Annotated in this window: 205 protein-coding genes, 1 tRNA gene, 3 pseudogenes and 1 riboswitch; of the genes and pseudogenes, 121 read left to right on the top strand and 88 right to left on the bottom strand. The window is 64.8% G+C overall.

Annotated elements, in window-relative coordinates; translation table 11 throughout:
* Positions 1-123 precede the first annotated feature (123 nt).
* The 4 genes from ATE67_RS15620 (at position 124) to ATE67_RS22060 (ending at position 2221) form a co-directional block, all read left to right on the top strand.
* Positions 124-375, top strand: coding sequence for a hypothetical protein (locus ATE67_RS15620; RefSeq protein WP_058817580.1), 252 nt, complete (start codon positions 124-126; stop codon positions 373-375).
* A 44-nt stretch (positions 376-419) separates the two neighbouring features.
* Complete coding sequence (locus tag ATE67_RS15615; protein ID WP_156417055.1) at positions 420-608, top strand: hypothetical protein; 189 nt, start codon at positions 420-422, stop codon at positions 606-608.
* A 437-nt stretch (positions 609-1045) separates the two neighbouring features.
* Positions 1046-1405, top strand: a complete 360-nt coding sequence (locus tag ATE67_RS22065) for an excalibur calcium-binding domain-containing protein (RefSeq protein WP_082660415.1) — start codon at positions 1046-1048, stop codon at positions 1403-1405.
* Positions 1406-1861: 456 nt separating this feature from the next.
* A complete protein-coding gene (locus tag ATE67_RS22060; protein ID WP_082660414.1) occupies positions 1862-2221 on the top strand; it encodes an excalibur calcium-binding domain-containing protein in 360 nt (119 codons plus the stop codon).
* Positions 2222-2433: 212 nt separating this feature from the next.
* On the opposite strand, the gene ATE67_RS15610 is transcribed toward ATE67_RS22060, so the two are convergent.
* Positions 2434-2507: transfer RNA gene (locus ATE67_RS15610), tRNA-Cys, on the bottom strand.
* A 252-nt stretch (positions 2508-2759) separates the two neighbouring features.
* On the opposite strand from ATE67_RS15610, the gene ATE67_RS15605 reads away from it, so the two are divergent.
* From ATE67_RS15605 to ATE67_RS15595, 3 genes are all read left to right on the top strand, one after another.
* A complete protein-coding gene (locus tag ATE67_RS15605; protein ID WP_082660413.1) occupies positions 2760-3422 on the top strand; it encodes a protein-L-isoaspartate O-methyltransferase family protein in 663 nt (220 codons plus the stop codon).
* Between the two features lie 36 nt (positions 3423-3458).
* Positions 3459-4946 (top strand): TolC family outer membrane protein, encoded by a 1488-nt coding sequence (locus tag ATE67_RS15600; RefSeq protein ID WP_058817578.1) that lies wholly within the window; start codon positions 3459-3461, stop codon positions 4944-4946.
* A 99-nt stretch (positions 4947-5045) separates the two neighbouring features.
* Positions 5046-5468, top strand: a complete 423-nt coding sequence (locus ATE67_RS15595) for a DUF2497 domain-containing protein (protein ID WP_058817577.1) — start codon at positions 5046-5048, stop codon at positions 5466-5468.
* A 33-nt stretch (positions 5469-5501) separates the two neighbouring features.
* On the opposite strand, the gene nudC is transcribed toward ATE67_RS15595, so the two are convergent.
* From nudC to ATE67_RS15580, 3 genes are read right to left on the bottom strand one after another with little or no spacing between them, the layout of a single operon-like run.
* On the bottom strand, positions 5502-6371 hold the full coding sequence (gene nudC / locus ATE67_RS15590) for an NAD(+) diphosphatase (protein ID WP_058817576.1): 870 nt from the start codon (positions 6369-6371) through the stop codon (positions 5502-5504).
* The gene (locus ATE67_RS15585; RefSeq protein WP_058817575.1) at positions 6371-7660 is read right to left on the bottom strand and encodes a serine hydrolase domain-containing protein; all 1290 of its coding nucleotides are present in this window, start codon (positions 7658-7660) and stop codon (positions 6371-6373) included. The genes nudC and ATE67_RS15585 overlap by 1 nt, the downstream gene beginning before the upstream one ends.
* Positions 7657-8685: an A/G-specific adenine glycosylase gene (locus tag ATE67_RS15580; protein ID WP_058817574.1), complete on the bottom strand. Its 1029-nt coding sequence runs from the start codon at positions 8683-8685 to the stop codon at positions 7657-7659. Before ATE67_RS15580 ends, ATE67_RS15585 begins: the two co-directional genes overlap by 4 nt.
* 26 nt (positions 8686-8711) lie before the next feature.
* Here ATE67_RS15580 and ATE67_RS15575 point away from each other — a divergent pair, with 26 nt between their 5' ends.
* The 4 genes from ATE67_RS15575 to smc all read left to right on the top strand — a co-directional run bounded on the left by ATE67_RS15575 (position 8712) and on the right by smc (position 14389).
* The gene (locus ATE67_RS15575; protein ID WP_058817600.1) at positions 8712-9275 is read left to right on the top strand and encodes a DUF721 domain-containing protein; all 564 of its coding nucleotides are present in this window, start codon (positions 8712-8714) and stop codon (positions 9273-9275) included.
* 15 nt (positions 9276-9290) lie between these two features.
* The gene (locus ATE67_RS15570; protein ID WP_058817573.1) at positions 9291-10001 is read left to right on the top strand and encodes a thioredoxin domain-containing protein; all 711 of its coding nucleotides are present in this window, start codon (positions 9291-9293) and stop codon (positions 9999-10001) included.
* A 39-nt stretch (positions 10002-10040) separates the two neighbouring features.
* On the top strand, positions 10041-10787 hold the full coding sequence (locus ATE67_RS15565; protein ID WP_058817572.1) for a thioredoxin domain-containing protein: 747 nt from the start codon (positions 10041-10043) through the stop codon (positions 10785-10787).
* A 155-nt stretch (positions 10788-10942) separates the two neighbouring features.
* Positions 10943-14389 carry a chromosome segregation protein SMC gene (gene smc, locus ATE67_RS15560; RefSeq protein ID WP_058817571.1) on the top strand — a complete coding sequence of 1149 codons (3447 nt, stop codon included), beginning with the start codon at positions 10943-10945 and terminating at the stop codon, positions 14387-14389.
* Position 14390: 1 nt separating this feature from the next.
* Here the strand turns inward: smc and ubiA are convergent, their stop codons facing one another.
* The 4 genes from ubiA to ATE67_RS15540 form a co-directional block, all read right to left on the bottom strand.
* The gene (gene ubiA, locus ATE67_RS15555; RefSeq protein WP_058817570.1) at positions 14391-15299 is read right to left on the bottom strand and encodes a 4-hydroxybenzoate octaprenyltransferase; all 909 of its coding nucleotides are present in this window, start codon (positions 15297-15299) and stop codon (positions 14391-14393) included.
* 73 nt (positions 15300-15372) lie between these two features.
* Positions 15373-16011 (bottom strand): TadE/TadG family type IV pilus assembly protein, encoded by a 639-nt coding sequence (locus ATE67_RS15550; protein ID WP_231728186.1) that lies wholly within the window; start codon positions 16009-16011, stop codon positions 15373-15375.
* A 50-nt stretch (positions 16012-16061) separates the two neighbouring features.
* Complete coding sequence (locus ATE67_RS15545; RefSeq protein WP_156417054.1) at positions 16062-16670, bottom strand: TadE/TadG family type IV pilus assembly protein; 609 nt, start codon at positions 16668-16670, stop codon at positions 16062-16064.
* Positions 16667-18598: a TadE/TadG family type IV pilus assembly protein gene (locus tag ATE67_RS15540; RefSeq protein WP_058817568.1), complete on the bottom strand. Its 1932-nt coding sequence runs from the start codon at positions 18596-18598 to the stop codon at positions 16667-16669. Before ATE67_RS15540 ends, ATE67_RS15545 begins: the two co-directional genes overlap by 4 nt.
* 208 nt (positions 18599-18806) lie before the next feature.
* Here ATE67_RS15540 and ATE67_RS15535 point away from each other — a divergent pair, with 208 nt between their 5' ends.
* The 5 genes from ATE67_RS15535 to ATE67_RS15515 all read left to right on the top strand — a co-directional run bounded on the left by ATE67_RS15535 (position 18807) and on the right by ATE67_RS15515 (position 27265).
* Positions 18807-19550: a 16S rRNA (uracil(1498)-N(3))-methyltransferase gene (locus ATE67_RS15535; RefSeq protein WP_058817567.1), complete on the top strand. Its 744-nt coding sequence runs from the start codon at positions 18807-18809 to the stop codon at positions 19548-19550.
* Between the two features lie 177 nt (positions 19551-19727).
* On the top strand, positions 19728-22046 hold the full coding sequence (locus tag ATE67_RS15530; RefSeq protein ID WP_058817566.1) for a hypothetical protein: 2319 nt from the start codon (positions 19728-19730) through the stop codon (positions 22044-22046).
* A gap of 62 nt (positions 22047-22108) precedes the next feature.
* Positions 22109-23494, top strand: coding sequence for a glutamate--cysteine ligase (locus ATE67_RS15525; RefSeq protein WP_058817565.1), 1386 nt, complete (start codon positions 22109-22111; stop codon positions 23492-23494).
* A gap of 402 nt (positions 23495-23896) precedes the next feature.
* Positions 23897-24856, top strand: coding sequence for a hypothetical protein (locus ATE67_RS15520; protein WP_058817564.1), 960 nt, complete (start codon positions 23897-23899; stop codon positions 24854-24856).
* Positions 24857-25003: 147 nt separating this feature from the next.
* Positions 25004-27265, top strand: a complete 2262-nt coding sequence (locus tag ATE67_RS15515) for a TonB-dependent receptor (protein ID WP_058817563.1) — start codon at positions 25004-25006, stop codon at positions 27263-27265.
* Between the two features lie 36 nt (positions 27266-27301).
* On the opposite strand, the gene ATE67_RS15510 is transcribed toward ATE67_RS15515, so the two are convergent.
* Positions 27302-28714, bottom strand: coding sequence for a methyltransferase family protein (locus tag ATE67_RS15510; protein ID WP_082660412.1), 1413 nt, complete (start codon positions 28712-28714; stop codon positions 27302-27304).
* A 241-nt stretch (positions 28715-28955) separates the two neighbouring features.
* Between ATE67_RS15510 and ATE67_RS15505 the strand changes: the two genes are divergently transcribed.
* Together ATE67_RS15505 and ATE67_RS15500 are read left to right on the top strand one after the other, a co-directional pair.
* Positions 28956-30152: a M23 family metallopeptidase gene (locus ATE67_RS15505; RefSeq protein WP_058817562.1), complete on the top strand. Its 1197-nt coding sequence runs from the start codon at positions 28956-28958 to the stop codon at positions 30150-30152.
* Positions 30085-30543 carry a bactofilin family protein gene (locus ATE67_RS15500; protein ID WP_058817561.1) on the top strand — a complete coding sequence of 153 codons (459 nt, stop codon included), beginning with the start codon at positions 30085-30087 and terminating at the stop codon, positions 30541-30543. Before ATE67_RS15505 ends, ATE67_RS15500 begins: the two co-directional genes overlap by 68 nt.
* Positions 30544-30735: 192 nt before the next feature.
* Here ATE67_RS15500 and ATE67_RS15495 read toward each other — a convergent pair whose 3' ends face one another.
* The 3 genes from ATE67_RS15495 to ATE67_RS15485 are packed head-to-tail and all read right to left on the bottom strand — an operon-like array spanning position 30736 to position 34352.
* Positions 30736-32496 carry a sensor domain-containing diguanylate cyclase gene (locus tag ATE67_RS15495; protein ID WP_058817560.1) on the bottom strand — a complete coding sequence of 587 codons (1761 nt, stop codon included), beginning with the start codon at positions 32494-32496 and terminating at the stop codon, positions 30736-30738.
* A 44-nt stretch (positions 32497-32540) separates the two neighbouring features.
* The gene (locus tag ATE67_RS15490) at positions 32541-32840 is read right to left on the bottom strand and encodes a DUF1905 domain-containing protein (RefSeq protein ID WP_058817559.1); all 300 of its coding nucleotides are present in this window, start codon (positions 32838-32840) and stop codon (positions 32541-32543) included.
* 3 nt (positions 32841-32843) lie between these two features.
* The gene (locus ATE67_RS15485) at positions 32844-34352 is read right to left on the bottom strand and encodes a YifB family Mg chelatase-like AAA ATPase (protein WP_058817558.1); all 1509 of its coding nucleotides are present in this window, start codon (positions 34350-34352) and stop codon (positions 32844-32846) included.
* 127 nt (positions 34353-34479) lie between these two features.
* On the opposite strand from ATE67_RS15485, the gene ATE67_RS15480 reads away from it, so the two are divergent.
* From ATE67_RS15480 to ATE67_RS15390, 19 genes are all read left to right on the top strand, one after another.
* On the top strand, positions 34480-35115 hold the full coding sequence (locus tag ATE67_RS15480) for a TetR/AcrR family transcriptional regulator (protein ID WP_058817557.1): 636 nt from the start codon (positions 34480-34482) through the stop codon (positions 35113-35115).
* An 11-nt stretch (positions 35116-35126) separates the two neighbouring features.
* Positions 35127-35567 carry a VOC family protein gene (locus tag ATE67_RS15475; RefSeq protein WP_156417053.1) on the top strand — a complete coding sequence of 147 codons (441 nt, stop codon included), beginning with the start codon at positions 35127-35129 and terminating at the stop codon, positions 35565-35567.
* Positions 35568-35580: 13 nt separating this feature from the next.
* Positions 35581-35799, top strand: coding sequence for a DUF4287 domain-containing protein (locus ATE67_RS15470; protein ID WP_058817555.1), 219 nt, complete (start codon positions 35581-35583; stop codon positions 35797-35799).
* Between the two features lie 2 nt (positions 35800-35801).
* Positions 35802-36476 carry a glutathione S-transferase family protein gene (locus ATE67_RS15465; RefSeq protein ID WP_058817554.1) on the top strand — a complete coding sequence of 225 codons (675 nt, stop codon included), beginning with the start codon at positions 35802-35804 and terminating at the stop codon, positions 36474-36476.
* 32 nt (positions 36477-36508) lie between these two features.
* Positions 36509-37228 carry a DUF1428 domain-containing protein gene (locus tag ATE67_RS22105; RefSeq protein WP_058817553.1) on the top strand — a complete coding sequence of 240 codons (720 nt, stop codon included), beginning with the start codon at positions 36509-36511 and terminating at the stop codon, positions 37226-37228.
* Positions 37229-37257: 29 nt separating this feature from the next.
* Entirely contained in the window at positions 37258-38055 is a 798-nt protein-coding gene (locus tag ATE67_RS15455) for a VOC family protein (RefSeq protein ID WP_058817552.1), read from the top strand.
* 12 nt (positions 38056-38067) lie between these two features.
* On the top strand, positions 38068-38490 hold the full coding sequence (locus tag ATE67_RS15450) for a VOC family protein (RefSeq protein ID WP_058817551.1): 423 nt from the start codon (positions 38068-38070) through the stop codon (positions 38488-38490).
* On the top strand, positions 38487-38987 hold the full coding sequence (locus ATE67_RS15445) for a VOC family protein (RefSeq protein ID WP_443028770.1): 501 nt from the start codon (positions 38487-38489) through the stop codon (positions 38985-38987). The genes ATE67_RS15450 and ATE67_RS15445 overlap by 4 nt, the downstream gene beginning before the upstream one ends.
* The gene (locus ATE67_RS15440) at positions 38974-39423 is read left to right on the top strand and encodes a hypothetical protein (RefSeq protein WP_058817549.1); all 450 of its coding nucleotides are present in this window, start codon (positions 38974-38976) and stop codon (positions 39421-39423) included. The genes ATE67_RS15445 and ATE67_RS15440 overlap by 14 nt, the downstream gene beginning before the upstream one ends.
* The gene (locus ATE67_RS15435; RefSeq protein ID WP_197411966.1) at positions 39423-40076 is read left to right on the top strand and encodes a glutathione S-transferase family protein; all 654 of its coding nucleotides are present in this window, start codon (positions 39423-39425) and stop codon (positions 40074-40076) included. Before ATE67_RS15440 ends, ATE67_RS15435 begins: the two co-directional genes overlap by 1 nt.
* A 28-nt stretch (positions 40077-40104) precedes the next feature.
* Positions 40105-40569: an SRPBCC domain-containing protein gene (locus ATE67_RS15430; RefSeq protein ID WP_058817547.1), complete on the top strand. Its 465-nt coding sequence runs from the start codon at positions 40105-40107 to the stop codon at positions 40567-40569.
* A 187-nt stretch (positions 40570-40756) separates the two neighbouring features.
* Complete coding sequence (locus ATE67_RS15425) at positions 40757-41563, top strand: hypothetical protein (RefSeq protein WP_058817546.1); 807 nt, start codon at positions 40757-40759, stop codon at positions 41561-41563.
* Positions 41564-41716: 153 nt separating this feature from the next.
* Positions 41717-42025 carry a hypothetical protein gene (locus ATE67_RS15420; protein ID WP_058817545.1) on the top strand — a complete coding sequence of 103 codons (309 nt, stop codon included), beginning with the start codon at positions 41717-41719 and terminating at the stop codon, positions 42023-42025.
* 101 nt (positions 42026-42126) lie between these two features.
* Entirely contained in the window at positions 42127-42261 is a 135-nt protein-coding gene (rpmH, locus tag ATE67_RS15415; protein ID WP_058817544.1) for a 50S ribosomal protein L34, read from the top strand.
* 41 nt (positions 42262-42302) lie between these two features.
* Positions 42303-42647 carry a ribonuclease P protein component gene (gene rnpA, locus ATE67_RS15410; RefSeq protein WP_058817543.1) on the top strand — a complete coding sequence of 115 codons (345 nt, stop codon included), beginning with the start codon at positions 42303-42305 and terminating at the stop codon, positions 42645-42647.
* 154 nt (positions 42648-42801) lie between these two features.
* On the top strand, positions 42802-43014 hold the full coding sequence (yidD, locus tag ATE67_RS15405; protein WP_054586362.1) for a membrane protein insertion efficiency factor YidD: 213 nt from the start codon (positions 42802-42804) through the stop codon (positions 43012-43014).
* A gap of 45 nt (positions 43015-43059) precedes the next feature.
* Entirely contained in the window at positions 43060-44805 is a 1746-nt protein-coding gene (gene yidC, locus ATE67_RS15400) for a membrane protein insertase YidC (protein WP_058817542.1), read from the top strand.
* Positions 44802-45452: a ribosome biogenesis GTP-binding protein YihA/YsxC gene (gene yihA, locus ATE67_RS15395; RefSeq protein WP_058817541.1), complete on the top strand. Its 651-nt coding sequence runs from the start codon at positions 44802-44804 to the stop codon at positions 45450-45452. Before yidC ends, yihA begins: the two co-directional genes overlap by 4 nt.
* A 114-nt stretch (positions 45453-45566) precedes the next feature.
* On the top strand, positions 45567-46238 hold the full coding sequence (locus ATE67_RS15390) for a glutathione S-transferase family protein (RefSeq protein ID WP_058817540.1): 672 nt from the start codon (positions 45567-45569) through the stop codon (positions 46236-46238).
* Here the strand turns inward: ATE67_RS15390 and ATE67_RS15385 are convergent.
* Positions 46235-46702 carry a cupin domain-containing protein gene (locus ATE67_RS15385; RefSeq protein ID WP_058817539.1) on the bottom strand — a complete coding sequence of 156 codons (468 nt, stop codon included), beginning with the start codon at positions 46700-46702 and terminating at the stop codon, positions 46235-46237. The genes ATE67_RS15390 and ATE67_RS15385 overlap by 4 nt on opposite strands.
* Positions 46703-46798: 96 nt before the next feature.
* Between ATE67_RS15385 and dapE the strand changes: the two genes are divergently transcribed.
* Entirely contained in the window at positions 46799-47932 is a 1134-nt protein-coding gene (gene dapE / locus ATE67_RS15380; protein ID WP_058817538.1) for a succinyl-diaminopimelate desuccinylase, read from the top strand.
* Here the strand turns inward: dapE and ATE67_RS15375 are convergent.
* From ATE67_RS15375 to ATE67_RS15365, 3 genes are read right to left on the bottom strand one after another with little or no spacing between them, the layout of a single operon-like run.
* Positions 47929-48504 (bottom strand): Smr/MutS family protein, encoded by a 576-nt coding sequence (locus tag ATE67_RS15375; protein WP_058817537.1) that lies wholly within the window; start codon positions 48502-48504, stop codon positions 47929-47931. The genes dapE and ATE67_RS15375 overlap by 4 nt on opposite strands.
* Position 48505: 1 nt before the next feature.
* Positions 48506-49834, bottom strand: coding sequence for a murein transglycosylase A (locus tag ATE67_RS15370; protein WP_058817597.1), 1329 nt, complete (start codon positions 49832-49834; stop codon positions 48506-48508).
* Between the two features lie 19 nt (positions 49835-49853).
* Complete coding sequence (locus ATE67_RS15365) at positions 49854-50519, bottom strand: Tim44/TimA family putative adaptor protein (protein ID WP_269433464.1); 666 nt, start codon at positions 50517-50519, stop codon at positions 49854-49856.
* A 258-nt stretch (positions 50520-50777) separates the two neighbouring features.
* Between ATE67_RS15365 and secB the strand changes: the two genes are divergently transcribed.
* The 4 genes from secB (at position 50778) to ATE67_RS15345 (ending at position 54779) form a co-directional block, all read left to right on the top strand.
* On the top strand, positions 50778-51290 hold the full coding sequence (gene secB, locus ATE67_RS15360; RefSeq protein ID WP_058817536.1) for a protein-export chaperone SecB: 513 nt from the start codon (positions 50778-50780) through the stop codon (positions 51288-51290).
* A 27-nt stretch (positions 51291-51317) separates the two neighbouring features.
* The gene (gene murJ / locus ATE67_RS15355; RefSeq protein WP_082660409.1) at positions 51318-52922 is read left to right on the top strand and encodes a murein biosynthesis integral membrane protein MurJ; all 1605 of its coding nucleotides are present in this window, start codon (positions 51318-51320) and stop codon (positions 52920-52922) included.
* 3 nt (positions 52923-52925) lie between these two features.
* Positions 52926-53924 carry a tryptophan--tRNA ligase gene (gene trpS, locus ATE67_RS15350; protein ID WP_058817535.1) on the top strand — a complete coding sequence of 333 codons (999 nt, stop codon included), beginning with the start codon at positions 52926-52928 and terminating at the stop codon, positions 53922-53924.
* 156 nt (positions 53925-54080) lie between these two features.
* Positions 54081-54779 (top strand): DUF4136 domain-containing protein, encoded by a 699-nt coding sequence (locus ATE67_RS15345; protein WP_058817534.1) that lies wholly within the window; start codon positions 54081-54083, stop codon positions 54777-54779.
* A gap of 103 nt (positions 54780-54882) precedes the next feature.
* Here ATE67_RS15345 and dnaA read toward each other — a convergent pair whose 3' ends face one another.
* The 3 genes from dnaA to mutM form a co-directional block, all read right to left on the bottom strand.
* Positions 54883-56247 carry a chromosomal replication initiator protein DnaA gene (dnaA, locus tag ATE67_RS15340; RefSeq protein WP_197411965.1) on the bottom strand — a complete coding sequence of 455 codons (1365 nt, stop codon included), beginning with the start codon at positions 56245-56247 and terminating at the stop codon, positions 54883-54885.
* Between the two features lie 507 nt (positions 56248-56754).
* A complete protein-coding gene (gene rpsT, locus ATE67_RS15335) occupies positions 56755-57018 on the bottom strand; it encodes a 30S ribosomal protein S20 (RefSeq protein WP_058817532.1) in 264 nt (87 codons plus the stop codon).
* Between the two features lie 177 nt (positions 57019-57195).
* Positions 57196-58008: a bifunctional DNA-formamidopyrimidine glycosylase/DNA-(apurinic or apyrimidinic site) lyase gene (gene mutM / locus ATE67_RS15330; RefSeq protein ID WP_058817594.1), complete on the bottom strand. Its 813-nt coding sequence runs from the start codon at positions 58006-58008 to the stop codon at positions 57196-57198.
* 93 nt (positions 58009-58101) lie between these two features.
* Here mutM and ATE67_RS15325 point away from each other — a divergent pair, with 93 nt between their 5' ends.
* The 8 genes and pseudogenes from ATE67_RS15325 to ATE67_RS15290 all read left to right on the top strand — a co-directional run bounded on the left by ATE67_RS15325 (position 58102) and on the right by ATE67_RS15290 (position 65782).
* Positions 58102-58839: a class I SAM-dependent methyltransferase gene (locus ATE67_RS15325; protein ID WP_058817531.1), complete on the top strand. Its 738-nt coding sequence runs from the start codon at positions 58102-58104 to the stop codon at positions 58837-58839.
* Between the two features lie 121 nt (positions 58840-58960).
* Positions 58961-60505, top strand: coding sequence for a 2-polyprenylphenol 6-hydroxylase (gene ubiB, locus ATE67_RS15320; RefSeq protein WP_058817530.1), 1545 nt, complete (start codon positions 58961-58963; stop codon positions 60503-60505).
* Positions 60506-60605: 100 nt separating this feature from the next.
* Complete coding sequence (locus ATE67_RS15315; protein ID WP_058817529.1) at positions 60606-61733, top strand: glycosyltransferase; 1128 nt, start codon at positions 60606-60608, stop codon at positions 61731-61733.
* Entirely contained in the window at positions 61730-62839 is a 1110-nt protein-coding gene (locus tag ATE67_RS15310) for a hypothetical protein (RefSeq protein WP_058817528.1), read from the top strand. The genes ATE67_RS15315 and ATE67_RS15310 overlap by 4 nt, the downstream gene beginning before the upstream one ends.
* A gap of 51 nt (positions 62840-62890) precedes the next feature.
* Positions 62891-64153: a bifunctional phosphopantothenoylcysteine decarboxylase/phosphopantothenate--cysteine ligase CoaBC gene (coaBC, locus tag ATE67_RS15305; RefSeq protein ID WP_058817527.1), complete on the top strand. Its 1263-nt coding sequence runs from the start codon at positions 62891-62893 to the stop codon at positions 64151-64153.
* A pseudogene (gene dut, locus ATE67_RS15300) lies at positions 64116-64577 on the top strand (dUTP diphosphatase); the annotation flags it as partial. The gene coaBC and the pseudogene dut, both read left to right, overlap by 38 nt.
* Before the next feature lie 99 nt (positions 64578-64676).
* Positions 64677-65429 carry a HesA/MoeB/ThiF family protein gene (locus tag ATE67_RS15295; protein ID WP_058817525.1) on the top strand — a complete coding sequence of 251 codons (753 nt, stop codon included), beginning with the start codon at positions 64677-64679 and terminating at the stop codon, positions 65427-65429.
* Positions 65417-65782 (top strand): DsrE family protein, encoded by a 366-nt coding sequence (locus tag ATE67_RS15290; RefSeq protein ID WP_058817524.1) that lies wholly within the window; start codon positions 65417-65419, stop codon positions 65780-65782. The genes ATE67_RS15295 and ATE67_RS15290 overlap by 13 nt, the downstream gene beginning before the upstream one ends.
* Here ATE67_RS15290 and ATE67_RS15285 read toward each other — a convergent pair.
* The 6 genes and pseudogenes from ATE67_RS15285 to ATE67_RS15260 all read right to left on the bottom strand — a co-directional run.
* Complete coding sequence (locus ATE67_RS15285; RefSeq protein ID WP_058817523.1) at positions 65779-66504, bottom strand: class I SAM-dependent methyltransferase; 726 nt, start codon at positions 66502-66504, stop codon at positions 65779-65781. The two genes, ATE67_RS15290 and ATE67_RS15285, sit on opposite strands and share 4 nt — an antisense overlap.
* Positions 66501-67628 (bottom strand): peptide chain release factor 2, encoded by a 1128-nt coding sequence (gene prfB, locus ATE67_RS15280; RefSeq protein ID WP_058817522.1) that lies wholly within the window; start codon positions 67626-67628, stop codon positions 66501-66503. Before prfB ends, ATE67_RS15285 begins: the two co-directional genes overlap by 4 nt.
* A gap of 73 nt (positions 67629-67701) precedes the next feature.
* On the bottom strand, positions 67702-70218 hold the full coding sequence (locus tag ATE67_RS15275; RefSeq protein WP_058817521.1) for a penicillin-binding protein 1A: 2517 nt from the start codon (positions 70216-70218) through the stop codon (positions 67702-67704).
* 59 nt (positions 70219-70277) lie between these two features.
* Positions 70278-71423, bottom strand: a complete 1146-nt coding sequence (locus tag ATE67_RS15270; protein WP_058817520.1) for a DSD1 family PLP-dependent enzyme — start codon at positions 71421-71423, stop codon at positions 70278-70280.
* The gene (locus ATE67_RS15265) at positions 71420-72673 is read right to left on the bottom strand and encodes a D-arabinono-1,4-lactone oxidase (RefSeq protein WP_058817519.1); all 1254 of its coding nucleotides are present in this window, start codon (positions 72671-72673) and stop codon (positions 71420-71422) included. The genes ATE67_RS15270 and ATE67_RS15265 overlap by 4 nt, the downstream gene beginning before the upstream one ends.
* A 55-nt stretch (positions 72674-72728) precedes the next feature.
* Positions 72729-73514 (bottom strand): annotated as a pseudogene (locus tag ATE67_RS15260) (N-acetylmuramoyl-L-alanine amidase family protein); the annotation flags it as partial.
* 712 nt (positions 73515-74226) lie between these two features.
* On the opposite strand from ATE67_RS15260, the gene ATE67_RS15255 reads away from it, so the two are divergent.
* The 6 genes from ATE67_RS15255 (at position 74227) to ATE67_RS15230 (ending at position 85501) form a co-directional block, all read left to right on the top strand.
* Entirely contained in the window at positions 74227-76800 is a 2574-nt protein-coding gene (locus tag ATE67_RS15255; RefSeq protein WP_197411968.1) for an Rne/Rng family ribonuclease, read from the top strand.
* Positions 76801-76944: 144 nt separating this feature from the next.
* The gene (locus tag ATE67_RS15250; RefSeq protein ID WP_082660407.1) at positions 76945-78348 is read left to right on the top strand and encodes a M48 family metalloprotease; all 1404 of its coding nucleotides are present in this window, start codon (positions 76945-76947) and stop codon (positions 78346-78348) included.
* A 57-nt stretch (positions 78349-78405) separates the two neighbouring features.
* The gene (locus ATE67_RS15245; protein ID WP_058817518.1) at positions 78406-79992 is read left to right on the top strand and encodes a DsbA family protein; all 1587 of its coding nucleotides are present in this window, start codon (positions 78406-78408) and stop codon (positions 79990-79992) included.
* Complete coding sequence (locus ATE67_RS15240) at positions 79989-81596, top strand: tetratricopeptide repeat-containing sulfotransferase family protein (RefSeq protein WP_082660406.1); 1608 nt, start codon at positions 79989-79991, stop codon at positions 81594-81596. The genes ATE67_RS15245 and ATE67_RS15240 overlap by 4 nt, the downstream gene beginning before the upstream one ends.
* 142 nt (positions 81597-81738) lie before the next feature.
* Positions 81739-84138: a TonB-dependent receptor gene (locus ATE67_RS15235; protein ID WP_058817517.1), complete on the top strand. Its 2400-nt coding sequence runs from the start codon at positions 81739-81741 to the stop codon at positions 84136-84138.
* 4 nt (positions 84139-84142) lie between these two features.
* The gene (locus ATE67_RS15230) at positions 84143-85501 is read left to right on the top strand and encodes an APC family permease (RefSeq protein WP_058817516.1); all 1359 of its coding nucleotides are present in this window, start codon (positions 84143-84145) and stop codon (positions 85499-85501) included.
* On the opposite strand, the gene ATE67_RS15225 is transcribed toward ATE67_RS15230, so the two are convergent.
* Together ATE67_RS15225 and ATE67_RS15220 are read right to left on the bottom strand one after the other, a co-directional pair.
* Positions 85463-87067 (bottom strand): phytoene desaturase family protein, encoded by a 1605-nt coding sequence (locus tag ATE67_RS15225; protein WP_058817515.1) that lies wholly within the window; start codon positions 87065-87067, stop codon positions 85463-85465. The two genes, ATE67_RS15230 and ATE67_RS15225, sit on opposite strands and share 39 nt — an antisense overlap.
* Complete coding sequence (locus ATE67_RS15220; RefSeq protein ID WP_058817590.1) at positions 87064-88230, bottom strand: aromatic ring-hydroxylating oxygenase subunit alpha; 1167 nt, start codon at positions 88228-88230, stop codon at positions 87064-87066. Before ATE67_RS15220 ends, ATE67_RS15225 begins: the two co-directional genes overlap by 4 nt.
* Before the next feature lie 33 nt (positions 88231-88263).
* On the opposite strand from ATE67_RS15220, the gene ATE67_RS15215 reads away from it, so the two are divergent.
* The gene (locus ATE67_RS15215; RefSeq protein ID WP_231728185.1) at positions 88264-88854 is read left to right on the top strand and encodes a TetR/AcrR family transcriptional regulator; all 591 of its coding nucleotides are present in this window, start codon (positions 88264-88266) and stop codon (positions 88852-88854) included.
* 3 nt (positions 88855-88857) lie between these two features.
* Here ATE67_RS15215 and ATE67_RS15210 read toward each other — a convergent pair whose 3' ends face one another.
* Together ATE67_RS15210 and ATE67_RS15205 are read right to left on the bottom strand one after the other, a co-directional pair.
* The gene (locus ATE67_RS15210; RefSeq protein WP_058817513.1) at positions 88858-90231 is read right to left on the bottom strand and encodes a M20/M25/M40 family metallo-hydrolase; all 1374 of its coding nucleotides are present in this window, start codon (positions 90229-90231) and stop codon (positions 88858-88860) included.
* Between the two features lie 217 nt (positions 90232-90448).
* The gene (locus ATE67_RS15205; protein ID WP_058817512.1) at positions 90449-91039 is read right to left on the bottom strand and encodes a TetR/AcrR family transcriptional regulator; all 591 of its coding nucleotides are present in this window, start codon (positions 91037-91039) and stop codon (positions 90449-90451) included.
* Between the two features lie 76 nt (positions 91040-91115).
* On the opposite strand from ATE67_RS15205, the gene bdcA reads away from it, so the two are divergent.
* Positions 91116-91829 carry an SDR family oxidoreductase gene (gene bdcA / locus ATE67_RS15200; RefSeq protein ID WP_058817511.1) on the top strand — a complete coding sequence of 238 codons (714 nt, stop codon included), beginning with the start codon at positions 91116-91118 and terminating at the stop codon, positions 91827-91829.
* Positions 91830-92065: 236 nt separating this feature from the next.
* Here bdcA and nth read toward each other — a convergent pair whose 3' ends face one another.
* From nth to dapB, 3 genes are all read right to left on the bottom strand, one after another.
* Positions 92066-92722 (bottom strand): endonuclease III, encoded by a 657-nt coding sequence (gene nth / locus ATE67_RS15195; RefSeq protein ID WP_058817510.1) that lies wholly within the window; start codon positions 92720-92722, stop codon positions 92066-92068.
* Positions 92719-93897: a M48 family metalloprotease gene (locus ATE67_RS15190; RefSeq protein ID WP_058817509.1), complete on the bottom strand. Its 1179-nt coding sequence runs from the start codon at positions 93895-93897 to the stop codon at positions 92719-92721. Before ATE67_RS15190 ends, nth begins: the two co-directional genes overlap by 4 nt.
* A gap of 61 nt (positions 93898-93958) precedes the next feature.
* Positions 93959-94684 (bottom strand): 4-hydroxy-tetrahydrodipicolinate reductase, encoded by a 726-nt coding sequence (gene dapB, locus ATE67_RS15185; RefSeq protein WP_058817508.1) that lies wholly within the window; start codon positions 94682-94684, stop codon positions 93959-93961.
* Between the two features lie 109 nt (positions 94685-94793).
* Here dapB and ATE67_RS15180 point away from each other — a divergent pair, with 109 nt between their 5' ends.
* Positions 94794-95498, top strand: a complete 705-nt coding sequence (locus tag ATE67_RS15180; RefSeq protein WP_058817507.1) for an NAD-dependent deacylase — start codon at positions 94794-94796, stop codon at positions 95496-95498.
* Here ATE67_RS15180 and tadA read toward each other — a convergent pair.
* Positions 95495-95950 carry a tRNA adenosine(34) deaminase TadA gene (tadA, locus tag ATE67_RS15175; protein ID WP_058817506.1) on the bottom strand — a complete coding sequence of 152 codons (456 nt, stop codon included), beginning with the start codon at positions 95948-95950 and terminating at the stop codon, positions 95495-95497. The genes ATE67_RS15180 and tadA overlap by 4 nt on opposite strands.
* 128 nt (positions 95951-96078) lie before the next feature.
* Here tadA and rpmB point away from each other — a divergent pair, with 128 nt between their 5' ends.
* Complete coding sequence (gene rpmB, locus ATE67_RS15170) at positions 96079-96372, top strand: 50S ribosomal protein L28 (RefSeq protein WP_058817589.1); 294 nt, start codon at positions 96079-96081, stop codon at positions 96370-96372.
* 37 nt (positions 96373-96409) lie between these two features.
* Here the strand turns inward: rpmB and ATE67_RS15165 are convergent, their stop codons facing one another.
* Positions 96410-97396 carry an esterase-like activity of phytase family protein gene (locus ATE67_RS15165; protein ID WP_058817505.1) on the bottom strand — a complete coding sequence of 329 codons (987 nt, stop codon included), beginning with the start codon at positions 97394-97396 and terminating at the stop codon, positions 96410-96412.
* Positions 97397-97570: 174 nt separating this feature from the next.
* Between ATE67_RS15165 and ATE67_RS15160 the strand changes: the two genes are divergently transcribed.
* The 8 genes and pseudogenes from ATE67_RS15160 to ATE67_RS15125 all read left to right on the top strand — a co-directional run.
* Entirely contained in the window at positions 97571-97966 is a 396-nt protein-coding gene (locus tag ATE67_RS15160; protein WP_058817504.1) for a glycine zipper 2TM domain-containing protein, read from the top strand.
* A 204-nt stretch (positions 97967-98170) separates the two neighbouring features.
* Positions 98171-99274 carry a Ppx/GppA phosphatase family protein gene (locus ATE67_RS15155; protein WP_058817503.1) on the top strand — a complete coding sequence of 368 codons (1104 nt, stop codon included), beginning with the start codon at positions 98171-98173 and terminating at the stop codon, positions 99272-99274.
* Positions 99271-99981, top strand: a complete 711-nt coding sequence (locus ATE67_RS15150; protein ID WP_058817502.1) for an RlmE family RNA methyltransferase — start codon at positions 99271-99273, stop codon at positions 99979-99981. The genes ATE67_RS15155 and ATE67_RS15150 overlap by 4 nt, the downstream gene beginning before the upstream one ends.
* A gap of 318 nt (positions 99982-100299) precedes the next feature.
* Entirely contained in the window at positions 100300-101754 is a 1455-nt protein-coding gene (locus tag ATE67_RS15145; RefSeq protein WP_058817501.1) for a S41 family peptidase, read from the top strand.
* A gap of 58 nt (positions 101755-101812) precedes the next feature.
* Complete coding sequence (locus tag ATE67_RS15140; RefSeq protein WP_058817500.1) at positions 101813-102424, top strand: TetR/AcrR family transcriptional regulator; 612 nt, start codon at positions 101813-101815, stop codon at positions 102422-102424.
* Positions 102425-102714: 290 nt separating this feature from the next.
* Complete coding sequence (locus ATE67_RS15135) at positions 102715-103128, top strand: hypothetical protein (protein WP_058817499.1); 414 nt, start codon at positions 102715-102717, stop codon at positions 103126-103128.
* A gap of 4 nt (positions 103129-103132) precedes the next feature.
* Complete coding sequence (locus tag ATE67_RS15130) at positions 103133-104413, top strand: efflux RND transporter periplasmic adaptor subunit (RefSeq protein WP_058817498.1); 1281 nt, start codon at positions 103133-103135, stop codon at positions 104411-104413.
* A gap of 102 nt (positions 104414-104515) precedes the next feature.
* A pseudogene (locus ATE67_RS15125) lies at positions 104516-106003 on the top strand (efflux RND transporter permease subunit); the annotation flags it as partial.
* Here the strand turns inward: ATE67_RS15125 and ATE67_RS15120 are convergent.
* The gene (locus ATE67_RS15120) at positions 105919-107232 is read right to left on the bottom strand and encodes a ParB/RepB/Spo0J family partition protein (RefSeq protein WP_058817497.1); all 1314 of its coding nucleotides are present in this window, start codon (positions 107230-107232) and stop codon (positions 105919-105921) included. The pseudogene ATE67_RS15125 and the gene ATE67_RS15120 sit on opposite strands and share 85 nt — an antisense overlap.
* A 121-nt stretch (positions 107233-107353) precedes the next feature.
* Positions 107354-108547 carry a hypothetical protein gene (locus ATE67_RS15115; RefSeq protein WP_058817496.1) on the bottom strand — a complete coding sequence of 398 codons (1194 nt, stop codon included), beginning with the start codon at positions 108545-108547 and terminating at the stop codon, positions 107354-107356.
* A 265-nt stretch (positions 108548-108812) separates the two neighbouring features.
* Here ATE67_RS15115 and ATE67_RS15110 point away from each other — a divergent pair, with 265 nt between their 5' ends.
* From ATE67_RS15110 to hutC, 12 genes are all read left to right on the top strand, one after another.
* A complete protein-coding gene (locus ATE67_RS15110; protein ID WP_058817495.1) occupies positions 108813-109157 on the top strand; it encodes an ArsR/SmtB family transcription factor in 345 nt (114 codons plus the stop codon).
* Positions 109158-109165: 8 nt separating this feature from the next.
* On the top strand, positions 109166-109687 hold the full coding sequence (locus ATE67_RS15105) for an arsenate reductase ArsC (protein WP_058817494.1): 522 nt from the start codon (positions 109166-109168) through the stop codon (positions 109685-109687).
* Positions 109684-110115 carry an arsenate reductase (glutaredoxin) gene (gene arsC / locus ATE67_RS15100; protein WP_058817493.1) on the top strand — a complete coding sequence of 144 codons (432 nt, stop codon included), beginning with the start codon at positions 109684-109686 and terminating at the stop codon, positions 110113-110115. The genes ATE67_RS15105 and arsC overlap by 4 nt, the downstream gene beginning before the upstream one ends.
* A gap of 10 nt (positions 110116-110125) precedes the next feature.
* Positions 110126-111190, top strand: coding sequence for an ACR3 family arsenite efflux transporter (arsB, locus tag ATE67_RS15095; RefSeq protein WP_058817492.1), 1065 nt, complete (start codon positions 110126-110128; stop codon positions 111188-111190).
* 5 nt (positions 111191-111195) lie between these two features.
* Entirely contained in the window at positions 111196-111942 is a 747-nt protein-coding gene (gene arsH / locus ATE67_RS15090; RefSeq protein ID WP_058817491.1) for an arsenical resistance protein ArsH, read from the top strand.
* 234 nt (positions 111943-112176) lie between these two features.
* Positions 112177-113940 carry a sensor domain-containing diguanylate cyclase gene (locus ATE67_RS15085; protein ID WP_058817490.1) on the top strand — a complete coding sequence of 588 codons (1764 nt, stop codon included), beginning with the start codon at positions 112177-112179 and terminating at the stop codon, positions 113938-113940.
* Between the two features lie 320 nt (positions 113941-114260).
* Entirely contained in the window at positions 114261-116267 is a 2007-nt protein-coding gene (locus ATE67_RS15080) for a hypothetical protein (protein ID WP_058817489.1), read from the top strand.
* Between the two features lie 206 nt (positions 116268-116473).
* On the top strand, positions 116474-117751 hold the full coding sequence (locus ATE67_RS15075; protein ID WP_231728184.1) for an MFS transporter: 1278 nt from the start codon (positions 116474-116476) through the stop codon (positions 117749-117751).
* Between the two features lie 54 nt (positions 117752-117805).
* Positions 117806-118252, top strand: coding sequence for a hypothetical protein (locus ATE67_RS15070; RefSeq protein ID WP_197411962.1), 447 nt, complete (start codon positions 117806-117808; stop codon positions 118250-118252).
* Between the two features lie 88 nt (positions 118253-118340).
* Positions 118341-118709: a nuclear transport factor 2 family protein gene (locus ATE67_RS15065; RefSeq protein WP_058817487.1), complete on the top strand. Its 369-nt coding sequence runs from the start codon at positions 118341-118343 to the stop codon at positions 118707-118709.
* Positions 118702-119337, top strand: coding sequence for a dioxygenase family protein (locus ATE67_RS15060; RefSeq protein WP_058817486.1), 636 nt, complete (start codon positions 118702-118704; stop codon positions 119335-119337). Before ATE67_RS15065 ends, ATE67_RS15060 begins: the two co-directional genes overlap by 8 nt.
* Positions 119338-119541: 204 nt before the next feature.
* Positions 119542-120312 (top strand): histidine utilization repressor, encoded by a 771-nt coding sequence (hutC, locus tag ATE67_RS15055; protein ID WP_156417051.1) that lies wholly within the window; start codon positions 119542-119544, stop codon positions 120310-120312.
* Between the two features lie 4 nt (positions 120313-120316).
* On the opposite strand, the gene ATE67_RS15050 is transcribed toward hutC, so the two are convergent.
* From ATE67_RS15050 to ATE67_RS15020, 7 genes are all read right to left on the bottom strand, one after another.
* Positions 120317-121051, bottom strand: a complete 735-nt coding sequence (locus tag ATE67_RS15050; RefSeq protein WP_058457670.1) for a PepSY domain-containing protein — start codon at positions 121049-121051, stop codon at positions 120317-120319.
* Positions 121048-121752: a PepSY domain-containing protein gene (locus ATE67_RS15045; protein ID WP_058817485.1), complete on the bottom strand. Its 705-nt coding sequence runs from the start codon at positions 121750-121752 to the stop codon at positions 121048-121050. The genes ATE67_RS15050 and ATE67_RS15045 overlap by 4 nt, the downstream gene beginning before the upstream one ends.
* A gap of 11 nt (positions 121753-121763) precedes the next feature.
* Complete coding sequence (locus ATE67_RS15040) at positions 121764-124469, bottom strand: TonB-dependent receptor domain-containing protein (RefSeq protein WP_058817484.1); 2706 nt, start codon at positions 124467-124469, stop codon at positions 121764-121766.
* Positions 124470-124754: 285 nt separating this feature from the next.
* Positions 124755-125507: an amino acid ABC transporter ATP-binding protein gene (locus ATE67_RS15035; protein ID WP_058817483.1), complete on the bottom strand. Its 753-nt coding sequence runs from the start codon at positions 125505-125507 to the stop codon at positions 124755-124757.
* A complete protein-coding gene (metC, locus tag ATE67_RS15030; protein WP_058817482.1) occupies positions 125504-126751 on the bottom strand; it encodes a cystathionine beta-lyase in 1248 nt (415 codons plus the stop codon). The genes ATE67_RS15035 and metC overlap by 4 nt, the downstream gene beginning before the upstream one ends.
* Complete coding sequence (locus ATE67_RS15025; protein WP_231728183.1) at positions 126741-128933, bottom strand: ABC transporter permease subunit; 2193 nt, start codon at positions 128931-128933, stop codon at positions 126741-126743. Before ATE67_RS15025 ends, metC begins: the two co-directional genes overlap by 11 nt.
* Positions 128930-130000 carry an amino acid ABC transporter substrate-binding protein gene (locus tag ATE67_RS15020; RefSeq protein ID WP_231728182.1) on the bottom strand — a complete coding sequence of 357 codons (1071 nt, stop codon included), beginning with the start codon at positions 129998-130000 and terminating at the stop codon, positions 128930-128932. The genes ATE67_RS15025 and ATE67_RS15020 overlap by 4 nt, the downstream gene beginning before the upstream one ends.
* A 55-nt stretch (positions 130001-130055) precedes the next feature.
* Between ATE67_RS15020 and ATE67_RS15015 the strand changes: the two genes are divergently transcribed.
* A complete protein-coding gene (locus ATE67_RS15015; protein WP_058817480.1) occupies positions 130056-130961 on the top strand; it encodes a LysR substrate-binding domain-containing protein in 906 nt (301 codons plus the stop codon).
* 36 nt (positions 130962-130997) lie between these two features.
* Here ATE67_RS15015 and ATE67_RS15010 read toward each other — a convergent pair whose 3' ends face one another.
* On the bottom strand, positions 130998-133469 hold the full coding sequence (locus ATE67_RS15010; RefSeq protein WP_058817479.1) for a TonB-dependent receptor plug domain-containing protein: 2472 nt from the start codon (positions 133467-133469) through the stop codon (positions 130998-131000).
* A gap of 334 nt (positions 133470-133803) precedes the next feature.
* Positions 133804-134046: a flagellar biosynthetic protein FliQ gene (locus ATE67_RS15005; protein ID WP_082660417.1), complete on the bottom strand. Its 243-nt coding sequence runs from the start codon at positions 134044-134046 to the stop codon at positions 133804-133806.
* 188 nt (positions 134047-134234) lie between these two features.
* Here ATE67_RS15005 and ATE67_RS15000 point away from each other — a divergent pair, with 188 nt between their 5' ends.
* On the top strand, positions 134235-135122 hold the full coding sequence (locus tag ATE67_RS15000) for an NAD(P)/FAD-dependent oxidoreductase (RefSeq protein WP_058817477.1): 888 nt from the start codon (positions 134235-134237) through the stop codon (positions 135120-135122).
* A 336-nt stretch (positions 135123-135458) separates the two neighbouring features.
* Here ATE67_RS15000 and ATE67_RS14995 read toward each other — a convergent pair whose 3' ends face one another.
* The 8 genes from ATE67_RS14995 to ATE67_RS14960 form a co-directional block, all read right to left on the bottom strand.
* The gene (locus ATE67_RS14995) at positions 135459-135800 is read right to left on the bottom strand and encodes a hypothetical protein (RefSeq protein ID WP_058817476.1); all 342 of its coding nucleotides are present in this window, start codon (positions 135798-135800) and stop codon (positions 135459-135461) included.
* Positions 135801-135828: 28 nt separating this feature from the next.
* Entirely contained in the window at positions 135829-136341 is a 513-nt protein-coding gene (locus tag ATE67_RS14990) for a DUF411 domain-containing protein (RefSeq protein ID WP_231728181.1), read from the bottom strand.
* A 13-nt stretch (positions 136342-136354) separates the two neighbouring features.
* Positions 136355-136744: a DUF305 domain-containing protein gene (locus ATE67_RS14985; RefSeq protein ID WP_231728188.1), complete on the bottom strand. Its 390-nt coding sequence runs from the start codon at positions 136742-136744 to the stop codon at positions 136355-136357.
* A gap of 92 nt (positions 136745-136836) precedes the next feature.
* Positions 136837-138054 carry a copper resistance protein B gene (locus ATE67_RS14980; RefSeq protein WP_058817473.1) on the bottom strand — a complete coding sequence of 406 codons (1218 nt, stop codon included), beginning with the start codon at positions 138052-138054 and terminating at the stop codon, positions 136837-136839.
* Positions 138051-139916 (bottom strand): copper resistance system multicopper oxidase, encoded by a 1866-nt coding sequence (locus ATE67_RS14975; RefSeq protein WP_443028769.1) that lies wholly within the window; start codon positions 139914-139916, stop codon positions 138051-138053. The genes ATE67_RS14980 and ATE67_RS14975 overlap by 4 nt, the downstream gene beginning before the upstream one ends.
* A 118-nt stretch (positions 139917-140034) precedes the next feature.
* Entirely contained in the window at positions 140035-140619 is a 585-nt protein-coding gene (locus tag ATE67_RS14970) for an RNA polymerase sigma factor (RefSeq protein WP_058817471.1), read from the bottom strand.
* A complete protein-coding gene (locus ATE67_RS14965) occupies positions 140616-141053 on the bottom strand; it encodes a periplasmic heavy metal sensor (protein ID WP_058817470.1) in 438 nt (145 codons plus the stop codon). Before ATE67_RS14965 ends, ATE67_RS14970 begins: the two co-directional genes overlap by 4 nt.
* A gap of 2 nt (positions 141054-141055) precedes the next feature.
* Positions 141056-141325, bottom strand: a complete 270-nt coding sequence (locus ATE67_RS14960) for a hypothetical protein (protein WP_156417050.1) — start codon at positions 141323-141325, stop codon at positions 141056-141058.
* Between the two features lie 136 nt (positions 141326-141461).
* Between ATE67_RS14960 and ATE67_RS14955 the strand changes: the two genes are divergently transcribed.
* The 8 genes from ATE67_RS14955 (at position 141462) to ATE67_RS14920 (ending at position 149682) form a co-directional block, all read left to right on the top strand.
* Complete coding sequence (locus ATE67_RS14955) at positions 141462-141845, top strand: copper resistance protein CopC (protein ID WP_058817585.1); 384 nt, start codon at positions 141462-141464, stop codon at positions 141843-141845.
* Positions 141846-141849: 4 nt separating this feature from the next.
* Positions 141850-142815 carry a copper homeostasis membrane protein CopD gene (gene copD, locus ATE67_RS14950; RefSeq protein WP_058817468.1) on the top strand — a complete coding sequence of 322 codons (966 nt, stop codon included), beginning with the start codon at positions 141850-141852 and terminating at the stop codon, positions 142813-142815.
* Positions 142812-143537, top strand: a complete 726-nt coding sequence (locus ATE67_RS14945) for a helix-turn-helix domain-containing protein (RefSeq protein ID WP_231728180.1) — start codon at positions 142812-142814, stop codon at positions 143535-143537. Before copD ends, ATE67_RS14945 begins: the two co-directional genes overlap by 4 nt.
* Before the next feature lie 154 nt (positions 143538-143691).
* On the top strand, positions 143692-144348 hold the full coding sequence (locus tag ATE67_RS14940) for a class I SAM-dependent methyltransferase (RefSeq protein ID WP_231728179.1): 657 nt from the start codon (positions 143692-143694) through the stop codon (positions 144346-144348).
* 162 nt (positions 144349-144510) lie between these two features.
* On the top strand, positions 144511-146832 hold the full coding sequence (locus ATE67_RS14935; RefSeq protein WP_058817467.1) for a heavy metal translocating P-type ATPase: 2322 nt from the start codon (positions 144511-144513) through the stop codon (positions 146830-146832).
* Between the two features lie 52 nt (positions 146833-146884).
* Positions 146885-147361, top strand: a complete 477-nt coding sequence (locus ATE67_RS14930; RefSeq protein ID WP_058817466.1) for a YybH family protein — start codon at positions 146885-146887, stop codon at positions 147359-147361.
* 264 nt (positions 147362-147625) lie between these two features.
* On the top strand, positions 147626-148219 hold the full coding sequence (locus tag ATE67_RS14925; protein WP_231728177.1) for a c-type cytochrome: 594 nt from the start codon (positions 147626-147628) through the stop codon (positions 148217-148219).
* A gap of 185 nt (positions 148220-148404) precedes the next feature.
* On the top strand, positions 148405-149682 hold the full coding sequence (locus ATE67_RS14920) for a hypothetical protein (protein ID WP_058817464.1): 1278 nt from the start codon (positions 148405-148407) through the stop codon (positions 149680-149682).
* A 306-nt stretch (positions 149683-149988) separates the two neighbouring features.
* Here the strand turns inward: ATE67_RS14920 and ATE67_RS14915 are convergent, their stop codons facing one another.
* From ATE67_RS14915 to ATE67_RS14905, 3 genes are all read right to left on the bottom strand, one after another.
* Positions 149989-152103, bottom strand: coding sequence for a TonB-dependent receptor (locus ATE67_RS14915; RefSeq protein ID WP_058817463.1), 2115 nt, complete (start codon positions 152101-152103; stop codon positions 149989-149991).
* Positions 152104-152322: 219 nt separating this feature from the next.
* Positions 152323-152724: a hypothetical protein gene (locus ATE67_RS14910; protein WP_058817462.1), complete on the bottom strand. Its 402-nt coding sequence runs from the start codon at positions 152722-152724 to the stop codon at positions 152323-152325.
* 21 nt (positions 152725-152745) lie between these two features.
* A complete protein-coding gene (locus tag ATE67_RS14905; RefSeq protein WP_003046425.1) occupies positions 152746-153144 on the bottom strand; it encodes a MerR family transcriptional regulator in 399 nt (132 codons plus the stop codon).
* A gap of 80 nt (positions 153145-153224) precedes the next feature.
* Between ATE67_RS14905 and ATE67_RS14900 the strand changes: the two genes are divergently transcribed.
* From ATE67_RS14900 to ATE67_RS14870, 7 genes are all read left to right on the top strand, one after another.
* On the top strand, positions 153225-154046 hold the full coding sequence (locus ATE67_RS14900) for a MauE/DoxX family redox-associated membrane protein (protein WP_331458771.1): 822 nt from the start codon (positions 153225-153227) through the stop codon (positions 154044-154046).
* A gap of 102 nt (positions 154047-154148) precedes the next feature.
* Positions 154149-154511, top strand: a complete 363-nt coding sequence (locus ATE67_RS14895; protein ID WP_058817461.1) for a hypothetical protein — start codon at positions 154149-154151, stop codon at positions 154509-154511.
* A gap of 64 nt (positions 154512-154575) precedes the next feature.
* Complete coding sequence (locus tag ATE67_RS14890; RefSeq protein ID WP_058817460.1) at positions 154576-154842, top strand: hypothetical protein; 267 nt, start codon at positions 154576-154578, stop codon at positions 154840-154842.
* A gap of 61 nt (positions 154843-154903) precedes the next feature.
* Positions 154904-156130, top strand: a complete 1227-nt coding sequence (locus ATE67_RS14885) for a TolC family protein (RefSeq protein WP_058817459.1) — start codon at positions 154904-154906, stop codon at positions 156128-156130.
* Positions 156127-157359, top strand: a complete 1233-nt coding sequence (locus ATE67_RS14880; RefSeq protein ID WP_058817458.1) for an efflux RND transporter periplasmic adaptor subunit — start codon at positions 156127-156129, stop codon at positions 157357-157359. The genes ATE67_RS14885 and ATE67_RS14880 overlap by 4 nt, the downstream gene beginning before the upstream one ends.
* Positions 157356-160490: an efflux RND transporter permease subunit gene (locus ATE67_RS14875; RefSeq protein ID WP_037553279.1), complete on the top strand. Its 3135-nt coding sequence runs from the start codon at positions 157356-157358 to the stop codon at positions 160488-160490. Before ATE67_RS14880 ends, ATE67_RS14875 begins: the two co-directional genes overlap by 4 nt.
* The gene (locus ATE67_RS14870) at positions 160487-160855 is read left to right on the top strand and encodes a copper-binding protein (RefSeq protein WP_003046451.1); all 369 of its coding nucleotides are present in this window, start codon (positions 160487-160489) and stop codon (positions 160853-160855) included. The genes ATE67_RS14875 and ATE67_RS14870 overlap by 4 nt, the downstream gene beginning before the upstream one ends.
* Positions 160856-160939: 84 nt before the next feature.
* Here ATE67_RS14870 and ATE67_RS14865 read toward each other — a convergent pair whose 3' ends face one another.
* Positions 160940-161341, bottom strand: coding sequence for a MerR family transcriptional regulator (locus ATE67_RS14865; RefSeq protein WP_003046453.1), 402 nt, complete (start codon positions 161339-161341; stop codon positions 160940-160942).
* Between the two features lie 72 nt (positions 161342-161413).
* Between ATE67_RS14865 and ATE67_RS14860 the strand changes: the two genes are divergently transcribed.
* Positions 161414-161773: a mercuric ion transport protein, MerT gene (locus ATE67_RS14860; protein WP_051066412.1), complete on the top strand. Its 360-nt coding sequence runs from the start codon at positions 161414-161416 to the stop codon at positions 161771-161773.
* Complete coding sequence (locus ATE67_RS22025; protein WP_081611194.1) at positions 161766-161993, top strand: GDCCVxC domain-containing (seleno)protein; 228 nt, start codon at positions 161766-161768, stop codon at positions 161991-161993. Before ATE67_RS14860 ends, ATE67_RS22025 begins: the two co-directional genes overlap by 8 nt.
* Before the next feature lie 35 nt (positions 161994-162028).
* Here ATE67_RS22025 and ATE67_RS14855 read toward each other — a convergent pair whose 3' ends face one another.
* The gene (locus ATE67_RS14855; protein WP_003046458.1) at positions 162029-162442 is read right to left on the bottom strand and encodes a MerR family transcriptional regulator; all 414 of its coding nucleotides are present in this window, start codon (positions 162440-162442) and stop codon (positions 162029-162031) included.
* A gap of 70 nt (positions 162443-162512) precedes the next feature.
* Here ATE67_RS14855 and ATE67_RS14850 point away from each other — a divergent pair, with 70 nt between their 5' ends.
* From ATE67_RS14850 to ATE67_RS14835, 4 genes are all read left to right on the top strand, one after another.
* Positions 162513-163154, top strand: coding sequence for a cation transporter (locus ATE67_RS14850; RefSeq protein WP_037553278.1), 642 nt, complete (start codon positions 162513-162515; stop codon positions 163152-163154).
* Between the two features lie 5 nt (positions 163155-163159).
* Positions 163160-165106, top strand: a complete 1947-nt coding sequence (locus ATE67_RS14845; RefSeq protein ID WP_003046463.1) for a cytochrome c/FTR1 family iron permease — start codon at positions 163160-163162, stop codon at positions 165104-165106.
* Between the two features lie 300 nt (positions 165107-165406).
* Positions 165407-165922, top strand: coding sequence for a helix-turn-helix transcriptional regulator (locus tag ATE67_RS14840; protein ID WP_161786522.1), 516 nt, complete (start codon positions 165407-165409; stop codon positions 165920-165922).
* A 47-nt stretch (positions 165923-165969) separates the two neighbouring features.
* The gene (locus ATE67_RS14835; RefSeq protein ID WP_037553277.1) at positions 165970-166629 is read left to right on the top strand and encodes a class I SAM-dependent methyltransferase; all 660 of its coding nucleotides are present in this window, start codon (positions 165970-165972) and stop codon (positions 166627-166629) included.
* Positions 166630-166656: 27 nt separating this feature from the next.
* Here ATE67_RS14835 and ATE67_RS14830 read toward each other — a convergent pair whose 3' ends face one another.
* The 12 genes from ATE67_RS14830 to ATE67_RS14775 form a co-directional block, all read right to left on the bottom strand.
* Entirely contained in the window at positions 166657-166962 is a 306-nt protein-coding gene (locus tag ATE67_RS14830) for a hypothetical protein (protein ID WP_003046472.1), read from the bottom strand.
* A gap of 191 nt (positions 166963-167153) precedes the next feature.
* A complete protein-coding gene (locus ATE67_RS14825; RefSeq protein ID WP_003046475.1) occupies positions 167154-167798 on the bottom strand; it encodes a DsbA family protein in 645 nt (214 codons plus the stop codon).
* On the bottom strand, positions 167795-168229 hold the full coding sequence (locus ATE67_RS14820; protein WP_003046478.1) for a disulfide bond formation protein B: 435 nt from the start codon (positions 168227-168229) through the stop codon (positions 167795-167797). Before ATE67_RS14820 ends, ATE67_RS14825 begins: the two co-directional genes overlap by 4 nt.
* Positions 168226-168711 carry an SRPBCC family protein gene (locus ATE67_RS14815; RefSeq protein WP_003046480.1) on the bottom strand — a complete coding sequence of 162 codons (486 nt, stop codon included), beginning with the start codon at positions 168709-168711 and terminating at the stop codon, positions 168226-168228. Before ATE67_RS14815 ends, ATE67_RS14820 begins: the two co-directional genes overlap by 4 nt.
* A gap of 13 nt (positions 168712-168724) precedes the next feature.
* Positions 168725-171904 carry an efflux RND transporter permease subunit gene (locus ATE67_RS14810; protein WP_003046483.1) on the bottom strand — a complete coding sequence of 1060 codons (3180 nt, stop codon included), beginning with the start codon at positions 171902-171904 and terminating at the stop codon, positions 168725-168727.
* Positions 171905-171948: 44 nt separating this feature from the next.
* Positions 171949-174489, bottom strand: coding sequence for a heavy metal translocating P-type ATPase (locus tag ATE67_RS14805; RefSeq protein ID WP_003046486.1), 2541 nt, complete (start codon positions 174487-174489; stop codon positions 171949-171951).
* A gap of 190 nt (positions 174490-174679) precedes the next feature.
* Positions 174680-175150, bottom strand: a complete 471-nt coding sequence (locus tag ATE67_RS14800; RefSeq protein ID WP_003046490.1) for an SRPBCC family protein — start codon at positions 175148-175150, stop codon at positions 174680-174682.
* Between the two features lie 81 nt (positions 175151-175231).
* Positions 175232-175576 carry a DUF190 domain-containing protein gene (locus tag ATE67_RS14795; RefSeq protein WP_003046493.1) on the bottom strand — a complete coding sequence of 115 codons (345 nt, stop codon included), beginning with the start codon at positions 175574-175576 and terminating at the stop codon, positions 175232-175234.
* A 12-nt stretch (positions 175577-175588) separates the two neighbouring features.
* Positions 175589-178831, bottom strand: a complete 3243-nt coding sequence (locus ATE67_RS14790) for an efflux RND transporter permease subunit (protein WP_003046495.1) — start codon at positions 178829-178831, stop codon at positions 175589-175591.
* Positions 178832-178834: 3 nt separating this feature from the next.
* Entirely contained in the window at positions 178835-180004 is a 1170-nt protein-coding gene (locus ATE67_RS14785) for an efflux RND transporter periplasmic adaptor subunit (protein WP_003046498.1), read from the bottom strand.
* Between the two features lie 109 nt (positions 180005-180113).
* A complete protein-coding gene (locus tag ATE67_RS14780) occupies positions 180114-181421 on the bottom strand; it encodes a TolC family protein (RefSeq protein ID WP_037553274.1) in 1308 nt (435 codons plus the stop codon).
* 65 nt (positions 181422-181486) lie between these two features.
* Positions 181487-181849 (bottom strand): hypothetical protein, encoded by a 363-nt coding sequence (locus ATE67_RS14775; RefSeq protein WP_003046504.1) that lies wholly within the window; start codon positions 181847-181849, stop codon positions 181487-181489.
* Between the two features lie 446 nt (positions 181850-182295).
* Here ATE67_RS14775 and ATE67_RS14770 point away from each other — a divergent pair, with 446 nt between their 5' ends.
* The 7 genes from ATE67_RS14770 to ATE67_RS14740 all read left to right on the top strand — a co-directional run bounded on the left by ATE67_RS14770 (position 182296) and on the right by ATE67_RS14740 (position 191231).
* Positions 182296-182670: a DUF3703 domain-containing protein gene (locus ATE67_RS14770; protein ID WP_037553271.1), complete on the top strand. Its 375-nt coding sequence runs from the start codon at positions 182296-182298 to the stop codon at positions 182668-182670.
* A gap of 49 nt (positions 182671-182719) precedes the next feature.
* Positions 182720-183058 carry a hypothetical protein gene (locus ATE67_RS14765; RefSeq protein WP_003046510.1) on the top strand — a complete coding sequence of 113 codons (339 nt, stop codon included), beginning with the start codon at positions 182720-182722 and terminating at the stop codon, positions 183056-183058.
* Positions 183059-183123: 65 nt separating this feature from the next.
* The gene (locus ATE67_RS14760) at positions 183124-184359 is read left to right on the top strand and encodes a TolC family protein (RefSeq protein ID WP_003046513.1); all 1236 of its coding nucleotides are present in this window, start codon (positions 183124-183126) and stop codon (positions 184357-184359) included.
* Complete coding sequence (locus ATE67_RS14755) at positions 184356-185618, top strand: efflux RND transporter periplasmic adaptor subunit (protein ID WP_003046516.1); 1263 nt, start codon at positions 184356-184358, stop codon at positions 185616-185618. The genes ATE67_RS14760 and ATE67_RS14755 overlap by 4 nt, the downstream gene beginning before the upstream one ends.
* Before the next feature lie 17 nt (positions 185619-185635).
* A complete protein-coding gene (locus ATE67_RS14750) occupies positions 185636-188797 on the top strand; it encodes an efflux RND transporter permease subunit (protein WP_037553392.1) in 3162 nt (1053 codons plus the stop codon).
* A gap of 117 nt (positions 188798-188914) precedes the next feature.
* On the top strand, positions 188915-189511 hold the full coding sequence (locus tag ATE67_RS14745; RefSeq protein ID WP_003046522.1) for a cation transporter: 597 nt from the start codon (positions 188915-188917) through the stop codon (positions 189509-189511).
* Between the two features lie 409 nt (positions 189512-189920).
* A complete protein-coding gene (locus ATE67_RS14740; protein WP_058817457.1) occupies positions 189921-191231 on the top strand; it encodes a site-specific integrase in 1311 nt (436 codons plus the stop codon).
* Positions 191232-191283: 52 nt separating this feature from the next.
* Here ATE67_RS14740 and ATE67_RS14735 read toward each other — a convergent pair whose 3' ends face one another.
* Positions 191284-191610 (bottom strand): DUF736 domain-containing protein, encoded by a 327-nt coding sequence (locus ATE67_RS14735; protein ID WP_058817456.1) that lies wholly within the window; start codon positions 191608-191610, stop codon positions 191284-191286.
* Between ATE67_RS14735 and ATE67_RS14730 the strand changes: the two genes are divergently transcribed.
* Positions 191600-191872 (top strand): hypothetical protein, encoded by a 273-nt coding sequence (locus tag ATE67_RS14730; protein ID WP_156417049.1) that lies wholly within the window; start codon positions 191600-191602, stop codon positions 191870-191872. The genes ATE67_RS14735 and ATE67_RS14730 overlap by 11 nt on opposite strands.
* Positions 191873-192039: 167 nt before the next feature.
* Here the strand turns inward: ATE67_RS14730 and ATE67_RS14725 are convergent, their stop codons facing one another.
* Complete coding sequence (locus tag ATE67_RS14725) at positions 192040-193860, bottom strand: recombinase family protein (RefSeq protein ID WP_156417048.1); 1821 nt, start codon at positions 193858-193860, stop codon at positions 192040-192042.
* Positions 193861-194219: 359 nt separating this feature from the next.
* A riboswitch (cobalamin riboswitch) is annotated at positions 194220-194409 on the top strand.
* Between the two features lie 78 nt (positions 194410-194487).
* On the opposite strand from ATE67_RS14725, the gene ATE67_RS14720 reads away from it, so the two are divergent.
* The 6 genes from ATE67_RS14720 (at position 194488) to ATE67_RS14695 (ending at position 202178) form a co-directional block, all read left to right on the top strand.
* Complete coding sequence (locus tag ATE67_RS14720; protein ID WP_058817453.1) at positions 194488-196443, top strand: TonB-dependent receptor plug domain-containing protein; 1956 nt, start codon at positions 194488-194490, stop codon at positions 196441-196443.
* Entirely contained in the window at positions 196443-197264 is an 822-nt protein-coding gene (locus tag ATE67_RS14715) for an ABC transporter substrate-binding protein (protein WP_058817452.1), read from the top strand. Before ATE67_RS14720 ends, ATE67_RS14715 begins: the two co-directional genes overlap by 1 nt.
* Entirely contained in the window at positions 197261-198247 is a 987-nt protein-coding gene (locus tag ATE67_RS14710; RefSeq protein ID WP_058817451.1) for a FecCD family ABC transporter permease, read from the top strand. Before ATE67_RS14715 ends, ATE67_RS14710 begins: the two co-directional genes overlap by 4 nt.
* Positions 198240-199013, top strand: coding sequence for an ABC transporter ATP-binding protein (locus ATE67_RS14705; protein ID WP_058817450.1), 774 nt, complete (start codon positions 198240-198242; stop codon positions 199011-199013). The genes ATE67_RS14710 and ATE67_RS14705 overlap by 8 nt, the downstream gene beginning before the upstream one ends.
* A gap of 74 nt (positions 199014-199087) precedes the next feature.
* Positions 199088-200104 (top strand): UDP-glucose 4-epimerase GalE, encoded by a 1017-nt coding sequence (galE, locus tag ATE67_RS14700; RefSeq protein ID WP_058817449.1) that lies wholly within the window; start codon positions 199088-199090, stop codon positions 200102-200104.
* Between the two features lie 142 nt (positions 200105-200246).
* Positions 200247-202178 (top strand): polysaccharide biosynthesis protein, encoded by a 1932-nt coding sequence (locus tag ATE67_RS14695; RefSeq protein WP_058817448.1) that lies wholly within the window; start codon positions 200247-200249, stop codon positions 202176-202178.
* On the opposite strand, the gene ATE67_RS14690 is transcribed toward ATE67_RS14695, so the two are convergent.
* Positions 202175-203284, bottom strand: coding sequence for a glycosyltransferase family 4 protein (locus tag ATE67_RS14690; RefSeq protein WP_058817447.1), 1110 nt, complete (start codon positions 203282-203284; stop codon positions 202175-202177). The two genes, ATE67_RS14695 and ATE67_RS14690, sit on opposite strands and share 4 nt — an antisense overlap.
* 103 nt (positions 203285-203387) lie before the next feature.
* Here ATE67_RS14690 and ATE67_RS14685 point away from each other — a divergent pair, with 103 nt between their 5' ends.
* Entirely contained in the window at positions 203388-204251 is an 864-nt protein-coding gene (locus ATE67_RS14685) for an NAD-dependent epimerase/dehydratase family protein (protein WP_082660404.1), read from the top strand.
* Here ATE67_RS14685 and ATE67_RS14680 read toward each other — a convergent pair.
* The 4 genes from ATE67_RS14680 to ATE67_RS14665 are packed head-to-tail and all read right to left on the bottom strand — an operon-like array spanning position 204248 to position 209059.
* On the bottom strand, positions 204248-204805 hold the full coding sequence (locus ATE67_RS14680) for a sugar transferase (protein ID WP_058817445.1): 558 nt from the start codon (positions 204803-204805) through the stop codon (positions 204248-204250). The two genes, ATE67_RS14685 and ATE67_RS14680, sit on opposite strands and share 4 nt — an antisense overlap.
* A 10-nt stretch (positions 204806-204815) precedes the next feature.
* Entirely contained in the window at positions 204816-206756 is a 1941-nt protein-coding gene (gene asnB, locus ATE67_RS14675) for an asparagine synthase (glutamine-hydrolyzing) (RefSeq protein WP_058817444.1), read from the bottom strand.
* A gap of 1 nt (position 206757) precedes the next feature.
* Positions 206758-207891 (bottom strand): glycosyltransferase, encoded by a 1134-nt coding sequence (locus ATE67_RS14670; RefSeq protein ID WP_197411961.1) that lies wholly within the window; start codon positions 207889-207891, stop codon positions 206758-206760.
* 37 nt (positions 207892-207928) lie between these two features.
* On the bottom strand, positions 207929-209059 hold the full coding sequence (locus ATE67_RS14665) for a hypothetical protein (RefSeq protein WP_156417046.1): 1131 nt from the start codon (positions 209057-209059) through the stop codon (positions 207929-207931).
* Between the two features lie 294 nt (positions 209060-209353).
* Here ATE67_RS14665 and ATE67_RS14660 point away from each other — a divergent pair, with 294 nt between their 5' ends.
* Positions 209354-210478, top strand: a complete 1125-nt coding sequence (locus ATE67_RS14660; RefSeq protein ID WP_058817441.1) for a glycosyltransferase — start codon at positions 209354-209356, stop codon at positions 210476-210478.
* Here the strand turns inward: ATE67_RS14660 and ATE67_RS14655 are convergent.
* The 8 genes from ATE67_RS14655 to ATE67_RS14620 all read right to left on the bottom strand — a co-directional run bounded on the left by ATE67_RS14655 (position 210462) and on the right by ATE67_RS14620 (position 220987).
* Positions 210462-211913 carry a lipopolysaccharide biosynthesis protein gene (locus tag ATE67_RS14655; protein ID WP_058817440.1) on the bottom strand — a complete coding sequence of 484 codons (1452 nt, stop codon included), beginning with the start codon at positions 211911-211913 and terminating at the stop codon, positions 210462-210464. The genes ATE67_RS14660 and ATE67_RS14655 overlap by 17 nt on opposite strands.
* Positions 211914-211964: 51 nt before the next feature.
* A complete protein-coding gene (tviB, locus tag ATE67_RS14650) occupies positions 211965-213257 on the bottom strand; it encodes a Vi polysaccharide biosynthesis UDP-N-acetylglucosamine C-6 dehydrogenase TviB (protein ID WP_058817439.1) in 1293 nt (430 codons plus the stop codon).
* Complete coding sequence (locus ATE67_RS14645) at positions 213254-214282, bottom strand: NAD-dependent epimerase/dehydratase family protein (protein ID WP_058817438.1); 1029 nt, start codon at positions 214280-214282, stop codon at positions 213254-213256. Before ATE67_RS14645 ends, tviB begins: the two co-directional genes overlap by 4 nt.
* 8 nt (positions 214283-214290) lie before the next feature.
* Positions 214291-215544, bottom strand: coding sequence for a hypothetical protein (locus ATE67_RS14640; RefSeq protein WP_058817437.1), 1254 nt, complete (start codon positions 215542-215544; stop codon positions 214291-214293).
* A gap of 17 nt (positions 215545-215561) precedes the next feature.
* Positions 215562-217742: a GumC family protein gene (locus ATE67_RS14635; protein WP_058817436.1), complete on the bottom strand. Its 2181-nt coding sequence runs from the start codon at positions 217740-217742 to the stop codon at positions 215562-215564.
* Between the two features lie 62 nt (positions 217743-217804).
* On the bottom strand, positions 217805-218551 hold the full coding sequence (locus ATE67_RS14630) for a polysaccharide biosynthesis/export family protein (protein ID WP_231728176.1): 747 nt from the start codon (positions 218549-218551) through the stop codon (positions 217805-217807).
* 77 nt (positions 218552-218628) lie between these two features.
* Positions 218629-220089, bottom strand: coding sequence for an O-antigen ligase family protein (locus tag ATE67_RS14625; protein ID WP_058817435.1), 1461 nt, complete (start codon positions 220087-220089; stop codon positions 218629-218631).
* A gap of 106 nt (positions 220090-220195) precedes the next feature.
* Positions 220196-220987, bottom strand: a complete 792-nt coding sequence (locus ATE67_RS14620; protein WP_058817434.1) for a metallophosphoesterase family protein — start codon at positions 220985-220987, stop codon at positions 220196-220198.
* A 210-nt stretch (positions 220988-221197) separates the two neighbouring features.
* On the opposite strand from ATE67_RS14620, the gene wecB reads away from it, so the two are divergent.
* Positions 221198-222361, top strand: coding sequence for a non-hydrolyzing UDP-N-acetylglucosamine 2-epimerase (wecB, locus tag ATE67_RS14615; RefSeq protein ID WP_058817433.1), 1164 nt, complete (start codon positions 221198-221200; stop codon positions 222359-222361).
* A 288-nt stretch (positions 222362-222649) separates the two neighbouring features.
* A complete protein-coding gene (locus ATE67_RS14610) occupies positions 222650-223951 on the top strand; it encodes a glycosyl hydrolase family 28-related protein (protein WP_156417044.1) in 1302 nt (433 codons plus the stop codon).
* Between the two features lie 161 nt (positions 223952-224112).
* Here the strand turns inward: ATE67_RS14610 and ATE67_RS22020 are convergent, their stop codons facing one another.
* The 3 genes from ATE67_RS22020 to ATE67_RS14600 form a co-directional block, all read right to left on the bottom strand.
* Complete coding sequence (locus ATE67_RS22020; protein ID WP_269433461.1) at positions 224113-224235, bottom strand: hypothetical protein; 123 nt, start codon at positions 224233-224235, stop codon at positions 224113-224115.
* 487 nt (positions 224236-224722) lie between these two features.
* Positions 224723-225235, bottom strand: a complete 513-nt coding sequence (locus ATE67_RS14605) for an RNA polymerase sigma factor (protein ID WP_058817431.1) — start codon at positions 225233-225235, stop codon at positions 224723-224725.
* A complete protein-coding gene (locus ATE67_RS14600; RefSeq protein ID WP_231728175.1) occupies positions 225232-225609 on the bottom strand; it encodes a hypothetical protein in 378 nt (125 codons plus the stop codon). The genes ATE67_RS14605 and ATE67_RS14600 overlap by 4 nt, the downstream gene beginning before the upstream one ends.
* Positions 225610-225740: the final 131 nt, after the last annotated feature.

Here is a 225740-nt window from a genome sequence, read left to right as displayed (position 1 = left end):
GATCAAAACCAGTCGGCCGACTAAATCCCCGGGATGAAGGGGTCCTTTTTGCACGCCGATCACCCCACGAAGGGGGTGCCTATTGCACGCTGATCCTCAATCAAGGCGGACTTAGCGGCGCTGGTGCGCATCGCGCATCACAACCTCAGCCAGCTTAACGCCTTGCCGATGACGACTGCCCAGCATGGCCAGATGACCGGGCCTACGGCGGATTGGCGACGCCTGAGACTTGTGATCGGGCTGCTCGCACCGGACATTCAGCGCGCTATGCTGACCGGCACCGCACCCGGTCATGTCACGCCAGACTGGATGCTGTCGCAGGAATGGCCGCTCGACTGGGCCGAGCAGCGCGCGATGTTCGGAGCGTCGGCATGAAGATGGTTATGGACTTATCGGCCGCCTCACCGCTTCGTCCCTCCATGGACGACGATCGCCGCGACCTTGCAATCCGCCTCTGCACGCAGATCGGAATGTTGATGGAGGATGTCAGCGCTGTCGCCCTCGAATGCCGAGGAGACGAGATCGCGCTCAACACCCGCCGCGAACTCAGCGCCCACGACCCAAAGCTCTACCGCCTCATAGAAGACGTCTTTGGGCCAGGCGGCTAATCGACGAAAATCAAATCCCTACATGCACTTTCGGCGGCAGAGACTCTGCTCATTCAGGGCCTGATTTGCGGCAAATTTCCCCTGTAATTCCAGTCTCTTGGGCGCACAATCAGGCCGCCATATCCCTGTAACCTGCGGGAATGTGGGGAAGAGTTTCCCGGGGCTAAGTTATTGTTTTTAAAGAGGAAACTCGGTGGAGGCACGCGTCTGACTCGAACCAACTGCGAGGCTTTGTAAGAAAGTTATTCAAATTAGTAACTTAGTCGCTCTGCGTGGTGCTTTCGAGTGCCCGTGCCAGCCTGTTCTCGCACTGATAGTATCGATCTTCGCACGAGGAGACCGGTTCGAAAAATGGCTGGTCGACCACACTTCTGACCCTTCAATTTGCCACCATCAACTGGAACCGCTCTTTTACCAACCCGTGATACCCGTCGGGAATGAAACGCCGACGGACCTACCACGAACCTCGCCGATACAATCATCGGCGAAACCATAGACGAAACAATAGCTCGTCGTCGGGTAGCGTCCTTGTCGGGCTAGGGCTCATCGGCGCGGTCGCAGGAGGAGGTTGGGCGCTCGCAAGCCCCGAACAGCAAGCCGCCGCTCTATCGACCGCAAAGGAAGTTGCAGTGGCAACAGGCGCGATGCGAGAGCGCGCCCCCCAAGAGGGCGACTATTGGTCGGGGTGCAACGATGCTCGGGCCGCCGGCACTGCTCCAATTTATCGCGGCGAACCCGGCTATCGAGAAGGCATGGATGGCGATAGCGACGGGATCGCATGTGAGCCCTACCGGTAGTCGCCGCCGACCGCAGCGATTCACAAAATCAAATCCCTACATGCACTTTCGGCGGCAGAGACACTGCCTCTTCATGGGCTGATTTGGCACAAGTTTTCCCTGTAATTCCAGTCTCTTCGGGGCGTAATCAGGCCGCAATATCCCCGTAACCCGCGGGAATATGGGGAAGAGTTTCCTGGTGCTAAGTTATTGTTTTTAAAGGGGAAACTCGGTGGAGGCACGCGTCTGACTCGAACCAACTGCGAGGCTTTGTAAGAAAGTTATTAAAATTAGTAACTTAATCGCTCTCCGCGGTGCTTTCGAGTGCCCGTGTCAGCCTGTTCTCGCACTGATAGTATCGATCTTCGAACAAGGAGACCGGTTCGAAAAAATGGCTGGTCGACCACACTTCTGACCCTTCAATTTGCCACCATCAACTGGAACCGCTCTTTTACCAACCCGTGATACCCGTCGGGAATGAAACGCCGACGGACCTATCACGAACCTCGCCGATACAATCATCGGCGAAACCATCGACGAAACAATATCTCGTCGTCGGGTAGCGTCCTTGTCGGGCTAGGGCTCATCGGCGCGGTCGCAGGAGGAGGTTGGGCGCTCGCAAGCCCCGAACAGCAAGCCGCCGCTCTATCGACCGCAAAGGAAGTTGCAGTGGCGACAGGCGCGATGCGAGAGCGCGCGCCCCAAGAGGGCGACTATTGGTCGGGGTGCAACGATGCTCGGGCCGCCGGCACTGCTCCAATTTATCGCGGCGAACCCGGCTATCGAGAAGGCATGGATGGCGATAGCGACGGGATCGCATGTGAGCCCTACCGGTAGTCGCCGCCGACCGCAGCGATTCATAAAATCAAATCCCTACATGCACTTTCGGCGGCAGAGACTCTGCTCATTCAGGGCCTAATTTGCGTGAAATTTCCCCTGTAATTCCAGTCTCTTGGGCGCGCAATCAGGCCGCTATATCCCTGTAACCCGCGGAATTGTGGGGAAGAGTTTACTCGTGCTAAGTTATTGTTTTTAAAGGGGAAACTCGGTGGAGGCCCGAGCCGGAATCGAACCGGCGTGCAAGGATTTGCAGTCCTCTGCGTAACCACTCCGCCATCGGGCCTCATGCCGAACGCCGCGGCCGCTTGTCGCGGACCGGGCCGGGTGGAGGCGCCGCTAGTGATGGGCTTTGCCTGGCTTGTCAAGGATTCGCCGGACAGCGCGCCATAATGGCGCGATGCAGGCTTGGCGACCCGGCCGTTGCCAGCTATGCGCGGCGCGAAATGGTGGCGATGCTGTATTATCATTGCAATACAGCCCGGCTTAGGCTAGGGCGGCCGCAAGACTTTGGTCCCAGGGAATTGGAAACGACACGATGGCAACGAAATTGAGCGAGATTGGTGCGGCCGAAATGCGCGCCGCGATGGTCGACAGCCAGCTCCGCACCAACGACGTCATCGACCCTGCGGTGGTCGCGGCGATGGGCAGTGTCGCGCGCGAGGCGCATGTCCCGGCGGCGCTGGCGAGCGTCGCCTATATGGACCGCGCGATCGCGCTCGGCGACGGCCGCGCGCTGAACGCCCCGCTCGTCACCGGGCGGTTGCTGGTCGCCGCCGACATCCACCCCGGCCAGCGGGTGCTGCTGATCGGCGCCGCGACGGGCTACACCGCCGCGCTGCTCGCGAAGCTCGGCGCCGAGGTCCATGCGGTCGAGGAATCGCCGGAGCTGCTCGCGACGGCGCGCGCCGCCGTAACCGGGCCGACCGTCACATGGATCGAAGGCCCGCTCGCCGCCGGCGCGGCAAAGGCGGCGCCGTTCGACCGCATCATCGTCGAGGGCGCGATCGACGCGCTGCCCGACGCGCTGGCGAAACAGCTTGCCGAGGGCGGCCGCATTGTCGCCGCGCGCCGCGACGGCAATGTCACGCGCCTGGTCCAGGGCGTGAAGACCGGCGGCACGGTCGCGCTGCGCTCCTTCGCCGACATGGATGTCGCCCCGCTGCCCGGTTTCGCCGCCCCCAAGCCTTTCCAATTCTGACGGCCCTCCCCCTCCCGTTTCAGGCTGAACATTACGATGCACGATAAAAAGAACCAAGAGACCGGTCGCCGTACCCGCTGGCTCGCCGGCCTGGCGCTGGGCGCGCTCGTCGCGGCATCGCCGGCGCATGCCGAAACGCTGCAGGGGGCGCTCGCCAAGGCCTATGAGAACAACCCGACGCTGACCGCGGCGCGCGCCGGCCAGCGCGCGAACGACGAAAATGTCCCGATCCAGAAGGCATCGGGCCTGCCGTCGGTCGGGGCCAGCGCCGACTATCAGGAAAATCTGATGGTCCCCGGCAACAGCTTCTTCACGCCCGGCCGATCCTTTTCGACCGGGGCGCAGCTGTCGGTGCCCCTCTATCAGGGCGGCGCGGTGCGCAACGCGGTGAAGGCCGCCAAATATCGCGTCGAAGCCGGACAGGCCGACCTGCGCGCGACCGAGGCGAGCATCTTTTCGCAGACCGTCGGCGCCTATATGGACGTGATCCGGGACATCGCGATCGTCCAGCTCAATCAAAAGAATGTTTCGGTCCTGCGCACCAATTTGCAGGCGACCAGCGACCGCTTCGAGATCGGCGACCTGACGCGCACCGACGTCGCCCAGTCGCAGGCGCGCCTTGCGCTCGCCGAGGGCGATCTGCGCACCGCCGAATCGAACCTGATCCGCAGCCGCGAATCCTATATCCGGCTCGTCGGCGACGCCCCCGACGATCTGCAGCCCCCCCCGCTGCTGCCGAACCTGCCGACGACCGCCGAGGAAGCGGTCGCGATCGCGCTCAACAGCAATCCCGACATCGAGGCGGCAAACCAGCGGCTCAACGCCTCGCGCGCCGACATCGGCAGCGCACAGGCGACGCGCGCGCCCAAGGTCTCGGCGACGATCAGCGGCGGCTACAACAACAATCTCAACTCGATCCCGGCCGGGAATTCGACGTCGGAGAATACGACGACCAGCACGATCGCCGGCGTGTCGATGACCTTGCCGATTTTCCAGGGCGGCCGCGCCTCGGCGCGCGTGCGCCAGGCGCAGGCGCAGACGAGCCAGGCGATCGAAAATTATGTCGCGGTCGAACGCGACGTGATCGCCCAGACGCGCGGCGCCTATGCCGCGTGGCAGGCGAACGAGCGGATCATCGCCGCGACCGAGCAGGCGGTGAGCGCGAACGGGCTGTCGCTCGAAGGCGTGCGCGCCGAGAACAGCGTCGGCACGCGGTCGATCCTCGACATTCTCAATGCCGAGCAGGAATATCTGAACACCCAGGTCCAGCTCGTCTCGGCGCGGCGCAACTCCTATGTCGCCGCCTTTTCGGTGCTCGCCGCGATGGGCAAGGCCGAGGCGCGCGACCTGGGGATCGAGGGCGGCGCGCTCTATGATCCCGAGGTCAATTATCGCCGCGTGAAGGGTCAGCTGTGGGATTGGGCCGACGATCCGGCGCCGCAGCAGGTCGCGACCGACACCAAGGCGATCCCTGCCGCGACCGCGGCGGTTCCTGCCTATGTCGAGGTCGGCCCGAAACAATAAGGCTTGGCAAAGGCCGCCCCCGGCCGGTAAGATGATGGTTAACCGCTCGTTAGGGCGACCCTGATATCGTGGGACCCTGAGGGGCAAATGGGGGCATAAATGGGCGATCTGTCGCGAGAGCCATCTATGGAAGACATATTGTCATCGATTCGGCGCGTCATTGCCCGCGACGAGGCGCCCGGCGCCCGCGAAGCCCGTTTTGCGACGGAGAGCGAAGATGTCCTCGATCTCGACGAACAGGAATCGCACGACGAGCCCGCGCCCGTGATCCCGACCGAAGACGAGCTGGTCTCGGCCGCCAGCGCCGATGCCGCGCGCCAGTCGCTCGAGGCGCTGACCGCCGCGGTCGCCCCCGCGCCCGTCGCGGCAACCCCAGCGCCCGCGGGCGGCCGCACGATGGAAGAGGTCGTGCTCGAGGCGCTGCGCCCGATGCTCAAGGACTGGCTCGACACCAATCTGCCCGCCATGGTCGAGGCGATGGTGGCGAAGGAAATCAGCCGGATCACCGGCAAGAAGTTCTGACAATTGCTATCCTCCCTGTGCCGCAGGGAGCATCTATCTTGCCCAATCCTCCAGCAGATAGCGCGCGATCGCCAGCGGCGGCGGCGCCATGAAGCTTGCCCCCATTTCGCCCGCCAGCGCGGCGCGCACCTCGGCGCGGTCGACCCACATCGCGGCTTCGAGTTCGGTCGTGTCGATCGTCAGCGCGGGGTCGGCCGCGACCGCGCGGCAGCCGATCATCAGCGACGAGGGGAAGGGCCAGGGCTGGCTCGCCACATAGGTGACGCCCGACACCTCGATGCCCGCCTCCTCGAACAATTCGCGCGCCACCGCCTCCTCGAGCGATTCGCCGGGTTCGACGAAGCCCGCGAGCGCCGAGAAGAAGCCCGGCGGAAAGCCCGGCTGACGACCCACGAGCACACGGCCGTCATGCTCGGCGAGCATGATCACCACCGGGTCGACGCGCGGAAAATGCTCGGCATGGCACTGGCCGCACTTGCGGCCCCAGCCGCCGCGAAAAATCTCGGTCGGCGCCCCGCAGACCGCGCAAAACCGATGGCGCGCGTGCCAGTCGACAAGGCTGCGCGCGCCGCCATAGAGCGCCGCCTCCTCGGGCGACAGCAAGGGGATCAGCCGCATCACCGTCCGCGAGCGCGCATCGATACGCGCGCCCGGCGCGGGGGCACGCACGAAGCGCGGCGCACCGGCGTCGTCGATCCCGAGCAGCATCAGCGGCCGCTCGTCCGACGGATCGAGCGGCTCCCAGACCAGCCCGCCGCGCTCGCCCGGCACCGGGTCGATCCCGTCCATCGCGAGGCAGGTCGCCCGCGGATCGGCGGTCGCCGCGGCGAAAGCCTCGGGGTCGGTGCGCAGCCGGTCGGCGCGGTCGAGCCGCGCGCCGGTGAAGCCGAGCGGCAGCGGCATCAGCGCGTCAGCACGTCGGCGAAGAAGGCCTTGCCGAAGCCGCTTTGGAAGGGCAGCGCCTCGGCGGGCATATATTGGGCATAGCCGCCCGCGCGGTAGCCGCGTTTGCGATCGACGAAGCCGATCGTCCCGGCGGCGCCGCCCCAGCCGAAAACCCCTTCGCCCGTGGGCGAGGTCGGCAGCGACACGCGCCCGCCGGCGCCGAAGCCCTCGCCCTGAATGAAGCTGCCCTTGGTCTCGGCGCCCGCGGGAAGCAGGTTCGACATCGCGAGCCGGGCGGTCTCGGGCTTCAGGATACGGACGCCGCCGGTTTCCCCTTCGCCAAGCAGCATCGCGAGGAAGCGGTCGTAGTCGCGCGCGCTCGAAACCAACCCGCCGCCGCCATAGGGGATCGGCGGCTTGTCGAGATAGATCGAGCTGGTCGCGGGATCGATCGGAAACAGCGCCGGGCCGACCGGCGCATAGTTGGTCGAGAAGCGGCCGACATCGGCGGCGGCCACCTGAAAACCCGTGCTCTTCATCCCCAGCGGGTCGAAGATGCGCGCTTTCAGGAACAGGTCGAAGGGCTGGCCCGACACGACCTCGATGACGCGGCCCATCAGGTCGAGGCCCACCGAATAGCTCCAGCGCGTGCCGGGCTCATAAACGAGCGGCAGCGCGGCGAGCCGGTCGGCGAAGGCGGCAAGGCTGGGCGCAGGCGTCGCGGGCGGGAAACCCGGAAGCGTGATCCGGCTGACCTGCCCGCCCAGAATCCCCTGTTCGTTATAGGCGTCCTTCAGCGGCCCCTTCTGGATGATGCCGTAACCGAGCCCCGCCGTATGCGTCAGCAAGTGGCGCACCGTGATCTGGGTCTTCGCATCGCGCACGTCGGTGAGCGAGCCGTCGGGGGTGTTCTGAACCTTCATCTTCGCGAAGGCCGGCAGGACGTCGGCGATCGGCTGGTCGAGCCTGATCTTGCCGTCGTCGATCAGGATCATCGCCGCGATGCCGGTGACCGGCTTGGTCATCGAATAGAGCCGCCACAGCGTGTCGCCGTCGACCGCCTTTGCCGAATCCATCGCCTGCGTGCCCGCGCCGAAGATCGCGGGCGCATCCTGCCCCTTGCCGATCGCAGCGAGCGTACCCGCCAGTTCGCGCCGGTCGACGAAGCCCTTGATGAAGGCTGCGGTCGAGGGATAGAGCGCCGCGCCGTCGGCTTTGAACGCAAACGCCGCACCAGGCAGCAGCGCACCTGCGCCGCCCAGCGCCAGGCCGCCCAGCAGGGACCGGCGTGAAACCATCATGTTCATGCAATTCTCTCCCGCATCTTGTCGGTCAGTTTTCGATAGAGCGTCGGCAATCCCGCCGCGTCAAGCGCCGAAAGCGGCCACCACTCGCCTTCCCCTGCGGCATGCTCGCTTTCGCGCGCGACCAGCGTCAGGCGAAGGTCGAAATGGGTGAAACCATGGTCGACCTGAACGATCCCGGATTCGGCGGGCGGGGTGTCGCACCAGTCGCCGCCGGGCAGCGCGCGCATGCCGCCGAGCATCCCCTTGTCGGGGCGCCGGACGAGCCAGATCGCGCCGTCCTGCTCGATCCAATAGGCGAGACCATAGCGCTGCGGCTTCGCCTTCTTCGGCGGCTTGACCGGCAAGCGTTCGATGTCGGCGCGGCCGCGCGCGCGGCAATCGGCCATCACCGGGCAGATGCCGCACGCCGGTGAACGCGGCGTGCAGACGGTCGCGCCGAGGTCCATCAACGCCTGCGCGAAATCGCCGGGCCGGTCCTTGGGAACCAGCGGCGCGAGTTCGGCGCGGATCTCGCGCTTTGCCGCAGGAAGCAGGGTCTCGATCAGCCGGTGCCGCGCGATCACGCGCTCGATATTGGCGTCGATCACCACCGACGGCCGCGCGAAGGCGATCGCTGCGACCGACGCTGCGGTATAGTCGCCCACCCCCGGCAAGGCGCGAAGGCCGGTTTCGGTGTCGGGAAAATGCCCGCCATGCTCGGCCACGACGGCGCGCGCGCAGGCGAGCAGATTGCGCGCCCGCGCGTAGTAGCCGAGCCCGGCCCATGCCGCCATGACGTCGGCATCGTCGGCCGCCGCGAGATCGGCGACCGTCGGCCAGCGCGCGATGAAGCGCTCGAAATAACCCGCGACCGCCGCGACCGTCGTCTGCTGGAGCATGATCTCCGCCATCCACACGCGGTACGGGTCGGGCACTGCGGCGCTGCCCGGCGGTATGCGCCAGGGCAGCACGCGCGCCGAGCGATCGTACCAGCCCAGCAGGCGGGCCGCGAAGCTGTCGATGCTGCCTGAAGTCTGGACGCTCACCCCCCGCCTATGGCATGGCGGCGGCGATGGCGAAAGCGGACACTCCGAAAGGCGAAAAGCCGACGAAGAAGGCGGCTAAGGCCAAGAAGCCCGATGCCAGGCCTTACGAGCGGCCGCGCGGCGGCGAGGCGCGCTCGATCGCCGACCTCGTCCCCGAAATCGGCCGCACCGCGTTTCGCAAATTCGGCTTCATCCAGTCGTCGGTGGTCAGCCGCTGGCGCGAGATCGTCGGTGATCGGCTGGCCGACGTGACCCAGCCCGCGATGATCCGCTTCCCCGCGGGTCAGAAGGCCGGCGGCACGCTGCACCTGACGATCAGCGGCGCGCACGCCCCGATGCTCCAGCATGTCGCGCCCGACATCATCGCCGCGGTCAACCGCTTCTTCGGCTATGCCGCCATCGCCAGCGTGCGCATGACGCACGGCCAGGTCACCCCCGCGCCCGCCGTTCAGCCACCGGCAATGCTGAAACCCGTACCCGCCGAGCTGGGGGATAGCCTGCGCGATATCGGCGACCCGGAGCTGCGCACCGTGCTTGAGCGCATGGCGGCGGGGCTGGCGTCGGCGCCCAAAATCCCCAGAATAAGTTAGGAAAGACGGTCAACCATGCCCGCAATCCGCGTCGCCTTCGCCAAGCGCTTCGCCATCGCCGCACTCGCTGGCAGCGCCCTTGCGCTCGTCGCCGCTGCCGCGCCCGCCAAACCCTGGTCGGCGACCGTCAGCACCACCGCGATCGGCGCGCATCTCGTCGGCAATCCCGACGCCAAGGTGAAGCTGGTCGAATATTTCAGCTACACCTGCAGCCACTGCGCCGACTTCGCGAAGCTCGGCCATGCGCCGCTGAAGGCGCAATATATCGACAAGGGGCTGGTCCTCTTCGAATATCGCAACCTCGTCCGCGATCCGGTCGACATGACCGCGGCGCTGCTCGCACGCTGCGGCGCCGCCAGCGCCTTTTCGGGCAACCATCAGGCGATCTTCGCCGCGCAGCCCGTGTGGCTGAACAAGGTCGTCAAGGCGACCGACGCCCAGAAGACGAGCTGGTACGAGGGCAGCATCAGCCAGCGCGCGCGCAAGATCGCCGCGGACACCGGCCTGTTCGCGCTGATGCAGCAGCGCGGATACAGCGCGGCGACGCTGGGTGCCTGCCTCGACAGCGAGGTCGCGCAGGCGGAGCTCACCGGCATGACCAACATTGGCCTCCGCGGCGACCGCATCGAAGGCACGCCGACCTTCTTCATCAACGGCCGCAATGCCGAAGCGACCGCTTGGCCGACGCTCAAAACGAAACTCGACGCCGCGCTGAAGGCCTCGTAAAAGCCCGCCCAACCTCATAATTTCGGAGACGATCAGACCATGACCCAGCCCAAGCTGCGCATTTTCCTTCTGGCCTCGCTCGGCGCGCTCGCGCTCGCCGGCTGCGGCGACGCCAAGACCGACCCCACCGCCGAACAGGACGTCGTCGCCAAGGTCGCTCCGCCCGCGGGCAAGAGCTGGTCGGCGACGGTCAGCAAGACCGCCGAGGGCGGCTATGTGATGGGCAACCCCGACGCGCCGATCAAGATCGTCGAATTCGCGTCGCTGACCTGTTCGCACTGCGCCGATTTCTCGAAGGAAGCGCATGAAGAGATCAAGCGCGACTTCATCGACACCGGCCGCGTCAGCCTGGAGGTCCGCAACTTCATCCGCGACCCGCTCGACGCCTCGGCCGCTGCGATCATCCAGTGCGCGCCGGTCGATCGCTATTTCCCGCTGCAGGAAAATGTCTTCGCCTCGCAGGCCGAGCTTTTCAAGGGCGCGCAGGAAAATAGCGCGGGCGGCGAAGCCGCGATGAAGCTGGCCCCCGCGGAGCGCTTCCCGGCGCTCGCAACCGCCTGGAAGCTCGACACCTTCTTCCAGTCGCGCGGTATTACCGCCGATCAGATCAAGGCCTGCCTCGGCGACATCAACAATATCTCGAAGCTCGAAACCGTCACCAACAAGGCGATCGAGCAATATAAGGTGCAGGGCACCCCGACCTTCGTCATCAACGGTCAGGTCGCCGAAGGCATCGCCGCTTGGGGCCCGCTCCGCGACCGCCTCCGCACCATGGGCGCGCGGTAACGCCATATCGGCTTCGGGGGCGGGCAAAGCCCGCCCCCGGACTGCCCCAAACTGTCCTTGCGACTCCCACTGGCCCGCGTCATGACGGTGGCAGGGGGATATGTGACACGACCGTTGCGCCAGTTCCGATTCGATGACCTGCACGAGGTGATTTCGTGCAGATAAAGCGGCTGCGCCTGACCGGTTTCAAATCCTTTGTCGAGCCCACGGAATTGCGGATCGAACCCGGGCTGACCGGCGTCGTCGGCCCCAATGGCTGCGGCAAGTCGAACCTGCTCGAGGCGATCCGCTGGGTGATGGGCGAATCCAGCCCCAAATCGATGCGCGGCGGCGGCATGGAAGATGTCATCTTTGCGGGCACGTCGCAGCGCCCGGCGCGCGATTTCGCCGAGGTCGCGATCCATTGCGATACCGAGGGCGGTGTCGTCGCGGGGCTTTCCGACGCCAGCGACGGCTCTCGCGAGCTCGAAATCATCCGCCGCATCGAGCGCGGGACGGGCAGCGCCTATCGCGCCAACGGCCGCGACGTGCGCGCGAAGGACGTCGCGCTGATCTTCGCCGACGCCGCGACCGGCGCGCACAGCCCCGCGCTCGTCAGCCAGGGCAAGATCGCCAACGTCATCGCCGCCAAACCGACCGACCGCCGCGCGATGCTCGAGGAAGCGGCGGGGATCGCGGGGCTGCATGTGCGCCGGAAGGACGCCGAGCAAAAGCTGCGCGCGACCGAAACCAATCTCAATCGCCTGTCCGAAATCGTCGCCGATATGGAGGTGCGCGCCAACGCGCTGCGGCGTCAGGCGCGCGCGGCCGAAAGATACAAGAAGCTGTCGGAGGATATCCGCGTTGCCGAAGGGCGGCTGATCTACGCCCGCTGGCGCGACGCCGCCGCCGCCGCCGATCAGGCGCGCCGCGACGCCGACGCCGCCGAAGCCGCGGTGAAAACCGCGCAGGCCGAACTCGAGACCGTCTCGGCCGCGCAGGTCGAGGTCGCGACCCGCGTCGGGACCGCGCGCGCCGAGGCGCAGGCGCAGCGCGACGCGCTTGCCGAGGCGACCGCGACGCTCGTCCGCCTGCAGGGCGAGGAACGCGCGGCACGCCAGCGGCTCGAGGATCTGGCAGCGCAGCAGGCACGCCTCGCCGAGGACCGGACGCGCGAGGGCGAGTTCGCCCGCGAAGCGCATGCGGCGCTCACCGCGCTCGATGCCGAGAGCAAGACGATCGCGCAGGACATCGCATCGCACGATGCGGGCAAGACAGCGCTCGTCGACGCCAATCAGGCGGCGCAGATACGCCTTCGCGACGCCGAGGTCGCGCTGGCGCAGGCGCGCGCCAAGGCCGCAAGCGAGGCCGCCGACCGGCGCATCGCCGTGTCGGCGCGCGACACCGCCGAGGCCGCGGTGCGCCGCGTCGCCAATGAGCAGGCGCGCGTCGATGCCGAGATCGCGGCGCTTGGCGAAAGCGCCGCGCTCGCCACGACGCAGATGGAAAGCGCCAAGGCAGCCGAGGAGGCGGAGGCCGCGATAGCGAAGGCCGAAGCCGCGCTGCAGGACGCCGAGGCCGACCGCGAAGCCACCGCCGCCGAACTCGCCATCGTCGAGGCGGGACTCGCCGAAGCGCGCGCCGCGCTGGCCGCGCTCGACGGCGAAGCGGCGACGCTCGAACGCGCGCTCGCCGCAGCCAAGAGCGGCGACGACCGCATTCTCGACCAGCTTCGCGTGACACCGGGCTATGAAGCCGCGCTCGCCGCGGCGCTCGGCGACGATCTCGACGCCGGCACCACCAAGGACGCGGCACGCAGCTGGGGCGGCGCCGACAAGGGCAAAGACGATCCGGCGCTTCCCGCGGGAACGCCATCGCTCGCCGATTTCGTACAGGCGCCCGTCGCGCTCGCCCGCCGCCTCGCGCAGGTCGCCGTCGCCGAAACCGATAGCGGCCAGCGCCTCGCGGTCGGCCAGCGCCTCGTCACGACGGGCGGCGTCATGCGCCGCTGGGACGGCTTCGTCACGCGCGGCGACGGCGCAACCGCGACCGAGCGGCTGCAGCGCCAGAATCGCCTCGACGCGCTCGCCGCGCAGCGCCCCGAGGTCGAACGCGGCGTGCAGGAGCTGAAGGATCGCCGCGACACCGCGGCCGCCAAGGCAGCAGACCTCGCCGAAGCCGCGGCCGCCGCGCGCAAGGGTCTCGCCCAGGCCGACGAGGCGCGCCGCGCCGCGCTGCGCGCCGCCGATCAGGCGCAGGCCGCGCTCGACCGCCACCGCGACGCCGCCGCGCTGTTCGACCGCCGCCTCGCCGAAATCGCCGACGCCGCAAAGGAGGCCGCCGACGCCCTCGCGGCGCAGGAAGCCGCGCTCGCCGCGCTTCCCGACGAGCGGCTCGCGCGCGCCGCCCTGGACGCCGAGGAAGCCGCGACCGAGCGCGCGCGGGGTGACGCCAATGCCGCCCGCGACACCCTTGCCACGCACGACCGTACCCTCGCGACCTTGAGCGAGCGCCAGGCCGTGGTCAGCGCCGAGATCAAGAGCTGGAAGGCGCGCGCCGGCGAGGCCGCGCGCCGCGTCACCGAAATGGACAAGCGCGCGGAAACGCTGGCCGCCGAAGCCGCAAAGCTCGCCGACCTTCCCGAACAGCTCGCGGGCGAACGCCGCGCCGCCGAGGCGCAGCAGCTCGCGATCCGCGAGCAGGTCGCCGCCGCCGAAGCGCGCGAGCGCGAGGCCGAAGCCGCGCTCCGCGAAGCCGAGACCGCGCTCACCGCGATCCGCGAGCGCGTCGCCGCTGCGCGTGAGACTCGCGCCGGCGCGGTCGCGCGCTCCGAAAATGCCGAGCTCCGCCGCGTCGAGATGGGCCGATTGTCGGGCGAACGCTTCGAATGCCCGCCGCCACTGCTCCCCAAAAAGGCCGGCTTCGACGAAGAGAGCGTCGGCGACGCGATGCACGAATCGGCGCAGCACGACCGGCTGATCGCCGACCGCGAGCGGCTCGGCCCGGTCAACCTCGTCGCCGCCGACGAACTCGCCGAACTCGACGCCGAGCGCGAGAAGAGCGCCGCCGAGATCGAGGAGCTGACGCAGGCGGTGAACCGCCTCCGCGGCTCGATCGGCAATCTCAACCGCGAGGGCCGCGTCCGCCTGCTCGCCGCCTTCGAGACGGTGAACGAACATTTCCAGCGGCTGTTCACCACCTTGTTCAACGGCGGCCAGGCGCATCTCGAACTCGTCGATTCGGACGACCCGCTCGAGGCGGGCCTTGAAATCATGGCGCAGCCGCCGGGCAAGCGCCTCGGCACGCTCACGCTCCTGTCGGGCGGCGAGCAGGCGCTGACCGCGGTCGCGCTGATCTTCGGCCTGTTCCTCACGAACCCCGCGCCGATCTGCGTCCTCGACGAGGTCGATGCGCCCTTGGATGACGCCAATATCGAGCGCTTCTGCGACCTGCTCGACCGCATGACCCGCGAGACGAACACGCGCTACCTGATCGTCACCCACAATGCGGTGACGATGGCGCGCATGCACCGGTTGTTCGGCGTGACGATGATCGAAAAAGGCGTCAGCCGCCTCGTCTCGGTCGACCTCGGCGGCGCCGAGGAGCTGCTGGCTGCGGAATGAGCTAGGGCGCGCTGCCCACGACCAGCATCGCCGCGAAGATCAGCAGCCCGGCAAAGCGGTTGCTGCGGAATTTCGCGAGCGCGTCGGCGCCGTCGGCGGGGCTTAAAGTCACGACCTGCCCCGTCAGGTGCAGCGCCGCCGGGACCAGCGCGACGAGCACCAGCGGATCGGGCCGCACGCTCCACAGCGCCCCCGCCCAGCAGGCGAGCGCGACCGCATAGCAAAAGCCGACGCCGCCCTTCACATGCCGCCCCATCGCGCGCGCGCTCGACTTCACGCCGACGAGGGCGTCGTCCTCGATATCCTGGAGCGCATAAATGGTGTCATAGCCGATCACCCAGGCGATGCAGCCGGCATACAGCAGCGGCAGGCCAAGGCCCCCGGGGCCTTCGACCGCGACCCAGGCGACGAGCGCGCCCCAGCTGAAGACAAGCCCCAGCCACGCCTGCGGCCACCAGGTGATCCGCTTCATGAAGGGATAGGCGGCAACGAGAAACAAGCTGGCGAGCGCGACGATCTGCGCGCGCCACGGCAGCTGGACCAGCACCAGCAGCCCGACAAGCGACAGCAGCAGCGTCCACAGCAGGGCGTTGCGCACCGACACCGCGCCGCTCGCCACGGGACGCGATGCCGTCCGGGCGACCCGGGCGTCGAGATCGCGGTCGATAACATCGTTATAGACGCACCCCGCGCCGCGCATCGCGATCGCACCGAGCAGCAGCCAAAGGAACAAGGACCAATGCGTGAGCGCGCCGCCACCCAGAGCAATGCCCCAGGCGCAGGGCCAGTAAAGCAGCCACCAGCCGATCGGCCGGTCGAAGCGCGCGAGCAGCGCATAGGGCCGCGCGCGCGCGGGCAGAAAGCCGAGGAAGCCCTGGATCTGGCTGTCGGGAGGATGCGTCGCAGTCATCGGCACCGCGCCCGATAGCAGGGCTGGCGCCGCCGATAAATCCCCGATTCCCTTTAAATCCGCGCCGCGCGGATCAAGGGCAGCTCGATACCGGAGCCGTCGGCGAGGGATTGATGATCCCGGCTCCATTGCCGGTGTCGAGATCGCGCCCTTCGCGAATGTTGAACGCCGATTCGGTCCGAATGAGCCGCGGCCCCAGCCAGTTGCCATAGGCGACCGGCTGGTACTGATAGGCGATCTCGACGAACATGATCGCGGTGCCCGACGTCGCGGCAACGGGCTTGGTCGATGGGCCCATGCCCTTGAAGCTCGTCCCGGTCTTGCCCGTGCCCTGCTTGCCATAGCTGGAATTGACCGGCAGGTCGCCATAGCAGCGCTGCCACTTGATTTCCTGCCCGCCCTCGTCGTTCATCTCGAGGCTCGACAGGATGATCCGGCCATGCTGCTTGAAATTCAAGCCCTTGGCCTGCGCTTCCGCACCGGCGAAGATGTCGTTGATGTCCACCTCGCGCACCTGCGGCAGCGACAGATTGCTGCCGAACGCGATGCGTGACGCATTGTCGGCGGTGTTGAAAGCAATCTGGCTGATCCGCGTGTTGACCAGCGTCAGGTTCGACATCTCTATTCCGCCGAACATGATGAGGACGAGCAACGGCGTGCAGAAGGCCATTTCGACCAGCACCGTCGCCCGATTGTTCTGAAGCAAACGCACGCGGCGCGCGGCGCGCCGGCCAACGATTGAGGCGCGGCGGAGGAGAGGGTTCAGCTGCATATGACCTTACTCACGGACGTGTTGGTCGAATAGGGCTGGTTGCGAAGCACGGTCGTCGCGTACAGCGTCTTTTCCTGCGGTTGACCGAGCATGCGCCAGATCGGCAGGATGCGGTCATATTTCATCGAGGCGATATAGACGACGACATCGTCGGAGCTGCCGTTGCCGGTGTTGCCGCGATCGGTGTCCCAATTCGCGTTGCCGTTCATATCCTCGAAGCATTCGCCGCTGTCGTAGCGGTTGTTGCCATTCTTGTCGGTGAACGGCTCAGGCTTGCCGACCTCGGTGAAGCTTTCATAGGCGCGGCGGGAGAAGTCGACCTGCGCATTTTTGAACACCGTGCGGACCTTGTTGCGCACGACAATGTCGAGCGCCGCGGTATTGTTGATATAGCCTTCGGTCGTCGACGAGCGCGCCGCGATGTTCACCGCGCCCTGCAACACCTGCTGGCCATAGAGTTGCCAGCAATAGTCGATGCCGCCGAGCGTCAGCATCAGGAACAGCGGCGCCGCGAGCGCGAACTCCATGAACGCTGTCCCGCGCTTGTCGCGCGCCAGGCCGCGCGCCATGCGGCGGGCAAGAAGGAAACGCCCGATCATTGCGACAGCCTCAGCTTCGAAATCTGCCGGGCGATCGCCTGGAAATTCTCGTTGAGCTGCGCCGAGTTGGCCGCCGAATAGGTCTTGCCAGGCGTCGCACAATTCTTGAGCGCGGTCGTGATCGAGGTGCCGAAGCCGACGACCCAGATGGTGACATTCTTTGCCTTGATCGCCGAGCAAATCTGCTGGAAGCGGTTGGTGTGGCGTTTGATCGCCTCGTTCTCGTTCGTGCCCGAACCGATGCGGCCGGTCGACTGCTCCTGGCTCTGGAACGACAGGTTCGCTGGCGGCGCCGTCGGCTCGCCGTCGGTCATGAAGACGATATGGCGTGCGATCGGCCGCTTGTTCGGCGCTTCCTTGTTGTCGCTGGAGAAGATGCCGTCGGGCGAAAGCAGGCGCCCGCCCCAGACCATGCCCGCGTCGTGATAGGTATAGCCGTTCGCTACCAGATTCCCGATGTAATCGACGAAGTCGTCGCGGTCGGCCTTCGTCATCGTCGTCAGCTTCTTCGCCTGATAGGGGCAGGCGGCGATGTCCGGGTTCGATATATTGGTATCGCGGAAACTGTTGACCTTGCTTGTGCTGTTCGACGTCGTCGTCGCCTGTGAGCCCCGGCTGTAGCCGAAGTCGGGCAGGAACATCTTCCACTTGGTCGCATCGTCGTTGGTCGGGACCAGATCGATGTTCATGTCATACGCATCGGCGGGCGCAGTTTGGGTCGATGTGAACGGCTTGGTGTCGGCCTCGATGATGCAGCCGCCCCATGACGCCGTCAGGTTCGTGCCCCTTGTGAAGGTATCGAAGGTCAGGCTGTTGCCCGACTTCGCCGGGGTGACGTCAAACGTCCGGTCGTGATAGGTGAAAAAGCTGAATTTCGGCGTTTCCGTTGTGGTCGACGGCGTCGTGCGCGTGAAGGTGCCGGTGCGCGTCTCGCGATAGCATTTGGTCGCCGTCGCGTTCCACACATACCGATATTGGGTGAAGGTATAGGGCTGCGCCGTGCTGTAGTCGGTGATGCGATTCTTGTTCGCGTCGATATATTGTCCGGTCTGCGTGGTCGTGGCCGTGCCGCCTGCGGGCGAGCTGCTCGCGGGAGGGACCAGGGCGGAGCAGGCACTGCTGCTGCTGGCATAACTCGTGGTGTTGGGCTGCGTCCAGTTTCCATAGGTGGTTGCGCCGTCGGTCGCCGTGCCGGTGCTCGTCGTCGGCGAGTTATAGCCGGAGAAGGTCGGCGTGCGCGACGGCATCGTCACCTGATCCGAAATCCACGATGGGTTGGCCGACATCAGGAGCGGCCCGACATTGACCGTGCCGCTGTAAGGCACCACGCCGAACCGCAGGCGGCCGTCGCCAAGGTCGGCGGTGGTCAGCGTGTCGAAGAACGCGATCGACGCCTGTTTCAGGCCGGCGATGCGCGACATCGAGTCGCCCGAATTGACCGTATCCATCGACCCGGTCACGTCGAGCACCATCACGATGTCGGCGTTGGATATCTCAAGCTTCGCCGTGCAATTGACCGACAGATCGAAGGCTTGGAATCCGAAGACTTTCATGACCGTCGTGGGCAGGCGCGCGGTCGCGGTCCCGTTGACGTCGGCGCTGTTCGCGGCGACCGTGCTGAAGGTCACGCCGCTGCTGCCATAGGCATTGTCAGAGTAATTCACGCCGAACATCTTCTGCGCTTCGTCCTTCGCCGCCTGTGTATAGGTGCCGCCCGCCATGTGGCGGCGGCCGGCGAGCGCGCCCGCATCGCACGCCTGCTGCAGGCGAAGCTTCGCCATATAGGCGCGGCCGATGTCGATGCCCGACCCGGCGAATCCGATAATCGGAATGATCATGGCCGCGGTCAGCATCATGGCGTTGCCGCCCTGATCGCGTAGCAGCTTCGAGGCGCCAGCCCGCAGGCGGCTGATACAGGTCCCTCGCATGGTCTAAACCCCTCTTGGTCCTAGCCACGCGAACCCACCCAGATGCGTGACTGGTATCGTTCCACCTAGGGGAAGACTGCTTACCAAATTGCTAATCGCCGCCGGACGGATTCCCCGTTTTCTGCGGCTTTTGACCCGTTACGGGACAACAGGGCCCGGTTGAGCGCGATAGATGCACGATAAATCGCCTTCTGCTATCGCATCATCCATGCCCGCTACTCCCGCCTGGCCGCCCGCCAGCACACCCCGTCTTTACGTCGACCAGCCGCTCGGCCCCGACGCCGCACCTGTGATCGACGGCGCCGCCGCTCATTATCTGCTGGGGGTGATGCGGATGAAGGTCGGCGACCCGCTGCTGCTGTTCGACAATATCAGTGGCGAATGGCTGGGCACCGTCGCCGAGGCCGTCAAGCGGTCGCTGACGATCCGCATCGAGCAGCAGACGCACCCCCGCGAAGCGGTGCCCGATCTCTGGCTCTGCTTCGCGCCGGTCAAGAAGGCGCGGCTCGACTGGATCATCGAAAAGGCGACCGAACTCGGCGTCGCACGGCTGCAACCGGTGATCACCGAGCGAACGATCGTCGAGCGGGTCAAGCAGGAGCGGCTCGCGGCGCAGATGATCGAAGCGTGCGAGCAATGCGGGCGCACAGCGCTTCCCGAGCTCACCGAGCCCGTAAAGCTGCCGCAGTTGCTGAAGACCTGGCCCGCCGAGCGCGCCCTGCTGTTCGCCGACGAAGAAGGCGGCGCGCCGATGGCCGAGGTCGCGGCGACGGCGCCCGCAGCGATCCTGACCGGCCCCGAAGGCGGCTTCACCGCGCGCGAGCGGGCGATGCTGCTTGCTGCGGCGCCGGTAAAACGGATCGCGCTGGGTCCGCGCATATTGCGCGCCGAAACTGCGGCGATCGCGGCCATCAGCCTGTGGATGGCGCAGCACGGCGACTGGCGCGGCTAGGCAATCCTGTTTCATTTCGGGACAAGATTGCTGCCAGAGTGGCAGCAATTAACTCCATATTAGTCCTATCGCTACAAAGGCTTGGCCATGCAACGGCGGGACCAGAGCCGAGTCCGCTGGCGTGGGGGCCGGCGAACGCTGCTAGCGCGGGCACTGACCAGGCTCGTCCGGCTGGGGTTGGCGCTCGCCGTTGCACCCGCCGCGCACGCGCAGCGCGTCATCGTGAACCCGTCGTTCGAATCGAACGATCCGCAGGGCCCCGGCGCCGCCAATTACGAAATCTATTCGAACGGGGCGGTGGCAGGCTGGGACTCGGCCTCCGGCGAGATCGAGCTGTGGGACACGGGATTTCAAGGCGTCCCTGCCTACGACGGGTCGGTGTTCGCCGAGATGAATGCGAACGTCCCCGGCGCTTTCTACCAGAATATCTGCATGGTGAACGGCGAGACGATCGGCTGGACCTTTGCCCATCGCGCGCGCGCGGGCGGCCCGGCGACGCAGACCGCGCGCTTCCAGATCGCGAACAGCAGCGGCACGCTGATCCAGAATCTTGCGACCCAGGCGTCGGTGGTCAACAATGTCTGGAACGTCAACACCGGCACCGCGACCTACACCGGCGCATCGGGGGTGCAGCGCGTCCAGTTCATCACCACCGACCCCGGCAGCTATGGCAATTTCCTCGACGACATCCGGATTTCGCTCAACCCGTTCGTCGAAATGTCGACCGCGAGCGCCGCGGGCGTCGAATCGATCGCGTCGGCGAACGTCCCGGCGCTGCGCGTCAGCGGCACGCTTTTCACGGCGCGCACGGTCAACGTCGGCATCACCGGCGGCACCGCCACCCTCGGCGCCGACTATACGACCCCGGGCGGCGGCGCGAACTTCACCGTGACGATCCCGGCCGGCACCTACAGCAACACGACCGTCCCGCTCGGCATCACCATCATCGACGACACCGCAACCGAGAGCAGCGAGACGATCCAGATCGCGCTGGGCACCGGCGCCGGCTATACCGTGTCGAGCACCGCAAGCTGCGGCGGCGCGCCGATCACGGCGAGCAGCTACACGATCACCGACAATGACTCGCCCGTGGTGCTCGCCAAGGCGTGGACGAACGGCATCGCCGGCGACGCGGTGAGCCTGTCGATTGCCGGCGGGCTCATCCCCGTCGCCGGATCCTCGACCGTCGGCGGCAGCACGACGAACGCGACCTCGGTCGCGGTCGCGGGATCGACGCTGACGCTGACCGAAGCCTTTGCATCGGGCAACGCCGCCAATTACAACAGCAGCCTCGAATGCCGCCGCAACAGCGACAATGCGCTCGTCGCGACGTCGGGGACCGGGCTCAGCCGCACGGTCGTCATGCCGTCGGGAAGCGCGCTCACCTGCACCTGGACCAACAGCCGCAAGTCGGCCACGCTCGTCGTGCGCAAGAGCTGGGTCAATGCGCTCGTCGCCGACGCGGTCACCGTCGCCACCACCGGCCTCGTCAACAACGCCAGCCTTGCCTCGGTCGCCAACAGCGCGACCGAGACCGACACCAACGCCGCGGTCACCGTCTACGCCGCCGAGGCCGCAACGCTCGGCGAGAGCTTCACCGTCGGCAATGGGGCGAATTACGCACAGGCGCTCGCCTGCACCGGCAATGCCACGGCGCTCGCGGGCAATGTGCTGACGGTGAACGCCGCCGACACCGCGATCGTCTGCACCTTCACCAACAGCCGCATCGCGCAGCAGATCCGGCTGGCGAAGCAGTGGAGCGGCGCGACGACCGGCCACACGGCAAGCGCGGCCACGACCGGCGGCCCCGCCAACCCGAGCTTCAGTTCGACTGCGCCGACCGCGACGACCGGAAGCTATGTCACCGTCCGCGCCGGCGATGTCCTGACGCTGCCCGCCGAAAGCTGGGGCGGCGGCGCGGTCGCCGCGCTCTACAATGCGACGGTCGAATGCACCGGCGGCAGCCCGCTGGCGAGCGGCGCCACCGGCCGCACGCTGACGATCGCGGGCAACACGGCCGCGACGACCTGCACCTACACCAACGCCTATGTCCTGCCGCTGTCGATCGCCAAAACCTCGGTCGCGTACAGCGACCCGTTCAACGGCGCGCTCAATCCCAAGCTGATCCCCGGCGGCTTCGCCGACTACACCCTCACCATCACCGCCCCGACGGGCACCGCGCCGACGTCGGGCAGCGTGATCGTCACCGACATCATCCCCGCGAACCTCAGCTTGTTCGTCGGCGCCTATGCACCCGGCCCCGGGCCGATCGCCTTCGGCCCGGGATCGAGCGGGCTGACCTACAGTTTCGTCAGCCTCGCCAGCACGACCGACGACGTCTCCTTCTCGAACGATGGCGGGGTCAGCTGGACCTATGTTCCGGCGGCCGACGCGAACGGCGTCGACGCCAATGTGACGCACATCCGCATCAACCCGAAAGGCAGCATGGCGCCCGGATCGAGCGTCACGATCAACCTGCGTGCGCGGGTGAAATAGGCGTCGAAACCGGGGCGCAACCGCCCGATTGCATTCTGTACTGAATAGTATAGTGGCGCGACATGACCACGCGAACCGCCTCCGACAGCAACGATCCCATCGTCGAAAGCCGCGACCAGCTCGCGATCCCCATGATCAAGGGCGAGAAGCCGAAGGACCGCTGGCGCATCGGCACCGAGCACGAGAAATTCGTCTATCGCACCGCCGACCATCGCGCGCCCTCCTATGACGAACCCGGCGGCATCCGCGACCTCTTGATGGCGCTCACCCGCTTCGGCTGGGAGCCGGTCATCGAAGGCGGCCCAGAAAACGGGAGGGTCATCGCCTTGTCGGGCAGCGACGGCGCAATCAGCCTCGAACCCGCCGGACAGCTCGAACTGTCGGGCGCGCCGCTCGAAAACCTGCACCAGACCTGCGCCGAGACCGGGCGTCACTTGAAGCAGGTCAAGGAGGTTGGCGCCGAACTCGGCCTCGGCTTCCTCGGGCTCGGCATGTGGCCCGACAAGACCCGCGCCGAGCTGCCGATCATGCCCAAGGGCCGCTACAAGATCATGCTCCAGCATATGCCGCGCGTCGGCACCATGGGGCTCGACATGATGCTGCGCACCTGCACGATCCAGACCAACCTCGATTATGCGAGCGAGGCCGACATGGTGCAGAAATTCCGCGTGTCGCTCGCGCTCCAGCCGCTCGCGACCGCGCTCTTCGCCGCGTCGCCCTTCACCGAAGGGCGGCCCAACGGCTATATGTCGTACCGCAGCCATATCTGGACCGACACCGATCCGGCGCGCACCGGCATGCTGCCCTTCGTCTTCGAGGACGGCTTCGGCTATGATCGCTACGTCGACTATATGCTCGACGTGCCGATGTATTTCGTCTTCCGCGACGGCCAGTATATCGACGCCGCGGGGCAGAGCTTCCGCGACTTCCTGAAGGGCGAACTCCCCGCGCTTCCCGGCGAACTGCCGCGGCTTTCCGACTGGACCGACCATCTCTCGACCGCCTTCCCCGAAGTGCGCTTGAAGAGCTTTCTCGAAATGCGCGGCGCCGACGGCGGCCCGTGGAACCGCATCTGCGCGCTTCCTGCGCTCTGGGTCGGGCTGCTTTACGATCAGGGCGCGCTCGACGCCGCGTGGGATCTGGTCAAGGGCTGGAGCATCGAGGAGCAGCAGACGCTGCGCAACGCCGTCCCCAGCGAGGGCCTCGACGCCCCCGCGCCCGGCGGCGGCACGGTCGGACAGCTCGCGCACCGCGTCCTCGACATCGCCGCCGCCGGCCTAGCCGCGCGCGGCGAGGTCAATTCGATGGGCGACAACGAGGTCGGCTTCCTCGAACCGCTGCGCCGCATCGCCGCCTCGGGCAAATCGCCCGCGCACGACCTGCTCGACCGCTACGAGGGGTCGTGGAACCACGATCTTTCCAAAATCTACGACGAGTTGAGCTTCTGACGCCGCGACCACTTTGAGGTGGTGAGCGGTCGTTCAATTCTCGTCATGCTGAACTTGTTTCAGCATCCATGGTCCGAGCTCGAATGAAATGCCGCGCCGAAGGAAACGGCAGACCATGGATCCTGAAACAAGTTCAGGATGACGAAGCTATAAATGTCGTGTTCCGGTCGTTTTCGGTCGATCCCTTGTCCGTTCGTGTCGAGCGCAGTCGAGACACCCATCGACCTTGCGCCACGCCGAGGGGCATCTCGACTTCGCTCGATGCGAACGGCGGTAGGTTAGGCAGCTTCCGGTCGGAAAGCAGACACGACGAAATAGGATCACAATCCGCACTTTCCCCTTTCCTACATTTCACCCATATGGTTCGCTCGTGCGGTTTCACCCAACCGAAAGGACGAATCGATGGACGACGCCCCGCACGATCCCGCGCATATCCCCGCCCCTGGCAGCTATCACTGGACGCCGCGGCTCCAGCGCGAGTTTCTGGAGGCGTTCGCCACCAACGGGTCGGTCAAGATTTCGGCGGCGAAGGTCTGCATGTCGCCCTCCGCCGTCTATCAGCTCAAGCAGCGCCCCGAGGGCGCGGCGTTCAAGCTCGGCTGCGCCGCGGCGCTGCTGATCGCGCGCGGGCGGCTCGTCGACGAGCTGCTCGACCGCGCGATCTGGGGACATGACGAAACCACCGAGCTGCAGCGCGAGGACGGCCGCAGCTTCGTCAAGCGCCGCCGCATCGACAGCCGCCTCGGCCTCGCGATGCTCGCGCGGCTCGACCGCATGGTCGAAACCCGTGCCCGCCCGGGCGAGGAGATGCTGGCGCAGATCGTCGCCGGCGACTGGCCGGGCTTCCTGTCGCTCTTCGACGCGTTCGACGTTGCGGCGCCCGACGGCGCCGGGCCCGAAAGCGCCGATACCGAAGGCCACAGCGCCGCCCTCGCGCTCTGGCTCGCCGCGCGCGACAACCGCGCCAACCCGCTGGCCACCCTGTGGCGCGGCACGCGAATCGCGAATGAAGTTACGCAGATTTCCGCCGATTCCGACGCCGAGCCCGAGGCCGAACCGACCCCCGAGGAAGAGGCCGCCGCGATGACCGTCTGGCACGACGAGGAGCATGACGAATGGCGCACCAACTTCCCCCCGCCCGAGGGCTTCGCGGGCACCGAGGAAGGCGCGTTCGGCGAAGAGGCCTATGAACGCGCCCTCGCCCCCGAGGAGGAGGATGCCTGGGAAGCGGCCTGGGCCGAGGCCGTCGCCCCGCTCCGCCAGGCCGGCGAAACCGCCCGCCGCGCCTTCTTCGCGCTGCCCGATCCGGCCAACGATCCGGCGCCCGAGGGCATGGAAGCACGAAAAAGCGCGAGCGGCTGAACCCCAAAGGTGCAGCAAATGCGCAACACTGCTGACACGAAAATGAGCGGTGGCGGGCGTGGGCGATTGATTGCGCGCGCGCGCGGAGTCAAAGGGCGGCTGGTCTTACCGCTCTCCCATCTCCCACTCTGTTTCAGGAAGCTTGCCATGCGCCACTTTCCTTCCGCTATCGCCATAACCATCGCCCTCGCCGCTGGCAGCTGGGCCGCTCCCGCCGCCGCGCAAGACAATGCCCCCGCGGCCGAAGACGCCGGCCTCGGCGACATCGTCGTCACCGCGCAGCGCCGCGAGGAAAGCCTGCAGGACGTCCCCGTCGCGGTCAGCGTCCTTTCGGGCGATACGCTCGGCGCGATCACCTCGACCGGTTCGGACGTTCGCGCCCTCGCCGGCCGCGTCCCCAGCCTCAACATCGAAAGCTCGTTCGGCCGCACCTTCCCGCGCTTCTATATCCGCGGGCTCGGCAACACCGACTTCGACCTCAACGCCTCGCAGCCGGTCAGCCTCGTCTATGACGACGTCGTCCTCGAAAACCCGATCCTGAAGGGTTTCCCGATCTTCGACCTCGACCGCGTCGAAGTCCTCCGCGGGCCGCAGGGCACGCTGTTCGGCCGCAACACCCCCGCCGGCATCGTCAAGTTCGACACCGTCAAGCCGGGCAAGACCGGCGGCTATGCGCGCGCCAGCTATGGCCGCTACGGCACCAGCCAAGTCGAAGTTGCGGCGGGCGCCGCCGACGACAATGGCTTCTCGGTTCGCCTGTCGACGCTGTTCCAGCATCGCGACGACTGGGTCGACAATGTCGCCACCACGCAGAAGAAGGACCTCGGCGGCTATGACGACATCGCCGCGCGCCTCCAGCTCCAGTACGAAAACGGCCCGTTCACCGGCCGCCTGATCGGTCAGGTCCGCGTCTATGACGGCTCGGCGATCATCTTCCGCGCCAACACGCAGGTGCCGGGCAGCAACCACCTCGTCGGCCTCGGCGGCGCGGGCACCGCGTTCGAGCGCGACAAGGTCTATCAGGACGGGCTCAATTTCCAGAAGCTCAACACCTATAATGTCGGGCTGAACCTCGAATATGATCTGGGCGCGGTGACGCTCTATTCGATCACCTCCTACTGGAACGGCAATTTCCGCAGCCGCGGCGACATCGACGGCGGCTTCGGCGCCGTCTTCCTGCCCGTCTCGGGGCCGGGCCTGATCCCCTTCCAGGCGCAGAGCCAGGACAATGTCCCGAGCCTCGACCAGTTCACGCAGGAGGTCCGCGTCGCCTCCAACAACAGCGGCGGGCTCGGTTACCAGTTCGGCGCCTTCTATTTCGACGAAAAGCTCGACATCTCGAGCTTCGAATTCGGCGGCCCGACCGATGCGACCCCGTCGGCGATCGCGATCCAGCGTCAGGACAGCGAAGCCTATGGCCTCTTCGGCTCGGTCAATTACGCGTTCGACAACGGCTTCAAGCTGCAGGCCGGGGCGCGCTACAACCACGACACGCGCGATTTCGTCGCCTCGCGTCCGGTCGAAACGCGGCCGATCTTCGTCGTCAATCCGAACACCCCGGTCCCGCCGCAGGCCGCCAAGGTCAAGGGCAAGCTGCTGACATGGGACGCCAGCGCGACCTATGAGGCGTCGGATGACCTGACGATCTATGCCCGCGTCGCACGCGGCTATCGCGCGCCGTCGGTGCAGGGCCGCCTGACCTTCTCGCGCAGCATCTCGACCGCCGACCAGGAAGAGACGATGTCGTACGAGGCCGGCATCAAGACCGCCTTCCTCGACAACCGCGTCCGCTTCAACCTGACCGGCTATTATTTCGACACCAAGGACCTGCAGCTGACCGCGGTCGGCGGCACCTCGAACGTCGCCAGCCTGCTCAACGTCGACGCCAAGGGCCATGGCATCGAGGCCGAACTGCAGGCGGCGCCCGCCCGCGGGCTGACCTTCTCGGTCGGCGGCGCCTGGAACATCGCCAAGATCGACGATGCGGGCGCCTTCGTCGCGGGCTGCGGCTCGGCGACGCCGTGCACCGTGCTCGACCCGGTGCGCCCGGGCAGCCCCGGCATCTATTCGATCGACGGCAACCAGCTGCCGCAGTCGCCGAAATGGACGCTCAACTGGACCGCGGGCTATGAAATTCCCGTCGGCGACGGCGCGATCTACGCGTTCACCGACTGGTATTACCGCTCGAAGATCCAGTTCTTCCTGTATCAGTCGGTCGAATTCTCGGACGACAAGATGATCGAGGGCGGCCTGCGCGTCGGCTATCGCACCGACCGCTTCGATATTGCGGGCTTCGTGCGCAACATCACGAACGACGCCTCGCCGACCGGCGGCATCGATTTCAACAACCTGACGAGCTACGTCAACGAACCCCGCATCTGGGGCGTCGAGGCAGGCTTCAAATTCTGATGAAACGGGGTGGGCGCCTGCCGGCGCTCACCCGCATCAGGCGACCGGTCCGACGCGCGGATCTGGGTCGAGGCGGATGAGCGGACGTGAGCGCCCGCTCAGCCTGCCGAACAGCCGGGGGACGAAGGCATGCGCCTGCGCCCAGCTCCAATAGGCCTGATAGGCCGGATCGGCGAGAAGATGCTTCTCCTCGGTCTTCGCGCGCCAGTAATAGATGCCGCTGACCGCCGCCAGCAGCAGCGTGTTGCGCACTGCCTCGACCGCACCGCCCGCGGTGACGAGGAAGGGCAGCGAGCCGACCCACCAGCTCAAATTCTTCGACACATAGGCGGGGTGCCGGGTGAATTTATACGGCCCGTGCGTGATCACGCCGCGGTGCGTCAGGTTCGAAAAGCGGATGCCGAACGCCATCGTCGCCCAGGCATAGACCGCGACCAGCAGGAACAGCACCACCGCCCAGACCGTCATCAGCGTGTCGTGCCCCGCCAGCCAATAGCCCCAGTCGGCGCCATTGACCTGATAGTCGAGCGGCCCGCCGTTCATCAGCAGGAAGGGCGGGTAACAGGCAAGCGCCGCGACCCAGCCCATGAAATAGGGGTTCGCCGTCCGGATGTGCGAATCGAGCGGTTTCATCGTCAGGATGTAGCCGACGGTCGCAATATGGACGTCGACCAGGTACAGCACGTTGATCGCCCAGACCCCGGTCATATAGGGATTGGCGAGCATCTCGCTCATCGGCACGCCGACCAGCGACGCGAAATTGCCCGGCACGATCGACAGCATGAAGGCGGTGAAAAAGCCCTTCACCGCCCAGGCGCGGAAATGATGGCCGATCGCGCGGCCGTCGACCGGCTGACCCCTACCCGCTTTCGGGCCTGCAATCATCCAGCGGCCGAACTGGTAACAGCCGTCGCGGGGCTCGACCATGCGCCGGTCGAGCCACAGCATATAGGGCACCGAGACCAGCAGCAGCCACGGCGCGACGCGTGTCAGCAGGTCCATCGAAAAGGCGTAATTGCCCTCCCAATAATAGCGCATTGTCGCATAGAAGCCCGCGATCAGCGCCCAGGTCGCCCACAGGCCCGCGAGTTTGGTCAGGCTGATGTCGAGCGTCTCGCGCCACGGACGGCGCAGGCTCCAGTCGATGCCGGTCGAAGGATTGCGATGCACCTTGTCGACGAAGACCGACCACAAAACCATCGGCATACCGCAGGCGAGCACGCTGGCAATCGCCGAATTCGGCCCGTCCATCACGCCCCGGTTCCCCCAGTCGACGCCGAGCCACGCCGCGATTTCAGGGGCATAGCGCGCGATCAGCAAATAGGAGAGCAGCCCGATCAGACCGACGAGCCCGACCGCGGCGCTGACCGCCGAGCGCGGCCGCTGGCGGCTCACAGGCGCCTGTTCTTCCACGGCATTTGCGCCTTCGGCGGGGGTGATTTTGGGCATATGGGTCACCGCTCTCCCCTACGCCGAAATGGTAAGCAAGCCGTCAATGTTAACACCCGATTCGCAGCGCAGAATCGAGCCAAAATGGCACTGTTACCGCCCCACAACACCGTTCACCGCGAGTCCTTTTCGACTCGGCGCGAGTCGCCGAGCAAAGATTCGCAAGTACAACCTTGCGCTGATAAGGCGCCCATCAAGTCGGGGCGGAGGGCTCCACAATATAACAAGATGGGGTCGCCACTTGTCTTCGAAAACCACGGGCCTGCGCGATTTGCGGCAGCGTATTTCTGCGCTGTTTCAGGACCATGAAATCTTCGTTCGCACGCACGGTCATGTGCGTTTCATTCGTATTTCCGCCGTCTGGCAAAAGCGCGTCGCGCTGATCACGGGCGCGGTCCTGCTCGCATGGGCGGGCATCACGCTCGCCATCCTCGCGAACCAGCTGCTGACCTCGGGCGAACGCGCCGAGGTCGCGCAAAAGGCGGCGGCGGCCGCGGCGTCGGAAGCGCGCATCGCCAAATATCGCGACCGCGTCGCCGAAACCGCCGCCGACCTCGAAGAGCGGCAGGAACAGCTCGAACAATGGTCCGCCGATCATTTCGGTGTCGAGCCCGCGGCGGTGACGCCGGAAATCGGCAGCGAGGCCAAGGCCGAACCCGCAGCCCTCGAAACCAGCGCGATCGATCCGAACCTGCCCCCCGAGGCGCAGGCGCTCGCACGCATCGAACAGCGTCAGGAGGCCTTCGCCGGCCGCCTGCTCGCCGCCGTCAACGAACGCGCCGCCAAGGCCGAAGTCGCGGTCGCGCAGCTCGGGCTCGACCCCAAGGGCCTTGTCCGCAATGCCGCGGCCGGCCGCGGTGGTCCCTTCATTCCGTACCGCGGCAAGATGGGCAAGGCGAAGGCGCTCGGTGCCTCATTCGCCGCGCTCGAAGGCGCGCTGTTCCGCATGGAAGTGCTCGAACGCACGCTCGTCGCCGTTCCCTCGGGCAAGCCCGCCGACGTGCTGATGATGACGTCGAGCTTCGGCTATCGCAGCGATCCGTTCACCGGTGCCGGCGCGATGCACGCCGGCCTCGACTTCCGCGGCCCGATCGGCACCCCAATCGTGGCCGCCGCGCCCGGCCGCGTCGTCTTCGTCGGTCAGAAGTCGGGCTATGGCAATGTCGTCGAGGTCGACCATGGCCAGGGCATCCTGACCCGCTACGCCCACTTGTCGGGCTTCACCACCCGCGTCGGCAGCCAGGTGGCGGCCGGCCAGCAGATCGCGAAGATGGGTTCGACCGGCCGTTCGACCGGCAGCCATCTTCATTTCGAAGTTCGTTTGAACGGGGTCGCGGTCAACCCGCGCCGTTTCCTGGAGGCCAAAGCCGATGTTCTCGAAGTCAAAGACGACGCCCGACAGCGAGTCGGTTCCGTCGCTGCCAACGGTGCCCGCTAAGATGGCGAGCGGCGCGCGCCACACGACCTTCTCGGTCCTCGGATCGGATGTCGTCATTACCGGCAACGTCGCGGCGAGCGTCGATCTGCACATCGACGGCAAGATCGAGGGCGACCTCAAATGCGCCAACCTCGTCCAGGGCGAGGCGAGCGAAATCAAGGGCGCGGTGACCGCAGACACCGCGAAGATCGCGGGCCTGCTCGACGGGTCGATCGAAGCCAAGACGCTGATCGTCCACGCGACCGCGCGCATTACCGGCGACGTGATCTATGAAACGATCACGATCGAAAATGGCGGCAAGGTCGAAGGCAAGCTGTCGCACCGCCGCGCCGGCGCGGTGAAATCGCCGCCGCCGCTCGAAGTCGTTGAGAACAAGTCGCTCGGTCTTTGAGCGAACTGCCGGGACGGTTACGACCGGTTGCTGCCATCGTGATCGCCAGCGAAAACCGGGCCCAGGGCGGCGCAACTCGACGCTTGGTTCAGACTTCCTTGGACCCCGGCTTTCGCCAGGGATCACAGACGAGCGCGTCGGCTTCCTATCCCAAAGCCGCCGTCCCATGCGGGTTGGCAACGGATATAATCGTCAACTCGACAGCGCCGCCTCGCGGTCCGGGGCTTCGCCCGGGGGGCCGTTGACGCAGCGCTGCACGACGACGCAGTCGCGCCCGCCGCGCTTCGCGTCGTAGAGCGCTTCGTCGGCCAGCCGGTAGAGCTGCTGGAAATCGCCCGCCGGGCGCACTTCGGCGACCCCGACGCTGCCCGTCACGCTGCCCTCGCCGATCACCACGCTATGATCGCACGCGGCGATGCCGCGCCGCACGCTTTCGGCGAAGCGCGCGAGCACGATCCCTTCCATTCCGATGGTCAGCAGCCCGAACTCCTCGCCGCCGAGCCGCGCGACGGTGCACATCGGCCCCTCCCAGCGTTCGATCCGCCGCGCGACCTCGCACAGCACGGCATCGCCCGCATCATGGCCATGAACGTCGTTGATCGACTTGAAACGGTCGATATCGACGAGCAGCAGCGCGGCCGACAAATCGTCGGCGCGCGCGCGATCGAGCAAAGGCGTCACGCTCTCCACAAAGCCGCGCCGGTTCAGCAACCCGGTCAACGGATCGCGCCGCGCGAGTTGCTGCGCCAGCGCCTCCGACGCGCGCGCGCTGTCCCGTTCGACCCGAAGCAGGGCGAGCCGCCGCGTTGCCGAGGCCGAGAGCCACAGCGCCTGCCAGGTCGCGGCGAGCAGCACCATGATCTTCGACCCGCCGCCCCACAGGCTGTCGTCGACGTCGACGACATGGATGAAGGCGAGCACCGCCATCGGCAGGCACCAGGCGGCCAGAAAGTCGCGCGCCTCGACCGAGCCGCGCCGCCAGGCGAGGCCCAGATAGGCTGCGACGGCGATCAGGTCGGCGATAATGATCAGCCCCAATATGTCGCCCCATTGCGCCAGATTTTCGCTGCGGATCAGCGCCAGCGGCACGCCGATCACGCCGACGAAGCCGCCGAGCCCCAGCGCGGCCACGCGCAGCCGCCGCGCCACGATTTCAGGATCGACCGCGAGGATGGCGCTCGCCGTCGCGATCGCGACCGCCGAGCAGGCAAGGAAAGTCGCGATTTGCGCCGACACCGTGCCGGCGAGGCCGGGCGCCAGCCCCAGATGCGCCTGCGACCAGACCGCACCCCAGAGCAGCATCGTCGCCGACCAACCGGCCTGCCACGCAAGATATTGCCGGCGCACCGCGACCGCGAGCGACAGGCTGTAGATGCCGCTGACGAGCAGCAGCGTCAGCGCGGCGCCGATCGTGACCGCCATGCCAGTCGACTGGACGACGGCGTCGCCCTTCGGCACCAGCCGCGCGCGCAGCAAACCCAGGCTCGCAAGCCGGTCGAAGCGGAGCGTGATGCCGGTGAGCGCAACGCTCCGTTCGGGCGCATCGAACATGATCTGCCCGCCCGCGCGCCAGTGCGGCCCGTAATCGCCCTGCAGCACCTGCTGCCAGCGCACCTGCCCGTCGGCATAGGTGAAGGCGACCGCCAGCCGGTCGAACCGCGACTGGTGAACCATCAGCGCGACGTCGTTCCGCCAATCCGGCACCCGCCCGGGCTCGGCGCGCAGCCACAGGCTCGCGTCATGATAGCCGGCGGGCGTGCCGTTACAGGAAAATTGCAGCGACGACAGGCTGCTGTCCGGCGTGTCGAGACCAGTTTCGGCGTGGCACAGCCCGCGATCGACCTTCAGCGTTTCGGCGCTCGCAGGCGCGGCCGACAGCGACAGCACGAGCAGCGCAAGGCCGAGCGCGAGCCGGCCCCACATGTGCTTCAGATATGTCCCATCCCCCGTCATGCGGTCCCTATTGCACCAAAATATTTGGAAAATCTTTACCGTCTTTAACTTTGCGGCCGCCCGACGCGCATCAGCACCTTGATCCGGTCGCCGCGGCCGATGCCCTCGGCGCGCTGCACCGCGACCTTGACCGGCACCAGATAGCCGCCGTCACGCGGGAACAGCGACGTGGTAAAGTCGGTCGCCCCGACCCGCACGACCACCGGCACCACCCCCCAGCCATAGCTTTCGGTCAGCGCGGCGTAGCGGATGGCGGCGATATGCTCATCGGGAACGACCGCAAACAGATAAGGCGGCGGCCCGCGCCACTCGATGATCTGCGCGTCGAAGGCGATCTTGTCCATGCGTCAGGCCCGCGGCGCCTGCCGGCGATAGCTCAGCGCCTCGGCGATATGGATGCGGCCGATGCTGTCCGCGCCCGCCAGGTCGGCGATCGTGCGCGCGACGCGGAGGATGCGGGTGTAGCCGCGTGCCGAAAGGCGCATCGCTTCGGCGGCCTGCGCGAGCAGCTTGCGGCCCGGTTCGTCGGGGGTCGCGACGGCTTCGAGCAGCTCGCCCTCGATCTCGGCATTGGTCCGCGCCTTGTGATCGGCATAGCGCGCGGTCTGAATATCGCGCGCCGCCGCGACGCGTGCCGCAACCTCGGCGCTGCCCTCGGCGGGCGGCGGCAGGACGAGGTCGGCGGCGCTCACCGCTTCGACCTCGACATGCAAGTCGATACGGTCGAGCAAAGGCCCCGACAGCTTCGCCTGATAGTCGGCGGCGCAGCGCGGCGCGCGGCTGCACGCAAGCGCCGGATCGCCGAGATGGCCGCAGCGGCACGGGTTCATCGCCGCGACGAGCTGGACGCGCGCCGGAAAGGTCACATGCGCGTTGGCGCGCGCGACGCTGACCTCGCCGGTTTCGAGCGGCTGGCGCAGGCTGTCGAGCACGCCGCGCTGGAATTCGGGCAGCTCGTCGAGGAACAGCACGCCCAGATGCGCGAGGCTGACCTCGCCCGGCCGGACGCGTAGCCCGCCGCCGACGAGCGCGGGCATCGACGCCGAATGGTGGGGAGCGCGAAACGGCCGCGCGCGCACGAGCCGCCCGCCCTCGAGCGTCCCCGCGACCGAGGCGATCATCGACACTTCCAGCGCTTCGGCAGGGGTCAGGTCAGGCAATATGCCCGGCATGCACGCCGCCATCAGCGACTTTCCCGCGCCCGGCGGGCCCGACATCATCAGATTATGCGCGCCCGCCGCGGCGATTTCGAGCGCCCGCTTGGCGGTCTCTTGCCCCTTCACTTGCGACAGGTCGGCGCTGCGCACCGGCGCCTCGACCTCGCCGGGCACCGGCGGGAGCAGCGGCGCACTGCCCTTAAAATGGCCGAGCAAGGACAGGAGGTCGGGCGCGCCCAGCACCTCGACATGCCCGGCCCACGCCGCCTCGGGCCCCTGCGCGGCCGGGCAGATCAGCCCGCGCTCGACGCTGCCGGCGTGAATGGCGGCAAGCAGCACGCCGGGCGACGCCGCCACCCGCCCGTCGAGCCCGAGCTCGCCGACGACCACATAGCTGCTCAGCGTCTCGGCATCGATCACCCCCATCGCGCCCAACAGCGCGAGCGCGATCGGCAAATCATAATGCGACCCTTCCTTGGGCAGGTCGGCGGGCGACAGGTTCACCGTGATCACCTTGGGCGGCAGCGACAGGCCAATCGCGGCGATCGCGGCGCGCACGCGCTCGCGGCTCTCGCCGACCGCCTTGTCGGGCAGGCCGACGACGACGAAGCGCGGCATGCCGGGCGTGATCTGGCACTGCACCTCGACCCCGCGCGCGTCGATGCCGAGATAGGCGACGGTTGAAACGATCGCGACCATGATCCCCCTTTGTTCCCATCCCCTCTTACGCCAAGCGGTGGAAAGGTCGAGTCAATTTAGCGCCGCCTTGGCGCGATCGATCGCAGGCGGTTTGACAACATACCAACTGGTCGGTATGTAGATTCGCATGATCACGACTCGCCCCATCCCAACCCCCAAGGCGCGCGCCCCGCGCGGCAGCGCCCGCGCCGCGCTGATCGCCGCGGCGCACGCCACAGTGCGCAAGCAAGGCTATGCCGCGACCAGCGTCGACGAGATTTGCGCGGTCGCCGGGGTCACCAAGGGCGCCTTCTTCCACCATTTCGACTCGAAGGAAGCGCTGGCGGTCGCCGCCGCCGAGGGCTGGACCGAGCGCGCGCGGCCGATGTTCGAACTCGCGCCGCCCAACCGCCTCGACGATCCGCTCGACCGGCTGCTCGGCCATATCGATTTCCGCCTGGCGATGCTCGACGGCCCGACCGAGGATTATACCTGCTTCGTGGGCACGATGGTGCAGGAGGCCTATGCGACCAGCGACCGCATCCGCGCCGCGTGCGAGGCCAGCATCAACGCCTATTGCGAGGCGCTCGCCCCCGACATCCAGGCGGCGATCGACGTGTATGGCGTGCCCGACGGCGTCACCGCGATCGGCCTCGCCCAGCATGTCCAGTCGGTGCTGCAGGGCGCCTTCGTCCTGGCGAAAACCACGAACGACCCGGCGATTGCGCGCGGGACCGTCACCCATCTGAAGCGTTACGTCCGGATGCTGTTCGGGCGGACATGAGGAGAGAGAGCATGGCCGATACCCCCAGGATGATCTTCGTGAACCTGCCCGTCGCCGATCTCGCGAGATCGAAGGCCTTTTACGAGGCACTCGGCTTCACCAACGAACCGCGTTTCAGCGACGACACCGCCGCCGCGATGGTGTGGTCGGACACGATCTTCGTGATGATCCTGACCCGCGACAAGTGGAAGAGCTTCACCGACCGCCCGATCGCCGCGCCCGGATCGAGCGAGGTGTCGCTCGCGCTGGCGCTCGGCAGCCGCGAAGCGGTCGATGCGATGGTCGAGGCCGGCGGCGCCGCCGGCGGCACCGCCGACGTCAATCCGGTGCAGGATCACGGCTTCATGTACGGGCGCGACATCCTCGACCCCGACGGCCATGTCTGGGGCCCCTTCTGGATGGACCCCGCGGTCGCGAACGGCGACGCGCCGGTTCCCGAAACCGCCGCCTGACGGGAGCTGGCACATGAGCTTCCAGGCGTATCTCGACAATGTCGCGGCGAAGACGGGCAAGTCGGCCGACGATCTGAAAACCCACGCCATCGAACACGGCCTCGCCGACGCGAACGGCCTCGCCCCCGGCGTCAAGGCGACCGCGATCACCGACTGGCTCAAGCAGGATTTCGCCCTCGGCCACGGCCACGCGATGTCGATCGTCGCCTACATCAAAGGGAAAAGGAGCTGACCATGCCCGTGGATCCCGACAGCAAACTCGAAGTCACCGCCTTCGACTGGGTGCCCGACTTCGCGCGCGGCTTCGTCCGCGACCTCCGTCCGCGCTGGGCGTGCGAGGAAATCGGCCTCGACTATGCCGAGCATCTGATCAGCGCGGTCAACCGCCCCGCCGACCATTTCCTCTTCCAGCCGTGGGGCCAGGTTCCGGTGCTGTGCGACGGCGGCATCCGCCTCTTTGAAAGCGGCGCGATCCTGCTCCACCTCGCCGAAAAGGACGCGCGGCTGATGCCACGCGATCCGCAGGCGCGCGCCAGCACGCTCGCGTGGCTGTTCGCCGCCTATAACAGCGTCGAGCCGATGCTGTTCGAACTCGGCAATGTCGATTTGTTCGCGAAGGACGAGGAGTGGGCGAAGCTCCGCCGGCCGAGCCTGATCGAGTTCATCCAGGGCCGTCTCGGCCGTCTGAACGACGCGATCGGCGACAAGGCGTATCTTGTCGGCGAATTCACCGTCGCCGACATTGCGATGGCGACCGTGCTGCGCGAGGCGGTCGAGGCGGGCCTCATCGCCGAACAGCCGCGGCTGCAGGCGTACCTCGACCGCTGCCTCGCCCGCCCCGCCTTCCAGCGCGCGCTCGCCGCGCAGCTGGCCACCTTCAGCGAAGAAGCGGGCCCACCCGCCGCCTGAAACCCCCTCCAAACCCCCTGAGGAGAGTAAAGATGACCTATGTCGAAGGATTTGTGCTCGCGGTGCCGACCGCCAACAAGGAAGCCTATCGCAAGCACGCGGCCGACGCCGCGCCGCTGTTCCGCGAATTCGGCGCGAGCCGGATGGTCGAATGCTGGGGCGACGATGTCCCCGACGGCAAGGTGAACGACTTCAGGGGGGCGGTGCAGGCAAAGCCCGACGAGACCGTCGTCTTCAGCTGGTTCGAATATCCCGACCGCGCGACCCGCGACGCCGCGACCCAAAAGATGATGAGCGATCCGCGCATGGAGGCGATGGGCGCGAACATGCCGTTCGACGGGATGCGGATGATCTTCGCGGGCTTCGACTCGCTGATCGACGATCGCGGCGACGGCGCCATGGGCTATGTCGACGGCTTCGTCGTTCCCGTTCCCGACGGCAAAAAGGAGGCCTATCGCGAAGCCGCGAAAAAGGCGTCCGACGTGTTCATCGAATATGGCGCGACGCGCGTGGTCGAGGCGTGGGGCGACGACGTTCCCGACGGCAAGGTCACCGATTATCATCGCGCCGCGCACCGGCAGGACGGCGAGACGGTGGTTTACAGCTGGATCGAATGGCCCAGCAAGGACGCGCGCGCCCAGGCATGGGACAAGGTCATGGCCGACGAGCGAATGAAGCACGACCCCGCCGACCAGACCTTCGACGGCAAGCGCATGATCTACGGCGGCTTCGAACCGATCGTCGAGGCCTGATACCCGGCCGCACCCCCAGGAGAGAGACAATGACCGACGCATCGAACTTCATCTGGTACGAACTGATGACTCCCGACCCGGCGGGCGCCGCGCGCTTTTATGGTGCCGTCGTCGGCTGGACGATCGCGTCCGAGCGTGACCCCGCCGCCGGCGATATGGATTATCGCATGATCGGGCGCAGCGATGGCGGCAACGCGGGCGGCGTGCTCGCGCTGGGTGCCGACATGCTCGCCGGCGGCGCGCGGCCGCTCTGGATCGGCTATATTCACACGAAAGACGTCGATGCGAAGATCGCGGCGATCAAGGCCGACGGCGGCAGCGTCCAGATGGACGCGACCGACATCCCGGTGGGGCGCATCGCGATGGTCACCGATCCGCAGGGGGCGCCCTTCTATATCATGGACCCGGCCCCGCCGCCGGGCATGGAGGGGCAGGAAAGCGACGTCTTTTCGGTCGACCAGCCGCAGCGCATCCGCTGGAACGAACTCGCGACGAGCGACCCCGACGGCGCGACGGCCTTCTACACCGGGCATTTCGGCTGGGGCCAGAATGGCGAGATGGATATGGGCGACATGGGCGCCTACCGCTTCATCCAGCGCGGCGATGTCAGCCTCGGCGCGATCATGCCGCTGATGCCCGGCATGCCCGCATCGATGTGGACCTTCTATATCGGTGTCGACGATATCGATCGCGCGCAGGCGGCGGTGACCGCGAACGGCGGCACGATTACCAACGGGCCGATGGAAATCCCGGGCGGCGAATATGCGATGAACGGCCTCGACCCGCAGGGCGCGGCCTTCGGCCTTGTCGGCCCCCGCAAGTCATAAGGGAGAGACGATATGGACACCCCCGCAAATACGGCCCCGACCGGCGGCCTGACTCCGCATATCGCGATCCCCGACAGGCGCGGCGGCGAAGCGATCGACTTCTACCAGCGGGCGTTCGGCGCGACCGAGCTCGTCCGCGTGCCCGCCGAAGACGGCGTGCGCTTCCTGCATGCGCACCTGCATGTCAACGGCGCGTCGCTGATGCTGCACGACGATTTCCCCGAATATAGCGGCCACGCGATGAGCGCGCCGACCGGCACCACGCTGCACCTGCACGTCGACGACACCGACAATTGGTTCCAGCGCGCGATCGCCGCGGGCGCGTCGTCGACGCTCGAACCGCACGATGCCTTCTGGGGCGACCGCTACGCGCAGGTGAAGGATCCGTTCGGCCATCTCTGGTCGATCGGCAGCCCGATCAAGGGAGAGAAATGATGTCGAGCAAAGCAACGTTGTGCCTCTGGTACGACAAGGATGCCGAGGAAGCGGCGAACTTCTATGCCGCGACCTTCCCCGACAGCAGCGTCGGCGGCATCCACCGCGCGCCGGGCGACAATCCCAGCGGCAAGGAAGGCGATGTCCTCACCGTCGATTTCACCGTGCTGGGTTACCCCTGCATCGGGCTCAACGGCGGCTCGACCTTCAAGCATAGCGAGGCCTTTTCCTTTCAGGTCCACACCGACACGCAGGAGGAAACCGACCGCCTGTGGAACGCGATCGTCGGCAATGGCGGCCAAGAAAGCATGTGCGGCTGGTGCAAGGACAAATGGGGCATCTCGTGGCAGATCACCCCGCGCGCGCTGACCGATGTGATGACAAGCGGCGATCAGGCCGCCGCCAAGCGCGCGTTCGAGGCGATGATGACGATGAAGAAGATCGACGTCGCGGCGATCGAAGCCGCGATCCGGGGCGAAGGCGTTGGCGCGGCGTAACCCGTTCCTCTTCGCGTGGCTGCTCTGCGGCACGCTCGACATCGCCTACGCGGCGGTGTGGAGCGTGCTCGCGGGGAGCGACCCCGGCAGGATGCTGCGCGGCGTCGCCAAGGGGCCGTTCGGCGACGGCGCGGGGGACTGGGGGTTCGGCGGTGCCCTCGCCGGTCTCGCGACGCATTTCGCCATCATGGGTGCGATGGTCGGCTTCTGGTTCTTCGCGGTTCGTCGTATCCCGGCGCTGCGCCATCCCTGGTGGCTCACCGGAACCCTTTACGGTTTCGGCCTTTATCTGGTGATGAATGCGATCGTCCTGCCGCTGCGCTTCGGCGCGCCCTTCCCGCCGCCGGATCTCGTCAAGGGGCTGGTCGCCCTCTTCCCGCACATTGTCTTCATCGGCCTGCCGCTGGCATGGCTGACCCGCAAGGACGCCCCTTGATGCTGATCTTTTACGGCCATCCTTTTTCTTCCTACACGTGGAAGGTGCTGATCGCGCTTTACGAAAAGGGGCTCGATTTCGACTATCGCTCGGTCGACCCGGCGTTCCCCGATCATATGCCCGAGCTCAGGGCGCATTGGCCGGTGGGGCAATTCCCGCTGCTCGTCCACGACGGCACGCCCTGGTTCGAATCCTCGATCATCATCGAATATCTCGACCATCTCGCCCCCGAACCGCGGCTGATCCCGCAGGATTTCGACGGGGCGCTCAAGGTTCGCTTCTTCGACCGCATCTTCGACCATCATGTGATGGGCCAGATGCAGCAGGTCGTGAACGACGCGATCCGCGGTCCCGCGGGTCATGTGGAGTCGATCGTCGAGGGCGCGAAGGCGCGGCTCGACACGATCTACGCTTGGCTCGACAAGGAGCTCGCGGGCGGCGGCTGGGCGACGCCCTATGGCTTCACCCTGGCCGATTGCGCCGCCGCGCCCTCGCTCTTCTACGCCGACTGGGTGCACCGCATCCCCGAGACCTACGAGAATCTCAGCGCCTATCGCGCCCGCCTGCTCGCGCATCCGACGGTGTCGCGCTGCGTCGAGGAGGCCCGGCCGTACCGCGCCTATTTCCCGCTCGGCGCCCCCGACCGCGACTGACCCCCCCGAAAACATAATGGAGAGAAACATGACCGATTCCCCGCGCGAACTGTCCGTGACGACGCTGATTGACGCCGCCCCCGACAAGGTATGGCAGGTGATGACCGAGCGCACCGCCGAATGGTGGTGTCCGAAGCCCTGGACCGTCACGCTCGACGACTTCGATCTCAAAAGCGGCGGGCGCTGCGCGATGACGATGCACGGCCCCGAGGGCGAGACGATGCCGACCGACGGCATCTTCCTCGAGGTGGTGCCGGGCACGCGTTTCGTCACGACCGACGCGGTGGTCCGCGACGCAAGCGGCCGCCTCACCGCGGGGACCCCCTTCATGATCGGCGGCTGGGAAATCGCGCCCGAAGGCGACGGCACCCGCTTCACCGGCTGGGCGCGCCACTGGACCGACGAGGCGCAAAAGCAGCACGAAGAGATGGGCTTCGTCGACGGCTGGAAAGCGGTCGCCGAACAATTGAAGGCGCTTTGCGAGGAGGACTGAACTCAACCCTTTCCGTCATCCCGGCGGAGGCCGGGATCTCGCCGGTGCGTCATGGCCCCTAGGTTGAGATCCCGGCCTTCGCCGGGATGACGATCGAGCCAGCAAAACCCGTCCCGAAACGCGGTTAACGCCGCGCTGACGCTGCCGCTTTGCCATTTGGTCATCGCGCCCGCGCGAAACCGGCGGCATGATTTCGCCGTCCGTCTCGATTCAAGCGTTCGTCCGCACGCTGATCGTCGCCGCTTTCGCGGCGGTGCTGGCGTTCGCACCGGCCCATGCGCAGCAGGTCGTGACCGTCACCACGACGACGGTGACCTGGACGTATGACGCGGGCGATGAAGGCCTCGGCGACGAGGACGGCGGCGACTATATCGATGAAAACGCCGCGCTCCTGGACGACGAAGCGCTAGCCGCGGACCCCGATCTCGGCGCGACGCGGCGCTATGCTCCGTCCGCCTCCCTCGCGACGCTTGGCCGCGCCAAGGCGAATTTCGGCCCCTTCACCGTCGTCGACGATAGGACGATCCGCATGGCGGGCGACGTCACCTCGTCGACGCCGCGCCAGTTCGCTGCGATGCTCGCGGCCTATCCGCATTTGAAGCGCCTCGAAATGATCGACTGCCCCGGCAGCTTGGACGAGGAAGCGAACCTGATCCTCGCCCGCGCGATCCGCCGGGCGGGTCTGGAAACCGTCGTCCCGAGCGGCGGCTCGGTGCGGTCGGGTGCAGTCGAGCTCTGGCTCGCCGGAAGCACCCGCCGCGCCGCTCCCGATGCGGAATTCGGCGTCCACAGCTGGGCCGACGAGACTGGCCGCGAGGCGAACGATTATCCCGCGAACGATCCGGTCCACGCCGAATATATCGGCTATTACCGCGAAATGGGCATGGACGATGCCAAGGCGCGCGCTTTCTACGCGCTCACCAATGCGACGCCTTTCGACGACGTTCGCTACCTGACGCGCGACGACATGGCGCGCTTCGTCACGCTGAACTGATTTCCAGCTTGCGTCACCCCGGCGAAGGCCGGGTCTCGCCGCGGCCCGACGGCGCTACGGTGAGATCCCGGCCTCGCCGGGATGACGCTAGGGTATTGCGCGCGACGTGTTTTATACTTGCAACTCACCCGCGACCTCCCCACATCGCCTTCCATGGCAAAGCGCAGCCTTTACCAACGATTGAGGCGCAATGCGCAGATCCGCCTCGCGCTGTTCGTCGTCGGCGCGCTGCTGATCGTCGCCTCGCCGATCGTCGGCATTCTGCCGGGCCCCGGCTTCATCATCCTCTTCCCCGTCGGCCTGATGCTCTGCCTCCAGAACAGCGCCTGGGCCAAACGCCGTTATGTCCGCTTCAAGCGCAGCCACCCCGGCTATGGCGATCGCGCCGACCGGATCATGCGCCGGGTCAGCGCCGCGCGCCGCCGCGCGCGCGCCGCGCTGGAGACGCCAGATGGCGATTGACTTTCCCCCGACTCTTGCTTATCCGCGCCTCCAACAGTGGCCGCCCACGCTTGGCGGCCCTTTTCTGTTACAGCATTTGACGATATCTAGGGAAAACCGCGATGAAGCGCACCTATCAACCGAGCAACCTCGTGCGCAAGCGCCGTCACGGCTTCCGCGCCCGCAAGGCGACCGTCGGCGGCCGCAAGGTTCTCGCCAACCGTCGCGCCCAGGGCCGCAAGAAGCTGTCGGCCTGACAGCCGGCACTTCGCTGCCAAGCCTGGTAGGATCTGGGCTGGTGCGAACGCTTTCAAAACGCAGCGAATTTCTGGCCGCCAACCGCGGCCTTCGCTTTCCCATGCCCGGCTTCGTTCTCCTCGTCCGCCTGCGCGACGATGGTGACGATCAGCCGGGCATCGGCTTTACGGTCAGCAAGAAAGTCGGCAATGCCGTCACCCGCAACCGCATGAAGCGGCGGCTGCGCGCGCTGGCCCGCACCGCGCTCCCCGAATCGGGGATCGCCGGCGCCGACCATGTGCTGATCGGCCGCCCCGGCGGCAACGACATCGCCTTCGCCGACCTCGGCGAACATCTCGATTCGGCGCTGAAGCGCGCCGCGAAGAAGTTGGCGACCAGCCCATGATCGCCTTTCCTCAGCCGCGGCAAATGCCGTTTGCGAATGAAGTTCCGCGGTTTTCGGCGACTTCGGCTCGCATCCTTCGGCACCGCCGACTTCATCGGGGTGACGAAAAAAGTGCAATCGCGAGTGAAGTTACGCAGTTTTCCGGGCCTTCTGCATGATCGCCCGCCTGCTCATTCTGATCGCGCGGGGCTGGCAGCTCGGCCCGTCGCGCATCCTGCCGCCGACCTGCCGCTACGCCCCTTCGTGCAGCGAATATGCGATCGTCGCGCTGAAACGCCATGGTGCGATCAAGGGTGGCTGGCTGGCGACAAAGCGGCTATTGCGCTGCCATCCTTGGGGCGGTCACGGCTATGACCCCGTGCCTTGAGCACGGCCTATCCCGACATTTTGAGACGAAGAGAGACCGAAGAGCGTGGACGACAAGCGTAACTGGATCACGGCAATCTTGCTGTCGGCGGCCATCCTGCTGGGGTGGAGCTTCGTTTCGGATAAATTCTTCCCCACCCCGGCAAAGCCCGATGTGACGAAGACGGTCGCGGGTTCGCCCACGGCGACGACGGCAACGCCGGGCCAGCCGGCCGCGCTGCCGACGCCCGGCACGGCGACGGCGGCGCCGGGCGCGCAGGCGATCGTGCCGGTCGAGGCGGCGGTCGCGTCGGCAAACCGCATCCCGATCGAAACCCCGGCGGTCGCCGGCTCGATCAACCTCGTCGGCGCGCGCATCGACGACATCACGCTCACCAAATATCGCCAGACCATCAAAAAGAACGCGCCGCCGGTGCGCCTCTTTGCGCCGGGCAATACCAAGGCCTCCTATTTCGCGAGCGTCGGCTGGGCGGCCGCGCAGGGCGTGCAGGTTCCGGGACCGAACACGCTCTGGACCGCGACCGGCACCAGGCTGACGCCGACGACGCCGGTGACGCTCAGCTGGGCGAACGCCACGGGCCAGACCTTCCGTATCGACTATAGCATCGACGCCAACTATCTGATCACCGCGAAGCAGACGATCGCCAACACCGGCACCGCGCCGGTCAGCGCGAGCAGCTATGCGCTGATCGATCGCCTCGGCAAGCCGACCGACCCGCACGAGCAGACGAGCTGGACCAACCACATCGGTCCGACCGGCTTCGTCGACGGCAAATCCGAGTTCGACGTCGACTATAAGGATCTCGATGCCGGAGAGACCTTCAAATACAGCTCGGCCGGCTGGCTCGGCTTCACCGACAAATATTGGCTGGCCGCGATCGTCCCCGCCAAGGGCGAACGCGTGACCGCGTCGATCAGCACGCCCGCGTCGAACAATTATCAGACCCTCTTCGCGCGCCCGTTCACGCAAATTGCGCCAGGCACCCAGCTCTCAGTGACCAGCCGCATCTTCGCCGGCGCCAAGGAAGTCAGCGTCCTCGAAGACTATACCGACACTCAGGGCATCACCCGGCTGTCGCATGCGATTGACTGGGGCTGGTTCGACTTTTTCGAAATTCCGATCTTCAAGCTGCTCGACTGGCTGTTCAAGCAGGTCGGCAACTTCGGCGTCGCGATCATGATCCTGACGCTGATCATCCGCCTGCTGATGTTCCCGATCGCCAACCGCCAGTTCCATTCGATGGCGCAGATGCGCCTCGTCCAGCCGAAGATGAAGGCGCTGCAGGAACGCTACAAGGACGACAAGCAGCGGCAACAACAGGAGTTGATGAAGCTCTACAAGGACGAGAAGATCAATCCGCTCGCGGGCTGTCTGCCGATCCTGATCCAGATTCCGATCTTCTATGCGCTGTACAAGGTGCTGATGCTGACGATCGAAATGCGGCACCAGCCCTTTGCGCTGTGGATCAGGGATCTCTCGGCGCCCGATCCGGCGCATTTCCTGAACCTCTTCGGCCTGCTGCCCTTCACGCCGCCGTCGCTGCTGGCGCTCGGGCCGCTCGCGCTGCTCCTCGGCATCACCATGTGGCTGCAGTTCCGCCTCAACCCGCAGGCGACCGACCCCATCCAGCAACAGGTGTTCAAGATCATGCCGTGGATGTTCATGTTCATCATGGCGCCGTTCGCGGCGGGCCTGCTGCTCTACTGGATCACGAACAACTGCCTGTCGATCGCGCAGCAGCAGTTCATGTATCGCAAGTTCCCGCAGCTGAGGGCAGCCCCGGCGAAATGAGCGAGATCGATCCGGACGCAGAGGATCGGGAGGAACGGGCACGCAAGCTGTTTGCGGGGCCGATCGCCTTCCTGAAATCGGCACCCGCCCTCCAGCATCTGCCGAGCCCCAGCGTCCCCGAGATCGCGTTCGCGGGCCGATCCAACGTCGGCAAATCGTCGCTGCTCAACGCGCTGACCAACCGAAACGGGCTTGCCCGCACCTCGGTCACGCCGGGGCGCACGCAGGAGCTCAACTATTTCGACGTCGGCAATCCGCTGGTGTTCCGCCTCGTCGATATGCCGGGCTATGGTTTCGCCAAGGCGCCGAAGGATGTCGTCAGGAAATGGCGCTTCCTGGTGAACGACTATCTGCGCGGCCGGCAGGTGCTGAAACGTACGCTGGTGCTGATCGACAGCCGCCACGGTATCAAGGACGTCGACCGCGAGGTGCTCGAGATGCTCGACGTCGCCGCGGTCAGCTACCGCCTCGTCCTCACCAAGACCGACAAGATCAAGGCGACCAACCTCGCCGAAGTCCATGCCGCGGTCGAGGCAGAAGCCCGCAAGCATCCCGCCGCGCATCCAGAGGTGATCGCGACGAGCAGCGAAAAGGGCATGGGGATCGCCGAACTGCGCACCGCGGTGCTGGAGGCGGTCGAATCCTGATCTCCCCTCCCGCTTGCGGGAGGGGTCGGGGGAGGGCATGTTCCGAACTCGACCGCGGCCCGACAGGCCCTGCCCTAGCCCCTCCCGCAAGCGGGAGGGGAACTCGGAGACGACATGAAACTGTTCATCGGCAACAAGGCCTATTCCAGCTGGAGCCTCCGCGGCTGGCTAGCGACCAAGCACAGCGGCCTGCCGTTCGAGGAAGTCACCGTCCCGCTCTATGACGAGGATTGGTCGAACCGCCGCGAGGGCGACGAGTTCGCCCCGTCGGGCGGCAAGGTGCCGATCCTGTGGGACGGCGACGACATCGTCGTCTGGGACAGCCTTGCGATCATCGACTATCTCAACGAAAAGACCGGCGGCACCCGCGGCTATTGGCCCGAGGATATGGCGGCGCGCGCGATGGCGCGGTCGATGGCCGCCGAAATGCATTCGAGCTTCGCGGCGCTGCGCCGCAATCACAGCATGAACATTCGCCGCATCTATCCGGCTGCCGAACTGCTCCCCGACGTGCAGGCCGACGTGATCCGCATCATCCAGATCTGGGCCGAGGCCCGCGCGCGTTTCGGCGGCGAAGGCGATTTCCTGTTCGGCGACTGGTCGGCGGTCGACATGATGTTCGCGCCGGTGGTCACCCGTTTTCTCACCTACTCGATCCCGCTTCCGCGCTTTGCCATCCCCTATTGCCAAGCGGTGATCAGCCACCCGTGCATGCAGGAATGGATCGGCGGCGCGCAGGCCGAGGATTGGGTGATCGAGAAGTTCGAGGGGCCGGTTGAGGGCTAGGGAATCCGCTTGGTCGGATAGGGCGTCCCGTCCTTGTGGAAATAGCCGTCGGGCGTGAACAGCATATCGATATCCGAATAGCCGCCGCCGGTGTCATATTTCTTGCCGCCGCCGAGCGCGACGAAGACACAATCGGCGTCCGATTCGTTGACGAGATGATGGCCGTTGGTGCTGCCCTTTGGCCATGCTGCGATATCGCCGGCCCGCATCGGCCAGCGCCCGCCGTCCTCGATCAGCACTGCCTCCCCCGCAATCATCACCAGCATTTCGTCCTCGCCGTCGTGCCAGTGGCGCTGCGACGACCATGCGCCGGGCTTCAGCACGACATGGCTCGCGGCGAAATCGCCGATCCCCGTTGGCGGCGCGAGGCGGCGATACCAGCGGCCCCGGACGGGCGCGTCATAGGGCGCGGGATAACCGGTGGCATTGGTTTGCGGGATGGTGTCGAGATCGAGCTTGGGCATGAGCGGTCCCTTTTCTTTGTTCTACCTTTGTTTCGCACAAAGCGCGGGCCATGCAAAGCCTCGACTTGCGCAGGCGCGAGCGGCTAAGGGAATCGCATGACGCACAACATCGACCCTGTCGAACTCGCGAAAAGCCTGATGGCCGCGCCGAGCATCTCGCCCGCCACGGGTCCGGTTTTCGACGTGCTCGAGGCCGCGCTGACGCCGCTCGGCTTTACGGTCGAGCGCTTCATCGACGGGATCGAGCCCGACGGGCCGGTCGAAAATCTGCTCGCGGTGCGCGAGGGCAAGGGGCCCAGGCATTTCGGCTTTGCCGGCCATCTCGACGTCGTGCCGCCGGGCGTCGGCTGGACGAGCGACGCCTTCGCGCCTGAGATCCGCGGCGACCTGCTCTATGGCCGCGGCGCGGTCGACATGAAGGGCGCGATCGCCTCTTTCGTCGCGGCCGCCGCGGCGACGCCGGTCGGCGCTGGAACGATCAGCCTGATCATCACGGGCGACGAGGAAGGCCCCGCGATCTTCGGCACCCGCGCGCTGATGGAGCATATGGAGGGACGCGGCATCCGCCCCGACATGATCGTCGTCGGCGAGCCGACCTCGGTGAACCGGCTCGGCGACATGGTGAAGATCGGGCGGCGCGGCTCGGTCAACATCTGGATCGACGTGCCGGGAGCGCAGGGCCATGTCGCCTATCCGCACCTGGCCGACAATCCGATCCCCAAGCTGGTCAGGATCCTCGCCGCGATCGACGCGGTCGGCCTCGACAGCGGCACCGACTGGTTCCAGCCGTCGAACATCGAATTCACCGATATCGAGGTCGGTAACGGCGCAACGAACGTCATTCCTGCCTCGGCGCGTGCGCGCCTCTCGATCCGCTTCAACGACCAGCATCGCGGCGCCGACCTCGTCGCGATGGTCGAGCGGTTGGCGCACGACGTCGAACCCCGCGCCAAGGTGCTGGGGAAGATTTCGGGCGAAGCCTTCCTGACTCCACCGGGCGACTTGTCAGGCCTGGTTGCCGAGGCGATCCATGCCGAAACCGATATTCGGCCCGAAATGTCGACGACCGGCGGCACGTCGGACGCCCGCTTCCTCCATGCGCTCTGCCCGGTTGTCGAATTCGGCCTGACCAACGCGACGATGCACAAGCTCGACGAGGCTGTTGCGGTCGACGATCTGCACAAGCTGGCCGCCATCTATCGCGGCATATTGATGCGCGCGTTCCTTTAGTCCTCGCGTCCGCGGCGCAGGATCACATAGACCGCACCCCCGCCGCCATGGCTGATATGCGCGGGCCGCAGCGCGACGATCTGGTCGGCATGCGGCGAGACCGACAGCCAGTCGGGGAGAGACGCGCGGATGACGCCGCGCGGGCGCGGGTCGCCGTGCATCTGCGGCAAACGGTCGGCGCCGGGACGCAGCCGCCCCGCGACGACGAGCAGCACGCGCGCGCCGCTGATCAGCGCGCGGGCGATCGCCTCGTCGAGCACGGCTTGCGCCGATGCGAGCGTGTGCCCATGCAGGTCGATGCTCATATCGGGGCGGACAAGCCCCTTGCGCAGCCGGCGATCCCAATGGCCGTCGAGCGTGCTGTTCGCCCACGTCCGCCGCGGTGGTGGCAATGGCGCAGGCGCGCGCGGCGCGGCCGCGGGCTTCGCTGCACCCCTAACCACCGGCTTCGGCGGTTTGACCGTCGGCGGCGCTGCGGATTCCAGCGGCGCGTGCCGCTTCGCGAGCGGTTCGACCGTCGCCGCGACCTTCTTCCACAGCGCGGTTTCGAGCGGATCGAGCCGCCGGGGCATCTCAGCTACGGATGGTAAGCCGCGCGACGCTGGCGCGCGGCAGCAGGATCAGTGCCGAGCCGCGTGCGGACATGCCGCCCGCGATCGCCCGCGCGTCATTGCCCGCGCCCCAGAAGCTGTCGAAGCGGTTCGCGCCCTTGATCGCGCCGCCGGTATCCTGCGCGATCCACAGGCCATTCGGCTCGGCGCGGTCGAGCGAGAGGAAGACGGGGGCGCCTAGGGGGACATATTTGGGGTCGGCGGCGACGCTCGCCCGCGGCGTGACCGGCACGCCGAGCGCGCCGAGCGGGCCGGGGCCAGTAATTTCGCGGAAGAAGACCCAGCTCGGATTCTCGTTCATCACCGCTACGCCGCGCACCGGGTCGGCGCGAAGATAGTCGAGGATGCCCTGCATCGACGCCTTGTCGCGCGGCAGCTCGCCGCGGTCGAGCAGCAGCTTGCCGATCCCGACATAGTCGCGGCCGTTCTGCGTGTCGTAGCCGATCCGCATGATGCCGCCGTCGGGGAGGCGCAGGCGGCCCGATCCCTGCACCTGCAGAAAGAAGAATTCGGCGGCGTCGGCGGCCCAGGCGATTTCGAGCCCGCGGTTCGCGAGCACCCCGCTCTCGATCGCGGCGCGGTCGTAATAGCGGACGAAGTTGCTGCCATCGACACGGCCACGGATTTTCTTGCCCTTGAGTTCGTCCGAGAAGAGGCCGAGGTCGACGTCGACCAGGTCGTCCGGGCGGCGATAGATGGGGACGTCATAGCCCGGCCGCTGCGTACGCGAGGCGGCGATCTCCGGCTCATAATAGCCGGTAACGAAACTGGTGCCCGCGCCGATCTGCACCGTACCGAAATAGCGGCTGAAGAAATTGGTCGCGTCGCGGTCTGCCCATTCCTTCGCGGCGCTGCAGCTTTCGGTCCATTCGCCCGGCTGCGTCAGCCCGCTCGCGTCGGCACGCCGCTGGACCGAAGGACAGCTGAGCCGAAAGGCTTTCAGCGCCGCGGTCGCCTGTTCGGCGGCAATGCCAAGCTCGTTAAATTCGGGGCCCGCGATCACGCCCGCCTCGGCAGCGGTCGTCGCCGTCGCCGGAACCTCAGCGGCAGCCAGCGCCGGGCGCGGCGTGGCGGGGATTGGCCTGGCCGCGACGGTGCCGCTCTCCGACGGGCGCGGTATGTAGGGGCGCGGCGTGCCTATGGGAGCAGGGCTCGGCGCAGGCCGGGTAACCGGCGTCGTGCCGGGGCGCGGCCCGCCGGCGTCGGGGATCACCGACGAGCAGGCCGATAGCAGGGGGAAAGCGGCGAGAAGCGCGAATCCGAAAATACGCGCCCGCGGCGCGAGATTCATCGCCGCCCCCCGCATGCGATCAGGCGACGTCGGCTTCGTCGAGCAGCCAGTTCGGATCGTTGCTGCCGATTGCGCGGCGGAAGGTCCAGAGGTCGTCGGTCTGCGCCGCGTCGCTCATCGAGCCCGAAACCAGCTTGCCGTCGGCGTCGCGGGTGATCGCGCTGATGTCGGCCTGGTAGCGGACGGTGATGCGTGCCTCGGTCCGGCTGAGTTCGACCGCGGTGATCTTGGCCGTATCGATGCCGATCAGGCGGTTGTCGAGCCTTTCGCCGCGCTTTTCGCGCGCTTCGATCGCCTCGACGAAAGCCTCGTAGCTGTCGTCGTCGCAAAGGTCGCGCAACGTGTCGCGATCGCCCGACCAGAAGGCTTCGAGGATCATGCGATAGGCGGCTTCGGCACCCTCCATGAACCGGCCGGCATCGAAATGACGGTCGCTCGCGAGCAGCTGGCGCAGGCCGATTTCGGCGGCGGGTTCATAAACGAGGCCCGAACCGCCCGGCGCGGCACCCGGCGCGCCTGCCGTCTCGGTTTCGTCGACGCGCACCGGCGCGGGGGCGGCGCGTTCGTCGCGGCGCGGCAGCACGGGCTCCTGCTCATGGCCGGTGCGCTTGCCGAGCACCGAATAAAGCCGCATGCCCAGGAAGGCGGCAATCATGGCGAGCAGGACGATCGAGAAAGCAGTCACAGGCAGATATCCATTGCGGGCAAGGATGAAGCGTCGCCCGGGTATATAGGGCATGAGCGTTAATGTTTCAAATCACCATGGCCGCACCATGGCGACAGGTCAACGATTCCCCGCCGCACCCGGTTCCCCCCGGTATCGGCCCCTTACCAGCCGCCTTGCCGACCATTGTGCTGGCGATCCACCGCTGCTAAGCGCGCCCGCAACGGTCCGCCTTATGGCGGAACCTTCCCACCCGATTCAGTGAAAGCACCGACAGACATGGCCGACGAGACCAGCACCGACCTCAACCCCGCCGCGCTGCCCAACGGCGAAGACACCGGCCCCGCGATCGGCCTGATCTCGCAATATGTGAAGGATCTGTCGTTCGAAAACCCGAACGCCCCGGCCGTCTATCAGTGGGCCTCGGCGCCGCAGGTCGATGTCCAGTTCAACATCGGCGCCGACAATGTCGGCGAGAACCTGTTTGAAGTGTCGCTGAAGATCGACATCACGTCGAAGTCGGACGAGGGTACGCAGTTCGTCGTCGACGTCAAATATGCCGGCCTGTTCGGCGTCCGCAACGTGCCCGACGACCAGCTTCAGCCCTTCTTCCTCGCCGAAGCGCCGCGCATCCTCTTCCCCTTCGCGCGCCGCGTCGTCGCCGACGTCGTGCGCGACGGCGGTTTTGCGCCGCTGCTGCTCGAACCGATCGACTTCCACGCGCTGTTCCTGCAGCAGGCGCAGGCGATGCAGGCCGAACAGACCGGTGAGGTCACGGTCGGGCAGGCATAAGACTTCCGCCGGGGGCAGGCCGGGGGTTTGAGCAGCCTCGTCAAAAGCGTCGGAACCATCGGCGGCCTGACGATGGTCAGTCGCATTTTCGGCTTCGTGCGCGACATGCTGCTCGCCCGCGTCCTCGGCGCGGGTCTCGCCGCCGACGCCTTCCAGCTCGCCTTCACCCTGCCCAACACCTTCCGCCGCCTGTTCGCGGAAGGGGCCTTTTCCGTCGCCTTCGTCCCTATGTACAGCCGCGCACTGCACGGTGCCGAAGACCCTGAAGACGGCGAGGAAGCCGCGGCGAAATTCGCCGACGATGTGCTGTCGGTCTTCCTCTGGGTGCTGCTCGCTTTCTCGGGCGTGATGATGATCGCGATGCCCGGAATCGTCTGGCTGCTCGCGCGCGATTTCCAGGACGTGCCGGGCAAGTTCGAGTTCGCGGTGTTCCTGAGCCGCGTCACCTTCCCCTATCTGGCGCTCGTCAGCCTCGTCGCGATGCTGTCGGGGCTGCTCAACGCCCGCTCGCGCTTCGCGCCCGGCGCCTTCGCGCCGGTGCTGCTCAACATCGTGCTGATCGGCGGGATCGTCACCGGCTGGTGGCTGCGCGGTCCCGGCGGCGACGACCGCATCGTCGCCGAGGCGCTTGCCGTCGCGGTCAGCTTCGCCGGGGTGGTCCAGCTCGCCTATCTATGGTGGGCCGTGCGCCGCGCAGGGCTGCGGCTCCACTGGCGCTTCCCGACATTCACGCCCGAGGTGAAGCGGCTCGGCCTGCTGATCTTGCCCGCGACCTTCGGGGCCGGCATCTACCAGATCAGCCAGTTCGTCGACACCTTCTTCGCGACCTCGCTGCCGCAGGGGTCGCTGACCCTGCTCAAGCTTGCCGACCGATTGAACCAGCTGCCGCTCGGCATCGTCGGCATCGCGCTCGGCACCGCGATCCTGCCGATGCTGTCGCGCCATATCCACAGCGGCGACGCCGCCGAGGCGCAGCGGCTGCAGGGCAATGCGTTCGAGATCGCGACCTTGCTCACGCTGCCCGCCGCCGCGGCGCTGGCGATCTGCGCGCCCGCCTTTACCGCCGCCTTCTTCGTCGGCGGCAAGTTCACCGCCGCCGACGGCGTGATCATGGCGCAGATCGTCATGGCGCTCGTCGCGGGTCTTCCTGCCTATGTGATCGTCAAGATATTGAACCCGGGCTTCTTCGCCCGCGAGGATACGCGCACGCCCGTGTGGACCGCGCTCGCGTCGCTGATCGTCAATATCGCGATCAACCTCTATGTCGTCGAGCGGTATGGCATCGTCGGGCTCGCCGCCGCGACCGCGGTGTCGGCGTCGATCAACTGCCTGCTCCTCTACATCATTTTGCACCGCCGCGGCTGGTTCCATTTCACGGCCAGGCTCGCGGGGCGGATCGCGCGCCAGCTGGTCGCGGTCGCCGCAATGGCGGCGCTGCTCTGGTGGCTTATGCCGATGATGGCGCCCTATTATGCCGGATCGGTGATCGAGCGCATCTGGTCGCTCGCCGCGCTCTGCGCCGCGGGCGGGGGAGCGTTTTTCGCGGTCGCCTTCCTCGTCGGCGCGCTTGACAAGGATCTGGTTCGCATGCTGACGCGGCGGCGCGGCAAACAGGCCGAACTTCAGGAGTAAAACATGCGGACGCTATCGGGCATCCAGCCCACCGGAAATTTGCATCTCGGCAATTATCTGGGCGCGATCCGCAACTGGGTGCGCATGCAGGACGACATGCCCGGCGAGAAAATTTATTTCCTCGCCGACCTGCACGCGATCACCGTCCACAACGACCCTGCCGAGCTGGCCGCGAACACGCGCGAAATGGCCGCCGCGCTGATGGCGGCGGGCATCGACCCCGACAAGGCGATCCTGTTCAATCAGGCGCGCGTGCCCGCGCATGCCGAGCTCGCCTGGCTGCTCTTCTGCACCGCGCGCATCGGCTGGCTCAACCGCATGACGCAGTTCAAGGAGAAGTCGGGCAAGAACCGCGAGGGCGCGAGTGTCGGGCTTTACGCCTATCCGGTGCTGCAGGCGGCCGACGTCCTCCTCTATCAGACGACGCACGTTCCGGTCGGCGACGATCAGAAGCAGCATCTCGAGCTAGCGCGCGATATCGCGACGAAGTTCAACCTCGACACCGGGACCGAGACCTTCACGCTCCCCGAACCGACGATCCCGCCGACCGCGGCGCGGATCATGAGCCTCCGCGACGGGACGGCCAAAATGTCGAAATCGGACCCGAGCGATGCGAGCCGGATCAACCTCGTCGACGATCCCGACACGATCATGGCCAAGATCCGCAAGGCGAAGACCGACCCCGAGCCGCTGCCATCCGAAGCGGCGGGCCTGGAAGACCGGCCCGAGGCCAAGAATCTCGTGTCGATCTATGCCGCGATGGCCGACGAAAGCGTCGATCAGGTGCTCGCACGCTTCGCCGGGCAGGGGTTCGGCGCCTTCAAGCCCGCGCTCGGCGAGCTGCTGGTCGAGACGCTGCGCCCGATCGCCGCGCGCCTCGGCGATCTTAAGGCCGACCCCGCGGCAATCGACGCTGCGCTGGAGTCCGGCGCGGCGCGCGCGGCGGCACTGGCGAAGCCCACGCTCGATGCGGCCTATGCCGCGCTCGGGCTCTGCCGCTAAATCCTCTAAAAATCTTGTTTATCGGTGTCGCCTTCCCATATCGGGAAGGTGGAACCACCGTGCGACGAAACGGGTTCAACCAAGGTTAAGTCGCATCGGCTTAGTCATGATATATATGGCGCCCGACGCGCCGGTCCGAATCACGGAGCCAAGACTATGAGCAAGATCGATCTTCGCCGCCTGGGCCTTGCCGCCATGACCGGCGCCGCGCTGGCGCTTGCCGGCTGCGCCACCCCGTTCAAAGCCGATGTCGCGCGCTTTCAGACACAGCTTCCCGCGCCGCAGGGGCAAAGCTTCGTCGTCGAAGCCACCAACCCCGCGCTGCAGGGCGGGATCGAGTTCGGCCAATACGCCAATCTCGTGGCGGGCGAGCTGACCCGGTACGGCTATCGCCCCGCCGCTCCCGGCGAGCGCGCCGATCTGGTCGTCCGGATGGATTATGGCGTCGACAAGGGCCGCGAACGCGTCGTGTCGAGCCCCGGTTTCGGCGACCCTTGGTACGGCGGCTATGGCGGCTATTATGGCCGCGGCTTCTATCGCCCGGTGATCGTATCCGGCCGCGGCGGCCGTCGCTACGTCTATGGCTATCGCGACCCCTTCCTTTGGGGCGGCTTCGGACCCGGCTGGGGTTATAATGACGTTTCGAGCTATACCGTCTACACCAGCGGCCTCAATCTTCAGATCAACCGCGCTGCCGACGGCTATCGCCTTTTCGAGGGCAGCGCCGAAGCGCAATCGCGCGACAATAATCTGCAGGCGATCGTCCCTAACCTCGTCGAGGCGATGTTCACCGGCTTCCCCGGCAATTCGGGCGAACGCGTCCGCATCACGGTGGCGCCGCCCGAAAAGGGCTGAACGCTCCCCGCCAAAGGCAAACAAAAGGCCCGCCTTCCGATCGGAAGGCGGGCCTTTTTGTCTGTGCAAAACCCCGGGGATAAGTCCGGGACAAGTCTGGGGATCAGCTGTTGAGACTGCGCCGGATCGCCGCGATCTCGGCGTCGAGTTCGCTGTCGGCGACGCGCAGGGCCTCGACGGTGCGCACCGCGTGGATCACCGTACTATGGTCGCGCCCTCCGAAGCGGCGGCCGATTTCGGGATAGGAGCGCGGGGTCAGCTCCTTCGCGAGATACATCGCAACCTGCCGCGGGCGGGCAACGGCGCGAACGCGGCGCTTCGAGGCCATTTCCGACTTATCGAGGCGGTAGTGCGCGCAGACCGCGCGCTGGATCTCGTCGATCGTGATCCGCGGGCGCGCGCTGCGGACATTCTCGGCCAGCCGGTCCTCGGCGAGCGCGAGATCGACCGTGGTCCCGGTGAGCGCAGCATAGGCGAGCAGCTTGTTGAGCGCGCCCTCGAGCTCGCGGATGTTGCGCGTGAAATGCTTGACCAGATAAGCGACGACAGTGTCGGGCACCTCGACCATCGGCATCGCGGCGAGCCGCTGGCGGATGATCCGCTCGCGCAGATCGTCCTCGGGCGCCTCGATGTCGGCGACGAGCCCGCCCGACAGGCGCGACAGCAGCCGCGCCTCGACCCCGTCGAGCATCGCCGGCGGGCGGTCGGCGGTGACCACCAGGCGCTTGCCCGCGGTCATCAGGTCATCGATCGTGTGGAGCAATTCCTCCTGGGTCGAATTCTTGCCGATCACGAACTGGAGATCGTCGAGCAGCAGCAGGTCGGCGGCGCGCAGCCGCGCCTTGAACGCCATCATGTCGCCGCCGCGCATCGCGCCGACGAATTCGAGCATGAACTTCTCGGCCGACATCAGGATGATGTTGGCGGTGGGGTGCGCCGCGGCAAAATCCTGCGCGATCGCCTGCAACAGATGCGTCTTGCCCTGGCCGGTTCCCGAGCAAAGGTAGAGCGGATTGAATTGCGGCGCCTCGACCATCGCCATGCGGCGTGCGGCGTTGGCGGCAAGGATGTTGCTGCGCGCGATCACGAAGCGGTCGAACGACAGGCGCGGATCGAAACCGAGCAATGCGGGATTTGCCGCGACCGGCTGCGGCGCTTCGAACGCGGGCAGCGGCTGTGCCGACAGCGCCGTCGCGCGATCGGCCGCGGCCGCACCACCGCGCACGGTGACGTTGCGCACCGCAGGCAGATGCTGACGCCACGCGAGTTCGAGCCGGTCGCCAAAGCGTTCGTTGATCCAGTTGGCCGAGAAGCGGCTGGCGGTCTCAAGCGTGACGACGCCAGACAACGTGCAATATTCGGCAAAGCGGACGGGCTTCAGCCAATGGTCGAAGGTACGCGCGCCGAGGTCGCGGCGCAGCCCTTCGGCGACGCGCGGCCAGAGCGTAGCGGCATCCTCACCACTCACAGCTCCAGTCCCTGCGTCCATGCCATACCCGTCCCTGCCCTGAATCACGCCGCGTCGCCCTCTCGAAGTCCCCCACCGTCCGGGACACTTCGCGCGGCCGCGGCACACCTATCCGTCGAGCCTGCGCTCGGGACGCAAGCATCTTGTCCCGGACAGCTGTCCGAAAGAACACGAATCATGTCGATGTGGCGGCCGACGGCGAAGGCCGACGACACCTCTGTCTAGGCAAGGCGGAGCGAGTCGATCAAGACCGGCGGGTGTAAAAATACTGAAATAAAAATCTTGACTCCCCCGGGGGGACGGAAACACGTCAGCGTCTATTTTTATTCAATATTTTCATACACTTAATTACAGCAATCCCGGGCATGGCAGCGAATCGCCGTAATTCCGTGACTTACCGCGATGCAACACAAGTGCCACCGCGGAGTCATAAAGCGGGGCACAAAAAAGGACCCGCGAGCCGTTCGGCCGCGGGTCCTTTTTTGTGCCCTTTCGGGACAATCGCCTTTAGGCGATCGCGTTGACGCTCTTCGTCAGGCGCGAGAACTTGCGCGCCACGGTGTTCTTGTGCAGCACACCCTTGGCAACGCCGCGCGCCATTTCGGGCTGCGCAGCCTTCAGTGCAGTCGCGGCGGCGTCCTTGTCGCCAGAAGCAACGGCGGCTTCGACCTTCTTGACCAGCGTGCGGATGCGCGAGACGCGATTCTTGTTCACGGTGGCACGCGCCTGGTTGCGGCGGATGCGCTTCTTTGCCTGCGGCGTATTGGCCATAAATTCCTCTAGTCTTTCAAACGGTCTACATGGTCGGAGCGCAGCCTCATCGGAGCAGCCGAATCGCGCATATGCAGCGAATCAATGTCCGGATGCGGCCGGTTCCGGACGACCGGACCCTGCTCGAAGGGTGCGCCCATAGCCAGAATGCCCCTTGGGGTCAACCGGGAACAGCCCCTAACGCTGGCATTTCGGACAGTAAAAGGTCGACCGCCCGCTCTGCACGACGCGAGTGATCGTGCCGCCGCATTCGCATTGCTCACCTTCGCGGCCATAGACGCGCCAGTCCTTGGCGAAATAGCCAAGGTCGCCCTCCGGACTCAGAAAGTCGCGCAAGGTCGAGCCGCCCGCGGCAATCGAAGCGATCAACACATCTTTGATCGCGGGTACGAGAGCCGCGAGCCTGGCTCTCGACACGTCCGCCCCGGGCTTCAACGGCGAAATCTTCGCCATGTTGAGCGCCTCGCAAACATAGATATTACCAAGGCCGGCGACGACGGTCTGGTCGAGCAGCATCGCCTTTATCGGCGCGCGGCGCCCGGCCAGCGCCTCGGCGAGATAAGCTGCGTCGAACGCATCCGACAGCGGCTCCGGCCCCAGCGTCACGAACGCCGGGAACAGCGTCAGCGGATCGCCGCTCACCAGATCGACCGATCCGAAACGCCGCGGATCGTGCAGGAACAATCGGTGCCCCGCCCCCGTTTCGAGCAGGAGATGGTCGTGCTTTCCCGCCGCGCCGCCTTCGGTCCGCCAGCGTCCCGACATGCCGAGGTGAAAGATCATATGATCGTCGCGGTCGGTCGAGATGACGCCATATTTTGCGCGGCGCGACAGGCTTGTGACGGTCGCGCCGGTCAGCCGCTGCGCAAGGTCGGCCGGGAAGGGGCGGCGCAGATCGGGACGGAATGTCATCACCGTGGCGAGCCGCTGCCCTTCGAGGAAGGGCGCAAGGCCGCGAACGGTGGTTTCGACTTCGGGAAGCTCGGGCATATCGCCGATCCGGCTACGCGCCATTTGCGCGCGCGACAAGGCCCCGCTAAAGGCCGACGCAATACATCTCCTCCCCGCAAAGGCGCACACCCCATGCCCACCCCCGACACCGTCAGCTTCGGTTATGAGCAAGTCCCGGCGGGCGAGAAGACCGCGATGGTCGGCGAGGTGTTCAGCCGCGTCGCGCGCAAATATGACATCATGAACGACGCCATGTCAGGGGGCATGCACCGCCTGTGGAAGGACCGCTTTGTGCGCCGCGTGAAACCGCGCGCGGGCGAGACGATCCTCGACATGGCGGGCGGCACCGGCGACATCGCTTTCCGGCTGGAGCGTTCGGGCGCGAGCATCACGGTCGCGGATATCAACCCGGACATGCTCGGCGTCGGCGTGGAGCGCGCGGCGGAGCGCGGCATCAACAGCCTCGTCTGGTCCGAACAGAATGCCGAGAAGCTGTCCTTCCCCGACCAGTTTTTCGACGCCTATACGATCGCGTTCGGCATCCGCAACGTGACCGACATTCCCGCTGCGCTCAAGGAAGCGCACCGCGTGCTGCGCTATGGCGGGCGTTTCTTCTGTCTCGAATTCTCTACCAACGAATGGCCGGGTTTCGCGCAGGCCTATGATGCTTACTCGCACCATCTGGTGCCGAAGCTCGGCAAGCTGATCGCCGATGACGAGGACAGCTATCGCTATCTGATCGAATCGATCCGCCGTTTCCCGCCGATGCCCGAGTTTGCGCGGATGATCCGCGACGCGGGTTTCACGGCGGTGAAGGTCGAGCCGATCATGGGCGGCCTCGTCGCGATTCACAGCGGGTGGAAAGCGTGAGAGCCGGCTCTAGCTTCTCCCCTCCCGCCTGCGGGAGGGGTCGGGGGAGGGCCTGTTTGGACAGCGCCGACTTCGACATGCCCTCCCCTAGCCCCTCCCGCAAGCGGGAGGGGGACTGCGCATGACCCGACCCGTCACCCATATCGTCCGCCTGCTGAAGTGGGGCCGCATCCTCGCGCGCCACGGGGCGCTGCGCGGGATCGAGACGGCGCCGCAGACCCCGCCGGGGGTCAAGCGGCTGTGCAGGATCGCGCGGCTCGGCACGATCCAGCCGAAAATACCTGACTATGCCGCGGCGTTCCAGGCGATCGGCCCCGCCGCGGTCAAGCTCGGCCAGACGCTCGCGACGCGCCCCGACCTCGTCGGCGAAGACGCTGCGCGCAACCTTCTGAGCCTGCAGGATGCCCTCGCGCCCGTCGCGTTCGAGCGTATCCGGCAGGAGATCGAGACGGTCTTCGAAGTCCCGCTGGAAAGCCTCTACAGGGAATTCGATCCCGAACCCGTCGGCTCGGCTTCGATCGCACAGGTCCACCGCGCGGTGACGACCGACGGCCGTAAGGTGGCGGTCAAGGTCCGCCGCCCCGGCATCGACAAGCAGTTCGCGCGCGATATCGAAACCTATGAATGGGCGGCCGCCCATCTCGAGGCTTTCGGCGGCGAAGCGAAGCGGCTGCGCCCGCGCGAGGTGATAGCCAATTTCCGCCGCTGGACGCTGCGCGAGCTCGACCTCAGGCGCGAGGCGGCCTCGGCGTCCGAACTCGCCGACGCGATGGTCGGCGTGCCAACCTATGAAATTCCCGCGATCGACTGGGACCGCACCGCCAGCCGCGTGATGACGATGAGCTGGATCGACGGGATCAAGATTTCGCATCGCGAGGCGCTGATTGCCGCTGGACACGATATGGAGAAGCTGTCGGCGAACCTGGTCAACGCCTTCCTCCGCCAGGCGATCGCCGAAGGCTTCTTCCACGCCGACATACACCAGGGCAATTTGTTCGTGAAGGCTGACGGCACGATTGCTGCCGTCGATTTCGGCATCATGGGACGGATCAACCGGCAGGCGCGCTATTGGCTCGCCGAAATCCTCTACGGGTTGACCACGGGCAACTACCGCCGCGTCGCCGAAATCCATTTCGAGGCCCAATATGTGCCCGATTACCACAGCGTCGAGGAATTCGCGACGGCGCTCCGCGCAGTCGGCGAGCCGATGCGCGGCAAGCCGGTGAGCGAACTTTCGGTCGGCCAGATGCTCGACGGGCTGTTCGCGATCACGCGCGACTTCGACATGCAGACGCAGCCGCACCTGCTGCTGCTGCAAAAGACGATGGTGATGGTCGAGGGCGTCGCGACGATGCTTAATCCCAAGATCAACATGTGGGACGTCTCGGGTCCCTTCGTGCGCGAATGGATCCGCGACGAGCTCGGCCCCGAAGCCGCGCTCGCCGACGGCCTGCGCGAACAGGGCAAGACGCTGGCGCTGATCCCCGACATCATCCGCCGCCTCGACGAGCAATTGCCCCGCAAGGGCGCCGCGCCGCCGGCGCCGCCGCTGCCCGACATCAGGCTGATGTGGGACAAGAGCGAACGGCGGACATGGTGGCGCTATGCGCTGACCGCGATCCTCGGCGCGGCCGCGGGCGCCGGCCTGCTGCAATGGCTTGGCTGAGCGGCACTTCCCCATCTCTGGTTACCGGATATTTACCCTGTTTCGCTAGGGCGGATCCTCGACAAACCCCGGACCGTCGTCCGGCACAAACCGAGGGTTCATGCGCCACGACAGATTTCTCGCCGACCCGATCCTTCCGGTCGACACGCTTCCGCTCGAAGTCGCCGTCGTGGTGCCGACGCTCAACGAAGCCGCCAATGTCGAGAAGCTGATCGAGAGATTGTCGGTCGTCCTCGCCGGGCGCGGCTGGGAAGTCGTGTTCGTCGACGATAATTCGCCCGACGGCACCAGCGATCTCGTGCGCCGCATCGGCCGCTCCTCGCGCCACGTCCGCGTCGTCCAGCGCGTCGGCCGCCGCGGGCTGTCGTCGGCGGTGATCGAGGGCATTCTCGCAACCGCCGCGCCGGTGATCGCAGTGATGGACGGCGACCTCCAGCACAGCGAAGACGCGCTGCCCCGGCTGATCGACGCGATTGAAAAGGATGGCGCCGAAATCGCCGTCGGCACCCGCTATGTCGACGGCGGCGGCACCGGCGACTGGGACCGGGGCCGCGTCCGCATGAGCCGCCTCGCCACCCGCGCCGGCCAGATCGCGCTCCGCACCGATGTCAGCGACCCGATGAGCGGCTTTTTCGCAGTGCGCCGCGACGCCTTCGAACGCGCGTTGCCGCGCCTGTCGGCGATCGGCTTCAAGATCCTGCTCGACATATTGGCGTCGAGCCCAACCGCTCTCAAGGTCGCCGAAGTCCCCTATACGTTCCGCACCCGCGAGGCCGGCGAAAGCAAGATCGGCGTCCGCGTGATCGCCGAATATGCCGAGCTGATCGCCGACAAGACGATCGGCCGGTTCATCCCCGTCCGCCTCCTCAAATTCCTGATGGTCGGCGGGCTTGGCGTCTTCGTCCATCTTGCGGTGCTGCGCGCGCTGCTCGGCCTCGGCGACAGCTTCCTGACCGCGCAGACCGGGGCGGTCATCGTCGCGATCGCGTTCAACTTCTTCCTCAACAACAGCTTCACCTATGCCGACCGCAAGCTCCAGGGCTGGCGCGTCCTCGGCGGGCTGGCGAGCTTCTATGCGATCTCGGCGCTCGGCGCGGTCGCCAACATCGGCATCGGCACCTGGATGGCCGGGCATGACGAACGCTGGTGGGTCGCGGGCGTCGCCGGCGTGCTCGTCGGCGCGATCTGGAATTTCGCGATGTCGTCGGCGCTGACTTGGCGAAAATGACCGGGGCGCAAACGATCGGCTGGAGCCGCCTTGCGGGCGTCTCGCGCCCGGTCGCGGCGCTTCTGCTCGCGCTGCTTGCGGCGCTGATCATCCTCGGGATGGTCGAGAAGCGCGCGCCGCGCCAGCTCAATATGGAAACCCCTTTGCTGGCCAAGGAAGAGGGGATGATCGGCGATCACGCGCTGTACCTGAAAGTGCTGCGCAAGATGGAGGAGGGGCAATCCTATTATGAGGCGGTCGCCGAGGAGCATCGCCGCTACGGCTATCCGCTCCGCCCCTTCGTCGCGGTGCGGCCGCCGACGCTGGAAACGCTGCTCAGCAAGATCGGCCTTCCCGCCGGGACGGTTATGACAAGCCTGCTTGGCCTCATCGCGCTGATCCTCTGGCGCCGACGATTGACGAGCGAGGCCGGCCTGCCTGCTTATGCGCGCTTCGGCGTGCTGCTGATCGCGATCAACCTCGGTCAGGTCATGTCGGGCCAATGGGTGCTGATGCATGAGGTGATCGCCGGCGTGCTGATTGCGATCGCGCTGGCGCTGCACCGCCCCGACAAGCCATGGGCGGCCATGGCGGTGATCGCTGCGGCGCTGGCGATCCGCGAGACGGTGCTGCCCGTCGCTATGCTGTTCGGCCTGGTTGCGCTGATCGACCGCAACTGGAAAGCCGTCGCCGCCTGGGTCACGATCGGGATCGCTTTCGCCGCCGGACTGGCGCTTCATGCGGCCGCGGTTGCCGATGTCGTGCGCCCCGACGATATCGGCGGCGCGGGCTGGATGGGGCTCAATGGCTGGAACAATTACATCCGCTTCGTCCACAACAGTTCGGTGCTGCGCTTCGGCGCGCCGCAATGGGTCGCCGCGGTGCTCGTGCCGCTCGCGCTGCTCGGCTGGCTCACGTGGCGCTCGCGCCTCGGCACACTGGGCCTGATCGTGCAGGTCGGCTATGCCGCCGCCTTCATGCTCTTCGCCCGGCCCGACAACGACTATTGGGGAATGCTCGTCGTCCCCACCCTGTTCGTCGGGCTGGTCTTTGCCCCTGCTGCCTTCGGCGCGCTCGTCCGCGCGCTGAGAGCGCCGCTGCTTGAACCGGCGCCCCGCTCGGCATAACTAGGCGGCAAAGGAATCGGGCCTCCGGTTTCGCGAACAGAATGGACCCGCATGGCCGCTCCGCGCATATTGCTGATCATCGGGGGCGGGATCGCGGCCTATAAGGCGATCGAGCTCGTCCGCCTGCTCCGGAAGTCGGGATATGTCGTCCGCTGCGTCCTGACCCGCGCCGGTGAACAATTCGTGACCCCGCTGACCCTCGCCGCGCTGTCCGAGAATAAAGTATATACAAATCTTTTCGACCTGAAGGATGAGGTCGAGATGGGGCATATCCAGCTGAGCCGCGAGGCCGACCTTGTCGTCGTCGCGCCCGCCACCGCCGATCTGCTGGCAAAGATGGCGGCGGGCATCGCCGACGATCTGGCAACCACTTTACTGCTGGCGACCGACAAGCCGGTGCTCGCCGCGCCCGCGATGAACGTGCGCATGTGGCTGCACCCCGCAACGCGTCGCAATGTCGCGACCCTGCGCGGCGACGGCGTGACGGTGATGGAGCCCGACGAGGGCGAAATGGCATGCGGCGAATATGGTCCCGGCCGCCTGCCCGAACCGCAGGCGATCAAGGACGCGATCGACAAGGCGCTGAAGGACGCGCCGCCGCCGATCCCGCTGACCGGCCAGCCTGACTTTGCCCCCGCGAACCATCGCCCGCTGTTCGGCCGCCGCATCCTGATCACCGCCGGGCCGACGCACGAGCCGATCGACCCGGTGCGCTACATCGCCAACCGGTCGAGCGGGAAACAGGGCTTCGCGATTGCCGCTGCTGCCGCCGAGGCCGGCGCCGAGGTGCTGCTGATCGCGGGGCCCGTCGATCTACCGACGCCCCCCGGCGTGATCCGCGTCGACGTCGAGACCGCAACCGAAATGGCGGCCGAGGTCGAACAGGGCCTGCCCGTCGATGCCGCGGTCATGGTCGCCGCCGTCGCCGACTGGCGCGCTGCCGACACGGCGCCGCAGAAGATCAAGAAGGACGGCAGTGGGGCCGTCCCGCCGCTCGCGCTCGCCGAAAATCCCGATATTCTCGCTGGCGTCGCGAAAAGCGCCCAGCGCCCGCCGCTGTTGATCGGCTTCGCCGCCGAAACCAATGACGTCATCGCGCATGCCAAGGCCAAGCTTGTGCGCAAGGGCTGCGACTGGATCGTCGCCAATGACGTGTCCGCCGATCCGATGGGGGGCGAGACGAACCGCGTACATATCGTTAGCAATAAGGGCGTAGACAGCTGGGACCGGCTGCCCAAGGACGCCGTGGCCCGCAAATTGATGGAAAAGATCGCCGATGAGCTCGAAATCCGCGCACCCGCTCAAACCGATTGAGATTGCTATCCAGCGTCTGCCGAACGGCGGCGGCCTGCCCCTGCCCGCTTATGCATCGGGCGGCGCGGCGGGGATGGACGTCGTCGCGGCCGAAACGCTGACGCTGCGCCCCGGGGCGCGCCATGCGGTCGCGACCGGCTTCGCAATGGCGATCCCGCCGGGTTACGAGGTGCAGGTGCGCCCGCGTTCGGGCCTCGCGCTCAAATATGGCATCACGTGTCTCAACACGCCGGGTACGATCGACAGCGATTATCGCGGCGAAATCAAGGTGATCCTCGCGAACCTGTCGGAGGACAATTTCGAGATCGCGCGCGGCGACCGCATTGCCCAGCTGGTTCCCGCCCCTGTCCAGCGCGCCACCTTCGCCGAGGTCGAGACGCTCGACGAAACCGCGCGCGGCGCGGGCGGCTTCGGCTCGACCGGCGTTGCCAGCGACGCCAGCGACGACGTGATCGAGGATGACAATATCCCCGAAAATGTCGGCTCGCTGTCGGCGATGAAGACGCGCCAGCCGGGCGAATAGGTGTTGCTCGGCGACGCCGAACTCGACCGCTATGCGCGCCAGATCATCCTGCCCGCTTTCGGCGGCGCGGGGCAGACGAAGCTCAAGGCCGCGCATGTCGCGATCATCGGCGCGGGCGGGATCGGCTGTCCGGCGATCACCTATCTGGCCGCCGCGGGCGTCGGCAGGCTGACGATCATCGACCATGACCATGTCGAACTGTCGAACCTGCAACGCCAGCCGCTGTTCACCGACGCCGATATCGGGTCGCTTAAAGCCGAAGTCGCGGCCGATGCCGCGCGGCGGATCAATCCGCATGTCGAGGCGGTCGCGGTCGCGCAGCGCCTTGGTGCGGGCAATGCCGAAGCACTGCTTGCAGGCGCAACCCTCATCCTCGACGGCTGCGATAATTTCGCTACGCGGCTTAGCGTCAATCGCGCCGCAGTGGCGCTCGAAACCCCTCTGCTTTCGGCCGCGATCGGCGCGTTCGAAGGACAGATAGCGCTCTATCAAGGCTGGCGCCCCGACAGCCCATGCTATGCCTGCCTGGTCGGCGACGATCCCGACCGCCCGGGCATCAACTGCGCCGAACAGGGTGTGATGGGAGCGCTCGCAGGGATGATCGGGACGATGGCGGCGCTCGAGTCGGTGCGGGCGCTCACCGGTTGGGGGCAGCCGCTCGCGGGCAAGCTCGCGATCGTCGACATGCTCGAGCGCCGTTGGCGCGAGGTCAGCGTCGCCAAGGAACCGGAGTGCCCGATATGCCGGGGCTGAATATCATCGTCGCATCGGCCGACGGCCAGCGTTTCTATGCAGCGCTCGAAGCCGCCGCAGCCGCGGCGGCGCTGGGCCGTCCGGCGCGCATCTTCCTGCAGGGCGAGGCTGCAGCGCTGCTCCGCACCCCCGTCGCGTTCGATGGCGACATCGGCCGGCGCGCCGCGGGGCAGCCCGACCTCGTGTCGCTGATCGCGGAGGCGATGGCGATGGATGTGCGCCTGATCGTTTGCCAGTCGGGCATGGCGCTTATCGGCATGACGGCGAGCGAGTTGGTGCCGCAGGTTCGCACTGGCGGACTCGTCAGCTTCCTGTCCGAAGCCGGTCCGACCGACCAACTCCTCACCTATTAGGGGTTCTTGCAGACCGTGATCGCGTCGGGCGCCGGGCGTTTGCCCTGGGGCACGAAGCGCGCGAGATAGCCGCCGGCGTGCGCCTTGTCATCGTAGGAAACGAGCTTGTAGCCGACCGCCTCGAACTCGCAGACCAGCAATCGAAAGGGGGTGCCATGATCGGCGATCGGGCGGTCGCCGTCGACGACGATCACCTGCCCGCCCGCGCGCAGCGCCGGGCGCAGCCGCCACAGAAAGGCATAGGGCTCGCCGATCTCGTGATACATATGGACCATGAACACGCGATCGAAGCTGTTCGCGGGCAGCCGCGGATCGTCGACCGCGCCGAGCTTCAGCGAGACATTGTCGAGCCGTTCGCGCGCGACGCGGTCGGCGAGGCGCTCGATCACTTCGGGCTGGATGTCCTGCGCGAGCACGCGGCCAGTGCTGGCGACACGCGGCGCGAGGCGGACCGTGTAATAGCCGTCACCCGCGCCGATGTCGGCCACGGTCATGCCCGGGCGGACGTCGGCCGAATCCATGACGTCGTCGGCCTCGTTGACGCGGTCGCGCGCCTCCTCGGTCGACCATTTGGTCGAGACGGTCGGCGCGACCGGGCGGTCGGCCGGCGGAAACTCCTGCGCGGTTTCGACCCGCTCGCCATCGTCGCTCCACGGCGCGTCGCACCCGCCGAGCAGCGGCAGCGCCGCCAATGCGGCGAAAGCGACCGCGGTTCGGATCAATCGATGTCCTCCACCTCGACCTTTTCGCCGGTCACCTTCTGCGACAGCGCCGCGGCCATGAAGGGATCGAGCGCGCCGTCGAGCACGTCGCCGGGCGCCGTCGACGTCACGCCGGTACGCAGATCCTTCACCAGCTGGTACGGCTGGAGCACATAGGAACGGATCTGGTGGCCCCAGCCGATCTCGGTCTTGGCCTGATATTCGCCCGACGCCGCGGCTTCGCGCTTCTGGAGTTCGGCCTCGTACATGCGCGCTTTCAGCATCCCCATCGCGGTCGCGCGGTTCTTGTGCTGCGAGCGGTCGTTCTGGCTGGCGACGACGATGCCGGTCGGAATGTGCGTGATGCGCACCGCCGAATCGGTCGTGTTGACGTGCTGGCCGCCCGCGCCCGAGGCGCGATAGGTGTCGATCTTGAGGTCGCCCTCGTTGATCTCGATCTCGATATTGTCGTCGATCACCGGATAGACCCATACGCTGGAAAAGCTGGTGTGGCGCCGCGCCGAGCTGTCGTAGGGCGAGATACGGACAAGGCGGTGGACGCCACTCTCGGTCTTGGCATAGCCATAGGCATTCTCGCCCTTGACCAGCATCGTCGCCGATTTGATGCCCGCCTGCTCGCCCGCCTGATATTCGACCAGCTCGACCTTGAACCCGCGCTTTTCGGCCCAGCGGCTGTACATGCGCTGAAGCATTTCGGCCCAGTCCTGACTTTCGGTGCCGCCGGCGCCGGCGTGGACTTCGATATAGGCGTCGTTGGCATCGGCTTCACCCGCGAGCAACGCCTTGATCTTGTCCTCGTCGGCGCGCGCCGCAAGCACGGCCAGCGAGGCGACCGCATCGTCGATCAGCGCCTCGTCGCCCTCCATTTCGGCAAGCTCGATCAGCTCGACCGTGTCATCACGCTCTTTTTCGATGGCGCGCGTCGCGGTGATCGCCTCGTCGAGGCGGCGGCGTTCGCGCATGACGTCCTGCGCCGCCCTGGGATTGTCCCATAGCGTCGGGTCTTCGACCTTGGCGTTCAGCTCGTCGAGGCGGCGCACCGCGCGGTCCCAGTCGAGGAAACGGCGCAGCAGCGCCAGCGCGGCATTGATGGTGTCGACATGATCCTGCGCTTCGGCGCGCATGGTCTTTGCTCCTGAAATTCGATGCGACCGGCCATAGAGGCTCGGCTGCGTGTGACAAGCCAGATTACCGGCGTCAGATAATCCCGCCGCGGTCGTCGAGGAAGTCGCTGTCGGTGCGGCCGCCATTGCCCTTTTGGGCAGGGCCGGTCGTCCGTTTCGGCGTCTTGATCGATTTGATTTCTTCCTCGCGGATCGTTCGGCGCGGTTCGCTTTCGGGCTTGAACGCTTCCCAGATGATCGCGGATTTCGGGTCGGTGCCCGGCCAGCTGCCATAGACACGGCGGCCCGATTGACGGTCGATGCGCACCATCCGCACTCCCTTCGGCGCCGTGAAAGGCACCGGCTGGCGATCGTTCAGCGCGGCAATCGCGAAATCCTTGAAGATCGGCGCCGCCAGGCTGCCGCCCTGTGCATAGCCACCCATGCTGCGCGGCTGGTCGAAGCCGATATACATGCCGGCGATGACATCGGGGGTGCCGCCGACGAACCAGACATCGTTCGGCCCCGACGTCGTCCCCGTCTTGCCGAACAGGGGTACGCCCAGATCGCGCAGCCGCACCGCGGTGCCGCGCTGGACGACGCCTTCGAGCATATGCACCACCTGATAGGCGGTGATCGGGTCCATCAGCTGCTTGCCCGACTTGGCGAAGCGCGGCATCGGCCGGCCGTCCCAGTCGGACTTGTTGCAGCCCTCGCACGGACGCCAGTTCTTGGGGAAGATCACCTTGCCGCGGCGGTCCTGTGCATAGTCGATCAGGCGCGGCTTCAGCTCGCGCCCATGGTTGGCGAGCATCGCATAGGCATTGGTGATCTTCTCCACCGTCGTCGATCCGGCGCCGAGAGCGGTCGACAGATAGGGTTCGTGCTTGCCGATACCCATCGTGCTGATCGTCTCGACGATCGGCTCCATGCCGATCTGGCTCGCCGCGCGCACCGTCATCAGGTTGCGCGACTGTTCGAGGCCCCAGCGCATCGTATGCTCGCCGCTGCCCCCCGCGCCGCCGAAATTGCGGAAGCATTTGTTGCCGAAGCGCGCACCCTGATAGACGCAGAACGGCCCGTCGATGATCATCGTCGCCGGGGTCATCCCGTTATCGAGCGCGGTCGCATAGACGAAGGGTTTGATCGTCGAGCCCGGCTGGCGTTCGGCCTGCGTCGCGCGGTTAAAAGGTGACAAGCGCACGTCAAAGCCGCCCTGCATCGCGTAGATGCGGCCCGAATGGGGGCTTTCGACGACCATGCCGCCCGACACCTCGGGGATATTCTTGAGCGCGTAGACGCCCGGAGCCGTCGCCTTGACCGCGATCAGGTCGCCGGGGCGCATCGCCGAGAAAGCGCTGCCCCCGGTCTTCCGATAGCCCTGCGTCGCAGCACCGGCGGGCAATGTGCCGGTATCGCCGTTCGCGAAGCCGATTCGCGCCGCGGCGGCCGATTTGGAGAGCACGGCGGCGATCCGCCAATTGTCGTAATCGATGCCGATGAAGCTCGACGCAAGGCGGCTCTGCCACTGGTCGTCGGCCTCGATCGTCGCGATCGGCCCCGACCAGCCCTTGCCGGCATCATAGCGCTGCAATCCCTTGCGAAGCGCCATTGTCGCAGCGACCTGCATTTTGCCGTCATAAGGCGTGCGAACCCACAGCCCGCCGCCATAGACCGACAACGGCCCGTCGTCGGACGTTTCACCGAACTGGGCAATCAGCTGGCGCCGCACCTCCTCCATATAATAGCCGCCGACCTGCGCGATCGCCGTATTGCCGCTGTTGGTGAGGCCGAGCGGCATCGCTTGCGCGGCGTCACGCTGCGGCGCGGTGATCCATCCGTTACGGAACATCTCGCTCAGCACGAAATTGCGGCGCGCCATCGCCTTGCCGGCATTGCGCGCGCGGCCATAGGTTTCGGGCGCTTTGGGCAAAATAGCCAGGAACGCCATTTCATGGAGCGCCAGCTGGTCGACATCCTTGTCGAAATAGGCCCGGCTCGCCGCCTGTACGCCGAAGCTGCGCCGGCCGAGCGGAATTTCGTTGAGATAGAGTTCGAGGATTTGTTCCTTGGTCAGCGCCGCCTCGATGCGCCGAGCCAGAATCAGCTCGCGAATCTTGCGGGTGTAGCTGAGCTCGTTGGTCAGCAGCAGGTTCTTCGCGACCTGCTGGGTGATCGTCGAGGCCCCGATCGGGCGGCCACTGCTGGTCAGATTGGTGATCATCGCGCTGGCGATGCCCGGATAGTCGATGCCGCCATGCTCGAAGAAGGTGCGATCCTCCGCCGCCAGATAGGCGCGGACGAGCAATTGCGGATATTCGGCATATTCCAGCTGGACGCGGCGCTCGCGGGCATAGCTGTGGACCGGCTTTCCTTCGCCGTCGCGCACCATCGTCGGCAGCGGCGGCTGATAGTCGCGCAGCTGGTCGACCGAAGGGAGATTGCGCGCGAAAATCACCCAGATCAGGATCAGCCCCAGCAACCCCGCGCCTGCGGCGTAACCCAGCCAGCGGAACCAGCGGCGGGTCCACATCTCGCGGACCCAGGCGATGACGGCATTGCTGTCGCGGCGCAGACGCAGTCGAAAATGGGACATGGTGTCGGAGGACATATGGCGAAGCCTCTAAAGCCTGCGCGGACGAAAGGGAAGCATGGTTGCGGCGGGTTGGGCTACCTCGCCCGGCCGCGGGCGCTGACCGACCAGATGGCGACGAGCGTGTCGCCTTCGACGACATGATAATGGTCGTAAAGGTTCACCGTGGGGTCGCAGTGCGGGACCGTCAGCGTCACCGGGTCACCAGGCGTCAGCCGTTCGCCGATCTCCGGCGCGACCAGCGCCGCATGTTCGTCGCCCATGAAAACGAAGAGCGCATCTTCGGGCGCCCCGCGCCGCACGACCGCGACGCCGCCGTCGGTCGACAGCGACTTATAGCCTGCGTCGATCGTCACCAGACCCGGACGATTGGCGCTGACCACCCGCGCATCGACCCCCAGCGAGGTCTCGAACGGCACCGCGCCGTCGCCGGTCAGGTCGCAATCGAGATATTGCTTGTCCATGAAGACGTAACTGCCCGTCTGCAGCTCGGTGAAAACGCCGAGGTCGAGGTCGATCCGGTGCGTGCCCGTGCCCGATCCGGTGATGATTTCAGGCGCGAAGCCCGCGTCGATGAGCGCCGCGATCACACTTTGCAGATATTCGGTGCGCTCGACGATCGCGGCTCGGCGATCGGCAAAGCCCTCGATGTGCTGTTCTCGCCCGCAATAATATTGAACCCCGCGCAGCTTCAGTCGCGGCAGCTTGGCGATCTTCGCCGCCAGCTCGACCGCGGCTTCGGGCGAGGCCACACCCGTGCGCGCAATCCCCGGGTCGATGTCGATGAGGACATCGAGCGTCGCGCCTTCGCTCGCCAGCGCTGCATCGATCCGTTCGGCGACGCCGGGATGATCGACCGTCGCCATCAGCCCCTCGGCGCGCCTTGCCAGCGCCGCAAGCCGCTCGATCGCGTGCGGCGCGGCGATGGGCGAGGTGACGAGAATGCCGGTGATGCCGCCCCCGGCCAGCACCTCGGCCTCGCCGATCTTCGCGCAGCACACCCCCGACGCGCCGGCCGCGATCTGGCGCTTCGCGATATCGACGCTCTTGTGCGTCTTCGCATGCGGGCGCAGCCCGACGCCATGCTGCGCGGCGAGCGCCGCCATCGCCGCGATATTGCGGTCGAGCGCCGCGAGATCGAGCACCAGCACCGGCGTGTTGAGATCGGCGCGCGAGCCTTGGCGGCCGATCAGATGCGCGTGCAGGGTCAGATCGTCACTCATGAAAACAGGCTCTCCAGATGCGGGTTGACGAACTTACCCTGCGGGTCGATGGTGCGGCGCACCGCGCGATAGCGCTCGGCCATCGGATATAGCGCATCGACATCGCCGCGGGTCAGCGTGTGGCGCTTCGCCCAATGCGGCCGACCGCGATGGGCGCGAAAGATTGCTTCGGCGTCGGCGAACAGGTCGGCCCAGGGCATCTTCGCATATTGGTGCATCGAGATCGCCGCGACCGGCCCCGCGTTCATCGGGCTCATCCAGATATCGTCGGCGGCGACGGTGCGATATTCGAAGGGGAAGGTCACGGGCAGACGCTTCTTGCGGATCCAGCCGACCACTTCGTCGAGCGCAGCCAGTCCTTCTGAGCGCGGCAGCTCATATTCCATTTCCTCGAAACGGATCGTGCGGTCCGAGGGAAAGATCGCGTGCGCAGGGCCGCGGCGGCGGCCCTCGAAGCGGGACCGCATCATCGTGCGCTGGAGCATCGGGGTCAGGAAGGGCAGCTTCGCCGCGACATCGAGCACGCGCCGGAACGCCGTCTCCTCCATGTCGGTCGTCGATGGCGGCGGATCGCACGGATCGCACGGCTCCAGCGTCTTCAGAATCACGTCGTCGGCGTGCGGGAAGAACCAGAATTCGATATGCCGGTGCTGCTGCGCCAGCGCGTCATAGCTCTCGCGCACCTCGGCCCAGCGGCGCTTCTCGATCCGTTCGGCAAGGTGAAACGCGGGGACGACCGCGACCTCGATCTCCGTCGCGACACCGAACAGGCCGAGCGACAGGCGCTGCGCCTGATAGAGGTCGGGATCAGTTGCCGCGTCGCACCAGCGCGCCTCGCCGTCGGCGCCGATCAGCTGGAAGCCGCGCGCCATCGTCGACAGCGAGCCGAGATCGACTCCGGTGCCGTGCGTCCCCGTCGCCATCGCGCCGGCGAGCGACTGCGGATTGACATCACCCTGGTTGGCGAGCGCCAGGCCCTCGTCCCACAATGCCGCGGTCAGCTTTTTGATGCTCCACCCCGCCGGGATACGCGCGACCGTACGGTCGGGGGCAATGCTGATCTGGCCTGGAAGCGCGTCGAGACCAAGGATCAGCTCGCTGGATTCGCAAAGCGGCATGAAGCTGTGCCCGGCGCCCGTGGCTCGGACTTTCGCGGCGCTGCGGATCAGCGCCGCGAGTTCATCCTCGCTTTGCGGCCTTGTGATGTCGGCGGGCGCGGTGACGCTGCCCGACCAGTTGCTCCACGCCATGCAACTCTCCCGTCGCCGGCAAGCTGTCGGCGGGCCGGTCGATGGTCAAGACGATTCAGCGTGCCGCGGCAATCTGCCGTGCGAAGTGGATCTGCACCGCATCGCGCACTCCGCGCGCGACCCTCCTTTGTCCCGCCGATGAGGCGAGGAATTCGGCGTCGTCCTTGTTGGAGATGAAGCCTGTTTCGAACAGCACCGACGGTGTGTCAGGCGCCTTCAACACCACGAATGAGGCGAAGCGATGCGCGGTCGTGCGGAATTTCATGTCATCCGCGGCCTCGCGCTGGAGCAGACGGGCGAAATCCGAGGCGACGTTCATCGTCTCGCGCTGCGTCAGGTCGATCAGGATCGACGAGACGTCGCTGCTGTGCGCGCCGAGATCGACGCCATTGATGATGTTCGCCTTGTTCTCGCGCGCCGCGAGCCGCGCCGCCTCGCGGTCGGAGGCGACTTCGGAAAGGGTATAGACCGATGCGCCGCTGGCGCCTTCATTCTCCGCGGCATCGGCATGAACCGAAATGAAAAGGTCGGCCTTCATCCGCCGCGCGATGCCGAAACGCTCTTCGAGCACGAGGAACCGATCGTCCGAGCGGGTAAGCGCGACGCGCACGCGGCCGCTCGCGACCAGATCGTCACGGATCGCCTTGGCAAGCGCCAGCGTGATGTCCTTCTCGCGCTTGCCGCTGTGCGGGCTGATCGCGCCGGGATCGTGCCCGCCATGCCCCGCGTCGATCACGACAAGCGGCAGGCGCGGGTTGTTCGGCCCCCGGATCGTCGGCAGTGGCAGCGCCGGCTTGGGCTTGCCGATCGGTACGGTGACGCTGTAGCGCTTTTTCGGTCTATCGGCCCAAAAATGGACGCTATCGACGATCGGACGCGGCACGAAGGATCGCCATGCATCCAAAGGCTCCGACTGCGGCGGCGCAGCCGTGAGCAGAAGAGCCAAGATCATCGTCATTCCCATTCCCGGCCATGCTCCGGACCGTCCAACAGGCCAAATCTCCTATTAACGGAAGCATGTCAAACGACCGTTAACCCTGCTGAAGCGGCGAACAGCTTGTATTGAGGAGCCCCTCCCCCATCTTTTATCCGGAGGCGGAGGTTGCCGTCGGCCCATGCCGATGCTAGCACCCCCTCCACTGACGGTGTCCTTCCCGGCGCCGTCCGGCCTTTTGAGGGGAAAGGTCTGGTCTCGCGCGAATCGCGGATCATGGCCGCCCTGGCGCCGGACAAGCCGGGAAAGACGCTTTTCCGTCAGTCCACCCGGATGATCGGGCAGCCGGCGCGGCTTACCACCGCCCTGTTTTTCCCGCTCACCTGAGAAACAGGTTGATGCTGCATGAGGCTTGCCATGCCCTCTTTCGATCGCGACGCAGGCGGCTTTGCCCCTGCTTATGTCGCGGCGGGAGACCGCATGCGCGTCCACGACCGGACGCGGGCCGCGCGCGGCAATAACGGTATTTTTTCTTTGAACCCTATCGACCGCCGCCTGCCCCCCGGGACGGGCGCGGCCTTTTTGTTTGGCGCGCTGCGGCGCGCCTGGAGTAATAATGATGACCACGCGCATGTTGATCGACGCGCGGCACCGGGAAGAAACCCGGGTCGCCGTCACCAAGGGAAACCGAATCGAGGAGTTTGATTTCGAGTCCGCAGAGCACAAGCAGCTCAAGGGCAATATCTATCTGGCCAAGGTTACCCGCGTCGAACCGTCTCTGCAGGCGGCGTTCGTCGAATATGGCGGCAATCGCCACGGCTTCCTGGCCTTCAGCGAAATCCACCCCGACTATTACCAGATTCCGAAGGAAGACCGCGAAGCGCTGCTGCGCGAAGAGGCAGAGCACGCCGCCGCCGCGGCGCAGCGCGCCGAGGACGACCTCGACGAACTCGAGGGCGATGTCGCCGACGTCGAATATCATGACGACGACAATGGCGACGCTCCGCGCGCGCCCGAAACCGTCGGCGAAGACGATGGCGACGAGCATGATGAGCAGGACGACGCAGAGGATAACGGCGATGAAGGCGGCGAAGAAGCCCGGGAAGGCCGCGGCGATCGCCGCCGTGGCCGTGGCAAGGGCGGACGCAACGGCCGCAAGGGTGGCCGCGGCCGCCGGGGCGGCGAAGATGACGAAGGCGAAAACCGCATGTCGCTGCGCCGCCGCTACAAGATCCAGGACGTCATTCGCCGCCGGCAGGTGATGCTGGTGCAGGTCGTCAAGGAAGAACGCGGCAACAAGGGCGCGGCCCTCACCACCTATCTGTCGCTCGCCGGCCGCTATTGCGTGCTGATGCCGAACACGATGCACGGCGGCGGGATCAGCCGCAAGATTTCGAACGGCGCCGACCGCCGCAAGCTGAAGGCGATGATCGACGAGCTCAACCTGCCGCCGACGATGGGCTGCATCGTGCGCACCGCCGGGATGAGCCGCACCAAGGTCGAGATCAAGCGCGACTTCGACTATCTCGCGCGCCTGTGGGACGAGATCCGCGAAAAGACCTTGGGATCGAGCGCGCCGGCGCTGATCCATTCGGACAGCGACCTCGTGAAACGCGCCATTCGCGATATCTATCACAAGGATATCGAGGAAGTGCTCGTCGAGGGCGACGAGGGCTATAAGGCGGCGAAGCAGTTCATGAAGCTGCTGATGCCGAGCCACGCGCGGCGCGTGAAGCAATATGCCGATCCCGTTTCGCTCTATCAGCGTTACGGCGTCGAGGACCAGCTCGCCGGGATGCTCAATCCCGTCGTGCAGCTGAAATCGGGCGGCTATCTGGTGATCAACCCGACCGAGGCGCTGGTGTCGATCGACATCAACTCGGGCCGCTCGACGCGCGAGCATAATATCGAGCAGACCGCGCTCAGCACCAATCTCGAGGCTGCGGCCGAAATCGCCCGCCAGCTGCGCCTGCGCGACATGGCGGGCCTGATCGTCATCGACTTCATCGACATGGATCACGGCTCGAACGTCCGCAAGGTCGAGCGCGCGATGAAGGACGCGCTCAAGAACGACCGCGCGCGTATCCAGGTCGGTCGTATCTCGGGCTTCGGCCTGATGGAAATGAGCCGCCAGCGCCTGCGCACCGGCGTGCTCGAAGCCTCGACCCGCCCGTGCCCGCATTGCGAAGGCACCGGCCTCGTCCGCACCGCCAGCTCGGCGGGCCTCAGCGCGCTGCGCCTGATCGAAGAGGAAGCGGCGCGCGGCCGCGGCAGCAAGATCATCCTGCGCGCCAGCCAGGAAGCGACCTTCTACCTCCTCAACGAAAAGCGCCGCGAACTGCGCGAGATCGAGGAACTTTACGGCGTCAGCGTCGAGATTCTGCCCGACGGTGAGACCGAGGGCGCACGCATGGCGATCGAAGTCGGCGGCCCGCCCCCGACCCAGCGCCGCAGCTTTGCGCCGATCGCCCCGATCGAGGATGACGACGACGATATCGTCGACGAGGACGAAGAAGAGATCGAGGAAGAGGAAGCAGCCGAAGAGCGTCCGGCTCGACGCGAACGTCCCGAGCGCCAAGAGAGCGAGGAGAGCGATGGAGACGGCCGCAAGCGCCGTCGCCGCCGCCGCCGAGGTCGCCGCGGTCGCCGCGACGAGGAAGGTGGTGAAGGCGCCGAGAGCGACGCAACCGCCGAAGGCAGCGAAGATGTCTCTGACGCTGATGCGCCTGCCGAAGAGGCGGCGCCGGTAGCAGCTGAGGCCGACGACGCCGAAGCCAAGCCGAAACGCCGCCGCGGCGGACGTGGCCGCAAAAAGGCCGGCGACGCCGAGGCCACGGAACCGGCAGAAGAGGTTGCGCCTGTCGAGGCCGCTGCCGAGCCGGCTGCCGAAGAAGCACCCGCTGCCGAGGAAAAGCCGAAGCGCAAGCGCGCGCCGCGCAAGACCAAGGCGGCCGCAGAAGCCGATGCAGCCGAAGCATACGCTTCGGAGGCCGTGGCTGTGGAAGAGGTGCCCGCCGAAGCGACATCCGCCGAGGCCGAAGCCAAGCCTGCACCGAAGAAACGTGCAAGCCGCGCCAAGAAAGCCGTCGCTGCCGAAGCTGCTTCCGAGCCCGCGACCGCGGGCGATGCTGAAGGCGAGCCCGGCGATGGCGAACCCCGCCGCGGATGGTGGCAGCGCACGTTCGGCAACTGATCGGCCAAGCCGATCGGACGGCAATCGATCGACGGCAACTGGTCGCAGAAGCGATACGCTACGCTTGCGTCCGCGCGCGCTGAACCCCAATAAGTCCCAATGGCTTCACTTGCGGTTCAGGCGCGCGGCGCAAGACAGGCGGCGATGACCGCCTTCCCGCCGTCCACCCTGTCCGGCGTGCATTCATTGCGCGCCTTTTTCCGGTTCCTGCTGACGCTCGTCGCGATGATCGCGGTGACGGTGCAGCCCGCCGCCGCGCAATCGATCCTCCGCGATGCAGAGACAGAGGCGCTGTTCCAGGACATGATGGACCCGCTGCTCGTCGCCGCAGGCCTCCAGCCCGGGCAGGTGCGCGTGCATCTGCTAGGCGACCGCAGCATCAACGCCTTCGTCGCCGGCAGCCAGGACATCTATGTCTTCAGCGGGCTGATCGAGGCTGCCGACAGCGCCGAAGAGGTGCAGGGCGTGCTCGCGCATGAACTGGGGCACGTCATGGGCGGCCACGCGATCCGCATCAACGACGGCGCGAAGGCCGCGACCGGCATCTCGCTGCTGAGCCTGATCCTCGGCGCCGCTGCAATGGCGGCGGGCGGCGGCGAAGCCGGCATGGGCATCTTGATGGCGGGCCAGCAGGCCGCACTCGGCAAGTTCCTTGCCTTCAGTCGCGTACAGGAATCGACCGCCGACGCCGCCGGTGCGCAATATCTGTCGAAAGCCGGGATCAGCGGCCGCGGTAGCCTGGCCTTCTTCAAGAAGCTCCAGAATCTCGAATTCCGCTATGGCATCAAGCAGGACGACGATCAGGCCTATGGCCGCACCCACCCGATGTCGGGCGATCGCATCCAGGCGCTGCGCGAGGTCTATGTGATCGATCCCGCGTGGCAGAAGCCAGCGGATCCCGTCATCGAAGCGCGTTTCCAGCGGATCAAGGCGAAGCTGTCGGGCTATATGACCGAACCCGAGCGCACGCTGCGCAAATATCCCGAGAGCAACACCAGCATCCCGGCCCGCTACGCCCGCGCCTATGCTTGGCATAAAAGCGCCTATCCGCAAAAGGCGCTGGGCGAGGTCGAGGGTCTGCTCGCCACCAATCCGGCCGATCCCTATTTCCTCGAACTCGAGGGTCAGGTGCTGCTCGAATCGGGCCGGCCGAAGGAAGCGATCCCGGCGCTGCGCAAGGCGGTCACGCTGTCCCGCTCGCAGCCGCTGATCAGCGCGACGCTGGGCCACGCGCTGATCGCGACCGAGGATCCGGCCAATTATCCCGAAGCCGAAGAGGTGCTGAAGACCGCGGTCGCGCTCGACAACCAGAATCCGTTCGCCTGGTATCAGCTCGGCATCGTCTATGCGAACAAGGGCGATCAGGCGCGCGCCGCGCTCGCTTCGGCCGAACGTTATCAGCTCGAGGGTCGACAATCGGCGCTCGCGCTGCGTAACGCCGAAATGGCGATGCAGGGCCTGCCGCAGGGATCCCCCGACTGGATCCGTGCACAGGATATTTCGCTCGTCGCGCGCGCCGAGGTGGAAGCCGAGCGCAAACGGCGCTAGATTCGCAAGCGACAATGTGGGGGCGCGTCGTGGTTTGAAGATGCGCAAGGGCAACAAGTGACTGACAAAAAAGACGATTATTACCAGCCGTGGGTTCGCGATCCGGCACCGACGCAGGGCGCGGCGCCGCCCCGCGAAGAAGGCCTGGCCAAGCCCAAGGACGAACCGCCGGTCGGTATCGACCTTGCGCGCTACAAGGCGGCGGAAAAATCTCAGGCACCGCTGGTCAAGCCCGAAGCGATCAAAGCGGGCGCCGCGACCCTGTGGGACCGCGTTCGCGACGGCGCGGAGGCTTTCGCGGACTGGACGATCGACGTCGGCGAACGCGCCGACATCCCCGCGCGCGTCGAGGCCATGGAAATTCCGCGCCGTTCGCGCGAACTCGCCGCGAAAACGGGGGCGCTCACCGCGCGCGCCGCGCGCGCTGTCGGCAAAGGATCGGCCAAGGCGAGCCGCGCGGCCGCGAAGGCGAGCGGCGATGCGTGGGAAAGGATGGCGCTCGGCGACAAGGTCGCAAGGCTGTCCAGCAATGCTGGCCGCGGTCTCGGCGAGGTCGCCGACAAGACCAAGGCGGGCCTCGGCAATGTCGCCAAGGCGAGCAGCGAGAGCATCAAGGAGAGCTTGGGCGAGGCCGCGACCAAATTGCGTCCCGCGCCGCGCGAGGAGTTGACGCCGCCGGTATCGGGCCTCGAACAATTGCTCGCTCGCGAAGAAGCCGAAGCGCGTACGGCCGATCCGGCTTCTTCTACCCCCGACCTGCCGCTGTTCGCAGGCGAGCCGGTCGCAGCGATCGCCCCGGCACCGAAACCGGCGAAGACGAAGGCCGCAGGCGCCTCGCCGGCGCCGTCGGTTTCGGGTCCGGCCGACGACGAACGCACGCCCTTTCGCTCAGCCCCGCGTCCGACCGTCCCCGCAAATCCCCTTCCGGCGCCGCTGTGGGCGCTCGCGCTCGGCGCGGTGCTGCTGCTCGGCGCAACCTTCTGGCTCGGCGGCCGCTTCGGCGGCGGGATGAGCAAGGGCGAGGTCGAAACCATCGTCGCCGACTATATCAAGGCGAACCCGAGCATCATTCCCGAGGCGCTGGAGGCGCAGCGCGACAAGGAAATGGCCAAAGCAGTCGATGCCGTCCGCCCCGCGCTCGAAAAGCCCTATGCCGGCGCCTGGGCGGGCAATGCCGACGGCGACGTCACGCTGGTCGTCTTCACCGACTATGCCTGCGGCTATTGCCGAGCGAGCGTGCCCGACGTCGACCGGTTGATCCGCGAGGACAAGCGCCTGAAGGTCGTGTTCCGCGAGCTGCCGATTATCGCGCCGCAGAGCCGTGACGCCGCGATGATGGCGCTCGCCGCGGCGCGGCAGGGTAAATATGACGCCTTCCATCACGCCATGTTCGCCGCTTCGTCGCTCGACCCGTCGGCGATTGCGGCGGCCGCCGAACGTGCGGGCGTCGTCACCGACGGCAGCGCCGACGCGACCGCGAACGAAGCGATTTTCCAGCGCGAACTCGACAGCAACATGGCGCTCGCCTCGCAGCTCCAGCTCAACGCCACGCCGACCTGGGTGGTCGGCGACCAGCTCTTCCAGGGACAGGTCGGCTATGATTCGCTGAAGCAGGCGATCGGCAAGGCGCGCGCCAAAACATGATCGGCGCGACGACGGCGCAGCAAGCAATCGACGCCGCCCTGCGCAATCCGGCGATGGTCAGCGCGGCGCAGGCGCTGGCCGAAAACCGGCTGCACGACGCCGAGCCCCTGCTCAAGGCACGGCTTCGGCAGAACCCGTTCGACGTGGTGGCGATCCGTATGCTGGCCGAACTCGCGGGGCGTATCGGACGGATGCAGGATGCCGAAAACCTGCTCCGCCGCGCGGTCGAGCTCGCCCCCGATTTCCTGACCGCGCGCTCGAACCTCGCCACCGTCCTCCACAAGACCGCGCGGTCGTTGGAGGCGATCGCGGTGCTCGACGAAATCGCGGTGCTCGACCCTGATAGCATGGCCAACGCCAATCTGCGCGCCGCCGTGCTGGGGCGGATCGGCGAATATGACGAGGCGCTGGCGATCTACGCCGAGGTCCTCGAAAAGCGGACCGATCATCCCAAAATATGGATGTCTTACGGCCATATGCTGAAGACCGTGGGCCGCCAGCAGGACAGTATCGCCGCCTATCGCCGCGCGATCGCAATCCAGCCGGGCCTTGGCGAAGTGTGGTGGAGCCTCGCCAATCTGAAAACGGTGCGCTTCGACACCGACGATATTGCCGCGATGCAGAGGGCGATCGACCAAGGCAAGCTGAGCGCCGAGGATCGGTTCCACCTGCATTTCGCGCTTGGCAAGGCGCTGGAAGATCGCGACGACAGCGACGCGGCCTTTGCCCATTATGCCGAGGGCAATCGCCAGCGGCGCGCGCTGATCGGCTATGACGCCGCGGACACGCGTGCTGAGGTCGAGCGGACCCAAGCGGTCTTTACCCCCGCCTTCCTCGCCAGCCGCGCTGGCCAGGGCCATGCGGCGCCCGACCCGATCTTCATTCTGGGTATGCCGCGTGCGGGATCCACGCTGATCGAGCAGATTCTGGCCAGCCACTCGGCGATTGAGGGCACGATGGAATTGCCCGACATTCCGATATTGGCGGCGCGGGCGAAGGCCGCCCATGGCGGCATCGCCGGAATTGATGCAGCCACGCTCGCTGCGCTGGGCGCCGAATATCTCGACCGGACGCGGGTGCAGCGCAAGACCAGCAAGCCGCACTTCATCGACAAATTGCCGAATAATTGGCAGCATGTCGGCTTCATCCACCTGATTCTGCCCCGCGCAAAGATCATTGATGCGCGCCGCCATCCGCTCGATTGCGGCTTTTCGAACTTCAAGCAGCACTTCGCGCGTGGCCAGGGTTTTTCTTATGCGCTCGACGATATCGGTCATTATTACGCCGATTATGTCGCGCTGATGGATCATTTCGATCGCGTCCTGCCAGGTCGCGTGCACCGCGTTTTCCACGAAAGACTGCTCGACGACCCCGACGCGGAGGTCCGCGCGATGCTCGCCCATATCGGCCTCGATTTCGAGGAGGCCTGCTTGCGCTTCCACGAAAACGACCGCGCGGTGCAGACCGCGAGCAGCGAACAGGTGCGCCGGCCGATCAACCGCGATGGCGTCGGACAGTGGCGCCGCTTCGACCGGCATCTGGGTCCACTGCGCGACGCGCTGGGGCCGGTCCTCGGCGATTATCCGTTCAGCACCGCGTCCTGACCCGCGACCGACGCAAAATTGTTGCTATTCGGCAACAATCGCCAGCTTTTCGCACCTGCAACATAGGTGCCGGTCGAACAATCCTTGCGTTAGGGATCGACCTGATTCCTTATACCGACATCGGCATATTGAGGGGTCTTTTATGCGAGCTTCCAACAAAATCCTTTCGCGAACGAGCAGCCTCCTCCTCACCACGACGATGCTCTGCGCATCCGGCGCGGCGATGGCACAGAACGCGCCCGCGGACGAATATAGCGGTAATGAAATCATCGTCACCGCGCAGAAGCGCGAGCAGAATCTGCAGGACGTCCCGATCAGCATCCAGGCGCTCGGCGAATCGCGCCTCGAAAATGCGCAGGTGTCGAGCTTCGACGATTATCAAAAGCTGCTGCCCAGCGTGACCTCGCAAAGCTTCGGCCCCGGCCAGGCGCAAATCTTCTTTCGCGGCGTGACCAGCGGCGGCGACGGGCTGAAGATCGGGCCGCTGCCGACCAGCGGCCTTTATATCGACGAAATCCCGGCGACGACGATCGGCGGATCGCTCGACTTTCACGTCTATGACATCGCGCGGGTCGAGGCGCTCGCCGGACCGCAGGGTACGTTGTTCGGGGCCAGCTCGCTCTCGGGCACCCTGCGCATCATCACCAACAAACCCGATACGAGCAGCTTCTACGGGGCCGTCGATGCCGAAGTGAACAAGTTCGGCAAGGGCGATTTCGGCGGGTCGATCGAAGGCTTCCTGAACCTGCCGCTGTCCGAAAAGGCGGCGCTGCGCGTGGTCGGCTTCTATCGCAAGGACGGCGGGTATGTCGACAATATCCCCGGCACTCGCACCTTCACGCTCGACGATGCTGCAAGCGATCCGAACAACCTGACCAACCTGACTGTTAACAACAGCGCGCTGGTCGAAGACGACTATAACGATGTCGAAACCTATGGCGGTCGCGCCGCGCTGAAGATCGACCTCAGCGAAGATTGGACCGTTACGCCGCAGATCATCTATCAGCGCCAGAAAAGCAATGGCGGCTTCCTGTTCGATCCGCGCAAGGGCGACCTCAATGTCACCGACTATTTGCCTTCGCGCAATCTCGACCGCTGGTATCAGGCGGCGCTGACGATCGAGGGCAAACTGAGCGACTGGGACATCGTCTATTCGGGCGGCTATTTCGAGCGCAAGGTCGATAATTTATCAGATTATTCTTATTATTCAGTTGCTTATGACACATACGGCTATTATGCGACCTATTTCAAGGATCAGGCCGGCAACTTCATCGATCCGACCCAAAGTTCGATCCTGGGCGACCGCTACACCAAGCAGACGCACGAATTGCGCGTCTCTTCGCCCGCCGAGGACCGCTTCCGCCTGACCGCTGGCCTGTTCTTCCAGCGCCAGACCGACGGCATCCGGGCGAATTACAATATCGAAGGCATCGGCAATGCGCAGCCGTCGGTGTGGATCACGCCCTTTCCGGCGAGCATGGGCGACCCCGACACCATCTTCCTGACCCGGATCAAGCGCACCGACCGCGACTATGCCGCCTTTGGCCAGGTCGAATTCGACCTGACGCCCGACATCACGCTGACCGCGGGCGGGCGCGCCTTCATCGCGCACAACACGATCTTCGGCTTTTCGGGGTTGAACAGCGGGGGCACGCTCGCGACCTGCTTGCCCATCGATTTCACGCCCGACCGGCCGTGTAACAATGTCGACAAGAAAAATGTCGAAAGCGGCGTGACCTATAAATTCGGTGCGAGCTGGAAGCTGACGCCCGACAATATGGTCTATGCGACGCTGTCGAAGGGTTTCCGCCCCGGCGGCAACAACCGGCGCCCCGGCATCCTGCCTTTCCGGTCGGATACGCTGACCAATTACGAGATCGGTAGCAAGAACAGCTTCGGCCCGTTCACGCTCAATCTCGCCGGCTTCTACCAGAAGTGGAAGGACCTGCAGTTCGGGCTGGTGCCGCTCAACAACAACGGCATTACCAACACCTATAACGCCGGCAACGCGCGCATCTATGGGCTCGAAGGCGACATCGGCTATCGCAGCGGCGGGTTCAGCGTCGTCGGCGCGGCGACCTATATCGACGCGCAGCTGACGACCGACTTCTGTCAGGTCGATCCGGCGACGCAGAATATCGTGTGCGACGGCATTACGCCGCCGGCGGCGCCCAAGGGCACTCGCCTGCCGGTGCAGCCGAAGTTCAAGGGCAATATCACCGCGCGCTACGAATTCGAGATGGGCGGTGGAAACAAGAGCTTCGTCCAAGGCACCGCCAATTACCAGGGTGGCACGCGCACCTTCCTCACCGATGCCGATTTCGCGGCGGTCGGGCCGACGAAGGGCTTTGCAACCTTCGACTTCTCGGCCGGGACCGAGTTCAACGGCTGGTCGATCGAGGCCTATATCCAGAACGCCTTCGACAAACGCGGCGCGCTCAGCCTCAACACCTTCTGCGCGACAAGCTTCTGCGGCCCCTATGCGCGAACCTATCCGATCAAGCCGCAGATTTTCGGATTGAGGGTCGGCACGGAATTCTGACCGGGTGACCGATTTGCCAACCAACAACGAAAGGCCGGGCCAAAAGCTCGGCCTTTTGATGTGCGTCGCGCTCGGCATGGGCAATATGATCGGCTCGGGCGTGTTCCTGCTCCCGCGCGATCTGGCGCCTCTGGGGTGGAATGCCGTCATCGGCTGGGGCGTATCGATCGCGGGGACGCTGTGCCTTGCCGTCGTTTTCGCGCGGCTCGCGAAGCGGCTGCCCGAGGGCTGCGCAGCCTTCACCTATGGCGCCGCGGCCTTCGGTCCCGGCACAGGCTTCATCGTGGCGTGGAGTTACTGGATCAGCTGCTGGACGGTCGTCGCGACGCTCGCTGTCGCCGCCATCAGCAACATGTCGATCCTGATGCCCTGGCTCGCCGAGGCGGGCTCTCTGCCCGCGTGGATCGCGATCGGCTGCATCTGGTTCTTCACGCTCGTCAATCTCGCCGGTGTGCGCCGCGCGGGCGGCGCGCAACTGCTGACGCTCGGGCTCAAGCTCATCCCGGTGGTCGGCGCGGTGCTCGTCGGCGCCTGGGCGCTCGGCACCGGCGCCGCGCCGCCGCCGACGATGGCGAGCACCGAGCCGGTCAGCCTGTCGGGCGTCAGTTCGGCGGCGACGCTGACCCTGTTCGCGCTGCTCGGCTTCGAAAGCGCCTGCGTCGTCAGCGACCGCGTCAAGGACCCCGAACGCACGATCCCGCGCGCAACCGTCATCGCAGCGGGAGCGACCGGGCTGCTCTATCTCCTGTCGTGCACGACGGTGACGCTGATGGTCCCTGTCGAGACGCTCCAGCAATCGAACGCCGCCTATGCGACCTTCTTTTCGCGGCTGGTCAGCCCCGAGGCGGGGCAGGTCGTCGCGCTGTTCGCCGCGATCGCGGCGCTCGGCGCGCTCAACGGCTTCGTGCTGCTGCAGGGCGACATCCCGCGCGATCTGGCGCACCGGCGGCTGCTTCCCGCCGCCTTCGCACGCGACAATCAATTCGCCTCGCCGTGGATCACGCAGATCGTGTCGAGCGGGCTCGCGAGCGTCATCGTCTACGCCAATTATTCACGCGGGCTCGCCGACCTCTTCGCCTTCATGGTCAAGGTCACGACCTCGACCGCGATCATCCTCTATATCGTCGGCGCCGCCGCGGCCTTCTGGCTCGAACGCCGCGGCGCGATCAGGATGTCGACGGGCTTTGCCGCCGCGACGATCGTCGGCTTCCTCTACAGCGCCTGGGCCTTTTACGGCGCGGGGCTCGAGGCGAGCCTGTGGAGCCTTGTGATGACCGCCGCAGGCTTGCCGATCTATGTCCTCATGCGGCGCTCGGCGCCCCCCTCAACGCCATTTGGGCGCGAAGAAACCCCGGTCGCGTAGGATCACCTGCGCGGCATTATGCCCCGGCGCGCCGGTGACGCCGCCGCCCGGATGCGTGCCCGCGCCGCACATATAAAGCCCCTTGAGCGGCCCGCGATAGGCGCCGTTGCCGAGCACCGGGCGCGCCGACCACAGCTGGTCGAGGCTCATGTTGCCGTGCATGATGTCGCCGCCGACGAGGCCGAACTTGCGTTCGAGGCCCTTGGGGCTGAGGATCTGGCGCCCGACGATCGAGGCGCGGAAGCCCGGAGCGTGCGCCTCGACGGTATCGATGACGGTATCGGCCGCCTTGCCTTCCTCGGCGTCCCAGTCGCGTCCGTTCGGAAGCTCGGGCGCGAACTGCTGGCAGAAGAGGCTGGCGACGTGGCAACCCGGGGGGGCCAGGCTGTCGTCGACGGTCGAGGGGATGAGCATCTCGACGATCGGCTTCTTCGACCAGCCATGGTCCTTCGCGTCGAGGAACGCCTTGTCCATATAGTCGAGCGTCGGGGCGATGATGATCCCCGACTGGTGATGCTCGCCCGGCTCCGGAAGGCAGGTGAATCGGGGCAGTTCGCTGAGCGCGACATTCATGCGGAAGGTGCCGCTGCCCGCCTTGAACGCCTTGATCCGGCGGCGGAATTCAGGCGCGATATCGCCCTCGCCCATCATCCGCTCGTAAAGCAGCTTCGGCCCGACATTGGCGATCACCCGCGCCGCGGCGATTTCCTCGCCGCCGACCAGCTTGACCCCGACCGCCTTGCCGCCATCGACCAACACCCTGGCGACCGGGCTTTCGAGGCTGATCTCGACGCCCAAGTCGCGGCAGACCTTGGCCATCATCTGCGTGATCGCGCCCATACCGCCGACGCTGTGGCCCCATGCGCCCTTCTTGCCATTCACTTCGCCGAACACGTGGTGGAGCAGGACGTAGGCGCTGCCCGGCGTGTCCGGGCTGGCATAGTTGCCGACCACCGCGTCGAAGCCGAAGGCGGCCTTGACCGCCTCGCTCTCGAACCAGCTGTCGAGGAAGGTGCGCGCCGACTTGGTGAAGAGTTCGAGCACGTCGCGCTGCTGCGACAGGCTGAGCCTGGTGAGGCCGCGCCCCTGCCGCGCGGCGTCGATCAACGTCTTGAAGCCGTCGCCCACATTTGGAGGCGACTCCAGCGCAAGATCACGCAGCACGTCGGCGACACCTTCGAGCATGTCATAATATTCGGGTAGGCGCGCCGCGTCGTGCGCCGAGAAGCGCGCAAATTCCTTTTGCGTGCGTTCGAGCCCGCCGCCGAGTTTCAGATAGCCGCCATCCTCTTGCGGCAGGAAGTTGCTGATCGGCCGCTCGATCACGCGATAGCCATGATCGGCGAGCTTCATGTCGGCGATGACCTTCGGCTGGAGCAGGCTGACCGTGTAGCTGGCGACCGAATTGCGGAACCCCGGTGCAAATTCCTCGGTCACCGCGGCGCCGCCAACGACGTCCCGCGCCTCGACGATGCGCACCTTCAGCCCCGCTTTGGCGAGATAGAAGGCGCAGACGAGGCCGTTGTGGCCGGCGCCGATAATCAGGGCGTCATAGGCTTTGGTCATGCTTTGCTCCATCCCGCACGCGGGGCTTGTTCGAGGCGGGATTCGGGGATCAGGTCGCGCATCCGGGCGCAGAAATGCTTGAGGCAGACTTCCTTGTCGCTGAGCGGTCCCATGGTGAAGCTTTTCGACTGCATGCCCTGCTGGACGCGGGTGATCAGTTCGGTGTCCTCGGCATTGACCTGGCGGTTGATGCGCCAGTTCAAATAGCGCGCGGCCTTCATCTCGCGGCGCTCGTCGGGCAGGACGTAGCTGATTTCACGGATCAGGCAGGTCGTCGGCCCGGTCGGCAGCCATTGCATGAAATCGACCTGGTCGGGATAGATGTCGAAGGCGACGTTGGGCCACAGCTTGAAATAAAGCCAGTGGCGCTGGTTGGCGTCGGGCAGGTGCGGCACCGGGGGCAGCAGCCGCTGATACAGGCGCTCGGACCAATTGGCCGACGGGCGGTCGATCAGATCGCCCCACATGCGGTCGACATGATCGGTTGCCTCGACCCCATAGCTTTTACCGAACAGGCGCGTGAGGCCGGGATGCGCGACGGGGATGTGGAGGCCGTCCGAATAATTGTCGCCGACATTCTTCCAGTTGACCTTGCGCGGGCGCAGCGTGACGCGGCCGAGCGCGCCGAGTTCCTCGAAACGATAGGGGGCGACCTGCGCCTCATAGGGCGCCATCATCGAAGCGACCGAGGGACCGCCATCATCCTCGAGCCGGACGAACCAGAAGCCGCGCCATTGTTCGAGGCCGACAGGGACCAGCCCCGCCTTGCCCCTGTCGAGCGTCGGATAGCTCGCCGAATCGGGCACGCCGGTCAGCCGGCCGTCGAGTTCATAGGTCCAGGCATGATAGGGACAGACGAGCTTCTTCGCGCAGCCCGCCGCGCCATCGACGAGGCGCGAGCCGCGGTGGCGGCAGACATTGGTGAAGGCGCGGACGGTGCGGTCGGCGCCGCGCACGACGATGACGCTTTCGCCGCAATAGTCGATGCTGTGCCAGTCGCCCGGGTTCGGGATGTCGCTGTCGTGGCAGACGACCTGCCAGCTGGGGCGGAAGATGCGCTCCAGCTCGACCGCGTAGAAATCGGGATCGCTGTAGGTCCACGCCGGCAGCGACCAGCCGTCGAGCGGGTCGATGTTGTCGAAAGTGTCGCGCAGCGTTGCCATGAGTCGATCCTTGTTGTACATATGTATAACAAGATGACCGCCGTTCGCCAAGCCTTTACGCGCGAAAGCGCCGATGCCCGCCGGGCGGACCTGGTCGAGGCGACCACGGCGGTGCTTGCCCAAGCGGGGCTGGCGGGGACGAACGTGCGCGCGATCTGTGCCAAGGCGGGGGTGTCGCCGGGGCTGCTGCGCCATTATTTCGCGGGCATCGACGATCTGGTCGCCGCGACCTATCAGGCGACGAGCGACCGGATGGATGCGATTTTCGCCGCAGCGGTCGCGGATGCGGGCGCCGACCCGCGCGTGCGGCTGACCGCCTATCTCACCGCAAGCTTTCGCCCGCCCGTCACCGATCCCGAACTGCTCGGCGCGTGGACCGCCTTCTGGGCGCTGGCGCGGAGCGATGCGCGAATGGCGGCGATCCACGCGGAAAGTTACGCCGGCTATCGCGAGCGGCTGGGCGAGTTGCTGGCCGCGTGCGGCGCCGCCGACGCCGACCGGCTGGCGATCATGCTGACCGCGATGGTCGACGGGCTGTGGCTCGAACTGTCGCTCGACGCCGGAAGTTTCGGCGCCGAGGCGGCGGCCCAGATGGTCGAGCGCGCGGTCGGCGCACTCGTCTGATCCTTATTTCGACAGATCGCGCAGCAGGCTGTCCCAATGCGCGAGCGCCGGGGCGATTGCGTCGACCGGGACGCGCTCGTTGAGCCCGTGGGCATAGCTGTCGCTGGCCTTCGAAAAGAGGCCCGCAACGCCGTAGCTCGGCACGCCCTGGATGCGGAAATGATAGCTGTCGGTCGCGCCCGCGCTCATCGACGGGATGATCGGCAAGCCCGGCGCGCGGGCGTGGACCGCCTTGGTCACCGCCGCGACGACGTCGGGGCGCAGCGGCGAGGCGTCGCTGGCGCTGGCATCCGGATCGGTGTTCACCTTGACCCCCGGGTCGCCGATGACCTTTTCGAGTTCGGCGCGAACCGTTTCGACCGGGACGCCGGGGAAGATGCGGCAATTGATGTTGGCCGTCGCGCGCTGGGGGAGCGCGTTCTCGGCATGGCCGCCCTTCACCAGCGTCGGCACGCAGGTGGTGCCGATCTGGCCGATATATTCGGGATCGGCGCGGATCGCGGCGATCGCGTTCGCGTCGCCGGGGTTCGCGGCAAAGGCTTTCAGCGCGGCGCCAATGTCGCCGCCGACCTGATCGGCGACGATCGGCATGCCGACCTTGGTCAGCTCGTTCTGCTGCGGCGTGAAGCGATAGGCGCCGATCTTCGCGAGCGCTTCGGACAGCTCGGCGATCGCATTGACCGCCCCGGGGCGCGAGCTGTGCCCGCCGGGGTTGGTGACTTCGAGCGTGAAGTCGGCATAGGTCTTCTCGCCCGCCTGCAGCCCGTAATATTTGGGCTTGCCGTCCTCGCCGATCAGCCCGCCGCCGCCGTCGCCGTTCAGCGCGAACTCGGCGTTCTTGTATTTGGCCGCGAGCGCGCGCGTCGTCGTCATCGAGGTTTCCTCGTCGCCCGAGAGCAGCAGGATGATCGAGCGCTTGGGCTTGAAACCGTCCTTCTTCAATTGCGCCATCGTCGCGACCATCATCGAGACGTCGAACTTGTTATCCTCCGACCCGCGGCCGAAAATATAGCCATTCTCCTCGACGGGCACGAAGGGATCGCGCGTCCAGTCCTTCGGATCGGCCTCGACGACGTCCATATGGCCGAGCAGGACGATCGGCTTTTGCCTGGTCGTGCCGTGCAGGGTCGCGGCGAAGGTCGCGGTCTCGCCCATGGGGGTGATTTCGATATCGGCGTCGCTGTAGCCCGCCGCCTTCAGCACGCTCGCGTAATAGGCCGCCAGCTCGGGCACCTTGCCGCGGCCCATCACCGTCGGGATCGCGATGCTGTCCTTCAGGATCTTTTTCGCCGCGTCGGTATCGGCGGGCTTGGCGTGGACGGGCGCCGCGGCCAGCAGGGCGGCGGCGAGGGCGATGGGGGCGGTAAGGTTTCGCATGGCAACGGGTTATGGCGCGTCGCGCGCGTTGCGCAAGGGGAGTCGCGCGCGGCGCAAGGGCGACGACAAATGGGCCGCGCAAAGACGCGGGGGCCGGGCCAACTTTCCGGGCCGGCCAGCGCCCGCAGGCGGCCAAAAGGCGCGCCCCGCGATTTGGTGCACGGACGCGCGCCATGGACCAACCGCTTCGCGTCATTCGTCTTTGCGCGAACCCTCTTCAGGCCGGCAGGATTTCCCCGAGCGCGTGTCGGGCGAGGCGCGCGGTCGCGAGGAGGCGCGGCAGGTCGTGACCGCTGCGCGCCTTGGCCGACAGGCCCGCCATCGTGGTGCTGACGAAATCGGTGACGGCGTCGGCGGCGTCGGGATGACGGGCGGCGACATAGGCGCGGATGAAGGCCTCGGCATCCGCATTGAAGGCGCGCGCCGCTTCGCGCGCGCCGTCGTCGTGACAGCGCGTGCCTTCCAGCACGAGGCAGCCGCCCGCCGCCGGATCGGCGGCGTAACGGCGCGCCGCCTCCTCCAGCATCGCGGCCAGCGCATCGGCGACCGCGACGTCGGGGCGCAGGATGTCGGCGAGCGGAATCGCCGCGGTGTCGGTCCAGTGATCGAGCACGCGCCGATACAGGCCGGCCTTGCTGCCGAAGGCGGCGTAGAAACTGGGCGGATTGATGCCGAGCGCGTCGGTGACGTCGGCGACGCTGACCGCGTCGTAGCCGCGGGCATGGAACAGCTGCTGCGCGGTGGCGACCGCCGCGTCGGGGTCGAAACGGCGTGGGCGGCCGCGCGGACGGGAATTATTTGTAGTCACTGTTACAAAACACCTTGACGATAGCCTTCGCGAATTTATTTAGTGATCCCTACATTAATAAGCAAGGAATCTTCCCATGTCCGACTTTCAAGGAAAATCCGTTCTCGTCCTCGGCGGCAGCCGCGGGATCGGCGCGGCGATCGTCCGCCGTTTCGCGGCCGACGGCGCCAAGGTCGTCTTCACCTATAATGGGTCGCAGGCCGCCGCCGAGCAGCTGGCAGCGGAGACCGGGACGACGGCGGCGGCGACCGACAGCGGCGATCGCGACGCGGTGATTGCGCGCGTGCGCGACAGCGGGCCGCTCGATATTCTGGTCGTCAATGCCGGCTTCGCGCTGTTCGGCGACGCGCTCGACCTCGACCCCGACGAGGTCGACCGGCTGATCCGCGTCAACGTCAACGCCCCCTATCATGCATCGGTCGAGGCGGCGCGGCAGATGCCCGAGGGCGGCCGCGTCATCGTGATCGGATCGGTCAACGGCGACCGCATGCCCGTGCCCGGCATGGCCTCCTATGCGCTCAGCAAATCGGCGCTCCAGGGCATGGCGCGCGGGCTGGCGCGCGATTTCGGGCCGCGCGGGATCACCATCAACATCGTGCAACCGGGCCCGGTGGACACCGACGCCAATCCCGAGGACGGCCCGATGCGCGAGCTGATGCACGGCTTTATGGCGATCAAGCGCCATGGGCGCCCCGAGGAGGTCGCGGGCATGGTGGCGTGGCTGGCCGGCCCCGAGGCGGGTTTCGTCACCGGCGCGATGCACACGATCGACGGCGCGTTCGGGGCCTAGTCGGCGGGGCCTAGTGGGCGGGGCGGTCCAAGAACGGGTGGTTGCGGTCGCTCCTGATCCTCCCTGCGGCGAAGCCGTGGGGAGGGGGACCACCCGAAGGGTGGTGGAGGGGCTCACGCCCCAAACGTCCGCGCCAGCCCGCCGCCCCTCCACCATGTTTCGTATGGTCCCCCTCCCCATCGCTTCGCGACAGGGAGGATCAGGATGGTCCGTTCACCACCCCAAAGCGGCCACCCTTATCCCGCCTTCCACCCCTTCGGCGCCGGGGTCTTGGGCTTGAACCGGCACAGGTCGATCACCGGGCAGCGCCAGCATTCGGGGGTGCGCGCCTTGCAGATGTAGCGGCCGTGGAGGATCAGCCAATGGTGGGCGCCGACGCGGAAGGGCTGCGGGGTTTGCTTGTCGAGCTTCTTCTCGACCGCGAGCGGCGTTTTCCCCGGCGCGAGGCCGGTGCGGTTGCCGACGCGGAAGATATGCGTGTCGACCGCGAAGGTCTCCGCCCCGAAAGCGCAGTTCATCACGACGTTGGCGGTCTTGCGCCCGACGCCGGGCAGCTCGACGAGCGTGTCGCGGTCGGCAGGCACCTCGCCGCCAAAATCACGAACGAGGATTTCGCTGAGCGCGATGACATTCTTCGCCTTGGCATTGAACAGCCCGATCGTCTTGATGTGCTGCTTGAGGCCGTCTTCGCCGAGGTCGACCATTTGCTGGGGCGTCTTCACCGCCTGAAACAGCCGCCGCGTCGCCTTGTTCACCCCGACGTCGGTCGCCTGCGCCGACAGCACGACGGCGACGAGCAGCTGGTAGATGTTGCCGAACTCGAGCTCGGTCTCCGGACTGGGGTTGAGCTCGGCGAGACGGCGGTAGAATTCGAAGATGTCGGCCTTCTTCATTCGGGTGCCGGGGTTTCGGCCGGCGGGTGCGCCGCCTTCCACTCCATCGCCGCGCGCACGCGCCGTTCGACCGAGGGGTGCGAGTAGAAGATAAACTCCTCGACCGGGTTCGGACGCGGATTGCGATATTCGGCGGTCTTGACGAGCGCGCTCGCCATCGCGTCGGGCAGGTTCACCGTCTGCACCGAATAAAGGTCGGCCTCGGTCTCTCCCGTCCGGACGAGATAGTTCTGCACCGGCAGCGCGAGGAAGCCGAAGAGCGAGAGGATGAACATCATCACCGGGAAGCCGCGCGGATCGCCGACCTGGGCGTCGCTGCCGAACGCCCGTGCGATCCGCCCGAAGAGCCGGTCGGCGAGGAAGAAGAGCAGGATCGCGAGCAGCGAGAAGGCGATCACCATCCGCCAGACCTGGCCGAGGACATAATGGCCGATCTCGTGCCCGGTGACGGCGCGCACCTCGTCAAGCGAGGCGCCCTTCATCGCGACGTCGGAGATGGCGATGCGCGCCGAATGACCGATGCCCGAGACATTGGCGGTGAAATTGTTCGACTGACGCGAGCCGTCGAACATGTAGATTCGGCCGGGGTCGATCCCCGCTTCCTTCGCCTGGACGACGAGCGCGTCGCGCACCGGCCCCGCGGGCACCGGCTTGTAATCGTTGAACAGCGGCTCGATCAGGACCGGCGACAGCAGCAGCACCGTGGAAATCGCGAAGGCGGCGAGGCCGCCCGACCAGATCCACCAGCGCTTGCCGGCGCGGCGGATCAGCGCATAGATGCCGAGGAAGAAGAGCGCGCCGAAGAGCGCGCCGATCACGATGCCGATCGCGCCCTGCCCCAGCCAGTCGCCGAGCGGCTGGCTGGTGCGGCCATAGGCGGTCTCGCGCCACCAGCCGGTGTAGATATCCCACGGCAAGGTCACGATCGCCGAGAGCAGCAGGAAGGCGGCGCAGACGAGGAAGGTGCGGAGCGCAAAACCGCGCTTGGCGAGCCTTGCGTCGATCCGGTCGATGATGCGCAGGCGGATGAAGAGCAGGGCGACGAGCGCCGCGACGACAACGCTCCAGAAGCTCAGCCATTCGCTGCCCCGGGTATAATCGGCGGCCTTGGCGAGCGCCTCGGGCCCGAGCGCGTCGATAGTGGCCTTGGTCGCGGCGGCGGGATCGAAACTCATGGCAGTCCTCCAGCTGTATTGTCTTTATAGTACACACAGAGAGGCAGCGCGCAAGCCGGGTTCAGAGCCCCAGCACCTGGGGCATCGTGTAACGGCCGGGCTTCTGGTGTACCAGCCACAGCGCCGCGCGGACGGCGCCGCGCGCGAAGATCATGCGGTTCTCGGCGCGGTGCGAGAGGGTGATCATCTCCTCCGGCCCCGCGAAGATCACATCGTGATCGCCCGCGACGGTGCCGCCGCGTAAGGACGCGAAGCCGATCTTGCCATGGCCGCGCGCGCCGGTGAGGCCGTCGCGGCCGCGTTCGGAGCAGGTCGCGAGGTCGATCTTCCGCCCTTCGGCGGCCGCCTGTCCCAGAAGCAGCGCGGTGCCGCTCGGCGCGTCGACCTTGCGGCCGTGGTGCATCTCGAGGATCTCGATATCCCATTCGGGGTCGAGCCGCGCCGCCGCCTCGCGCACGAGATGCGCGAGGAGAGTGACGCCGAGCGAGGTGTTGCCGGTCTGGAGCACCGCGATGTCCTGCGCCGCGTCGTCGATCAGATAATGATGGCGTTCCTCGAGCCCGGTGGTGCCGATGACGATCGGGGTCTTCGCGGCGATACAGGCGTCGAGCGTCGCCTCGAGCGCGGCGGGCGACGAGAAATCGACGAGGACATCGGCGTCGGAGGCCAGCCGCACGACATTGCCGCCCTTGTCGACGCCGCAGCTGCGCTGGCCCGCCTCGGAAATCGCCGCGGCGAGCGCGACGCCCATCCGTCCTTCGCTGCCGATGATGCCGATGCTGGTCATGACCCCAAATCCCCGTTTGCCCTGAGCTTGTCGAAGGGCCGCACTTGTTCCATCACCGCCATAAGAGGAAGGACGGTCCTTCGACAAGCTCAGGACGAACGGAGTTAGTGTGTCCCCGATCCAAAACATCGTCATCCTGACCGGCGCCGGGGTTTCGGCCGAGAGCGGCATCGATACCTTTCGCGATGCGGGCGGCCTGTGGGAACAGCACCGCGTCGAGGACGTCGCGACGCCCGAGGCGTTCGCGCGCGATCCGGACCTGGTGCTGCGCTTTTACGACATGCGGCGCGCGGCGATCCAGACGAAGGCGCCGAACGCGGCGCACTTCGCCTTGGCGAAGCTCGACGCCGAATGGCCGGGAGAGCTGCTGATCGTGACGCAGAATGTCGACGATCTGCACGAGCGCGCGGGGGCGCGGCGGCTCCTTCACATGCACGGCGAGCATCTCAATGCCTGGTGCACCGCGTGCGATGCGCGGCTGCCGTGGACGGGGCCGTTGATCGATCGGCCCGCCTGTCCGGGCTGCGGCGCCGCAGGGTCGCTGCGTCCCGACATCGTCTGGTTCGGCGAGATGCCGTACCGGATAGACGAGATTTACTACGCCATCAACCGCGCCGACCTGTTCGTGTCGATCGGCACCTCGGGCGCGGTCTATCCCGCCGCGGGCTTCGTGCGCGAGGCGCGGGCGGCGGGCGCGCGGACGCTGGAGCTCAATATGGAGCCGAGCCAGGGGAGCCATTGGTTCGACGAGGCGCGGCATGGACCGGCGACCGAGCTGGTGCCGGCGTGGGTAGACGAGATGCTGGGCGGCTAGCGCCGTGCGGCGAAGAAATCCCTGAGCAGCTCCGCGGCCTCGCCCGCGCCGAGGCCGTCGTAGATTTCCGGGCGGTGGTGGATCGTCGGCTGCGCGAAGATACGCGGGCCGTGGACGACCGCGCCGCCCTTCGCATCGTCGGCGGCATAATAGAGCCGCGCGATGCGGGCGTGGGCGATCGCGCCGGCGCACATCGCGCAGGGCTCGAGCGTGACATAGAGGTCGCAGCCGTCGAGGCGCTCGTTGCCGAGCTTTGCCGCGGCGGCGCGAATCGCGACGATTTCGGCGTGCGCGGTCGGGTCGTGCGATTCGCGCGGGCGATTGTGGCCCTCGGCGATGATCTGCCCGTCCTTGACGATCACCGCGCCGACGGGCACTTCGCCCCATTCGGCGGCGATACGCGCCAAGTCCAGCGCGCGGCGCATCGGTTCGGGAAGCGGGAATTGAGCCATTTCCCCCCGCTAATCGCTTGACGAATCTCCGGCAAGCCGATAAGCGCGCGCCTTTCCCGGCCCATCCGGTCCTTTCGGTGCCTTTCGGCCCAACCGGCACGCCGCCCATTGATTCGAGGAAGAAGACCATGTCGCGCATTTGCGAACTGACCGGTAAGGGCCGCCAGGTTGGCCACAATGTCAGCCACGCCAACAACAAGACCAAGCGGACCTTTCTGCCCAACCTGCAGAATGTGACGCTGCTGTCGGATGCGCTCGGCAAGGGTTTCAAGCTGCGCGTGTCGACGCATGGCCTGCGCACCGTCGAGCATAACGGCGGCCTCGACAACTGGCTGCTGAAGGCCGGCGACGACCAGCTGTCGGCTTCGGCGCGCAAGCTGAAGAAGGAAGTCGCGAAGAAGCTGGCCGAAAAGGCCGCCTAAGCTTTCCAAGCCTGTCGAATCGCAGAAGGCCGCCGGTTCACCGCGCGGCCTTTTTGCTGTCCGGCAGATCGACAAGCTCGAACTTGACGAGCAGGCTGCGCTGCCAGCTGTTGAAATTGTCGTCGGCGACGAGCCAGACGAAGGTGCGGCCCTTCTCCGTGACGACGGCGGCGCCCTCGTAATTCTCGGCGAGCGCGCCCGGAACGCGGCCGATGCGTTGCGACCTGATCACGCCGCCGGCGCGAATCTTCGCCGGATCGACGACCGCAAGGATCGTCGTAAAGACGGGCGACAGCCCGAGCCGCCGGTGAACGAGCAACACGCCGCCGTCGGGCAGCGGCGCGGCGTCGCTGACCAGTCCCTTGCCTTCCGAATCATAGAAAAAGCGCAGCGGCGGCTTGCCTGGCCGGGTCGGATCGCCCCCATATAAGAGCGCCTCGCGTCCGCGCGGATCGTCGTCGGCATCCTCGGAAAAGATCAGGAAGCGCCCGTCGGCGAGCCGCACCATCGCCTCGGGGCCCCGGTTCTTCGGCCAGGCCGGCGCGGGCAAGGTTCGGCGCGCTTCGACCCGCGTCATCGCGACATCGAGCCGCCAGATTTCGTTCAGCCATTCCAGCGCAACCCAACTCTTGCCGGTGGCGGGGTCGACCGTCATCGCCTCGACATCGCTCTGCGACTTGCGCCGCGCCTTCCCATCGGGCGTCGGGAGCAGCGCGATACTGGCGTCGGAGACCCGGCCTTCGTCGCTCAACGTCAGTTGCGCCAGATAGCCGCCATCGCTGACGAGCCGGAAGCGGCCCGGCGCCGGGATAGCCAGCGCGGAGAAGCCGCCAAACATGCTGTTGCGACTCGCCAGGCGCCAGCCTTCGACGAATCGCAGCATGCCGGTTCCGTCCGCCTGGTGGCGCAGGCGTTTCGCGGTGATCACCTGCGATTTAAGGTCGGTGTCCTGAAAACGCTGATGCGTCCCGGCGACCGGGCCGATGGCCAGAAAAATCACGGCAGCGAAAAGGAGGCGGCGCATCGCGGCGGCGATAGGGCCGATGGGCGGCCCTTCGCAAGCGGCAAGGCGTGAAAAGCGTCGCCAAAGCTGAACGGCAGCCAACAGCGACGTTCAGGCTTCACTCAAAGCGACGGGTCCATAACCCCTTTATCGATCCACCGCCCCTTCCGGGCTGACAGATGAGATTGAAGGAGAATGAAGATGAAAAAGATGGTGACCCTCTCCCTCGCCGCCCTGATGTCGACCGCGACGCTGGGCGTGGCTGCTCCGGCTGCGGCGCAGCCGGGCTATTACAACGGCGGCTATGAGCAGAACTATGTGCGCTATGACCGTAACGATCGTCGCGACTATCGCGGGTACGACCGCCGCGACTACCGCAATGATCGTCGGAACTACCGGAACGATCGCCGCAACTATCGCCAGTGCGACAACGGCACCGGCGGCACCGTGATCGGCGCGATCGCGGGTGGTCTCGCCGGCCATGAAATCGCCGGCCGCGGCGACCGCACGGTCGGCACGATCATCGGCGGCGCTGTCGGCGCCCTCGCCGGCCGCGCGATCGACAAGAGCAACGACGGCTGCCGCCGCTAACGGGTAAAGACGGCTGCCGGAACGAAGGCAGACCCGAACCCCAATAAACTCTCTTTCCTCCCTTTGCCCCGTCCGGCCACGCCGGGCGGGGCTTTTGCTGTCCGGGCGCGGGGTTGCCTAAACGGCGGCGGGGGCCTAATCTCGGCCCCAAGTGCTCGTCCGCGCATCCGCGGACGCGTGAGAGAAAAGACAGGTTATCCAGCCATGCGCCAAATGGCAGCGCCCTCAGGGCGACCGCCGCGGCCGGGTTCGAGAACGGGACCGGCGGCGAAGGGACGAAACAAGGATGGGGCTTCTTCCCGCCCCGTGCCGGTCGTGCGGCCCCGCAGCTACGCCGCGATCGACCTTGGCACCAACAATTGCCGGTTGCTGATCGCGCGTCCGCAGGACGGCGAACTGGTCGTGATCGACGCATTTTCGCGCATCGTGCGGCTCGGCGAGGGCTTGCACCATAGCGGACGGATCAGCGATGCGGCGATGGACCGCACCGTCGCGGCGCTGGCGATCTGCGCCGACAAGCTGCGCCGCCGTCACGTCACCTTGTCGCGCGCGGTCGCGACCGAGGCGTGCCGCCGCGCATCGAACGGCGCCGAATTGGCGGAGCGCGTGAAGCGCGAAACGGGGATCGCGCTCGACATCATCTCGGCCGCCGAGGAAGCGCGACTCGCCGCGCTCGGCTGCCACAATCTGATGGAGCCCGGCGACGGCCCCGCGCTGATTTTCGACATCGGGGGCGGTTCGACCGAGCTGATGCATGTCGACGTGTCCGACCATGACGTACAGATCCGCGACTGGGTCAGCGTGCCGTGGGGCGTCGTGTCGCTCACCGAACATGCGTCGTGCACCGACAACAGCCTGGCCGCGCGGCAGGCGAGCTATGCCCATATGCGCGCCGTGACGAGCAAGGCCTTTGCCGACTTTGCCCAGCGGGCGACGCGCTTTGCGGGCCAGCCGCTGCGCCTGCTGGGGACCAGCGGGACGGTGACGACGCTGGCCAGCGTCTTCCTGGACCTGCCGCGCTACGACAGGCGCGCGGTCGACGGGCTGGTCGTGCCATGCGACGCGATGCGCGACATCAGCCGCCGCCTTGCCGAGGCGAGCCTGGACGACCGCGCCGAGATTGCCTGCATCGGCCGCGAGCGCGCCGATCTGGTGGTCGCGGGCTGCGCGATCCTGGAGAGCATCATCGACCTGTGGCCCGCGGCGCGCGTCGGGGTCGCGGACCGCGGGATTCGTGAGGGTATCTTGCGCACGCTCGCGATGCAGGGCCGCGACATTCCGGTCACGCGGCGCGAATTCCGCAAATGACCGGCGGCGGCAAGAAGAGCGGCGGCGGTTCGGGTCGCGGCGGCCTGCATGTGCGGGTCAAGACGGCGCGCAAGCGCAGCACCTCGTCGACGCGCTGGCTGCAGCGCCAGCTCAACGACCCCTATGTGCGCCGCGCGCAGGCCGAGGGCTATCGTTCGCGCGCCGCGTACAAGCTGATCGAGCTCGACGAGAAATTCGGCTTCCTCAAGAAAGCCCGCGCCGTCGTCGATCTGGGGATCACGCCGGGCGGCTGGTCGCAAGTGGTGCGCCAGACAAATCCGCGCGCCCGCGTCGCGGGGATCGACCTGCTTGCCTGCGAGCCGATCGAGGGCGTCGAAATCCTCGAGATGGATTTCATGGACGATGCCGCGCCCGACGCATTGATCGAGGCGCTGGGCAGCGCGCCCGACCTGGTCATTTCCGACATGGCGGCGAACACGGTCGGCCATCCGCAGACCGATCACCTGCGCACCATCGGGCTTGCCGAGACCGCCGCCGATTTCGCGGTGCAGACTTTGCAGCCCGGCGGCGCCTTCGTCGCCAAGGTTTTCGCAGGGGGCGCCGACCGCGAATTGCTGACCGTCCTCAAGCAGAATTTCGCGACCGTGAAGCACGCCAAGCCGCCCGCCAGCCGCAAGGGATCGCCCGAGCTGTATGTGGTCGCGCAGGGCTTCAAGGGGCGCGGTGCGGGGGTGTCGGACGCGTGACCTGCCCGTTCTGCCGGTAGCAGTTTTGGGGTGGGAACAAGACGATCCTCCCCACTTGTGGGGAGGTGGCAGCGCGAAGCGCTGACGGAGGGGGGTGGCGTCCTCAAGCCGCGCTTCAAGCCGACAGCCCCCTCCACCACCCGCTTCGCGGGCGGTCCCCCTCCCCGCAAGCGGGGAGGAGCTTTATGTCCCCTTCCGCCCGAAAGCCGACATCCCCCCCGCCCCCCGGGGCGCCGAAAGTCCTTTCATCGCTTCTTCATTTTCAATTCAAGTCGGGCGCATTATGGTCCAAGCATATTGATTAGTCCGGGGAAAAATATGCGTCGCAGCATCGCATCGCTGACCGTCCTGTCGTTGCTGCTCGCCTCGTGCGGCGGCGGGGGCGGCAGCACCGGCGGCGGCGGCGGTCCGGTGACCGTCACGCCCACGCCGACGCCCACCCCGACAACCGCAGGCTGCGGCCTGTCGGCGCGCCAGACGTTCGCCAAGGCGGTGATCGACGAATGGTATCTGTTCCCGAGCGACGTCGCGGCCGGGGTCAATCCCGCAAGCTTCACCGACGTCCAGACCTATATCGACGCGCTGGTCGCGCCGGCGCGGGCGCTGAACAAGGATCGTTTCTTCACCTACATCACCTCGATCGCCGAGGAGAACGCCTTTTTCAATAGCGGGTCGAGCGCCGGTTTCGGCGTGCGGCTGAGCTATGATGCGGCGAGCCAGAGCGTCGTCATCGCCGAAGCCTATGAGACCGCGCCGGCCTTTGCCGCGGGGATCGACCGCGGCGCGCGGATCACCGCGATCGGCACCAACGCGTCGAACCTCCGCACCGTCGCGAACATCGTGGCGGCGGAGGGCACCGCCGGCATCACCAACGCGCTGGGGCCGAGCGATCCCGGTGTGACGCGGCTGCTGCGCGTCGTCGACGCCAGCGGGACGCGCGACATCAGCGTGACCAAGGCCGATTATGCGCTCGACCCGATCTCCGACCGCTATGGCGCCAAGATCATCGCCGATGGCGGGCGCAATTACGGCTATCTGAACCTGCGCACCTTCATCTCGTCGGCAAACCCGCAGCTGCGGGCGGCTTTCCAGAATTTCCGCAACCAGGGCGTCACCGACATCATCATCGACTTTCGCTACAACGGCGGCGGGCTGGTCTCGACCGCCGAGCTGATGGGCGACCTGCTCGGGCGCAATCGCAGTGCGTCGGAGGTTTTCTCGCAGACCAATTTCCGCGCGTCCAAATCGGTCGAAAACACGCGCCACTTCTTCACCGCCCAGCCCGAATCGATTGCGCCGACGCGCATCGCCTTCATCGGCACCGGATCGACCGCCTCGGCCAGCGAGCTGGTGATCAATTCGATGCTGCCCTATCTGGGCACCAACATGACGCTGGTCGGCAGCAACACCTTCGGCAAGCCGGTCGGCCAGATCGCGCTCGACAAGGCCGAATGCGACGACCGCCTGCGCGTGGTCGCCTTCGCGACCGGCAATGCGACCGGTCAAAGCGACTATTACAGCGGCCTCGCGCCGAAGATCACGAACAGCTGCGCCGCCGCGGATGACCTGACGGTCCAGCTCGGCGACGCGAACGAAGCCTCGATCCGGGCCGCGATCGACTTCCTGGCGGGCCGCGCCTGCACGACGCGGATCGCCGAAGCGCCGAGCGGGCTTAGAGCGCAGAGCCTGAACGAACGCGTCGTCGCCGAACCCGAGATGCTCGTCCCCGAGCAGCCGCGCGCGGCGCAACGCGAACTGCCGGGGCTGTTCTGACGCTCTGCCCTGTTCCGGCACTGGACTTTTCGCCGCGGCCTATTATATACCGCTCGTTATGGAAGTCGAAACTGTCCCTGCGGTCAAAGGCCGCCCGCGTGAATTTTGTGTCGATCAGGCGCTCGCGCAAGCCCTGCACGTCTTTTGGGCGAAGGGGTATGACGGCGCGTCGATGACCGACCTCACCGAGGCGATGGGGATTACCAAGCCCAGCCTCTATGCCGCGTTCGGAAACAAGGAAGCCTTGTTTCACAAGGCTTTGGACCTCTACGAAGCCGAAAAGCTCGAATATACGCGCGCCGCGCTCCAGCAGCCGACGGCGCGCAAGGTCGCCGAATATTATCTGCGCAGCGGGGTCGATGTCCACGCCGCCGAGGGCGATCCGCACGGCTGTATGGGCCTGATGAGTTCGCTCGCGTGCAGCCCCGAGGCCGAGTCGATCAAGGCCGATGTGATCCGCCGCCGCGCCTCGTCGCAGCGCGCGCTCGTCGAGCGGTTCGAGCAGGCGAAGCGCGAGGGCGACCTGCCCGCGCATATCGACGCCGAAGGGCTGATGAGCTTTCTTTACGCGATCCTGCAGGGGATCACGGTGCAGGCCGGCGCGGGCGCGACGCGCGCCGAGCTGGAGAAGCTGGTCGACACCAGTCTCGCGCTCTGGCCGAGCGCCTGAATTTTTTTCGATACCGATCGGTACAAAACTCCTTGACAAGATGAACGGGAGCTTTATATACCGCTTAGTACAGATGAGCAGGACGCAGAAATCGCCGTCAGAAGCGACCGGACTGTCATTCCGTACCGACCTGATTTCTTAGGTCAGCCCAGACATATTCCGCGGGATATCGCGCTGCCATAGGCTTGGCGGCGATCGGTCTCCTGTATCCGAAATCTCCCCTCGCCGGGCGCAAGCGTCCCGGGGTGTAAGCCCCCTTGCGCCCGGCAAATCGATCCAGGAGGACGATCATGGCCTATCTTGCTTTGAACGACGGGGTCGCCAGCGCCATCGCGCCGGCCGGCCTGTCCCAGACCTTCTCCCCCCCTGCTGTAGCGCCCAAGGCCGAACATCCCGCCGGCTTTTCGGCGCTCGAATGGTCGGTCGTGATGCTCGCGCGTCACGACCGGCCGACGAGCCTGCGCGAACCGGGGCGTTTCCAGACTTTCCTCGGCCGCCTGCTCGGCCACGGCTTCAACCGCCGCCTCGCCGACCCGAAGCTCGAGGCGCTGCGCCGCATGGCGGTGCTGACCTGGCACCACAGCTATTCGGTGCCGAAGAGCGAACTCCAGTCCTTCTTCGCCGCGGGCTTCACGACCGACCATTATGAACTGCTCGGCAAGCGCGTGGCCGAAGTCCACGTCGCCCGCCTCTTCCGAAAGTAGACCGATGAACATGCTCTCCCCGATCACGCGCGACGAGACGGCCGAAGCCGCCGTCGCGCCCACCGCCCAGCCGCCGCGCCGCTGGCGTCAGGGCCTGAAATACGGGCTTCCGCTCGCGCTGCTCGTCGCCGCCGGCTGGGGTCTGACCCAGCGTGACACCCCCGCCAACGCCGCGCCGCCGATGCCGGTGGTCACCGTCGCCGCGCCGCTGGTCCGCGACATCACCGAGTGGGACGATTATGTCGGCCGCTTCGAGGCGAGCCGCGCGGTCGAGGTGCGCCCGCGCGTGTCGGGCCAGCTCGTCGGCGTCCACTTCACCGACGGCCAGATCGTCCGCAAGGGCCAGCTGCTCTTCACCCTCGATGCCCGCCCGTTCGCCGCCGCGCTCGCCGAGGCGCGCGCCGAGGCGGCGAGCGCGCGCAGCGAACTGGCGCTGGCGCAGACCAATCTTGCCCGCGCCAACCGGCTGGTCGCAGACGAGGCGGTGTCGCAGAGCGATATCGACCAGCTGAACGCCAAGGTGCGCGCCGCGTCCGCTGCGCTCGCCGCCGCCGACGCGCGCGTCCGCTCGCGCGCGCTCGACATGGAGTTCACGCAGGTCCGCGCGCCGATCGGCGGCCGGATTTCCGACCGCCGCGTCGATGCGGGCAATCTGGTGGCCGCGGGCGAGGGGGCGGGCGGCAGCCTGCTCACCACGATCAACGCGCTCGACCCGATCTACTTCAACTTCGACGCCTCGGAGGCGCTGTTCCTGAAGGCGCAGCGCGAGCGCCAGGCCGGCGGCGCCGCGGCGCAGCAGGTCGAGATCCGGCTGCAGGATGAAAGCGACTATCGCTGGAAGGGCCGCGTCGATTTCGCCGACAATGCGATCAACGCCAATTCGGGCACGCTGCGCGTCCGCGCGGTGATCGACAATCCCGACTATTTCCTGACCCCCGGCATGTTCGGCAATATGCGCCTGGCGCAGGGCGGGACGGTGTCGGCGCTGCTCGTCCCCGACGCCGCGGTGCGCACCGACCAGGCGCGCAAGCAGCTATTCGTCGTCGGCAACGACGGCACCGTCGCGGCGCGGCCGGTCGAGACCGGCCCGCTCGTCGCGGGCCTCCGCGTCATCCGTTCGGGGCTGAAGCCCGGCGAGCGGGTGATCGTGCAGGGCATCCAGTTCGCCCAGCCCGGCGCCAAGGTGACCGCAAAGCCGACGACCATCCAGCCCAAGGCCGCGCCCGCTGCGCCGGCAGGGGCGAGCCAATCGCCCGCCGCGTCGCAGGCGACGCTGGCGCCCTAAGTCCGCGAATCCGATCCGCGAGCCGCGCCGGCCCCGTCCGGCGCGGCCTCGCCCACCCGATTGCACCATCTTGCCGGCCCCGACGGGCCGAGGAGGCCCGCCATGCGTCTCAGCCATTTCTTCATCCGCCGCCCGATCTTCGCGGGCGTGATCGCGATCATCATCACGATCGTCGGCGCCTTCGCCTATTTCGGGCTGCCGGTATCGCAATTCCCCGCGGTCGTCCCGCCGACCGTCACGGTCAGCGCCAACTATCCCGGCGCCTCGGCCGAGACCGTCGCCGACACCGTCGCGGCGCCGATCGAGCAGCAGATCAACGGCGTCGACAACATGCTGTACCAGTCGTCGCAATCGACCGGCGACGGGCGGGTGACGATCACCGTCACCTTCAAGCTCGGCACCGACCTCGATACCGCGCAGGTGCTCGTCCAGAACCGCGTCGCGCTCGCCGAACCCAGCCTGCCCGAGGAAGTGCGGCGGCAGGGCGTCGTCGTGCGCAAGACCTCGCCCTCGTGGCTGATGGCGGTCAATGTGCTGTCGCCCGACGGCTCGCTCGATCGCAGCTATGTCTCCAACTATGCGCTGACCCAGCTCAAGGACCGGCTGACCCGCGTCGATGGCATCGGCGACGTGCAGGTGTTCGGCGCGCGCGACTATGCGATGCGCGTGTGGATCGACCCCGGCCGCGCGGCAGAACTGAACCTCACCGCGGGCGACATCGTGTCGGCGCTGCGCGCGCAGAATGTCCAGGTCGCCGCCGGCACCGTCGGCCAGCCGCCGTTCGACACCGGCGCCGCGCACCAGCTGAGCGTCGAGACGCAGGGCCGCTTCAAGACCGCCGATGAATTCGCGAACATCATCGTGCGCACCGCGCCCGACGGCGCGATCACGCGCCTCAGCGACGTCGCGCGCGTCGAGCTGGGGGCCGAGGATTATGGCGTGAACGCCTATCTGTCGGGCCAGGATTCGATCATCATGGGGGTCACCCAGCGGCCGGGCACCAATGCGCTCGCCGCCGCCGAGGGGATCAAGGCCGAGCTGGCCGACGCCGCGAAGAGCTTTCCCAAGGGGCTCGAGTACAAGATCATCTGGAACCCGACCGAGTTCATCAGCGAATCGATGACCGCGGTGCAGAAGACGCTGCTCGAAGCGATGCTGCTCGTCGTCATCGTCATCCTGGTCTTCCTGCAAAGCTGGCGCGCCGCGATCATCCCGGTCATCGCGATCCCGGTGTCGCTGATCGGCACCTTCGCGGTGCTCGCCGGGCTCGGCTATTCGCTCAACACGCTGTCGATGTTCGGGCTGGTGCTCGCGATCGGCATCGTCGTCGACGACGCGATCGTCGTCGTCGAGAATGTCGAGCGCAACATGGAGCACGGCCTCAGCCCCCGCGAAGCCGCGCACACCTCGATGGACGAGGTGTCGGGCGCGCTGGTCGCGATCGTGCTCGTGCTCTGCGCGGTGTTCGTGCCGACGACCTTCCTCACCGGGATCACCGGCGAATTCTATCGCCAGTTCGCGGTGACGATCGCCACCGCCACGGTCATCTCGCTGGTCCCAGCCCCCTGCACGTCATCGTCGATCGCGTCGCCGGCTGCACCCTCGCCCTCGGAGGCCCCATCCTCGGCGGGCGCTTGCGGCTCGTCCTCGGGCCGCACGAAGCCGCGTTCGATATGCAGCGACCCGTCGACATCGATGCTGACGAAGGTCCCGGCGATCGCCATTTCTTCAGGATCGTAGATCAGCGGCTTCGAGACGAGCGGGGCGATCTCTTCGTCGATCGCCTCGATCCGGGCGCTGATTTCATCGGGGATGTCCTCGGCCCCCGCCCATTCGTCTTCGAGCCGGTCGGCTTCTTCGCGCAACGCTTCGATCCGGGCTTCGTCCTCGGCGCTCGTCTCGGCCGCAACACCATCGATCGGACGGTGACCGAAAGTGTGGCCATAAGGGAAGTCAACCGCGGTCTCGACCCACTTCCAGCCTTCGGCCGCGATACCGGCCACTTCGGCTTCGAGCTTCTCGGCTTGCAGCCGGTCGAGCAGCGCGACGTCCTCAAGCCAGCCGCCGTCATCGCTTTCGAAAAGATCGCGAAGAATATGTCCGCCGGCTTCGCGGTAGGCGTCGAGCGTGACGAACAGAACGCGCTTGTCCGATGCCCGCACCTTGTCCTCGGTCGGGCGCGCGCGGATATACCAGGGCTGCTGGGTGTGGCTCGAGGCGAGCATGTCCCACACCTGCTCCTGCCTTGCGTGATCGCTCGACACCGAAAAGGCCATCAGCTGTTCGAGCGTCATGCCGTCCTCGGCATAGATGTCGTGCAGCTTGGGCGAGACCTCGGCGAGCTTGAGACGCTGTTTCACGACCGCCGGCGTGACCATGAAGGTGGCCGCGATCGTTTCGACGTCGCTGCCCTGTTCGACGAGCTTCTGCATCGACCGAAACTGATCGAGCGGATGCAGCGGCTCGCGGTGGACATTCTCGGCGAGCGAATCTTCTTCGGCCGACACGGCGTCATCGTCGCGGACGATGCACGGGACGGGCTCGGTCTTCGCCAGGCGCCGCTGCTTCACCAGCATCTGGAGTGCGCGGAAGCGGCGGCCGCCGGCCGGGACTTCGAAATGCCCGGTCTCCTTGCCCTCCTCGTCGCGCTGCGCGCGAACCGTCAGGCTCTGGAGCAATCCGCGCCGCGCGATGTCCGCCGCCAGGCTGTCGATCGACACCCCGGCTTTCACGCGCCGCACATTGGCCTGGCTCAGAACGAGGGCGTTGAAGGGGATTTCCCGCGCGCCGCTGAGCGTGATTTTTGCCTGTTTCGTCATGATGCTTCTCCATGACAGGCCGCCGCGAGACTCTCTCCCGGCTCCCAGCCCGTCATGGCTCCGGCGCAGCCCTCTCCCTCTGAAGGGACAGGACCGCGCCGGCGGCGAACGCGAGGCAGGATCAGTGTACCGAGGCCAGAAGTTTCGCCCCCTTGGCTTCGAGCTCGAGCCGTCCGTCCTGATGCGGACGCTCGCGGGCCAGCGCGGTGATCCCCTGCACGAAGTCAAAGATCGATGCGGGCGGGTGCCCCTCTTCCTGCAGCACGCTGCGAATGATCCGATCGCTTTCGCCCTTCGAGAAGCCGCGTTTGCGCAGGAAGGTCCGCCGATCGTCATCATCGCGCGCGACGATCGCCGCGCGAGCCGCCTTGATCCCGTTCATGAAGGACCCGGGCGACGACGAGGCGAAGCGTTCGAGCGCGGGCGCCGCTTCCTGCGCGAAGCGTCCTGCCGCAAACTTGCTGTGCCGGATGCTGATTTCCTCGAAACCCTCGGCGCCCCAGATGTTACGGTTCATGCAGACGGCGCGAAGATAGAAGGTCGCCATGCCGAGGGCTTTCGACCCGACTTCGCTATTCCAGCAATAGAAGCCGCGGAAGAAGAGATCGGGATCGCCATTGGGCAGGCGACCGGCCTCGATCGGGTTGGCGTCATCGACAAGGAAGACGAAGACGTCGCGATCGCTGGCATAGAGCGTCGTCGTATCCTTCGTGACCTCGACGAAGGGATTGTGGTGCATCGTCGACCAGTCGAGGAGCCCCGGCACCTTCCACCGTGTATCGCCGGTGCCATTGCCTGCGATCTTCATAACCGCGGCGACGAGTTCGTGATCCCAGATGCGGCCATAGTCGGGGCCGGTCACGGCCCGCAGCTCGGTGCGCCCGTCGCCTGTCTCGAGCGTCTTCACCAATTCACCGCGATGGGCGAGCAGGCCGTGCTGCATGTTGATACCCGCCAGGGCGGCGGGAAGCTGGCGCAGATAGCCGGACGGCGCGCCGACGAGGCTGCACATTTGCCCGAACGACCAGTGCGTGGGCGCAACGGGCGCCTCGCGATCGGGAAGGAGCAGGCTCAGCCGTTCGGGCTCGTCGGCCGCTGCGACGACGCGGATAGCGCGCGTTTCGACGGTGCGCGCGGTCGCGGTGTCGACCCGGGCGCGCACGGCATCATGAAGGTCGGAGAGGGAAAGATAGCGCTCGTCGTCGGGCCGCGAGAACCATTCGGACGAGACGCGGCCGATGCGCTGGCCGCGCGAGATGTCGACCTTGTAGCCCGGCGACGAATTGCGGGCGAGGGTGCTGGGATGAAGTGTCATGGCGTGTCTCCGCGACGGGTCCGGAAGCCTCTCTCCCGGTTTCAACCCGTCACCTGGCCCCTCTCTCCTCTCCCTCTGCGGCCGCCGAAGGTGGCCGTGCGTCGCGGTGAAACCTCGCTGCAAGCCTCATGCCTTGCGCAAGCGCGACGCATATGGTTGCCCGCAACCCCTCCATGGCGATTTCATAATTCCACAATTTTCGAAATATAATTTGCGCGCCCCGCTCCGATGCTATATTTCGATACATCTAGAAAGGTCGATTCTTATGACTGACATGAGTATCCAGGTTTGGGCCGTGGACGCGTTGGGCGCACTCGCTCACGAGACCCGTCTCGCCGTCTTCCGTATGCTGGTCACCGCCGGCCCCGATGGCATGATCGCGGGAACGATCGCCGAGCAGGCCAAAGTACCGCCATCGACCATGTCGCATCACCTAGCGACGCTCGAACGCGCAGGGCTCGTCCAGTCCGAACGTGAGAGCCGGTTGATCCACTACCGCGCCGACTATGACGGCATGAGCCGCCTGCTCACCTTCCTGATGAAGGACTGCTGCCAGGGCGCGCCCGATATGTGCGCCGATATTTTCGCCAACATTTCCTGCAACGGCTGAGGCGCGACATGACAGAGAAGACCTATAATGTGCTGTTCCTGTGCACGGGTAACAGTGCACGCTCGATCCTCGCCGAAGCCCTGCTGAACCGCATGGGGGAAGGCCGATTCCGGGCCTATAGCGCTGGCAGCTTTCCCAAGGGCGACGTGCATCCCGCCGCACTCGAACTGCTCTGCGAACTCGGGTTCGATACGCGCGATCTCCGGTCGAAGAGTTGGGACGAGTTTTCGGGCCCGGCTGCGCCGAAGCTCGATTTCATTTTCACCGTCTGCGACAACGCAGCGGGCGAAACCTGCCCGATCTGGCCGGGAAACCCGACCACCGCGCATTGGGGGATCGAAGATCCCGCCGCGGTCGAAGGTCCGGGCCAGCGCGAAGCGTTCGAACGCGCGCTCCATTACATGTCGAACCGGATCGCACTCTTCCTCGCGCTACCGCACGAAAGCATCGACGAGATGGCGATGGCGCGAAAGTTGAAGGACATCGGCCGCACCGAGGGTGCAACGGGCGATCGGGAGGCAGGCGCATGACCGCCGACATCATCATCTATCACAACCCTGAATGCGGGACGTCGCGCAACGCGCTGGCTCTCATCCGCAATGCAGGCATCGAACCGCATGTCGTCGAATATTTGAAGACACCGCCTTCGCGCGCCTTGCTCGAGCAACTGATCGAACGCGCCGATATGAACCCGCGCGACTTGCTCCGCGAAAAGGGCACGCCCTATGCAGAACTCGGCCTCGACGACGCCGACCTCGGCGACGACGCGCTCGTCGATGCGATGATGGCGCATCCGGTGCTCATCAATCGCCCGCTCGTCATCACGTCGCGGGGCGTGAAACTTTGCCGCCCGTCCGAAGCGGTGCTCGACATTCTCCCGGCCCGCCAGCTCGGTGCCTTCGCCAAGGAAGACGGCGAACAGGTCGTCGACGCCGACGGCAACCGCGTCCAGGCCTGAAGGGATCGTCATGACTGCCGCAAAGCGCGAACGCCTCTCTTTCCTCGACCGCTATCTGACGCTCTGGATCTTCCTTGCGATGGCGCTCGGCGTCCTCCTGGGCTCGCTGTTCAAGAGCCTCCCCGGTGCGATCGATGCGATGTCGATCGGAACGACGAATATCCCGATCGCCATCGGGCTCATTCTGATGATGTATCCGCCGCTCGCCAGGGTGCGCTACGACGAGTTGCCGCGCGTATTCGAAGACAAGCGTGTTCTGGCAATCTCGCTCATCCAGAACTGGATTATCGGACCGGTTCTGATGTTCGCTCTCGCGGTCATCTTCCTCGCGGACAGACCCGAATATATGACGGGGCTGATCCTCATCGGTCTTGCGCGGTGCATCGCGATGGTAATCGTATGGAACCAGCTCGCGAAGGGCGACAATCAATATGTCGCGGCGCTCGTCGCCTTCAACTCGATCTTCCAGATCCTCTTCTTCAGCGTCTACGCCTGGTTCTTCCTGTCATTTCTGCCGCCACTCTTCGGTCTCGAAGGCAGCGTCATCGACGTCAGCTTCTGGACGATCGCCGAGGCCGTGCTCATCTATCTCGGCATCCCCTTCCTTGCGGGTTATCTCACGCGCCGATTTCTCGCACGCGCGAAGGGCGAGCTATGGTACGAGACCCGCTTCCTGCCGAAGATCGGTCCGATCACGCTCGTTGCGCTACTATTCACCATCGTTGCGATGTTCAGCCTCAAGGGCAGCGAGATTCTCACCATCCCCGGCGACGTCGTCCGGATCGCCATCCCGCTCACCATCTATTTCGTCGTGCAATTCGTCATCAGCTTCTGGATGGGCAAGCTCATCGAAGCCGATTACCCGCGAACGACAGCGGTTGCCTTCACGGCCGCCGGCAATAATTTCGAGCTCGCTATCGCGGTCGCGATCGCCGCCTTCGGTCTTGCCTCGCCCGTGGCCTTTGCGGCGGTCATCGGCCCACTCGTCGAAGTGCCCGTCCTCATCCTGCTCGTCAGCGTCGCGTTCCGCCTCGGACGCCGCTGGTTCCCGGCAAGCACGCCTTCGGAAGCCTGACACACATGACCGAACATAGTTTCACGCGCCTGCGCGGTCTCAGCGATGCCGACCATCTCCCGGCGCTCAGCTCTGAGTATATTCGCGCGCGGCCAGCGCTTGGCCTCGGGCCGCTCGATCCGGCACCTCGCATTCTGCTGCTTTATGGCTCCTTGCGCGAGCGCTCCTTCTCGCGCCTTGTCGTGGAGGAGACCGCGCGCCTCCTCCAGCTCTTCGGCTGTGAGACCCGCATCTTCGATCCGTCCGACCTCCCCTTGCCCGATCAGATCGCCGACGATGATCATCCGGCGGTCGAGGAGCTGCGGCAGCATTCCATCTGGTCCGAGGGTCAGGTCTGGTGCAGCCCTGAGCGCCATGGCCAGATCACCGGCATCATGAAGGCGCAGGTCGATCACCTCCCCCTCGCCTACAAGGGCCTCCGCCCGACGCAGGGGCGCACGCTTGCCGTGATGCAGGTATCGGCAGGGTCGCAATCGTTCAACAGCGTCAACACGCTGCGCATCCTCGGCCGCTGGATGCGGATGATCACCATTCCCAACCAGTCGAGCGTCGCCAAGGCCTATCAGGAATTCGACGAATCAGGCCGTATGTTGCCATCGAGCTACTACGACCGCATTGTCGATGTCGCCGAAGAGCTTGTCCGCTTTACCGTGCTCATCCGCGGCCACGCCGAACAGCTCGTCGACCGCTATTCGGAGCGCAGAGAGTCCGCGGTGACGCCTCTCGAACTAGCCACTTTGCCGCGATGCTGATCTTCCTTGGATGTTCCGCAGGAGATGGGAACGCCTTCCAGACGCACGGAAAAGTCCGATATTGGCAAGTTGGAGAATCCGTAGCGCAGCGAACGATCGGCGAGCAAGCATGGCGGGTACGTACAAGATGCTCACAGTCCTGTTAAACTTTCTGCCGGTCTCTCCGTTATGGTCAAAATGCTGTTTCGCTCTCAAACTTTGCCGTATAACGCGCCGCAACACTGAGCAGTCGCGATGCCATCAAACGATACCATTCGGCCGGTTCGCCGGGCCCAACACCGCGTCGCTCTGTTACTGACCGGGGCGCTGTTATACTTCACCCTCGCTGCTGGCACGATCCTTCTCACGAGTGACGGCAAGAGCCACGCTACCGTGTGGCTAGCTGATGCGGCGATCCTCGCGCTTTTGCTGAGCCGACCGAAATCGGATTGGCCGCTCGCACTTGCGTTGGGATGGGCAGCAAACCTTGGCGCCAACGCCCTGACCCGCGAATGGGCGCCGGGAATTACTTTGTATGGCCTTATAAACATGGCTCAAGTTCTTCTTGCGGCATGGACATTACGTCGTTGCTCGCAAAAAGGCGAGATTCTTGCCAATGCTCGTGCGACATTCACCTTTCTCATCTGCGGCGGGCTCATTGCACCCGCAGTAGGCGCGATCGCCGGGTCGACGGTATCCTGGGTGAACTATGGCGAGGCATTTCTACCTTCGCTAGAGCGTTGGTACTCGAGCAACGCGCTCGGCATTGTTATCCTGACACCGTTTCTAAAATCATGGTTCGACGGGAGCTATGTATCGGCGCTCGGTATGCGCGGCTCGCGAAAGCGCGCAGAAGATCTGTTCCTCTTGCTGTTTCACACAGCCGTCAGCGCGTTTGTCTTCGGCCAAAGCGGTCTCCCGCTTTTGTTCGCGCCCCTCTGCAGCCTCCTCCTGCTAGCTTTCCGGTCAGGTCGCCTCGCCACGCAAGCGGGGGTGGTTATCGTTGGGATTTCCGGCGCGCTTGCCGCAGTCTACCATCTCGGACCGGTTGCCTTGGTGCAGGGCGGCCCGGTTTTCGAAGCGATCTTCTTCCAGTCCTATCTCGCCATTTTGCTCGGGACAGCACTGCCTGTGACCGCTCTCGTTGCCTCGCGCGCGGAGGCGTTGGCCGAGGCAGCGCGTCGGGAAGAAATGCTGCGGATGATTCTAGACCATTCCCCCGACGCGATCCTCAGTTTCGATGATGGCGGCAGTTGCCGTTGGGCCGATGGAGCGACCGACGAGCTGCTGGGATTAAGTGCTGGGTCCTGCCGCGGTGCCTTGATCGACGAGCTTGCGCTGAAGATCAGCCCGGTCCTGGCTAAACTATGCCGCGCCGCCCTTGCCGATCCCGCCGAAACCCAGATCGCCGATTTCGCTCCCACCAATCTCGAGGGTCGCACGCTCGAGGCGACGGTCAAGGCGGTTATGTCGGACGAAAAAGTGGTCGGAACAGTTGCGACTGTCCGTGACGTGACGGCGCAGCGAGCGCGCGAGCGGGAGATCGCGCGCCTCGCAATGACGGATCCCCTCACCAAAATTCCTAATCGCGCCGGCTTCGATGCAGCCATTGAGCGCGTTCCGATCAAGGGAGAGGCAGCCTGTATTGCCTTGATCGATATAGATAATTTCAAGGGCATAAATGACCGGTTCGGTCACAAGGCTGGCGATCGCGCGTTGGTCGAACTGGCCGCGGCTATTGTGCGTCTTTCCGGTAGCGATCATCTTGTGGCGCGATTGGGCGGTGACGAATTCCTGATCCTATTGGCTGGCGACATCACAGCAGCGCAACGTTTTTTCGGAGGGCTTCAAAGCGAGATCGCTATCCTTTCGGCATCGCTTGAGTTCGATATCACCATTAGTGGCGGGATTGCAGAACTGCATGCGTTGGCAGAAATTGACAGCGTATTTGAAGAAGCGGATCGGCGACTTTATCGCTCAAAGCGGGACGGGCGAAACCGGGTGACGGCGACCGCGTAATAGCGATCGTTGAATAGGACCGCGTTTAGCCTCCGAGGCCGGAACTTACCGCTCATGCCACCGGCGCGCTTGCGCCGGTCACGATTTCAGGGCGAGGCGCGATCATCCCCTGCAGCCGCTGTGCGGGAAATTGCGATTGCCGGGCCGGTCGGGCCTGCGCTAATATTGCGCGGCGGTGGGGAGGCGCAAACAGGGCAATGGAACAGGTGGGGACTCCATGTCGTGGCCAGTCCGCAGCTTACGCGTCTGTGTTCGGCCCGTTTCAACTCCGCGCGCCCGATCACCATGAAATTTCGATTACCAACCGCCGCGCCCGGGCTTTGCTTGCCATATTATGCCTTGTCGGCGACGAAGTGATCGAGCGCGATTTCCTGAGCAAGCTCTTGTGGCCCGGCCGCTTCGAGGCCCACGCCAGGGCTAGCCTGCGCCAATGTTTGCTCGATCTGGGCAAGCTGCTTGCGCCGCACGGAGCGGGCATATTGAACGTCTCGCGCAGCAGCGTCGCGCTGCGGCCCGGTGCCGTCACGACCGATCTTGCGGCGCTGGAGCGCGCGCTGGCGAGTGGGGATTTTCCTGCGGCGATCGCGCAGATCGACGCGATCGGGACGAAACCGATCCTCGACCAGATGGATTTCGGCGCCGCCTTCAACCAGTGGCTGGCGCGGCGCAGCGGCGATGCCGAGCGGCGGCTGCATGCGGCGGTCGAGGCCGGACTGGCCACGCTGGAGCGGGCCGGGGATCGCGACACGTCCGCGCGGCTGCGCGACGCATGGTCCGCTCGCGGTCGCGAAGCGCCCCCCGTCCCGGCCGCGGCGGCGGGCGGCGGACGGACGAGAATCGCGGTGCTGCCCTTCCAATCGGTCGGTGGGGGCGGTGCCCCCGATTATTTCGCCGACGGCGTCGTCGAGGAACTCATCACGGCGCTGGGACAGGTGCCGCAATTGCTGGTCGCCGGGCGAACCTCGTCCTTCCATTTCCGGGATTCGCCGCTGGCCCCGCCCGACATCGCGAAAGCCCTGCGCGTCTCGCACCTTGTCGAGGGTTCGGTCCAGCGACAGGGCGAAAGGCTGCGCGTCCATATCCACCTGATCGACGGGGCGACGGGTTTCGAAAGCTGGGCCCAGCGGTACGACGGATCGCTCGACGGGATATTCGCGTTGCAGGCGACCGTGGCGCAGGCGGTCACCAATGCGGTCGGCAATGTCCTGGGCATCGCGATGGCGCCGCCGCCGGCACGCGGCATGACCGGCAGCAAACAGGCCTATGACCTGTTTCTGCAAGGCCGGTCGTTGAGCGCGCGGGTGTTTGGCGACGGGCTGTTGGAGACGGCCGTCGATCTGCTCGAACAGGCCGTCGCGCTCGACCCGCAGTTTGCCGAGGCCTGGGTCGCGCTGGCCGAGGCGCACCAACTGATCGCGGTCTACACCCCCTGCCTCGATCGTCGCGCAGCATCGGAACGCATGGCCGATTGCGCGCGCACTGCGATCGGACTCGCCCCCGGCCTTGGCTACGCCTATTCGCTGCTCGGCGTTCACCGGTGGACGCAGAACGATGTCGTTGGCGCACTCGATCTGGCGTTCCAGGGCTATCGTCTCGAACCGAACAATCCGGCGGTCTGCATGCGCCTGGGTTCGTTCCTGCTCTATTGCGGACGCACCACCGAGGCGATGCAATATGTCGAAGCGGCGATCGATCAGGACCCGGTCGATGGCAGGAAGTTCAACCTGCGATCGGTCGGCCGGTTCAACCTGGGGGATATCGACGGAGCGATCGAGGCGGGGCAGCGCATGGTCGACCTGGGTTTTCCGTCGATGTGGCTCGCGGTGGCCACCGCCGCATCGGGGCAGCACGATCTGGCGATCGAGCAATATCAGCAAACCCGCATGCTGCTGAACAAGGTCATTTTCCCGCCGGCAGGGACCGATCCGATGCCCCCTGCGATGATGGAGGCCTATTGGCACGTCGCGGCGCACGGTGTGTGCAGCGGACGCGAGGAGGATCGCGCGACCTATTGCGCGATGCTCGACATGATGCGCACGCAATTGCACGACCCGGCCGACGCCTCGATTGTCTTGCCCGCGATCTTCATGGGCTACCCCGAACGGCTGTTCGAGGCGGTGAGCCATGCAATCACGCCCGCGAATACCCTCTGCCTGCTGTCGATCTGGGCCGATATCGATCCGATTCGCCGGATCTGGCAGCATCCCGAATTCATCCCATTTGCCCAGCGCATCGGCCTGGCGGCCGCGTGGGACAAATATGGCTGGCCCGACGTCCTCCCTGCGCCCAGCAATCGTGTGGAGACACCACCCCTCTTGCCGAATTGACGCGCGCTTGACGCTTTATTGACGATGGGCCGATTGACGGCTGACGCTACGGAAATGCAAAGTCCGCAGCGGGCATAGCAGACATTTTCGCGGCGCATGGCGCGGGCCGGTTACCCCGGCTCCGGCGACGGGAAACCTGTGTATGCGCCGGGGAGCATGTCATGGCCGCGAACCACAGGCACGTATCGGCAATCGGACGGTCCGCAATGGGCAAGGCGTTCTGGCGCATCCTGCCGCTGATCCTGATCGCCTATCTCTTTGCCTATATGGACCGGGTCAACGTCAGCTTCGCGGCGACGCAGATGAACGAGGATCTGCGGTTCAGCGCCACGATCTACGGACTGGGCGGCGGCCTGTTCTTCCTGGGCTATGCGCTGTTCGAAATCCCGTCGAACCTGATGCTCGTCCGCTTTGGCGCGCGCCGATGGATTGCGCGGATCATGATCACGTGGGGACTGCTGTCGGCCGGAATGATGTTCGTCGCGACACCGATGCAATTTTATGCGCTCCGCTTCCTGCTCGGCGTGGCGGAGGCCGGCTTCTACCCCGGCGTCATCTTCTATTTTTCCGGCTGGTTTCCGCCCTGCCACCGCAGCCGCGCGGTCAGCCGTTTCTTCATCGCTTCGCCGTTGGCGTCGGTCGCGATGGGGGGCATGTCGGGATGGCTGCTCGCGCTCGACGGCACCGGTGGGCTGCACGGCTGGCAATGGCTGTTCCTGGTCCAGGGCCTGCCGACCGTGGTGTTCGGGCTGGTGGTGCTGCGCTATCTGCCCGACGCCCCGGCGACGTCCGCCTGGCTCACAGCCGACGAAAAGGCGTGGATCGAGACCGAGCTGGCGCGCGAACAGGCGCGGATCGGCGCCCCCGCCCGCCACGATGTGCTGGGCGCCTTTCGCAATCCGCGCGTGCTGCTGCTCGGCGCGATCGGCTTTCTGCTGATCGCCGTCATCACGACGGTCATCCTCAATGCGCCGCTGATCCTGCTAGAGGCGACGGCACTCGATCCCAAGTCGATCGGCTATCTGGTCGCGCTCGGCGGTCTTTTGGGGGCCGCGGCGATCCTTGTCCTTGGCAATCATGCCGACCGGAACGGCGACCGCTGGGGTGCGGCCTTCCGGTGCGGGATCGTCCTCGCCGCCGCGGTGCTGATCATGGGGCTGTCGCCGTCTCCGCTGCTGACTTGCATCGCCTATCTCGCCTTCGCGACCGTGTGCTTCGCGATCCCGATGCTGACATCGTCGGGCTGGGCCGAGGCGCTGCACGTACGCGAACTCGCGGTCGGGGCGGCCGCCATCAACACGCTGTCGCAGATCGGCGCCTTCCTCGCGCCCTATGGCTGGGGTGCGGCGAAGGATGCGACGGGCAGCTTCGAACTCGCGCTCGTCGCTTTTTCGGTCATCGCGTTGCTGATGTCGGCGCTGATCCTGGTGCTGCGCCACCGGCTGCGCGGACACAGCGCGCCCGCCGACGCCGTGCCGGCCTAGTTTTTTTGCAGACGCCCGCCCGATCCCGGACGGGAAGATTGGAGGGAAGAGACGATGACGAAGATGAAAACATTGTTCGCCGGGGCTGCGATACTGATCGCCGCCGCGCAGGCCGCGCCCGCGATGGCGCAGGAATCGAGCTACAAGCCGGGCACGGTTTGGAATGCAGGCCGGATCGACGTGCTGCCCGGCCAGTTCGAAAACTATATGGACTGGCTCGCCACCAGCTGGAAAAAGATTCAGGAACTGGGCAAGGCCGAAGGCATTGTCGTGGACTATCATGTGCTTGCGACCAACAACGCGCGAGCCGGTGAGCCTGACCTGATCCTGATCGTCGAATATAAGGACTATCTGACGACCGCGCAGCAGGAAGCCTTCAACAAGAAGGTCAATGCCATGCTGTCGCAGACCGACCGCACCGCCGGCACCGCCAGCGCGGAACGCGGCAAGATGCGCGAGCAACTCGGCAGCATCGAATATCAGGAACTGATCCTGAAATAGGCGGGCCGGTGCGGAGACACGGCAGGCGACGCGTCAATCCCGCGCCGCCGGCCGCGCTCCGCTTCGCCGCCATTTGAAAGGGGTGGTGATGGCATCTATCCACGACATCGCCCGCGATTTTACGGCACTGCTGCGCGACGGTGCGTTCGAAACCGCCGGGGACCGTTACTGGTCGCCGGACGTGACCAGCATCGAACCCACGACTTTACCCGGCGGCATCAGCACGGCGGTGTCGGGGATCGACGCGACGCGGATCAAGCGCACCGCCCGCTTCGGCGGCGCCCGGATCGACGAGATCGGCATCGACGGCCCCTTCGTCACCGGCGACCAGTTCGCGCTGTTTCTCGACATGGTGCTCGTCGATCCGGCGAGCGGCGAACGCCAGCCCTTCACCGAAATCGCCCTGTACACCGTGCGCGGCGGTCAGATCACCGAGGAGCGATATTTTTATGACTGACACCCAATTCTCGCGCCGGGCCTTCGGCGGCTCGGTCCTCGCGCTGGCGGCGATAACGGCTTCCAGAGCTGGAGCTGCCGAGTTTGACCCAACGCCGTTCCAGACGATCGGTCCCTTCTATCCGGTTCAGCGGCTTGCGGAGGAAGACGCCGACCTGACCTGGATCAAGGGGCACAAGAAACGCGCGGAGGGCCATGTCATTCAGGTGACGGGGCGCGTGCTCGATCGTTTCGGCCATCCGGTCAGCGGCGCGCGGCTCGAAATCTGGCAGTGCAATTCGCTCGGTCGCTATGCGCATCCGAACGACAGTGCCGCGAACCCGCTCGATCCCGACTTTCAGGGCTTCGCTTCGATCCGGACGGGCGCGCGGGGCGAGTGGCGGATCACGACGATCAAGCCCGCCGCCTATGATTCGCCGATCGGCCGCCGAACCCCGCATATCCACTTCGATGTGAGGAGCAGACACCAGCGCCTGATTACCCAGATGTATTTCTCCGACGATGATGCGTCGAACAGCAAGGACGCCCTGTATCGGGATCTGGGTGGCAGCGCCGAGCGCGCCGTTGCCGGACTCGGCGCACCCGGCCATTATGGCTGGGACATCGTCCTGATGGACGACGGACGGTGACCGCTGCGGCGCTCGCACCGGCTGGCGGGCTTCAGATGCCCCTGGGCATCGCCCTTACACGGGCAATGCGCGTCAGAATGTGACTGAATCGGGCGGCGTCCTACGGAAGCGCGACTTGGTGGCTTCGAATTACGGCGCCTAGTTTTACCTCGAGGCAGTCTGGAACGCTTGGAATCTATATGGTTTCACCTGTATAGACGGGTGATGGATCTTACCCCTCGACTGAATTCGAACATCGCCCAGCGGTCTGCCGACGGCGTTTTATCGGATGCCCCACCGCGTTACGCAGCGATCAAGCAGAGCATCCATGATGCCATCCGCGACGGTCGTCTGAAACCGGGCGACCGAGTGCCGTCAGAGGCGGAACTCGTCGGACAGTTCGATGTCTCGCGCATGACGGCAAATCGGGCGCTTCGCGAGTTGCAATCGGCGGGTATCATCGTGCGCCGCGCCGGCAGCGGGTCATTCATCGCCGAGCCGAAGCCGATCGGTCATATGATCGAGATCCGGAATATCGCCGAGGAAATTCGGGGACGCGGCCATGACTACCGGGCGAGGGTCATCCAGAATGTCGAGGAGAAGACCAGCGTCGACACCGCCGTTCTTCTGGAAGTGCCGGTGGGCACGAGAATCTTCCACTCGATCATCGTCCACCATGAGGCCGAGTTCCCGATCCAGCTCGAAGAGCGGTTCGTGCTCGCATCTGCCGCGCCGGATTATGGCACGCTCGATTTCACGCAGTTGACGCCCAACGAATATCTGACGCGCACTGCGCCGCTCGAGCGGGTCGAGCACCGCGTCCGCGCGGAAATGCCCGACGCGCGCACCCGCGGCATGCTTGGTCTGAACGAGGGGGAACCGATTCTGCGCATGACCCGGCAGACCTGGAGTAGCGGTCGACTGGTGTCGCACGCCTGGCTCTCCCATCCCGGCACACGCTTTGAGCTTTCGGCCGCCTTCGCGGTCGGGGACTGACGGCTCAGGCCGTGCTGCGGGTAACGATGGGCTTGCGGCGACGGCGCAGCCAGCGGAAATCGGCGCGGCTGAAGCTTTTGAACAGCAGGTAGAATCCGGTCCCGGACAACCACAACGTGCCGAATGCGACGAAGATGATCAGCGGGTGGTTGAAACTCTTCCGGTTCACATAGTCCATATTGTGGAGCATCCAGAAGAAATCCCAGGTCCGCCAGGTATCGCCGCGCATCACGAGGAAGCGCGCCGTATCGAGCGAGACATAGGCGCTGCTGTTCTCGGCGTCGGCAAAGTCGACGCGCCACATCGCACCTTCATGGTCGCGTGATTCGAGGTTGGGCTTTGCAATCACGCTCACCTTGCGGATTGGTGCCTCGTTCATCATCGATGCGACTTCGCGGGCCATCCCTTCATCGACGCGAATATCCTCGCCGCTCGTAGCGTCGACCAGCCGCACGCCCTTGGTGGTGCGGAGCTCGTAGATCGGTCGAGCGCCAAGATCGCGCAAAACCACCCCGGTTACGGGATCACCGCGCGGCAAGGCGGCGACGTCAAAATACTCTCCCGCGGGCAGGGCATGCGCGTGGCTCATCCCGCCGCCGTGTCCCCCGACCTTGTCCTTGTCGAGCAACGCCATCACCGAGCCGCTCAAGGCCCAAAGGAGGAACTGGAGGCCAAGGATGAGCCCCACCCATTTGTGGATGCGCCGAAAAAAGAGCGGCGTCAGCCGGATGCGTTTCATGCCTGCTTCCTCTTGCGGCGTTTGAACGACCAGATCAGTAGCCACGCACCGGAAAGCGCCATCGCGAAGACACTCCAGGTTGCGACGCGCAGCAGCGGGTTGTTGACGTTGGTCCGCTCGTCATAGTCCATGATGTGGAGCATCCACGCAAAGTCGAACACGCGCCATAGTGCGTGGCGGCGCGAGATGAGCTCGCCGGTCGTCGGCGAAAGATAGAGCGTCGGACGGTTCCAGCCTTCGAACTCGACCTGCCAATAGGGCGGCTTGCGCGCCTGCATTTCCTGAGGTGCCTCGGTCAATAGTCGCACCGAGACGATCTTGCCGTCACCGGTGAAGATGCGCCGTGCCTGTTCGCTGACCTGGGACTCGGTCAGGGCAGGCAGCGGCGCACCCGAACGCGCGTCGAACAGGCGCGCGCCTTCAGGGGTCTCGGCGCGCCAGACCGGTTGGCCGAAAAAGCGCTGGAGACGGATTTCGGACACCCCCGGCGCAGCCGCGACGACCTTCGACGGCGCTGCGAGGCCGTCGAGGTCGAAGGGCTGGGTCACCGGGGAGCGCACCAGATGATCGCCGTGAATGGTGTCGATGTGAACGACCACCATGTAAAAGCCCGTCAGCGTCCAGAGCAAGGCCTGGACGCCCACGATCAGGGCCAGCCATTTATGCGTTCGCCGAACCAGCAGCGGCCAACGTATCGCCATCTCGCAATTCCTCAGAAGGCGGTGCGGAAACCGACGTAGAAACGCCGTCCGAGCAGATCATAGGTCATCGTGTCGGTGTTCGCATCGGTGAAGCTCTGGATATAGGGCGCCTTGCGATCGAAGAGATTGTCGACGCCGACCTGGAAGCGGGTCTTTTCGTCGATCTCGAACGCGACCTGGAGATTGTGGTAGAACACGTTGGGCGTGCTGTAGCCGATTTCGCCGGGCGACGCGTTGAAGTCGGTCGCTTTGCCGATCCACTGCGTCGACCAGGTCGCGCTGATGCCATCCTTCTCGGCGGTCAGCACGCCATAACCGCGCCACTTCGAATAGCCGCCGTTGCCGCCGCCGATGAAGCCGTCGAAATCGATCGGCGCGCCGCCAGGGAAAGGCAGGACGACATATTTGTTCAGATAGGTCAGGTTGACGTCGAGCGAGATGTTCACGCTGCCGATACCGCCCGCATAGACCAGACCAAGGTCAAGGCCGTTCATCTCCTCGCGGCCGGTGTTGATCGGCTGCGCGGACAAGAAGGTGACCTCGCCAGTCAGCGGGCTGCGGGTGAAATCGTCGCAGAAAGGATGCGACAGATTCTGGCTCGCATAGCAGATCGACAGCTTGGTCGACCCAGGAATCGCACGGATCGCGTCCTTGATCTTGATGTCGAACCAGTCGGCGGTGAGCGACAGGCCGGGGACCAGCCCCTTCGGCGAGACCACCGTGCCGACTGTCCAGGTGGTCGAGCTTTCGGGCTGCAGATTCTCGTTGCCGCCGACCGTGGTCAGGATTGTCGTCCCAAGCTGGACATAGTTCGCCGGAACGCCGGACGCCTGGCAGTTCGCGATCAGCGTCGCATTACCGCTCGTTGAATAGCGCGAGCAAGGATCGGTCGTCGTCAGATTGCCTTCCGAAACCCCGCCGAACAGTTCGGGGACATTCGGGATGCGGAAGCCCGTGCCATAGGTGCCGCGCAGGCGGAAGCTGTCGTTGATGACCCAGTCGACGCTACCCTTGTAGTTCCAGTCGCTGCCGAACAGGTCGTAGTTCGAGTAGCGAACCGCGCCGTCGAGCGTGAGGGACTGGAAGAAGGGCTTGTCAGCAAGGATCGGCACCGACAGTTCGAGATAGGCTTCCTTGGCGATGCTCGTTCCCGAGATCGGGCTTTGCTGGTTGGTATTCGCGATGCCGAGCACGGTCAGCGGATCGGGATCGCGCCAGCCCTTCTCCTTGCGATAGACGACGCCCGCCGCGAAGGAGACGGGTCCTGCGGGCAGCTTGAACAGGTCGCCGTTGATGTCGGCGGTTACCGTCGCCAGTTCGTTGCCGCCGCGATCGCGCGACGTGAACAGGATATAGTCGAGAACCTGCGGGGTCAGGTCGCCGAAGCCGAGATAGTCGGCGCAGGGGATCGTCGCACCGGCCGCAAGGCTGCACTTGGTCGTGTCGATCGTGTTGCGGACACGCTCCAGATTGGCGATGTTGGTCGAGCCGTCGACCGCGGTATTGCGCCCGAACGCACCCGCGACTTCCCATCCCCAATTGTTGGACAGCTTGCCGCGCAGGCCGAACGTGCCCTGCCAGGTATCGGTCTCCTGAAAAAACTGGCGCGGCCCCGGTTCGGCGAGGCGGCGCTGGATGAGGACGATATTCTGCCCCGTCGGATTGGTAGGATTGCTCGCCGCAATCGAGAGGTTGCGAAGCGTTCCGGGCGTCGCGATCTGGTTCGACTTGCGGAAGGTATAGAGGAACTCGCCGAACGCCTCGATATTGTCGGTGATGTCATAGTCGGCGAAGAAGGCCGTGCTGACGCGCTCCACTGGGCTCACCGCGTTGAGGAACGGGTTCGAATTGAAATTATGCTTTGCGGCGCTGTAGGGCTCAAAGAAATTGCCGTTGCCGCCCAGCACCTGATTGAAGTTGATCTGCTGCCCGTTCGGCAACACCGCGCGACCGCCAATCGTCGAGGCGCTGTTAACGCACGACAGCTGGCCCGGGGTCGTTTCGGCGAGCGAGCAGGGCGCGCGTGTCGCCATGTTGACCGCCTTGGTCTTCTGATAGGTGACCGCCGCCATAAAGCCGCCGCGATCGTTGCGAATTCCCCAAAGGAGGTCGGCCGTGAAATCGGACCCATCGCCCTTTTCGGTGATGCCCTGACGAACGCTGAGCCCTAGGCCTTCATAATCGGTCCGGGTGACGAGATTGACCACGCCCGCCATTGCATCAGCGCCGTAGATCGCCGATGCGCCGTCCTTCAGCACATCGGTACGCGCGAGCGCGGCGACCGGGATCATGTTGAGGTCGGGCGACGAGTTCGCCCCCGTCCCGCCCGCAACGAGACGGCGGCCGTTGAGCAGTACAAGGGTGCGCTTGATGCCGAGACCGCGCAGGTTCACCTGCGCCGTGCCATAGCCGTTGTTCGCCCAATAAGCCGAGGTCTGGTTGCCCGCGAAGCCGGCGTTGGCAGGGAGGCGCTGCAGCACCGTCTCGATATTGACGAGGCCGGTGTTTTCGATCTGCTCGGCCGAGACGACGGTCGCAGGACCGACGCCGGCGAGGTCCTGGCGACGAATGCGCGAGCCGGTCACGACGATGTCCGATCCGTTCGGAGCATCCTCGGCGGCGGGCGACTGCGTCGCGGCACCGCTCTGCGCAAGCGCGGGTGTTGCAAAGGTCGCGACCGCTGCGGCGCTGGCGAGCAAAATTGTCCTGGTCATCATAGCGAAACCCCCTGATGGTTGGCTGATCAGCCGCAGAGAGCATCAAATGTATATACAGGTCAATAGGATTTTATTGAATCATATCAATTAGTTATGAAGCAAATTCCGGGCGCACGATACCTATTAGATACGCACCCCAAAGCTCTACCCCTCATCGATTTTGAAATTTTTTTTCCGGCCTGAGCCTTTTCGCGCAAGGAGCCGGCTGGCCCCTCCCTCGGCTTGCTTATGAAATGACATGATTAGGTGGGTCGGCACAGCTTGGGGGCGACCGACTTGAGCCGCTCAATGCGAAAGTATCTGTTCGAGAAAGGTCCGTGCGCGCTCGCTTTTCGGCGCGGCGAAAAAATCGGCCGGCCTTGCGTCTTCGATGATCTGGCCCTGATCCATGAAAAGAATGCGATCGGCCACCTCGCGCGCGAATCCCATTTCGTGCGTCACGCACACCATCGTCCGTCCTTCGCCGGCAAGGGCCGTCATCACATCGAGTACCTCCTTGATCATCTCGGGGTCGAGCGCCGATGTCGGCTCGTCGAAGAGAAGAATCCTGGGTTCCATCGCCAAAGCGCGGGCTATTGCGGCCCGCTGTTGCTGCCCTCCCGAGAGCTGCCCCGGATATTTGCCCGCCTGGTCGCCAATCCTCACCTTGTCCAAATAGGATATGGCGCGCGCCTCCGCCTCCGGAAGAGACAAGCCGCCGAGGAGGACGGGCGCGAGGGTGCAATTCTCCAGCACCGTCTTGTGCGGGAACAGATTGAACTGTTGAAAGACCATGCCGACGGCGCGGAGCGCCGCAACGGCCTCCCGCGACGCGTCGGTAATCTTGGCCCCCTCGATCAGGACGGCGCCGGAGTCGGGCACCTCGAGCCTGTTCATGCAGCGAATGAGCGTCGACTTGCCGGAGCCCGAAGGCCCGCAAATCACGATCCGCTCGCGCGGGGCGATTTCGAGGTCGATCGAGCGGAGGGCATGATAGGCGCCATAATATTTGTCGACCTGCCGCAAGCTGACGGCCGCGTGGCCCGAGGCGTCGGTCATGACGCCTGCCCCCGGCCGCGTAGCGCTCGTACCCGCGCGAAGGCTGCGGCGAGGTCGGCGATCAGATCCTGCGGCGCTTCGAGGCCGGCGTGAATGCGGATCAGCGCCCCATCTGCCTCGCCATTGGGAAAATCGCGGATCGGAGCGGGCCACGCCGGAACCGCGAGACTTTCGAAGCCGCCCCAGCTCGAACCGAGCTGGAATAGCGAGAATTCGTTGAAAAAGGCGCTAGTTTCGGGCGGGGTAAGACCGTCGAGCTGAACACCGAACAATCCGGACGCACCGGTGAAATCCCGCTTCCAGATCGCATGGCCGGGGTCGGCGGGATGAGCCGGATAGCGGACCGCAACCACTTCGGGTTGCTGGGCGAACCATTCGATCAGCGTCGCTGCGGTGCGCTGGTGGCGTTCAAGGCGCGCATCGAGCGTCCTGATGCCCCGGTGGACGAGATAGCAATTGTCGGGACTCGCGCAGTTGCCCCAGCGCGCCGCCGCGTCCTTGAGCTGGCGGTAGACGGCATCGCTGGCCGCCGTCATCGTGCCGAGCAGACAGTCGGAGTGCCCCGAGAGATATTTGGTTGCCGAAGCAAGCGAGATGTCGACCCCATAGGCCAAGGGCTTGAAGAAGAGCGGAGTGGCCCAGGTGTTGTCGAGAGCGGTCAATATGCCCCGGCTGCGTGCAACCGCCGTGATCGCGGGGACGTCGATCATATCGAATGTCTGCGAGCCCGGGGTCTCCATATAGATGAGCCGGGTGTTGCTGCGGCACAGCCCGGCAATCTCGGCTCCGATATCGGGCTGGAAATATTCCACCTCGACCCCGAAACGCGCGAGAACGTCGGTCAGAAACTTGCGGGTCGGCCCATAGACGCAGTCCGCGACGAGCAGATGGTCGCCCGCGGCTACGAAAGCCGTGAGGGCTAGCGCGATTGCGCTGGTTCCGGACGAGGTGATGACGGTGTTGCAGCCGCCTTCAAGTTCGCTGACAGCCTCGGCGAGCGCAAAGGTCGTTCGCGTTCCGTACAGGCCATAGATGACCTCATCGTAGAGACCCTGGTGCCGGTCCATATAGGCCTCGACGCTGTCGTAGATAATGGTGGAGGCTCGATCGACGGGCGGATTGATGAGGCCCCGCTGATCGCACGGGCGGGGACCGCCGTGAACGGCACGCGTCGGATCCTGCCAGGCGCGCCCTTTCGGGCTTGCCGGCTCCCCGGGCCATTTTCTGTCGTGATTATCCTGCATAGTTTAGTTTCCGTTCGATCTTCATGCTGAGCCGGGACAGGGAGAAACAGAGGAGGAAAAAGATTGTCCCGGTAAAAAGATAGGCTTCGGCGAAATAGGGTCGCCATTGCGCCTCGACGTAGGAGAGGCGGGTCGTCTGCAGCAAGTCGAAGACGCCGACGATGAGGACGAGCGTCGTGTTCTTCACCTCGCTGATCGAAGTGTTGACCAGCCCGGGTACGCTGACTTTCAGGGCCTGCGGCAACAGGATGTGGCGCCGCGCCTGCCATTTGGTGAGGCCAAGAGCATGCGCGGCCTCTGCCTGCCCGACGGGAACCGCCAGCAGGCCGCCCCGGATGACCTCGGCCATATAGGCGGCGGTGAAGAATATGAGCGCGAGCTGGACGCGCGGCAGGCTGTCGATCGAGAGATAGGAGGGCACGAACAGCGGGAACAGGACCGCAGCGAGAAACAGTACCCCGATCAGTGGCGTTCCGCGAACCAGCTCGATGAAGGCGACGCTCGGCCAGCGAATGCCGCGCCGCGCCGACCTGCGGCCGAACGCGAGGAGTATGGCCAGTGGAAAAGCGCCGACCACCGCAAGGCTCGCGAGCAGCAATGTGACCGGGAGGCCGCTCCACTTCTCCATCGGGACATAGGAAAGGCCCGCGAATCCTCCTCGTAGTAGAAGTACCGCCACGGCGATTGCGCCGAGCCAGACAAGCCCGAGGCGGCTGCGCCAGAATCGCGGCACGAAGGAGAAGGCAAGGCATGAAAGCAGCGCGGCCGCCGCTGCGGCGGACCGCCACTGCTCGGCTTCAGGATAGGTTCCGAACAATATCAGCCGCGCATTTTCGCGGAGGAATGGCCAGCAGGCACCGCTGGCCAAACGGCAATCGGCCGCGCCCCCGGCGAAGGTCGCGTCGAACAGCAGCCACGAGAGTCCCTTGCCGGCGAAAGCCGCGGTCATGGCGAGGATCGCGATGGTCAGTATCGACTGGCGTCCTCCTCTGAACAGATTGCGCCGTATCCACGACGGCCAGACGGCCGCCGAGCGCAGCGGAAAGGGTTCGAGGGGCGCCGACTGGATGCTCCGGCCGGGCTGCCCGGCGACGCTCCAGCCCAACCGGCGGGCATAGCGGCCGGTGACGAACGCCAAGGACAGCGAGAGCAGAAGAAACGTCGCGACGATCAGACCGACGCCTTCGATCGCCTGGCCTGTCTGGCTGATGACGGTATCGACCACCGAGACAAATTCGGGATATCCGATCGCGACCCCCAGGGAGCTGTTCTTGATCGTGTTGAGATGCCAGCTCGTCATCGGCGGTATGGCGATGCGCAGCGCTTGCGGCATCACGATCCGTCCCATTGTTTGCGCGGGCGACAGGCCGAGCGCTTTGGCGGCCTCGCTCTGCCCTGCGGGAACGGCGAGGATCGCGCCGCGGAATATCTCGGCCAGATAGGCCGAGGCATAGACCGAAAGGCTGGCGACCAGCGTCAGAAACTCCGTGGAGAGCGACAGTCCGCCGACGGTTCCGAAGCGCCCCGCCCGCGGCAGATCGATCCCGCCCCACAGCAAGAGCGGCACCAGCGAGATACCGGTGAAGGCCAGCGCAGTGCGCGTGCGAACGGCTCCTCGCCGCACGGCACCCAGCAGGATCGCACAGGCGACGATCGCGATGAGCAAGACCGGCCGTCCCGGATCGGCCAAGGAGAGCGCGGGGAGGTGCAATCCCCGATTATCGAGGTCGAACGGTCCGACGGCGCCCGGGCCGGGTCCAGGCAGACCGAACAGCAGCGCGGCGTACCAGACGAACATCTGGAGCAGCAGCGGAATATTGCGAACCAGCTCGATATAAAGGCCGGAGAGCCTCGCAAGCAGCCAGTTGGACGACAGGCGCGCCATGCAGACCGCGAGGCCGAGCAAGGTCGAGAAGATGATGCCGAGCGCCGATATCAGGAGCGTGTTGAGAAGACCCACCGCCAGCGCCGCAGCATAGGAATCGCCCGGCGCGTAAGCAATCAGCGTTTCGCCAATCGCGAAGCCCGCCCGGTCGAACAGGAAACCGAACCCCGTCCGGATGTTTCGGTCCGCGAGATTGTCCGCCAATGTCGCAAACAGGCCGTAGGCGACCACAAGCCCGCCCGCGATCAGCAGCCAGGGCAACGCAGCGATGGCAAGCCGCCTGTGTTTATGGTTCATCGCATCGGCAACGGGTAGATCAGCCCGCCGTCCCGATAGAGCTTATTCTGTCCGCGTTCGACGCCGAGCGGCGTAATGTGCCGGTCGAAGATTTCGCCATAATTGCCAGTCGCCTCGATTGCCCGGTACGCCCAGTCATCGTCGAGGCCGAGCGACTTGCCGAATCCGGGCAAGCCGCCGAGCATCTTGCGCACTTCAGGGTCGCGCGAGGTCATACGCATGCGCGCGGCATTCGCGCGGGTGACCCCCATTTCCTCGGCAGCGAAGAGCGCGTTCAGCACCCATTTGTTGATCTCGTACCATTGCTCGTCGTCGCTGCGCACGACTGGGCCGACCGGTTCTTTGGTGAGCCGCTCGGGCAGCACCACATAATCGTCGGGATGCGCGGTGTCGGCCAGGCGGATCACCGTCAGCGTGAAGGCATCGGTGGTCATTGCGTCGCACCGCCCGGCAAAGAAGGCGAGCTTGGCTTCCTCGGGATTCTCGAACACGACCGACTGGAAACGCAGCCCCTTGCGCTCGAAATATTCGGCGGTGTTGAGTTCGGAGGTCGTCCCCTTGGTGATGCAGATCGACGCGCCATCGAGATCCGCCGGAAGCCGCACGCCCGATCGCCGGGGCACCAGGAAGCTCTGCCCGTCATAATACATGGTGCCGACGAAATTCACCCCGAGGTCGGTGTCGCGCGTCAGCGTCCATGTGGTCGTCCGCGACAGGACATCGGCCTCGCCTGTCTGCACGATCGTGAAGCGCTTGTTCGAGGCGACCGGCATGAACCGGACCTTGCGGGCATCGCCGAGGACGGCAGCGGCGAGCGCCCGGCAGTAATCGACGAAGAAGCCCTGCCAGCGTCCGCGCTTGTCGAGATAGGACATGCCGAGCTGCCCCGTATGAATTGCGCAATTAAGCGTTCCGCGCGCGCGAATCCGCGCAAGCGTCGATCCCTTCGCCGCGGCGATTTCATGCCCACCGGTGCCGGCGGGCTCGCGGCCGCAGCCGCCGAGTAACAGGGCGCCTGCGGCGAGCAGCGCCGGTAACCAGCGGCGCGATGCGTGCGACCTATTCATAAACGAGGCTTTCAATGCTAGCGCCATAAGAAATAGCTATAGGGAGCGATGTCCGATGAACCTGCGTCACCTTGAAGCCTTCAGGGCCGTGATGCTCTCGGGATCGGTCACCCAGGCCGCGCAGTCGCTCAACCTGTCGCAACCCGCGGTGAGCAAGATGCTTGCCGAGCTCGAGCATCAGCTGGGTTTTCAGCTCTTCCTGCGCTCGCGCGGCAGCGCGCTCACCGTGACGCCCGAAGCCGACGCCTTTTTCTACGAAGTCGAGCGGAGCTTCTCGGGTATTGCTGCCCTGAAGCGGGTAGCGGAAGACATCCGCAACATGGCGACCGGAACGCTCCGGATCGCCGCCCTCCCGGCGCTCGCGGTCAGTTTCCTGCCGCGCGTGATCGCGGCCTTTCGCGAGACGCATCCCGGCGTCACCGTTCAGCTCCAGACCCGCAGTTCCTCGACGGTGCGGCAATGGATGGCGAACCAGCAGTTCGACATCGGGCTCGCGACGCCGGCGCGCGAATTGCCCGGCATAAGGATGGAGCGCTTCCTGCGCTGCCCCGGCGCCTGCGTTCTCCCTGCCGGTCACCGGCTGGCCGTCAAGGACGTCATTCGGCCGACCGATCTCGAGGGCGAGCCCTTCATTTCGCTCGCGCTCGAGGACGGGGTGCGTCACCGCATCGATCGCATTTTCGAGGACGCGGGCGTCCACCGCGAGATGGTCATCGAAACCCAATATGCGATGACCATCTGCGCGCTTGTCATGCAGGGGGTCGGATGTTCGATCCTCAACCCCGTGACCGCAGCGGATTATGCCGAGCGGGGCCTTACGGTCCGTGATTTCGCGCCGGAGGTCCATTTTGAATATATGCTCTTCACGCCGAAGTTGAGGCCGATGTCCCAAGTCGCTGCGGCCTTTATCGCGGTGCTCGAATCCCACCGCGACGCGATGTTCGGCTCCGACGGCAGCTGAAGACACAAGACGCCGCACGGCCCTCACGGCCACCGATCAGAAGGAGGCGGTCGCGCGGACGTACCAGAAGCCCCCGTTGAACCCCGTCGGCGCGAAGCGGAGATATCGGATCCCGTTGTTGATCTGGGATTGCCGCGCCTCGACGTCGGGGTAATTGTCGAAGATATTCTCGCCGCCGACCGCAAGCTTGAGCATGTCGCTGACCTTGTAGGACAGCTCGAGATCGACCAGCAGTTCGGCGCCGCCCGTCTGGTCGGCAGCCGGTGCGGCGCCATAGTCAGTCCATTTGCCATAATAGTTCGCGCGCGCGACGAAGCCGAAGCGCTCGCCCGCATAAGTGAAGGACGCATTGCCCTTCCACTTCGGAACGAAGCCCTCGAGTTCGAGCAGCCGCTCGCGATCCGCAGTGATCACCGGCGAGGCCTTGATGACATCGGTTTTGGTATAGTTGCCGTTGAGACCGAGCGTGGCCTTGCCGCCGCCGAGGTCGAAGCCCACGGTGAGCACCGCATCGACGCCCTGGGTGCGGCTGTCGAAGGAATTGGTGAAGAAGCTCACCTGCTGGAAGGAATCCCCACCGGGAATGCCAAGCGCCGCGAGCTGCGCGCGCTGCGCCGGGGTCAGATTGAAATTGCCCGATACGGCGATCCGGTCTTCGACCTTGATGTTGAAATAGTCGAGCGTGAAGGTGATGCGATTGGAGGGCTTCACGACGATGCCGCCGGCGACGTTGAACGAATTCTCGGGCCGAAGCGGCGTTGCGCCGAAGAATTGCGCGACCGGATTGTTGGGCGCGATAATGCCTGCGGTCAGCGGCGCCCCGGTTATCGAGTCGATGTTGGTCTGGACCTGTGACGCGTTCGACTGGCCCGGCGTCGGCGCACGAAAGCCAGTGTTGACCGATCCGCGCACCGCGAAGGCGTCCGAGAAATCATATCGGCCGTTGACCTTCCAGGTGAATTTCGAGCCGAAGTCCGAATAATTCTCGTAGCGGCCGGCAAGGCCGAACTGGAGCGCGTCGGTGAGATTGCCTTCGAGCGACGTATAGGCGGCCCAGTTGCTGCGCGCGAACTCACCGGCCTGAATGGGACTGAAGCCCGGGAAGCCGTTCGAGCCGACCGGCAGTCCGACGCGGTTCCCGGTATCGGGATCGATAACCGACGCGAAAGGCCCAACCTGCCATGATGCGATGTCGCCGGCCGTGATCTCATATGTCTCGCGCCGATATTCGAGACCGCCGGCAAGCGTCAGCGGATCGGAGGTGCCGATCGCGATGGGGTAGGTGAGATCGAGATTGAAAGCGAGTTCGCGCTGCTCGAGCTGCCCCGGCTTGAAGGATGTCGGCGACGCGAGGCCAAGCGACGGATTGACCGTATTTTCGATCCGGTAGGAAGCATGGTTCTGACCATAGGAAGCGCTGAGATCATAGGTCAGGCCCGAGGAGAATTCGCCCTTGAGGCCGGCCGCAAGCGCCGCGTCGGTCACCGTGGCGCCGAAATCCGGGGTAAAGCCGCCGGGAAAGAGCTGGCGGAAGCTGAAGCGCTGTCCTCCGGGCGTATTGGTGAGCGGAATCGAGGTGGAAATGAAGCTGGCATTGGGGTTGCGGTAGAAGAAGGCCGTCGTGCCGCGGCTCCAGCTATAGTTGCCGAAGGTGTAGAATTCCATCTCGTCCGACAGTTCGATGCCGGCATTGACGAAGATGCGCGCCGCCTCGGATTCGGGATTTCCCCAGCGCTGCGCCGGGACCGGGACATCCTGAACGCCGGCATCGATGAGCGCCTGCGCGTCGGGACGCTGGATGCCGCGCGAGGTCGTGCTGGCGTTCACATATTCGCCGCTGATGTTGACGAAACCAGCGTCGGTGAAGGGAAGCCCGACATTGCCCTGGACGAGGAAATCCTCGCCATCGCCCTTGTAGAATTGGCCATAGCGGGCGATCAGCAATCCGCCCTCTCGGTCGCGGCGCAGACCGAAATTGAGAACGCCGGCGATCGCATCCGATCCATAGAGCGCCGACGCGCCGTCACGCAGAACCTCGAGCTGGCCGATCGCGATCGACGGGATCGCCGAAAGATCGGGTCCCTGCGATCCCCGGATATAGGGAACATTGGTGAACTGGACCGTCGCGCCGCGATGGCGCCGCTTGCCGTTCACGAGCACCAGCGTCTGGTCCGGCGGCAGGCCGCGGAGCGAGAAGGGCCGGGTAAAAACGGCGCCGTCGTTGCTTACGAGGCGCTGGACGTTGAGCGACGGGACCTCGGTGCGCAGGAGATCATTCATGTCGGCCGTGCCCTTTTCGAGCAGTTCGGCGCCGGTGATGATGTCGATCGGCTGAGCGGAATCGGCCGCCTTGAGATCGTTCCGCCGCGTGCCCGTCACCACGATATCGCTTTGCGCCGCCCCCTGTACCGGTTCCGAGGCGGCGCTTTCCTGCGCGAAGACCGCAGCTGATGAAGTCATAACCAGTAACGCGATGATCGAGCCGCTTGTGCGGAGCAATGTCCTCATGGTTCCCTCCCGTTGCGAAAGCGCTTGGCTTCGCTAGCGAGCTATCTGTCGGGCCGTGGTATGACCAGAAATAATCACGAGTCATCTCCACAAACGTGATGGCTATTCCAAATAGTTATATATTTGCGATAGCTGGCGGGCCACACGGCACCGCGTCCCGTTTTACCGCCGGGTTCGACCCGCATTTCGAGCCGGACAATTCGGACAGCTGCGCGGATCGCCCTAGAACCCAAGGCTTTACAAGGCCCCATAATCGGGAGTTCGCTGGTACCTTTTCTCTGAAACGGCCATGGGCTGCCCGCAACGGTTTGCGCCAGTTTCACAAGGTGGGCTATCATCTTACGTCTTCCGGGATATGGGTCCAAAGGTCGCGAGTAAAATCAACCAGCACATCCACCGCGACCGCGCCGTAGAGCGCGAGAAACAGAACCAACGCCAGAATTTTGGGTATGAAGCTTACCGTCGGTTCATTGACCGACGTTCCCGTCTGAATGATTGAAATAATGAGTCCAATCACCAGCACCAACAGAAGCGGAGGGCCGGCTACAACGATGGCGACCCAAAGCGTCTGCCCCATCGAAATCGAGAACGGGTTCTCTAATCCCAACCCATGCGCCCTCTTTGCCGTTGGACCCTGGTAATACTACGCATCCGAGACGTTTTCCCCTCGCCTCCGACCATATTCCGAGGAAAGATACGCACGGCCAAGGGTCGGCGCTCCGGGGGACGTATTACAAGCAGGGCTCACGTCAGCGCGAGGTTCGCATGTACGACTGCATCATCATCGGGGGTGGGCCGGCAGGACTCACAGCAGCCACCTATCTTGGAAGATTTCTGCGCGCGACATTGGTCATTGACGAAGGAGCGGGCCGCGCGGCCCAAATCCCGCAAACGCACAATCTTCTCGGATTCCCTGACGGGATTTCGGGCCGCGATTTGCTTCATCGGATGCGGGAGCATGCTTCCCGTTACGGGGCTGAAATGGTGACTGGCGTCGTCGAAGGCCTCAAGCGGACGGAAGCCGGCTTTGCCGCACGGACAAGTTCGAGAACCTTCGAGGCGCGAACAATATTGCTTGCGCAGGGCGTTTCAAACCATCGACCCAGGATCGCGCAAGATGCTCATGACCGAGGGGTAGCGCACGGGTTGATACGATATTGTCCAATCTGTGACGCCTATGAAGTCCGAGGCAAACGAGTTGCGGTCCTCGGCAGTTCCGACCATGGCGCAGCCGAGGCAAGATTCATCCGCCATTATACCGGCGCCGTGACACTGCTCGCACAGAATGCGGCGCAACTTTCAGAAATCGAAGCAGCACATCTTTCGGATATTGGCGTGAGCGTGAGGCAGGCGCCTGTTCAAGAAATCGCGGTCACAGATCGGGACTTGCGCATAACGTTGGCAGATGGCGAGTCCCTTCAGTTTGACACGCTATATGCCGCCCTCGGGACATCGGCGAACAGCGGTCTGGCGCGAATGGCGGGCGCCGAGCTAAGCGATTCCGGGTGCATTTTGGTCGATGAACATCAACAAACAACAATAAGCGGAATATTCGCTGCCGGCGATATGGTCGAGGGGCTAGATCAAATTGCGGTGGCGTCTGGTCAGGCTGCCAAGGCGGCGACGGCAATACATAATCGCTTGTCGGGCTGATGCGGGGCCAATGCCTGCTCGAGGTTCTAACCCCCAATTTGGCGTCGCCCAAGTATGTGAAGAGGACTGAGACAGGCTTTTCTCTGTCACACGCTGAAACTCACCGCAGTGTCCCAAAAACATTCGATGTGATCCAATCACCAGATGTCGAAGGCTGGTCTTAGGCACCAAGGGCCTTGGCTAACGAGCCGCATGCTCCGAAGATCGGCCAAACCACCGCCGAGTTGACGCTCCAGCCGTTCGGCGTATCGGCGTGGTCATTTGGGTGAATCGGGCCGATCTCGGCCCCGCCGCCGGCCGAACAACGGGCGCCGCACCGAGTCGCGACTCACGCGATTACATTTTGTCCATGTCATGCCCGGCATGAGGATCCGCGTCGGACGCTTTGGGCGCCGCTGGAACAGGCTTTTCCTTTACCGGCGTAGCGGGTTTGGCGGCAGGTTCTTGTTTGGCGCGCGTCTTCTCCGGAGCCTTCTCCTGAGCGGGCGCCGCCACCGGCGCCGTGACGCTGTTCGCCTCCTCGACAGGCGCGGTCTCGGTCATGGTTGCTGGAGCCTCGTCGGCAACGGGTGCGGCCTGTTCCGGAACGGCAACGCTCTCCTGTTTCGGCTCAGCATTGCACGCCGCAAGCACGAGAATAAGCGCCGCGCCGCTTGCTAAGGAAATGAACCGAGTCATATCTGTCTCCTCTATATCTGCTGAACGGTCATGCGTGGAATCGCGAAATCTTCCCGTTCGCGCCGAACGCCATCACCTCGAACGCGTCGGAACTTCCATCCGGCATTTCCATCCCCGGCGAACCGCGCGGCATGCCGGGTACGGCAATTCCGCGAATATCGTTTGGCTTGTCGCCAAGCAGTCGGGCGACATGGCGCATTGGCACATGACCCTCAACAGCATAGCCGCCAATGACCGCCGTATGGCAGGAAGCCAATTGATCGGGCACTCCGTATCGCGCCTTCACGGCTGCCATGTCGGCACGGTTCTCGACTGTCACGTCATAGCCCGCTTTGCGGGCGATCTCTGCCCACGCTTCGCAGCAGCCGCATTGTGGGTCGCGATAAACGAGAATAGGTCTGACCTTTGCCGCATCGGCGCGCGACGGGTCGGCCTCGTCATTCTTGGTGTCGGCCGCCATTGGAGCCGAAGCAGAGCTGCAGGCCGCTAGCGCCACGCCCGATCCGGCCGCGATCAGACCGAGAAGATCGCGGCGCGTCATTCGACCCGTCATATCATTTCCTCGCGAGTATGGATTTCATCTGTTCTATTTCGGCCTTTTGCCCCGTGATAATTCCGCGGCAGAGTGCGCGAACTTCGGCGTCCTTGAGGGACGCCTGTTCGCACATGAGGATAGCGCCTGAATGGTGCGGGATCATCGAACGCAAAAAGGCCGTGTCCCCGATGGTCGTTTGCGTCCGGATGAGCCCGAAGCTCCCGAAGAATGCGACTGCCGATCCCAGCAGCAGAAGCATATTGAGGCGTTTCGACGGAAACATGCCCGGCATCGCGAGGATCATCAGGACGACCATCGGGGAAACCATCATCAGCGTCATGTAGACCATATTGAGGTTATTGTAGAAGCTCGAGAGACGGTCGATCATGACGAACATCACCAGATACATGATCACGCCGCTGACGATCGTCTGCAACGCGAGACTGCGATAGGCTGGTTTCACGATATTTCTCCTCGACGATTCGCCGCCCCGCGCAGCTTCTAGAACCAGGCGCGCACCCCCATCACGAAGTTGACGCCGCCGGGATCTTCGCCGGCGGCGCGTGCAAAGCGTGCAGTATCCCCGACCTTCCGGGCCCATTCGACACCGACATAAGGCGCGAACTCTTTCACAATTTCATAGCGAAGGCGCAGTCCGAGCTCGACATCCGACAGGCCCGAACCAATTCCGGTTTCGGGAACGTCCTGAAGCGCAAAATTGAATTCGGCCATCGGCTGCAAAATCAGCTTCTGGGTAATACGCTGGTCGTAATAGCCTTCCAGTCGCGCAAGCAGATCGCCCTTGTTGGACAAAAACAAGGCGCCCTCGACTTCGAACCAATAGGGCGCGAGCCCCTCGAAACCGATTGTCGCATAGGTGCGATCGGGGCCGGGTCCAAGATCCTGTCTGATACCCGCCTGCGCATTGAAATAGGGGCCGATCGCCCGGCTGTAGAGTGCCTGGACCTCGGCGCCCTCGATGCCTTCGCCGAACACGGCCTCGCCTTCGCTCTTTAGTGTCAGGCGGTTGATGTCGCCGCCATACCAGGCCTCACCGTCCCAGCGGAATCCATCGCGGCCCTTGCGCGCCTGATATTCGGCGAGGTTGAAGCTGATGAAAGCGATGGTCTGCGCGCCATTCTCTTTCATCATGTCGTGGCGCGAATGCTCCATTTCGGCCTTGGGGTAGATGCGATCGGCATACCAGTCGCCGGGTGGCGCAGGCGCGGTAGCATCTCCCGGCGGCAAATCGGTGCCGCTAGCGCTGCCCGTGGTCGCCATGCCTTCCATTCCCGCCATGGGGTCCGCAGACCCGCCCTTCGGGGTGCAATGGCCCATTTTGGCATGTTCGGGCGGACAATCGGGATCGGACGGCGCCGCCGTGCCATGATCCATCGCGGCCATGTCAGAAGCGCCCTTGTCCGAAGCCTCCGCCTCGGGCGTACAATGGCCCATCGCCGCATGTTCGGGCGGGCAGGTCGAAGTTTTGGGCTCCATGTCCATGCCCTGCATGCTCCCATGGTCCATCTGCTCCATCGACCCTTCGGCCCGCGCTTCCGGCGCGGGCTGCGCAACCGGCGCTGGCGTCGGCGTTGGCGAAGGAGCAGGTGTTGGCGCAGGCGCCGCACCATGCATCGAATGATCCATCGACTGCGCCGCGGCGGGCACGGCAAAGGCCAGCGGGGCGATACCCGCGAGGAGGAGCGCGACCCGGGTCATTCGCCGTCTCCCTTCGGACGGACGCTGACGACGCGCATCATCCCGGCGTGCATATGATAGAGAAGATGGCAGTGGAACGCCCAGTCGCCGAGCGCGTCAGCGGTGAAATCGAAGCTCGCGGTGCCGCCCGGCTGGACCAGCACCGTATGCTTGCGCGGCGAACGATCACCCTTCCCCGTGACCAGTTCGAAAAAATGGCCGTGCAAATGGATGGGGTGGCTCATCATCGAATCGTTGATGAGGTTGATCCGCACTCGTTCGCCTTCGATGAACGGAATCGGCTCATGATAGTCGGACATCTTCACGCCATCGAACGACCACATGAAGCGCTCCATGTTGCCCGTGAGATGAATGTCGAGCGACCGCTCGGCAGCGCGCACATCGGGATTGCGCTCGAGCGCGACGAGGTCATGGTACGTCAGCACCTTGTGCCCCACATCCTCAAGCCCTTGCCCCGGATCGCCCATGCGATCAGGCGGCATCGGAGAGATCGTCTGAACGCCCGGATTTTTATCAACTTGCGGTGCGACCGAGAAATCGCGCATTTTCATGCTGCCATGATCCATGCCTGCCATGCCGCCCATGGACGAATGATCCATGCCCGCCATGGCTCCCGCAGCCGGTGCAGCGGCACCTGACATATCCATGCCCGGCATCGTCTCGCCTGCGGGCATTTCCATCGGCGCCGCGCCGCTTTCGGCTCCCATTGCCATCCCGCTATGGTCCATGCCGGTCATTGAACCGCCCGACATATCCATGTCGCCCATGCCCATGTCCTTCATCGTTGCGAGCGGACGCTCGCGCAGCGGGGGCACCTCGGCGGCCATTCCGGCGCGCGGTGCGAGTGTCGCGCGCCCCATGCCCGAGCGGTCGTTGGCCTCGGCGACCATCGTATAGGCGCGATCCTCAACCGGGGTCACGATCACGTCGTAGGTCTCGGCGACCGCGATCTGGAACTCGTCGATTTCGGTCGGCACGACATTGAGGCCGTCGGCCTGCACCACGGTCATTCTGAGGCCAGGGATACGGACATTGAATATCGTCATTGCCGAGGCGTTGACGATACGAAGCCGCACGCGCTCACCGGGATTGAACAGTGCGGTCCAGTTGTCGCGCGGGCCGTGGCCGTTGACGAGGAAGGTATAGGTTGACCCATTGACGTCGGCGACGTCGGTGGGATCCATCCGCATCTTGCCCCAGTCGACGCGTTCCTTGAGCGGCTGGTCCTTGCCGGCAAGGAGACCGCTCAGCGTCTGGCGCTGCATGTTGAAATGGCCAGGATTAACCTTGAGTTTGCGGAAGATCGCTTCGGGTGACAATTGACTGTGGTCGGAGAGCACGACGACATGCTCGCGATCGTAGCCAATCGGATCGACACCAGCGGGATCGATGACGATCGGGCCGTAATGGCCGAGTTGCTCCTGCAGACCCGAGTGGCTGTGATACCAATAGGTGCCCGACTGGACGACGGGGAACTCGTAAACGAAGGTCGAGCGCGGCTTTATGCCCGGAAAGCTGACACCCGGAACCCCATCCATCTGGAAAGGCAGGATCAGCCCGTGCCAATGGATCGAGCTGTCCTCGTCGAGGTCGTTGACGACAGTCAAGCGGGCGGTCTGCCCCTCCTTCAGCCGAACGAGAGGGGCGGGAACGGTGCCATTTATGCCGATCGCGCGACTGAGCTTGCCGTCGATCCGCATCGTCTGGCGCGCGATGCGGAGCGTAATATCGTTGCCGGCGACAGTGGGGAGGGGTGCAGTGATACCTGAAGAGACAGGCTGGGCCCAAGCGGGGAACCATGCAGCCATCGCTGCGGCGGCGCCGCCTCCCAAAGCTCCAGTGACGAACCGACGCCTTTCCATCTGCATTTTCTTTCTAATCGTTCCTGATTGTTCATAAAGCTATACGCAGGCCAAAGGACTTCCCCTCAAGGAAAATTCCCGACGATCAGGACAGCCACCCGCTCTGGAGGTCGATGCGTCAACCTCCTGCGCTCGCGGATGTTCCCGCGAGCAATTCTCTGAGCCTGCTCCGCGCTCGATAGAGTCGCGTTTCGACAGTCTTCTCGCTGACTTGCAAAATCATCGCGGTTTCCGCTTGGCTGACCTCATCGACGCCGCGCAAAAGCAACACCTCACGCAAATTTTGCGGCAAGAGGTCGATCGCTCCGCGAACCCGCGCGAGCTCCCGCTTGTCGGTTGTCTCGGCGTCCGGTCCCGGGTTGTCGCTTGCGACATGATGGGCGCTCTCCAGCGGAAGCGCTCGGGAAAAGAAGGCACGCACTCGTCTCCGGCGTGCCCAATCGCGGCATTTATTGAGTGCAATATGTGCGATCCAGGTGCGAAATGACCGATCGCCATCGTAGCGATCAAGCGCAGAGAAGCCAGCAACGAAGCTTTCCTGCGTCAGATCCATCGCTTCATCGGCATCGCCGATCTGTTTGACGATGAGCCGGTAGATACCGGTTTTATGTCGCCGCAACAACTCGCGGTATGCATCTTCCCGATGCGCGCGGGCAAAGGCTGCCAAGTCCTGATCGCTGAATTGCGATAGGTCGGCGCTCACTGCGCATCGGCGGTCAGCGCCTTGACCACGCTCTTGTCGAACATCTCTGCCTGATCGGGGCTCAGGACTCCTCGCATCGCGAAGAGATGCTGAAGCGTTTCCTTTTGAAGATCGCCCATCACTTCGTGCGTCTCGTCGATCGCCTTGGTGACCTGCGGCCCATAGCCATGTTCAGCCTCAATCGCCTGCGCGAGCCGGACATTAGCAGCGCGCATTTCCAGCTCTAACGCTCGACGGCGGCTCGTAAAATCAGCTTCGATCCGCTCGATCCTCGCTTGCTGCTCTTTGGTCAGGTCGAGTTCACCATGAAGCAACGCGTGCAGTTCGGTCTCATTCGCCTTCGGCGCATCGGACACCACACGCCCGACGAAAACGCCAGCTATGGCTGCCGCGAATGCGATGATTGCCACGAGAAGTAGACGGCGTGAGGGCATCTTTACCGCACGTCCAGCAAGGTGGAGGGCGCCAGCGCGCTCGCCGGCCCAAAGGGCGCGAGCGGACTCGCTGCGACCGCCGGCTGAGAGATCGCGCTTCCCGCAAATACGCCGCCTGCGAGCGAAATGAACGCCGCCAACGCCATCATCCGCGGCATTGCCGCAGCTTCGCGTCGTCGCAACGCCAACGCCCCCATGATGCGATCGTCGAGCGCATCAAGTGCTGCGGGCAGATCAACCCTGTCCAAAATGCGAAGCTCCTCATCCATCAATCGTCTCGAACCTTTCCGTCCTTGTACATACGCGCCGCAACGTCGGACCCCTCACACAGAATATTCCCCAAGGAAATATGAGGGCCATGCCGATGTCCTGCGTATTAGCAGGACAGACACACAATTGGAGGTTTTCATGCTCAAGACGTTTCTCCCCTCTACGGCTGCGGCTTTCGCGTTGTTCCTCATGCCGATCACGGCGGCCGCGCACACCAAGCTGATCGCTTCGACGCCCACGGCCAACTCGACGGTCTCGAAAGTGACGTCGATCAATCTCCAGTTCAACGAAAAGATCGTCGCCTCGACCCTCAAGACCGAGTTGGTCATGACCGGGATGCCGGGCATGGCCAATCATGCTCCGATGAAGGTCCCCTTCTCGTCGATGATGGGCAAGGAAGGCAAGTCGGCGATGTTGATGGTCAAGCGACCGCTCTCGCCCGGAACCTACAAGGTCACATGGTCGGCGGCAGGTGCCGACACCCACCGCATGGGGAGCGAATTCAGCTTCACCGTAAAGTAAGGCGGTGGGCGACCCGATTTTGATCGGCATCAGGTTCGCGCTTTACGCGGACCTGATGCTCGTCGTCGGCCTTGCGGCGTTCTCGCTTTACGCGTTGACACGCAGCGAACGGGCCGACCTCGAGCCAATGGCTGCGATCTGGCGCGCGGAGCGTTGGTTGTGCATCGCCGGCTTGCTCGTCTCTACCCTCGGAATGGCCGTCCTCGCGGCGTCGATGCAGGGCGTCGGCCTCTTCTCGCTCGAGTTCCAGCCATTCTGGGACCTGGTGCGCGAGTCCGAAGTGGGCTTGGCCTGGATCGTCCGGAGCGCCGCGCTGCTTTTCGCGCTGGCGATTGCGATCTGGATGACACGTTGGCCGACAACCGCCGCTGCGATCCTCACGCTCGCCGGCTCGGTCGCCGTTGCCAGTTTGGTCTGGTCCGGCCATGCGGGCGCGACTGAGGGCGGGGCCGGAACCATTCATCGGGTCAGCGACATGTTGCACCTGATCGCAGCGGCAGTCTGGATCGGCGCCATCGGTGCCTTCCTGCTGCTGATCTCGCGAAAGCGGCTCGGCAATATACCGGATGGGGTCCGCCTCGCGGCGCGAAGCCTCGATCAATTTTCGCGCGTCGGCACGATATGCGTCCTCGTCATTGCCGCGACCGGCCTCATCAATAGCCAGATGATCGTCGGGGCCGAGAATCTGGGACGATCGCTCGGATCCCCCTACGGACAATTGCTCCTCGCCAAGCTCGCGCTGTTCGGCCTGATGCTGGCGCTGGCGGCAGCGAACCGCTGGAGGCTAACCCCGGCGCTCATGGCCGCCATCCCGGGCGCCGATCCGGAGGGAGTCGCTACTGATCCCGACCTGGCGCTGGCGGCGATGCGCAAGAGCCTTGTGATCGAAGCATCTGCAGCGCTCGCCATCCTCGCGCTGGTTGCATGGTTCGGGACGCTCGAGCCGTTCGTCGGCATCGCCGCGGCTTGAGCGCCGACGCGTCTTCCTGGTCGGGCACGATCATGCTGGGAACCGGCTGGGCCTTGATCGACGCGCGCATCGGGAACAGCCGCCCCCACAGCCATCTCGCGCATCAAATAAGTCTCGCCGTCGAACGAGATCTCGAAATTGGCGGCGACGAACCGATGACGCTTCCCGTCGGACAGGCCGTCGCCATCGCGTCGCATGTCCACCATCGCCTTGGGCCCGAGGGCGCCCTCGTGCGGTCCTTCTATCTCGACCCGCTTTTTCGCGCCGATGCGCGCCTCGCCGCCCGGTCGGCGCCCGTCTTGCTGGCGCCGGCAGCGGCGGCGGGCCTCGGCGAAATTGCGAGCGCGGCGGACGCAAAGCGCTGGGCGTCCGACTATCTCGACCAATCGCCGACAAGCCCGCTCGACCCGCGTTTGTCCGCCGCGCTCGCGATTCCCGACGATTTGTCGACGGCGCGGGCGCTGGCCGACGTCGCCTGCCTTTCGCCCTCGCGCCTGCGCGAAATCGTCGGCCGGGACTTTGGCGTGCCTCCGGCCAAATTGCTGCAATGGCTCCAGCTCCAGCGCGCCATGCGGGCGCTGGCGGCCGGCGGAGGCCTCGCCGACGCCGCAGCGGCGGGCGGCTTTGCCGACCAGTCGCATTTCACGAGGCGCTGCGGTCAATGGCTCGGCGTGACACCCTCGGCAGGCCTCGGCGCTTTCGCCTTCGAAATCATATCCTGAACGGGGCGCCCGGCGCATCGCGCTTCCGGCGAAACATTCAAGACCGCTAAGCCTGTCCGGCCTTAAACGGTCCGTCTTGACGGCCACGCGGCCGCAATCGCTCCGCAAGCCGTAACGCGATGAGGTGGCCGCCGTGTCCGAACCGAAACCCCCGATGCGTTCCTATACGCCGGCAGCAGGCTATCATTGGCTGACGCCGCTTTATGATTTCGGGGTTGCCGTCACGACCCGCGAGCGCATCTGGCGCGAACGCCTCGTCGACCATATGGCTCCCGCCGAAGGCGACATCATTCTCGACATCGGTTCGGGCACCGGCAATCTCTCGTTGGCGATCGCGCGCCACAGCTCCGGTGTCCGCTATCTTGGTATCGATCCCGACGAGGCGGCGACGCGAATTGCGCGAACCAAGACCGCGCGGATTATCCCCGTACCGGAATTTTGCGTCGGCTTCTTTTCGGCATCGGCCGTTGCCTGCTGGCCCGCCCCAACGAAAGTCGCGATCTGCCTCGTCCTGCATCAGGTTGGACTTGAAGAAAAGGCGCGTCTGCTGCGCGAGGCCCGTCAGGCGCTTGCGCCCGGCGGCAAGCTCTTTGTTGCCGACTATGGAGAACAGCGCAGCCGCCTTATGCGTACACTGTTCCGTCTGACCATCCAGCAGCTCGATGGCGTTCATGATACGCAGCCCAATGCCGATGGATTGCTCCCGGTTCTGATGCGAGAGGCCGGCTTTCGCGACGTGCGCGAAGTGGAGACGTTTCGCACGCCAACCGGTGCGATTGCGATCATCGAGGCCGGAAAGCCCACGGCCTGACGTTAACTGCCAAAGAAAATCCAAGGGATAATCGCTCTTGTTGCGTATCGATAGAAGCGGTTTCCGTTCCGGAACCGCCAGGTGAGATGCCAGCGGTGAATTAGACCATTGGCGTTTGTACTGGCCCGCCAAGAGGCGGGCATTCATCGGGGAGCGGCGGCGATGCACACTCATCAGGACGCAGAAAAAGACAGGAGAAGTGCTACCGATCCGGTCTGCGGCATGGCTGTCGACCCAGCGGCCGCCGTCCACACAGCGACGCGTAACGGGCATCATTATCATTTTTGCAGCGCGGGTTGTCTCTCCAAATTCGAGGCCAATCCCGATCTTTACGCAGGAAATAGCGGGCCGGCCGTAATCGATCCACCAGAGGGCGCCATCTGGACCTGCCCAATGCATCCGGAGATTCAGCGGACTGGTCCCGGAAGCTGCCCGATTTGCGGCATGGCACTCGAGCCGGTCATGCCAACGGCGTCGGATGGCCCCAGCGAAGAATATCGCGACATGCGGCGGCGCTTCTGGATCGGGCTCCTTCTCGCTCTCCCGGTGGTTGCGCTCGAAATGGGCGGCCATCTGACAGGCCTTCATCAATATATCGGCCGCCAGACGAACAACTGGATCCAGTTGCTGCTCGCCACTCCCGTCGTTCTATGGGCGGGCTGGCCCTTCTTCGAGCGCGCCTGGCTCTCGATCCGCAACAAGAGCCTCAACATGTTCACTCTCATTGCGATGGGGACGGGCGTTGCCTGGGGCTACAGCATGATCGCGGCGATTCTCCCGCAAATCTTCCCGGCGGCTTTCCGCGCCGCCGATGGCTCGGTCGCGGTCTATTTCGAGGCCGCCGCGGTCATCACGGTCCTGGTGCTACTCGGGCAGGTGCTCGAACTCAGGGCCCGCGAAACGACGAGCGGCGCGATCCGCGCGCTCCTTGACCTGACACCGAAGCTCGCCCGGCGCGTCCGCAGCGATGGAAGCGACGAGGAGGTAGCGCTCGAGGACGTCGCGGTCGGGGACATGCTGCGCATCCGTCCGGGCGAAAAAGTCCCCGTCGATGGCATCGTCGTAGAAGGCCGCGGCACGGTCGATGAATCGATGGTCACGGGCGAATCGATGCCGGTGACCAAGGCGGCCGGCGCGGCGCTGATCGGCGGAACGATCAACCAGACGGGCGGCCTGCTCATGCGCAGCGAGAAGGTCGGGCGCGACACGATGCTCGCGCGGATCGTACAGATGGTCGCCGACGCGCAGCGCAGCCGGGCGCCGATCCAGCGTCTCGCCGATACCGTTTCGGGCTGGTTCGTGCCCGGCGTCATCGTCGTCGCCATTGTCGCTTTCGTTGTCTGGTCGCTTCTGGGCCCCGTGCCCGCCATGGCCTATGGCCTTATCGCCGCCGTCTCGGTGCTCATCATCGCCTGTCCCTGCGCGCTCGGCCTCGCGACGCCAATGTCGATCATGGTCGGAGTCGGGCGCGGCGCCGAAGCCGGCGTGCTGATCAAAAATGCCGAAGCGCTTGAGCGGATGGAGAAGGTCAACACGCTCGTCGTCGATAAGACCGGGACGCTGACCGAAGGCAGACCCTCGGTCGTCGCCATCGAAGTCGCCGAAGGATTCGAGGAAAACGACCTCCTCAGGATTGCCGCGAGCCTCGAGCGCAGCAGCGAACATCCATTGGCCGCCGCAATCGTCAAAGCGGCCGAAGACCGCGGCCTCGCGCTCGTCGAGCCATCGGGAGTCGACCAGCCGGTCGGCAAGGGCATCGTTGGGGTCGTCGTCGATAAGGCGATCGTCCTCGGCAATGCGAACTTTCTCGAAGAATATGACGTCGATCTGGGCGCACTCGCCGAGGGGGCTGACCGGCTTCGTACAGACGGTGCAACGGCGATCTACATCGCGGTCAACGGTAAGGCGGCCGGCGTTATCGCCATCGCCGATCCGGTCAAGGAGACGACGGGCGACGCACTCGCGGCGCTGCGCGAAGCCGGAATCAAGGTCATCATGCTGACCGGCGACAATCGCGTCACCGCCGAGGCGATCGCGCGGCGTCTCGGCATCGACGACGTCGAAGCGGATGTCCTCCCCGACCAGAAGAGTGCGGTCGTGCAGCGACTGCGCGAAGAGGGCCGGATCGTCGCCATGGCCGGCGACGGGGTCAACGACGCCCCCGCGCTCGCCGCCGCCGACGTCGGCATCGCGATGGGCTCGGGAACCGATGTCGCCATCGAAAGCGCGGGTGTGACGCTACTGCGCGGCGACCTTCTGGGCATCGTGCGGGCGCGGCATCTCAGCCATGCGACGATGGCGAACATCCGTCAGAATCTCTTCTTCGCTTTCGCCTATAATGTCGCCGGGATTCCCGTCGCTGCGGGCGTGCTCTATCCGATTTTCGGACTATTGCTCTCGCCGGTCATTGCCGCCGCTGCAATGGCACTCTCGTCCGTCAGCGTCATCGCCAATTCTTTGCGGCTGCGCTTTGCCAGAATCTGATCGAAACCACCGGAGGCACTCGTGAAGTGTCGGCACAACAAGGGGAAATGATATGAGACGACTGACGATCACAGCAATCGCATTGGCCATGCTGGTGGCCGTCCCGGCTCAGGCGACCGAGCCTGCGGATTTTCAGGGCGCGGCGGCAGCGCTCGCGCAGTATAAATCGGCGATGGAGAAACTGGACCTGACCGGCGTCGAGGCCCTCTTTTCGCCAGACGCCCAGATATTCGAATCCGGCGGCGTTGAAGGGAATTTCGCCCACTATCGCGACCATCACCTGGGTCCCGAACTCAAGGAATTCAAATCCTTCACCTTCCGCAATTACAAGATTTCGGTTCGCGGCGAAGGAAATATCGCGATCGCAACCGAGACCTACAGCTTCTCGATTGTGCTCGCGAGCGGCGAGACCATCGAACGGGATGGCGTCGCTACGAGTGTCCTCAAACAGGACAACGGAAAGTGGCAGATCTTCAATCTCCACAGCTCCTCACGCAAGCCGAAGGCGCGGCCGGCGGGTGGCATCTGAGCGGGCAAAAAAGGGGCTAGTCCTCACGATCTCTCCGAACCCACACCTAGCAGGACGCATGAGCCCGAGCGGGTGTGGGCACCCTGAAATGGCTCGTCGCGGCAAGTACGGAAACGCCTGCCTCGTCTGTGACAAGGGCAAAGCTGTTGGGGTGCGTATCATCTGTTGAACAGCCGCCGCATTGCGTTCGGCTGCAAAGCTCAAGGCCTGTTATGCGGGAGATAGATAATGGAGCGATTTCGAACTTTCGATTTCCGAAAGCATATGCCGAGCGTGACGTTCACGCTGCTGGCGGTTGCGCTCATAGCGGGCGCGGGTGCGATCACCGTTTATCTCGGCCTATATAATATAGCGGCCGATGCCCCGCATAACCGGCTGACTTACAGCGTCATCGAAACATTCAGGGAGAAGTCCATCGCGGCGCGATCCGGATCGATCGCGGTGCCGGCAGATTTGGCGGCTCCGGCGCGAATCGCGTCGGGCGCAGGTCTCTACACCGAGATGTGCAGCGGCTGCCATCTCGCGCCCGGGATGGAAAAGACCGAAATGAGTCAAGGGCTGTATCCGCAAGCGCCCGTCTTGTTCAAAGGTTCGGATCGTTCGGCTGCGGAGCAATTCTGGATCATCAAGCATGGCATCAAGATGACCGCCATGCCGGCCTGGGGGAAAACGCATGATGATCGTCTCATCTGGGATATGGTCGCGTTTGTCCGAAAACTCCCTGGCCTGTCGCCGGCACAATATCAGGCTATTACGCAGAATGCGCCAATGGACCATGACGCGATGATGAAGGGCATGACAGAAGCGGAAGGCGCGAGTCAGAAACCAAGTGAAGCGGGCGAACACGCAGGGCACTGAGGTCGTCGACAATTATGCAGCGCCGGGCGTGAACGGGCTCGTTTCGACCTTCCATTCCCGCCCACCTTGCCGGTGGGACGAAAGGTTTCGCCTTTCGCTAAGGGCCAGATGGAGCGAACAGTCTTGGCCGGCAAGCCGCAGGTGGAAAACAGGAATTCGGAATCGATCAAGCGGGGGCTATAAACATGAAGCGCGATCTTGTTCGCGAACTGATCGAGCGCTGGCGCGGCGATTCCGGCTCGACCTATCAAAGCTGGTTCCTGTGGGAGGAACGACTGAAGAATTTTCGGTCGATCAGAAGAGGCATCTCGCAGGTCGTTGCCGAAATTGAGGCCGGCACCTTCGGAGCGGCATATCGGGGCTCGTCATTGGAGATCATTGTTCATTCAATCGCCGAGCAACGACAGATTTTCAAAGGTGCGGATCATGCTTTCTTGTGGAAGCCCAAACTCCGAATCCCGGACATCTACGAGAACGCCGACAATCAACGAGCTTTTGGGAGACTTCTTCACCATTGCTCCTGTTGCGATACTGCCGAGGAGGTCGTCGCCGGGATCCTCGCAATCGATAGACAGAAGATCAAGGGGTTGGGTCCTGCGGTAGCCAACATTCTCTATTTTCTGCATCCCACTCTTGTGCCTCCGTTCAATACGGCAATCGTAAAGGGCTACAACGCGCTGACGGGTGCGAATGTGAAGCTTGGCAGTTGGGAGCATTTTCTCGCGATGCGCGCGGGCATTCTGGATCTCAACGATCGCTACCGGGATCTTCTCTCCAACGATTTGGGAGCGATAGGAGGGCTGCTGTTCGATATCGGATCGGGACGGTTTCCAGCCCCACCGCTCAGCGGTTCGAGCGAAAATGCGCGCGATTGGATGGCCTTGCTGAATGAAACGCGCTCACAGTCCGACAAGTTCGATAAGGGGCTTGCAAATCAGAAAGAGAGCGACCGGACGCATAGCGAAGTCCAATCCTGGCTTCGGGACCTCGGGCTTGCACTGGGATATGACGTCTGGGTAGCGGCAAATGACCGGGGGCGCCTTCATGAGGGTGTGCCGCTCGGGTCTCGATGCCTCGATAGCTTGCCGCATGCCATCGCAACCGCTCAAGGAAGCGATGCCATAAGACTGATCGACATCTTATGGCTCGAGCAATCGACGGCTACGGTCGCGGCGGCATTCGAAGTGGAGCATTCGACATCCATTTATTCCGGAATTGTCCGCATGCTTGATCTCGCGCTGAGCAGCGAGAATCTTCATTTGTCGACGCCACTTTTCCTTGTTGCACCCGATGCGCGAGAAGCCGATGTCCGCGCTCAGCTCCGACGCCCGGCTTTCAGCCGGATCGGTGATCTCGACATTTCCTACCTGCCCTACGCCGAGCTCGAACAGAACAGGATCGCCATTGCCCGCTTCGGTACGGGCCTGAAGGCGATCAAGGCGATCTCCCATCCATTGCCGTGAGGCAGCAGACGACGCGTAGACCTCCGAAGCAGTTGGTCTTTGCATCCTCGCGGCGTCACAGGGAAAGCCGGGCATCGAAATCGCGCGCGCTACCGACGTTCAGGATGGGACTAGCCCGTATCTGTTCGTGCCATCTTACTGTCCGGCTCATCGTGCCATCAGCAGGGCCGTTCAAGTAAAGGCGCTTTTGAGAACAGGGACATATCATGTCCTGCGTTCAGAGGGAGTATTCCCCCCGGGCGCAAGCGCCCAGGGGGACCGACGACCGTAGGGGAGTCGCCGGGGGACCTCGCAGGACGAGGAACCTCAGAAAAAGTAGCGCAGCTGCAGTCCGTACTGGCGCGGCTCGCCGTAGATGTAGAGCGGAAGAGTAGGGTTCGAGACACCCGTCGCGTCCGTCCCGATCGTACTATAGCTCACATAGCGCTCGTTGGTGAGATTTCGGCCATAAAGCGCAATTTCCCACGCTTCGCTCGCCGGCTGCCATGCGACACGCCCATTTATAAGGGTCGTGGCGTTTCCGGAAAAAAGCGGATTGTTGCTGGGCTTGAAAAAGACGCTGTCGCGCCAGGAGATATCGGTCCGTAATGTCAGCATTCCGCCGCCCAGGGAGGCCTTATATTCTCCGCCGAGAGTGATGTTCCACTTCGGCGCGTTCGGCAGCCGCTTGCCTTTGAGGCTTGCGCCGACGTCGTCAAAATAGACATCGTAGCGCGCGTCGAGATAAGCGATCGTGGATGTAAGCGTCAGGCGATCGAACGGCCGTGCCATCAGTTCCGCTTCAACGCCCTTGATCGTCGCCTTGCCGGCGTTGGTGGTACTGGCAACGCCATTATTATACTCGACCACCTGAAGATTGGTGTAATCATAATAGAAGGCCGAAAAATTAGCTCGAAGCCGGCGATCGAGGAGCGTCGACTTCAGGCCGACTTCGTAGCTCCAGACATACTCCGGGAGGAAAGGCCGCCCGTCTCCCAGCTGGAATCCACCCGATTTGAACCCGCGGGTTGCCGACGCATAAGCCATGACGTCATCGGCAATGTCGTAATCGATCCCAATTTTCGGAGTCCAGGCGGTCCAGGATGATTTGGGCTGACCGGCATCGACCTGATTTCCGTTCAGCAGGACACGATATCCGAAATCCTTTTTTTCGTAAGAGTATCGAAGCCCTCCGGTCAATCGCAGGCGGTCGATGAGTTCGTAGCTTGCTTGTCCGAAGAGCGCGAATGCATTCGTCGTATTGTTTTCCGGGATCGCGAGCCGACGACCCGGTTCGATGATCCGTATTTCGTCGTTGCCCTTTTCATTCAGATAGAATGCTCCGACGATCCAGCGCAGCTTGTCCGCATCGTTGTTGAGAAGTTGGAACTCCTGCGTGAAACTGCGGGAACGTTCGTAAAATTCGATATCGCGGAGGAAGAGGTCAGTCGAGTCAACGTCGAGCGCCTGGACGACCTTGCTTTTGCGCAGCGCCGTAATCGAGCGGAGCGTGACCGGGCCGCCGTCCCAGTTCATGGTCGAGGACACGCCCCAGGCATCGACATCGTAACGCGGCAGGCGGTCGAGTGCGGCCTCTTTGTCATTGGCCGGGATCGTCGCGCCCGCATCGACGAAGCCTTGAGGATAAAAGGGCCGAACAGACCGCGCGCCGGTCTCGCGATCACGGCTGGCATCCGCCCGCAACACGATCTCAAGACGGTCGCTCGCGTCAATCGCAAGCGTCAGTCGTCCAGCGAGATTATCTTCGTTTTGGTATCGCCGTCCCGAGACGATGTCGCGGTAGATGCCGTCACGCTGGTTGGCAAGCAAGGTGAGGCGGCCTCGGACGCCCGCTCCAAGCGGTCCAGAAATCGTGCCGCTCAGCGATCGCTTCTCGTAATTTCCGACTGTGAGCCCCAGCGCGCCAGTCAAATCCTCCGTAGGCATTTTGGAAATGATGTTGAGTGTGCCGCCGGCGGAGTTGCGACCGAAGAGAACGCCTTGAGGTCCGCGCAGCACCTCGATGCGTTCGACGTCGAACAAATCCTGATAGCTTGTGGTCGGGCGCGAGATGTAGACGCCGTCATAATGGACTGTCGTGCTGGGGTCGGTCGCAACGCCGAACGCCGAGGTGCCAATCCCACGAATATTGATGATCGCCATGGAATCGTTGGTGATCGACACGCCCGGCACAAAAAATTGGAGGTCTTCGACGTTTGATATGCCCGTTGCCGTAAGCGCCTCGCCGGTCATCGCTGTCACCGAGACGGGAACGGACTGCAGATTTTCCTCGCGCTTCTCCGCCGTTACGATGATCTCGGCGAGGCCGTCCGACTGGGCTTCCTGAGCCTGCACGGGAAACGCGACCGCCATCGCAATTGCCGCCATCGAGGTTCGCTGCATTGCGCGCTTCGTCGACGAATAACAGTATAATTTGTTCATTATGCTTCCCCTGTTTCGAAGAACTGCCCTTTCGCGCAGCCCAAATGAGTTTCGGGGAAGTCGAGGACAAAAACATGCATGCCCGGAAACCGCTGCTTACGGCTTCCGGGTTCAAGCACCCAACATCCCCTACTGACATTGATTACGCACCAGAACGACTCATCCCTCAAAAATGGTTCGGGGGACGTAAAACCATCGGAATTGGGCTCCCCGATTTGTTCAGATCGCCAGGATGAAGTTGATCCGGAACGCCCAAAGGCTCCTACCTTCATCCAGAAGCGGCGCTTTTCGCTTCTGCTCCTCGTCGGAGCCTTGGTCGGCGCCGTGTATGTGACGCAATCGCTCGCCTGACCCTATGGTCAGGTCTTCCTCGTGGAAGCCTATTTGTTCGCCCCGATGCCGGTCCTCGCCGCGGAGATTCGATGGCGCCTTACCCAGGCACTTCGGACGGCCGTCGCAACTCCGGACGCGGCAGCGGCGAGACCTGCGGCTGCGGTCCGCGCTAGCCTTCTGCTCGATGTCGCAGCCGGAATTACCATCCCATCGCTTGTAGCCGGGATGCTGGAACCATTTGCGACCGATTGACACCAGTTGGGAGGTGAGGCCGGCCGTCAGCACCATCCGCCGCCAAGGCCAGTCGGGCTAGACCTGCTCGAACGCCGCTATGATCGGGCAGTGGAGCGTGTCGGCGGCAGCGCATTGGCGCGACAGGCCCATGAGCGCGCGCCGCGCCGCATCGAGTTCGGCGATCGTCTTTTCGATCGCCGCGATGCGCGCATCGGCCAGTTCGCGCGCTCGCGCGCGATCGCTCGACGCGTCGAGTTCGAGCAGTTCGGCGATCTCGGTGAGCGTAAATCCCGCTGCTTGTGCCGATTTGATGAAGCGCAGACGGCGCAGAACCGCCTCGTCGTAACGCCGTACTCGGCCTTCCGACGGGGCGCTGGCCGACTGAGGCGGAACGGGCAACAGGCCGCGGCGTTGGTAATAGCGGATCGTCTCGACATTGACGCCGCCCTGCCGGGCAAGCTGGCCGATGGTCATGTCACGCAAGGCCTTGACTCCGTACTATGGTACGGAGGCTATATAGCGGGAAGCGATCGGGAATCAAGAAAGGCGAATCGATGAATATGCAGGTTCAGCGCGCGAACGAAAGCGCGCCAGCGCATACCGGTGCGGCGGTTTCGGGCAAGCCGCGGGCGACCATCTATCGCATGGTGATGGAGCAGCATATCTGCCCCTATGGCCTTAAGGCGCTGCATCTGTTGCGCAGCCGCGGCTACGACGTCGAGGATGTCTGGCTGACGACCCGCGAGGAAACCGACGCATTCAAGGCGAAGCATGGCGTCGCGACGACGCCGCAGACCTTCATCGAAGGCGAGCGGATCGGCGGTCACGACGACCTACGGCGCCATCTCGGTTTGAAAGTCCGCGATCCAAAGGCGCTAACCTATAAGCCCGTCATCGCGCTCTTCTCTATCACCGCGCTGATGGCGCTGGCCGTCAGCCAGGCGGTGTCGGGCACGCCCTTCACGATCCGTGCCGCCGAGTGGTTTATCGGGTTCAGCATGGCGTTGCTTGCCTTCCTCAAGCTCCGCGACATCGAGAGCTTCTCGAGCATGTTCCTGAACTACGACCTGCTCGCCAAACGCTGGGTGCCCTATGCCAACCTCTATCCTTTTGCCGAAGCACTGGCCGGCATTTTGATGATTTCGGGAGCGCTAAGCTGGATTTCGATTCCGGTGGCGCTGTTCATCGGGAGCATCGGCGCCGTGTCGGTGTTCAAGGCGGTGTATGTCGACAAGCGCGAACTCAAATGCGCCTGCGTCGGCGGCGACAGCAATGTGCCGCTGGGTTTCATCTCACTGACCGAAAATCTGATGATGATCGCCATGGCGCTGTGGATGCTGGTCGCGCCCGCCGCCATGACAATGGGCCATTCTTAACGGGTCCGGCGTAACCGCGAGGGGATGGCCGGCGAACAAGTGAGCGGGATCTCTACCCCGGTTTAGATTGACGTCAAGTTTGACAAGGATCATGCTTCGACCGTGAAACGCTGGCTCACCTTTCTACTTCTTGTCGGAGCCGTACTCGGCCTTCTGGCGCAGGAGGCCGCATTTGCCTATGCGCCCGCGCTCCCGTCGGCCGAGACGGCCTCCGCGGCGGCGATGAGCGACGAATGCGCGGAGATGATGGGGATTGAAAAATCCCAGAAGAGCGCTCCGTGCCAAGGCCTCACGCTCGACTGCATCGCCAAGATGGGCTGCGCGCTCCCGCCCGCCGTCGTCTCTCCGGCTATCCCGCTTGCCGAAAAGACATTTGTCGCCGGCTCCTTCGATCCGCTTCCTGTCCGGCGGCTCGCCGGAAGAACATTCGGCCCCGAACCCGACCCACCCCTATTTCTTGCCTGAATTGCCGACGCGCACCAACTCGTCCGGGCGCGCGGTTTCACGCTTTTCAATCAAGGAATTTACCATGAAGACGATATTTGCCGTTGCCGCGTTCGCGGCTGCAACGCTTGCCACCCCGGTTTTCGCGCAGGACGCAACGGGCGGTCATTATGAATGGCAGGCCCGCCAGGTGCCGGGGCCGAACAAGTCGGGCATCGCTCCGCGCGTTCGCGTCTGGGTGAAGGACGCACCGATGCAGATGGCCGACTGCCATTGCGACATGATGAAGGCCAGTCCGGGCGACTGCATGAAGAAGATGTCCGGCGACCACATGATGCCCTCCGAAGGCTGAAGGACCCCGTCCCCGGCGCCGAGCGCCGGGGACGATCCCGCACATTCACAAAGGGGGACATATGCGCCTGTTTATCGCAGCGGCGCTGCTCGCGCTGCCCGCCGCGCTTCGCGCCGAACCGATGTCGTTCGACGCAGCGCTCCAGCGGGCGGCAGCGCAGGCGCCTGAATTGCAGGGCCGCGAGGCCGGCATCGATGCCGCGCGGTCGGCGGCGATTGCCGCCGACCGGCTGCCCGATCCGAAACTCAATATCGTCGTGCAGGATTTTCCGGTGACCGGGCCTGACGCGGGCCGGTTCAATCGCGACGACTTCACGATGCAGGTCGTCGGCGTCAGCCAGGATTTTCCGAACCCCGCCAAGCGCCGCGCGCGCGCAACGCGTGCGCAGGCCGACATCGGAATCGCCCGCGCCGACGAGGCGGTCACCGCGCAGGATGTCAGGCTCGCGACGGCGCTTGCCTGGGTCGACCTCTTCTACGCCAAGAAGCGCCTCAAGGAACTCGACCTGCTCGACACGGGCCTCGAAGACCTGCAAGCGACGGTGACGGCCCGGCTCGCCAGCGGCGCGGCGCGCCCGGCGCAGGCGCTCGAACCCGACCAGCTTCGCGCTGCGATCAACGACCGCCGCAGCGCGCTCGCCGCCGAGATCGCCCGCGCCCGCGCGCAGCTCGCGCGTTTTACCGGCGACGCGGCCGTCGACACGCTCGGCGACTTGCCGCCGCAAATGATCGACGAGCAGCGATTACGCACCGGGATCGACGCCCTGCCAAGGCTGCGCGCGCTCGACGCCCGCGCTATCGCGGCCGATGCCGAGACCGGTCTCGCCCGCGCAGACAAGCGCCCCGACTGGAGCGTCAACGCGGCCTATGGGCGGCGCGAGCCCAATTATGGCGATCTCGTCACGGTCGGTGTCACCGTCGACCTGCCCTTCTTCTCGAAAAAGCGGCAGGATCCCAAGATCGCGGCGCGCGCCAGCGAGGCGACGCGCGCCCGGCTCGACCGCGAGGCCGCCAAGCGCGACATCGCGGCGGCGCTCGACGCCGATCTCGCCGATCACCGCATGCACCATGAGCAACTCGCCAATGCGCGCACGCGGCTCGTGCCGCTCGCGAAGAAACGCGCCGAGCTCGATCTCGCCAGCTACGCCGCCGGAAAGCTCGACCTCGGAACCGCGCTCCTGTCGACCCTCGCGCTCGCCGAGGCCGAAGTCGATGCGCTGGCGCGCGAAGCCGAGGTCGCGCGCGATGCGATCCGGATCAATTACATCTATGGGGAGACAGGGCGATGACTGATGCAACGTCGGCGGCGCGGTGGCGCGCCGGGATTATGGCTGCCGTGCTGATCGCGGGTGGTGGCGGCTATTGGCTCGGACAGCGCGGGGACAGTCAGGCGCCGGCCGAAGGCACAACCGAAGGGCGCAAGGCCCTCTATTATTATGACCCGATGTTCCCGAACCAGAAGTTCGACAAGCCTGGCAAATCGCCCTTCATGGATATGCAGCTCGAACCCAAATATGCCGATGAAGCTAGCGGTTCTGGCAGCGGTCCCGGCGTAACGGTCGATCCGGCCGCGCGGCAGAGCCTCGGAATACGCGTCGTCGCGGCCGAAATGGGCAGCCTTGCGGCGACCTTCGACGTCAATGGCACGATCGATTTCAACCAGCGCGACGTCGCGATCGTCCAGGCGCGCTCGGGCGGCTTCGTCGAACGCGTCTATCGCCTCGCGCCCGGCGACGTCATCGGCGCCGGCACCCCGATCGCCGACCTGCAATTGCCTGAATGGGGCAGCGCCCAGACCGAATATCTGAGCGTCAAGAAGCTCGGCAAACCTGAACTCACGGCGGCCGCGCGGCAGCGGCTGCGGCTGATGGGCATGCCCGAAGGCGTGATCGCCGAGGTCGACCGGAGCGGACGGACCGGCGGCAGACTGACGGTGCGCGCGCCGATCGGCGGCGTGGTCCAGACGCTCAATGCCCGTGCAGGCGTGACTCTCGCCTCGGGGCAGACACTTGCCGAAATCTCGGGACTTGGAACGGTGTGGCTCAATGCCGCGCTCCCCGAAGCGCAGGCCGGACTGGTGAAGATCGGCCAACCTGCCACCGCGAACCTCACCGCCTTTCCCGGCGAGGCTTTTACCGGGCGGGTCGTCGCGATCCTGCCGACCGCAGCGGCGGACAGCCGGACGCTGACAGTGCGCATCGAGCTCGCCAACCGCGGCGGTCGCCTACGCCCCGGCATGTTCGCCGTCGTCGCGCTCGGCGGGGACGCCAAGCCAACGCTGCTGGTGCCAAGCGAAGCGGTGATCCGCACCGGCACGCGCAGCATCGTGATGCTCGAGAAGGGCGACGGACGCTACCATCCCGCCGAAGTGGTCGCCGGACGCGAAGGCGGCGGCAAGACCGAGATATTGCGAGGGCTCGCCCCCGGCGAGAAGGTCGTCGCGTCGGGCCAGTTCCTGCTCGATTCCGAGGCGAGCCTGACCGGTCTCACGGTTCGTCCGCTGGAGCCAGCGCAATGATCGCACGCATTATTCGCGCCTCGGTCGCGGCGCGCGGGCTTGTCGTCGCTTCGGCGCTGATCCTGACCTTGCTCGGGATCGCCGCGGTGCGCACGACTCCGGTCGACGCCCTGCCCGACCTGTCGGACGTCCAGGTCATCGTCCGCACCAGCTATGCGGGACAGGCACCGCGGATCGTCGAGGACCAGGTCACCTATCCGATCACGACGACGATGCTCTCGGTGCCGGGCGCGCGCGTGGTGCGCGGCTACAGCTTCGTCGGCGACAGCTTCGTCTATGTCCTGTTCGACGACGGCACCGATCCCTATTGGGCGCGCAGCCGCGTGCTCGAATATCTGAGCCAGGTGCAAAGCCGTCTCCCCGAGGGCGCGCGCGCGAGCATCGGTCCCGACGCGACCGGGGTTGGCTGGATCTATGAATATGCGCTCGTCGACAAAAGCGGCCGCCACGATCTTGCCGAACTCCGCAGTCTTCAGGACTGGTTCCTCCGCTTCGAGCTTAAATCGGTTCCCGGCGTCGCCGAGGTCGCGAGCATCGGCGGCATGGTGCGCCAGTATCAGATCATCGTCGATCCGCAGAAGCTCGCCGCGTTCGGGGTGACTGCAACCGACGTCGCCGACGCCCTCAAGCGCGCCAACCAGGAAAGCGGCGGCGGCTCCCTAGAACTCGCTGAGGCTGAATATATCGTCCGCGCGAGCGGCTATCTGGAGTCGCTCGACGACTTCCGCGCCGTCCCGATCCGCACCGCCGCGGGCGGACTCCCGGTAACGGTCGGCGATGTCGCGACGGTGCAGATCGGTCCCGACACAAGGCGGGGCATCGCCGAACTCAACGGCGAGGGCGAAGTCGCGGGCGGCGTGATCGTCATGCGCGAGGGCAAGAATGCCCGCGAAGTCATCGACGGCGTGCGCACCAAGCTCGCCGAGCTCAAGCGCAGCCTGCCGCCCGGGGTCGAGATCATCACCACTTATGACCGCTCGGGGTTGATCGACCGCGCGGTCGACAATCTTACCTCGAAGCTCGTCGAAGAGTTCATCATCGTCGGGCTCGTCTGCGCGCTCTTCCTCTGGCACGCGCGCTCGGCACTGGTCGCGATCCTGACGCTGCCGCTCGGCATCCTCATCGCCTTCATCGTGATGCGGCTGCAGGGACTCAACGCCAATATATTGTCGCTCGGCGGCATCGCCATCGCGGTCGGTGCGATGGTCGACGCTGCGGTGGTGATGATCGAAAATGCCCATAAGCATCTCGAACATTGGGAGCGCGATCATCCGGGCGAGGAACTGAAAGGCGCCGAACGCTGGCGCGTCATCACCGACGCCGCCGCCGAGGTTGGGCCCGCCCTCTTCCTCAGCCTCCTCATCATCACCTTCTCCTTCCTCCCCATCTTCACGCTCGAAGGCCAGGAGGGACGGCTCTTCTCGCCGCTCGCCTTCACCAAAACCTATGCGATGGCGGCCGCCGCGATCCTCTCGATCACGCTCATCCCGGTGCTGATGGGCTGGCTGATCCGCGGTAAGATACCCGCCGAACAGAGTAATCCGGTCAACCGCTGGCTGACCCGCATCTATCGCCCGGCACTCGACTGGGTGCTCGAACGGCCGAAAAAAGCGCTCGTGATCGCCGGCCTCGTCTTCGCCACCAGCCTGTGGCCGATGACCCAGATCGGCGGCGAGTTCATGCCGCAGATGCACGAAGGCGACCTCCTTTACATGCCCTCGGCGCTACCCGGCATCTCGGCCGCAAGGGCATCGAGCCTGCTCCAGCAGACGGACCGACTGATCAAGACCGTGCCCGAGGTCGAGAGCGTGTTCGGCAAGGCGGGGCGGGCCGACAGCGCGACCGACCCCGCGCCGCTCGAGATGTTCGAGACGACGATCCGCTTCAAGCCGAAGGACCGTTGGCGCCCCGGCATGACCGAGGAGAAATTGATCGAGGAGCTCGACGCGCGGGTCCGGGTTCCGGGGCTCGCCAATTTCTGGATTCCCCCGATCCGCAATCGCATCGACATGCTTGCGACCGGGATCAAGAGCCCGGTCGGCATCAAGGTCGCGGGCTCGGATCTTGCCGGGATCGATCGCACCGCCAAGCGCATCGAAGCGGTCGTCAAGACCGTACCCGGCGTAGCGTCGGCGCTGGCCGAGCGGCTGACTGGTGGGCGCTATATCGATGTCGACATCGATCGCGCCGCCGCAGCACGCTACGGCCTCAATGTCGCCGACGTGCAAGCGATCGTCTCGGGCGCGATCGGCGGCGAGACGATCGGCCAGACGGTCGAGGGGCTCGCCCGCTATCCGATCAGCGTCCGCTACCCGCGCGAGCTGCGCGACAGTATCGGCGAGCTCGCGAGCCTTCCGGTCCTGACGCCGTCGCGCCAGCAGATCACGCTCGGCACGGTGGCCAGAGTCAAGGTCAGCGACGGGCCGCCGATGCTGCGCAGCGAGAATGGCCGCCCGGTGACCTGGATCTACGTCGACAGCCGCGGCCGCGATTTGCAGGGCCTCGTGCAGGACATCCAGCGGGCGATCGCGCGCGATGTCGATCTGCCGCCCGGCGTCAGCGTTTCCTACACCGGGCAGTTCGAGTTCCTCGTTCGTGCGACCGAGCGGATGAAGGTCGTCGTGCCGGTCACGCTCGCGATCATCTTCCTGCTGCTCTACCTGACCTTCCGCCGCTGGGACGAGGCGCTGCTCATCATGGCGACCCTGCCCTTTGCGCTCACCGGCGGGCTCTGGCTCCTCTATCTGCTTGGCTATAACCAGTCGGTCGCGAGCGCGGTCGGGTTCATCGCGCTTGCGGGCGTTGCCGCCGAGTTCGGGGTCGTCATGCTCATCTATCTCAAGCATGCGCTCGCCGATCGCAGCGACGGCCACATATTGGCCGCGGTTCGCGAAGGCGCGCTGCTCCGCGTCCGCCCGAAGGCGATGACCGTTGCGGTTATCCTCGCGGGCCTGTTCCCGATCCTCGTCGGGACCGGCACCGGCTCCGAAGTGATGAGCCGCATCGCCGCGCCGATGATCGGCGGCATGCTCACCGCGCCGCTGCTGTCGATGCTTATCATTCCCGCCGCCTATCTGCTGATGCGAAGGCGTGCGGCTCATCCCGTCCAACCCGAAGGAGAAACGACATGAATAAACTCACTGCGATTACGCTCAGCCTTGCGCTCGGCGCTGGACTTGTCGCCTGCGGCAAGCAAGGCGAAGCACCGAAGACGGAAGAAAAGGCCGCGATGGCCGATGACACAGGGACCATGGCGGCCCCGGCCGAAACGAAGCATGGCAAGGGCACGGCGACCGTGACCGCGATCGATACGGCAAAAGGCCAGGTCACGCTCGATCATGGCGCGATCGCCGAACTCGAATGGCCGCCGATGACGATGGGTTTTGCGGCGAAACCCGAGCTGCTGAAGGACATCAAGGTCGGCGACAAGGTCGCGTTCGAGCTCAATTGGGACGGCAAGGCCGGGACGATCACCAAGCTCGACAAGGCGCCGTAACGCGCCGCCATTGCGCGCGGTGGCCCTAGTTGCCGCGCGCAATGGCTGCTTTGGGGCGCTGGCGGAAGACGGCTGTACTCGAACCTAGTCGGACAGCGCCTCCAGAAGCGGGCAGCCCCCGGCATCGCCGGCGCCGCACGCCTCGACAAGATCGCCCAAGACAGCGGCCATCCGGTCGAGGTCGGCGCGCTTGGCGAGGACGTCGGCAAGCTGGCTCTCGGCCATATGGCGCGCCTGATCGCAGCTATGGCCGCCGCCTTCGGCAAGAAGGAGCAAAGTCCGGACCGTATCGAGGGGAAACCCCAGTTCGCGCGCGCGGCGCACAAATGCAAGGCGCCGCACACCAGCTGAATCATAACGGCGAAATCGCCCGTACCGGACCGGCGCGGGCAGAATGCCGATGCGCTCATAATAGCGGATCGTCTCGATATTGCAGCCGGTAAGCCGAGAAAGCTCGCCGATGGGGATGGTGCTTGAGGGGGCCATTGCGATTCCGCTTGCATCTGTAGTCACTACAGATGGTAGACTTGCCGCTACCGCGAAACAAGGAGTTTGAATTTGGCTGGAGATGCAAGGCGTCCAAAAGGATTTGGGGCCATTTCGCTGGCGCTTGGCGGGATCGCATCGGGCTTTCTCGCAGCCACCTGCTGCGCCCTCCCCATGCTGCTGGCCTCGGCGGGGCTCGGGTCCGCCTGGCTCGTCGGCATAGCGGTCCCGGCCGCGCCCTACCGGCTCTGGTTCGTCGCATTCGGCGCAATTTCGCTCGTCGCCGGTGGCGTCCTGCTGGCGCGCCAGCAGATGCGCGCGGCGCGCTGCGGCGCCGATGGCCTGTGCGTGCCCGCGTCGCTGCGCTTTGTGACCCTGATCGGACTGCTCCTCGCCGCCGTCCTCCTCTGGCTCGGCTATCGCTATGCTTGATCCCTCGCCGGTCCTGCAATCGACGCTGACGTGTCCGCTCTGCGGTCAAATCGCCGACGAAATCATGCCCACCGATGCGTGTCAGTATTTCTACGACTGCAAGGGATGCGGCGCGCTGCTCAAGCCGCTGCCAGGAGACTGCTGTGTCTTCTGTTCCTATGGCACGGTACCCTGCCCGCCAATACAGGTTGACGGCGGCAAGGGCAGTTGCTGCGGCTGAGCCGCAAGCCGCCGACAGTCCCGATAGCGCGGCGGCTAGGCATTTCCGGCGGCGATGGCCTCGATGACCCGGCAATCCGACACCGGCCCGCCATCGCAGAGCTGGACGATACGGGCAAGTTCAGCACGGAGCCGCGCCATCCGTTCCAGCTTTTCATCGACATCGAGCAGGTGACGCGCCGCAACTGCGCGGATTTCGGCGCAGTCCTGCCCCGGCCCCAAGGCCAGCGCCGTCAACGACCGGATTTCATCGATCGAAAAGCCGAGGCCGCGGGCATTGCGGATGAATGCGAGGCGCCCGACATCCTCATCCCCGTAGGTGCGCCGGCCAGAGGCTGTGCGCGCTGCGCAAGGCAGCAATCCGATATCCTCATAGAAGCGGATCGTGTTTACCTTGGTGCCGGTGCGTTTCGCCAGGCCGCCGATCGGCAGCCGCGTGTCGCGCGCCATCTCCCTTCCTCTCAGTCTCGTTTCGATTTCAGCTTGCTTCTACAGTTACTGTAGAATGTAGAACAGGGGAATGAGCAACGACAGCAATTGCGGCTGCACGGGCGACACCGTCAGGGCCGAACGCGATCCCGCCTATCGAAGGGCCTTGTGGATCGTCGTAATTCTCAATCTCGGCTTCGGCGCGATCGAGATCGTCGGCGGGTTCATCGCCAACAGCCAGGCGCTGAAAGCCGACTCGCTCGACTTTATCGGCGACGGCACGATCACGTTGGCCGGCCTCGTCGCGATAGGCTGGACTGCGCTCGCCCGCACGCGTATCGCCTTAGCCCAAGGCCTGTTCCTGCTGTCGCTTGGCATAGGGGTCATCGGCGTCGCGCTGTGGCGTGCCCTGACCGCGGTTCCGCCCGAAGCCGAGCTGATGGGCGGCATCGGCGCCGCCGCCCTCCTCGTCAACCTCACCTCGGCCGCGGTCCTCTCGCGGTTCCGCGAAGGCGACGCCAATGTCCGGGCGGTGTGGCTGTTCAGCCGCAACGACGCGATCGCCAATGTGGCGGTGATCATCGCCGCCGGCCTCGTCGCATGGACCGGGCAAGCCTGGCCCGACCTTGCAGTCGCCGCCATCATTGCCACGCTTTTCCTGCATTCGGCCTATGAGATTCTACGCAGCGCGCGGACCGAATTGCGCGAACTGTCGACTGTGCCCGGACAATAGGGCCAATGCCCCCCGCCCGCCGCTTTCTCTCTCTGCTGATCGCGCTCGCTGCAATCTGCGGCCTCGTCGTGCCGACGGCACAGGCCCGCACTGATGCCGGCGAAGTCCAGACCATCTGGCGCCTGCTGGACTATGTTGCGGTCGACTATGGTGGAGCGGTCTCGAATGGCGCGGTGACGAGCACGGTCGAATATGCCGAGATGACCGAGTTTTCCGCCACCGTTCGCAAGGGGATCGAAGCGCTTCCGGTATCCCCGGCGCGGGCTCGCCTTGTCAGTGAAGCGGGACAACTCCAGACGGCGATCGCATCGAAGGCGGACCCCGGCAAGGTGGCTGGCCAGGCGCGCGGACTCGCGGCGGACCTCCTCGCCGCCTACCCTGTGCCCCTCGCGCCGCGCAACGCTCCAGATCCCCGGCGCGGAGCCCAAGTCTATCTGGAAAATTGCGCCAGCTGTCACGGCGCGCGCGGCGATGGCAATGGACCTCAGGCCAAGGGGCTCGACCCGGCACCTATCGATTTCACCGACGCCGGACGCGCTCGCAAGCGCAGTCTGTTCGCGCTCTATCAGGTGATAGGACAGGGGCTCGAAGGCACGTCCATGCCCAGTTTTGCCCATTTGCCCTCCGACGACCGCTGGGCGGTAGCAGCCTATGCCGGTGGATTTGCCTTTCGCGACGTCGCAGCCGGCCGGCGTGTCTGGAACCAGACCCCTGCGGCGCGCGAACTGGTCCCCGACCTGCAAGCCTTCACGAGTCTCAGCCCGGAAGTGCTTGGTCGTGGGCTGGGATCGGAGCAGGCCGACGCGCTTACCGCCTATTTGCGCTCAGATCCCCAAGCATTGACAACCGCTTCGCCCGCGACGCTTGCGGTTGCCCGTGACAAATTGGCGCAAAGCCTTGCCGCGTACCGCAAGGGAAATCGGAGCGAGGCAGAGCGTCTCGCGCTGTCCGCCTATCTCGACGGTTTCGAACCGATTGAGCCGATCCTGACGACGCGCGATTCCGCCCTTATGGCGCAAATCGAATCCGCGATGTCCGATTATCGCGTGTCCATCGCGCGAGGTGTGCCGGTCGATGCGGTCGCGGGTAAAGCCGCCGCAGTCGAAACCCTTTTCGCCGATGCCGAAGCTGCACTGTCTCCCGATGCAGCCAGCGACGCATCGACCTTTGTCGGGGCGCTTACCATCTTGCTGCGCGAGGGTCTCGAAGCGCTTCTGATCATCGTGGCGATGATCGCTTTCTTACGAAAGGCCGAACGGCCTGAGGTCCTACCCTATGTCCATGGCGGCTGGATCGCAGCCCTGGCAGCCGGCGGCGCAACCTGGGCAGTCGCGACCTATGCAATCTCGATCAGCGGAGCGAACCGCGAGTTGACAGAGGGATTTGGCTCGCTTTTCGCCGCAGTCGTTCTCGTCTGGGTCGGCATCTGGATGCACGGAAAGTCACATGCGGAGAGCTGGCAGCGCTATATTCGCGAAGCGATGGGCAAAGCGCTTTCACGTCGCTCGGCCTGGTTCCTGTTCGGGCTCGCTTTCCTCGTGGTCTATCGGGAAGTCTTTGAGACCATCCTGTTTTTCGCAGCTCTCGCCGCGCAAGGAAGCCGCAGCGCGATCGCCGCCGGAGCCGGAACCGCAGTGGTGATCCTGGCAGCAATCGCATGGGTCATGCTTCGTTACAGCCGGGTCCTGCCGATCGGAAGATTTTTCGCTTACAGCTCTTCGCTCATCGCTATCCTCGCGGTTGTCCTGGCCGGCAAGGGCGCGGGCGCGCTACAGGAAGCCGGCCTCCTCGGCATCACCCCGCTAGCTCATTTTCCCCGCTTCCCGGCGATGGGGATATTTCCTTCGCTCGAACCGTTGTTGCTCCAGCTTCTCGCGCTTGCAATCCTCTGGATCGGCTATCGTTACAACAGTCGGCAACATCGCCGCATCGAGACAGCGCCCGGTCGATGAGGGGAATCATCACGGGGTCGGCGCACTCCTCCTTGGCCGTAAGACGGCTTCCGAAAAGAGCCTCCGAGCCAGAGTGCTTACCCGGCGCCCGTTACGCACACGAGTTAGGCCTGCTATTGCGACCCGATGCCCGAAACGTCCAACTGGAACGGCCGACTTAGCCTCGGCGACTATCATGCTCTCTGGTCGGGTTCGGTTGGCGATGCCGCCGCGCACCGCCATTTTGCGGCGCAGGCAGTGTTTTGTGCCGAGCCGCTTACCGTGGTCGATGCTGATGGCGCGCGCCTGTCGGGGCGTTGCTTGCTCATCGAACCCGATACCGTGCACCGGCTGCTCCCCGCGCCCACGGCTGAATTATGGTTCGTCGAGCCGACAGTGGTCTTCGGTCCGCCGGTAGATCTGAAAGACCGGCTGATCTGCTCCGATCCGATTCATGTCGCGCTGCCGGGACAGCGGTCCTTCTGGAAAAACTGGCTCACGCGAGGCGCCCGACCCCCGCTCGATCCGCGCATCACCCGCGCCGCCGCCTCGATTGACCGCCTGATCCCCATGGGCTCTGTCCGTCTCGCGGCTGTGGCGGAGGAGAGCCGCCTTTCGCTCGGCCGCTTCCGGCATCTCTTTGCCGCCGAGATCGGCATGCCCTTCCAGCGCTTTGTGCTCTGGCGAAGGTTGATTATCGCCTTCGACGAATTGGGAATGCGCCGCAGCGCGACCGAGGCCGCACACATGGCAGGGTTCAGCGACAGCGCGCATTTCGCCCGCACGATCAAGGCGATGTTCGGTATCCGGGCAAGCGACCTTTTCATCGAATCATAGCCTCTCCGTTCAAGCCGGTGCGTGATCGCGCCTGGTAGAGGCGCATCATGTCAGACGCACACAGAGACTTCGTCCCGGCACTCGGCAAGAGCGGATCGCTCGACCGCTACGATGCCGCCATAGCCCTCATGACCAGAGAGAAAAGATGGCGAAGCGACTTGCTGCGCTTCGCCGAACCGCGGCCGGGCGAGCGGATCGTCGATATCGGGTGCGGCACGGGAACCTTTGCGATCGCCCTCAAGCAGGCGGCGCCGGAGAGCATCGTTCTGGCGGTCGATCCCGACCCCGCCGTGCTGGAAATCGCGCGCGCCAAGGCTGAGGTTGCCGATGCCGAGATTCGATGGTTCGAGGCTATGGGCGACGAGCTGGACGGCATCGACGCACTCCGGCAATGCGACAAGATCGTATCGAGCCTGGTCCTTCACCAGTGCCCGATGGCCGTTAAGGAAGCGATTGCCGCGCAGATGTTCAGGCTCCTGAGGCCGGGCGGGACCCTTTTCATAGCCGACTATGGCGAGCAGCGCTCGCTGCTGATGCGCATGCTTTTTCGACAGATCCAGCTGCTCGACGGGTTCGAATATACCGAACCCAACGCTAAGGGCTGCGTCCCGGTGATCCTTAAAGCCGCGGGTTTCGAGGCGGTCGAAGAGATGAGAGTCATCCCGACGCCGACCGGCTCGATTTCAATCTATGGGGCGAAGCGGTAGTTTCTCGCCCGGCCCGCGCGGTCGCGGCTAGCCGCGCCAGTGACGCCCGCGGTGATGGTGGTGCATCCGGCGCTTCTGATAGCGCCGCTCGTAGCGGTCCCGCCGTTCATAGCGGCGATCATGGCCGCGGTAGTAGGGATCGTAGCCACGATAGCCACGATCATAGCCATAATTGGGCACGCCGTGGCGTGAGGAACGATAGTCGCGGTCATGACCACGTGGCGCGTCATGTCCGCGGCTATATCCCCCGCGATCGCCATGGTGCTGGGCAAGCGCTGTTCCGGGGAGCGCGAAGGCGAGCATCGCGGCCGCGATCGTCATCAGTTTTCGCATGTCAGTCTCTCCTTTTCGTGGCGTTCAAAATCCCCCTTCATGTTTGAATGCGCTGTGAATATTGGCTCCGATGCTGCCGATCGGACGGTGACCCGGCGTCTCCATGCGACAGGCCGATGGCGGGAGAGACAGTATCGCGCCGCATGGTGGGCACCCGTCCCGCGTGGACGAAGCGGGACGGGTGCGGGCCCTCATTTGCCCTTTGCCGCTACCGCGGCCTGGACTCGGGCCTCGACCTGTTCGGGGCTCGGCTGGACGAGCATCTCGCCATTGACGAAGAAGGTCGGCGTGCCCCGGACGCCGACCGCACGCGCGTCGGCGATGTCCTGCTCCATCCAGGCCATCGCATCGGTTGTCGGCATCGCGCGCGCCTTCGCGACATTGAGGCCGGCCTTCTCGGCGGCCGCCCAGGCACCGTCCATCTTGCCGTCGTGCCATTCGGGCTGCGCTTCGAGCAGGGCGGCCGTCACCGGCTCGAGCTTGCCCTGGACGCGGGCGGCTTCGAGGATCACGATCGCCTCGGCCGAGCCGGGGTGCAGCGGCAGGTAGCGCATAACGAGACGCACATCCTTGGGATATTTGGCAACGATGCCCTTCACCGTGGGATAGAAGGCGCGGCAGGCCTCGCACGACGGGTCGAAAAATTCGACGATGGTGACCGGGGCATTTTTCGGTCCGATGATCGGCGAATGCGGGCGAATGAGGCTGTCGACGGGCCCCGCCACGACCTTCTTCGTGGGTTCGCCCTCGGCGGTTCCGCTGTAGAGCATCGCGCCGCCGGTGAAAGCGAGTGCGGAAACGACAAGCGTGGCCACCACTCCGATGCGTTTGTTCATGATTTCAGTCTCCTTTGGAAGTTGAGCAAGAGGGTGAGGATGAGCGCGAACGCGGTCAGCGACGGGAGGGGCAGCGGCACGCCTCCGATTGCCATGCTCTCTCCCGAGCATGATGGACCGCCGGTGCAGGGGACGATCGGGGCCGGAATGACGCCGACGTAGAGCAGGCTATGATAGAAAGCGACGAGACCACCGCCCGCAGCCAGCGCCAGCCCATAAGGAACGATGGCGCGGTCCGACCTGAACGCCGCGATGCCGAGAATGATCGCAAGCGGGAACATGAAGCTACGCTGGAACCAGCAGAGGTCGCACGGCGCCTGGCCCATGACCTCGCCGACGAAGAGGACGGCCAGGCTCGACAGGAGGGCGATTGCCCAGGCCGCGCCGAGCGGACGCCATTTGTGCGGCGCGAGCAGCGGAAAGCTCGTCATCGCCGGCCACCTTTGAACTTGGACTTGGGCCGTCGCGGCGGCGGTGGCGGCTTGCTGTATTTGGACTTGAGGTAGCTGAGCAGGATGCCGTCGATCGACGCGATCATTCGCTGGAAGCTGGTCTTGATGCCGGGAAGCCGGAGCCAGGCAAAGGGCCCGCGGCAACGATAGCGGTGAACGAACTTCGTCCCGCTCGCCGTCGGCGTCAGGATATAACTCTCCTCGAACTGGAGGATGAAGCTCGGCTTGACGTCGAGTATCAGCTCCTCGCCCGGGCGCGCGGAGAGCACCGCCGCGGAGACTTCGAGAAACTTGGGCTTGTGCGGATCCATGCGCATCGAATAGCGGATCGCGATCGGGTCCTCGGCAAGCTGCTCGATCCGGACATAGGGATTCCAGATCCGGTGGTTCTCGAAATCGCCGAGGACCGCCCATATCTGCTCCGGACTATAGGGGAGGTCATGCTCCCGCTCGAACTCCATCAGCTTAACTCCTCTATCGATCGGCCGCCGGGCTTTGCCCCGCGCCGATGTCGGTGACGCCCGCAGGCGATGGGTCGGCGTGCGCGCCGCCCGTCGTGAACCAGCGGCGCAAGCGCGGGACCATCCGGCGTTCGAAGCCCGCCGCGAGGCTGAAGGACGCCGGCACGATCAGCAGTGTCAGCATCGTCGACAGGATGAGCCCGCCGATCACCGTGACCGCCATCGGCGCGCGCCATGCGCCGTCGCCGGTGAGCGACAGCGCGGTCGGGATCATGCCCGCGACCATCGCGACCGTGGTCATCAGGATCGGCTGCGCGCGCTTGTGTCCGGCGTCGACAATCGCCTCGTCGCGCGGCACCCCCGACGCCATTTCCTCGATCGCGAAGTCGACGAGAAGGATGCTGTTCTTGCCGACGATACCGAGCAGCATCAGCACGCCGATGAACACGGGAAGCGAGAGCGGATAGCCCGTCAGCAGCAACGCGACCGCCCCGCCGAGCGGGGCGAGCAGAAGCGAGCCCATGTTGACGAAGGGCGGGATGATCTTGCGATAGAGTAGGATCAGCACAGCGAGCACGAGAAAAATCCCCGATACGACCGCGATCGCGAAGTTGCGCAGCATCTCGGCCTGCCACTTGGCGCTCCCGAGTACCAGCCGCGTGACCCCGGCGGGCAGCGCCTTGAGCGCCGGCAGCGCCTCGACCTTGTCCATCGCCTGACCGGTCACGAGACCCGGAGCCAGGTCGGCCCCGATGGTGAGCTGGCGCACCTGGTTGGTCCGATTGATCTGGGTCGGGCCGGCGCCGAAGCCGATCTCGGCCACAACCGAGAGCGGCACCGTTCCCCCGTTCCGGGTCGGAACAGGCATATTGCGCAGCGTATCGAGCCGCTCGCGCGCGGTTTCCGCAAGCGCGACGCGAACGGGGATTTGCCGGTCGGACAGCGAGAATTTCGCGCTATTCTGGTCGATCTCGCCCAATGTCGCGACGCGGATCGACTGGCTGAGCGCCTGCGTCGTCACGCCGAGCTGCGCCGCGAGCGCGAAGCGCGGGCGAATGACGATCTCGGGGCGCTGAAGATTGCCCTCGACACGCGGCGACCGGATTTCCTTCACGCGGGCCATCTCGGCAAGCAGCCGGTTGCCGACATCTTCGAGCTTCTTCGGGTCGTCGCTGCCGAGCGTGATCGAGATGTCGCGGCTGCTGCCGCCGCCGCCGCCATGCTGCGACTGGAAGTTGATTCGGGCATCGGGAACCTGCGCTAGCCGCGGCGCGCGGTCCTTTTCGAACTCGGTCGAGGTCAGCTCGCGGTCCTTGCGCAATTTCAGATAGACCGTCGCCGTGCCGACATCGATCCGCGACAGGGCGGATTCGACGAGCGGGTCGCGCTTCATGAGATCGGTCACCTCGTCGGCCACTGCCTCGGTCTGTTCGAGCGTTGCGCCCGGGGCGAGCTGGATGGCCACGCGGCTCGTGTCGGAATCGATCGACGGCTGGAAGGTCATCGGGAGCAGCGAGAAGCTGAAAATGGTCGCAAAGAGCGCCAGCACACCGATGCCGACCACCCAGACGCGATGGTCCTTGATGTAACCGAGCCATTTCCAGCGCCCGCCGCGCGCACGCGCGGCAGCGGCCCCGCTGGTGTCGAGGCTCCAGCGCAAGATGCGCATATAGGTGTCGATCAGCGGGCCCTCGCCATGCTTTTGCGGACCCTGCGCAGAGAGAAAATAGGCGGCGAGCATGGGTGTGATCATGCGCGCGACCGCGAGGCTCATCAGCACCGCGGCCACGACCGTCAGTCCGAAATTCTTGAAATATTGCCCGGCGACGCCCGGCATCAGCCCGACCGGCAGGAACACCGCGACGATCGTCATGGTTGTCGCGAGCACCGCGAGGCCGATCTCGTCGGCCGCATCGATCGAGGCCTGATAGGCCGATTTGCCCATCCGCATGTGGCGCACGATATTCTCGATCTCGACGATCGCATCGTCGACCAGCACGCCGGCAACGAGGCTGAGCGCGAGCAAGGTCATCATGTTGAGCGAGAAGCCCATGAGGTCCATGAACAGGAAGGTCGGGACCGCCGACAGCGGGATGGCGAGCGCCGAGATCAACGTCGCCCGCCAGTCGCGCAAGAAAAGGAAGACGACGACGACCGCGAGGATCGCGCCCTCGACCATCGCATTGATCGCCGAATGATATTGGCCTTTGGTATATTCGATATCGCTGAACAGCTCGGTGAATTTGACCTTGGGGTTTTCCTTCTCGAGTTTTCGCAGCTCCTCGACCGCAGCGTCATAGACGGTCACATCCGAGGCGCCCTTGGCGCGCTCGAAGCCGAAGGTCAGCACCTGCCGCCCGTCCTGCTTCGAGACCGAGCGCTGCTCGGCGTAGAGATCCTTGACCTCGGCGATATCGGCGAGGCGCACGGTCCGGTTCGTCCCGACCGAGATTAGCGTCTCGCCGAGCGCGTTGGCGCTGCTCGCGTTCCCGAGGATACGCACCGCCTGCTCGGAGCCCGCGACCTCCATCCGGCCGCCGGCCGCATTGACATTGAGCTGGACGAGCTGGGTGTTCACCGCGGCGGCGGTAAGGCCGTAGGCGCGCATGCGTTCGGGGTTGAGGATGACGCGGATTTCGCGGCTGACGCCGCCCCGGCGATAGGCGTCGCCCATGCCGGGGACCGCGATCAGCCGCTTCGCGACGACATTGTCGACATACCAGCTCAATTCCTCGAGCGTCATATCGGTGGCCGAAGCCGACCAATAGGCAAGCGTGTTGCCCGAGGTAGAGAGGCGGATAACCTGCGGTTCGAGGATGCCGTTCGGCAGGTTGCTGCGGATCTGGGTGATCTTGTCGCGAATGTCAGTCACCGCCCGGTCGATCGGCGTGCCGATCGCGAACTGGACGAAGGTCTGCGACTGGCCTTCGGTAACCGTCGAATTGAGCTCGTCGATCCCCTCGATCGTCCGCACCGCCGCCTCGACACGCTGCGTGACCTGCGTTTCGAGTTCGGTGGGCGCGGCGCCCGGCTGGGCGATGATGACGATGGCGCCCGGAAAATCGATGTCGGGATCGCTCTGGACCCCCATCATGAGGAAGGAGACGATGCCCGCCACCGTCAGACCGAAGAACATGACGAGCGGCGGGATCGGGTTCCGGATGGACCAGGCCGAGATATTCTTGAAGTTCATCCTCTCTCCCCCTTCCGGTTCGATCCCACCGCGACTGTGCGCCCTCAGCCCATGCTGCGATCGCGATAGGCGAGCAGGCGAAGCGCGTTGGCGACGACGACGAGGGTCGAGCCTTCGTGCGCCGCGACCGCCGCACCGATTCCGAGTCCGAAGATCGTCGCCGGCACGAGGACCACGACGACGCCGAGGCTGACCACCAGATTCTGGCGGATGATGCGGCGCGTCTGGCGGCTAAGTCCGATCGCGAACGGCAGATGAGCGAGGTCATCGGCCATCAGCGCGACGTCGGCGGTTTCGAGGGCAACATCGGACCCCGCGGCGCCCATCGCGATCCCGACGGTGGCGCTCGCCATCGCCGGTGCGTCATTGACGCCGTCACCGACCATGGCGACCGGCTGCTGCGCCTTGAGGTCGCGAATGGCGTCGACCTTCTGATCGGGCATCAGGTCGCCCCAGGCCTCGTCGATCCCGACCTCGGCGGCAATCGATTCCGCGACCTTCTGGTGATCGCCCGAAATCATGATCATCCGGCCGATGCCGAGCTCGCGCAGTTTGGCGATCGCGGTGCGCGCCGCTTCGCGCGGCGTGTCCATCAGACCGATCGCGCCAAGATCGCGGTCGCCCATACGAACGACCATCGTCGTGCGGCCCTGCTCGCGGAGGCCGGCGATCGCAGCCGCCACTTCGCCGCCGATCGGCGCGATGCCGTCGGCACCGAACATTTCGGCCTTGCCGATCAGGACGGTTTCGCCCTCGACCTTTGCCGTGACGCCGCGACCCGTCAGGCTGTTAAGGTCGTCCGCCACCGGTACGCGCGTCGACGTCAGCATGGCCTCGCCATCGCGCGCGATGGCAGCGGCAAGCGGATGATCGCTCAGCCGCTCGACCGCCACCGCGATCCGCAGCAGTTCCTCCTTCGGCACGCCGCTGGCCGGCAGGACGTCGGTGATGCGCGGCTTTCCTTCGGTGAGCGTTCCCGTCTTGTCGAACGCCAGCGCGGTCAGCGAGCCGAGATTTTCGAGCGGGCCACCGCCTTTGACCAGCACGCCGCCGCGCGCCGCACGCGCAACGCCCGACAGGACGGCACTCGGCGTCGCGATCGCGAGCGCGCACGGGCTTGCCGCGACAAGGACCGCCATGGCGCGATAGAAGCTGTCGCGGAACGGCTCGTCGACAACGACCCAGGCGAAGAGCAGGACGAACACAAGCGCGAGCACGCTCGGCACGAAGATGCGCTCGAACTTGTCGGTGAAGCGCTGGGTCGGCGATTTCTGCGTTTCCGCCTCGCTCACCATCTTCACGACCTTAGCGAGCGTGGTATCGGCCGCAAGACGGGTTACCGCGATCTCGATCGCGCCATAGCCGTTGATGGTGCCCGCGAAGACGCGATATTTTGCGTCGAGTGCATCGGGCTTTGCCGCGGCCTGCGCACGATCGGCCACCGGTTCCTTGTCGACGGGGACGCTCTCGCCGGTCACCGGAGCCTGATCTATCGCCGTGCGGCCAACGACGACGAAGCCGTCGGCGGCAAGACGCTCGTTGGGCTTGACGATGACGGTGTCGCCAATCGCCAGCTGCTCGACCGGGACTTCGCGAGCCGTCCCGTCGGCATCCTTCACCGTCGCGGTCTGCGGCGCCAGCTCCGCAAGCGCCTCGATTGCGCGCTTGGCGCGGCCCATGGCATAATGTTCGAGCGCATGGCCGAGGCTGAAGAGGAAGAGGAGCAGCGCGCCTTCGGCCCACGCACCAAGCGCGGCAGCGCCGGCCGCGGCGACGAGCATCAGCGTGTCGATCTCGAAGCGCTTGAGCTTCAGATTCTCGATGGCCTCGCGGACAGTGAACCAGCCACCGAAGCCATAAGCGGCAATATAGAATGCGAGCGGCACCCACTCCGGCGCCGCGGCGAGCTTCTCGATCGCAAAGCCGATGCCGAGGACGAGACCGCACAGCAGCGCGAAGATCAGCTCGGTCCGCTCGCCGAAGATGCCGCCATGATCATGGCCATGGTCGTGGCTATCCTCGCCCGTATGGCCATGTTTGTGATCTGGCCCATGCGCGTGATCCGGACCATGGTCATGGCCATCATCGCCATGTTGGTGGGCGGCTTGTGCCGGGGCAGCCGCGGCGACGGCAGTCGATTTCTGAGTGACGCCCATATCCGAGAGTGTCTTTCTGATCATTTCGATGGAGGTCTCCGAGCGCTGGAACTCGGCGCGCAGCGTACCGGCGGCGCCGACTTCGGCCTCGATCACGCCCGGCATTTCGCGAAGCTTCAGTCCGATCGTCCGCGCGCGACGGGCGTGGCCGACGCCTTCGAGGTCATCCCAGAAGAGATGCTGATACTGGCCGGTGAGCTCGGCACCGGCGCTGCGCGCGAGCTGCCGCACGCGTTCGAGCGGGAGAATATCCGGACGGTAATGGATGCAGAGCTGTGGCGGCGAACCGTCGCTTGAGCGGACAACATGGACCTTGTCGACGCCTTCGCGTCCTTCGAGTTCGCTCGTCAGGCGCGCGACGCAGCGGTCGGCGGTATCGGCGACTTCGGGGAGGAGAAGCGGAATATCGAGCCGCAACTGGTCACTCATGATGCCATCCTTTTCTGTTGGCGGTCGGCAATGCGATCCGGGCGCATGTTAAACGCGCGGCAGGATGAGGTGCGGGAGCCATTGCGGGATGCGACCCGGCTCCCGCACCTCCCTGACAGCCGGAAATCCCTGCCCGTGGTGAGGGGGGCGATTGAGAGGGGCCTCCGACGGCCAGGTTTCGAATTCAAGATCATGCGCGGCGCCCGCTTGGCCGCGCGTAGCGGGACTGAACTGTCGTGCGACGGAGTTGCTGTTCGAGCGCCATGTTCGAGCGCTTGAGAAAAACGCTGCAAACCCGCCGCAGAATGGGATAGCCGAGCCATGAGAAGAGACCCGCGCATTCCAGGCGATGGGTAACCTCCACCCCTTGGCCGAGCTTTTCGAGCCGGTAGCTCTCCTCGATGACGAGCAGCCCGCGCGTGCCTGTCCGCCAGGAGAAGCCCGTCAGCCAGTCGAGGCCGGTTATCCGCCCCTCGGATGCAAATTCCGGACCCCGCTTCCCGCGCGGAGAATAGACATAGCCTACGCGCTCATCATCTCCCGGACGATCGGTGAAACGGAGCGTCGGATGCCAGTCGTCGTACCGCTCGATATCGACGAGCAGTCGCCAGACCCGCCCGATCGGGACCGGCAAGCGGAGCGAGGTGCCTACCGAGAACATCGGAGACCTCCTCGCTCGCACGAGCTGGTCCGCGACGCAGGCCGGGGACCTGCGCCGCGGTGTAGACCGGCAAGATGCCGGTCAGCTCTGAACATCGGGGGGCTCCGCGGCGGATTTCCCGCCGAGGATTTCGACCGCTTCGAGCGTGATGAGCCCGATGTCCGGTATTTCGGTCAGCTGCGCCGCAAAGTCGCGGAGCCGCTGCTCCTCGTCGATGATCTCGATCACGACCGCCCGGTCATTCTCCAGCGCATGCTTGCGGTGGAGATGCGCCGAGCGACCGAAACCGAGAACCGCTTCGAGCACCGTAACGCCTGCCAGCTTTTGCTGGCGAGCGAGTTCGGAAATGAACTCGAAGACCCGCTGATCACCGAAGAAGGCGGATTCATCGGTGTAGATGCGCAAGAGCTTGGATGCTTTTGTCATGACAGTCTCTCCCTATTCCGTGACCGGCTGGACCGCCGACTCCGCTTTTCGCTTGAGGAACTTCGGCTGCCAGTTCGCCCCGAGGACGACTTTTGCGATCGCGGGGAGAACGAGCAGCGTCAGGATGGTCGCCGCGATGAGACCGCCGATGACGGTCGTCGCGAGAGGCTTCTGCACCTCGGCACCCGTGCCGGTCGCGATCGCCATCGGCACGAAGCCGATCGCGGGCACGAAGCCGGTCATGATCACCGCACGCATCTTCTCGGTCATGCCCTCGCGGATTGCCTCCGTGAGCGGGACATCATTCTCGAGCCGTTCGCGGATCGCCGTCATGACGACGAGACCGTTGAGCACCGCGACGCCGGCAAGGCAGATGAAGCCCACCGCCGCCGACACCGAGAAGTTGATGCCCGTAAGCGCGAGAGTGAACACCCCGCCCGCGAGCCCAAGCGGCACGGCGAGGAACACGGCGGTCGCGCGCCCGAACGTGCCGAGCGCCATGTAAAGCAGGATGAAGATGCCCGCGAAGCAGAGCGGCACCACGATCGAGAGCCGCTGCGATGCGGCCTGCAGACTTTCGAACTGCCCGCCCCATTCGAGGTAATAGCCCGCCGGAAGCTTCACATTGGCGATCTTCGCCTGCGCTTCGGCCACGAAGGATCCCGCATCGCGGCCTTCGAGGTTCACCTGCACGACGACGCGCCGCTTGCCATTTTCGCGGCTGATCTGGTTGAGCCCTTCGGTCAGCCGGATCTGCGCCACCTGGGCGAGCGGTATCTGTCCGCGATTGCCGCCCTCGGAGGGCAGCAACACGGGCAGCGCGCGGATGTCGTCGAGATTGACCCGGGTCGCGTCGGGGACGCGAACCGTGATGTCGAAGCGCCTGTCGCCCTCATAGAGCAGGCCGGATTCCCGCCCGCCGAGCGCCGCCGACACCGTATCGGCAACCTCCTGTACCGAGAGACCGTAGCGCGCGATCGCATTGCGATCGAGCTTCACGTCGAGCGTCGGAGCGCCGCCCACTTGGTCGGCCTTGACGCTGCCCGCACCCGGTATGCCCTGGAGCACGCGCACCATCTCGTTCGCCGCGAGCGACATCTTGTCGAGGTCGTCCCCGTAGAGCTTGATGGCCACGTCGCCGCGAACGCCCGCGATCAGTTCGTTGAAACGAAGCTGGATCGGCTGGCTGACTTCATAAAGCTGGCCGAGCTGGCCGCCAGCGGCTTTCTCGATACGCTCGACGACATCGGCCTTCGAATCGACACCTGCCGGCCACTGATCCTGGGGTTTCAGGATCACGAAACCGTCGGAGATGTTCGGCGGCATCGGGTCGGTCGCCACCTCGGCCGTACCCGTCTTCGAAAACATCAGCTCGACTTCGGGCAGGCTCGAGATCGCCGTCTCGACGTTGCGCTGCATGACCAGAGACTGTTCGAGGCTCACCGAAGGCACGCGCGTCGAGGCAAGCGCCATATTCTTCTCGTCGAGCTGCGGAATGAATTCCGAGCCGAGCAGTCCGAACGCCGGGATCGCAAGGACGAAGAAGGCAAAGCCGCCGGCGATGAAAGCCCACGGCTTGGCGAGCGCCTTGTCGAGCAAGGGCAGGTAGCGCTCCTTCGACTTGCGGATCGCCCAGACTTCCTTCTCGGCAACCTTGCCGCGAATCATCAGCGCGACAAGCGCCGGAACCAGGGTGATCGCGAGAATGAAGGCCGCAACGAGCGCGAGCATGATGGTGATGGCCATCGGCGAGAAGGTCTTCCCCTCGACGCCCGTAAACATCAGCAACGGCGCGAAGGCCAGTAGGATGATCGCCTGGCCGAAGACGGTCGGTTTGATCATCTCCTGGCTCGCGCGCATCGTCTCCTCGAGACGTTCGCGAAGGTTGAGCAATCTCCCTTCATGCTCCTGCCGGTGCGCCAGTCTGGCGAGGCAGTTTTCGATGATGATCACCGCCCCGTCGACGATCAGACCGAAGTCGAGCGCGCCGAGGCTCATCAGGTTACCGGGGACCCGGAAGGCGTTCATGCCCATCGCCATCATCAGGAAGGAGAAGGGAATGACGAGCACCGCGATGATCGCGGCGCGCCAGTTGCCGAGCAGGAAGAAGAGCGCGGCCGCTACGAGCAGCGCGCCTTCGGTGAGGTTCTTTTCAACCGTGCCGACGGTTGCGTTCACGAGCTTGGCGCGGTCGAGTACCACCTTCACTTCGACGCCGGGCGGCAGGGTCTTCGACACCTGCGCGATCTTCGCCGAAACATCCTCCGCAACAGTGCGGCTATTCTGCCCGATCAGCATGAGCACGGTCCCGATGACCGCCTCCTTGCCGTTCATGCTGCCCGCACCGGTTCTGAGGTCGCCGCCGATCTTCACATTGGCGAGCTGTCCAACCGTCACGGGCACGCCGCCGCGCGTCGCGACGACGGCGTTGCGGATTTCGTCGACCGAGCGGACGCGTGCATCGACGCGCACGAGATAGGCCTCGCCTGCCCGGTTATAGTAGTTGGCACCGACCGCGAGGTTGGCGCGTTCAAGGGCTTCGCCCAGTTCGCTATAGGAAATGCCGTAGCTGGTGAGGCGGGTCGGATCGGGTTCGACCACGAAGGTCTTGGCATAGCCGCCGATCGAGTCGACGCCGGCGACGCCGCCGACCGACTTCAATTGCGGGCTGACGATCCAGTCCTGGACCGTGCGAAGATAGCCCGATTTGGCGATCTCGTCGGTGAGGATATCGCCCTCGGGGGTCAGATAGCTGCCGTCGGGTTGCCAACCTGGTTGGCCCGCGACCTTCTTGGCGCCCTTCCCGTCGGGATTTTTGTAGCCGACGGTGTACATGACGACCTCGCCGAGACCCGTCGTGACGGGACCGATCTGCGGCTGGGCCCCGTCGGGAAGATTCTCGCCCGCCTGGAGAAGCCGTTCGCCCACCTGCTGGCGCGCGAAATAGAGGTCGGTTTCATCGGTGAAGATTGCCGTCACCTGGCTGAAGCCGTTGCGCGAGATCGAGCGTGTCGTCTCGAGCCCCGGAATGCCGGCGAGCGAGATTTCGATCGGATAGGTTACGAGCTTCTCGATTTCGACCGGCGAGAGACGCGGATCGATCGTGTTGATTTGCACCTGCTTGTTGGTGATGTCGGGAACCGCGTCGATCGGCAGCTTGGTGAGCTGCCATACGCCGAGTCCCGCGATCACGAGGAAGAGAAAGAGTACCGCCCAGCGCGCGCGGACGGATAGCGCCATCAGTTTCGCGATCACGGTTTATTCCTCCTCGCCCGCGCCCTTGCCGAGTTCGGCCTTGAGCAGGAATGCGTTCTTGGTCGCGACGATCTGGCCCGGCTTCAGCCCGGCGAGGATTTCGACACGGCCCGCGCTGCGCTGGCCGACGGTCACCTGCTGCGCGCGGAAGCCGTCCTTCGTGCGGACAAACACCACGTCGCGGCCTTCGAGCGTCTGGAGGGCTTCGTCCGCGATCACGATACGGGCCGGCCCACCGGTTTCGGCGCCGCGGCTCGGAAGCAGCCGCACCCGGACCGCCAAGCCCGGCTGGAGCGCCCCGGGTACGTCGAGCACGGCGGTTGCCGAGCGCGTGTCGCCCGACAGGCCGGGCGTGACGGCGCGCACGCGGGCATCGATCGTCCGTCCGTCGGGAAGTTCGATGATCGCACGGTCTCCGGGCGAGAGCCGCTGGGCATCGGCCGGACCGACGGCGGCCTCGATCTGCACCTTGCTGGGATCGGCAACGCGGAACAATTCGGTTTCGGGCTGAACGAAGGCGCCAAGGCTGGCGTTCTCGGCCGTGATCCGTCCCGAGATCGGGCTTGCCACGATGACGCTGCTGCCATCGCGCGTGACCTGCGCGGCGCTCGCTGCGGCACGCGCGCGCTGCGCTTCGGCCGCGGCGGCCGCGGCTTCGGCTTGCGCCTGCTCATAGTCGACGCGCGCCGACACCTTCTGGTCGAACAGGGTCTTCTCGCGGTGGAGATTTTTCTGCGCGAGCGTCGAGCGCGCATCGGCGGCAATCCGTTCGGCCGCAATCTGGGCGGCGTCGCGGCTTTGCACGATCGCGATCGTCTCACCGGCGCTGACCGGATCGCCGAGCCGCTTGAAGAGACGGGTGACCGCGCCGCCCGCGCGGGCGGTGACGATCGCCTCGCCGCTCGGCGCGGCGGTAACGGTCGCTTGCGAGATGATTTCCGAACCGAGTCCGCCGGCGCCGATCGTCTCGACGCCGATCTCGGCGGCCTTGATCGCTTCGGGCGTGATGGCGAGGCTGCTCGGAAGGGCTTCGCTCGCCGCTTCCTTTTCGCCTTCGGCAGCCGGCGCGGCGGCCGGGTCGGCGGTGCAGCGTGCAACGCCGAAGCCCGTGACGGCAGCGAGTATCATGGCGCCCGCGACAGTGCCGAGGAGACGCTTGTCCTTGGTGATCATATTCTATCTCCGCTGTTGATGCGGTTCGCGCGCCGACCGGCGGCGCACCCCTGTTGACTTGGAAGGACGATGGCGAAGGCGCCTCCGTCCACTGGAAGGCTCGGCGCGCTCATGGCTGATGATCCGCATCGCCGTCGGCGGCTGCCTGGCGCGATAGGATGGCGCGGGCTTCGGCCCGGGCCTGGCGCGCCGCGATCAGTTCGGCCTGCGTTGCCGCATAGGCCTGCTGCGCGTCGATATATTCGACGAGCGAGGACTTGCCGGCGCGGTAGCTGAGTTCGGCGAGCCGGACACCTTCGCGCGCCTGCTCGATGCCGCTACCCTCAAGCGCCGCGAGGCGGGCCTCTGCGGCTTCGAGTTCGGCCTGCGCATTGGCGATCTCCGCCTGAGCATTGACCACTGCATTCTCGCGCCGCGCAATGGCGGCGGCGACATCGGATTTGGCTGCCGAGATGTTGCCGCGGTTGCGGTCGAAGACGGGGAGCGGCACGGAAACATTGGCGATCAATGCGCGATCGCCGGTGTCGCGAAGCTGACGCACCCCGAAGCCGACCGACGGATCGAGCCGGCCATCGGCGCGCTGCCCCTGGAGCCGCGCTTCAGCAATCAGCTTCTCGGTTTCTGCCAAGCGAACGTCGAGCGTCGCGAGCGAGTCCACCGTCTCCGGTGCCACCCACATATCGCCTTCCATCAACTCGGCAGGCGGGACCGAGCTTCCAAGGAGCGCCGCGAGCGAACGCCGGGCGGTCCTTTCTTCGGCCTCGGCCGTGCGTAGCTCGGCGGTGGCCTGAACGAGAGCCGCATTGGCGCGGAACGCACGGAGCGGCGGCTCGTTGCCGGTATCGACCATGGCCTGTGCCACGCGGACGAGTTCGCGGGCACGCGCTTCATTTTCGCGTGCGAGCGCGAGGCTATCGCGGGCCGCGAGAGCGGTCGCGAACTGGTTGCGGACATCGAGCGCAAGATCTGCGCGTGCAATCTCCAACTTGTACTTCGCGGCCAGAAACTCGGCGTCGGCGAGCGTCATGCGCGACCGGCGCCGGCCCCCGATATCGAGACGCTGATTGACCGACACGGTCGTTTCGAGACCGTTCAGGCCCGAGTAGGGGCCGGTGCCTGCGAAATTCTCGACATCGACATTGAGCGTCGGATTGTAGCGATAGCCCGCCTGACGCTGGCGACCGCGAGCGGCCTCCACTTCGGCTTCGGCGGCAACCACGCGCGGCGAGCGCGCGTCGGCTTCCTCCATCGCCTGCGCGAGGGACAATCGAGCGGGAAGCGGGCCGGTACGCACGGCCTCGCCTGCGGAAGAAGGCGGTCCCACCAGCTCCGTCGCTGCCGACTGGGCAGCGGCGGGCGCGGAATTTGAGCCTGCAACGAGCGCCACGAGACTCGCGGCGACAACTATGGATTTCATGAAAAGGAGACTCCTGACGTTTCCAGGGAGAAGCGCACGCGAAGGGCACGCGCAGACCTAGAGCGTCAGGCGATTGGAGGGCGGAACGTCCCGATATAGGCGACGGGCGGCAAGGCGGCCGTCAGGATGCGCGTATGCGCTTCAGGGGCAGGCGTTTCGGTCGCTGCCGACAGCGATTCCGCCGGGACGCCCGAATGGTGACCGTGGCAGCCATGAGCGGCGGCAGGCACCTGCTGCTTTTCGCCGGGAGAGGATTTTTTCTTGTCGACTTCGGCGCCTTCGATCGCCGGTGCGGGAACGCAGCCGGCTTCGATCACAGCAACGAAAAGGCTCGCCTCGGCCCGATCCTCGGTCGCATGTGCGAGCGACCCCGCAACCGTTCCGGATGCAAGGAGAAGGGTCAGGAGGAAGAGGATCACCCGTCGCATTGAAACCGGCCCCTAGCATCGAAACGGCGCGGTGAAAAGTAGAAGATTTTCAATCAACTTCGGCGGCACTCTTCGAACCCCCGAACCGGCTCCGTAATTTTATCTCATGGAGGTAAGAGAGCAGTGCACCTTGCCCCTCTATAGTTGCAGATGCGCCTCAAGAAACAGGATATCGGCCGAACAATCACGCGTTAAGCACAATAATTCTACAATTGTCTTTCACTCTTATTTCTATCGCTTCGCTATTGGCCCCCGCCTCCTTTGTTCGGGACGACATTCGAGCGATATGCTTCCCGTGAGACGAGGGGGTAAATCGGACGCAGAGCGGCACAGCGTCCTGCCGGAACATCAGGGCTTGACCCTGTATCTACTACAGGGTGCAAGAGCCTGCCCTGCACAAAAAAGGGGGAAAGAGGATGGTGCCGCCGACAGTAAATCCCGTGAGCATGGCCGTCATCGAGCCGCTGCTGCGCGAGCAATATCGCCTGTTTTGCGAATCACGCCGAATCGGAGATGAAGCCGCTGCGTGGCAGGCGCTGGAATGGGAACATATATTGAGCCAGCCCTATATGGGCGCGCATCTCGCCTCCCACTGGCACATGTTTCGCTATGCGATCGAGCTCGGCGATGCCCGTGAAGCTACCGGTCAGGCAATGCGGTTCCTGCTCGTCCCGCTCGGTTCGCTGACCGGCCGCCTCCCCGCAGGGAATAATGGTCGCGCGCGGGTGAGCGCCTTCGAGCCGATGCCGATGCCGCAGGCCCTCGAAGCGCTGATCGAAACGGCCCGGTCGACGGAGAGCCGCGCTGCGCGAACCGATTGATCCGGTTTTGGACTTCCGGAACGGGTCATTCGCTGTTAGGGGCGCGACCATGTCCGGCGCTACCCTTCGCCTGTTGCTTGTGTTCATCCTGCTGCTCAGCGGGCTCCACAATGCTGCGCCGGCGATGGCGGGCATGACGCACCATGCGACGGATTCGCATCTTTCGCACCATGTCGAGCCGGGCCATGCGTCGGACAAGGACACGCAAAAAGGTCAGCAGGACGCCGACCTCCACGGCAGTCACCATAATTGCCCGGTCGCATCCGATCAGGCCCTTTCGGGTCATGACGATCTGTCCTGTTTTTCCGGCGGCCTGCACTTTGCGTTGCCCGCGACGCGCCTCGCTTCGCGCGCGCTCGCACCGCCCCTGAACCCTCCCCTCGCCTGAACGCCGCCTGCCGCGCGGCCCCTTTTCGGCCTGCGCTCAGTCGAATCGTTCAGGAGTGATCATTCATGCATATCCATATGCGCGCCGCCCTGTTGGCCGGGGCTGCGCTGCTGGCGGGGTCCGTTTGGGCCCAGCCGCTAACGCTCGACCAGGCGGTCGAGCGGGCCATCGCTGCATCGCCCGAGCTTAGAGCGGGCGAAGCGGGGGTCGACGCCGCGCGCGCCGACCAGCTGCAAGCCCGCGTCCGTCCCAATCCGACCGTGTCGGTCGACATGGACAATGGCGTCGGGACGGGCGGCTATGGCCTGTTCCGGCAATCGGAACTCACCGTCACCTATTCGCAGCCGCTCGAACGCGGGGGCAAGCGCGAGGCGCGAATGGCGCTTGCCGAGCGCGGTGTCGTTCTCGCCGAGGCGCAGTGGCGGCTCGTCCGGCTCGACATCGCCCAGGAAGTGCAGCGCGCCTATATCGACGTCCAGATCGCCGAGCAGATGGTCTGGATCGCAGAGGATCGCGTCAAACTTGAAAAGGAGATGCGGACCGAAGCGATCAGGCGCGTGCGCGGCTACAAGGATCCGCTCTTCGTCGAGACGCGCGCCGATGCCCGCATTCTCGAAGCCGAACTGGCCCTGAAGGAAGCCCAGGCGAAGCGGCAGTCCGCACGCGCATTGCTCACCTCCTTCTGGGGCGGCACGCCTGACAGCCTCGTTATCGCCGAGGGGATCGAGAAACCCGATCCGCGCGATCCGCCGCTCGCCGAAGCCGACGCGGCGGTCTTCGACGCCGCCGTCGACCGGGCCCGCGCGCAGGTCGTCGTCGAGCAGAGCCGTGCGCACCAAGACTATACGGTCTCGGGCGGCACGCGCTTTCTTCGCGAGACCAATGATGTCGCCGTTCTTGGCGGCATCTCGATCCCGCTCGGACGGTTCGACCGCAACCAGGGCAATATCGCCCGGGCGCAGGCCGAACGGCGGCAGCTCGAGTTCCAATCCGAAGCGAGCCGGCTCGAGCGGCTGCGGCGCCTCGCGTCGCTGCGCGCCGATGCCGACGCCGCACGCGTCCGGGCCGAGGGCATCATGAACGACGTCTATCCCAAGGCGGTGAAGACGCTCGGCCAGGTGCGCGAAGGCTATGCCCGCGGCGGGTTCCTGTTCGCCGACGTACAGGATGCCGCCGACGTCATCATCCAGATCCAGGGTCAGTGGGCCGAGGCCATGACACGCTACCGCGATTTGCTCGCGGAGATCGATCGCCTGACCGGCCGCTTCGATGCGGCTCCCCTTGCGGAGAATATTCCATGAAGAAGTTTCCATTTCCCGCGGCGGCTGCGGCGCTGTTCCTTGCTGTGCCTCTCGCTGCCTGCGGTGGCGGAGCCGAGGGCGAAGACAAGCATGAAGAAGGCGAAAGCCACGCTGAGGGCGAAGGCGAGGAAGATGCCAAAGGCCCGAACGGTGGCAAATTGCTCAAGAATGGCGATTTCGCGGTCGAGGTCATAATCTTCGAGAATGGTACCGAGCCGCAATTCCGCGTTTTCGCAACGCGGGACGGCAAACCGGTCGACCCGAAGGATGTCCAGCTCGCCATCACCCTCACGCGGCTTGGCGGCGACGTCGATCGCTTCACCTTCCGCCCGCAGGGCAAATTCCTCGCAGGGCAAGGTGTCGTCACCGAACCGCACAGCTTCGACGTCGAGGTTGTCGCGGTGACGGGCGGCAAGCGGCACGTTTGGAAATATGCGAACCCCGAAGGGCGCACGCGGATCGGGGCTGACGCCGCCAAGGCCGGAGGCATCGAAACCGCGGTCGTCGGACCGGCGACGGTGGGCGAAATGCGCGAACTCTACGGCACCGTCCAACTGTCGCCGACCGCCCGCTCCGAAATTCGCGGCCAGTTCCCCGGCCGCGTCGTCTCGGTGACCAAGGCGGTGGGCGACAGCGTCCGCCGTGGGGAACTGCTCGCGCGCATCGAGTCGAGCGAGAGCCTCCAGGTCTATCCGGTATATGCGACGGTCGGCGGCGTGATCGCCGAGCGCAACGCCAACCCCGGCGACGTCACCGACGGGCGCGCACTCTATGTGGTCACCGACCCGGCGCAGACCACGGTCGTCTTCAACATCTTCCCCCGCGACCTCGCGATCATACGTCCGGGCATGCGGGTGACGGTGGAGACGCAGGACGGCGCCGAAATCGCGACCGCGCCGCTCGGGCAGTTCCTGCCCGACGGCAATGTCGAGGCGGGCACTGCGCTCATCCGCGCGACCATCCCGAACCGCTCGGGAACGCTCCGCCCTGGCATGGCCTTGCGCGGCCGCGTGATGGTCAACCCCGTCACCGTGCCGCTTGCCGTGCGCACCGAGGCGATCCAGCCCTTCCGCGACTTCAAGGTGGTCTATGCCAATTTCGGGCAGGACTATGAGGTCCGGATGCTGAAGCTCGGCCGTTCGTCGCCCGAATGGACCGAGGTCCTGTCGGGCATCAAGCCCGGCACCGCCTATGTCACCAAGGGCAGTTTCCTCGTTCGCGCCGACATCGAAAAGTCCGGCGCGGGCCACGACCATTGATCGGGGAGCAGGATAACATGCTAGCCAGAACCATAGGCTTTTCGATCCGGCAACGATGGCTCGTCCTCGCGGTGGTCGCGCTCCTCTGCGCGATCGGCGCGTGGAGCGCGACCAAATTGCCCATCGACGCCGTTCCCGACATCACCAACGTCCAGGTCCAGATCAACACCAAGGCGGAAGGCTATTCGCCGCTCGAGTCCGAGCAGCGCATCACCTATCCGATCGAGACCGCGATCGCGGGCATCCCGAACCTCAACTATACCAGGTCGATCTCGCGCTATGGCCTGAGCCAGGTCACTGTCGTCTTCGAGGACGGGACCGACATCTATTTCGCGCGCCAGCAGGTCAACGAGCGGCTCCAGGCCGCGCGCGGCCAGCTTCCGCCCGGGATGGAGCCCGAAATGGGCCCGATCTCGACGGGCCTCGGCGAAATCTTCATGTTCTCGATCGAGGCCGAACCGGGCGCGCGAAAACCCGACGGCACGCCTTATACGGCGGAAGACCTCCGGACGATGTCCGATTGGGTCATCCGGCCGCAGATGCGCACGATTCCGGGGGTCGCCGAGATCAACACGATCGGCGGCTATGCCCGCCAATATCATGTGACACCCAACCCGGCCTCGCTCGCCTCGCTCAATCTCTCGCTCAACGATGTCGTCACCGCACTCGAGGCCAATAATGCCAACCGCGGGGCCGGTTATGTCGAGCGCAGCGGCGAACAGATTCTGATCCGCGTGCCGGGTCAGGCCAATAATGAGCGTGACCTGTCGCAGATCATCGTCACCACCCGCGGCGGGGTTCCGATCCGGATCGCCGACGTCGCCGATGTCGCGATCGGCTCGGGGCTCCGCACAGGCGCCGCAACCGAAAATGGCAAGGAAGTCGTCCTCGCGACGGTCTCGATGCTGATCGGCGAGAATCCGCGCGTGGTGGCGCAGGCCTCGGCCGAACGCCTCGTCGAAGCCTCGCGTGCGTTGCCGAAGGGTGTCGTTGCCAAGCCGCTCTACGATCGCACCGCGCTCGTCGAGCGGACGATTTCGACGGTGCAGAAGAATCTCGCCGAGGGCGCGCTGCTCGTCATCGTGATCCTGTTCCTGCTGCTCGGCAATTTCCGGGCCGCGCTGATCACGGCGGCGGTCATTCCGGTCGCGATGCTGATGACGCTGACGGGCATGCTCCAGACGCGGACATCGGCAAACCTCATGAGCCTCGGGGCGCTCGACTTCGGCCTCATCGTCGACGGGGCCGTCATCATCGTCGAGAACTGCCTCCGCCGGCTCGGCGAGGCTCAGCACAGGCTCGGACGCCTGCTCGACCGCGACGAGCGCTTCGGCCTAGTCGCTTCCGCAAGCGCAGAAGTGATCAAGCCGAGCATCTTCGGCATTATTATCATCACCGCAGTCTATCTGCCGATCTTCGCGCTCGAGGGCGTCGAGGGCAAAACCTTCCATCCGATGGCGATCACCGTCGTCCTCGCGCTTACCGCCGCTCTGCTGCTGTCGCTCACCCTGGTTCCGGCCGCGGTGGCGCTGTTCGTGACCGGCAAGGTCGAAGAAAAGGAAAATTGGCTGATGCGCGGGCTCGGCAAGGGCTACCGCCCGATGCTCGACCGCGTCCTCAATTGGCCGAAGGCTGCGCTGGCTGGTGCTTTGGCGCTTGTCGCGCTGAGCGGCGTGGCGGCGACCAGTCTCGGGTCCGAGTTCATCCCGGACCTCGACGAAGGCGATATCGCGATGCACGCGATGCGCATTCCGGGGACGAGCCTCACCCAGTCGATCGCGATGCAGGAGGCGCTGGAGAAGAGGATCAGGCAGTTCCCCGAAGTCGAGCGGGTGTTCGCGAAGATCGGCACTCCCGAGGTAGCGACCGATCCGATGCCCCCGTCGGTCGCCGATAATTTCATCATGCTCAAGGACCGGAAGGAATGGCCCAATCCGAGAAAGACGCGCGACCAGCTCGTTGCCGAACTCAACAAGGCGGCGAACGAGGTGCCAGGGAACAATTATGAGTTCACCCAGCCGGTGAAGATGCGCATGAACGAGCTGATCGCCGGCGTTCGCGCCGACGTGGCGATCAAGTTGTTCGGCGACGACCTCGATCAATTGCTCGAATCGGGGCAGGCGATCGAGGAAGTCGCGGGCGGGATTGCGGGCGCGCAGGACGTGAAGCTCGAACAGGTCACCGGCCTGCCGATGCTCTCGGTCACGCCCGATCGCGACAAGCTCGCGCGCTACGGTGTCAGCATGGAAACGGTGCAGGATGCGGTTTCGACAGCGACCGGCGGCCGTCAGGCCGGCGAGCTTTTCGAGGGTGACCGCCGCTTCGACGTCATCGTCCGGCTTCCCGAGGCCATTCGCACCGATCTCGCGTCGCTCGGCAATCTCCCCGTTGCACTTCCGGCCGGCGGCTTCGTGCCGCTTTCGGAGCTGGCGGAGATATCGCTCGCGGCGGGGCCGAACCAGATCAGCCGCGAAAATGGCAAGCGCCGCGCGGTGATCACGGCGAATGTTCGTGGGCGCGATCTGGGCTCGTTCATCGACGAGCTCACGCAAAAGGTCGAAGCTGAGGTCGTGCTGCCCGATGGTTACTACATCGAATATGGCGGCACATTCGAGCAGCTTCAGTCCGCGACCGAGCGCCTCCAGATCGTCGTGCCGCTGGTGCTGCTGCTGATCTTCGGGCTGCTGTTCATGCTGTTCGGCACGGTGCGCGATGCTGCGATCGTCTTCTCGGGCGTGCCTCTGGCGCTGACGGGCGGGGTCGCGGCGCTGGCGCTGCGCGACATTCCGTTATCGATCTCGGCGGGCGTCGGCTTCATCGCTTTGTCCGGGGTCGCGGTGCTGAACGGCGTGGTGATGCTATCCTTCATCAAGGATCTGCGCGAACGCGGAAAAGCGCTCGTCGAGGCGATCCGCGAAGGCGCGCTGACCCGCCTCAGACCGGTGATGATGACGGCGCTGGTGGCGTCGCTCGGGTTCGTACCGATGGCGCTCAATGTCGGGGCTGGGTCCGAGGTGCAGCGGCCGCTGGCAACTGTCGTCATCGGCGGGATCATCTCGTCGACGATCCTGACTTTGCTCGTGCTGCCGGCCCTGTACCTCCTGGTCCATCGACGGACCGCGAAGGCCGAAGAGGAAGAGCTGGCGCGCCCGAGCAGCGTCCCCAGCCCCGAAGGCTGAGACACTCCCGGATGGCCGCCATTCCCCCCTGTCGGCGGCAACCGAGAGTGCTGACTGGGGCGGAACCCAAGCGGGTTCCGCCTCCTTTTAGGGATGGTGAGGATTGAGGAGCTTGCAATGAATGAAAAAGCATCCGGGAGCGAACGCGAAAAGCGAACGCTCCAGATCGTTCTCGTCCTGAACTCGGCTATCGCGATCGCCTTCCTCGTAACCGGCGGGCTCGGCGATTCGAGCGCGCTCATCGCCAATGGGCTCGACAATCTGTCCGACGCCGCGGTCTATGCCTTGAGCCTCGTTGCGCTCAGCCACGGCCTGAAATGGAAAACCCGTGCTGCCACGGCATCGGGTGTCATGCTGCTGGTCTTCGCGGCCGGCGTCCTGTTCGATGTAGGACGGCGCTATTTCGAAGGCAGCGAACCGATCGGTCCGACAATGATGATCATGTCGGCCGTCGCTGCGGTGGTGAACTATGCTTGTCTGAAGCTCTTGCAGCGCATTCAGGATCCGGACGTCAACCTCAGAGCCGCGACAACCTTCAGCTACAACGACTTCATCTCGAACGGCGGCATCCTGATCGCGGGTGTCCTCGTCTGGTGGCTCGGTACGAACTGGCCGGACCTTCTGGTTGGATTTGCGACTGCGCTGATCGCGATCAAGGGCGGCATCGAAATCCTTCGCGACGCCCGCCAAGAGGCCAAACAGCAGAAAGATTAGAGCATGTGAGGCGTGTCGGATCGGCGGAAGAATGTTCGGACCTCTGCGAACAACGTCGCCGATCCTGCCCTAGAGGCACCCGACAGCTCGCTCCCATCATATTACGTCCTTATTACGCGAGGCAAAAATCGAGCCCACGTAACGACGCGTATTACGCCGCCATTCGGCGTAAGTGTCTGAAATTGTTAGGAAAACTGGAGCGGGCGAAGGGATTCGAACCCTCGACCCCAACCTTGGCAAGGTTGCAAAAAGGCGTTTTTGGCTGATTGCCGTTGATTGTCTTCGGCTTCAATTATCCCAGTATTTCGCCATTCTTTGCAAAAATGTTCAGCGGCAGACAGCGACGAATATTCGCTCGGTGGTAGCCCGGTGGTAGCCCAGAAAGCAAAATCATGCTATAAGTTCGGTCATGAAGACCAAACTTTCCAAGACTGCCGCAGACGTCGCCGAGCCCAAATCCGCGCGGTATACCATCTGGGATTCCGAGCTTACCGGGTTCGCCCTGCGGGTGACCCCCGCTGGCGCGAAGTCGTGGGCAGTGAAGTATCGCGTAGGCGAAGGCGGCCGGACCGCCGCCGTGCGCTGGTATACGATCGGAACCTATCCCGAGACGCCTGCTACAGACGCACGCAAGGCTGCGGAAATTGCTCTGGCGCGTGTGCGGCTAGGCGAAGATCCCAGCGGCGAGCGCATTACGAAGCGCGCCGAAATGACAGTGGCGCAGGCTATCGATTTCTACGCGCAGGAGGGCTGCATCGTGCAGCGCGGCATTCGGCAGGGCGAACCGATGAAACCGATGACGAAGGACTATACTCTCGCCCGTCTGCGCCATCACGTCGTTCGACTGCTCGGCAAAAGGCGTATCACCGAAATCGACGAGGGCGACATCACCACATTCGTGCGAGATGTGAGCGCCGGAAAGACCGCGCGCGACGAGTGGATCGTCGATCCCGAAACCGGCAAGCGTAAGCGCGTTATCGTCCGCGGCGGCGAAGGCGCCGCGCGAAAGGTCGTGCGGGACCTGTCCGCGGTCTATTCCTTCCTAAAGACGCATAAGAGGAAGACACGGGTCACCCACAATCCGGTCGAAGACGCAAGCGTCCGAAAGACGGACAATAAGCGCACGCGCTTTCTGTCGATAGAAGAGGTGAAGCGGCTAGGCGAAGCTCTCAATACATTGGAAGCCCAAGGCGTAAACGCCAAGGCAGTGAATATCGCCCGGCTCTGGGCGCTGTCCGGCTGCCGTCGAAACGAAATCGCCGGCCTGAAATGGTCGGAAGTCGATTTTGATCGCGGCTTGCTCGTCTTCGATGACACCAAAACCGGAAGAAGCGTCCGGCCGCTCGGCGCTGCGGCCATAGCGCTACTCGAAGCTTTGAAACCCGAAGAGGCCGAAGGCTATGTCTTCCCGGCGGAGCGTGGCGACGGGTTCTACCAGGGCACGAAGACGGTGTGGCAGGCCGCAATCAAGAAGGCGGCGCTTCCCGGCGTGACGCCTCACGTTCTCCGCCACACTCTCGGCAGCGCGGCCGCGTCTGCGGGCGAGGCCCTGCTGATGGTCGGATCGCTCCTCGGACATGCGAACGCACGTTCGACCGCGATCTACGCTCATATCTCTCATGATCCGGCACGGCTGGCGGCCGATCGTGTCACCGGCCCCCTTGCTGAAGCATTAGGCCGCCCTCTACCAAAGCAGGTGATGAAAACGATCCCTGCCTGATCTGTGGAAAAATGCCCGCCCGGAGCACCGGACGAGCGTTTTCGATGGTCGGTCAGTCGCCGGTCCGGCCATTGGAACGCGACCAGATCAGGCTGAAAGTCTCGCCGCCTTCATCGTCGAAGAGGTTGGCATAAGCCGAGGCGCTGGAGCTCGGATCGTCGAGCTTGATCCCGAGATAGGCGCGGCCCTCGTTCGAATGCTTGGCCCAGGCGGCACCAACTTCGGCCTTGCTGACGAACACCCGGTGCGTAGGTGCGTTTTCGCTGGGCGGGTTCTGATCGGAAACGATGCGAACCCCTTTTGCCTGAATGCTGAGTGTCACGATGGCGCCGACGAATTCGCCGATGGCGGTATTCTTGAAAGTTCCGATGGTAGCCATGATGATATCCTTTCCTTACTGCGAGACCATGCCCTTCATTGTCTCGATGGCTTGGGACATGACCGGGACTGCCGTTGCAGCAGCCGAAGGCCCGCAAGCGAAGCTGGAGGACGGCGCCGCGCGGCTTTTTTGTTCCGCGAGGAAAGCGGCTTGCGCACCGGCCGAGCGGGCCCATAGCCTTTCGCCGAACGACACGCTGTCCTTGGCCGGCCTAACAATGACGCCGCCGAGCGGTCAGCGCGTCGTCACCATCGGAAAATGAACGCGCCCTTAGCGAAGCCGCAGGCGGGGCGGCGTGCGTGCGCAGCTGAGCTTAGCCGCTGCCCCGCCAAGACCAGCAAGCCAAGAGCGCTGCGCGGCCAACCGTGCAAACGCGCGACCTCTGGCGGCAGCCTGCCGCCGCCAGTGCGCGCTCATTTGAGGCCGCGCTCATTTGTGGTCTGGCACATGATGCAGCCGTTCGTTCTGAGAATAGCCTTTTTCAAGCGCAAACACTCCGTCTAATGCGATAGCCATTACAAACCGGTCTTCGTCGTTGCTAGGCATCGATTGCCAGTCCGCGCCGTCCTTCTGATCCTCACCGCCCGTCTGAATGACGCCCTGCAATAGCCGCGGCTTCGATCCTATCAGACGGATCTCGCGGGGCGAGACTTCAATCCGTTCGAAGGAAGTTCGCAACATCGTTTTGAACGCTAGTGTGCCGGGCCTAATATTGGTACGCGCCCTGATCGTAGCTCGTTCGACGACTTGCGGCTGGATTACCGTTCTGACCAGACGCTTGAGCTCCCGTCTTGCGTCGTCCGCTGCAGCTCTATGGCGGGCGTGAGCTTCGGTAAGGTCCCGAAGATGATTTGCAGTCGTGGAAGCGCCCAACCTTACGCGACCGTTTTCGACCGCATCGTAAACTTCCTTGAGGCGCTCCCCGGAGCACCTTTCCGCTTCCTCGAAAGAGTGAAGCTTCAGCTGTGCATCGTTGAAGATTTCTTGCTGACTATCAATGATCGGTCGAAAAAATTCGACCAGCCGTCGCGGGTCAAGCAATCGTTTGCCGATGTACTGTTTGATTTTTTCCTCGATGACGTCGACCGCTATGGAAACGCCGGTGCAGCCCGCAGGTCCATAGCGCCCCCGACGCGAGCACATATAATATCGATAGCGACCGCGTTCCGCAGTCTTGACACCAAGGCGCGCTCCACACCTCGAACAGTAAATGAAACCTTTGAGGATCGGCGGCGGACCGGGGGTATTAGGCTTAAGATTGAATCTGCGAGACCTGAGCAGCGATTGAACTGCGTCAAAATCTTCCTGACTAATGATAGACGGGACGGCGACGATCACCACTTCGTCAAGGGGATTGAGAGATCCGTCCTTACTTCGCTGAGCGTAAGCATGCTGTCCGATATAGGTACGCCGGGTCAGCATCCGGTGCAGCTGTCCCGTTGCCCATAACGCGCCGCTCGGCGTTCTGAACCCCTGATCATGCAGATAGTTTGCAATTTTTTTGAGGCCGAAGGGTTTGCGACCGTCGGGTCCGCCTAAGGCCAACCGGTATACTAGGCGCACGAAGTCTTCATATCGCTCGTCGATTACGAGCTTTTTCTTGATTTGATCCCCACGTCGCTCCACCTCCACCACCCGATAGCCGAGAGGAGGGGTAGACCCGCACCAAAAGCCCTGGCGCGCGTTCTCCCTGAGCGCTCTGCTCACGTGCTTGGAATTTTCCTTCGATTGGTATTCGTCGAAAAGGGTGATGACTTGTCGCATCATGACATGCATCGGATCGTCACCGATTTCTTGGGTAGCCGACACAAGCTTGACGCCGTTTCGTTCCAACTTCCGGACGTAATACTCGAGTTCGAAATGATCCCGGAAGAAGCGCGAGAAGCTGTGGACGACGATGATATCGAACGGTCGCGGGGATCGGGTCGCCGCCGCGATCATTCGCCTGAATTCCGGTCGGCGGTCATTTGTCGCTGACGCACCCTGCTCGACAAATATTTCGGCGATCTCATACTTTCGCAGGATGCAATATATCTCCCCCTCTCGCTGCTGGTCGGGGATCGAGACATCATATTGCGCCTGTCGCGCCGTCGATACTCGCAAATAAAGAACCGCCCTGGTTGGGCGTTCGGAATTTAGCATTTTGCCTTCCTGCAGAAGGAGGCGGTGGTGCGCCCCTACCCGCCGCATAATGACGAGCCCGCTATCCACCCCAAATTTTTGTTCTGACTCTCGTTGATCGACGACCACCTAGACCGAAAGGCGGCCCTCACGCAGGGACAAATCCTCATCCTGCGGGTCCTGCGACACAGGAGCGCGACGGCCACGAACCTCGTTAGCCTGCCGAAATGAGCAAGGCGATCATTATGGATATACAAAAGCCGTTGCGCACCCTTGGCTCAAGAGGACCGACCGGCGAGCATGTTCATGTCCTGAGCACTACCGGAACCTCTCTGGTCGTTACGGTACGGAACCGAGTATCGATAAGGTTGCTTCGCAGGCCGCCAAGACAAAGTTGCTCCCGGCAGGAGCCGAATATTGCCAGATCTTGTCACGCCCCTTGCTGACCCGCGCAGACGGTTGCGTATATGGATCGCTTTTGCTAGCGGCCCGCAGCGTGACCTCGGGTTGCCTGGAGACAGGCATGAAAAGGGAAGACCGGTGAAGATCCGGCGCTGCCCCCGCAACTGTAACCGGCGAGGTGGATGCACTCCGTGCCACTTGGGCGACAGCCCTGGGAAGGCCCGCATTCACCGTTGACCCAGGAGCCAGGAGACCTGCCAGAGCGTCGCCGTTATCTGCGCGCGGGCGGGGTGCACCGGGAGCAGGCGGGGATTCCCGCGTGACGGCAAAGGCCGTTACGTTTGGAGAATCCGTATGAACACCCGCGTTTTGACTTCCACCCTGTCGCTGATCGCCATCGCGGCGGCATCCCCCGCCCTGGCCGACGAGAGCACCGGCGACGGCGACGGCAGCACGATCACCGTGATCGGCTCGCCCCTCGACGCCGAAGAAAGCAACGCCTCGGTTTCGGTAATCGACGACATGGCGATCCGCCGCGCGCAGAACGGCGCTGCGACCGACCTGCTGGTTCGCCTGCCCGGCGTCTATGCCACCCGCAACGGCGGCATCGGCGGCTTTACCGGCATCCGCATCCGCGGCGCCGAGGCCGAGCAGACGCTCGTCACGATCGACGGCGTGCGCGTCGGCGACCCCTCGTCGCCGGGCGGCGGCTTCGACTTCGCGAACCTGATGCTGGGCAGCATCGACCGCATCGAAGTGCTGCGCGGCGCGAACAGCCTGCCCTGGGGCAGCCAGGCGATCGGCGGCGTCGTCGCCGTCACCACCACCGCCGCGCCCACCGACGGGACGACCAGCGGCGACATCGGCGCCGAATATGGCTCGCGCGATACGGTGCGCGCCAACGGCCAGCTTCGCGCCTCGCTCGGTGCGGCGCAGTTCGGCGTCGGCGGCGGCTACACCCGCACCGACGGCATCAGCACCGCCGCGGTCGGCACCGAGCGCGACGGCTATCGCCAATATTCGCTGAACCTCACCAACCGCACCGAAATCGGCAACACGCTCGTCTTCCGCGCCTTCGGCCTCTTCGCTGACAGCCGCGTCGACCTCGACGGCTTCGCGCCGCCGACCTTCAGCTTCGGCGACACCCCCGAATATCAGGACACGCAGGAGCATTATGCTGCCGTCACGATCGAGCATCGTCCGGGCGGCAACGCCAGCGAGGGCGGCTTTTCGCACAAGCTGCAATATGCTTTTGCCGACATCAACCGCGACAATTTCGATCCCTCGTTCGGCAGCACCGACCCGAGCTTCCGCGCGCGCGGACGCAGCGAGCGCCTGTCATACACTGTCGACTGGACCGCAGTGTCGCAGCTTCGGGTGCTGGCGGGCGCCGAACGCGAATGGGTGAGCTCGCTGACCGCCGACGCTTTCTTGAGCGATGCCGGCAGGACCGCGACGACCTCCTTCTGGGGCATGCTCGTCGGCAAGCCGACCGAGACGCTGACGTTGACCGCGGGCATCCGCCACGACGATCACCGTGACTTCGGCGGCGCAACGACGCTGGCGTTCGACGCGGGGCAGAAGATTGGCGACCTCGTCACGGTCCGCGCCAGCTATCGCGAGGGCTTCAAGGCGCCGACCCTGTTCCAGCTGTCGGCCACCGCAGGCGCGTTCGGCAATCCCGACCTGCTCCCCGAAGAGGCCAAATCCTATGAAATCGGCCTTCGCTTCGGCGATGCACAGCGCTGGTTCCTCGACGTCGCCGCCTTCCGCCGCGACAGCCGCAACCTGATCGATTTCGTCAGCTGCCCGGCGGGGCCGAACCCCCTGCCCGCGATCTGCGCGACCGGCAACCGCCCCTTCGGCACCTATGACAATATCAACCGCGCGCGGGGTGAAGGCTTCGAGATCGAGGGCGGCGCCACCCTGGGCGAGGTCCGGCTCAGCGCCAGTTACAGCCTGATCGCGACGAAGGACCGCACCGTCGGCGGCGTCTTCGAGGGCAACCGCCTCGCCCGCCGTCCGCGCCACCTGGCCAACGCCGAGATCGCCTGGACGCCGGGCGGCGCACTCGACGGCGCCGACCTGTCGGCGGCGGTACGCTATGCCGGCAAGAGCTTCGACAATCGCGGCAACACGGTGCCGCTCGACGACTATATCCTCGTCGACTTGCGCGCGAGCTACCCGATCACCGAGGGCATCGACCTGTTCGGCCGCGTCGAGAATATCTTCGACGAGGAATATCAGACGGTCGCGACCTACGGCACGCTCGGCCGCTCGGCCTATGTCGGGGTCCGCTGGGCCTTCTGATGCGAGGGGTAGCGGCTCTCGTCCTGCTGGCGGCCCTCACGGGCTGCCAGCAGCGCGCGCCGCTGCCCGCGCTGCACGGGGTCGCCAGCATCGACTTTTGCGCCGATCAGATGACGCTCGGCCTGCTCCCGCGCGGGCAGATCCGCGCCGTGTCGTTCGAAACCGACAGCGACGCCAGCTTTTCGAAGCCGCGCGCGACGGGCATCCCGCGCCTCCGCCCGCAGCTCGAGGATATCGTCGCGCTGCGCCCCGCGGTCGTCGTCAGATCCTATGGCGGCGGCGCCAAGCTCGACCGCCAGCTTGCGGCCATCGGCATCCGCGTCGTCCAGCTCGGTTTTCCCGGCACGCTGGACGAGGTGCGACAGGATGTGCTGCGCGTCGGCGGCGAGCTTGGTGCCGACGCGCAGGCGCGCGAACGCATTACCGGTTTCGAGGCCGACCTCGCCGCGGCGAAACGCCAGCCTGCGCGCCGCGGCACCGCGCTTTACGTCACCCCCGGCGACGTCACCACCGGCCCCGGCAGCCTCGTCGCCGAGGTCATCGGCGCCGCGGGCTATACGCCCTATCGCACCGAGCCCGGTTGGGGCACGCTCCCGCTCGAACAGATGGTTCGCAAAGGCCCCGACGTCGTCTTTCGCGCTTTCTTCGACAGCGCGCGCTATCGGCAAGATTACTGGACCTCCTCGCGCCACCCCGTCGTCGAACAGGCGTCGGCCGGGGCAATCGACGTCGAGGTGCCGGGCGCGTGGATATCGTGCGGCAACTGGCTGACCGGTCATGCCGTCGCCAAGCTGGCTGCGGCCCAAGGGAAACGTTCATGACCCTTCGCCTCAACTTCCTTCTCGCGCTGCTCCTGCTGCTCGCCGCCCTCTTCGCGCTGATGACCGGCCCCGACGGCGTTTCGCCGCGGCTGATTACCGACTGGCTGAACGGCAGCGATTCCGCCGCGTCGATCATCATCGCCGATATCCGCCTGCCGCGCGTGCTCGCCGCGGCGGTCGTCGGCGCCTCGCTCGGGCTTTGCGGCGCCGCGCTGCAGGCGCTGACGCGTAACCCGCTCGCCGAGCCCGGCATTCTCGGCGTGTCGGCCGCCGCGACACTCGGCGCGACCGCGACGCTCTATTTCGGCCTCGCGAATCTCTCGCCCTGGATACTCCCGCTCGGCGCAATCGCCGCCGCGGCGCTCGTCACCGCCCTGCTCGCGGCCGTCGCGGTGCGGACGCAGGGCATGGCGAGCCTGATCCTGACCGGCGTCGGCCTGTCGAGCCTGGCGGGCGCGCTGATGGCGCTGATCCTCAATTTCGCCCCCAACCCCTTCTCGCTCTCCGACCTCGTCAACTGGACGCTCGGCTCGGTCGCCAACCGTTCGCTGTCCGACCTCGCCATATCGGCGCCGCTGATCCTGCTCGGATCGCTGTTGCTGCTCAGCCAGCGCGCCAACCTGTCATTGCTGTCGATCGGCGAAGCCGCGGCGACCGCGCACGGCCTCGACGGCCGCAAAACCCGGCTGTTCGTCATCGCCGGCACCGGCATCGCGACCGGCGCCGCGGTCGCGCTCGCGGGCGCGGTCGGCTTCGTCGGCATCGTCGCGCCGCATCTGGTGCGGCCATGGACCGGCCACGACCCCGGCCGCGCGCTGCTGCCGTCGGCGTGGCTCGGCGCGCTGCTGCTCGTCCTCGCCGACCTCCTCGTCCGCCTGCTGCCGACCGACAACGAACTCCGCCTCGGCGTCGTCGCGGCGCTCGCGGGGGCGCCGATCTTCATGGCGATCGTGCTGCGCCGCGGGAGGCCCGGCCATGTCTGATCTGATCCTCGACGCGCTGACCGTCCGCGCCGGCGGCACGACGCTGCTCGACGGCATCACCGCGACCATCGCGCCGGGCCGTCTCACCGCGATCGTCGGCCCCAACGGTGCCGGCAAATCGACGCTGCTCCGCGCCATTGCCAACATCATCCCGTCGAGCGGTGGCATCCGGTTCGGCGATACCGACCTCAAGGCGCTGAAGCCCCTCGAACGCGCCCGCCGCCTCGCCTATCTGCCGCAAGCGCACGAGCTGGCCTGGGACATCAGCGTCGCCGACATGGTCGCGCTCGGTCGCTTCGCCCATGGCGCGGTTCCCGGCCGCCTGGCCGCTGCCGACCAGGCCGCCATAGCCGAGGCCATGGAGGCAACCGGCTGCGCCTCGCTCGCCGACCGCGCGGTGACGAGCCTGTCGGGCGGCGAACAGGCGCTCGCCTGTCTCGCCCGCGTCCTCGCCGCCGATACGCCCGTGCTGCTTGCCGACGAACCTGCGGCGGCGCTCGACCCCGCCAACCAGTATCGCGTGATGGAATGCCTCGCGGCGCGCGCAGCCGCAGGCTGCACCGTCGTCGTCGTCCTCCACGACCTGTCGCTCGTTGCGCAGTTCGCCGATTCCATCCTGTGGCTTCACGAGCGGCGACTTACCGCGCACGGCCCCGCGTCGCTCGCCGAGTTCGAGCGCCACGTCCCGGCTCTGTTCGCGAGAACGCCGGGCTTTACCACCGATGGATCGAAGGCGCTTTATTTCCGGCGCGATCCCAACAGTTAACTGGCTGTTTGCGACATTTGCTTTATGCCTTGCCCTGATCGCGCCCGGACCGAACCCGGCTGGAAGGAATGCAAATGAAGGTCTTCGTTACCGGCGGCGCTGGCTATATCGGCAGCCACACGTTGGTCGCCCTGCTGGCCGCCGGCCACGAGGTCTGCGTCTACGATAATTTCGACAACAGCTCGCCGGTGGCGCTCGCGCGCGTGCGCCAGCTGACCAACCGCGACATGGCCGTGGTCGAGGCCGACGTGCGCGACAACGACGCGCTGACCCGCGCCCTGACCGACTTTGCTCCCGATGCCGTCGTCCATTTCGCGGGACTGAAGGCGGTCGGGGAATCGAACGACATTCCGCTGCGCTATTACCAGACCAACGTCACCGGCACGATGAACCTGCTCGCGGCGATGGACGCCGCCCGGTGCAAGCGCATCGTCTTTTCCTCCTCGGCGACCGTTTATGGCGAGGCGCAGTATCTTCCCTTCGACGAAGAGCATCCGATCGCCCCGACCAACCCTTATGGACGTACCAAGGCGATGGCCGAGAGCGTGATCGGCGATTGGGCGAGCGCGACGCCAGACGCATCCGCCGTACTGCTGCGCTATTTCAACCCCGTCGGCGCGCATGAATCGGGCCGCATCGGCGAGGATCCGCAGGACATCCCCAACAACCTCATGCCCTTCGTCGCGCAGGTCGCGGTCGGACGCCGCGCGAAGCTGTCGATCTTCGGCGACGATTACGACACCCGCGACGGCACCGGCGAGCGCGACTATATCCATGTCGTCGACCTTGCCGCGGCGCATCTCGCCGCGCTCGAATATTCGGCCCGCGCCGTCGGCTGCGAGGCGATCAACGTCGGCACCGGGCAAGGCATCACCGTCAAGGAGCTGGTCGCGGCGTACGAAGCCGCCTGTGGCCAACCCATCGCCGTCGAAATCGCCCCCCGCCGCCCGGGCGATGTCGCGAGCAGCTATGCTGCCACCACCAAAGCCGAGCGGCTGCTGAACTGGTGCGCGGCGCTCGATGTCGACGATATGTGCGCGAACAGCTGGCTGTGGCAGTCGGAGAATCCCATGGGATTTGAAGGCGACTGACGCCCCGTGACCGGCGCCCCGGACCGGTTCGGAGTGGAGTCATTCTCTCGCCGCATAAGCGACTGTTTGCTTGAGAAAAACCGCACCGAGGTCTAAGGGCGGCGTCGGGGGTGCTGGAGATCCTTTGGGATAATGGCATTAAATGACGATATTTGATCATAAGCACTGGCGGCAGCTCCGCGCCGCAATCCTCGCCTTCGTTGTCGACCGCCCGCGCAAACATCGCCAGTTCGTTGCGGTCTCAAGCGACGGCCTGCTCTGCATCGCTGCGGTTCTTGTCGCCTTTTCACTTCGCCTCGGCGTCTGGGATCTGATCTCGATGCCGATCCTGACCTTTACCGCGATCGCGCTGGCGCTCTGGTATCCAATCGCGTGGCACACGGGCGTCTATCGCTCGCTGATCCGCTATTCGGGCGCGCGGACGGTCGCCGATCTTGCGATCGCGTGCAGCCTGATGACGCTGCCGCTGAGCATCATCCTCGTCGTTTTCCGCATCCACGACGTGCCGCGTACGCTCGGCGTCCTGCACCCAATCATCTTCCTCCTGCTCCTCGCGTCGAGCCGCATTTTCGTGCGCTTCGCGCTGCTCGACCTGCTGAAGGTCGTGAACGTCAACGCGCGCCGCGTCCTCGTCTATGGCGCCGGCCGCGCCGGACAGCAACTCGCACTGTCGCTTCGCCATGAGCCGCAGGTCCATCTCGTCGGCTTCGTCGACGACGATCTGCGCCTCGCAGGCCAGCGGCTCGACGGCGTCCCGGTCTTCGGATCGGCCCGCCTCGACAAGCTGCTCGACGACACCCCGGTCGACGAAGTGCTTCTCGCAATCCCCAGCGCGTCGCGCACCCGCCGCCGCGAGATCATCGAGACGCTGCAGGACGAGGGCATCTATGTGCGCTCGCTCCCCAATCTGACCAACGTCATCGACGGCAGCATCACCGTCAATGACCTGCGCGAAATCCAGATCGAGGAACTGCTCGGCCGCGAGACCGTCGCCGCAAACGAGCTGCTGATGGGCAAGACGATCGTCGGCAAGACCGTGATGGTCTCGGGCGCCGGCGGCTCCATCGGCAGCGAGCTCTGCCGCCAGATCGTCCGCTGCCGCCCTACCCGCCTTATCCTGCTCGAACAGTCCGAATATGCGCTCTACGCGATCGAACAGGAACTCGGCGAGCTCATGATCGAACTCGGCATCGACGTCCCGTTGACCCCCGAACTTGCCAATGTGTCCGAACGCTCGTCGATGACGCGCATCTATCGTCACTACCGGCCCGATACGGTCTTTCACGCCGCCGCCTACAAGCATGTGCCGCTGGTCGAGGCGAACCCGCTGTCGGGACTGCGCAACAATATCATGGGAACGCTGCACAGCGTCGAGGCGGCCGAGGCCGCGGGGGTTGCGAACTTCATCCTGATCAGCACCGACAAAGCGGTGCGCCCGACCAACATCATGGGCGCCTCGAAACGCGTGTGTGAACTGATACTGCAGGCGCGCGCCGAACAGCCCGGCGCGAAGACGGTTTTCAGCATGGTCCGCTTCGGCAACGTCCTCGGCTCGAGCGGCTCGGTCGTTCCTCGCTTCAAGGCGCAGATCGCCGCCGGGGGTCCGGTGACGGTCACCGACCGCGAAATCACCCGCTATTTCATGACGATCCCCGAAGCCGCGCAGCTGGTCATTCAGGCGAGCGCGATGGCGAAGGGCGGCGAGGTGTTCGTGCTCGACATGGGACAACCGGTGAAGATCATCGACCTCGCCCGGACGATGATCCGCCTGTCGGGGCTCAGCATCCGCGACGACGAAAATCCCGACGGCGATATCCAGATCGTCGAGACCGGTCTGCGGCCCGGCGAAAAGCTCTATGAGGAGCTGCTCATCGGCGACAATCCGCAATCTACGAACCATCCGCGGATCATGCGCGCGCGTGAAATCCTGTGGCCTTGGCCCGAGCTCGAGCAAGCGCTCGCCGAACTCGACGGAACGATCCGCCAGAGCGGCGATGCCGATACCGCGGTGCGGATCATCGGACGCCTCGTTCCCGAATATGCGCCCGAAAACGCCGGAAAGATTAGCGCCTAAAGCCCGATCTGGTCGAGCAGCGAGGTGTTCACTTGGTGAACGTCATATTTGTCCTCGGCGATTTTGCGGCTTGCCGCACCCATGCGCGTGCGGAGCGTCTCGTCAGCTCCCAGCTCGATCATCGCCTGCGCCAGCGCCCCGGCGTCCTTCAGCGGCACCAGCCGGCCGTTGAGGCCGTCGACCGTGGTCTCACGGCAACCGGGCGCGTCGGTGGTGATGATCGGCCGCCCCATCGCCATCGCCTCCAGCACGGTCCGCGGCGTGCCCTCGCGCCACGACGGCAGCACAAAGATCGACGCTTCCGCGAGCGCGGGCCGGACATCCTCAAGCAGGCCAAGATATTCGATGCCGTCGGCGATCCATTCGTCGAGCTCGGCCCGTGTCACCGCGTCCGGGCCGGTATCGAGCATTCCGGCGATCCGTATCCGCGCACCGGGAACCGCTGCCCGCACGGCGCGGCTCGCCTCGGCAAGCTCATACAGCCCCTTGCTGTGGAGCAGCCGCGCGATCGTCAGAAACACCGGCTGCCCGGGAAGTGCGGCCAGCGCGAACTGATCGAGATTGATACCCGATCCGTTGACCATCACCACCTTCGAGGCATCGGGCAGACAGCCTGCCGCGATGAAATCGTCGCGGTCATCGGGGTTCTGGAAAACGACATAGCTGTTGGCGTTGGTCGCCAGCCGGTACAGTCCCTGCGCGATCTTCTGCGTCAATTTGCGGACCAGGCCGCTCCGCTCGATGAAGGCGAAGCCAAGCCCCGTCACCATGCTAACCGACCGCGCGCCCGCTTTTTGCGCCGCCAGGCTGCCCCAGATATTGGGCTTTATCGTATAGTTGAGGACGAAATCGATCTCCGCCTCGCGGATCAGTCGGACCATACTACGGTAATAGAGAATATCGCCGGTGAACGAGACTTTGGTCCGCTTGAGCGCAATATCGTGCGGGATCGCGCCCATGCTGCGGAAATGCTCGGCGAACGCGCCGTGCAGCTCGGGCGACGCAACATGCACCTCGTGCCCCCGCTGGATCATTTCCTCGGCAAGCGCGGACCGGAAATTGTAGAGATAATGGGCGTGCGACCCGTTGATGAGAATTTTGGCCATAATCCGTTTCGTTCTGCGCGCCCCGCTTGACGCCTTCGTGCGCGAAGCGTCAAGAGCGGACTTGGACCGGCGCTTGAACCAGCGGCTCGTTGCAAGGATATGAATGACAATGCGTATTGCGGTCGCCGGTGCCACGGGTTTCCTCGGACGACATCTCGCCGCGCGGCTTGCGGTGCGGGCCGATGAAATCATTCCGATAGGGCGCGCCGGGGACATTGCAACGCTGGAGCAAAAGCTTGCAGGGTGCGACGCGCTGATCAACTGCGCCGGTGAGAAGAGCGGGATCGGGCCCGGTTCTGAGGATGCCAATGTCGCACTGCCCGAACGCCTGTTCCTCGCCGCCGCTGCCGCCGGGGTTCCGGCCTTCGTCCATGTCAGCAGCGTTGCCGCCCTGACCAGCGCGACACGCGCCGGAGAGACGGTATCCGACGATTATGAGGGCCGCCCGACGACGCCCTACGGGATCAGCAAGCGGCGCGGCGACGACCGGCTTTCGGAACTCGCGCCGAGCCATCCCGCGGTGCGGCTCGCGATCCTCCGTCCGCCGATCCTGATCGGCGCCGACGCCGGCGGTCCGTTCGCGATGCTCCGCGCGGCGGCGCAGCGCGGCCTTCCGCTGCCGCTCGGCAGCGCGAACAACCGGCGCAGCGTCGTACATGTCGACAATTTCGCCGCAGCCCTGCTCGCGGCAGCCGAAGCCGGTCTCGCCGGAACCTATATCGTCACCGACTCCCCGGCGCTTTCGACCGATGAATTCTATGCGCGCATATCGCACGCGCTCGGCCGCAAGCCCTGGCTGTTCCCGATCGGCAGCGCCGGACGCGGGCTTCTTCGCCGTCTCCTCGGTCAGCGCGGAGACAGCCTGTTCGGCGACGCCGCCTTTTCGGGAGAGCGCTTCGCCAAGGATTGTCCGCTTGATTGGCCCGTCCCGGCGGCTTTACTGATCGAACGAGCGGTTACGCCCTAGCGCTGCGCGGCGTCTCCTCGGCCGCCGCCGCTGAAGGTGTGAAGCAGGATCCGGATATCGCCCGTCAGGCTCTGGTTCGCGACATAATCGCCATCGATCGCCGCAAGCCGTTCAGGCTCCGACATATCGATCCCCTGCACCTGCGCCAGCCCCGTCACCCCCGGGCGGACGCGGAATACACCATGCCGCTCGCGCGCGTCGATCAGTTCGTGCTGGATCGGCAGGCACGGCCGCGGCCCGACCAGACTCATGTCCCCGCGCAGCACGCAAATGAGCTGCGGAAGCTCGTCGAGCTTCAGCTTGCGGATCAGTGCGCTCGACCACGATATACGCGTAACCGCGACTTCGTGCGACGGACGATCGCCGGTAGTCGGCGCCATCGTGCGAATCTTGTAGAGGCGAAACGGCCGCCGATCGCGGCCGACCCGCGATTGCACGAACAGCGGGTTGGCACGGAATTCCAGTCCCGAAAACAGCGCAGCGACAAGGCAGACGAGGACGGCCGGCACGAGCAGCAGCGCCGCGATCAGCAGGTCGAATCCGCGTTTCAGCATCGCGCCGCGCTCAATTCGCCCGCTGCGCGTCGAGCCACGCCTGGAACATCAGGATGTCCCACACATGATAGTGCCAGCGGCGCCGGCCGCTCCGCGTCTCGCTCCAAAGGCGTCGTACCTCGTCGACGTCGAAAAAGCCCTCGCGCTTCAACCGGTCTTCGCTCAGCAGATCGTCGGCCCAGCCGCGCAGCGGCCCCTGAAGCCAATGGTCGATCGGCACGCCGAACCCCATCTTCGGCCGCTCCATGATTTCGCGCGGGACGTGACGGTACAGAAGCTGGCGCAACGGCCATTTCGATGCCCCTTCCCGAAGCTTGTATTCGAGCGGCAGCGCGAGAGCGAATTCGACGACCCGGTGATCGAGCAGCGGCACGCGCGATTCGAGGCTGACCGCCATGCTCGCGCGATCGACCTTCACAAGGATGTCGTCGGGCAGATAGGTCCGCATATCGAGATACATCATGCGGTCGCGGAAATCGCGGTCCGCCCATTCGGGATCGGCCGCGGTCAACAGTGTTTCAGGTTCGCGCGCGCCGGGGACGAGACGTTCCGGATTTTTGGAATGCGAAATCAGCGAGCGATAGAAATCGTCGGCCTGATCGACGTCGAGCACGTCTGCGAGTTTCAGCAACCGGTCGCCGACAGCCAGCTTGCGCAGCTTCTCCGGCGCCATCTTCATCAAGCTATCGATCGCGGTTCCGGGCGTCAGCCGCAACGCGCCCGCAGCCGCCTTACGCATCCCGCGCGGCAGCTTTCCGAGCCGGCGCCAGATGTCATAGCCCTGCGCATAGCGGTTATAGCCGCAGAGCAATTCGTCGCCGCCGTCGCCCGACAGGCTGACGGTCACCTCGGTTCGCGCCAGCCTGCTGACTAGCAGCGTCGGAATCTGCGAGGAATCGGCAAAGGGTTCGTCCCAGTGATGCGGCAACAACGGGATCTGGTCGAGCGCGTCCTGCGGCGTGACGTACAGCTCGGTATGGTCGGTGCCGAGATGCGCCGCGACACGCTTCGCATGATGCGCCTCGTCATACTCGGCTTCCGAAAAACCGATCGAGAAGGTCTTTACTGGGCGCTGCGACTGCGCCTGCATCACCGCGACGATCGTGCTCGAATCATAACCGCCCGACAGGAAGGCGCCTAGCGGCACGTCGGCCGCCATGCGGATCTTGACCGCATCGGCGAGCAATGTGTCGAGCGCGTCGACCGATGCTTCGGCCGACCCGGCGAAGGGATTGGCGCGGCCCTCGCGCGCCTTTTCGGCGATATCCCAATAGGCAACCGGCTCGGGCAGCGTCCGATCATCGGGCCCGATCTCCAGATAGTGCGCGGGCGGCAGCTTCAGGATGCCGTCGTAGATCGAATAGGGGCCCGGCACATAATTGTGCCGCAGGAACAGCGTCAGCGCGTCTCGGTTCACCCCGCCCCGCCACGCCGGATGCTGGCGCAGCGCCTTGAGTTCGGACCCGAAAAGCAGCGCCGGCCCCTGCATACCGTAATAGAGCGGCTTTTCGCCCATGCGGTCGCGCGCCAGAAAGAGTTTGCGCCCGGCGCGGTCCCAAAGCGCGAAGGCGAACATCCCGTTCGCGCGTTGCAGCGTGCCGAGCACGCCCCACACCGAAAAGCCGGCGAGCAGCGTTTCGGTATCCGAATGGCCGCGCCAGGCGATGGCGCCCGCGGTCTCGAGTTCGCGGCGCATGTCGAGATGATTGTAGATCTCGCCATTGTAGCTAAGCGCATAGCGGCCGTCGGCGCTGAGCATCGGCTGGTGCCCCGCAGGCGACAGATCGATGATCGCAAGCCGGCGATGTGCAAGCGCGATCCCCGCGTCGCCATCGACCCAATAGCCGTCGCTGTCGGGGCCGCGATGAATGATCGTGTCGGCCATCCGCTGCAGAAGCGCCTCACCGTCGGTAAAACCCGCCCGGTCCAGAAACCCCGTAAAGCCGCACATCTCAATTGTCTCTTTTCATAATCGAATCATATAGTTCGGTGTAGGCATCGACGGTGGCGTCGAGGCTGTATACGGCAATGATCCTCGCGCGCGCCGCTTCGCCGATTTCGGCGCGGCGCGCAAGGTCCATCCGGGCCATTTCGCCAATCGCTTCCGCCATTTGGACCGAATCGCCCCGCGGAACGATCCGCCCGATCCCGCCCATCAGCCGAGCGCAATCGCCGACGTCGGTAGCGATGCACGGCAGCCCGGCCGCCATCGCCTCGCCGATCACATTCGGGAAAGCCTCGCTCGACGACGAAAGGCAGAAAAAGTCGAACCCCGGCAGGATCGCCTCGATATCGCCGCGCCGGCCAAGCGGATGGAAGCGCGCATGCGGGAGCTTCTCGCGCCAGGGCGCAAGCGCCTCGCTTTCCCCGCCCAGCCCCTCGCCCACCATCGCGACATGCAGGTCAGGCTGCGCCATCATCGCTTCGCCGGCCGCGGCAAGAAAGGTCGGCACATCCTTCTGCGGGTGAAAGCGACCGACGAAGCCGAGGACCGGCACCTCGGCCCCGACCCCCAGCGCCGCGCGAAACGCTGCTCGCCGCGCTGCATCGGGGCGCCAGCGCGCGGTGTCGAAGCCATTGGCAATCACCCGCCCCGGCGCCGAAGCGAAGCCAAACGCCTCATGATGCGTGCGCGACTGGTAGCTGTTGTAGAGGATCACGCGCGGCCGCGACGACAGGCGCCCGAGCAGCCGGATAACCGCCCGCGTGCCGGGCTTCTCGGTGCCAATACGATAGAGCGATTGCCGGATGTTCCATGCGGTCGCGGCCGGACGTCCGAACGCGGCCAGCTCGGCGACGAGGTTGCCGTGGTACATCCAGCCTTGGACGATATCGGGACGGAAATCGCGCACGACGCGCCGCAGCCGGCCGACGCCTCGCGCGATCGAGCCCGGGCCCGCGAGGCCGAGCGTATCGACCGCGATCCCCTGCTCCTCCAAGAACGGCCCATAATATCCGGGATCACCCAGCGAGAGGACATGATGGTCGAACCGGCGACCAAGATCGCTTTCGAGAAGGTTCACGAGCGATCGTTCCGCGCCCCCCTGATCGAGACCGGTGATGATATGAAGGATCCGTGCGGTCATGCGGAAGAGCGCCTTCGCGATTGCCGTCAGCCGTCGGTCAGGCCTGGGTGCCGCGTACCGAAACCCGCGGGCGTCGCCCGCCATCGGTCACGATCGCGACCAGCTTGTACAGGATGAAGATGCCAATGAACGTGTAGATGATCCGGTTGAACGAGGAGATATTATACACGAGATCGCTTCGGATAACGTAGAAACACATCAGCGATCCGCAGAGGAAAAGCGGTATCCGCTTATACCCTTTCCAGCGATGGATGGCCTTTGAGAACCACATCAGGATGACGTTGTGGAGGACGATCCACAGGAAGATGCCGAACATCCCGAACAGTCCATAGAAGTTCGCATAGATGTTGGACGCCAGTCCATACTCCAGCCCGGGGAACAGGATTTCTTGAAAGTTGAACCCGACTAGGCGCGGATCGAGATCGAAAAATATCGACAAAAAGGGAACAAGCGACAGAAGGACGCTGGCGAGCGATTCAAAGGCCACACGATAGTCGTACATCAGCACGGTGTTGAGGATCGCCTGCGTCGCAAAGGGCTCTGAATTCTCGATCGATCCTGAATAGACTTCAGGGTCGGACAAGCGCGTCAGCGCGCGTGCATATTCGCCGTACTTGATGTCGATATACACCTGCTTGTAGATGAAGACGAAGAATATGAGGACAATTGCGGGCACCACCAGCTTGAACGAGAATATCCGCTTCGATCCGACCACCGTGACATAATAGAGGATCATCGCGACGCCGGTGACCGCCAGATATGATCGGAAGCCCACGAAAACTGCGAACGCCACGGTTCCCAACCCGCACATCAACGGGATGGTGCGGCGCGATGTAACGCCGACGAAGGCGCAGATCTGCGACAATGCGCCAAACAGGATCCAGAAGCGCCCTTGCGAGGAAAGGACATTGTTCTTGTCGGGGTCGAGCAGGGCGCTTCCCGATTCCGCGAACGCCAGCACCAGCGCAATGATGGTGGCGACAGACAGCACCAGGTCGAAGGTCGGCGAGGTCTCGATCGGCTTGGCGACGATATTCGAATCCGGCCGGTAAATGATCGAAAAGATGATGTTTCCGACCAGAGCGGCGCAAAAGACCCAGTAGGTTTCGGGGATCAGCGGCACCAGCGGCGGCATATCGGGCAGATAGGGGTCGAGAACGAAGCCCATGAAGCCCGGGAGAAAATACAGAACGAGGCCAAAGAAAGACGCCGACAGAAAGTCGACCGAACGCCGATAGAAAATATGAAATATCGCGCCCAAAATGACGAGGACTATAAACACCTGTTGCGCAAGAGGCATTGACATTAATTCACATTTCTCAGAAACTTAAGACCGCCATCAAGACATGACGACGTACCGGAACCGAACCGCAGCATCATGCTATCCGACTCGCGACGAGGTACCGGATGGCGGGAATATCACCCCTGTGACGAAGATTGAAACTGTGGCAGCGCTTCTCCGATGAAAATCCTTTTCCTTCTGTCTTCGATGGAGGCCGGCGGCGCCGAGAGAGTTGCAGCCTTGCTTGCGAGCGCCTGGGCCGACCGCGGCGATGACGTGATCCTCATGCCGACATTCTCGGGCGGCGGCAACTGCGCGTATACCCTGTCGCCGTCGGTACAACTCCGCTTCCTGTCCGACATCGTCGGCTCAAATCCCAGCAAACTCATGCGCTTGAAAGCGCTCCGACGCTCCATAAAGAGCGCCCGCCCCGATGTCATCCTCTCATTTATGCCGCATGTGAACAGCGCCGCGCTCGCCGCCGCCGCCGGGCTCGGGATTCCGGTCGTCGCCTGTGAACGGACCTATCCTCCGCTGTTGCAACCGCCCCTGCCCCTCTTCTATCGCATCGCGCGCCGGCTGAGCTATCCATTCGCGGCCGCGCTTGTCGGGCAGACCGAAACTATTGGCGCATGGCTACGCGCGCGGGGCGGGCGGGCGCTGATCCGCACCATTCCAAATCCCGTTGCCGATCCACTTCCCTCGAACCCGCCGGAACTTCGACCCGCAGAGGTGCTGGCATCGGACCGGAAGCTGGTCCTCTGGGCCGGACGGTTCGAGGAATCGAAGCGCGCCGACGTTCTGATCGATGCCTTTGCGCGCATTGCGGGCACAGTACCTGACTGGGATGTCGTCTTGCTCGGCGACGGTCCGACGCGATCCTCGGCTATCTCGCTCGCAAGACATCACGGACTGGACGGCCGAATCCACCTCCCCGGCTTCGCGGGAAATCTGGTCGACTGGTACCGCCGCGCCGACGCCTTCGTCATGACATCCTCCTACGAAGGCTTTCCCAATGCCCTGCTGGAGGCGATGGCGCAGGGGCTGCCTTCGATCGCCTTCGACGTGCTGACCGGCCCGGCCGAACTGGGCGCGGGCGGCCGGCGCCTGATCCTCCTCCCCGATCATGACCATGTCGAGGCCCTGACCGCCGCGCTGGCAGCATTGCTTCCCGATGAGGCACGGCGCCGCGACCTCGGCCGCGCTGCCCGCGAAACAGCGACCGAATATTCGTACGACCGCGTCATGGCGATGTGGGACGACCTGTTCGCCGCCGTGTTGCGCGAGCCTACCCGCGCCCCCTGAGCGCCGCGACCCGTTCCAGAACCTGCAGAGCCGGCCGGAAGCGAAGCAAGATCAGGGCCAGCGCATAGGCGCTCAGCCCCGCCAGCACGCGGACGCCGAGGGCAAGCAGCGCCGGCACCCAGCCGGCGTCGCCGCGGAGCCAGTTTCCAAGGCCGTAGAGCACGGCAGCCATGGCAACCGTCGCGATCGCCAGCTTGCTAAGATCGGCAGCTGGAAACGGCAGCCGTCCGGGCATCCGCGTCGACAGCAGCAACGCAAGAGCAGCGCCGGTAAATGCGGAGATCAGACTGGCCCACGCGGCGCCGATCGCACCGCAGGTCGGAATGAGCAGAAAACATCCCGCAACCAGTGTGCCGACCATCACCCAGGCGTTGAAGATCGGCAGCTTCATTTGCTTCGCGATCTGGAACCGCGGATCGACGATGAAGGATTTGAAATTGAGGAAAAAGGCGGTGGCGGTAAACACGGCGAGCGACAGCACGGCATCGGCGCGGATCGCCTTCCCGGTAATCAGGGTGGCGACCTCGCCGGACACGAAATGCAGTCCAACGGCCGCCGGAAGGAGAAGACCGGTGAAAAGCAGCATAAACTGGCCATAGAGTTTTCGCTGGTCCTCGTCGCGCCCTTCGGCATGGAGTTGCAGAAGCTGCGGATAATAGGCTTGGCTAAGCGAGGAGGCCATCATGCCGATCGAAAAGAGCGCGAGATCGGCGCCCGCGGCGTAGCCCGCTACGACGTCGACGCCCTGCTTTGCGCCGAGGATGTAGCGATCGAGGCTGGTGCCGAGCTGGACGAGCAGGATCGACAGCGACAGCGGCAGTCCATAGCGCGCCATGGCGCCGAGCAGTTCCCGGTCGACCGACGCAAGGCTCGCACCCCGAGCCCAGAACAGGAAGCGCGGAAGCAGCAGCGGCAGCCAGTAGGCGATCCCCAACGCGAGCATGAAATGGTCGAACCGTCGCAGCAGCAGAAAGGCCGCGAGCGGCAGCGCCATCGTCAGGAATAGGCGGGCGACCTGCAGCTGGACGAACAGCTGCGGCTGGCGCCGGAGCGACAGCAGGATGTTGCAATATTCATAGACCGAATAGCCGGTGAACAGCATCAGCATGCCCGCCGCCAGTTCGGCGGTCACCGGCTTGCCCGACAGCAGTATCACGGTCAGCGCCCCCGCCACCGACACCGCACCTGACAGCGCAAGCGCGAACAATCCCGTGCTTTGCAGGCGAACCGGATCCTGCTCCGCGTAGAAACGGAAGACCGACTGCGCGACCCACGTACAGAACAGCGCATTGAACAGCGCAGACGTCGTGATCGTCAGCGTATAGAAGCCATAGTCCCCAGGCGCGAGAACACGCGAAAAGATCGCGACCGACGCGATGGTCAGCAGCGCGGCGAGCGCGCGACCGACCATATAGATGCCGCTTGCCTTGATCACCGACGGTCCTCCCCGCTTCCCGCCAGAATGGAGAGTAAGGGCCCGCCCCTCTTACAGCCGCAGGTCGGCGTGTTCGAGGGGAAGAACGCCCTTCACGTCGACCAGGATGGCATTGTCCTTGCCGAACGCGCGCAGCGCCGCGGAGCCGCTCTCGACGAATGCGCGGTGTGATACTGCGAGCACGACCGCATCATAGCCCGCACCCGGCTCCGCCAGCACGTCGATACCATATTCGTGCTGCGCTTCCCTCGCATCGACCCAAGGATCATAGACGTCGACCACGGCGCCATATTCGGTCAGCTCGCTGATGACATCGATGACGCGCGTATTGCGGATGTCGGGGCAGTTTTCCTTGAACGCCAGGCCCAGCAGCAGAATGCGAGCACCCTGCACGGGCAGGCCGCGTTTGATCATCAGCCGGACGGTCTGGCTGGCGATATAGCCCCCCATGCCATCGTTGACCCGGCGCCCCGCCAGGATGACTTCGGGATGATAACCGACCGCCTGCGCCTTGTGCGTCAGATAATAGGGATCGACGCCAATGCAGTGCCCGCCGACGAGGCCGGGGGTAAACTTCAGGAAGTTCCACTTGGTGCCTGCGGCGGCAAGAACGCTGTGCGTGTCGATGCCGAGCTTTCCGAAGATGATCGACAACTCGTTCATCAGCGCGATGTTAAGATCGCGCTGGGTGTTCTCGATCACTTTTGCAGCTTCGGCGACGCGGATGCTCTCGGCCTTGAATGTACCCGCGATGATGATCTCGGCGTAGAGGCGGTCGACCCATTCGGCGACTTCCGCTGTCGAGCCGCTCGTCACCTTGCGGATCGTCGGCAAGCGATGCTCCTTGTCGCCCGGATTGATGCGTTCGGGGCTATAACCGCAGAAAAAGTCTACGTTATATTTCAGCCCGCTGACGCGCTCGAGGATCGGGACGCAATCCTCTTCGGTACAGCCCGGATAGACGGTGCTCTCATAGATCACGATGTCGCCGCGCTTAAGCGCCCGCCCGACCGTTTCGGACGCTTTCACCAGCGGCGTCAGATCGGGGCGCTTGTGCTCGTCGATCGGCGTCGGAACCGTGACGATGAAAACACGCGCCGATGACAAGTCACCCACATCGGACGAGAAACGCAGCTTCGACGCCGCGGTAAGTTCGTCCGCCGTCGTCTCCAGCGTGTCGTCACGCCCTTCGCGGAGCGCCGCGATGCGATCCTCGTTGATGTCGAAGCCGGTTACGTCGCGGACGCGGCCGAACTCGACCGCCAGCGGCAGACCGACATAGCCCAGACCGATGACGGCCAGCGGCGCGGAGGTGAAGTCAGGAAGCGGGGAGAGAGCGGTCATTTCTGAAAATAATCCCTGTACCAAGCGACGAACTGTGCGACGCCGTCGCGAAAATCGGTGTGCGGGCGATAGCCAGTCAGTTTTTCGAGCAGGCTGGCATCGGCCCAGGTCGCCGGAACGTCACCCATCTGCATCGGCATCAGGTTGCGCTTGGCTTTGCGGCCCAGCGATTCCTCGATCGCCGCCACGAAGTCGAGCAGCCGGACCTTGTCGTTGTTGCCGATATTCACGATGCGAAACGGCGCGACTGGAGACAGGCTATCGCCTTCCTCGATGTCCGCGGCCGACGCGGGGCGCTGCGGCACCGCATCGATGAGCAGACGTATCCCGCGTACTAGGTCTTCGACGTAGGTGAAATCGCGGTACATATCGCCGCCGTTGTAGAGGTCGATCGGCCGGCCATCGAGGATCGCGTCGACGAACTTGTACAGCGCCATATCGGGGCGGCCCCACGGACCATAAACGGTGAAAAAGCGGAACATCGTCGTCGGCACGTTCCACAGATGCGCGTGCGCGTGCCCCATCGACTCCGTCGCCTTCTTGGTCGCGGCATAGATGGTCAGCGGCGTGTCGGCCTTTTCAGTTTCTTGGAACGGCATCTCCTCGTTCGCGCCATAGACCGACGAGGTCGACGCCATTAGGAGATGGCCGACATTATTGCGCCGCGCGGCTTCCATGACATTGAAAGTGCCGATGACGTTCGCCTGCAGGTAAGCGTGCGGATTTTCCAGCGAATAGCGAACGCCCGCCTGCGCCGCGAGGTGGACGATCGCATCGGGCTGAAAGGCATCGATGACCTCGTCGATCCGCTCGCGATCCTCGAGCATCGCCTCGGTCGCCTGAAAGGCCTGGTTCTGCAGCAGGATCTGGTGCCGGCGACGCTTCAGGTTGACGTCGTAATAGTCGGTCATGCCGTCGAAACCGGCAACCTCGAACCCTTCGGCCAGTAACAGTCTGGCGAGATGGAATCCGATAAAGCCGGCTGTGCCGGTGACGAAAATCTTGCGGCCCACGCGTTTCTCCATTGGGAAGGTCAGGGTTTGGATGGTGCCGCGCTATCCGCGGCAGGGGCACCGCCCTCGCGGCGGAGGCTCAGTTGCCGAAGCTCGACATCGACGCCGGCGGCGCTGTTCGACGTGTCGAGCTCGAGCGTCGCCCAATACCAGCTACAGTTCGCGTTCCGGACGTCGATCGCCGCACTTCCCGCTCCTTGCGTCAGCATCGCCGGCGCGATCGGCGCGGTCGGCCTCGACCGGTCGGCGCAGGCCAGACGGAACTTTAGCGACGCGTCGCTGCCGGTGGCCAGACCCGCCACCTTCCATTGCAGACGATAGCGTCCCGGGCCGGCAATATGGACGAGCTGGCGCGCCGCGACGCCCGATGCCGAAGGCAGGCTGGAAAGGACGAGCCGCCCCACCGCCGGTTCGATATCGGCGCCGATGTCACCCGACTGCAGCAGCTCCCAATCGAGCGGCGCGAAGCGCGGTTCCCGCCGAAAATCTTGGTTGGCCAAAATCTCGCTCGCAGCGGGCCTCGGCGCTCCGAGCGCCTGCGAAAGACGAAATGCCATCGCGGGATCGAGGTTCGCCAACTCGCGGATCAGCTGAAAATCGATCTCGCCGGGCCTTTTTTTATTCCATGGCGGGCCGGCGATCCGTAGCCGGACTTGGGCGCCGTTGGGGATCAGCGCTCTGTTGCCGACCACAGTTGTCCAATATTCTTTTGACCAGTCGGGATTCTGACCCAGCAGCGGAGGCAAGGCCTCTAATGCACCAGGGCTGACTGTCGCCGCCGCCATTCGTCCGACATAAAGATCGCGCACCTTGTAATTGACGGTCATCGCCCGTCCGAGCAGCACCACCGCGCGCGACGGATCGTTGAGCTTGGTCGCGTCGTCTATAAGCATCGCATTGAGCAAATTGTTACGCCGGGTTAGCTGGGCAGCGCGCTGGAGCAATTGCCTTGCCTGCCCACCTTTGCCTGTGGCGGCGGCTGCCTCGATCAGGATCGGAAGCGAGGAGGATGCTAACGGCTCCGACGCGAACGCCTGCCGCGCTAAAGCGATTTCCCTCTTCGTCGGCATGGACCGCGGATCCTTGGCAACGCGCGCGGTTTGCATCAAGTTCGCCAGCGATCCTTTCGCAGTCCCATCAAACGGCAGGCCCAGCATCAGCGATCGCTCGGGCGCCCGTCTCTGATTGACGATCGAATAGCTCTGTGCGGCGGCAGCCACGCCCGTGACGAGGCCTACGCCGAGGAGCAGATAGGATTTACCTAACAACTTCATATCTTTGACCGGACTACTTAGCCTTCGCCGCCGTTTTTCTTGTCCGCCCCATAGCCGTAGCCGTAACCATACCCGTAACCATATCCGTATCCATAGATTTCGTTGCGGCGACCCACCTTGGTGACGAGCGCGCCATAGATCTGGGCGCCGGTCTGCCGCAGGCGGGCAAGGGCAGACTTGATGGCCCGCGAGCTGTTGCTCGAAGCGTCGATCGTGAACATCACACCTTCGACAGCACGCGCCAGCAGCGGCGCGTCGGCGAGACCCAGAACGGGCGGCGCATCAAGGATGACATGGTCGTAGTCGCGCAGTAGGACGTCAATTAGCTGGCCGAGGCGCGCAGAGCTGAACAGCTCCGCGGCGTTTGGCGGCATCGGGCCGGCGAGCATATAGTCGAACCCGAAATCGGGCGACGTTTCGACCAACGCAGAGATGTCGTCGAAACCCGTCAGATAGTTGCTGAGCCCGATCTTGTTGTCGATTTCCAGCATCTCGTTCAGCGACGGGCTGCGAATGTCGGCGTCTATCAGGATGATCCTCTTGTCGGTCTGGCTGAACACGCTTGCTAGGCTGAGCGCCGAACTGCTCTTTCCTTCTGCAGGGCGCGTTGAGGTCAGCATAAAGCTCCGAGGCGCACCATGGTTCGTCAGGAAGGTTAGGTTGGTTTGCGCTGCCAGATAGGCTTCGTACACCATCGACTTCTTGTCGAGCAGCAGTTCTTCGAAATCGTTGGCCTCGACCTTCGGGATCGACCCGAGGAGCGGCAGACCGAAGCGATCAATGACCTCGCTCGGATCGCGGATCGACTGGTCCAGCTGTTCGAGTAGGAATACCAGAGCAGCGGCCAGGCCTAGGCCGGCAAGCAGCGAAAGGGCTAGGTTCAGGAAAAGGTTGGGGCTCGACGGTTTGCGCGACGGCATTCCCGTATCAACAACGGAGATATTGTTCGTCCCGACACCAGCGGCGCCAATCTCCTTGTAGCGCTGGAGCAAGCCGTCATAGAGTTGCCGGTTCGTGTCGACTTCGCGCTGCAGGATCGCATATTCGATCGAACGGCGCTGCTGGTCGCGATACTTGCCGGTGATCTTGTCGAGCTCGCCGACAAGATCGTTTTCGCGCTTAACCGCGGCCGAATAAGTTTCGCGGTTGATGTTGCGCGCGCGTCCGGTTTCAGCCTCGATGCTGCGAGTCAGCGTCGCAAGCTGCTCCTTCTTTGAGAGCAGTTCGGGATATTCGTCGCCATATATGGCACTGAGCCGCGCGACGTCGGCCGAAAGCTCCGCGCGCTTCTGCCGCAGTCCGCTGACCGCATTGTTGCTCCAGCTATCTGCCGCCGAAGTTGAGTTGTTTAACTGGCTTTCAGCCTGCACGCGCTCGTCGCGCGCCTTAGCCAGCGCTTCGCTGATCTTCTCTACGTCGGTAGACGCAAGTGTGCGCTCCGAAACCGTTCGACCGCTGACGGGATCGACGCGTCCTTCGATCGTGATGATGCCACTATTGGTGGCATAGGTGATCAGTTCGCGTTCCGAATCTTCCAGATTACGGCGGAGGGAAGTGATGCGTTGCTCGAGGAACTTGCGCGCATCGCTGGTCGCGGCAAACCGCCGATCGAGGTTCGAGGCAACAAACTGCTGGACCCACAGGTTCGTCAGTTTCGCCGAAAGGCCCGGCGACGGCGTCGAGAAGCTGATGTCGACAAGGCTCGACTGACGCACTGGCGAAATGCTGACCGCGTCGAGCAGTATCTTCTCGGCGCGCTCGGCCATCCGCGTACGCTGTGCGCTGTTGGGAGTACCGCCTTCTTCAGCCTCGGCCAGATCGTAGACGGCAAGAAATTCCTTATCATTTAGCAAATTGCCGGCACGAACCGTCCGCGCCGCGAGCGAGCGCGATTCTAGGAGGCTGTACTGCGTATTGAAGAAAGCGATTTCGTTGGCAATTGTCTTTTCGCGCGCGCCTTCGACGTCGGTTTCAACCGGCGCTTGCGGCGAAATTTCGATACGCGACGTGCTCGTATAGAGCGGTGTCATCAGGAAGGTCGCGATCAGGCCGAGCGACAGGCAGGTCAGGAGCGCACCCGCGACCCACACTTTGTGATTGAGGACCGCGACGAAGGCGCGCTCCAGCATGTGCATGTCGAAAAAGCCACCGCGATATGCCGGCGCCTCAGCGTCGACCTCAGTAATTCCCGCAGTCACGACCGATCGCCGGCCTCTAGCGCTATCCATATTCAGCTTCATCCGTTTAGAAATTGCGGGTCTTAGTTGCTGTTGTTTCCGAGGTTGCTGATCACCACCAGCGGCGTGCTCAGCAATGTTGTCGCCTTGATCACATCCTCGAACAGGCGGCGCTGCGGCGAGTTACCCACTATGACGATGTCATTAGGGAAAATCTCAGGATCGGCGTAATTGCCGCGGCGGATCGCCTTCAGATTATAAATGCCGACATATTGCTTGCCCTCGACCTTGCGGAACACGAGGACGTCATCGAGCTTGGCGTAGTCGGACATGCCGCCAGCCAACGAAATCGCGCGCATCAGCGTCTGCTTGCCGACCAGCGGATATTGTCCGGGCTTGGTCACTTCGCCGTCAATCGTTACGGCCTGCGACATCAGCAGTGCGGGGTTGCTCGACGCCTTCAGATTGACCGTGACCTGCGGGTTGCGGACATAGCGTCCGGCGAGCCGCCCTTCGATCTCGGTCGCGAGTTCGGCCGTCGTCTTCCCCGCACCGTCAAGCGTTCCCGCGAAGGGATAGGAAAAGCGACCGTTGCCGTCAGTCAGAATTTCGCGCGTAAGATCCGGAACCCCATACACTTCGACCGTAAGCTCGGTAAAGGGACCTACAAACGTCTGGCGCGATGCCTGCTGGGTATCGACACCGGTCGGCTGCGGCAGAGCTTCGAGCAGGGTAACGCCGCTCGTCGGCACATTCGCGACGGGCTGCTTCCCACCGCAAGCCGCGAGGCCCAGGCAGGCAAAAACAACAAGGGAACGCAAGCCGGTCATATAAAAAGGTTCCAAGCAAGATTATTTGGTAAAGGCCGCCCGGCCATAGGAAGAAAATCGAGGTTGCGGAAGCTTCTTTAGCCCCACGGCACCGAATCTTCGGTTGTTGGGCGCAGCCGCGCGAGAATAACGAGCAGAAATACGGCGATCATCGCAAGCGATTGAGTTCGCAAGGGATAATCTACAATCGAATTCAGCACGATCAAGGCGAAGGCCCCGGCAAGAACGATCGGCTCGACAAATTCGACCCCGAACGGTCGCGAGCGTTGCCGCAGTGCACCGACTAGGCCCGAAACAATCCATGACGCGCCCGCCAGAAAGATGAGGACCGCAGGCAATCCGCCTTCGATCGGCAACTGAAGCCAGTCATTGTGTGCTTGGTTGAAATAGTCCTGCCGTAGCAGCGCGTCGGGCTCAACAATCTGATAAACGCTGGCAAACGAACCGAAGCCCGACCCCAGAAGCCACTGTCCTTTCGCCAGCGAGGCGACGGTTCCCAGTGCCGCGATGCGGATTTCCTCAGCACCGTCCCCATCGACGAGACGCGCAACCGTGTTGTCGCGGCCGGAGAAATAAAAGACCGCAACAAGCCCCGCGATCAGCAGGAAGGGAAGCAGGTTCAGAAGGATACGCCTAGCGGGCCTTGCGGCCGGTGCTGCCGCGGCGGCACGGCGATGCGCCCGGCCCCGTGCCTGATTGATCGGCTTGGGCTCGAACCGATAGCTCCACCGGACAAGCAAGTAGCAGGAAAGAAGGCTCACCGACCCAAAAACGAGGCCGAACCGCGATCCGATGATCAGGATAAGCAACAGGAAAAAGACCATGCTGCCGATCAGCATCGGCACGATCAGCGGCCGCTTCGTACGGCTCGCTATCTCGTTTACCGCGAGCCAGCCGGCTGACAGTATCGAAAGCGAGAGCAACAGCGCGTTGTGGTTGCGGTTGGCGAACAGGCCGACGAGCGAGCCCTCGTTGGTGATGCGGTAGAGGTAAAATAGGCTTCGCGGCCCGGCGACGAATTGGAACAGACAGAAAACTGCTGACGCCACGCCGAAACCCCAAATGGCCCACCACAGTCGTATCCTTTCGCCGGCGGGCACTGCGGCGGCGACGAGCAGGGCGGCCGCAGGCACGATCAGCGCCAGCAGGCTGTTGACAGTCTGCGTCGGCGTCATGCTGATTGGCCGCCACCGATCCCCCGCCCCCAGCAACTCGTCAATCGAGACGACACGATCGCGAAGCGGCAGGGTGCTCCAAATGGCGGGGGACAGCGGGATCAGCTGCACGACCATCCAAGCGGCCAGCAGGCCGAGCAGGATAAGCGGAAACCGTATACCCCGCCATACCACCGTCGGCACGAATGCGAGCATCGCAAAGAAGGTCAGCGCGGCGAAGCCGCGCAGCAGGGGCAGCGACGCGATATCGCTCCGCGAGCCGCCGCCGGTCAGCGCGACCGCGAAAACGAACAGCGCAAGCGCAACAAGACGCGTCGCCGGGGACAAGTCGTTTTGCAGCAAGTTGCCCGATACCGGCTTCATCGACCTTGTCGGCTTCATCGAATTCCTGTCCAATATTCGTTGTGCAGCCGGTAATGCGACCCAACCGGTGCAGAGTCTATCGCTTCGTCTTAAAGCGGGCAAAAAACTAGTTGAGTTCGAAATCCGCAGTATCGAGATACCAGCGCCGGTCGCCTTCCAGGCCCAGCGCGGTCAGACGTCCCGTCAGATAGGCGCCGGTGTCTATTCCGATACGGTTCCGCGTTTCGTCAACATCTTCGGAAATCGTGTGACCATGGACGATTGTTACGCCGTGGTCCTGATCGTCGTGGATAAATTCCTCCCGGATCCAGCGCAAATCGGGCAATTTCTGCCGGTCCAGCGGCACGCCGGGGCGGATGCCCGCATGGACGAAGACATAGTCGCCGATCTGGATCATGTCCTCGCCGCGGTTGAGGAAGTCGACGTGCGCCTGCGGAACCTTTCCGGGCAGTTGCTCAGCCACTTCCTCGAAGGTCATCGCCGCGTAGGCAGCATCGTCGCACCAGTAGCTGCGGATCGTGGCGTCCCCGCCGATACGTATGAAATAGCGCACGCGCTTTAGGTCGCCTGTCAGCGCCGCGAGAAAACATTCCTCATGGTTGCCGACAAGCATTGCGACTTTGTCGAATGGCGCACCGATACCTAGCGCGCGCTCGATGACCGAAGCGGAATCGGGACCGCGGTCGACGAGGTCGCCAAGCAGGATCAGCGTCGTGAAAGCCTTGCCGCGCGCGGCATTGTCCGCCTCGACCTTGGCCAGAAGCTGTTTGAACAGGTCGTCGCGGCCGTGAATGTCGCCGATGGCATAGACGCGCTCACCTGCCGGTACACGCGGCAACGCTGCGTCCGCTACGCGCTCTCCGCCTTGGCGGCGCTTCAGGAAACCAAGAAAGGACATATGGGGCTTTTCGAGTGAAACTCTTATATTACAAAGGAATGTACCATCTGCCCGCCCCCTCGACGGCAAATGCTACGGTCCCTGGTAGCTCTGTTGGACCGTTTCGAGCCAGAATCCTGTGACCGGCGCGCCGAATAGTGCGAAGTTAAGCGAGCGGCAAGAGCTTTACGCTAAGGGGGCCAAAGGATTCGCCGGGAAAGCTTCTGATTTATGAGTTCGGAATTACGTTTATCAACGGATTCGGCGGCACGAAAGGTCTTGGTCGTGTTCGGCACGCGGCCCGAGGCGATCAAGATGTTTCCGGTGATTCATGCGCTTCAGCAGATCTCAGGCGTCGACGTTCGCGTCTGCGTGACCGCCCAGCATCGCGAGATGCTCGACCAAGTTCTTGAAATCGCGCGAATCACCCCCGACGTGGATCTCGACGTGATGACGCCAAACCAGTCCCTCGATACTCTACTTGCGCGCCTCGTAACGAGACTCGGCGAGACCTTCGACTTCGAGAAGCCCGATCGTATCCTCGTCCACGGCGATACACTGACGACAATGGCGGCAACGCTTGCCGCCTACTTTCGCAAGATCCCTGTCGGTCATGTCGAGGCTGGGCTGCGCAGCGGCAATATTTATCATCCTTGGCCCGAAGAGGTGAATCGCAAGGTTGCGGGCACTGTCGCCGACCTGCATTTCGCCCCGACGGAAACCGCGGCGGCGGCGTTGCGCGCGGAGAACGTGCCGACCGAGCAGATTCATGTTACCGGCAATACCGTGATCGATGCGCTACTTGCGACGAAAGCCCGGATCGACGAGAATCCATCGCTCGCCGCTAGCCTTGATCCGCTGGTCGAACGCTTTGCAGGCAAGCGCATCGTCGCCGTCACCTCTCACAGGCGGGAAAATTTCGGTGGTGGAATGCGCGCGATCGCCGAAGCTATCGTTGCCATCGCAGGCCGACCCGATGTCGCGGTGATCTTCCCGGTACACCCGAATCCGCAGGTTCGAAGCGCAATGGAACCGCTGCTCGCTGCGCTTTCCAACGTGGCACTAATCGACCCGCTCGACTATCCTAACTTCGTACGACTGCTCGCAGAAGCCGATCTCGTGCTTACCGATAGCGGCGGCGTGCAGGAGGAGGCACCTTCGCTCGGCAGGCCCGTGCTCATCATGCGCGATACGACCGAACGGCCCGAGGGTATTACCGCCGGCACGGCAAAGCTTGTGGGCACCGACAAGGACCGTATCGTGACCGAAATCTTTAGCCTTTTGGACGATAGCGAAGCCTATTTGGCGATGTCCCGCGCGCATAATCCGTTCGGCGACGGCCTCGCTGCTCAGCGAATAGCAGAGATTGTCGCGCGAGCGCATCATTCCGCCTAGCAAGTTACCGTGGGGCCCGGCTCTATCGGACTACCGATCGCGACGTGATCGAGCCGACGGGTGGCGCCTCACCGGCGTCAATGTCAGCAAGAAGTTCGCCGTAGCCGCCCAACTGGCGAATGCGCACTGAGGCGGCCAATTTCTGGATGCTGTCCGCCGTCGTCGCTAGAGCCTCCGTTGCCGGGCTGATTTCTGCCATCCCTTTTCTCGCTGCGTGAGACATAGGCCTGCAAATTACATAACAGTTTGCGTGAGCGCATCGATTGCGACCGAACAAACGGAGACATTATGAGGTATAGCGGCGGAAAAATCGGGCGACGCGGTCTGTTGGCAGCGGCAGGGTCCTTCGCGATATGGGACTCCTCTGCAAAGACTGGCGCTGCCACAGGCGAGACGCCGCAGAGCTTAACGGCGCTGGCGCAATCGATCGATCGTCTCCGCTCGTCCGCTGGCGGAGAGATGGTCGGGATCCAGCAATCAGAAGCGGGAGCTATTACCCGCACTGCGCAGTCCAAAGCTCGCGACATAGTGAGCGTCAAAGACTTCGGTGCCGTCGGTGGCAACGCAGCTCTTGACACTGCCGCAATCAATGCGGCCATCGACACGGGCAAGCACGTCTTTTTCCCCATCGGGGTATACAGCTATGTTCCTTCTGGAAAGGCGCTGGCGTTCGGTCAGGTTCTCTATGGGGAAAGCCCGCTGACGACCCGCATCGCGAAGGTCGATAGCGACGGCGATATGTTCACGATGGCGGCAGGCTCCGGCCTGCGGGACATCGGATTACAGGGGAACGGCGGAATCTACACGGGGAAGCTTGCGGGTCGTGGTCTGGTGATCGGCGCCGACACTTCGAATATCACGCTTCAGAACGTCAATATCCTAGACATGTATGGCTATGCGGTCGAGGTGACCGCAAACAACGGTGGCTCTCAGCTTCGCATCATCGGCGGGATTTACGACCGGACAAACCCGGCGCTAGCAGCAATCCAGATGCCAGAAGCCGATACTGAGGCGACCCCGCGTCACTTGGTGGGAGTCGCTTCCACTGGCGTCCTAATCGACACGGGCGGTGCAGACAATCTCTTGCTGACTGGCATTTACACTCGAGATGTTTTTTTCGGTGCGGCGTCGAAGAAGGTCATTTTGTCGGGATCGCGCATCAGCACTCTGGGCGGGGTAATGATCGTCAAGGGGACAGATAACGCCGTCTCCGGCAACTCCATTGCTGGTAGCATCACCGTGGATTCTGGCGCAGCTACCTGTGTGGTGTCTGGCAACGTGGTGGTTGGGGCGTCGGCGAACGTAGATAACAGCGCACTTGGAGCGAACGTGACGGACTTCCGTTATGGTGGATCAAAGACATATGATCCAAGAAGGATCGCAGACGGCGCCGCTCACAGTACGACGGTGACGTGCATAGGCGCGAGGATGGGCATGATCGCCTCTGCCGCAATCTCCATCGATCAGGCGGGCGTCACGCTTACCGCTTATGTATCGGCCGCAGACACCGTGACTGTGCGCTATCAAAACGAAAGCGGCGGCGGTGCTGTCGATCTGGCCTCGCATAACCTGCGGGTTGAAGCTCGATGACGTGATGAGCGATCCTTCGAACGTCGCCGAGCAGTTTATACATAACTGACTAAAAATACTAAGAAACCTGGAGGGTGCAGAAAACCTAAAAGATTTCAGAAACTGAGGAAGCTTGGGCCATTGGGCCATAGTGGCGTTTATGTGGTTTACAAACCCACGGTTCAGCCGAGCGCTACGCGAACGGCGGCAATCAGCCACGCGGCGAATGATCCGGCGACAACCGCCGATAGCAGCCAGTAATTAGCGGCTTCGGCGCGATCTTTCCAATTTGGTTCGTGGTTCATCCGTTGGGCATGACAGGCCGGGATATTGTAGGAAAGCCGCACCGGAACCTATTACGCAAGCGGCGCGTATCAGCGCGGGGTCTCGATTCATTCGAGCCGGAGTCAAAATCATCGAACTGCGAATTTGGATTGCCTACGGGCTTATCGCGTTGTTGGTCATCGCTGCAATCGCTGTTGTTGCGTATCTAAGGCACAACACACAGACCAAGCGATACAGGCGACAGCGCCGCCGTAACCGGAAGATGTATGAGGACCGGCTGCCCTAGCCTGTCTTCTGCTCGTCCACCGGCCTATGTCCATCCCCACTTCGGAGACCAGTGAGAGGGGTCTCATGGTCCGGTGCGAACCGGGTCCGAAAGGCGCATTCCTGAAGGATGGGAAGGAGCAGCGCTTCTTCGTTCGGGGCGGCAATGCAACCACGGAGCTTAGCGGCGCTGCGATTACCGACTACATCAATTACCGATCAAGGTCTGACATCGCTGCCCAATCACCACCGTTGAAACGCCACCGCCTTTCGACATCGCGCGAGGGCGCGCATCATATGGTACTCGACTCCTTGTTCGCGAATGCCAATTTCCTCGGCAATCTCCCGGTAAGTCTGTCGCCGTAACCGGTGCATTAGAAATATGCGCCGCGTGCGACGAGGCATTGCAAGAAGTGCGCGTCGTAAACCCCGCCGCAGATCCGATGCTTCCATCGCCAACGTCTGTTCTGGACCGGTTGGCGCGTCACGATCGTCATCGAAAGGGAACAACCCCTTTCCCTTGCGTTTGCTCTGGCGTGCTCGCTCGATCACGAGATTGTGAGCAGCACGGAAGAGGTAGGCGCGAGGATTTTCGACCCGCTCGAATGCGCCGGTCCGCAGCATGCGCGTGAATGCTTCTTGCGTGAGGTCAGAGGCTTCCTCGCGGCCCACGCGACGCCTGAAGAAGTGCAATAGCTGCCGGTTCTCGAGGCGGTAGAATTGATCGAAGGAGGCGAACGGACCGGGGGCGGTCATGGCCGTCCCTCCCGATTGCCTCGGGTGGGCAGCGGGGCATCCCGCGCGGCGCGGTAAAGGGCGATACCGGCCTCGATCCGGCCGAGGATGAAAGTGTCGCGTTCGGACTTCGCGGCGCGGATATCGGACTTCGAGTAAACTTCGACATCCACGGCGCAGCGATTGCCCAGTTCGCGGTCAATCGTTGCGCGCGCGTGTCGCCAGCAGCGCTCGTCGGCAAAGAGGGGGTGATTAACGACGACCCAGAATTCATAATCGGAAAATTCGATCGTCCGGCTGTCTTCGTACCAGGATCGCCGCGCATAGGGTCCGATGAGGATGATGCGCTTGATGCATCCGGGCGCCGGCGCCTGGACCTGCGACGGGTCAAACAAGCTGCGCAATATGCGGGTGATGCGCTCGATTTGTAAGCGTGAGCTGGAGGCCGCAGATCAGGCGGCTTCGGCGATCGGTTGCTGATCTGGCTGCCAGTTCCAAGGCATGAGTTCATCCCAGCGCGTGGCAG

Source organism: Sphingopyxis sp. H050 (genome assembly GCF_001468265.1).
In the GTDB taxonomy this organism is placed as follows: domain Bacteria; phylum Pseudomonadota; class Alphaproteobacteria; order Sphingomonadales; family Sphingomonadaceae; genus Sphingopyxis.
Note: the sequence above shows the minus strand (reverse complement) of the source record. Positions and strands in the feature narration are given on the sequence as shown.

Bases quoted from the DNA above. Each gene is read 5' to 3' on its own strand.
- ATE67_RS15585 (WP_058817575.1), bottom strand. From the start codon at position 7,660: ATGAACATGATGGTTTCACGCCGGTCCCTGCTGGGCGGCCTGGCGCTG.
- ATE67_RS15570 (WP_058817573.1), top strand. From the start codon at position 9,291: ATGCCCGCAATCCGCGTCGCCTTCGCCAAGCGCTTCGCCATCGCCGCA.
- ATE67_RS15085 (WP_058817490.1), top strand. From the start codon at position 112,177: ATGCCATCAAACGATACCATTCGGCCGGTTCGCCGGGCCCAACACCGC.
- ATE67_RS15615 (WP_156417055.1), top strand. From the start codon at position 420: ATGGACGACGATCGCCGCGACCTTGCAATCCGCCTCTGCACGCAGATC.
- ATE67_RS22025 (WP_081611194.1), top strand. From the start codon at position 161,766: ATGCTTGATCCCTCGCCGGTCCTGCAATCGACGCTGACGTGTCCGCTC.
- ATE67_RS15010 (WP_058817479.1), bottom strand. From the start codon at position 133,469: ATGAGGACATTGCTCCGCACAAGCGGCTCGATCATCGCGTTACTGGTT.
- bdcA (WP_058817511.1), top strand. From the start codon at position 91,116: ATGTCCGACTTTCAAGGAAAATCCGTTCTCGTCCTCGGCGGCAGCCGC.
- ATE67_RS15145 (WP_058817501.1), top strand. From the start codon at position 100,300: ATGCGTCGCAGCATCGCATCGCTGACCGTCCTGTCGTTGCTGCTCGCC.
- ATE67_RS15165 (WP_058817505.1), bottom strand. From the start codon at position 97,396: ATGCGCCGCCTCCTTTTCGCTGCCGTGATTTTTCTGGCCATCGGCCCG.
- ATE67_RS22105 (WP_058817553.1), top strand. From the start codon at position 36,509: ATGACCTATGTCGAAGGATTTGTGCTCGCGGTGCCGACCGCCAACAAG.
- ATE67_RS14915 (WP_058817463.1), bottom strand. From the start codon at position 152,103: ATGAACAAATTATACTGTTATTCGTCGACGAAGCGCGCAATGCAGCGA.
- ATE67_RS15215 (WP_231728185.1), top strand. From the start codon at position 88,264: ATGACCGCCGTTCGCCAAGCCTTTACGCGCGAAAGCGCCGATGCCCGC.
- ATE67_RS14845 (WP_003046463.1), top strand. From the start codon at position 163,160: ATGCCCCCCGCCCGCCGCTTTCTCTCTCTGCTGATCGCGCTCGCTGCA.
- ATE67_RS15240 (WP_082660406.1), top strand. From the start codon at position 79,989: ATGATCGGCGCGACGACGGCGCAGCAAGCAATCGACGCCGCCCTGCGC.
- ATE67_RS14710 (WP_058817451.1), top strand. From the start codon at position 197,261: ATGACCCTTCGCCTCAACTTCCTTCTCGCGCTGCTCCTGCTGCTCGCC.
- ATE67_RS14900 (WP_331458771.1), top strand. From the start codon at position 153,225: ATGAATATGCAGGTTCAGCGCGCGAACGAAAGCGCGCCAGCGCATACC.
- ATE67_RS15575 (WP_058817600.1), top strand. From the start codon at position 8,712: ATGGCGAAAGCGGACACTCCGAAAGGCGAAAAGCCGACGAAGAAGGCG.
- ATE67_RS15070 (WP_197411962.1), top strand. From the start codon at position 117,806: ATGACGAAGATGAAAACATTGTTCGCCGGGGCTGCGATACTGATCGCC.
- yidD (WP_054586362.1), top strand. From the start codon at position 42,802: ATGATCGCCCGCCTGCTCATTCTGATCGCGCGGGGCTGGCAGCTCGGC.
- mutM (WP_058817594.1), bottom strand. From the start codon at position 58,008: ATGCCCGAGCTTCCCGAAGTCGAAACCACCGTTCGCGGCCTTGCGCCC.
- nth (WP_058817510.1), bottom strand. From the start codon at position 92,722: ATGAAGAAGGCCGACATCTTCGAATTCTACCGCCGTCTCGCCGAGCTC.
- ATE67_RS15130 (WP_058817498.1), top strand. From the start codon at position 103,133: ATGAACATGCTCTCCCCGATCACGCGCGACGAGACGGCCGAAGCCGCC.
- ATE67_RS15345 (WP_058817534.1), top strand. From the start codon at position 54,081: ATGAGCAAGATCGATCTTCGCCGCCTGGGCCTTGCCGCCATGACCGGC.
- ATE67_RS14610 (WP_156417044.1), top strand. From the start codon at position 222,650: ATGAGGTATAGCGGCGGAAAAATCGGGCGACGCGGTCTGTTGGCAGCG.
- ATE67_RS15445 (WP_443028770.1), top strand. From the start codon at position 38,487: ATGATGTCGAGCAAAGCAACGTTGTGCCTCTGGTACGACAAGGATGCC.
- ATE67_RS15020 (WP_231728182.1), bottom strand. From the start codon at position 130,000: ATGAATAGGTCGCACGCATCGCGCCGCTGGTTACCGGCGCTGCTCGCC.
- ATE67_RS15135 (WP_058817499.1), top strand. From the start codon at position 102,715: ATGGCCTATCTTGCTTTGAACGACGGGGTCGCCAGCGCCATCGCGCCG.
- ATE67_RS15325 (WP_058817531.1), top strand. From the start codon at position 58,102: ATGCCCACCCCCGACACCGTCAGCTTCGGTTATGAGCAAGTCCCGGCG.
- ATE67_RS14685 (WP_082660404.1), top strand. From the start codon at position 203,388: ATGACAATGCGTATTGCGGTCGCCGGTGCCACGGGTTTCCTCGGACGA.
- ATE67_RS14770 (WP_037553271.1), top strand. From the start codon at position 182,296: ATGGCCGTCATCGAGCCGCTGCTGCGCGAGCAATATCGCCTGTTTTGC.
- ATE67_RS15275 (WP_058817521.1), bottom strand. From the start codon at position 70,218: ATGTCCTCCGACACCATGTCCCATTTTCGACTGCGTCTGCGCCGCGAC.
- ATE67_RS14705 (WP_058817450.1), top strand. From the start codon at position 198,240: ATGTCTGATCTGATCCTCGACGCGCTGACCGTCCGCGCCGGCGGCACG.
- ATE67_RS15265 (WP_058817519.1), bottom strand. From the start codon at position 72,673: ATGGCGTGGAGCAACTGGTCGGGCAGCGTCACCGCGCCCGCCGACATC.
- ATE67_RS15605 (WP_082660413.1), top strand. From the start codon at position 2,760: ATGGCAACGAAATTGAGCGAGATTGGTGCGGCCGAAATGCGCGCCGCG.
- ATE67_RS15045 (WP_058817485.1), bottom strand. From the start codon at position 121,752: ATGGCGATACGTTGGCCGCTGCTGGTTCGGCGAACGCATAAATGGCTG.
- trpS (WP_058817535.1), top strand. From the start codon at position 52,926: ATGCGGACGCTATCGGGCATCCAGCCCACCGGAAATTTGCATCTCGGC.
- ATE67_RS15290 (WP_058817524.1), top strand. From the start codon at position 65,417: ATGCCGGGGCTGAATATCATCGTCGCATCGGCCGACGGCCAGCGTTTC.
- ATE67_RS15115 (WP_058817496.1), bottom strand. From the start codon at position 108,547: ATGACACTTCATCCCAGCACCCTCGCCCGCAATTCGTCGCCGGGCTAC.
- ATE67_RS14990 (WP_231728181.1), bottom strand. From the start codon at position 136,341: ATGACGCGCCGCGATCTTCTCGGTCTGATCGCGGCCGGATCGGGCGTG.
- ATE67_RS15390 (WP_058817540.1), top strand. From the start codon at position 45,567: ATGAAACTGTTCATCGGCAACAAGGCCTATTCCAGCTGGAGCCTCCGC.
- ATE67_RS14920 (WP_058817464.1), top strand. From the start codon at position 148,405: ATGAAGCGCGATCTTGTTCGCGAACTGATCGAGCGCTGGCGCGGCGAT.
- ATE67_RS14800 (WP_003046490.1), bottom strand. From the start codon at position 175,150: ATGTTCTCGGTAGGCACCTCGCTCCGCTTGCCGGTCCCGATCGGGCGG.
- ATE67_RS14875 (WP_037553279.1), top strand. From the start codon at position 157,356: ATGATCGCACGCATTATTCGCGCCTCGGTCGCGGCGCGCGGGCTTGTC.
- ATE67_RS14835 (WP_037553277.1), top strand. From the start codon at position 165,970: ATGTCAGACGCACACAGAGACTTCGTCCCGGCACTCGGCAAGAGCGGA.
- arsC (WP_058817493.1), top strand. From the start codon at position 109,684: ATGACCGCCGACATCATCATCTATCACAACCCTGAATGCGGGACGTCG.
- ATE67_RS14825 (WP_003046475.1), bottom strand. From the start codon at position 167,798: ATGAACAAACGCATCGGAGTGGTGGCCACGCTTGTCGTTTCCGCACTC.
- ATE67_RS15235 (WP_058817517.1), top strand. From the start codon at position 81,739: ATGCGAGCTTCCAACAAAATCCTTTCGCGAACGAGCAGCCTCCTCCTC.
- ATE67_RS15475 (WP_156417053.1), top strand. From the start codon at position 35,127: ATGGCCGATACCCCCAGGATGATCTTCGTGAACCTGCCCGTCGCCGAT.
- coaBC (WP_058817527.1), top strand. From the start codon at position 62,891: ATGGCCGCTCCGCGCATATTGCTGATCATCGGGGGCGGGATCGCGGCC.
- ATE67_RS15105 (WP_058817494.1), top strand. From the start codon at position 109,166: ATGACAGAGAAGACCTATAATGTGCTGTTCCTGTGCACGGGTAACAGT.
- ATE67_RS14905 (WP_003046425.1), bottom strand. From the start codon at position 153,144: ATGACCATCGGCCAGCTTGCCCGGCAGGGCGGCGTCAATGTCGAGACG.
- ATE67_RS14715 (WP_058817452.1), top strand. From the start codon at position 196,443: ATGCGAGGGGTAGCGGCTCTCGTCCTGCTGGCGGCCCTCACGGGCTGC.
- ATE67_RS15535 (WP_058817567.1), top strand. From the start codon at position 18,807: ATGCCCGCTACTCCCGCCTGGCCGCCCGCCAGCACACCCCGTCTTTAC.
- secB (WP_058817536.1), top strand. From the start codon at position 50,778: ATGGCCGACGAGACCAGCACCGACCTCAACCCCGCCGCGCTGCCCAAC.
- ATE67_RS15015 (WP_058817480.1), top strand. From the start codon at position 130,056: ATGAACCTGCGTCACCTTGAAGCCTTCAGGGCCGTGATGCTCTCGGGA.
- ATE67_RS14755 (WP_003046516.1), top strand. From the start codon at position 184,356: ATGAAGAAGTTTCCATTTCCCGCGGCGGCTGCGGCGCTGTTCCTTGCT.
- ATE67_RS15465 (WP_058817554.1), top strand. From the start codon at position 35,802: ATGCCCGTGGATCCCGACAGCAAACTCGAAGTCACCGCCTTCGACTGG.
- ATE67_RS15435 (WP_197411966.1), top strand. From the start codon at position 39,423: ATGCTGATCTTTTACGGCCATCCTTTTTCTTCCTACACGTGGAAGGTG.
- ATE67_RS15005 (WP_082660417.1), bottom strand. From the start codon at position 134,046: ATGGGGCAGACGCTTTGGGTCGCCATCGTTGTAGCCGGCCCTCCGCTT.
- ATE67_RS15525 (WP_058817565.1), top strand. From the start codon at position 22,109: ATGACCACGCGAACCGCCTCCGACAGCAACGATCCCATCGTCGAAAGC.
- ATE67_RS15425 (WP_058817546.1), top strand. From the start codon at position 40,757: ATGATTTCGCCGTCCGTCTCGATTCAAGCGTTCGTCCGCACGCTGATC.
- ATE67_RS14785 (WP_003046498.1), bottom strand. From the start codon at position 180,004: ATGATCACCAAGGACAAGCGTCTCCTCGGCACTGTCGCGGGCGCCATG.
- ATE67_RS15500 (WP_058817561.1), top strand. From the start codon at position 30,085: ATGTTCTCGAAGTCAAAGACGACGCCCGACAGCGAGTCGGTTCCGTCG.
- arsB (WP_058817492.1), top strand. From the start codon at position 110,126: ATGACTGCCGCAAAGCGCGAACGCCTCTCTTTCCTCGACCGCTATCTG.
- tviB (WP_058817439.1), bottom strand. From the start codon at position 213,257: ATGACCGCTCTCTCCCCGCTTCCTGACTTCACCTCCGCGCCGCTGGCC.
- ATE67_RS15000 (WP_058817477.1), top strand. From the start codon at position 134,235: ATGTACGACTGCATCATCATCGGGGGTGGGCCGGCAGGACTCACAGCA.
- ATE67_RS15110 (WP_058817495.1), top strand. From the start codon at position 108,813: ATGACTGACATGAGTATCCAGGTTTGGGCCGTGGACGCGTTGGGCGCA.
- ATE67_RS14765 (WP_003046510.1), top strand. From the start codon at position 182,720: ATGTCCGGCGCTACCCTTCGCCTGTTGCTTGTGTTCATCCTGCTGCTC.
- ATE67_RS14745 (WP_003046522.1), top strand. From the start codon at position 188,915: ATGAATGAAAAAGCATCCGGGAGCGAACGCGAAAAGCGAACGCTCCAG.
- ATE67_RS15370 (WP_058817597.1), bottom strand. From the start codon at position 49,834: ATGAATCTCGCGCCGCGGGCGCGTATTTTCGGATTCGCGCTTCTCGCC.
- ATE67_RS15210 (WP_058817513.1), bottom strand. From the start codon at position 90,231: ATGCGAAACCTTACCGCCCCCATCGCCCTCGCCGCCGCCCTGCTGGCC.
- ATE67_RS14965 (WP_058817470.1), bottom strand. From the start codon at position 141,053: ATGCCCTCACGCCGTCTACTTCTCGTGGCAATCATCGCATTCGCGGCA.
- dapB (WP_058817508.1), bottom strand. From the start codon at position 94,684: ATGACCAGCATCGGCATCATCGGCAGCGAAGGACGGATGGGCGTCGCG.
- ATE67_RS15065 (WP_058817487.1), top strand. From the start codon at position 118,341: ATGGCATCTATCCACGACATCGCCCGCGATTTTACGGCACTGCTGCGC.
- ATE67_RS15430 (WP_058817547.1), top strand. From the start codon at position 40,105: ATGACCGATTCCCCGCGCGAACTGTCCGTGACGACGCTGATTGACGCC.
- ATE67_RS15600 (WP_058817578.1), top strand. From the start codon at position 3,459: ATGCACGATAAAAAGAACCAAGAGACCGGTCGCCGTACCCGCTGGCTC.
- ATE67_RS15455 (WP_058817552.1), top strand. From the start codon at position 37,258: ATGACCGACGCATCGAACTTCATCTGGTACGAACTGATGACTCCCGAC.
- ATE67_RS15025 (WP_231728183.1), bottom strand. From the start codon at position 128,933: ATGAACCATAAACACAGGCGGCTTGCCATCGCTGCGTTGCCCTGGCTG.
- dapE (WP_058817538.1), top strand. From the start codon at position 46,799: ATGACGCACAACATCGACCCTGTCGAACTCGCGAAAAGCCTGATGGCC.
- ATE67_RS14690 (WP_058817447.1), bottom strand. From the start codon at position 203,284: ATGGCCAAAATTCTCATCAACGGGTCGCACGCCCATTATCTCTACAAT.
- ATE67_RS15155 (WP_058817503.1), top strand. From the start codon at position 98,171: ATGCGCCAAATGGCAGCGCCCTCAGGGCGACCGCCGCGGCCGGGTTCG.
- ATE67_RS14880 (WP_058817458.1), top strand. From the start codon at position 156,127: ATGACTGATGCAACGTCGGCGGCGCGGTGGCGCGCCGGGATTATGGCT.
- ATE67_RS14795 (WP_003046493.1), bottom strand. From the start codon at position 175,576: ATGACAAAAGCATCCAAGCTCTTGCGCATCTACACCGATGAATCCGCC.
- ATE67_RS14665 (WP_156417046.1), bottom strand. From the start codon at position 209,059: ATGGGCTTCGTTCTCGACCCCTATCTGCCCGATATGCCGCCGCTGGTG.
- ATE67_RS15120 (WP_058817497.1), bottom strand. From the start codon at position 107,232: ATGACGAAACAGGCAAAAATCACGCTCAGCGGCGCGCGGGAAATCCCC.
- ATE67_RS15385 (WP_058817539.1), bottom strand. From the start codon at position 46,702: ATGCCCAAGCTCGATCTCGACACCATCCCGCAAACCAATGCCACCGGT.
- ATE67_RS22065 (WP_082660415.1), top strand. From the start codon at position 1,046: ATGAAACGCCGACGGACCTACCACGAACCTCGCCGATACAATCATCGG.
- hutC (WP_156417051.1), top strand. From the start codon at position 119,542: ATGGATCTTACCCCTCGACTGAATTCGAACATCGCCCAGCGGTCTGCC.
- ATE67_RS14695 (WP_058817448.1), top strand. From the start codon at position 200,247: ATGACGATATTTGATCATAAGCACTGGCGGCAGCTCCGCGCCGCAATC.
- ATE67_RS14995 (WP_058817476.1), bottom strand. From the start codon at position 135,800: ATGACTCGGTTCATTTCCTTAGCAAGCGGCGCGGCGCTTATTCTCGTG.
- ATE67_RS14980 (WP_058817473.1), bottom strand. From the start codon at position 138,054: ATGACCCGGGTCGCGCTCCTCCTCGCGGGTATCGCCCCGCTGGCCTTT.
- ATE67_RS15490 (WP_058817559.1), bottom strand. From the start codon at position 32,840: ATGGACAAGATCGCCTTCGACGCGCAGATCATCGAGTGGCGCGGGCCG.
- ATE67_RS14750 (WP_037553392.1), top strand. From the start codon at position 185,636: ATGCTAGCCAGAACCATAGGCTTTTCGATCCGGCAACGATGGCTCGTC.
- ATE67_RS14850 (WP_037553278.1), top strand. From the start codon at position 162,513: ATGAGCAACGACAGCAATTGCGGCTGCACGGGCGACACCGTCAGGGCC.
- rpsT (WP_058817532.1), bottom strand. From the start codon at position 57,018: ATGGCCAATACGCCGCAGGCAAAGAAGCGCATCCGCCGCAACCAGGCG.
- ATE67_RS15515 (WP_058817563.1), top strand. From the start codon at position 25,004: ATGCGCCACTTTCCTTCCGCTATCGCCATAACCATCGCCCTCGCCGCT.
- ATE67_RS14625 (WP_058817435.1), bottom strand. From the start codon at position 220,089: ATGAAGCCGGTATCGGGCAACTTGCTGCAAAACGACTTGTCCCCGGCG.
- ubiB (WP_058817530.1), top strand. From the start codon at position 58,961: ATGACCCGACCCGTCACCCATATCGTCCGCCTGCTGAAGTGGGGCCGC.
- ATE67_RS14810 (WP_003046483.1), bottom strand. From the start codon at position 171,904: ATGAACTTCAAGAATATCTCGGCCTGGTCCATCCGGAACCCGATCCCG.
- ATE67_RS15060 (WP_058817486.1), top strand. From the start codon at position 118,702: ATGACTGACACCCAATTCTCGCGCCGGGCCTTCGGCGGCTCGGTCCTC.
- ATE67_RS15520 (WP_058817564.1), top strand. From the start codon at position 23,897: ATGGACGACGCCCCGCACGATCCCGCGCATATCCCCGCCCCTGGCAGC.
- ATE67_RS15420 (WP_058817545.1), top strand. From the start codon at position 41,717: ATGGCAAAGCGCAGCCTTTACCAACGATTGAGGCGCAATGCGCAGATC.
- wecB (WP_058817433.1), top strand. From the start codon at position 221,198: ATGAGTTCGGAATTACGTTTATCAACGGATTCGGCGGCACGAAAGGTC.
- ATE67_RS14940 (WP_231728179.1), top strand. From the start codon at position 143,692: ATGCGTTCCTATACGCCGGCAGCAGGCTATCATTGGCTGACGCCGCTT.
- ATE67_RS15050 (WP_058457670.1), bottom strand. From the start codon at position 121,051: ATGAAACGCATCCGGCTGACGCCGCTCTTTTTTCGGCGCATCCACAAA.
- ATE67_RS14605 (WP_058817431.1), bottom strand. From the start codon at position 225,235: ATGACCGCCCCCGGTCCGTTCGCCTCCTTCGATCAATTCTACCGCCTC.
- ATE67_RS15190 (WP_058817509.1), bottom strand. From the start codon at position 93,897: ATGAGTTTCGATCCCGCCGCCGCGACCAAGGCCACTATCGACGCGCTC.
- ATE67_RS14640 (WP_058817437.1), bottom strand. From the start codon at position 215,544: ATGAAGTTGTTAGGTAAATCCTATCTGCTCCTCGGCGTAGGCCTCGTC.
- ATE67_RS14630 (WP_231728176.1), bottom strand. From the start codon at position 218,551: ATGACCGGCTTGCGTTCCCTTGTTGTTTTTGCCTGCCTGGGCCTCGCG.
- ATE67_RS14660 (WP_058817441.1), top strand. From the start codon at position 209,354: ATGAAAATCCTTTTCCTTCTGTCTTCGATGGAGGCCGGCGGCGCCGAG.
- ATE67_RS15140 (WP_058817500.1), top strand. From the start codon at position 101,813: ATGGAAGTCGAAACTGTCCCTGCGGTCAAAGGCCGCCCGCGTGAATTT.
- yihA (WP_058817541.1), top strand. From the start codon at position 44,802: ATGAGCGAGATCGATCCGGACGCAGAGGATCGGGAGGAACGGGCACGC.
- ATE67_RS15510 (WP_082660412.1), bottom strand. From the start codon at position 28,714: ATGCCCAAAATCACCCCCGCCGAAGGCGCAAATGCCGTGGAAGAACAG.
- ATE67_RS15255 (WP_197411968.1), top strand. From the start codon at position 74,227: ATGACCACGCGCATGTTGATCGACGCGCGGCACCGGGAAGAAACCCGG.
- ATE67_RS14870 (WP_003046451.1), top strand. From the start codon at position 160,487: ATGAATAAACTCACTGCGATTACGCTCAGCCTTGCGCTCGGCGCTGGA.
- ATE67_RS14935 (WP_058817467.1), top strand. From the start codon at position 144,511: ATGCACACTCATCAGGACGCAGAAAAAGACAGGAGAAGTGCTACCGAT.
- ATE67_RS15310 (WP_058817528.1), top strand. From the start codon at position 61,730: ATGACCGGGGCGCAAACGATCGGCTGGAGCCGCCTTGCGGGCGTCTCG.
- ATE67_RS14670 (WP_197411961.1), bottom strand. From the start codon at position 207,891: ATGACCGCACGGATCCTTCATATCATCACCGGTCTCGATCAGGGGGGC.
- ATE67_RS14815 (WP_003046480.1), bottom strand. From the start codon at position 168,711: ATGGAGTTCGAGCGGGAGCATGACCTCCCCTATAGTCCGGAGCAGATA.
- ATE67_RS15220 (WP_058817590.1), bottom strand. From the start codon at position 88,230: ATGGCAACGCTGCGCGACACTTTCGACAACATCGACCCGCTCGACGGC.
- ATE67_RS14805 (WP_003046486.1), bottom strand. From the start codon at position 174,489: ATGAGTGACCAGTTGCGGCTCGATATTCCGCTTCTCCTCCCCGAAGTC.
- ATE67_RS15545 (WP_156417054.1), bottom strand. From the start codon at position 16,670: ATGATCGGGCGTTTCCTTCTTGCCCGCCGCATGGCGCGCGGCCTGGCG.
- ATE67_RS15485 (WP_058817558.1), bottom strand. From the start codon at position 34,352: ATGGTCGCGATCGTTTCAACCGTCGCCTATCTCGGCATCGACGCGCGC.
- asnB (WP_058817444.1), bottom strand. From the start codon at position 206,756: ATGTGCGGCTTTACGGGGTTTCTGGACCGGGCGGGTTTTACCGACGGT.
- ATE67_RS14680 (WP_058817445.1), bottom strand. From the start codon at position 204,805: ATGCTGAAACGCGGATTCGACCTGCTGATCGCGGCGCTGCTGCTCGTG.
- ATE67_RS14955 (WP_058817585.1), top strand. From the start codon at position 141,462: ATGCTCAAGACGTTTCTCCCCTCTACGGCTGCGGCTTTCGCGTTGTTC.
- ubiA (WP_058817570.1), bottom strand. From the start codon at position 15,299: ATGACTGCGACGCATCCTCCCGACAGCCAGATCCAGGGCTTCCTCGGC.
- ATE67_RS14720 (WP_058817453.1), top strand. From the start codon at position 194,488: ATGAACACCCGCGTTTTGACTTCCACCCTGTCGCTGATCGCCATCGCG.
- ATE67_RS15450 (WP_058817551.1), top strand. From the start codon at position 38,068: ATGGACACCCCCGCAAATACGGCCCCGACCGGCGGCCTGACTCCGCAT.
- ATE67_RS15040 (WP_058817484.1), bottom strand. From the start codon at position 124,469: ATGATGACCAGGACAATTTTGCTCGCCAGCGCCGCAGCGGTCGCGACC.
- rpmH (WP_058817544.1), top strand. From the start codon at position 42,127: ATGAAGCGCACCTATCAACCGAGCAACCTCGTGCGCAAGCGCCGTCAC.
- nudC (WP_058817576.1), bottom strand. From the start codon at position 6,371: ATGCCGCTGCCGCTCGGCTTCACCGGCGCGCGGCTCGACCGCGCCGAC.
- ATE67_RS14730 (WP_156417049.1), top strand. From the start codon at position 191,600: ATGGTAGCCATGATGATATCCTTTCCTTACTGCGAGACCATGCCCTTC.
- ATE67_RS14645 (WP_058817438.1), bottom strand. From the start codon at position 214,282: ATGGAGAAACGCGTGGGCCGCAAGATTTTCGTCACCGGCACAGCCGGC.
- rpmB (WP_058817589.1), top strand. From the start codon at position 96,079: ATGTCGCGCATTTGCGAACTGACCGGTAAGGGCCGCCAGGTTGGCCAC.
- ATE67_RS14740 (WP_058817457.1), top strand. From the start codon at position 189,921: ATGAAGACCAAACTTTCCAAGACTGCCGCAGACGTCGCCGAGCCCAAA.
- ATE67_RS15225 (WP_058817515.1), bottom strand. From the start codon at position 87,067: ATGACCAAAGCCTATGACGCCCTGATTATCGGCGCCGGCCACAACGGC.
- ATE67_RS14985 (WP_231728188.1), bottom strand. From the start codon at position 136,744: ATGTATCTGGTGATGTTCGTCATGATCGACCGTCTCTCGAGCTTCTAC.
- ATE67_RS22020 (WP_269433461.1), bottom strand. From the start codon at position 224,235: ATGAACCACGAACCAAATTGGAAAGATCGCGCCGAAGCCGCTAATTAC.
- ATE67_RS15540 (WP_058817568.1), bottom strand. From the start codon at position 18,598: ATGCGAGGGACCTGTATCAGCCGCCTGCGGGCTGGCGCCTCGAAGCTG.
- ATE67_RS15375 (WP_058817537.1), bottom strand. From the start codon at position 48,504: ATGCCCCGGCGGCTCGATCCGCTCGAAACCGCGCTGTGGAAGAAGGTC.
- ATE67_RS15495 (WP_058817560.1), bottom strand. From the start codon at position 32,496: ATGACGGGGGATGGGACATATCTGAAGCACATGTGGGGCCGGCTCGCG.
- ATE67_RS14830 (WP_003046472.1), bottom strand. From the start codon at position 166,962: ATGCGAAAACTGATGACGATCGCGGCCGCGATGCTCGCCTTCGCGCTC.
- ATE67_RS15480 (WP_058817557.1), top strand. From the start codon at position 34,480: ATGATCACGACTCGCCCCATCCCAACCCCCAAGGCGCGCGCCCCGCGC.
- arsH (WP_058817491.1), top strand. From the start codon at position 111,196: ATGACCGAACATAGTTTCACGCGCCTGCGCGGTCTCAGCGATGCCGAC.
- ATE67_RS22060 (WP_082660414.1), top strand. From the start codon at position 1,862: ATGAAACGCCGACGGACCTATCACGAACCTCGCCGATACAATCATCGG.
- ATE67_RS14865 (WP_003046453.1), bottom strand. From the start codon at position 161,341: ATGGCCCCCTCAAGCACCATCCCCATCGGCGAGCTTTCTCGGCTTACC.
- tadA (WP_058817506.1), bottom strand. From the start codon at position 95,950: ATGGCTCAATTCCCGCTTCCCGAACCGATGCGCCGCGCGCTGGACTTG.
- ATE67_RS14855 (WP_003046458.1), bottom strand. From the start codon at position 162,442: ATGGCGCGCGACACGCGGCTGCCGATCGGCGGCCTGGCGAAACGCACC.
- ATE67_RS14820 (WP_003046478.1), bottom strand. From the start codon at position 168,229: ATGACGAGCTTTCCGCTGCTCGCGCCGCACAAATGGCGTCCGCTCGGC.
- ATE67_RS14885 (WP_058817459.1), top strand. From the start codon at position 154,904: ATGCGCCTGTTTATCGCAGCGGCGCTGCTCGCGCTGCCCGCCGCGCTT.
- ATE67_RS14890 (WP_058817460.1), top strand. From the start codon at position 154,576: ATGAAGACGATATTTGCCGTTGCCGCGTTCGCGGCTGCAACGCTTGCC.
- ATE67_RS14930 (WP_058817466.1), top strand. From the start codon at position 146,885: ATGAGACGACTGACGATCACAGCAATCGCATTGGCCATGCTGGTGGCC.
- ATE67_RS15250 (WP_082660407.1), top strand. From the start codon at position 76,945: ATGACCGCCTTCCCGCCGTCCACCCTGTCCGGCGTGCATTCATTGCGC.
- ATE67_RS15315 (WP_058817529.1), top strand. From the start codon at position 60,606: ATGCGCCACGACAGATTTCTCGCCGACCCGATCCTTCCGGTCGACACG.
- metC (WP_058817482.1), bottom strand. From the start codon at position 126,751: ATGCAGGATAATCACGACAGAAAATGGCCCGGGGAGCCGGCAAGCCCG.
- prfB (WP_058817522.1), bottom strand. From the start codon at position 67,628: ATGCGCGCCGAAGCGCAGGATCATGTCGACACCATCAATGCCGCGCTG.
- ATE67_RS14975 (WP_443028769.1), bottom strand. From the start codon at position 139,916: ATGGAAAGGCGTCGGTTCGTCACTGGAGCTTTGGGAGGCGGCGCCGCC.
- ATE67_RS15565 (WP_058817572.1), top strand. From the start codon at position 10,041: ATGACCCAGCCCAAGCTGCGCATTTTCCTTCTGGCCTCGCTCGGCGCG.
- ATE67_RS15595 (WP_058817577.1), top strand. From the start codon at position 5,046: ATGGGCGATCTGTCGCGAGAGCCATCTATGGAAGACATATTGTCATCG.
- ATE67_RS14620 (WP_058817434.1), bottom strand. From the start codon at position 220,987: ATGTCCTTTCTTGGTTTCCTGAAGCGCCGCCAAGGCGGAGAGCGCGTA.
- ATE67_RS15075 (WP_231728184.1), top strand. From the start codon at position 116,474: ATGGGCAAGGCGTTCTGGCGCATCCTGCCGCTGATCCTGATCGCCTAT.
- ATE67_RS15160 (WP_058817504.1), top strand. From the start codon at position 97,571: ATGAAGATGAAAAAGATGGTGACCCTCTCCCTCGCCGCCCTGATGTCG.
- ATE67_RS14780 (WP_037553274.1), bottom strand. From the start codon at position 181,421: ATGAAATCCATAGTTGTCGCCGCGAGTCTCGTGGCGCTCGTTGCAGGC.
- ATE67_RS14775 (WP_003046504.1), bottom strand. From the start codon at position 181,849: ATGCGACGGGTGATCCTCTTCCTCCTGACCCTTCTCCTTGCATCCGGA.
- galE (WP_058817449.1), top strand. From the start codon at position 199,088: ATGAAGGTCTTCGTTACCGGCGGCGCTGGCTATATCGGCAGCCACACG.
- ATE67_RS15150 (WP_058817502.1), top strand. From the start codon at position 99,271: ATGACCGGCGGCGGCAAGAAGAGCGGCGGCGGTTCGGGTCGCGGCGGC.
- ATE67_RS14910 (WP_058817462.1), bottom strand. From the start codon at position 152,724: ATGGTGCTGACGGCCGGCCTCACCTCCCAACTGGTGTCAATCGGTCGC.
- ATE67_RS15270 (WP_058817520.1), bottom strand. From the start codon at position 71,423: ATGAGTGACGATCTGACCCTGCACGCGCATCTGATCGGCCGCCAAGGC.
- ATE67_RS14760 (WP_003046513.1), top strand. From the start codon at position 183,124: ATGCATATCCATATGCGCGCCGCCCTGTTGGCCGGGGCTGCGCTGCTG.
- ATE67_RS14925 (WP_231728177.1), top strand. From the start codon at position 147,626: ATGCCGAGCGTGACGTTCACGCTGCTGGCGGTTGCGCTCATAGCGGGC.
- ATE67_RS15035 (WP_058817483.1), bottom strand. From the start codon at position 125,507: ATGACCGACGCCTCGGGCCACGCGGCCGTCAGCTTGCGGCAGGTCGAC.
- ATE67_RS15470 (WP_058817555.1), top strand. From the start codon at position 35,581: ATGAGCTTCCAGGCGTATCTCGACAATGTCGCGGCGAAGACGGGCAAG.
- ATE67_RS14735 (WP_058817456.1), bottom strand. From the start codon at position 191,610: ATGGCTACCATCGGAACTTTCAAGAATACCGCCATCGGCGAATTCGTC.